The organism is Pseudonocardia sp. OZ21, from assembly GCF_059359135.1.
Genome location: NZ_JCADBN010000006.1, coordinates 112380 through 341410, shown reverse-complemented (window position 1 = coordinate 341410; position 229031 = coordinate 112380). Strand labels below are relative to the sequence as shown.

Genomic DNA, 229031 nt, shown 5'->3' with positions numbered 1-229031 from the left:
GGTGTTGCCCTTGTCGCGCAACTGCCGCAGCAGGATGTTCATCCGCTGGATGTCGTGGGGGTGCAGCCCGATGGTGGGCTCGTCGAAGACGTAGGTGACGTCGGTGAGCGACGACCCGAGGTGGCGGATCATCTTGGTGCGCTGCGCCTCGCCGCCCGAGAGCGTGCCCGACGGCCGGTCCAGGGAGAGGTAGCCCAGCCCGATCTCCACGAACGAGTCGAGGGTCCGCCGAAGCGTGGTCAGCAGCGGCGCCGCCGACGGCTCGTCCACCCCGCGGACCCAGCCGGCCAGGTCGCTGATCTGCATGGCACAGGCATCGGCGATGCTGATCCCCGCGACCTTCGACGACCGGGCCGCCTCGCTGAGCCGGGTGCCGCCGCACTCGGGGCACGTGGCGAAGACGACCGCGCGGTCGACGAACGCCCGGATGTGTGGCTGCATCGCCTCCCGGTCCTTGGAGAGGAACGACTTCTGGATCTGCGGGATCAGGCCCGCATAGGTCAGGTTGATCCCCTCGACCTTGATCTTGGTCGGCTCCTTGTGGAGCAGGTCCTGGAGCTCGCGCTTGGTGAACTTCCGGATCGGCTTGTCCGGGTCGAAGAAGCCACAGCCGCGGTAGATGCGGCCGTACCAGCCGTCCATGCTGTAGCCCGGGACCGTGACCGCGCCCTCGTTGAGCGACTTGGTGTCGTCGTACAGCGCCGTCAGATCGAAGTCCGACACCGAGCCCATGCCCTCGCAGCGCGGGCACATGCCGCCGGTGATGCTGAACTCGCGACGCTCCTTCACCTTCTGCCCGCCACGGTCCAGGGTGACGGCGCCCGCCCCGCTGATCGAGGCGACGTTGAACGAGAACGCCTGCGGCGAGCCGATGTGCGGCCGGCCGAGGCGGCTGAAGAGGATGCGCAGCATGGCGTTGGCGTCGGTCACCGTGCCGACCGTGGAGCGGACGTTGGCCCCCATCCGCTCCTGGTCGACGATGATCGCGGTGGTCAGCCCGTCGAGCAGGTCGACGTCGGGCCGCGCCAGCGTGGGCATGAAGCCCTGCACGAACGCGCTGTAGGTCTCGTTGATCATCCGCTGCGACTCCGCGGCGATCGTGGCGAACACCAGAGAGCTCTTGCCCGAGCCGGAGACACCGGTGAACACGGTCAGCCGGCGCTTCGGGAGCTCCACGCTGACGTTCTTGAGGTTGTTCTCGCGCGCGCCCTGCACGCGGATCAGATCGTGGCTGTCGGCGACGTGCAGCGCAGGCAACTGCGTGTCCGTCCGCGTGGCCGTGCTCATCGTGTCTCCATCTGTCGCTCGGGGCGCGGTCGTGGTGTCCGTCGGTGTCACGTCTCGAGAGGGGTAGGCCGCCCGGTGCGCCACCTGCTGGCGTACGGCAGCGCGAACAGGTACACACCCGTGGCCATCAGCAGGGTGAGTGGGAGCAGCGGCAGGTAGAACACCCAGGAGGGCAGGCTGCCGGTCAGGGCGATGAAACAGATGATCACTGTTGCGGTGAAGACGATCGACAGCCAGCGGTGGGTCCACCGGACCCGCTTGTTCTGGTTCATCGCGTTCACCGCACCTCGAAGATGCGGATCATGTTGCCTGCGGGGTCGCGGAAGGCGCAGTCGCGAACGCCCCACGGCTGGGCGGTCGGCTCCTGGACGACCTCGGCGTCGCCTGCCTGCAGCCGCTCGAAGGTGCTGTCGAGGTCCTTGGTGGCCAGGTTGATGCCGGCGTAGGTGCCCTTGGCCATCATCTCGGCGACGGTGCGGCGCTCGTCGTCGGTGATGCCGGGGTCGGCGGCCGGCGGGTGCAGGACGATCGACGTGCCGGGCTGGTCGGCGGGGCCGACCGTGATCCAGTGCATCCCCCCGTACTCGACGTCGTTGCGGACCTCGAAGCCGAGGGTGTCGCGGTAGAAGGCCAGCGAGGCCTTCGGGTCGTCGTGGGGGAGGAATGTCTGGTAGATGCTGATGTCCATGGCGGTCACGCTAGGTGCGGCTCGCTGACCCGCGCTTCTCGATTCCTGATCGGTCTGGTCACCTGCTTCGCCACACATGGCGACATCCCCGCCGCCGCCTGTGTCTCCTGGCGCTGGTAGACGCTGGGCGGCACCCCGACCAGCTCGCTGAAGCGAGTGCTGAAGGTGCCCAGCGACGAGCAGCCGACCGCGAAGCAGACCTCGGTGACGCTGAGGTCGCCCCGACGCAGCAGCGCCATCGCGCGCTCGATGCGCCGCGTCATCAGATAGGAGTACGGCGACTCGCCGTACGCGCGCCGGAACTCGCGGCTGAGGTGCCCGGACGACATGTGCGCGCCGCGGGCGAGCGCTTCGACGTCCAACGGCTGCGCGTACTCCCGGTCGATCCGGTCGCGGACGCGGCGTAGCCGTGCGAGATCGCGCAGGTGTTGTGCCGTGGCCGGCCTGCTGGTCACCGCGAGATCGTGCCACGTCACGCTGCGGAGAGGCACCGTCTGCGCTCGGCGGGCGTCGGGATTCACCCTCGATTCGCCACGCGCGAGAGGACGTGAGCGTGCCAGAGGACCGACCTCGGCCAGCCTCACCTAGGAGCTGATCGACACCCCACCCGCGGTGGCAGCTGGGGTGGGGCAGCTCATGGCCGGGCTGGACTGGCCTACGGGGCGCTCGACTTCGTGGTCAACCCGGAGGGAGACTGGCTGCTCCGGGCTCGGTGTCGAACCCGAACTGTGCTGCCAGCGCCCGCGTGGCGAGAGCCTGCGGGACGCACCGAAACGCCGCGTCCCGCAGGCGGGCCCGGGCCCCGGTGAGCCGGAGTACCCGGTTCATCCTGCGGGCGTCTCGCTGTAGGGCGCCCGTACGACGGTGCCGGCGGGCGGAGTAGGCAATCAGGGCGTGGGGCACGTCTGTGGGGCCCGCTCCGGCGAGCTCGTTCCCGACGACCACAGCGTCCTCGAACGCCTGGCAAGCGCCCTGCCCGAGGTCGGGGGTCATCGCGTGGGCCGCGTCGCCGAGCAGAGCCACCCTTCCGACGGCGAGCACAGGAAGCGGCCATTTCAGTTGGGCCGTCTCGACCACGTGCACGCCCGCCGGCGGAGTCGCGTCGATGAGCGCGGTGACGCTCGGGTGCCAGTCGGCTCGGCGGCTGCGCAGCCATCGGTGCCGTTCGTCCGCCGTGGCGGTCGAGGCTCCGTCCTCCGCGCTCGCCTGCCAGGCCGAGTACCAGTAGATCCCGTCGTCCATCGGGAGGCAGCCGAACCGGTCTCCGGTGCGGTGGTCCAGCAGCTCACCGGCCACCATCGGCACGTTCGTCGGAGTCACAGCGGCGATGGCCCGCGCGGCCTTCTCGCCGGAACCGGCCAGGCCGGGATGGTCCGGGAACAGGGTGCTCCGGAGCCTGCTCCCGGCACCGTCCGCGACCACGACGGCGTCCGCCAGCAGGTCCGCCGCCCCATCGAGCTCGACGTGCGCGCCCACCTCGCGCACCGCGGTGACCGCGCAGCCCGTGCGGACGGCGTCGGCGGGGAGCGCCTCGGCCAGCAGACCGTGCAACCACGGCCGGGGCACGGCCACGAACGGTGCGCCGACGTGCTCGGCCATCGCGACCTGGTCGGTTGTGATCAGGGGGCGACCGTGCCGGTCACGCAGGGCAGCACCGCCGTCGAGCGGAACGGCGCGGGCCCGCACGGGTTTACCGAGTCCGAGCGCGTCCAGCGCCAGTACCCCGTTGGGCGGGAGACCGATTCCGGCGCCGGTCTCACGCGGCTCGGGCGCTCGTTCGAGCACCGTGACCTCATGTCCTGCCCGGTGGACGGCGAGTGCCGCCGCCAGCCCGCCCAGGCCCGCTCCTACCACAACGATGTGCATCTGCAGCCCCCCTCTACGCTTGTAGAGACTTTACGGCAAAATGCTCTACACGAGGTAGAGGAATTGAGCGATCGACGTACGGAGATCCTCGACGCGGCGCTGCATGTGCTGGCGGAGCAGGGCATGCGAGGCCTCACTCATCGGGCGGTCGATGCTGCCGCCGGGATCCCGCCCGGAAGTACCTCCTACTACTTCCGCAGCCGCTCCGCCCTGATCGCCGGGTGCGTCGAGCGGCTGCTGGAGATCGACATGCAGGTCGACCTCCCACTGGTGCGGTCCGGAGCGACGGACGTCACGAGCCTCGCGGCGGTCCTCGCTTCCGTCTGCGTCGCGATGGTGACGGGGGAGCGGTATCGCACCCTGGCCCGTTTCGAGCTGACGCTTGCGGCAGTGCGTGATGAGCACCTGCGTGCCGAGTTGCTGCGGGGCGGGGACACGATCCGCCGCCTGACCGCGGACCTGGTAGGGCCCCTCGGAGCGACGGACCCCGACCGGTCGGCCGATGAGCTGGCTGCCACGCTCGACGGACTGATCCTCACTGCCCTGGTGCGGGGTCCGCAGGATGAGTCGGCGCTGGCTTCCTGGTTGCGCACGGCGCTGGAGCGCGCGCTGCGAGCCCAGCCCGGGGTCGGGCTCAGAAGATCCTCTCCAGACGGCTGACCCACTCCTCCCAGCCGTCCCGCAGCGTGTCGTAGTACTAGGGCTCGAACTCGGGACTCGCCGACGCAGCCGTTGACGCTGCCGTCGTCCTCGTGCAGCTCGATGCGGTAGCGACCGCCGACGCGCACGTCGGCATCGACGACCGTGGCGAACCAGCGGCGCATCGGGGCGCGGCCGCTCACGGGGGGTCGGGCCAGGGGTCCACGACCAGGTCGGGCCATTCGCGCTGCCAGCGTCGGGCCTTCGCCTCGTAGACCGCACGTGGCGCCAGCCGCGGGTTGGGGCGTACCCGCTTCGCGAACAGGTCGGCGTAGCCGTGCGGCGCGTAGTCCATCAGCTCACCGCCTGCCGTCCGCGAGACACCGAAGCAGCAGGTCGTGGACGCGAAGTGGTCGATCGCGTCGGTCGAGCCGGTGAACCGGACGCCGGGGACGCCGAACCGGGCCTCGTACCAGAGGTGGACCCGTGCCTCGTTGCGCACCTCGACCGTCACCCCCAGGTCCCCGAACAGATCGTGAGCCCGGCGGATCACCGCGTCCTCGGCCTCGTAGGACAGGTTCGAGGAGTCGTAGTAGAAGAAGTCGTAGTCGGCGATGCCGGCACCGGGATCCCGCCCGTCCAGCACGTTCCACACGGTCTGGAACACCGCCCCGGCGGTCAACCACCAGTCCGGGACGCCGAGCGCCGGCCCGCGAAGAAGGATCGCCTCGTTCACCGGGTTCCGGCGGACGAGGGTCAGGAAACGGTCGCGCTGCTCCACGGGCGCAGTCTGTCGGGCGGATCAGCCCGTCCGCTGGGGCGGTCGAGCCATCGGTACTCGACGGCGCGCTGCGGCGACGTGGGGGACGAACGTGGTGATCGTCGGATGCCTCTGTCGGTTTCTCAGCTCACCGGGCCGGGTCCCGGGGCGGGAAGGGCGGCCGGACGTTCGAGGTAGCTGTCGTCGGGGCGGACGAACCCGAGCCGCTGGTAAAGGGTGTGGGCGTCGCGGGTGTGCAGCGCCCACCGGAAGAGCCGGCCGGGACCACCGTCGACCATGAACCGGACCAGCTCGACCCCGAGGCCGCCGCCGCGCGCCGACGGCTCGACGAACACGTCGGCCAGGTAGGCGAACGACACGCCGTCGGACACGGCCCGGGCGAAGCCCACCATGCGCCCCGATGCGGTCTCGTAGGCGGCAACGACCCGCCAGGCACCCTCGACCTGCTGGTCGACGTGGCCCCGCTCCCGCCACCGGCCCCAGTACGCCTCCGTGGACAGGAACTTCCACACCACGTCCCGGTCGACCCGCTGCCGGTCGTCGTCCAGCACGAACGCTCCGAACTCGAAGATCACGGGTCGACTCTGCCACCCGGTCCCCGCACCGCGTTCGGGAGGACGGGGCGGGGACGAGCGGATACCGTGGTGGGGGATCGATCGAGACCCACCGGGGAGGTCGCTGTGGCCCAGGCCCTGTCGTTGTTCGACTTCCTCCGCGGCCTCCAGACCGACGACGCCTTCCGTTCCGCGTTCACCGCGGACCCGGGTGCGATCTTGGCCGAGCACGGGTTGGGCGACCTGAGCCCCTACGACGTCCACGACGCCCTGGTGCTGATGGAGGACACCGAGACCGCCGAGTTCAGCCACGACTTCAGCGGCGCCGGAGCTCACCTCACACCGCCACCTCCGGACGGCAGCGGCGACGCCCACCAGTACCTGAGCGCGTATCTCGCCCCTACGTCCGCGGAGACGGACGGCGACTGGGATGCCGAGCACCTCGACCCCGACCTCGAGCCGCTGTTCGCGGCGGGCAGTGCGGACAGCGCATTCGGTGGTGGTGACAGCCTTGGTTTCGGTGAGGGAGCCGCCACCGTCACCGGCGGCATCGACCCGGATCCCGAGCCTCACTACGGCCTCGATGCCGGCTACCAGCCGGCGGCCGACGCCGACACGGGCGCACTGGACGACGACGCCGCCGAGTTCTCGGCCACCCCGGCCCACGCCGATGATCCGGATGCCGACCGGTACGCCCCGGCCGACCACGCCGACGGCGAGCACCACGCCCCGATCATCTGAGCTCGCCGGGGCATCGAGTCAGAACCCGTCCGGCCTGCGCTTCGGGGTGACGCTGCTGATCCGGTCGGCCAGCTCCGCCGGCACCTCCCAGTCCCCGGGAGTGCCGGACGCGCACGAGTCGTGGGCGGCGGCTGCGGCGATCACCGCCGCGGCGTCCCCCGCGTCCAGCCCGGAGAACCGGACCCGCGCCTTGCCCGGCCCGTCGACCGCCGCGACGCCGTGGTCGGGACAGCCGCCGAGGCACTGCACGTTCCGTACGGCGACCGGGGAACCGGCGGGGTGGTCGGCGATCGCGTCGGCGAGTGCACGGCCGAAGTCGCCGGTGGCGCGGCTGTCGTAGCGGGGGCAGGTGCGGCAGATCAGCAACGTCATCGCAGATCCTGGACGTCCGTGGAGCGGTGGGCCCGGGTGGTCCGAGCCCTGACGGGCCGGACCACCCGAAGAGGCCTCGTCAGGCGGAGGCGGCCGCCACGTTGCGGTCGGCACTGCCCGGGTTGGGCGGCGTCGGGGCCGGCTCGTCGGCCGCCTCCTTGTGGAAGCGCCCGTCCTTCATGATGTAGTCGAGCTTGTCGCGGTCCTGCAGCACCGTGATGTCGGCGAGCGGGTCGCCGTCCACGAGGAGCAGGTCGGCGAGGTAGCCGGGCTGCACCTTCCCCAGCTCGTCGGGGCGGAGCATGATCTCCCCGCCCCACGCGGTGGCGGAGATGATCGCCTCCATCGGCGTGAACCCCAGCAGCTCCACGAAGTGCTCGAGGTCGCGGGCGTAGGTGCCGTGGGGGGTCCAGGCGAAGCCGTAGTCGCCGCCGGGCAGCACCCTGATGCCGCGCCGGTGCATCTCGCGCAGCCCCTGGATGGCGGTCTCCAGCTCCTTCTTGTAGCCGACGGCCTCGGCGGCCTCCTGGGGGAACCCGAACGACTCGGCCTCGTAGAGCGTGGCGACGAGCCAGTTGATGCCGGGCGCCACGAACACCCAGTCCTTGTTGGCCTCGAGCATGTCCATGCCCTCGGCGTCGGTGAAGCTGGCGTGGTAGATGATGTCGACCTTGTTCCGGACGCACATCTTCACGCTCTCGGCGCTCCGGGCGTGGGCGCACACCCGCTTGCCGCGCCGGTGCGCCTCCGTCACGGCGGCGGCCGTCTCCTCGTCGGAGAAGTAGGTGTCCTCGGCCCGCTGGGTGCCGGTGATCTCCTCGCCGGTCATCGACAGCTTGATCTGGTCGACGCCGATGTCGATCAGCTCCCGGACGGCCTTGCGCATGCCCTCCGGGCCGTCGGCGAACTTGGTGATGCTCTTGATCAGTGCGCCGCCGGTGACCGCGATCTCCGGGCCGTTGGCGAGGTAGCGCGGGCCGGGGATCCGGCCGGCGTTGATCGCGTCGCGGCAGACGACGTCGAGGCGGTCCTTCGCCGACGCGGCCCCGAGGCACATCGTGTAGCCGGAGTCGATGTAGGTCCTGGCCGACTCGATGCAGAACAGCAGGTGCTCCTCGACGGGCAGGGTGCCCAGGCCGTCGAGGTCGGCGCTGTTGTTCCAGCTGAAGTGCGTGTGGGCGTCGCAGAGCCCGGACATCAGGGTGCGTCCGCGGCCCTCGATCACCCGCGCGCCCTCGGCGGCACCGGGGTCGACGTCACCGACGGCGGCGATGCGGTCGTTCTCGACCAGGACGTCGCCGGGGTAGGGATCGGCTCCGGTGGAGTCGAGGATGCTGACGCCGCGGAACAGGATCTTGGTCGTCGGGACGGGCATGGTGGGCTCCTCGTCACTGAGGTGAATCTTTACTGAGAAGAATCGCGCTGGGGGTGGAACTACAGGAACTTGAGCAGGAGGTCGGTGGTGGCCCGCGCCGCTTCCAGCGCGGTCCAGTGCCCGACGCCGGGCAGGATCTCCACGGTCGCCGAGCCGTGCGCCGCCGCGAGCTCCTGGCTGGCCTCGGGCGGTCCGACCTTGTCGTCGGAGCCGGTGACCAGCAGCAACGGCAGGGCGGGGTCGACGGGGCCGGGGTCGGTAGCGGCGGCGAGCGCCTCGCAGTTGCGGGCGTAGCCCTCGGCGTCCTGACGCATCACGAGCTCGCGGACGAACGCCGCCACCTCCGGCCGGTCGCGCCGCGTGGTTTCGGAAAGGGCGTTGGCGACGACGCCGGGGGCGACGGCGGCCGTGCCCTTCTCCCGCAGGACGGCGGCGCGGTCGCGCTGGGCCTGGCGGCCTGCCTCGGCCGGCTCCCGCACCGCGCCGAGCAGCGCGAGTCCGGACACCGTGGCGGGGTGGCGGGCGGCGAGCGCGCGCACGACGAGCGTGCCCATCGAGTGCCCGACCACCTTGGCGCTGTCGACGCCGAGCTCGGCGAGCACGGCGGCGAGATCGTCGGCGTGGCTCTCCACGCTGATCCCGTCGGCCACCGGGGAGCGGCCCGCGCCCGCGGAGTCGACGCGGATCACCCGGAAGCGGTCGACGAGCGCGTCGGCCTGTACCTGGTAGAAGTTCGAGGTGCCTCCGAGGCCGTGCACGAGCAGCACGGCGGGGCCGTCCCCCTCGACCTCGACGGCGAGTTCCTTACCGTTGACCTGCACAGTGGTCCTTTCTCAGCGGATGCGGTTGGACAGCGTGCCCAGGCCGGTGACCGTGATCTCGACGACGTCGCCGCTGGTGAGGAAGCGCGGCGGGTCGAAACCGAGGCCGACCCCGGCGGGCGTGCCCGTGGCGATGAGGTCGCCGGGCAGCAGCGTGGTGCCTGCCGAGATCGTGGCGATCAGCTCGGGCACGTCGAAGATCAGGTCCTTGAGCGGCGCGAACTGGCGGCGCTCCCCGTTGACGGTGGTCTCGAGCTCGAGCGCGGTGACGTCGCCGATCTCGTCGGCAGTGACGGCGTAGGGCCCCATCGGGCAGTGGGTGTCGAACGACTTGCCGAGCAGCCACTGCTTGTGGTCGCGCTGCACGTCCCGCGCCGTGACGTCGTTGATGATCGTGTAGCCCCACACGTGGCTGTAGGCGTCCTCGCGGGAGATCCCGCGGCCGCCCTTGCCGATGATCGCGGTGAGCTCACCCTCGTAGTCGAGCTCGGAGGTGGGGCCGGGCTCCACGAGAGCGCCGGGGCCCGTGACGGCCGTGGTGGCCTTCGTGAACATGATCGGCTTGTCCGGGATGGCCTCGGAGCGGCTCGGGGTGTCGTAGCCGCTCCTTCCGAACTCAGCGGCATGTTCGCTGTAGTTCTTGCCGACGCACCAGATGTTGCGCCGGGGCTCGGGGATCGGCGCCTGCAGCTCGACGGACTCCAGCGGCAACGCCTCCTGCTCGCCGGCCCGCTCGCGCAGGACCGGGCCGAGGTCGTCCCACGCCCCGATCACGTCGAGTACCCGGGAGCCGGCGGGGAGCAGCGCGCTGACGTCGTGGACGGCGCTCCCGTCGGCACTGACCACGCCGACGCGCGACGTGGCTCCGGTGGAGAAGGTCACCAGCTTCATTGCTCACCAATCTCGACCAATAGGAACCAATATGGACCTGATCGACCGTACTTCGTCCTGGCATTGCTGTCGATAGGGGGACGGACGTCGATCAGTGCTGTTGATTGGTCACGATTGGTTCAGCGTGCTGTACGCTGTCCGGGTGTTGGCCGTGGAGAAGTCGCTTCGTGCCCTGCTCGTTCAGGGTGCGCAGGACGGCACGCTCGGCCCGGGCTCCAAGCTGCCCACGGAGCGCGACCTGGTGGAGCGGCTGTCCGCGCCGCGCAGCGCGATCCGGCGCGCCCTCGACGTCCTCGAGCGCGACGGAGTGGTGATCCGCCACGTCGGGCGCGGCACCTTCCTCACCGAAGCCGGGCTCCCACCCGCTGACGGTGCGCCGCCGGACACGAGCCCCGCCGAGATCATGCAGGTCCGGCTCCTGCTCGAGCCGCCGGTGGCCGAGGTCGCCGCCCGGGTGGCCACCCAGGCCGACCTCGACCGCATCGCTGCGTGCCTGCACGGCGGCGAGGGCAGCGAGAGCTTCGAGGACTTCGAGGCCTGGGACGCCCGGCTGCACCGCACCATCGCCCTCGCCGTGCACAACGGCCTGCTGATCAGCATGTTCGACGTGATGAACACCGCGCGCAGCCTGCCGGTCTGGGGCAGCCTCAAGCGCCGCACGTCGAGCCCCGAGCGCCGCCGCCGCTACCACGACGAGCACGCCGCCATCGTCGAGGCGCTCCGCGACCGCGACCCGCTCGGCGCCAGGGACACCATGCGCCGGCACCTGCAGAACGTCTCCGACAACCTGCTGGGTCGGCATTGAACCTCGCCAGGAGGTTGACGTGGGGTGCCGGGGACGTATCCGGCGGCATACGGTGGAGACATGGCACAGCGTGCACCGGAGCGGTCCACACCCCTCGACGAGCAGCTGTGCTTCGCCCTCTATGCGGCCTCCCGGGCCATGACGGGCTACTACCGGCCGCTGCTGGACACGGTCGGGCTGACCTACCCGCAGTACCTGGTGATGCTCGTGCTCTGGGAGCGCGGCGACACCACCGTCACCGGTATCGGGCAGGCGTTGCAGCTGGAGACCGGCACGCTCTCCCCGCTGCTGCAGCGGCTGGAGGCCCTCGGGTTCGTCCGGCGCACCCGGCAGCTCGGCGACCAGCGTTCGGTGCTGGTGGCGCTCACGGAGGCGGGCCACGCCCTGGAGCAGGACGTCATCGGCACGCAGAAGCAGGTCGGGCTGGCCACCGGGCTCGGCCGCGCGGAGAGCGCCGCACTCCGCGAGCTGCTGCACGGGCTGGCCGGGCGGCTCCGCTCGGCCGCGGGCTGAACGCCCACCCCGCCATGCGGATCCCCCTCACATGAGCAGCTACCCGCCATCCGTCTCCCGGCCGCGGAGCCGGCCGACACCCGTACCGGGTGATCCGGCGTGACCGCCCGGATCCTGGACCGCCTCGCCGGGGAACCGCTGTGGGCGCAGCTGCTGGCCGATCTCCGCCGCCGCCTCGAACGCGACGAGTTCACTGTTGCCTTCCCCGGCGAGCTGGCGCTGGTCTCCGAGTACGGCGTCAGCCGGCACACGGTCCGTGAGGCGGTGCGTCGGCTGCGCGACGAGGGCCTCGTCATCGCCGGTCGTGGCCGTACCCCGCGCAGGGCGCAGCCCGCGGAGATCGAGCAGCCGCTCGGGGAGATCTTCAGCCTGTTCTCGGCGGTGGAGGCCACCGGTCAGGTGCAGCGCAGCGTCGTGCGCACCCTCGATGTGCGTGCCGACGGCGTGGTCGCCGCGCGGCTCGGGCTGGAGGAGTCGACGCCGCTGGTGCACCTGGAGCGCCTGCGCTTCGCCGACTCCGACCCGCTGGCCGTCGACCGCGTCTGGTTACCGGAGCGGCTGGCCGCGCCCCTGCTCGACGTCGACTTCAGCCGCACCGCTCTCTACACCGTGTACGCGTCCCGGTGCGGGGTGCGGGTCACCGGCGGGAGCGAGCGGGTGCGGGCTGTGGTGCCCAGCCACGCGGAGCGTGAGCTGCTCGGCATCGGCCCGGGGGTGGCCGCTTTCATGATCGATCGGCTCGGCTGCGCCGCGGAACGGCCCGTCGAGTGGCGGCAGACGCTCGTCCGGGCAGACCGGTTCAGCGTCACCGCGCGGTTCTCGGCGCGGGACGGCTACCGGATGGACGGGGCCTGAGCGGCGAACGAGACGCCGACGCCGCCCTGCGTCTCCTCGCCGTACCGCTCGATCTCGGTGTCGATGTCCAGCGCGACGGTCTTGATCGTGTCGTCCGCAGTGAGCAGGTGGGCGGGGACGAGCCAGCTGACCTCGAACTCGAGACCGTCGGGGTCGTGGGCGTAGAGCGCCTTGGTCGACCCGTGGTCCGAGGCCCCCACCAGGGCGCCGTGCTCGCTGAGCACGCCGGCGATCCGCTTCAGCTCGCCGAGGGTGTCGACCTCCCAGGCCAGGTGATACATCCCCACCGTGCCCCGGCCGGCCTGGGACGCTCCCGCGTTGCTGCCGATGTGGAACAGGCCCAGGTCGTGGTCGTTGGTGGACGCCTCGGCCTGCAGGAAGGCCGCGCGGCCGGGCATGTGGTTGACGACGCGGAATCCCAGTGCCTCGGTGTAGAAGCGCACGCTCCGCTCGAGGTTGCGCACGTAGAGCACGGCGTGGTTGAGACGTTGGACGGGCATCCGGTCCTCCGACGAGTCTGTGTCGAACATGACGGTACGCCAGGAAATGTGAGGGTTCAACTTCTAGGTAGGCTGGGTTGGTGGACAGTGACGAGGATCGATGGCTTTCGGCCGATGAGCTGAAGACGTGGCTGTCCTACGTGGCCACGACGACGCTTCTCGAGGCCGCGCTGGACCGACAGCTGCAGCGCGACTCGTCGATGTCCCATGCCTACTACCAGATCCTCGCCATGCTCTCGGACACTCCGGAGCGGAAGCTGCGGATGAGCGACCTGGCCGCCCTCACGCAGAGCTCGCAGAGCCGGCTCTCCCACGCGGTGGCCCGGCTCGAGGACAACGGCTGGATCCGCCGGGTTCCGTGCCCCGACGACCGGCGCAGCACTCTGGCCGAGCTCACCGAGGAGGGCTTCGCCGCGCTCGCCGCGGCGGCGCCGGGCCACGTCCGGAGCGTGCGCGAGGCCATCTTCGACCGCCTGACGCCGGAGCAGGTCACGCAGCTGCGGCAGATCTGCGGGGTGATCCTCTCCGGGCTCCCGATGGAGCGCCGCGGCAAGGCGCTGATGCACGCGATCATGGAGCACGAGCAGCTCCGGGACGACTGACACCCGGGCCCGACCGTGGCCACGTGATCGTCGACCCCGCCTGGCAGAGTTGCCCCCATGGGAACACTGGTGCTGCTGCGACACGGCCAGAGCGTGTGGAACGCCGAGAACCTGTTCACCGGATGGGTGGACGTGCCGCTGTCCGAGACGGGTGAGCAGGAGGCCCGCCGCGGGGGCGAACTGATGCGGGAGACCGGGCTGCTGCCCGACGTCGTGCACACCTCCTTGCTCCGCCGTGCGATCTCCACCGCCAACCTCGCGCTCGACGCCTGCGACCGGCACTGGATCCCCGTGCGCCGCGACTGGCGCCTCAACGAACGGCACTACGGCGCGCTGCAGGGCAAGAACAAGAAGCAGACGCTGGACGAGTTCGGCGAGGAGCAGTTCATGGAGTGGCGCCGCTCCTACGACGTGCCGCCGCCGCTGATCGAGCCCGGATCCGAGTTCAGCCAGGACGGCGACCCCCGCTACCAGGGCATCGAGCTGCCGCGCACGGAGTGCCTCGCCGACGTCGTCACCCGGTTCCTGCCGTACTGGGAGTCGGCGGTCGTGCCGGACCTGCAGGCAGGCAAGGTCGTGCTGCTCGCGGCGCACGGCAACTCGCTGCGCGCGCTGGTCAAGCACCTCGACGGGGTTTCCGATGCCGACATCGTGGGGCTGAACATCCCCACGGGCATCCCGCTGCGCTACGACCTCGACGACGACCTGCGACCCACCGTGCGGGGCGGCACCTACCTCGATCCCGAGGCCGCGGCCACGGCCGCTGCGGCGGTGGCGGCACAGGGGCGCTGACCACGGTCCGTGCCCGGGCGGCCCCTGTCTGGTTCTCGACCGGGTGAACGAGCTGTGAACGACGGCCGAAATCTGTCGTTCTGCGGAGTCAGCAGCATCACGACCAGCGCATGAACAGCGCTCGCGCGTGACGATCCTGCCTACGATGCCGTCGTGAACGCGCTGCTGTGCGTGGCGATCGCGGCCGGAGCGCTCGCGCTCGGTCTCGTGCTCGGGGTCCGGCTGGGCCGCCGGCGCGATGACGCCACCCCGGCCAGAGCGGTACCCGTTCCCGGCCCGCCGATGGCGGACCTCCTGCAGCGGGTGTTCCGGTCGGCCGACGAAGGACTGGCGGTACTGAACCGCGGCGGCGAGGTGGTGCTGCACAACGGACGCGCCGTGGAGTTGGGCGTCGTCCGGCTGGGGCGCCCCGACGCCCGCGCGGCCGCCGCCTGCCAACAGGTGCTGGAGTCCGGGACGTCGATGGCCGTGGACCTCTCACCGCTCGACCACCGTGGCCGCGAGCCCGCTGCCGTGCTCGCCCACGTCCGCCCGCTGGGCGACGGCTTCAGCATGGTGGAAGCGGGCGACACCTCCGACGCGGTGCGGCTGGAGGCCACGCGGCGGGACTTCGTGGCCAACGTCAGCCACGAGCTCAAGACCCCGGTGGGCGCCGTCGGGCTGCTGGCCGAGGCGGTGCTCGACGCGGCGGACGACCCGGTTGAGGTGCGCCGGTTCGGCACCAAGATCCTCAACGAGGCAACCCGCCTGGGCAACCTCGTCACGGAGCTGATTGCGCTCTCCCGGCTCACCGGGGCCGAGCGCCTGCCCGAGATGGGCCTCGTCGACGTCGACGAGGTCGTGCGCGAGGCGCTGGCCCGCTCCCGGCTCTCCGCCGAGTCGGCGCGGATCGAGATCATCGTCGACCGGCCGACCGGGCTGGAGGTCGAGGGTGACCTGACGCTGCTCGTCACCGCGCTGTCGAACCTCGTCGAGAACGCCATCGCGTACTCGCCGCCCGAGGCCTCGGTGTCGGTCTCGCGGCGCCGGGAGGGCGACTGGGTGGAGATCGCCGTCACCGACCGCGGCATCGGCATCGCCCCCGAGCACCAGAAGCGGGTCTTCGAGCGGTTCTTCCGCGTCGACCCGGCCCGCTCGCGGGCCACCGGGGGCACCGGCCTCGGACTCGCGATCGTCAAGCACGTGCTCGCCAACCACGGTGGCGAGGTCCGGCTCTGGAGCAGCCCCGGCACCGGGTCGACCTTCACCATGCGGCTACCCGTCCACGCCGAGCCCGACGACGAGACCGGCGCCGAAGCCACCGACACCATCACCCCGGCCGACCTTGTCCGGCCAGCCGAACTGCCCGACCGCGTCGGGAGAGCTGTGAGGATGCCATGACCAGAGTGCTCATCGTCGAGGACGAGGAGTCGTTCGCCGACCCCCTCGCGTTCCTGCTCCGCAAGGAGGGGTTCACCACCGCCGTCGCCGCCACCGGCCAGGACGCGCTCGAGGAGTTCGACCGCAACGGCGCCGACATCGTGCTGCTCGACCTCATGCTGCCCGGCATGAGCGGCACCGACGTCTGCAAGGCGCTCCGCACCCGCTCCGCCGTCCCGGTGATCATGGTGACGGCTCGGGACAGCGAGATCGACAAGGTCGTCGGGCTCGAGCTCGGAGCCGACGACTACGTCACCAAGCCCTACTCCGCGCGGGAGCTCATCGCCCGCGTCCGCGCCGTCCTGCGCCGCGGCGGTGAGGGCGCCACCGAGGTCGACGGCCTGCCGGGCGTGCTGGAGGCCGGCCCGGTGCGAATGGACGTCGAGCGGCACGTCGTGTCGGTCAACGGCGACGACGTGGCGCTGCCGCTCAAGGAGTTCGACCTGCTCGAGTACCTGCTGCGCAACGTCGGCCGGGTGCTCACCCGCGGCCAGCTGATCGACCGCGTCTGGGGCGCCGACTACGTCGGCGACACGAAGACCCTCGACGTCCACGTGAAGCGGCTGCGCTCCAAGGTGGAGGCCGACCCGTCGGCGCCCAAGCACCTGGTCACCGTCCGTGGTCTCGGATACAAGTTCGAGAGCTGACTCCACGGGAAACGATTCGGGTGATCGGGATTGGTGAGGTGATTGCGGCGACGAGGTCCTGACCGATCTGGCCGTCCTCCGGACTGTGGGCTTTGCGGATCTTTATCCTGACGAGGGGAGCCGCGACGTTCCACGCCGAGGGCCGTCATGACCGGAAAGTCCTTTTATGGGCCGGACCTGCGTGACCGTGACGGTCCTTTTCGCGTTCATGCCGGTGGGGCAGATATGGGCCCTCTCGGCCCGGCGAGTGACGGCGTGCCGTGTGCGGTCGGCACGGCCGGCAGCTACGGAGGAGCCGTGCCGGACGGGTGGTCCGAGCGAGCGTAGGCACGTCCGGGCCGGCCGGGAGTTCGAGGGACGACGGCGGAACGCCGTCGCGGTCGGAGTATTCATCGGCGGCTGAACGAATGACCGGAACGATTCATCCGGAGCAGCCACACCGGTACGATCACTGCGAATTGCGCCGTGAACCTGGTTTTGGCACGCGGCACTAGCGATGTGAGGGTCTTCTGGGAGACCCTGAGTCGTCGTGGTGGCGTGGCCACAATCGGCGACGTCCATTCGGGCAAGATCCGATCGCACAGATCACGAAGCTGTGATGGTGCGGCGGGATCACGGCCAGAAGGAGGACGGTGTTGACCGCATCGAATACCGACGAGACCGACATCGAGCCGAGGTTGCGGGACGTCCCCGAACTCTCGATGATCACGTTGCGCATCAACGGGAGTGCGCAGGACCTCGAGGTGGATACGCGCACGACGTTGCTCGACGCACTGCGCGAACATCTGGGCCTGACCGGCACCAAGAAGGGATGCGACCACGGGCAGTGCGGCGCCTGCACGGTGCTGGTCAACGGTCGGCGTATCAACTCCTGTCTGACGCTCGCCGTGATGCACGAGGACGACGAGATCGTGACGATCGAGGATCTGGGTGAGCCCGGCCACCTGCACCCCCTGCAAGCCGCATTCGTCGAGTGCGACGGCTTCCAGTGCGGCTACTGCACGTCCGGCCAGATCTGTTCCGCCGTCGGCATGCTCGCCGAGGCGGCCGCCGGGTGGCCCAGCCACGCCACGGCAGACGTGTCGTCCTCGCAGATCGCGTTGACCGACGAGGAGATCCGCGAGCGCATGAGCGGCAACGTCTGCCGGTGCGCCGCCTATCCGAACATCGTCGCGGCCATCCGTGTCGTCGCCGATGGAGGCCCGGAATGAGGCCCTTCACCTACGAGCGGGCGACGGATGTGCCGGGCGCGTGTGCCGCCGCGTCCAGGCCGGGTGCCACGTTCATCAGCGGCGGCACCAACCTGCTCGACCTGATGAAGCTCGAGATCGAGCGGCCGAGCCATCTGGTGGACATCAGCAGGCTGCCCCTGGCCGATGTCGACGAACTGCAGGACGGCGCACTGCGCATCGGCGCCCAGGCGGCGAACGCGGACGTGGCGGCCGACCCGCGGGTGCGCACCCGGTACCCGGTGTTGACCGAGGCGCTGGTGGCAGGCGCCTCGGGCCAACTGCGCAACAAGGCGTCCATCGGCGGCAACCTGGTGCAGCGCACCCGGTGTCCCTACTTCTACGACACGGCCGCCGGCTGCAACAAGCGGGATCCGGGCTCCGGATGTTCGGCGATCGGCGGGTTCAACCGGATACACGCGGTACTGGGCGCCAGCGACTCCTGCATCGCCACCCACCCCTCGGACATGGCCGTTGCGATGAGCGTGCTGGACGCGCAGATCGAACTGCTCGACGCCGACGGGTTCGCGCACCGCGTCGCCATCTCGGACTTCCATCGCCTGCCGGGTGACACGCCGCACGTCGAGACCGTGCTGCGGCCGGGCGAGATGATCACGGCGGTGCTCCTGCCCCCGCCGCCGCCGGGCCGGCAGCGGTACCGCAAGGTGCGGGACCGGGCGTCCTACGAGTTCGCGCTGGTCTCCGTGGCAGCGATCGTCGCCACGGATCGGGGGACGATCAGCAGCGCCCGCGTGGCGTTCGGCGGTGTGGCGCACAAGCCGTGGCGGTCCGTGGAGGCCGAGGCACTCCTGGCGGGCCGCCCGGCCACGATGGACACCTACCGCGCCGCCGCCGAGACGGCGATGCGCGACGCCGTCGGGCAGGGCCAGAACGACTTCAAGATCGAACTGGCCCGGCGCACGCTCTGCCGCACGCTGGCGCAAGCGGCCCAGGCGAGCTGAGGAGCCCACGATGATCGGACAAGCTCTCAACCGCGTCGACGGCCCGCTGAAGGTCACCGGCCGGGCCACGTACGCCTACGAGCACCGGGACGGTGACCAGCCCCTCTACGGTTTCATCGTCGGGGCGACGATCGGCAGAGGACGTGTCACCGGGATCGACACCACGCGCGCCGACGGCTCTCCCGGGGTGCACCTGGTGATGACCCATCAGAACGCGCCGGCACAGGGTGCCCGCGATCTGTCCATCCCCTTCGAGTACTGGCGCGCCTATCCGACGCTGAGCTCGCCTGATGTCCATCATTTCGGGGAGCCCGTTGCGCTGGTTGTCGCTGCGACGTTCGAGCAGGCCAGAACGGCGGCCAATCTCGTCGATGTCGAGTACGCCGCAGAGGCGGGATCGTACGACTTCGCAGCCTGCCAAGATCAGGCGTACGCGCCGGAGAGCTTGATCTTCGGCATGCCGGCCGACACCGCGGTGGGCGACGTCGATGCCGGGTTCCGAACCGCCGCGGTCCAGGTCGACGAGCGGTACACCACGCCGTACGAGTTCTCCCAGCCGATGGAGCCGCAGGCGTGCCTGGTGGTGCCGCGCGGGGACGACCTGGTCGTGTACACGAGCTGTCAGATCGTCGACGCGGCTCGTGCCTCGGTCGCGGCCACGCTCCAGCTCGACCCGGAGCGGGTTCATGTCGTCACCCCGTACGTCGGCGGGGGTTTCGGTTCCAAGCTGCGGATCCACTACGAGACGATCCTGGCCGCGTTCGCCGCCCGGGCTCTGGACCGGCCGGTCAAGGTGGCGCTCACCCGGCAGCAGGTCTTCAGCTCCGTCAGCGTGCGTCCCACGTCGAGCCAGCGGGTTCGGCTGGGTGCGGAGCGCGACGGTCGGCTGGTCGCGATCGCGCACGACGTCACGATGCACACGAACCGGCACGTGGAGTTCATCGAGCCGACCGCCACCACGACCCGCAGCCTGTACGCCGCGCCCCACCGGTCGACCAGTACCCGGCTGGTTCCGCTCGACGTGCTGCGCGGGGAGGACGTCCGCGCGCCGGGCGAGGCGCCCGGTCTCCTGGTGGTCGAGTCGGCGGTGGACGAGCTGGCCCACGCGCTGAGGATGGACCCGGTCGAGCTGCGGATCCGGAACGAGCCCACCGTCGATCCCGAGCGCGGCGTGCCGTACAGCGACCGGCACCTGGTGGAGTGCCTGCGCGACGGGGCCGACCGGTTCGGCTGGGAGCGGCGCTCGGCCGAGCCCGCACGTCGACGTGATGGGCGGTGGCTGGTCGGTTACGGGGTGGCCGCCGCCATCCGCGTGCACCTGCAAGGTCCGACGAAGGCCGCGGTGCGGCTGGGAGCGGACGGGATCGCCGTCGTCGAGTCGGACATGACCGACATCGGCACGGGGACCTACACGATCCTGACGCAGGTGGCGGCCGAAGGGCTCGGGCTGCCGCCCGATCGGGTGCGGGTCGAGCTCGGCCGTTCCGAGTTCCCGGTCAGCGTGGGCTCCGGCGGATCGTGGGGCGCCGGCAACTCGAGCACCGCTGTCCACCTCGCGTGCACGGCCCTGCGCGAGAAGCTGCTGGCCTCGGCCACCGGCGATGCGCGCTCCCCGCTGCACGGCCTGGATCCGGGAGACGCGGTGTTCTCGGGCGGGAGTGTGAGCGTCGGTGGCGCGTCCGAGGCGCTGGGCGAGATCGTCGCTCGCAACTACCCCGAAGGCGTGGAGGCGGAGGGGGAGACCGTGCTCCTGACGGAGGTGCCGGAGTACGGGGCATACGCGATCCATACCTACGGTGCCCACTTCGCCGAGGTGGGCGTCGACGTCGACACCGCCGAGATCCGGCTCCGGCGGATGCTGGGCGTGTTCTCGGTGGGGCGCGTCCTCAACGCCAAGACGGCGCGCTCGCAGCTGATCGGCGGCATGATCTGGGGTGTGAGCGCGGCCCTCGCGGAAGAGGGGGTCGTGGACATGCGGTCCGGTGCCTTCGTCAACCGGGACCTGGCCCAGTACCTGGTGCCCGTCCACGCCGACATTCCCGAGATCGACGCCGTCATGCTCGACGGGTTCGACGACAAGGCCAACGTCCTCGGTGTGAAGGGACTCGGCGAGCTGGGCATCTGCGGGGCCGGTGCGGCGGTCGCCAACGCGGTGTTCAACGCCACGGGGGTGCGGGTACGTGATTTTCCGATCACTATCGAGAAGGTGCTGCCGGGTCTGCCGCTGATGGAGGTCTGACGGCACGGACGCCGACGTCAGGGGCATGCACGAATGTCGGTGGTGGCTACCGGTGACCGTTCGTTGCTCGTTGTCACGGGTTCGGTCACGAGTACGTCACGTGCGCGCAGTAGCCTGATCACGTGCGTCTCGGTGTGCTTGACGTCGGTTCCAACACCGTCCACCTCCTCGTGGTGGACGCGCATCGTGGTGGCCACCCCACTCCGATGACGTCGGACAAGGTGGAACTGCGGCTGGCGGAGCACCTCGATGCGGCGGGCGCGCTCACCACGGCGGGCGCGGAGGCGCTCGTGGGCGCCGTGCAGCGGGCGAGTGACGCGGCGGCCGAGGCCGGCTGCGCCGACCTGCTCGCGTTCGCCACCTCGGCCCTGCGTGACGCCACGAACTCCTCGGCCGTACTGGCCGAGGTGCGCGACCGGACGGGGGTCTCCCTCGAGGTGCTCCCCGGCGAGGACGAGGCCCGCTACACCTTCCTCGCGGTGCGTCGCTGGTACGGCTGGTCGGCAGGCAGGTTGCTCGTGCTCGACATCGGGGGCGGCTCGCTGGAGCTCGCGGCCGGGCTCGACGAGCACGCCGACGTCGCCGAGTCGCTGCCGATGGGCGCCGGACGGCTCACCCGCCAGTGGTTCCACTCCGACCCGCCGTCCCGCCGCGAGATCGACCGGCTCCGTGAGCACGTCGACGCCCAGCTCGCGCCGGTGGCCCGCAGGCTGCGCCGCGCCGGGGCGCCGGACCTCGCGGTCGGCACGTCCAAGACCTTTCGTTCACTGGCCCGGCTCACCGGCGCGGCACCGTCGAGTGCTGGTCCGCGGGTCCACCGGGTGCTCACGCGGGTGGGGCTGCGGCAGCTGGCCGCGTTCATCACCCGGATGTCCTCCGGCGATCTGGCCGAGCTCGAGGGCGTCAGCCCCAGCCGGTCGCATCAGCTGGTGGCAGGGGCACTCGTCGCCGAGGCGTCGATGCGGGCGTTACAGGTCTCCCAGCTCGAGATCTGCCCGTGGGCGTTGCGGGAAGGTGTCATTCTCCGCAGACTCGACACGCTCGATGGAATGTCCCGTATAGACCGCTCGGCGCAGGAAGCCCCTGGTGGACTTGGTAGCTTGACCGCGTACGAGGCACGGTGGACTGGATGAGTTCCGATACCGACCACCCGCGTCAGCGCACTGTCGCCGAGCTGCTCGCAGAGCACGGCGACACCGGTGCGACCGGTCGTCGTCGTCGCCGTCGGGCCGCTGACGACGTACCGGGTGAGGAGGCTGCGCCGCCGACCCCGTCGAGCAACGGCTCCGGGTCGTTCGCGGCGCAGTGGCAGTCGGCGGAGCCCGACCGGTCGATGCTGCGGGAGCGGGTGCCGGCACCTGCCCAGCCGTCGTCGCACCGGCAGCCGGAGCGGGAGCCGCAGCCGTGGGAGTCCGCGGGCGAGCAGCGCCGGGCGCGGGAGCCGCAGCCCTGGGAGGCCCAGCCGCGCGAGCAGCAGCCGTGGGAGCCCCAGCCGCGCGAGCAGCAGCCGTGGGAGCCCCAGTCTCGCGAACCCCAGCAGCGCGAAGCGCAGTCCCGGGAACCCCTCGCCCGCGAGCCCCGGCCCTGGGAGGCGCAGCCGCGCGAGCCGCAGCCGCGGGAGCCTCGGGTCCGGGAGCCCCAGCCGTGGGAGGCCCAGCCACGGGAGCCGTTGTCGCGGGAGCCCCAGCCGTGGGAGGCGCAGCCGCGCGAGCCGTTGGGGCGCGAGCCGTTGCAGCCCCGGCAGCGCGACCAGCAGCCGTGGCAGGCGGGAGCGCGTGAGCCTCTCTCCCGTGAGCCCCAGGGCCGGGAGTTCCCGCCGCGCGAGCCCCAGCCACAGCCCCAGATCCGGACGCCCCAGCCGCGGGAACCCCAGGTCCAGCCGCGTGAGGGCCGACGGGAGGCCGTGGCGTGGGAGTCTCGGCCCCGCGAGGCACTGGCTCCGCCCGTCCCGAAGCCCGAGCCCGGTCGGGTCGCGCCCCCGGTGCCCCGTCCCGCGGCTCCGGCCACCGGCCGTTCGCCGCTCGACAACCCGGTGCGGGAACACCCCACCCAGAAGATGTCGCCCGTGCGCGACGGCCGTCCCGGGGTGCTCGACCCACTCGCCCCCAGCCGCGCCGCGTCCCGGGGTCCCGGCGGCCCCACCGACCTCGCCCCTCCCGGACGTCCGGAGTATGGCGCTCCCGCCGTCGGCGACCGCGACTCCGACGACGACGGGCCGCCCACGGAGATCGGCATGGCCCCCGTCGGCGCGGAGGACTGGCACCGCGACCGCACCCGCGAACGGCGCGGCGCACCCGCCGACGACGGCGGGCCGCCCACGGAGGCCTCGGCGCCCGTCGACTTCGACGACCATCCGGCCGGGCTCGGGGGCGCCGATCTCGACGACTTCCACGGCGACCAGGACTACCGCGACGACCTGGACGACCAGGAGCCCGGCGAGCAGGACGGCGACCAGGACCAGCGGGGCGGGCGCCGTCAGCGGCCGGGTATGCAGAAGCTGGCCGACTCCGCGGGCCAGGTGTGGGCCGCGGTGGTGGCCCAGTGGATCATCGGCGCCATCGGTGGTGCCGCTCTCTGGGTCGGCTTCCGTTTCCTGTGGCGCAGCCTTCCCGTCGTGGCGCTGGCCGCGGCAGTGCTCGTCACCGTGGGTCTCGTCGTGGTCGTCCGCGCGCTCCTGCGCAACAGCGACCTGCGCACCACGGTGTTCGCGGTGCTCGTCGGCCTGCTTCTGACGGTGTCACCGGCGATTCTCGTGCTCGTGGGGAGATGACGCCCGTGCAGCCCGTGGTCCGGCCGACCGCGCCCGTCGCCCTCTCCACGGCCTCGGTCTACCCGGAGCCGACGGCGGCGGCGTTCGAGCTGGCCGCCGAGCTCGGGTACGACGGCGTGGAGCTGATGGTCTGGTCCGACCCGGTGAGCCAGGACATCGCCGCGGTCGCCCGGCTCGCCGACCGGTACGGCGTGCCCGTGCTGGCCGTGCACGCCCCGTGTCTCGCTGTCACGCAGCGGGTGTGGAACGCCGACCCGATCGTCCGCATCCGGCGCTCGGTGGCCGCGGCGGCCACCCTCGAGGCGCACACCGTCGTGATCCACCCCCCGTTCCGCTGGCAGCGCCGGTACGCGAGGGAGTTCGCCGACGAGGTCGCACGCGCCGGGGAGCACGTCGACGTCGCGCTCGCAGTGGAGAACATGTACCCGGTCGTCCGGTCCGGCGTGCGCACGGTGCCCTACAGCCCGGGGTTCGACCCCACCGCGGTCGGGCACTCGCACTACACGCTCGACCTCTCCCACACTGCGGCAGCGGGCTCCGACGCGCTCGCCATGCTCGACCGGATGGGCGCGGGCCTCACCCACGTCCACCTCGCCGACGGCAGCGGGGCCGCTCGTGACGAGCACCTCGTCCCGGGTCGTGGCACCCAGCCGTGCGCCGAGGTGTGCGAGCGGCTCACCGCCAGCGGATTCGGCGGCGTGGTCGTCGTCGAGGTGAGCACCCGGCGCTGCCGCACCCGCTACGACCGCACCGCGGTGCTGGCCGAGTCGCTGCTGTTCGCCCGGCTGCACCTGCAGCCGACGGCAGGCGCGCGCCGGGTGCCGAAGCCCGCCCGCTCCTCGCGGTAGACGCAGCTCACACCCGCGTCCGCTGTGGCGGGGCGGCCCGCGGTGATAGTTCTGGGAAATGCCCGGTGGAGATTGTCGTCCGATTGCCCGTCCGGGCGTGACCCGGTGACGGCAGGCGCGGACGTCCGGTCGTCGAGCGGCCCGTCGGCCCTGCCGTTCCGCGATGCCACCGCGATCGAGGCCCTCGGGGACGGCCGCTATTCGGCTGAGCTCGGACACGGCTTCGTCCTGGGTCCCAAGGCGCACGGCGGCCTGCTGATGGCGCTGCTGACCAAGGCGGGGCTGGCCAGGCTCGACGGTGACACCCCGGGGGCGGCCCCCGACCCGCTGTCGGTGGCGACGGACTTCCTCCGCGCTCCTGCCCTCGGTCCGGTGGAGCTGACCACCGAGGTGCTCAAGCGGGGCCGCACCACCTCGGTCGTGGCGGTCCGGATGAACCAGGGCGGCACGGCGATGCTGACGGCCACGGTGACCGCCGGCCACCTCCCTGACGACCCACCGCGCTGGACGGACCTGCCCGACCTCCCTGCGGAGCCGCCTGCCGACGCGATCGACCCCGGTGTCGGCGAGGGGCCGATCACGCTGGCCGGCTCCTGCGAACTGAGGCTCGACGCCCGGACGGTGACCTCCCGGCGAGGGGAGACGGGGCGGCCCGTCGTGCGCGGCTGGGCCCGCCCGCGTGGTGAGCCCACGGACGTCCTCTTCGCCGTGCTGGCCGGCGACGTCCTGCCGCCGTCGGTGTTCAACCTGGGCGGCACCCTCGGCTGGGCGCCCACCGTGCAGCTCACCGCTCTGCTGCGGGCGCGCCCCGCGCCGGGCTGGCTGCGGTTGGAGTCGCGGTCGAGCGCCGTCGTGGGGCCGTGGTTCGACGAGGACGTCACCGTGATCGACGCCGCGGGCCGCCTGGTCTGTCAGGCCAGGCAGCTGGCGCTGGCACCGCTCGCCCGCTGACCCGACCCCGGCCCCGGACCGGGCGAAGTGTCCCTGCGGGCTGCAGGGTTACGGTCAGTTCCATGACACGGATCGCTGTGCTCGGTGCGGGGAAGATCGGAGAGGCGCTGCTGGCGGGGCTGCTGGGCGCGGGCCACAGCGCCGAGCAGTTGGTGTTCACCGAACGGCACCCGGAGCGGGCCGCCGACCTCACGGCGCGGCTCGGGGTGGCTGCCGTCGACGTGGCGGGTGCCGCCGAGGTCGCCGACATCGTGGTGGTGGCGGTCAAGCCGCAGGACATCACGCCCGTCCTCGCCGAGCTGTCGCCCGCCCTCCGGCCCGGGAGCCTGGTGGTGTCGCTGTGTGCGGGGCTGCCCACGGCCCTCTTCGAAGGTGCGCTGCCCGCCGGCACGCCCGTGGTCCGGGTCATGCCGAACACCCCGATGCTGGTGGGGGAGGCGATGAGCGCGATCTCTCCGGGCAGCCACGCCACCGACGACCACCTCGCCACGGTGGAGAAGCTGCTCGTGGCGGTCGGCCGCGTCGTCAGGGTGCCCGAGTCACAGCAGGACGCCGTCACGGCCCTCTCCGGTTCGGGACCGGCCTACTTCTTCTTCCTCGTCGAGGCGATGATCGACGCCGGGATCCTGCTCGGCCTGCCCCGGGCGGTGGCCGCCGACCTGATCGTCCAGTCGGCGTTCGGGGCGGCCCGGATGTTGCGCGAGTCGAACGACCACCCGGTGATCCTGCGGGAGGCCGTCACCTCTCCGGCCGGCACGACGATCGCCGCGATCCGCGAGCTGGAGCGCCACGGGGTGCGAGCGGCCCTCATCGCTGCGATCGAGGCCGCGCACGACCGGTCCGTCGAGCTGGGCCGAGCGGCGGAGCAACGCTGATCATTCGTCCGGGGAGCGGCCCGCGGGCAGCGCTGACCCTTCGGACGGGCCTGGAGCCCGAACGGCCTAGTGATGTCACCCTGACGCGGGGCTGAATTCCGCAACGGAGTGCCCTGGGGGTGTCGAAGCCGTCACACCGGCACCGCTAAGCTCACGGGGAACATCTGGAGCCGTACCCGGCCGCAGCCGGGGACGTCCGGTGCGACCACGAAAGCGGTGATCGGATGCCGTCCGAGCCCCCTGAGATCCACCTCGCGCAGGTGCAATTCCTGACGGTGGCCGAGGTCGCGGCGATGATGCGGGTCTCGAAGATGACGGTGTACCGCCTGGTGCACGGTGGGGACCTGCCTGCCGCACGTGTCGGCCGTTCCTTCCGGGTGCCCAAGCGAGCGGTCGAGGAGTACCTCCGCACCGCCTACTTCGACGCAGGCTGAAGCCGTCGGAGCACCGTTCACCGCCCGGCGGGCGCGGAGCAGTGGGAACTGCCCGGTAGAGTGGGCCCCCGGTCATCGCCCGGTCAGACGCGCGCTCGTCGCGCGATAGCCGGCCGGGCACATCACCGCACACCAGTGGCTCGTCGCGGGCCGCTCCACGACCAGGAAGGGTCGCCACGCATGGGTTCAGTCATCAAGAAGCGCCGCAAGCGGATGTCGAAGAAGAAGCACCGCAAGCTTCTGCGCAAGACCCGCGTGCAGCGTCGCAAGCTCGGCAAGTGACGGCAGCGGCCGGCGCCTTGTCGCCGGCCGCGCTGCGGTTCACCCTGCCGAGGTACGAAGTTCGCCCGGCCCGGTGGGCCCGCTCACCTCACACCCTGCGCGGCCCCAGGGGGTCTAGCATCGGTCACTCGATGCATCCGACCGTATTCCTGGGGTAGAGCCATGACGCCTTCCGTCGTGCTCGTCACGGGGGTGAGCCGCTTTCTGGGTGGCCACCTCGCTGCCCGTCTGGCGGCGAACCCCGCGATCGAGCGCGTACTGGCCGTAGACACCGTGCCACCCCCGCGCGATCTGCTACGCCGGATGGGCCGTGCCGAGTTCGTGCGCGCCGACATCCGCAACCCCCTGATCGCGAAGGTCATCTCCACCGCGTCGGTCGACACCGTCGTCCACGCGTCGCTCTCGGCCAACCCCGGCTCGTCCGGCGGCCGCACGGCGATGAAGGAGATGAACGTCATCGGCACGATGCAGCTTCTCGCTGCGTGCCAGAAGGCGCCGTCCGTCCGCCGGATGGTGCTCAAGTCCACCACCGCCGTGTACGGCTCCAGCTCGCGCGACCCGGCCATCTTCGACGAGTCCATGACACCGAAGGACCTCCCGTCCGGCGGTTACGCCAAGGACGCCGCCGAGATCGAGGGCTACCTGCGCGGGTTCGCCCGCCGCCGTCCCGACGTGTCGGTCACGGTCCTGCGGTTCTCCAACTTCATCGGGCCGCGCATCGACACGGTGTTCACGCGCTACTTCGCGCTGCCCGTGGTCCCCACCGTGCTCGGCTACGACGCACGCGTGCAGTTGCTGCACGAGGAGGACGCGCTCGCCGTGCTCGAGCGCGCGGCCAGCGAGGAGATCCCCGGGGTCTTCAACGTCGCAGCCGACGGTGTGCTGCTGCTGTCGCAGGCCATCCGCCGGGCCGGCCGCATCCCCGTGCCCGTACCCAGCGCCGCGGTCGGGCCCGTCAGCCGCGTCTTCCGCGGTGCCCGCCTGGTCGACTTCTCCCCGGAGCAGATGCGCCTGCTCAACTTCGGCCGGGTGGTCGACAACGGCAGGCTCCGGCGCCAGTTCGGCTTCAGCCCGCGCTGGACCACCGTGCAGGCCTTCGACGACTACGTGCGCGGCCGAGCGCTGCGTCCGGTGATCGGTCCGCAGCAGGTGGAGTCGCTGGAACGGCGGCTTCTCGGTGCGGCGAGGGCGTTGCGATGACGCAGCGCCGCACAACCGAGACAGCACCAGCAGGCACATCACCAGCAGGGGAGGGCGCCGTGTCCGAGGCCCGCATCATCCCTCTGCACGTCGACGACGAGGGCCATCCGCAGTGGCGTTCCGGCGGGCAGACGAACGGCCATACGAACGGCCACACGAACGGTCACTCCCGGCCGGCCGCCACGGACGTCGGCACGGACTTCGGCTCCGGGGCCGAGCCGGGGGCCGAGGCCACCCCACCGGCGTGGGAGGAGGCGCTCACCGAGTCGCTCGCGTTCCTGCGGCGGCGGTTCTCCGGGGACTACGCGGTGGACGACTTCGGGTTCGACGCCGACCTCACCGACAACCTGCTGCTCCCCGCGCTGCGGCCGCTGTACCAGAAGTGGTTCCGCGTGGAGACGATCGGCATGCGGAACGTCCCGGACAGCGGTGGGGCGCTCGTCGTGTCCAACCACTCGGGCACGCTGCCGCTCGACGCGTTGATGACGGCGGTTGCCCTGCACGACGACCACCCGGCCCGGCGGCACCTGCGCATGCTCGGCGCCGACTTCATGTTCCGGTTGCCGGTGGCGGGCTCGCTCGCCCGCAAGCAGGGCAGCACGCTGGCGTGCACCCCGGACGCGGAACGGCTGATGTCGGCAGGCGAGCTCGTCGGAGTGTGGCCGGAGGGCTTCAAGGGCGTCGGCAAGCCGTTCCGGGACCGGTACAAGCTGCAGCGCTTCGGCCGGGGCGGCTTCGTGTCGGCCGCGCTCCGCACCGGCGTGCCGATCATCCCGTGCTCCATCGTGGGTGCGGAGGAGACCTATCCGAAGATCGGTGACCTGAAGCCGCTGGCCCGGCTGTTCGGGGCGCCGTACTTCCCGGTGACGCCGCTGTTCCCGCTGCTGGGCCCGCTCGGGCTGATCCCGCTGCCGTCGAAGTGGTACATCGAGTTCGGCGAGCCGATCCACACCGACTCGATCGGAGCGGCCGAGGCGGACGACCCGATGACGGTGTTCAACCTGACCGACCAGGTGCGCGAGACCATCCAGCACACCCTCTACCGGTTGCTGAGCCAGCGGCGCAACGCGTTCCTCGGGTAGGGCGCGCGCCGGCCGTCAGCGCTTGCGGGCCGCCAGGCCGGCGGCCACCGCCCCGGCGATGGCTCCCGCGCCGATCACGGACGGCACGCCGATCCGCGCGGCCTTGCGGCCGGTGCGGAAGTCCCGGATCTGCCAGCCCCGTTCCTTGGCGACGTCCCGGAGTTCGGAGTCGGGGTTGACGGCCACCGCCGTGCCGACGGCGGAGAGCATCGGCACGTCGTTGACGGAGTCGGAGTAGGCCGTGCAGCGGCGCAGGTCGAGGCCTTCCGTGACGGCCAGCGCGCGCACCGCATGGGCCTTGGCGGGCCCGTGGAGGATCTCGCCGACCAGGCGCCCGGTGTACTTCCCGTCGACGCTCTCGGCCACCGTGCCGAGGGCGCCGGTGAGCCCCAGCCTCCGCGCGATGATCAGGGCCAGCTCGACGGGCGTGGCGGTGACGAGCCAGACCCGCTGCCCGGCGTCGAGGTGCATCTGGGCGAGCGCGCGCGTGCCGGCCCAGATCCGGTCGGCCATCAGCTCGTCGTAGATCTCCTCTCCCAGTTCGGTGATCTCCGATACCGTGCGGCCCGCCACGAAGGACAGCGCGGTGTCGCGCCCCGTGGTGGTGGAGTACGTGGTCTCGCGGCCGCCGATCCGGAACTTGATCTGCTGCCACGCGAACCCCGCGAGGTCGGCGGTGGTGAAGAACTTCCGCGCGGCCAGACCACGCGCGAAGTGGAAGATCGATGCGCCGACCATCATCGTGTTGTCGACGTCGAAGAAGGCGGCCGCGGTGAGGTCGGTCATCGGGACGTCGGCGGGGCCGCTGTCGCCTGCCGCCACAGCGGCGGCCGCCGCGGCCTCACCGGCACGTACCGCCGGATCGGACGAGGTGGCAGCTTCGAGCACGCCCGGAGCCTCCGTGGCGCCCGTGAGCTCACCGGAGCCCGTGGGCGAGAGGGGCTCGCCGGGCTCTTCTTCTCCAACCACCTACGGGCCTCCGGATGCGGATCGGGTCCCTGCCACCCTACTGGCGGGTCCGGTCGGACGGTGCGTTTCGGGCGGCGTGAGGGACGACGAGACCGCCGCGGAAGATGATCTCCGCGGCGGTCTCGGGTCCGGTCTCCGGTCGCTCGATGTCAGCCGATGGTGATCCCCGGCAGCCCCGGAAGCAGCGGGGGCAGCGTGATCTGGGGCAGGAACGACGGCGGGGCATCGTCGTCGTTCTGGTTGTTGTTCGGCGTCCTCGGCCTCGTGGCGCTGGACGTGTCGTCCTCGTCCGAGCCCTCTTCCTGCGAACGGCCGTCGAGCGGTGACCCGTCGAGGTCGATGTCGGGCAGCAGCGCGGGCGGCTCGCCCGGGCCCGGAGTGCTGCTCACCGCGCTGGACGACGGGTCCTCGGACCCAGCCGGCGAGGTGGAGTCCGAGCTGCGCTGCCTCGAGCGCTGCTCCTCGTCGCTGGTGGAGCCCGCCTTCGTGGACTCCGGATCGGCCGGCCGAGGCGCACACGCGCCCTTGGCCGGAAGCGGGCCCAGGTCGTCGGCGCCGGAGGAGATCTCCGAGCAGGACGAGCGTGCGGTCAGCGCCTCGGTACGCCCGACGAGCCGATCCAGCAGGTCGATGGCCCCGTCGGCGTCGGCCGCGGCGGGCACCGGCAGTTCGGGACGAAGCGAGCTGAGCCGCTCCACCTGCGTCGAGGCCCACGTGCGGAGGTCACCGATCGCGGCCGGGTCACCACCGGTGTCGTCGGTGGCGAGCAGGATGCGTGAGCCCTCGCCCGTCGCCGCATCGAACTCCTGGATCGCGGACGCGACCAACTGGGGGCCGACGGGGGCCTGCGGGTTCTGCCCGACCATCTTCTCCACCTCGTCGAGCCTCGTGGAGGCGATGTCGAGGTGACGACGGGCCTTTGCCGCGTTGTCGAAGGTCAGTGCGAGACCTGCCGACTCGGCGACCCGCTTGAGCGCGTACAGGTTGTCGCCGGGCAGCGCGTTGCGGCTGGCGAAGATCCCGCCACTGGCGATCGCGAGCAGCATGACCATCGCCGCGGTGCCGACGAGCACCGCGCGGCGGCGCAGACCGCTCGCTGCGGGCCTGCGCGAGGCGCGGGACCTGCCTGCCGGCCGGTTCGGCGTGCTGTGCCGCGCGCCGTGCCGTCCGGGACGAGTGGCTGCGGTGGTGGTGGGAGCCTCCACCGCGGTGGTGGCCACCTCGGTGGCGGCGTCGGTCGCCTCGTCGGGCCGACCGGCGTAGGCCGCCATCTTGCCGGTGACGGCGGAGGCGTTGGCCTCCTCCTGCACCGGGAAGGCGGGCTCGAGGATCCGGCCCAGCGGAGCGGTCTGCTCCTCCGCCGACTGTGGTGGGACGGGTGGACGGGAACCGCTTCCGTGCCGGTCGCTCTGCTCCGCGGCGAGCATGGCCATGAGCCGCTGCTTCGCACGCGCCTTGGCGTCCGGGTCCGGCGCGAAGGCCGCGCCATGGGACCGCAGCATCGCCACGATCTCCAGTTCCCGGGCGAGGTCGTCGTCGTCCGCGAAGGAGGGGGGTAGCCCCTGCTCCACGGCGGCGGCGAACCGCTCTGCGTCCTTGCCCTGTCCGGCGGGCATGTTGGCCGTCCTCACTGCATCCCTGCGCTGTCAGTCTGCGCGCCGTGGTGGTGCGTGGCGCGACGTTCAGCAGTACAACGAGCCCTGGGGCAGCCGGATACGGGGTTGAGACCGTTCACCGCATTGAGTCGTTCATTCGCCGCACCTGTAACGCTCTGGCTGCGGAGCGCGATAAGGCGTCCATTCATCGGAGGCCCTCCGGTAGCAACTGGGCGAGCCGGCGGACCGCCCGGTGCTGAAGAGCCTTGACGGCTCCCTCGTTGCGATCCATCATCTCGGCCGTTTCGGCCACCGACAGCCCCTGCAGGAACCGCAGCTGGATGCACTCCTGCTGGTCGGGGTTGAGCTTGCGGACGCACCGCAGCAGCTCCTCGTTGGTGGCGCCGTCCAACACCTGCTGCTCGGGCCCGTTGGTGCTGGGCGAGAGCTCGATGATCTCGTTGGTGGTCTGCTCCAGCCGGTAGCGGCTGGACTTCACGTGATCGAAGATCAGGTTCCGGGCGATCGTGACGAACCAGGCGCCGATGTCCCGGCCCTGGTAGCTCACGGAGCTGATCCGCCGCAGCGCGCGGACGAACGTCTCCTGCGTGATGTCCTCGGCGAGCGTGCGGTCGCCCATCCGGAAGAGCACGTAGCGGAAGACGACGTCGTAGTACCGGTCGAACAGCTCGCCGAAGGCGACCATGTCGCCGTTCTGGGACGCCTTGACCAGCGCCCAGGCCCCACCCTCCTCGGGGTGGTCCGGTTCCGCGTGACGCGCGCTCGCGGTCACGGCGTCGTCCGTGCCGTCGGTGTCGTCAGGGGACTCGGCACCGCGATCGTGCGGAGCCGAGTGTCCGGAGGGAGCCCGGTGGGCACCGGACGGCGCCGGTTCCTCCGAGGTGTAGGGCCGTTGGCGGGGGAGCGGCGGGCCGCCGGCTGGTGCCGGCCGTGTCGACCTGGGGGGAGCGCCGACGCGGGGAGCGGTGGTCGGGGGCATTTCTACCTCTCCAGCCGCCGGGGGACGGGCGGTCTGAGTGGGGAGCAGCCGGGGCTGACGCGAGGACCGGGTCATGACTCCCGGCTGGCCCTGTAGCCGTGAGGGACAGGACCCCGCGGAACGTTCCGCGGTGCGCTGGCGGCAACAGTTCTCATGCCACTCCCTTGGGTGAGTCTCGCGGCGATCACAGAGTGTCGGGACGTCGAGTCGGGTGTAGCGGCGGAGCATACGACCGGTGCAGTGTGGCGAAGCACGCACCACCGCTCGCCGTAGGTGCGTTCCGGTGAGCGGCCAACTACCCGCGGTCAGTGTCACAGGCAAGTGCGTGTCGGCTCTCGACTCGCCTCGGGCATTTGCGACGAGCGTCCTCGTCGCCGCGCCGCGCGGTTCTGCCAGACTTCCCGGAGGCCCACCCGCCCGCCGCGCCGACCCCTGGAGAACTGTGCACAGCTCGAGCCACCTCCCCGAGGAGCGGACGAACGCCCACGTGGCCGATCTGGTGACCCGGGCGGCGGCCCGGGTCCCCGAGCACACGGCGATAGTGGACGTGACCAGCGGAATCACCCTCACCTGGGCCGAGCTGGACGGCGCCGTCTCCGCGGAGGCCGCCCGCCTCCGCGGCACCGGCGTCGCGTCGGGGGACCGCGTGCTGGTCCGGCTCGGGAACGGAGCCGGATTCTGCGTGGCCGTGCTGGGAGCGCTCCGGGCAGGCGCCGTGGCCGTGCCGTTCGGCCCGATCGGCGTGGCGAGGGAGCTCCAGGTCGTGCTCGCCGACTGCAGTCCGGCCGTCGTGGTGGCTGCGGAGAGTGACGAAACCGCGCGTTCCTGTGCGGCCGGAACCAGCGCGCAGGTGATCGCTCCGCCCGATCTCGGAGCGCGTGCCGACGCACCGCTGACAGGCGCGGGTGGAGGCGAGGACCTCGCCCTGCTCGTCTACACGTCGGGCACGACGGGCAGCCCGCGCGGCGTCCGGCTCTCGCACCGCGCGCTGCTCGCCAACCGGGAGCAGACCGCCGCGCTGCGGCCTGCGCCGGTGATCCCCGTCGACCGCGTGCTGCTGTCGCTGCCCCTGTTCCACATCTTCGGCCTGGCCGCAGGATTCCTGCAGGTCTGCTGGGCGGGGGCCACCGTCGTCCTCGTGGAGCGGTTCGAGCCCGCTCACATCGCCGAGGTGCTCGTCGAGCACCGGGTGAGCGGGCTGGCCGGTGTCCCGTCGATGTTCCGCTCGCTGCTCGACCTCCCGCCCGACGAGCTGCGCGCCGCCACCGCAGGCGTCCGGCTGTGCACCTCGGGCGGCGCGCCGCTGCCTGCGGAGTGGTTCGCCGCCTTCCGGGAGGCCACCGGGCTGACCATCGTCGAGGGGTACGGCCTCACCGAGGCGGGCCCCGTGCTGACCACCACCGCGGTCGACAGCGTCGGCAAGCCCGGCTCCGTCGGGCGTGCGCTGCCCGGCGTCGAGCTGCGGCTCGTCGACAGGGAGGGCGTGCCGCTCGGCGGTGCTCCCGGACCGGACGCCGAGCCTCTCGACGAAGCGGACGAGCCCGACGGCGACCTCGACCTCGAGCTGGGGCTCGACGGCGACGTCTTCGACGCGCACGACACCGGGATGGTCGCCGTGCGCGGGCCCAACCTGTTCTCCGGGTACTGGCCCGACGGTGCGGGCGGCCCGGACGACGAGGGCTGGTTCCGTACGGCCGACGTCGGCTTCCTGGACGCCGACGGCGACCTGCACCTCGTCGACCGCTCGTCCGACGTCGTGATCGTCAACGGCTTCAACGTCTACCCGCGTGAGGTGGAGCAGGTGCTCATGGAGCTGCCGGGGGTGGCGGAGGGCGCGGTCGTCGGGGTGCCGGACGACCGCACCGGTGAGGCGGTGAAGGCGGTGGTCGTGCCGGCCCCCGGCGCCGAGCTGACCGAGGAGGACGTGCGCGTGCACTGCGTCGAGCGGCTGGCCCGGTTCAAGGTCCCCACGGTCATCGAGTTCACCGACGCGCTGCCGAGGACGCCCACCGGCAAGGTGGCCAGGCGGCAGCTGGCGGGGCAGTCGTGACGGCCGCGGACCACGGCGTCCCGCCGAAGGTCGTCGTGTACACGCGGGTGGGGTGCTCGTTCTGCGCCAAGGCGGAGGCCGACGTGGAGCGGATCTGCGGGGAGCTCGGTCACGGCTGGACGGCGGTCGACGTGGACTCCGACGCCGACCTGCGCGAGGAGTACGGCGACCGCGTCCCGGTGATCATGATCGACGGCCGGGAGCACGGGTTCTGGCGTGTCGAGGAGGCGCGTTTCCGGGCGGCGCTCGCCTGACCCGCCGGGGACGTCCCCAGATCGTCATATTTCGAGGGTCAACCCGGCCGGTCACGGGGTGAGACTGCTTTTGTGAGTACAACGACCGCGGCGCTCCCCGAGTCAGCCCCGCCCACGCCGTCCGCCATCTCCCGTGGGTTCGCCGCACTGCTCGGGGTGCTGGCCGTGGCCGCCGCCGTCGGCTCCGGGCACCTGGTGGCCGGCGTGGTCTCGCCGGGGTCGTCGCCGTACCTGGCGGTCGGCGACACCGTGATCCGCTTCGCCCCGCAGTTCCTCACCGAGTTCGCCAAGAACACCTTCGGCACGGCCGACAAGTCCGTACTCCTGGCGGGCATGGCCGTGGTCATGCTCGTGGTGGCGGCGGTCGCCGGCCTGGCCTCGCGCCGCAGCCACACCCCCGGAGTCGTCGTGGTCAGCGTGCTGGGCCTGCTGGGCCTGCTCGCGGTGGCCACGTCACCGACCTTCGCCGTGCTCGACGTCCTCGCCCCGCTCGCGTCGCTCGGCGTCGGCCTCACGGTGTTCCGCAGGCTGCACGCGCTCGCACTGCGGACCCGGACGGCGCCGGACGAGCCGGTGACCGCAGGCGGGGTGTCGCGGCGCACGGTGCTCATCGGTTCGTCGGCCGCCGTGGGCGTGGCGTCCATCGGAGCGGCCGTCGGAGGTCAGCTGCTCGGCCGCGGCGTCGTCGACTCGCGCCAGGGGGTGACGGCCCGGCTCGCGGCGGCCCGGCTGACCGAGCGCGCGCCCGCGATCCCGGCGAGCGCGGCGTTCCCGCAACTGGGCACCCCGACGTTCCTCACCGGGAACCCGGACTTCTACCGGATCGACGTGGCACTGCGGATCCCCCAGCAGACCGCGGAGGAGTGGTCCATGCGCATCCACGGCATGGTCGACAAGGAGATCGTGCTGAAGTTCGACGACCTGTTCGCCCGCCCGCTCGTCGAGCGCACGATCACGATGACCTGCGTCTCCAACCCCGTCGGCGGCAACCTGATCTCGACGGCGAACTTCATCGGCGTGGACCTGCGCGACATCCTGCTGGAGGCGGGCGTGCGGCCGGGAGCCGACCAGCTGTTCTCCACCAGCGTCGACGGCTTCACCGTCGGCACCCCCACATCCGTGGTGATGGAGCAGGGCCGGGGCGCGATGCTGGCGATCGGTATGAACGGGGAGGCGCTGCCGCCGGAGCACGGATTCCCCGTGCGCATGGTCGTCCCCGGCCTCTACGGCTACGTCTCGGCCACCAAGTGGATCTCCGATATGGAGGTCACCACCTTCGGGGCCGACCAGAGCTACTGGGTGGACCGCGGGTGGGCGGTGCAGGGCCCGATCAAGACGGAGGCGCGGATCGACGTGCCGAACGGGTACGCGACGGTGTCGGCAGGCCGGGTCACGGTGGCCGGCATCGCGTGGTCGCAGCCGACCGGGATCGGCAAGGTCGAGGTGCGGATGGACGGCGGTGCCTGGCAGCAGGCCGAGCTCGCCACCGACGTCAGTGGGGACACCTGGCGGATGTGGCGCACGGACTTCCAGCTCGCGCCGGGCAGCCACACCGTGCAGGCGCGTGCCACCGACGCGGCGGGCCGCACCCAGACGGAGGCGAGTGCCGACGTCGTGCCGGACGGGGCGACGGGCTGGCCTGCGACGATCTTCACCGTGTCCTGATCCGGGCCTGATCCGGGCCTGATCCGTGGCCTGATCGGCTGTTCCGGCCGGTGCCGGCGGCCGAACGCCGTCAGCCGCCCCGAACGCGCCGCTCGACGTATCCGGAGGCGGGCGTGTCACCGAAGACGTGCACCACCTCCGGCGTGGCACCGGCGTCGTGGTGACATGTTCCGACCCACCGGGACGTGTCCGAGGAGGAACACCCGTGCGAAAGATCCCGCGCCTGGCCACCGTCGGTGCCACGGCGGCACTGGCCGTGGCACTGGGGGCGTGCAGCGGTTCCCCGGCGCCTCCCAGCAGCCCGCCTGCGGGCGCTCCTGCCGCCGCGCCGACCTCCGCCGCGCCGGGCGCGCCCCCCGCCGACGACGGCGTCACCACCCCGGCGGAGGTGTTCGGCCCCGGCTGCGCGTCGCTGCCGCAGGGAGACGCACCCGGTTCCGCGGCCCGCACCGCCGATCAGCCGGTGGTCACCGCCATCGCCACCAACCCGCAGCTGACCACCCTGGTGAGCGCGATCGGGGCGGTGCCCGGTCTGGCCGATGCGCTGAACGCACAGAAGGCGATCACCCTCTTCGCTCCGTCCAACGCCGCGTTCGACCAGGCGAAGGCCACCATGGGTGACCAGGCGTTCACCGAGTTGCTCGCCGACCCGCAGCAGCTCGCGACCCTGCTGTCCTACTACGTGGTCCCGCGGCGCTACGACGCAGCAGGCCTGGTGGCCGCGGGGCGGACCACCGAGCTCGCCGGCGGCGAGGTCACGATCGGCGGCGCCGCCGCCGCGCCGACCGTGACCAGCGGGGACGGCACACAGGCCGCGGTCGTCTGCGGCAACCTCCCGACGGCGAACGCCACCGTCTTCGTGGTCGACCGGGTGCTCCGGCCGGCCGGCTGAGCCCCGTTGAGCGTCGCGGAGGGGACGGTCCCGATCATCGGGGCCGGTCGGCCCACCGTTCGCGGCGCGCACGATGAGCGGGCGTCGCCAGGCGACCACCGGTCGTGGTCGGGGAACTACCCGGCCGAGCACGATCTCGTTCAAGATCGCAACTTTGTGCGTGCCTTCACAAGCGACTACCGTGTATTCCAGTCGCCGTCAACGCCCGATCCCGGGGTTACTCGGCCGGGTGCACTCGGCTCCGTGGGGTGTGTGGTTCGGGTCGCCCGTGACGCAGCAAAATCCGAGTACAGCACCATCGAGGAGACGTGAGCGTGACGAAGCCGCCGCAGGCCGGCTCCGAGGACGCGGCCGCCGCGAGCCTGCGGTCCATCCCCGAGGCCAGTGTCGCCCGGCTCGCCGTCTACCTCCGGATGCTCGGTGAGCTCGCCGAGCAGGGTTCCGAGACCGTGTCGAGCGACGAGCTCGCCGCCGCCACCGGGGTGAACCCGGCCAAGCTGCGCAAGGACCTCTCCTACATCGGCTCCTACGGCATCCGCGGGGTCGGCTACGAGATCGCCGCACTGGTCCGGCAGCTCGAGCGCACGCTCGGGCTGGACCACCTGCAGGCCGTCGCGCTGGTCGGAGTGGGCAACCTGGGCCACGCGCTGGCCGGCTACGGCGGCTTCGGGGGGCGCGGCTTCCCGGTCACGGCACTGTTCGATGTGGACCCCGACCTGGTCGGGATCCACATCAACGGCATCATCGTCGAGCACGTCCGGTCGATCCCGGAGATCTGCTCCGAGCGCGGGGTCACCATCGGCATGATCGCCACCCCCGGCCCCGCGGCCCAGGGCGTGTGCGACCTGCTCGTCGGCAGCGGCGTCCGCTGCATCCTCAACTTCGCCCCGGTGGTGCTCCAGGTGCCACCGGAGGTCGAGGTACGCAAGGTCGACCTCGCGGTCGAGCTGCAGATCCTGGCGTTCCACGTGGCACGCAAACACCTGGCCGGTCAGGACACGGCCACGCTCGACAGCCGCGTCAACGGACACGCGGCGAACGGTTCCGGAGGCATGCTCCCGTGAGCGTCTTGGTTGTTGGTCTGTCGCACCGCAGCGCTCCGGTGGAGGTGCTGGAACGAGCCGCCGTGGTGGCCGACGAGGTACCGAAGCTGCTCGACGAGATGCTGCACGGCACGCACGTGTCAGAGGCCGTGCTGCTGTCCACGTGCAACCGCATCGAGGTCTACGCGGTCGTGGACGCCTTCCACGGTGGTCTCGCCGACGTTTCCGGGGTGCTCAGCAGGCACGCCGCGATGCCGCTGGCCGAGTTCACCGAGCACGTCTACGTCCACTACGCGGGCTCCGCCGTGCAGCACCTGTTCGCCGTGTCCTCCGGGCTCGACTCGATGGTGGTCGGCGAGGCCCAGATCCTCGGCCAGCTGCGCAGCGCGTACGCCGCCGCCGACGAGGCGGGCACCGTCGGCCGTGTGCTCCACGAGCTCGCCCAGCAGGCACTGCGCGTGGGCAAGCGGGTGCACGCGAGCACCGGCATCGACGCCGCGGGCGCCTCCGTCGTCTCCGAGGCACTCGCCGACGCGGCCGCCGCCCTCGGCGGGAGCCTGGAGGGCCGCCGGGCCGTCGTCGTCGGTGCCGGAGCGATGGGAGCGCTGGCCTCCGCCCACCTGCGGCGCGCGGGCGCGGCCGAGATCGTGGTGCTGAACCGCTCGCCGGAGCGCGCCGCCCGCCTCGTGGAGAACACCGTCACGCAGGGCACCCCGGCGCGCTCGGCAGGCCTGGACGCGCTGGCCGCCGAGCTGGTGTCCGCCGACCTGATGGTCGCGTGCACCGGCGCCGTCGGCACCGTGGTCGACCAGGCCACCGTGGCCGCCGCCGTGGCGGGCCGGGCCGCCCGCCCGCTCGCCGTCTGCGACCTCGGCCTGCCCCGCGACGTCGAGGCCGGCGTCGCCGCGCTCCCCGGCGTCACCCTCATCGACCTGATCGCGCTGCAGCGCAGGCTCTCGTCCGACGCGCGCGGCGCCGCCGTCGCCGCGGCACAGGAGCTCGTGGCCGAGGAGGCGCAGGCCTACCTCGCCGCCCAGCGCTCGGCCGAGGTCACCCCCACCGTCACGGCGCTGCGCCGCCGCGCGTCCGACGTGATCGACGCCGAGCTGCTGCGGCTCGACTCCCGCCTGCCCGATCTGGACACCCGCGTGCGCGAGGAGTTCACCAGGAGCGTCCGGCGCGTCGTCGACAAGCTCCTGCACACGCCGACCGTGCAGGTGAAGCGCCTGGCCGAGGGCCCGGACGGCGACAGCTACGCCGCTGCGCTGCGCGCCCTGTTCGAGCTCGACCCGCAGACCACGGCGGCCGTGGCCATCCAGCGCAGCGGCGACGTGATCGCCGCGCTGGAGGCCCGGTCCGACAACCCAGGACCGGAGGAGTCGATCCGATGACCCTTCGCATCGGTACCCGCCCCAGCGCGCTCGCCATGGCCCAGGCGGGCCTGGTCGCCGAGCGGCTGCGCGCGGCGGGGATGCCGGCCGAGCTGGTCGAGGTGGCCACCACCGGCGACCGCTCCAGCGCACCCGTCGCCGAACTCGGCGTCGGCGTGTTCGTCTCGGCGCTGCGCGAAGCGCTGGCGCGTGGCGAGGTCGACGTCGCGGTGCACTCCTTCAAGGACCTGCCCACCGCGCCCGATCCGCGCCTGCACCTGGCGGCCGTGCCGCCTCGGGAGGACCCCCGCGACGCGCTGGTCGCCCGCGACGGGATGGTGCTCGGCGAGCTGCCCCCCGGCGCCACGGTCGGCACCGGGGCGGCCCGGCGGCGGGCGCAGCTGAACGCGCTCGGCCTCGGGCTCCGGGTCGTCCCGATCCGGGGCAACGTGGACACCCGGATCGCCAAGGTCCGCTCCGGTGAGCTCGACGCCGTGGTGGTGGCCGCGGCCGGGCTGCGCAGGCTGGGCCGGATCGACGAGGCCACCGAACTGCTCGACCCGCTGCAGATGCTGCCCGCCCCCGCCCAGGGTGCGCTGGCGATCGAGTGCCGGGCCGATGCGCTGGAGTTGGGTCGTGCGCTCGCGCTGGCGCTCGACGACGAGTTCACCCGGGCCGCCGTCACCGCCGAGCGTTCGGTGCTGGCCAGCCTGGAGGCAGGATGCAGCGCGCCGGTCGGCGCGCTGGCAGACGTGGTGTCCGACTGGGAACCGATCTCCGGCTCTGCCGGGGGGGACGACGAGGGACGCGTGGTCGACCGCGTGTTGCTGCGCGCCATCGTCGGCACGACCGACGGGGCGCTGCTTCGCGCCTCCGTCACCGGAAACTTGGACGACGCCGAGAAGCTCGGGGCGGCCCTGGCCGTCGAGCTTCTCGACATGGGGGGCCCCGCAGCCCTCGGAGAACCGCTGGATCGGGAGATCTGATGAACCGAGCACCGAGTACCCCAGGACGGGTCGCGTTCGTGGGCAGTGGCCCCGGCGATCCCGGCCTGCTGACCATCCGCGCGCGGGAGGCCATCGCGAACGCGCCGCTGATCGTCACCGATCCGGACGTTCCCGAGGCGATCCTGGCGCTGGTCGCCGACGGAGCCGAGGTCCGGCCCGCGGTCGGCCAGCCCGCCGACGTCGCGCGCGACCTGGTCGCCGAGGCCCGCTCCGGCCGCACCGTCACGAGGCTGGTCAGCGGCGACCCGCTGACCGTCGACTCGGTGGTGCAGGAGGCCATCGCGGTGGCCGGCGCCCAGGTGGCGTTCGACGTCGTGCCCGGTGTGCCTGCCGGCACGGCCGTGCCCGCCTACGCCGGCGTGCCGCTGGGCTCTGCGCACATCGAGGCAGACGTCCGCTCCGGTGTCGACTGGGCCCGGCTGGCCGCCGCCCCGGGCACGCTGGTGCTGCACGCCTCGCCGTCGCACCTGTCCGAGGTGGTGAGCTCCCTCACCGAGCACGGTCTCGCCGCGCAGACGCCGGTCGCGGTCACCGCGAGCGGCACCACCACGACGCAGAAGTCGGTGCAGGCCACCCTCGCCACCATGGCGTCGGAGGCATCCGACCTCGAGGGCCCGCTGGTCGTCACCGTCGGCGCCGAGGTGGGGCTGCGCAACGAGCTGTCCTGGTGGGAGTCCCGCGCGCTGTACGGGTGGCGCGTGCTGGTGCCCCGCACCAAGGACCAGGCGGGCGCGATGAGCGACCGGCTGGCCGTGCACGGCGCCACCGCCGAGGAGGTGCCGACGATCGCCGTCGAGCCCCCGCGCTCGCCCACGCAGATGGAGCGGGCGGTCAAGGGCCTGGTCGACGGGCGCTACCAGTGGGTGGTGTTCACCTCCACCAACGCCGTCCGCGCGGTGTGGGAGAAGTTCGCCGAGTTCGGTCTCGACGCCCGCGCCTTCTCCGGCGTCAAGATCGCCTGTGTCGGCGCGGCCACCGCCGAGAAGGTGCGCAGCTTCGGCATCGTGCCCGAACTGGTGCCGTCGGCCGAGGAGTCGCAGGAGTCCTCGTCGGAGGGACTGCTGGGAATCTTCCCGCCCTACGACGACATCCTCGACCCGGTCGACCGCGTGCTCCTGCCCCGCGCCGACATCGCCACCGAGACGCTCGCCGCCGGGCTGCGCGACCGGGGCTGGGAGATCGACGACGTCACCGCGTACCGCACGGTCCGCGCGGCGCCGCCGCCCGCCCCGATCCGTGAGGCGATCAAGACGGGCGGGTTCGACGCCGTCTGCTTCACGTCCTCGTCCACGGTGCGCAACCTGGTCGGGATCGCCGGCAAGCCGCACGCCCGCACCATCGTCGCGTGCATCGGCCCGCAGACGGCGGAGACGGCCCGCGAGTTCGGACTGCGCGTCGACGTGCAGCCCGACGAGGCCCGCGTGCCGGCACTGGTCGACGCGCTGGCGGCCCACGCCGCCCGCCTGCGTGCGGAAGGCGCCCTCCCGCCCCCGAAGAAGGCGAAGGCCCGCCGCCGCTGACCCACCCCGCCGGGGCCCGGCCCCGGCGGAGCCGCGTCCGCACGTTGCAGCAAAGCCACTTTCATGCAACCAGGTTGCGTGAAAGTGGCTTTGCTGCAATCCGGGGGCGCTCCTCCCGGGGGTGGGGGATGTGGGGCGGTCGTAGGGTGGCCTCATGGCCTTCCCCACCCATCGGCCGCGGCGCCTGCGGACCACCCCGGCCCTGCGCCGGCTCGTCGCCGAGACGGACCTGCGTCCCCGGCACCTCGTGCTGCCGATGTTCGTCAAGGAGGGCGCGAGCGAGCCGGTGCCGATCGCGTCGATGCCCGGCGTCGTCCAGCACACGCGTGACTCGTTGCGTAAGGCGGCAGCCGAGGCCGTCGCCGCGGGTGTGGGTGGGCTGATGCTCTTCGGCGTGCCCGAGCGGCGGGACGCCACCGGCTCCGCGGGTGTCGACCCGGACGGCGTGCTCAACGTCGCCCTGCGCGACGTCAGGGCCGAGGTGGGGGATGCCACCGTGCTGATGGCCGACACCTGCCTCGACGAGTTCACCGACCACGGCCACTGCGGTGTGCTCGATGCGCACGGCGGGGTGGACAACGACGCCACGCTCGCCGTCTACGCGGAGATGGCCGTGGCGCAGGCCGAGGCCGGGGCGCACCTGCTCGGGCCCAGCGGGATGATGGACGGCCAGGTCGGGGTGATCCGGGAGGCGCTCGACGCCGCAGGCCACGTCGACACGGGCGTCCTCGCGTACTCCGTGAAGTACACGTCGGCGTTCTACGGCCCGTTCCGGGAGGCCGTCCAGTCGCAGTTGCGGGGCGACCGCAAGACCTACCAGCAGGACGGCGCCAACGTGCGGGAGGCGCTGCGCGAGCTCGCGCTCGACCTGGAGGAGGGGGCTGACCTGGTGATGGTCAAGCCCGCGCTGGCCTACCTCGACGTGCTGCGTGCCGTGGCCGAGAGCGCCGATGTGCCGGTGGCGGCCTACCAGGTGTCGGGCGAGTACGCGATGGTGGAGGCGGCGGCGGCCAACGGGTGGCTGGACCGCGACCGCACGGTGCTCGAGACGCTCACCTCCATCCGGCGCGCGGGCGCGGACATCGTGCTCACCTACTGGGCCACAGAGGTGGCGGCCAGACTCACCACTGAGTGAAACGTGCAGTCGTGACCGGTTCGCAATGCTCGGGCATGTCCGAAACCCCGGCTCGTGACCGTTCCCGGCGATAGGATCGCGGCCCGCGTGATCAACTGTGGAGGGCTCGCGATGACGTACGACCCCGGGAACCCCGGCGATCAGCCCCAGCCGCCCGGCGGCCAGAGCTGGTCCGGGGGACAGCAGCCGCCGCCCTACCCGGGTGGCTACGGTCAGCAGCCCGCCCAGGGCTGGGGTCCTCCTCCCGGGCAGCCGCCGTACGGCGACCCCTCCGGCGGCTACGGACCCGGTGGGGGCGGAAGCCCTCAGGCGCAGGCCAAGGGCTTCTTCGCGGCGTTGTTCGACTTCCGGTTCAACAGCTTCGCCACACCCGCCGTGGTGAAGGTGATCTACGTCGTCGGCCTGGTGCTTCTCGGCCTGGCCTACATCGGCTTCGTCATCGCCGCCTTCACCCAGAGCGTCGGGTACGGGCTGCTCGTGCTCATCCTCGGAGCGATCGTCGCGCTGTTCTACCTGACGTTGTTCCGCATCACGCTCGAGTTCTACTACGCCGTGGTCCGCATGTCCGAGGACATCCATCATCGGCGCTGAGGTGCGTGGACAGCGGATCAGACCCGGCCTTACGGTAGCGCCGTGAGCACACCGTCCGACCCGCAGCGCGGGGGCCGTCCCGACGACGCCCCTCGTGACGGCCAGGACGCGCAGCAGCCGGCGCCGTCCGCCCCGCCGGGGGAGGGCGCTCAGAACGAGGCGCCCCCCGGCCAGTACGGGCAGCCCGGCCAGTACGGCGAGCAGCCGGGTGCGTACGGCCAGCCTGGTCAGTACGGCCAGCAGCCGGGTCAGTACGGCCAGCCCGGCCAGTACGGCCAACCGGGTCAGTACGGCCAGCAGCCGGGCCAGTACGGCGGGCAGCCCCAGTACGGCCAGCAGCCGCAGTACGGGGGCGGCCAGTACGGGCAGGCGCCCTACGGTGCCCAGCAGCCCTACCCCGGCGGCCAGCCCTACGGTGGCCCGGGCTCCTACGCCTACAACCCGTACGGCACGTCCTCGTATCCCGCAGGTCAGGACAAGGACGACGCCGCGCCGGAGCCGCGCCCGCGGGTCATGATCCTGTCGTTGCTGATGCTGGTCCTCAGCGCGCTGCCGTTCTTCGCGCTCGGTCTCGTGCTCGTGGTGGCGGCGGAGAACGGCGCGCAGCTCTTCGACGCCGCCCAGACGCGGCAGCTCGAGGAGGCAGGCGTCTCGGCGGCAGAGATCATCCGCATCGTCGGTGTGGTCATCCTCGTCATCGCTGTGCTCTACATCGGCTTCGCGGTGCTGGCCTTCATCGGGCACAACTGGGCCCGGATCATCGTGGCGATCATGACCGCGGGGTTCACCCTGCTGGCGCTGAGCACCGTGTTCACCGGCCTCAGCGCCGACAACTCCAGCCTGCTCTTCACGGTGGCGGTGACGCTCCTCGCGGTGGCAGGCGCGGTCATCCTGTTCATGCCGGAGGCCCGCCGCTTCTACGCTTCCCGCCGCTGATCCCCCACCGCCCACCGGCTCATCGCGAGCCGGTGTAAGACTGGCGGACGTGGGAAGCTCGCCAACCTCGGCCGTCACCGGTACGGGCGCCGACATGTCCCGTCAGCTGTTCGAGCGCGCAAGCGCCGCGATTCCCGGCGGGGTGAACAGCCCGGTCCGGGCGTTCACGTCGGTCGGCGGCACACCGCGCTTCATGGTGTCCGCCACGGGTCCGTGGCTCACCGACGCCGACGGCAACCGCTACGTCGACCTCATCAGCTCGTGGGGCCCGATGATCCTCGGCCACGCGCACCCCGCTGTCGTCGACGCCGTGCGCACGGCGGCGGGCGGCGGGCTCTCCTTCGGTGCCCCGACGCCGGGCGAGATCGAGCTGGCCGAGGAGATCATCGGCCGGGTCGGGCCCGTGGAGCAGGTGCGGCTGGTCAACTCCGGCACCGAGGCCACGATGAGCGCGATCCGGCTCGCCCGCGGCATCACGGGCCGGCGGGTGATCGTCAAGTTCGCCGGCTGCTACCACGGTCACGTCGACGCGTTGCTCGCCCAGGCGGGGTCCGGGGTCGCCACGCTGGGCCTGCCGACCAGCCCCGGCGTCACCGGCGCCCAGGCTGCCGACACCGTGGTGCTGCCCTACAACGACCTCGAGGCCGTCCGTGCGGTGTTCGCCGAGCGCGGCAGCGAGATCGCCTGCGTCATCACCGAGGCGGCGGCCGGGAACATGGGAGCCATCCCGCCGAGGCCGGGCTTCAACGCCGGGCTCCAGGAAGTGTGCCACGCGCACGGCGCGCTGCTCGTCATCGACGAGGTGATGACCGGGTTCCGGGTGTCTCCCGCCGGCTGGTTCGGCCTCGACGGGGTGGCGGGCGACCTCTACACGTTCGGCAAGGTCATGTCGGGTGGGCTGCCTGCGGCCGCGTTCGGTGGCTCCGCCGCACTCATGTCGCACCTCGCCCCCGCCGGGCCGGTCTACCAGGCCGGGACGTTGTCCGGGAACCCTGTCGCCGTCGCCGCCGGGCTGGCCACGCTGCGCAACGCGACCGCCGAGGTCTACGCGGCGCTGGACGCGAACGCCGCCCGGCTCGGCGTCGTGATCGGCGACGCGCTCCGTGCCGAGGGCGTGCCCCATCACGTCCAGTTCGCGGGGAACCTGCTCTCGGTGTTCTTCACCGACGACGAGGTGCACGACTACGCGGCGGCGCAGGCCGCGGCGACCTGGCGGTTCCCCGCGTTCTTCCACGCACTGCTGGAACGGGGCGTGTACCCCCCGCCCAGCGCGTTCGAGGCGTGGTTCGTCTCCGCGGCACTGGACGAGGAGGCCTGGTCGGCGATCGAGGCGGCCATGCCGGCTGCGGCCAGGGCGGCGGCCACGGCCACCGCTCCCGCGGAGGCGGGACAGTGACGCATCTCGGCTGCGGGGCCGCGCCCCGGTCGGCGGCGGGGGCAGGCGCGTGAACGACGTGCGGACGGTGGTGCATCTGCTGCGCCACGGCGAGGTACACAACCCGGGCGGGATCCTCTACGGCAGGCTGCCCGGGTTCCACCTCTCCGAGCACGGGCGCAACCAGGCCGAGATCGTGGCGAAGGCGCTGACCGACGCCGACATCACCGCCCTGTACGCCTCTCCGCTGCAGCGCGCGCAGGAGACCGCAGGGCCGGTCGCGGCCTCTCACGGTCTGCAGATCGTCACGGAGGACGGGCTCATCGAGGCGGGCAACCGGTTCGAGGGCAAGACGGTCTCGGTCGGTGGCGGCGCCCTGCGTGTCCCGCGGTACTGGCCGCTGCTGCGCGACCCGTTCACGCCGTCATGGGGCGAGCCGTACCTGCAGATCGCGCACCGGATGCTCGCCGCCGTACACCGCGCACGGGCGGCTGCGGAGGGGCACGAGGCGCTGTGCGTCTCCCACCAGCTCCCGATCTGGACCCTGCGCCGGTTCGTCACCGGTCAGCGCCTGTGGCACGACCCCCGCAGGCGCCAGTGCTCGCTCGCGTCGCTGACGTCGCTGGTGTTCACCGGCACCGAGCTGACCCAGCTGCGCTACAGCGAGCCGGCCGGTGGCAGCGAGCCAGGGCAGACCGGCGCATGAGACGGCTCTGGATCGCGGTCGGCGTCGCGCTGTTGCTGCTGCTCGCAGGCTGTGCCGGCACCAAGGACGCGGTGGCCCAGACCGGGAACTTCGAGTTCGTGGCGCCCGGCGGCCAGACCACGATCTTCTACGACCCGCCGGCGAGCCGCGGCAAGGCACCCGGCATCAGCGGGGACAGCCTGCTGCACGAGGGCACCACGGTCGGGCTGGACGACTACGCCGGGAAGGTCGTGGTCCTCAACATCTGGGGTTCCTGGTGCGGCCCGTGCCGCGCGGAGATGCCGCAGCTGCAGTCCGTGCAGGAACAGACCGGAGCGGCCGTGCTCGGCATCGACGTGCGGGACGATCGCGAAGCCGCCACCGACTTCGTGCGCGACCGGAGTGTCACCTTCGACTCGATCTTCGACGCTCCCGGCCGCACCCTGGCGGCGCTGCGCGGCTACCCCCGTAACACCGTGCCGTCCACGCTGGTGCTCGACCGGCAGCACCGGGTGGCGGCCGTGTACCTGACGACGGTGCGGGTGAGCGAGCTGGCGCCGGTGATCCAGCGTCTGCAGGCGGAGCCCGCCTGACCTGCGCGGGGCTCCGGTTGGGCCGACCGGTCTGAATCATGGCATTTCACTACACGTTGTAGAACCCGGTGCGCGGGATGCGACGGGCCGGGCTTACTCTCGTCGTTGATGGACCCCACGACCACTCTCGCGGTCTCCGGCCCGCTGCTGCTCGCAGTCGCGGTCGCCGTGCTGGCAGGTGCCGTGAGCTTCGCGTCCCCGTGCGTGGTCCCGCTCGTCCCCGGTTACCTCGCGTACCTCGCGGGGCTGGTCGGCGCCGACGCCCCGCCTGCCACGCTCGCCGAGGTCCGGCAGCAGCGGGCAGGCCGGTGGCGCGTCGCCGGGGCGGCGGCGCTCTTCGTGGCCGGGTTCACGGTCGTCTTCGGCGTCATCCTGGTGGGCGTCGTCTGGCTCTCCGACGCGCTGGTGGACAACGAGGCGCTGCTGCAGCGGGTGGGCGGCGTCGTCATGATCGTGATGGGCCTGGCGTTCGTCGGGCTCATCCCCGTGCTGCAGAACGAGCGGCGCGTGCACTGGGTGCCGCGCGCCGGGGTGTGGGGCGCGCCGCTGCTGGGCGCGGTGTTCGGCCTGGGCTGGGTCCCGTGCATCGGGCCGACGCTCGCCGGTGTCGTCGCGGTGGCGGCGGGCACGGGTGGAGGTTCGCTGCGCGGCGTGGTGCTCACGCTGGCCTACTGCGCCGGGCTCGGGCTGCCGTTCGTGCTGATCGCACTGGGTGCGGCCAGGGCCGTCCGGGCGCTCGGCTGGCTGCGCAGGCACACCCGCGCGATCCAGGTCGCGGGCGGGGCGCTCATGGTGGCCGTCGGGGTCCTGCTCGTCAGCGGGCTCTGGGCCGGGCTGCTGGCCGAACTGCAGACGTCCGTCGCCGGCTTCACCCCGGTGCTCTGACGATGGCGTCCACGGAGCTGGCGACCCGCCCACCGGAGTCGGGCGACCCGCGCCCGAAAGGCGGGCGGCTCGCGATACCGCGGAACGCATGGCGCGCGCTCACGTCGATGCGGACGGCACTCATCCTGCTGTTCCTGCTGGCCCTGGCCGCGATGCCGGGCGCGCTCCTGCCGCAGCGCTCGCTCAACCAGCAACTCGTCGACCAGTACTTCACCGACCACCCGAGCATCGCTCCGCTGCTCTCCCACCTCGGCTTCTTCGACGTCTTCGCGGCCCCGTGGTTCGCGGCGATCTACCTGCTGCTGATGGTGTCGCTGGTGGGATGCGTGCTCCCGCGCACGATCGAGCACGCGAAGACGATGCGTGCCGCGCCGGTGGCGACCCCGCGCAACCTGGCCAGGCTGCCGCACCACGGCAGCGCCACCCTCGACCTGGGCCCCGAGGAGGCGGCGGAGCGGATCCGCCACCGGCTGCGCGGCTGGCGGAAGCTGGAGACGACCACCGGTTCCGGACGCACGATCTCCGCGGAGAAGGGCTACCTGCGCGAGTTCGGCAACCTGCTGTTCCACCTCAGCCTCATCGGGCTGCTCGTCGGGTTCGGTGCCGGGAAGCTGTACGGCTACGGCGGCCAGGTCATCGTGCTGGCCGACGGCGGGCAGTTCTGCAACACCGGCATCCTCGGCTACGACTCCTTCCAGGCCGGGCTGCGTGTGGACGGCACGAACCTCCAGCCGTTCTGCGTGCGGGTGAACGACTTCGAGGCCACCTACCTGCCCGACGGCCAGCCCGAGAGCTACCACGCCTCCATCGGCTACCAGACGACGGACGACCTCAACGCGGGCCGGGTGGACCAGTGGCGCCCGTACCCGCTGGAGGTCAACAGCCCGCTGCGCCTCGACGGCAGCCGCGTCTACCTGATCAACCACGGCTACGCGCCGCGGTTCACCGTGACGTTCCCGGACGGGCAGAAGCGCACCGGCGAGATCCAGTGGCAGCCCGTCGACGCGACGACGTACCTCTCGCAGGGCGCCACCAAGTTCGAGCCGCCCGGCGTCACCGACGAGCAGAAGCGCCGCACCAGCCAGCTGGCGATCACGGGGCTGCTGGCCCCCACGAGCTCCGGTGGCCAGGTCGTGACCTCGGTGTTCCCGGCCTTGCGTGACCCGGAGGTGGCGGTCGACGTACTCCGCGGCGACCTCGGGCTCGACGACGGCCGCGGCCAGTCGATCTTCGAGGTCGACCAGAGCAAGATCGACTCGGGTCAGCTGAAGCAGGTCGCGCGCGCCAACCTCGTCCCCGGTCAGTCCATCACTCTCGACGACGGGACGATCGTCACGTTCGACGACGTGCGGCAGTGGGTCGCGCTGCAGATCAGCCACGACCCCGGGCAGGACACCGTGCTCGTGTTCGCCGTGCTCATGCTCGTCGGGCTGGGGTTGTCGCTGAGCATCCGGAGGCGCCGCTTCTGGGCGAGGCTCACCCCCACCGGGGACGGCACCCGTACCGTCGTGGAGATCGGCGGTCTGGCGCGCACCGACCGGGCGGGTTACGGCGAGGAGTTCGACCGGCTACGGGCGGACCTCCTGGACGCTCCCCACACCGGCGCAGAAGTCGACGGTTCCGGGGCCGACGGCCCCAACACGGCAGCGAAGGACGTCTGATGCTCACCGAGTTCGCCCTCTACAGCGACCGCCTCTTCATGGCGGCCGTCGGCGTCTACGTGCTCGCGATGGTCCTGCACGGCGCCGAGTACGCCGTCGAGCGGTCCGCCAAGGCCGTGCTCGTCGGCGCCGGCGGCCCTGCCGTCGAGACCGATGCGCCACCACCCCCGCGCGATGGGTCCGTGCCCAACCGGGTCGACCGCTACGGCCGGATGGGCGTGTCGCTGGTCGTGCTCGGGGCGGTGCTGCAGGCCGCGTCGATCGTGCTGCGCGGTCTCGCCGCTCAGCGCTGGCCACTGGGCAACATGTACGAGTTCACCTCGGCCATCTGCCTGGCGGCCGTGGTCGCGTGGCTCGTGGTGCTCCGGCGGTCGCCCGCGTCGCGGTCGATGGGGCTGTTCGTGCTGCTGCCGGTGGTCATCCTGCTGTTCCTCGGCGGCACGGTGCTCTACGCGCCTGCCGCACCGGTGATGCCCGCACTGCAGTCGTACTGGCTCGTGGTGCACGTCACGACGGTCAGCATCGCGTCGGGTCTCCTGATGGTTCCCGGCGTGGCGAGCCTCCTGTACCTGCTGCGCCGTTCGGGGAAGCTGGCGGGCTTCGCGGAGCGGCTGCCGAGCGCCGATGCCCTCGATCGGCTCGCCTACCGCATCACCATCATCGCGTTCCCGCTCTACACGTTCGCCATCATGGCCGGCGCGATCTGGGCCGAGGCCGCGTGGGGACGGTTCTGGGGCTGGGACCCGAAGGAGACCGTCGCGTTCGTCGCGTGGGTCATCTACGCCGCCTACCTCCACGCCCGCGCCACGGCAGGCTGGCGCAGCGGGCCGGCCGCGTGGGTCAACGTCGCCGGTTTCGCCGCGGTGATCTTCAACCTGTTCTTCATCAACATGGTCGTCTCCGGTCTGCACTCCTACGCGGGACTCGGCTGATCGGGCGTGCGACACGCGGCACCCGTCCGCGTCTCGACCATGCCGTGCCGTACGACTACCGTCGGCATTCGTGCAGGTGATCTACGGTGCGCACGACGGGGAGCCCGATGACGGAGCGTGATCCCGGGGACGACCGGGACTACCCGGACGGCTCAGTGGGTCGCTACGTCCGGGAACGGTGGGGCACCCTGCCCAGCCGGCCTTCCCAGCCGGACGCCCCGTCGTCGTCCGCCCCGGAGCCCGAGCCCGCCCCGCTCCCGCCACTCACCCCTCCCGGAGGCTCCGGCGGTGTCGCGCCCCCGGGGCCGGCCGGTACCGCAGGCCAGGGGGGCGGGAACCCGACGGCGCGTTCCGGCCCTGCCGGGGTCCCGCCGCAGCCGCCGTTCCCGCGGCAGCCGCCGCTTCCACCGGGGCGCCCGGTCGCGCCGATGCCACCCCCGCCGGTTCGCCCCGCCGGCCCCGACCCGATGGGCGGCCCGACCCCGCCGCGCGGTACCGCCCGGTGGACCGATCCGGGAGCCGTGGCGGCGCAGGAGGCCCAGCAGGCCCGCAGCGGCTCGGACCGGCAGGCGACGGACCTGTCCTCGGCCCGTCTGCTGCGTCCCGCCCCACGGCCACCCCAGTCCGGCTGGCGCCGGCTGGTGTTCACCTTGACCGGCGGTGCGGTCAACCCGGGGGAGAGCCCAGCCGACATCCGGCGCCGGGAGCTCACCGCGCGCGTGAACAAACCACTGCTGGGTTGCTACAAGATCGCGATGCTCAGCCTGAAGGGCGGGGTCGGCAAGACCACGGTGACGGCGACGCTCGGCGCGACCTTCGCCTCGCACCGCGGCGACCGCGTGGTGGCCGTCGACGCCAACCCCGACCGAGGCACGCTCAGCCAGAAGATCCCGCTCGAGACCAGCGCCACGGTGCGCCACCTGCTGCGCGACGCGCAGCGGGTGCGCCGCTACACGGATGTGCGCGCCTACACCTCGCAGGGGCCGTCCCGGCTGGAGGTGCTCGCGAGCGAGCAGGACCCAGCCGTGTCGGAGGCCTTCAGCGAGGAGGACTACCGGCGCACGGTCACCCTGCTCGAGCACTTCTACAACATCGTGCTCACCGACTGCGGCACCGGCCTGATGCACTCCGCCATGTACGGCGTGCTCGGCGTGGCCGACCAGCTGATCATCGTGTCATCGGGATCGATCGACGGGGCGCGCAGCGCGTCGGCCACGATGGACTGGCTGGACGCTCACGGGCACGGCGACCTGGTGCGCAACTCGGTGGCGGTGCTCAACTGCGTGCACCGGTCGTCGGGCGGGGTGGATCTGGACCGGGTGGCCGAGCACTTCGCGGCGCGCTGCCGGGCGGTGGTGCGGATTCCGTTCGACGCTCACCTCGAGGAGGGCGCCGAGGTCGACCTGGATCGCCTGGAGCCCGCCACGCAGCTTGCGCTGCTGGAACTGGCTGCCGCGGTGGCCGACGCCTTCGAGGGCGTGGTGGTCTGACGGCGGTGCGGTGAACAACCGCCACGACCGATCCTCCGGCAGGCCCTGCTGAACGAGGCTCTGCTGGGTGGACGGGGTGTGACCTGCTGACCTGCTGATGCGATGGGCCGGAGCCCCCCCGGTCCGTTGGGACCGGGGGCGGCCGGCTCAGGCGCCGGGAGGATCGTCCCGTCGCCGTACTTTCTCGTCGAGCTGACGCAGGAAGTCGGGGTCGTCGTCCGGACCACTGACCCGCGGCCTGCTGGATCCGGTGGTGGGCCGACGAGGCGGCTGCGGAACCTGCGGACCGCCGCTGCTCATCGCCTTCCACAGCACCAGAGCGATGATCGCGGCGCCGACGAACGCGATGAGGAACAACACTCCAACCACCTCCGTCGTCGAGGTTAGCGGAGGCCGGGCGCGAGGGTGGTGAAGAGTCGGCCCGTTGTCCGCTCCGTCACGAGCAGCGCTGCGACCAGGCTCTCAGGGACGCGACGGCGGTAACGTGGCTTCGCTGGTGAGGTCGGCCAGCATGCTCCGCACCTCCGACTCCCGGAAGCGGCGGTGCCCACCGGGGGTACGGATCGATCCGATCCGGCCGGCGGACGCCCAACGCGTCACGGTCTTGGGGTCGACGCGGAAGAGAGCAGCCACCTCGCCCGGGGTGAGCAGGCGCTCGCTGCTGCTGGCCTGAGTAGTCGTGATTGTCATGTGGACCTCCAGAGCCGTGGGGCGTTTCCGGGCCATCGTGACACCTGGGACCCCACGTACTCGAACGGTTGTCCGGAGGTAAAGGGCTCTTCAAGGACGAACCGGACACGAAACGGACACTGCAGAAGAGGCATCGACGGCGGCCGTAGGCTCGGGACATGACCTCGCCCACCGGACGCCCTGCCGCGGGACAGCGGCCGGGCCTTGCTGCCACCGTAGGGCTTTATGTGCTCGCACGGCTCGCTGTGGTCGCCGTTGTCACCGTACTCATGCTGCTGGCCGGCACACCGTTCCTCATCGCGCTTCTGGTCGGCCTGATCGTGGCGCTGCCCCTGTCGATGGTGTTGTTCCGCGGGCTGCGCGGCCGCCTCGACGCTGCGCTCTCGGAGAGCAGAAACCGCAGGTCGCAGGAGCGGGAGGCGCTACGGGCCCGGTTGCGCGGTGAGGGTGTGGCGAACTCAGACGATCTGTCCGAGCGCAAGCCCGACAGCAGTGAGAGCTGACCAGACCAGCAGCAGCACGCTCGTCTGGGCAAGCACCCGGATCAGCTTCCGGCCGTCGGCCCCGCCGAGCACCTGGCGGGTCAGTGCGACCGCGAGAGGCAGTGCGAGCAGGCCGAACAGCATGGGCCAGCTCCGCAGCCCTGCCAGCGCCGACAGGAGCAACGGCACCGTCACCAGTGCCACGTAGAGGCGCCGGGTGTCGGTGTCGCCGAGCACCACGGCGAGTGTGCGCTTGCCCACTACGGTGTCCGACGGGATGTCGCGCAGGTTGTTGGCCACGAGCACCGCGGTTGTGATCAACCCCACTCCGACGGCGGTGACCACGGCGAGCGCGGTGGGTGGACCGCTCTGCGTGATCACCGTGCCCAGCACCCCGATGAGGCCGAAGAACACGAATACCGCGACCTCGCCGAGCCCGGAGTACCCGTAGGGCCGCTTCCCGCCGGTGTAGAACCAGGCCCCGGCGACGCATGCGGCGCCGACGGCGATCAGCCACCACTGCCTGCTCAGCGACACGAGCGTGAGGCCGGCCAGGCCGGCGATCGAGAAGTTCACGATTGCGACGGCGCGCACCGTCGACGGCTCGGCCACCTTCGACCCCACCAGCCGGAGCGGGCCGACGCGTTCGTCGTCGGTCCCGCGGATGCCGTCGGAGTAGTCGTTGGCGAAGTTCACGCCCACGACCAGGGCAATTGCCACGATCAGGGCCAGCACCGCTCGACCTGGCGCGACGACACCGGCGCCGATCGCCGCTCCGGTGCCGGCCAGTACCGGTGAGATGGCGGTGGGCAGGGTGCGGGGGCGAGCGCCCTCGATCCATTGCGCGATGGTGGCCACGGATCAGACGTTATCCGGCGGTCCACCCCGTGCTGTCCGGCGTGCCGGGGACCGCGGTGGCGCAGCCCGGCGCCGCTCCGAGGTCGGGAACCGCGGACCCTGCCAGGTACTGGCCTGCACCGATCTGCAACCACCGGTCGGCGCCCTCGCCGAGTACGCACTGCACGGGCACCGCGGCCCCCTTCGCGGCGATCCCCACCGGCTCGGCGGCGGGATCGGGCGCCACCAGCACCGGCTGGTCGCCGACGACAGCGGACAGACGCTCGGCGCCCGTCCACAGGTAGTCCACCGTGACCCAGGCGTTGTCGGTCAGTTCGAGCGCGTCCCAGAACAATCCGTCGGCTAAATCGATCCCTGCCGGATTGAGGACCGTGCGGTCGAACTGATCCTTACCTGCGTTGTACCCGTTCTTGTACGCAGCCTGGGATTGGGGGAGTCCCTGCGGGAGATCGCGCCATTCCTGGCGGACGGACGGAGGGTTCCAGTAGTCGTCGCGGGTGTTCCACGGCCCGACATCCCACACGGGTGCGAATGCGCAGCGGCCGTTCGGGGCGCACACCCTGACCGAATAGTCACTGGTGTCCCGGGGAGACAGGCCCCGTCGCGACGGTAGTGCCACGAAGTGGTCGCGCTCGGTGATCACGTGGCCATTGGCCGTGGTGCCTCCGACCAGCCCTTCCCTGGTGGCGAAGACGCGGTAGTGCACCGCGGCCTGCTCTGCGCCGGCCTGGGCGAGCCGTCTGGTGGCGGGCTGGGCGGCGAGCGTGATTCCGCGCACAGTGGGGCCGGATCCCGGCGGTCCCGTGATGACGAGCCTGCCCTGCACCTCCGAAGTGGGTTCGGGCAGTTCCGCGATCATGCCTCCGGCGCGGGGCTCCGCGGGGATCCACTCGGTCCAGCCGCCGGTGGCGGCGCGGCGTCCCCGGACGTCGACGACGGCGTCGCTCCCGGCGGGAACGTCGCCGACGACGGTGGTGACCACGCGGTCGGTCGCGCCCGCGAGGTGCTGGGGCGGGAGGGTGAGCAGCCCTGTCGGCACCGCGGCACCCTGGGCTGCCGCCCCCTCCTCCACGGGCGCGAGGTACGCCCCTGAGCCGTCCAGGCGGACGGAGCCGCCGTCGAGCCGGACGCCGGCTGGTTCGCCCGTGGTGAGGTCGGGGGTCCAGATGGCGAGCACCGCGGGCTGGGCGGTCGCCGGTGGGCTGACGCCCACCGAGAGCGCGCCGACGAGGGCGAGCGATGCGAATGGTGCCGCTGCCGTGCGCAGCCTCATGTCGCCGTCCCCCTGTTACCAGTGCGACTGGTGTGTTTCCTGGGGCGCAGCACATCGGACGGGACGGTAGTGGTCAATCAACGGAGAGTAGGCGCCCCCATGGGGTGACGCGGCTCAGCTCGCCGGGTCGCGCTCCGTCATGAGGAGTTCGGTCACCGCGCGCCGGTCGGGTTTTCCCACCCCGCGCAGCGGGATCTCGGCCACGGTGAGCATCACCCGCGGCACCGCGGCTCGTCCCAGCTTCGTGCGCACGGCGGCACGCAGGCGGCCGGCTCGCACCGCATCGGGCTCGTCCCCGCCGGGTTCCGCGGCCACCGCCGCCGCCACCACCTGGCCCCACTCCGCGTCCGGCAGACCGACGACGCAGGCCGCCCGCACCCCGGCCTGCGCGGCGAGCACACGTTCCACCGCCGCCGGGGCCACGTTCTCGCCACCGGTGATGATCACGTCGTCGGCGCGGCCGAGCACCTCGAGCCGCCCGTCGCGCCACCGGCCGAGGTCGGTGGTGCGGAACCAGCCCTCGTGGAACACGGCCGCGGTCTCGACCGGGTCGCCGAGGTAGCCATCGGCGAGCGTCGGTCCGCCCAGCCGGATCCGGCCACGCTCGTCGAGGTCGACCCGCACGCCGTCCAGCGGGACGCCGTCGTAGACGCAGCCACCGGCCGTCTCGCTCATCCCGTAGGTGGTGACGATCCGCGCGCCCGCCGCGGTGGCGCGCGCGTGCAGTCCCGGACTCAGCGCGGCCCCGCCGACGAGGACCGCGTCGAAGCTGCACAACGCCTCGAGCGCGGCGCCACCGGCGTCCAGCAGCCTGGCGAGCTGCGTGGGGACCAGGCTCGTGCAGCGCCTGCCGCCGGGCAGTCCGGCGGTGGTGGCCGCGAAGTCGTCCGGCCGGAAGCCCTCCCGCAGATCCTGGACGGCCGGGGCCGCTCCGGCGAGCAGCGACCGCAGGACCACCTGCACTCCGGCGATGTGCTCGGCGGGGAGGGCGAGCAACCAGGCCGCCGGGCCACCGAGCCGCTCCATGGTGGCCCGGGCGGACGCGCGCAACGCGGCGGCCGACAGCACCACGAACTTGGGGGCTCCGGTGGAGCCCGACGTCGTGATCACGAGAGCCGCCCCCGGGCCGGGCCGAGCCGCCGGCGTGGTGGACGCGCCGGCCACCCGGGGCAGCAGGGCGGGCCCTCCGTCGAGCGCGTCGCGCAGGGCGTGGACGAGCGCGGCGACCGCGGCAGGAGACCCGTCCACCTCGACGATCCGCAGATCGCTCACCGGGGGAACCCGCCGCCGCGTCGAACCGGACCGCCGAGCGGTTCGTGTGTCAGTAGTGCCACGGGAACGGCGACCAGTCCGGCTCGCGCTTCTGCAGGAACGAGTCCCGTCCCTCCACCGCCTCGTCGGTCATGTAGGCCAGTCGCGTGGCCTCTCCCGCAAACAGCTGCTGGCCGACCAGCCCGTCGTCCTGCAGGTTGAACGCGTACTTCAACATCCGCTGCGCCGTCGGCGACTTGCTGTTGATCTCCCGGGCCCACTCCAGCGCCACCTTCTCCAGCTCGGCGTGCGGCACCACCGCGTTCACCATGCCCATCCGGTGCGCGTCGGCCGCCGAGTACTCCCGCCCGAGGAAGAAGATCTCCCTGGCGAACTTCTGGCCCACCATGCGCGCCAGGTACGCCGAGCCGTACCCGCCGTCGAACGAACCCACGTCGGCGTCGGTCTGCTTGAACCGCGCGTGCTCGGCGCTCGCCAGCGTCAGGTCGGCGACGACGTGCAGCGAGTGCCCTCCGCCCGCTGCCCAGCCGGGCACCACCGCGATCACGACCTTCGGCATGAACCGGATGAGGCGCTGGCACTCCAGGATGTGCAGCCGTCCCGCCCGGGCCGGGTCGACCGTCTCGGCGGTGTCCCCGGAGGCGTACTGGTACCCGGTGCGCCCGCGGATGCGCTGGTCACCGCCGGAGCAGAACGCCCAGCCGCCGTCCTTGGGGGACGGCCCGTTGCCCGTGAGCAGCACGCACCCGACGTCGGGGGTCGTCCGGGCGTGGTCGAGCGCGCGGTAGAGCTCGTCGACCGTGCCGGGGCGGAACGCGTTGCGCACCTCCGGCCGGTCGAACGCGATCCGCACCGTGCCGCCTGCCGGCCCTGCGGCCACGGCCCGGTGGTAGGTGATGTCGGTGAAGTCGAAGCCGTCGACCGCCCGCCAGGCAGCGGGGTCGAACAGATCGGACGGGGCAGCGGTGTCCACGAGCACCGACCCTATGTCCGCACTAGCCCTCGGCCGCCTGCTGGGCCCGCGCGTAGGCGAGGTGCAGGAAGTCCGAACCGGTCAGGGCCGTGAACGTCGCGGCGACCAGCCGGGTGACGCGCGGGGCGAACACGAGTCCGATCGCGAAGCCGGTGGCGATCCAGACGTCGAGGCAGAACGGGCAGGTGATGAGCTCGCCGATCGAGTGCCGCACCCCGGTCGCCGCCCGCACCCCCTCCATCACCTCGGACGGTCCGCCCCTGCCCTCGTAGCGGGTGAAGGGCGCGCGCAGCGGTGCGGTGACCGAGTTCTTGCTGATCGTGCGGGACAGCTTGTGCGTGCCCGCCGCGATCAGCAGCACGTCCCAGGCGCTGACGTCGTCGGGCAGCTTGCGGTGCTTCAGCCGGGCGAGGCCCGCGGCGCCCGCCACCAGGGCGGCGAACACGGCCATCACGAGTACGTAGCCGCCCAGCGGCCGGTCCTCCCCGTTGCGGTAGGCGTCGGCCTCAGCCTTGGCCGCGGCAGCCGCCCCGTTGACGGCAACACCGTTTCCGGCGTGCTGCAGCTTCTCGGCCTGCTCGTGCATCGATGAGGTCCTCTCGGGTCTCGCGGTAGGCCCGCGGCGGGTATTGCAACCGGACCTACCCGGCACGGGCAGCTTCACGCGGGCGGGCGCGAGCGAACCGCCTAGTGGTCCTTTCCGTCTTCCACGGGGCGGGCGAGCAGCCGTTCCGCGGCGCTCCCCGACCACTCGACGAGCATCAGCGTCGCGTCGTCGCGCAACTCGCCCCTGCGGTGCTCGCGCACGGCGTGGGCGAGGCGCCGCAGCGTCTCCGGAGCGGGCAGCTGGGCCGCGGCCGCGTGCTCGGCCAGCTCGACGAGCCGGTCGACGCCGAACTCCTCGCCGTGCTCGTCCCTCGCCTCCACCACACCGTCGGAGTGCAGCAGGATGCGGTCGCCGGGCTCGAGGTACTCCTCGCCCAGCTCGTCGGACTGCGGGAACAGCGACGCCAGCCGGCCGAACGGCATGCGCAGGACCGCGTCGAGCGTGCGCACGGCCTTCCCGCCCCGAAGCAGGACGGGCGGCGGATGCCCGGCGATCAGGTAGCGGAGCCGACCCGACTGCAGATCGAGGCGGGCGAGCACTCCGGTGACGAAGCGGTGGTCGCTGAACTGCTCGGTCAGCGTGGCGTCGATCCGGGCGGCGACGCCGGCGATGTCGTGGCCCTCGCGGCGGGCGGATCGGGATGCGGCGAGAGTGACCGAGGTGGTCAGGCCGGCGTTCAGGTCGTGCCCGGACGAGTCGAAGATCGCGAAGTCCGCGCGGGACGTGCTGATCGCGTAGTCGAACGCGTCGCCGCTGACGTCGTAGGCGGGCTCGAGCACGGCGGCCATCGCCAGGCTCGGGCCGCCCACGGTGAGTGGTGGCAGCAGCTGCCAGAGCAGCTCGCCCGCGACGGACATCGGGCGCGCCCGCCGCGCCACCGCCAGCTCGTCGCCCTGCGTGAACTTGGCGGCCATCAGGTGCGCGATGAGCCCCGCGATGGCCAGGCAGTGCTCGGCGAGCGTCGGGTCCCTGCCGCTCGACTCCTCGTCGTCCGGGTTGGCGGTCAGGACCATCCGGGCCACTCCGAGGCGCTCCGCACCGTCGACCAGCGGGACCCAGAGCACGCGGCGGCCCTCGTCGTCCCGGCCTTCCAGCACCGTCCCGAGCTGGAAGACCCGGCCGGGCAGTGTGCCGTCGATCCACAGGGGGTCGCCTGTCTCGCGCACCGAGCGCAGCTGCATCTGCTCGTGGTCGGCGACGTACAGCTCCGGGATCACCTCCAGCGGCGTGAGCGCGTCCTCCAGCAGATCGACGAGGGTGTCGCCGGAAGCCAGGTGGGCGCCTGCGAGCACGTCGAGCATCGCCTGGTGCCACCTGGCGTCCAACAGTTCCACCGGCCGAACCTATCGTGACGAGGCCCTGCGGCCCACGATCCGGACCGCAACCAGCCTGGTCAGCCGACCGGCCGCTCCAGCGTGACCAGCAGCCCGTCCACCCCGCCCGGGCCGATCCGGCCCTTCACCTCGGTGGAGGTGATGGCCTTGAGCTTCCAGCCCTGTTGCGCCTCGTCGTTGAGGAGCCTCTCCAGCTTGTCGGCGGAGAGCTTCCCGCCGATGAGGCTCTCTCGCAGTTGCAGGACCCGGTATTCGTAGCGCGCCATGGTCAACAGGCTGCCAGGCCGTCCGGCTTCGCGAGCGGGTCCCGGGTGAGGACGGCCACTGGCAGGATCGTCGGCGTGCAGATCCACTCCAGGGGCGCGGTGTGAAGCAGGTCCGCCAGACCGACACCGTCAACGCCCAGGTGCTCGACGCCCTGCGCGCCGCCGTCATCACCGGAGAGCTGCAGCCCGGCACGCTCCACTCGGTGCAGACGCTGGCCACCCAGCTGGGCGTCTCGCGGACGCCCGTCCGGGAGGCGCTGATCAAGCTCGCCCAGCAGGGCATGGTCCGCTTCGAGCGAAACCGCGGGGTGCGCGTGCTGCAGACCACCCTGCACGATCTCGAGGAGGTCTTCGCGCTGCGGTTGCTGCTGGAGGTGCCGGCCACGCGGCGGGCGTGCCGGCAGATCGACGAGGCGGGCCGTCGCGAGCTGCGCAAGGTCTACCAGGCGATGGAGAAGGCCGCGCGGGCCGATGACGAGTACCGGATGTGGGAGCACGACCGCCGGTTCCACATCGTGCTGCTGCAGGCGTCGGGAAACCTGAGGCTCGCCGAGTACGTCGACGGGCTGCGGGACATGGTGCTGCGCCGTGGCGTCTCCACCGCGGGCCTGTCGCGCAGCCTCGACGACATCGTGGCCGAGCACCGCGAGGTGCTCGACCGCGTCGAGTCCGGTGACGGCGACGGGGCGGCCGAGGCGATGCGGGCACACCTGCTGCGCACCGCAGAGCTCCTCATCGCGCAGGAGGCGGGAGCACCACCCGGAAGCGTCGACGTCGACCTGGGATGGACGGGGCGCCCCTGATCCATCGACCAGTCGGAATACGTTGACGCGTTGACGAGTGGCATGCCACATGCCACGGTCGGCCGAGGAACGCGCGGGCGAGCGCGGACCGTCTCGACGTCGAGAGGACCACCGATGGCGACTGTGAACAAGGTGAGCGTGATCCCCTGCGGGGCCATGACCGCGGACCTCACCTGGTTGCTGATCAAGCCAGGTCGTTCCATCAATACCCGGAGCTCCAAGAATTCGCCCGCCCCGTGGGTCGACGTGCCTTCGCACTGCGTGCTGGTGGAGACCGACGAGGGCAAGATCCTCTGGGACACCAGCTGCCCCCGCGACTGGGAGGAGCGCTGGAAGCCGACCGGCCTGCAGGAGTTCTTCCCGTACGACAAGGTCTCGGAGGACGAGTACCTCGACTCGCGGCTGAACCAGATGGGCGTCGGGCTCGACGAGATCGACTACGTCATCCTCTCCCACCTCCATTTCGACCACGCCGGCAACGCGCAGATGTTCAAGAACACCAACGCGAAGCTCGTCTGCCACGAGAAGGAGCGGGACTTCGCCTTCGGGTTCGGCGGCCTGTTCAGCGGCGCCCACCTCAAGACCGACTACGAGGGACTCGACTTCCAGACGGTCTCCGGCGACACGGAGTTCCTCCCCGGCGTCACGCTGCTGGAGACGCCGGGCCACACCGTGGGGTGCATGTCGATGCAGGTCGACCTGCCCGACACCGGCACCATGATCTTCACGTCCGACGCCGTCTACATGGGCGAGAGCTACGGTCCGCCTGCCACGCCGGCGGCGATCGTCAACAACCTGGAGCAGTTCTACGCGTCCGTCGAGAAGCTCCGCGACATCCAGGAGCGGACCGACGCCACCATGGTGTTCGGGCACGACGCGAACCAGATCCACGAACTGCGCTGCGCACCGGAGGGTTCCTACACATGAGCCATCCCGACGTGGACCTCACCGAGGAGACGATCTTCACCTGGGGTGCGCCGCCACTGAAGTTCGGTGCCGGCGCCTCCGACGAGGTCGGGTTCGAGATGTCCGGCTACGGCGTCAAGCGCGTGCTGATCGTCACCGATCCGGGGATCCACGCCCTCGGCGCCCCGCGGCGCATCGCCGACAACCTGCGGCGCTACGACATCGAGTCGGAGATCTTCGACGGCGTGCACGTCGAGCCCACCGACGACTCGATGAACAAGGCCACCGAGTACGCCCGCGTACAGGGCCCGTGGGACGGGTTCGTGGCCGTCGGCGGCGGGTCGGCCATCGACACCGCCAAGGCCATCAACCTGCTCACCAGCTACCCCGGTGAGCTGATGGACTACATCAACAAGCCGATCGGGAACGCGAAGACACCGCCGGGCCAGCTCAAGCCGCTGATCGCCATCCCGACCACGGCGGGCACCGGTTCGGAGTCCACCGCGATGTGCGTGCTGGACATCCTGTCGATGAAGGTCAAGACCGGGATCAGCCACTGGCGGCTGCGTCCCACTCTCGCCGTGATCGACCCGCTGCTGACGATGAGCCTGCCGCCCGAGGTCACCGCCGCGTCCGGCATGGACATCGTGTGTCACGCGGTGGAGAGCTACACCGCCCGCTACTACTCGACGTTCGACCGCAAGAAGCCCGAGGAACGGGTGACGTACTGCGGCTCCAACCCGGTGTCGGACCTGTGGTGCGAGAAGGCGATGAACCTCATCGCGCAGTCGTTCCGCACGGCCGTGCACGAGGGCGACAACCTCGAGGCGCGCTCGAAGATGATGATGGCCGCCACCTTCGCCGGCATGGGCTTCGGCAACTCCGGGGTGCACATCCCGCACGCCAACGCCTATCCGATCGCCGGGATGGTGAAGGACTACCACCCCAGGGGCTACCCGGAGGAGGAGCCGATGGTCCCGCACGGGCAGTCGGTGTCGCTCACCGCGCCCGAGGCGTTCCGGTTCTCCTTCGAGAGCGCCCCCGAACGGCACCTGCGGGCGGCGGAGCTGATGGACCCGCGTGCCGACAAGCTGAACGACGCGCGCGAGCAGTTGCCGTCGGTGCTCATCTCGCTGATGCGCGACATCGACATCCCCAACGGGATCGGCGGGGTCGGCTACACCGAGGCCGACGTGCCCGACCTCGTGCCGGGCACCATGAAGCAGCAGCGGCTGCTGGCCACGTGCCCGAAGACCCCGACCGAGGACGACATCGCCGACATCCTCACGAAGTCGGTCCAGAACTGGTGACGGCAGCGGCGGGGCACGCCCCGCCGCTCCGGCCGGAGGGGCACATGCCGATCTACGTTTTCAAGTGCGAGTGCGGGCTGCGTTTCGAGCACCTCACCTCGTTCGACACGGCCGCACCCGGCTGCCCGTCGTGCGGCGGGGAGACCCGCAAGATCCCCGCGGGGTTCAGCCTGGGCGGCCGCGCAGACGCGGGGCTGTCCAAGGAGCAGATGCCCCAGACCTGGCGTGGCACCTACGACGGGAGCCGTGAGTACGTCACGGGGCTGCGCAGGCAGTGGGACCGTCGCCAGCGGCTCGAGGCGAAGCACCCCGAGCTGGCGGGCGACCAGCGTCCGATCATCGCCCACGAGGGCCGATACCACGACGCGCCGCTCAGAGCCGGTGACCCGATCGTCGGCGGCGCCGCAGGTCACGGACATGGGCACGGACATGGGCACGGGCACGCCGACCCGCCTGCCGCCCCGCCCGCTGCGGCGAAGCCCACGTCCGGTTCGGCGGGTCCGTCCACGCCGAGCACCTCGGACTGAGACCCGTGAGCACGGAGATCCAGCAAGCCGACCTGGCCGATCTGCACGCCGACCTGGCCAAGGCCGTCCGTGGCCGCGTCCGGTTCGACGCCGGGACCCGCGCCATGTACTCCGCCGACGCGTCGAACTACCGGCGGGTGCCGATCGGGCTGGTCACCCCGCTGGACACCGACGACGTCGAGGCCGCGGTGTCGGTCTGCAGCACCCACGGGGTGCCGGTGCTCCCGCGTGGCGCCGGCACGAGCATCGCCGGGCAGGCGGTCAACACGGCCGTGGTGCTGGACTTCACGAAGCACCTGAACGGCGTGCTGGAGATCGACCCCGAGGCCCGGACCGCGCGCGTGCAACCCGGACTCGTGCTCGACGCGCTGCGCGACGCGGCCCGCCCGCACGGCCTCACGTTCGGGCCCGACCCGTCCACCCACAACCGCTGCACCCTCGGCGGGATGATCGGCAACAACGCGTGTGGCTCGCACTCGGTGGCGTGGGGCAAGACCGTCGACAACGTGCACGCCCTCGACGTGCTCACCTACCGCGGGGAACGCCTGCAGCTGGGCCCGGGCCAACCGGCCACCGGACGCGTCCCGAGCGCGTTGCGCGGGCTGGCCGCACGGGTCGACGCCGACGTGCGCGCATCGTTCCCCGACCTCACCCGCCGGGTGTCCGGCTACAACCTCGACCAACTGCTCCCGGAGAACGGGTTCGACCTGGCCCGCGCACTCGTCGGCACCGAGGGCACGTGCGCCACGGTGCTCGGAGCGACGGTCCGCCTCGTCGAGTCGCCACCGGCCCGCGCGCTGGCGGTGCTCGGCTTCCCCGACGCCTACCTGGCCGCCGACCATGTCACGGTGGTGCGTGAGCTGGGGCCGTTGACCATCGAGGGCATGGACGCCGGCCTGATCGCGGCACTGCGCGCGTCCAACCCGGCGGAGACGGCCTCGCGGGCACTGCCCGACGGCGGCGGCTGGCTCTACGTCGAGACCGGGGGCGCCACCCGCGCCGAGGCAGAGGCGGCCGCACAGGCCGTCGTCACGGCCATGAAGCCATACGGGGCCACGAGCGTGGTCGTCGGCGACCCGGCGGCGATGAAGGCGCTGTGGCGCATCCGTGAGGACGGCGCCGGCATCGTCACGCGCTCGCCCGACGGCGGCGAGGCCTGGCCCGGCTGGGAGGACGCGGCCGTGCCGCCGGAGCGGTTCGGTGCCTACCTGCGCGAGTTCGACGCCCTGCTGGGCCGGCACCGGCGGCGGGGGGCGTACTACGGCCACTTCGGGGACGGCTGCCTGCACATCCGCATCGACTTCGACCTGCTCAGCCGCTCCGGGATCGCCGATTTCCGCAGCTTCATGGAGGACGCCGCCGACCTCGCCGTCGCGCACGGGGGCTCGCTGTCAGGGGAGCACGGCGACGGCGTCGCCCGCGCCGAACTGCTACCCCGCATGTACCCACCGGAGATCATCGGGGCGTTCGAGGAGTTCAAGGGGATCTGGGACCCCGACGACGGGATGAACCCCGGCCGGGTCGTCCGGCCCGCGAAGCTCGACGAGGACCTGCGCGTGTTCGTCGGGATGCCGACGCTGCCCGACGAGCCCGTGCTGGCGTTCGGTCACGACCGGGGGTCGTTCACCCGGGCCACCCGCCGCTGCCTCGGCGTGGGCAAGTGCGTCACCGACCACGGCGGCGTCATGTGCCCGAGCTACCGGGCCACCGGCGAGGAGATGCACTCCACGCGGGGGCGCGCCCGGCTGCTGTTCGAGATGGCCGCGGGCGACGTCATCACCGACGGCTGGCAGTCCCCGGAGGTGGCCGAGGCGCTCGACCTGTGCCTGTCCTGCAAGGGCTGCAAGCGCGACTGCCCCGTCGGCGTGGACATGGCCGCGTACAAGACCGAGTTCCTCGCCCAGCGCTACCGGCACAAGGTGCGTCCGGCGTCGCACTACTCGATGGGCGCCCTGCCGCGCTGGCTGCGCCTCGTGGGGCGCCTCCCCGCCCGCGCGGTGCGTGCACTGAACGCGGCCGCCCGCGGCCCGCTGGGAGCCGCAGCGAAGCGAGCGGGCGGCATAGCGCCGGAACGCGAGATCCCGGTGATCGCCCCGGTCCGGTACACGTCCCCGAAGTTCAGGAAAGCCACTTTCAGGTCCGCAGAGGGCAGGAAAGTGGCTTCGCTGAACCGGGGTGTTGCGCGCGGGCGGCTTCTGCTCTGGCCCGATACCTTCACCAACCACTTCGATCCCGCCGTCGCCGCCGACGCCGTCGCGGTGCTGGAGGGGTTGGGCTACACCGTGGAGCTGCCGCCTCAGGACGTGTGCTGCGGGCTCACCTGGACCTCCACCGGCCAGGTGGACGCCGCCCGCCGCGTGCTGCGCCGCAGCCTGCGCACCATCGAGCCGTGGCTCGCGACCGGGGTGCCGGTCGTCGGGCTCGAGCCGTCGTGCACCGCGGCATTGCGCGCCGACGGCCCCGAGCTTCTCCCCGACGAACCGCTCGCCGCGCTCCTGGCCACCGGCGTGCGCACCTTCGCCGAGGTGCTCGCCCAGCACACCGACGAGCTCAGCGACGGCGTCGTCGCCCCGGGACAGCGGGCGCTCGTGCAGGTGCACTGCCACCAGCACGCCGATCTCGGTACCGACGACGACCGCGCCGTCATGGCAGCGCTGGGCGTCGACGCCGATGTGCTCGACTCCGGTTGCTGCGGGCTGGCCGGCAACTTCGGGTTCGAGAAGGGGCACTACGACGTGTCGATGGCCTGCGCGGAGCGGGTGCTGCTGCCTGCGGTACGCGTCGCCGACCCCGAGGTGGCCGTACTGGCCGACGGTTTCAGCTGCCGCACCCAGCTCCGCCAGGCGGGCACCCGCGAACCCGTCCACCTGGCGCAGCTGGCCGCCAGAGCCCTCGGCCTCACCCCCACCCCCTGACCCCCACCCGCGAGTCGCCCGATCCGTGTGCGCGAGTCGCCCGGAAGGTGCGCGCGAGTCGCCCGGATTCCGTGCGCGAGTCGCCCGCGGGAAGTGATCACCGGCCGATCGCACGGGGTCGCGGGTGTGGGAATGTCGTAGCGGCGGGTGTTCACCGCCTCACCCCGCGCTCCCCAGGAGGACCTCCGTGCCCGGTACCGCGCCGCCCGATCCTGCGGTGACGAGGGCGCTGGCGGCGTTCGGGTTGGTGGGTGTCGGGGTCGCGGTGGTGCTGGTGGGGCTGTTGCACGTCGTCTCGGCCGGGCGGGTCAACCCGGTCCGCCGCACGATCAGCGAGTACGCGCTCGGTGACGCCGACTGGATGTTCGACGTGGGGGTGCTGGGTCTCGCGGGGGGATCGGTGCTGGTGCTGCTGGCGCTGGTGCGTGCCGGGATCGTGCGGCTCTGGTCGCGTCCCGCGGTCCTGGTCGGGGTCTGGGCGGCGGCGCTGGTGCTGGTCGTCGCGTTCGACAAGGCGAACTGGGCCGTGGGCCCGACGCCGTCCGGCTACGTGCACCGGTACGCGAGCGTGGCGGCGTTCGTGAGCCTGCCCGTGGCGGCGCTGGCGCTCGGTAGGCGCTGGCAGGGTGATCTCCAGTGGGGCCCGTACGCGGCCTGCTCGCGGTGGTCGGGGACGTGGGCCCTGCTGTGGCTCGGCGCGATCCTGCTGGCTGTCGCACTGAGCCCGCTGACCGGCGTGCCGTGGTGGCAGCTCCTGCCGCTCGGCCTGGTGGAGCGGGGGCTGGTGACCACCGAGGTGGCCACGGTGGTGGTGCTGGGCTGGTGGGCCGTGCGCGCGGCTGCGGTCCCGCGGCCGGCCGCGATGACCGCCGGGACGGGCTGAGCGCTCGCGCACCCGGAAAGGGCGACTCGCACGCCCGAACGGGGCGACTCGCGGGCGGTTTCCGGGCGACTCGCGCACGCAAAGGGGGCGACTCGCGGGGTGAGGCGGGGGCGGTGTCGCGCGGGTCCTGGTGTGGGCTCGGTTTCGCAGCCGTTACCGCGCGCCGCGCCGTGGGTAGCCTTCCTGCATGTCGCACGTACCGAATATTCGTCTGAACAACGGTGTCGAGATCCCGCAGGTCGGTTACGGGGTGTTCCAGATCGAACCGGACCGGACGGCGGACGCCGTGCGCGACGCCTTCGAGGCCGGTTACCGGCACATCGACACGGCGCAGGGATACGGCAACGAGGAGGGTGTGGGTCAGGCCCTGCGCGACTCGGGGTTGTCCCGTGATGAGGTGTTCGTCACCACGAAGCTGGCCAACGACCGTCACGGCTACGACGAGGCGATCACCGCGCTGGACGAGAGCCTGCAGCGGCTCGGGCTCGACCACGTGGACCTCTTCCTGATCCACTGGCCGCGGCCGAAGACCAACCGCTTCGTCGAGACGTGGAAGGCGTTCGAGAAGATCGTGTCCGACGGCAGGGCGCGCGCGATCGGGGTCTCGAACTTCCGGGTCCCCGACCTCGACCGGCTCGCCGCCGAGACCAGCACGGTGCCCGCGCTGAACCAGATCGAGCTGCACCCGTGGCTCCCGCAGGACGAGCTGCGCGCCTACCACCGGGAGCACGGGATCGCGACCGAGGCCTGGAGCCCGCTCGCCAAGGGCGGCGAGCTGCTGTCCGACGAGCGGATCGTGGGGCTCGCGGAGAAGTACGGCAAGACCCCGGCGCAGATCGTGCTGGCCTGGCACCTGCAGCTCGGCAACATCGTGATCCCGAAGTCGGTGACGCCGTCGCGGGTGCGGGAGAACCTCGACGTGTTCGACATCGAGCTGTCCGACGACGACCTGGCCACCTTCGCGGAGCTCGAGAACGGCACCCGCACGGGTCCGGACCCGTCCAACTTCGGCTGATCAGGGCGCCGATCGTCGGTTCCACGCTGCGGATGCGGCGCCGCACCCCTAGCGTTGCGCCGCATGTTGGCAATCACCGACAACGCGGCCGAAGCGATCAAGTCGCTGACCACCGATGCGGAGCTGCCTGACGGGGGCGGTCTGCGGATCTCCGCTCCCGACCCGGATCAGGGCCTCGAGCTGTCGCTCGCAGGCCGGCCGGACGCCGACGACGTCGTCCTTGCCGGGGAGGGTGTGAGCGTGTTCCTCGAGCCGGTGGCGGCCGAGGTTCTCGACGACAAGGTGCTCGACGTCCAGCCGGTGCCCGGCGCCGATGGCGAGCAGGAGCTCCGCTTCGCCATCGGGTTGCAGGAGGAGCTCCCGGAGGCCTGACCCGCTCGTCCCACCGACCCTCCCGACCAGAGTCGGCAAAGCCACTTTCCTGCAACCTCGTTGCGGGAAAGTGGCTTTGCTGCAATGCGGGGAGGGGGGTTACCCCAGCACCGTGTCCAGCCACAGGTCGGCGAGCACCTTGTGGCCGAGGTCGGTCGGGTGCACCCCGTCGTCGGCGAGCGCCGCGGCCCCGACGACGCGGGCGTGCTCGTGCATCTCCCGGTCGGCGGGCACGAGTGTGGCGGACCATTTCTCGGCGAGGCGGTGGACGGCGTCGATCTTCGGGTCGAGATCGGCGCGCCAAGCCGGCTGGTCGTCGTCGACGGGCACCAGGAACGGTTCGACCAGCACCAGCCGCGCGTGCGTGGCGTCGACGAGGGCGCCGAGCATGCGGTCGTAGCGCGCCTCGAACTCGGTGGTCAGCGAGAGCATACCCCGGTCGTAGCGCCGCCAGGTGTCGTTCACGCCGATGAGCACCGACACCACGTCGGGCTGCCGGGCGATCACGTCCGTCTGCCACCTGCGTTCGAGGTCGACGAGCCTGTTGCCGCCGGCCCCGCAGTTCACCACCCGGGGTGCGGAGGGCCCGAGCATCGTCGCGAGCGCGTCGTCGACCAGCCGGACGTAGCCGTGACCCAGATGTCGTGGCGGGTCACCGGTGTGCCCGCAGTCGGTGACGCTGTCGCCCGCGAACACCACTGTCCGCACCCCCTCGAGCTGCATTGCTCCCCCGTCCTGGTTGCGGTACTCCCACTGATCCGATTGACCGGTCCAGTCCCCGCGGGGACGCTACCTGCGTCGATACCGGGTGGACCAGAGTGATCACGGCGGCCCGGCGGCCCACGGCGCCGCGGTGGCGTGTCCGCGGCCTGAGGTCCGGTGGTGTCGTGGATGTCCGAGACCTACTGTCAGCACCGTGGAATTTCGGTATTTGGGTGACTCCGGGCTGAAGATCTCGGAGATCACATACGGCAACTGGCTCACTCATGGTTCGCAGATCGAGAACGACGCCGCAACGGCGTGCGTCCGCGCGGCTCTCGACGCGGGAATCACCACCTTCGACACCGCCGACGTGTACGCCAACGGCGCAGCCGAAACGGTGCTCGGCGAGGCGCTGAAGGGCGAGCGCAGGGCCTCGTTGGAGATCCTCACGAAGGTCTACTGGCCCACCGGCCCGAAGGGGCACAACGACTGCGGGCTGTCGCGCAAGCACATCTTGGAGTCGATCGACGCGAGCCTCTCGCGGCTGCAGACCGACTACGTCGACGTCTACCAGGCCCACCGGTACGACACCGAGACGCCGCTCGAGGAGACGATGCAGGCGTTCGCCGACGTGGTGCGCGCCGGTAAGGCCCACTACATCGGCGTCAGCGAGTGGACGGCCGAGCAGCTGCGGGCAGGCCACGCCCTCGCGACCGACCTCGGGATCAAGCTCGTCTCCAGCCAGCCGCAGTACTCCCTGCTGTGGCGGGTGATCGAGGAGCAGGTCGTGCCCGCGTCGGCCGAGCTCGGCGTCAGCCAGATCGTCTTCTCCCCGATCGCGCAGGGGGTGCTCACCGGCAAGTACAAGCCGGGTGCCGAGCTGCCTGCCGGCTCGCGCGCCACGGACGAGAAGGGGGGCGCCAACATGATCAGGCGCTTCCTGAACGACGAGACGCTCACCCGGGTGCAGCAGCTCGAGCCGATCGCCGCTGACCTGGGCCTGTCGATGGCTCAGCTCGCGGTGGCGTGGGTGCTGCAGAACGACAACGTCGCCGCAGCGATCATCGGGGCCAGCCGGCCCGAGCAGGTCGCGGAGAACGTCAAGGCCTCGGGCGTGACGCTGGAGCTCGACGTCATGAAGCGCATCGACGAGGCGCTGGGCGACATCGTGGAGCGCGACCCCGCCCGCACCGCGGCGAACGCCCCGAAGACCCGCCCGGTCTGACCGCCCCCGTCGGCGGCTAGTGCGGTGGCCAGGAACGTTGCCGGGGAGGACCCGGTGAACGTTTCTGGCCGCCGCACTAGGACTCCGTGAGCCGGCCGCCCGCCACCGTCCAGTGGCGGGTGGTCCGCACGGTGTCGAGCATCCGCCGGTCGTGGGTGACCAGCAGCACGGTGCCGCCGAAGGAGTCCAACGCCTGTTCGAGCTGCTCGATCGCGGGCAGGTCGAGGTGGTTGGTCGGCTCGTCGAGCACCAGCAGGTTCACCTCGCGGGCCTGCAGGAGGGCGAGCGCCGCCCGCGTGCGTTCGCCAGGGGAGAGCTCCACCGCGGGGCGCGGGGCGTGGTCGTTGGTGAGCCCGAACTTCGCCAGCAGCGTGCGCACGTCCGACTCGGCCCAGTCCGGCACCGCGTCGCCGAACGCGCGGGCGAGCGGCTGCGCTCCCAGGAAGAGGCCGCGGGCCTGGTCGATCTCCCCGACCCGCACGCCCGAGCCGAGCCCCGCGGTCCCGGAGTCGACGGGGACGCGGCCCAGCAGCGCTCCGAGCAGTGTGGTCTTGCCCGACCCGTTCGCCCCGGTGATCACGATCCGGTCGGCCCAGTCGACGCGCGCGTCGATCGGCCCGAGCGTGAACGACCCGCGCCGCACCACCGCCCCCGACATCGACGCGACGACCGTGCCCGAGCGAGGTGCGGCCGCGATCGTCATGCGGAGCTCCCACTCCTTGCGCGGCTCCTCGACCACGTCGAGCCGCTCGATCATCCGTTGTGTCTGGCGGGCCTTCGCGGCCTGCTTCTCGCTCGCCTCGGTGCGGGTCTTACGGCTGATCTTGTCGTTGTCGGTGGCCTTGCGCCGCGCGTTGCGCACGCCCTGGGCCATCCAGTTGCGCTGCATCTGGGCGCGGTCCTTGAGCCCACCCAGCTTGTCGTCGTACTCCTCGTAGGCCTCGCGGGCGTGCCGCCGGGCCACCTCGCGCTCGGCGAGGTAGCTGTCGTAGCCGCCGTCGTAGACGCCCACCTGCTGCTGGGCGAGATCGAGCTCGACCACCCGGTTGACGGTGCGGGCGAGGAACTCCCGGTCGTGGCTGACGATCACGGCGGGCGAGCGCAGCCCCTGCACGAACCGCTCCAGCCGCTCCAGGCCGTCGAGGTCGAGGTCGTTGGTCGGCTCGTCGAGCAGGAGCACGTCGTAGCGCGAGAGCAGCAGCGCGGCGAGCCCGGCGCGGGCCGCCTGGCCTCCGGAGAGGGCCGTCATGGGCGTGGCGAGGTCGATCGCCAGCCCGACGTCGGCGGTGACGCCGCCCGTCCGCTCCTCGAGGTCGGCGCCGCCGAGGGCGAGCCACCGGTCCAGCGCGGCGGCGTAGGCGTCGTCGGCGCCGGGCGCGCCGGAGCCGAGTGCCTCCGCGGCGGAGTCCATGGCCGCCTGGGCCGCAGCGACACCGGTGCGGCGGGCGAGGAACGCGGTGACCGTCTCGCCGGCCCGTCGCTCGGGCTCCTGCGGGAGGTGCCCGATCGTCGCGTCCGGCGGGCTGAGGACGATCTTGCCGTCCTCCGGTTCGAGCTCTCCGGCGAGCAGGCGCAGGAGAGTGGACTTGCCCGCGCCGTTGGCCCCGACGAGCCCGACGACGTCACCAGGGGCGACGACGAGATCGAGACCGGAGAAGAGGACGCGGGCGCCGTGGCCGGCGGCGAGATCGGTGGCCTGCAGGGTGGCGCTCATGGCGCCCACCACGCTACTGCTCGCCGCACCGCCCCCGGCGCGGGTGGTCGGTGGATCCGGCGCCTCAGCCTGCGGCTGCCGCCCGTCGGGCCCGCCGGTTGGCCAGCACGGCCCGGGCCACGAGGTGCGGCGCGCCGAGCGATCGCGGGTGGGCGGTCATGAAGCTCACGGCACGCATCGCGGTGGCGACCTCGACGTCCCTGTTCGCCGCGGCGAAGACCTGCCCGAGCACCCACCGCTGCACCGGGCCTGCGCGGTCTGCGGCGGCCGGATACCCAGACGTGCGGCGTCGCCCGCGGTGGAGATGTCCCACGCCGCGTCGACCACCACCTTCTGCAGGTCGAAGAACTCCCGCGCCGGAGCGGACGGGTCGACGTCGGAGCGCAGGTACTCCGACAGGCACGACGCGTGCAGGGCGGCCGAGGACATGCCCTGGCCGAAGACCGGGTTGAACGACGCCACGGCGTCGCCGACGGCGACCAGCCGCGCCGGGAATCGCTCGAGGCCGGCGAAGTGGCGCCTGCGGCTGTCGGGATGCCGGTACGGGACGACGTCACCGATCATCTGCCCGGCGGCTGCCTCCCGGAAGATCGGGGGCAGCTCGGCGCACTCGGCGAGGAAGCCCTCCTTCGTCGTGCCGCGCCCCGGGTCACCGTGCCAGGCGAGCATGATCGTCCACTGGCCGTCCTCGATCGCGTTGACCGCCGCGCCCGCCGCGCCCTTCGACGGGGAGCCCGGGCTGTGGCGGGCGATGCCGCTCAGCGGGCCGGTCCGGTCGGGGGAGCGCTTGAACCGGGCGGACAGGTACCGGACTTCGACGACCAGGCGTTCCAGCTCGGGGCGCGGCCAGCCGCCCTGCTCCAGCCAGTCGGTGAGCCTGCTGGCGCGGCCGGTGGCGTCCACCACGAAGTCGGTGCTCTCCTGGAGTTCGCCGTCGTCGGTGAGGTAGCGCACCGCGCTCACCGCGTCGCCCTCGAAGGCGAGGCCGGTCGCCCGCCCGGTGACGATCTCGACGTTCGGCAGGGCGAGGGTGCGGCGCCTGATCAGCGACTCGAGGAAGGGGCGGCTGCTGGTGACGAGCCGCGTGTTGGGGGTGGTGATCTGCTCGACGCCGTCGAGGTACCCGACGTTGTCCTCCGGCTCGCACAGCTCCGCACCCCGGTCGATCGCCTCCTGGGTGAGCCCGGGGAACCAGCGTTCGATCTGCTCCCGCCCGCCGGGCAGCAGGGTGTGCACCTGGTAGCCTTGGGGCACGCCGGGCCGGGTGTCGCTCTCGGTGTCGGTGCCGTCCCGTTCGACGACGACCACGGTCGTGGCGTGGTCGGCGAGTACGCGGGCGGCGAGCAGCCCGGCGATGCTCCCCCCGAGCACGTGGGCCCGGCCGAAGAGACCTCTGTGTCAAGCGGCTGCAGGAGCCCGCTGAGCCGTTCGAAGGTGGCGGCGGGAGATTCCGGCACGGTGACTCCAGGCGGTGTCGGCGTTCGCTTGCCTTCTCAAATATCGCATCCCGTGGCCGCTCGGCGAACCCACTCCGATGTGCGTGTCGCCACGCCCGGTGGCGGCGGCCTACTCGCGGCTGCCCAGGAGGGCGATCGGAAGGGTGCGGGTGGCCGACATCGAGGTGATGACGCTCGTCGCGCCCGTCACGAGGAACGCGCCTGCGCAGACGGTGAGCACGAACGTCCACGGCACCGCGAGCGTTGCGGCGCCGGTGACCACGGCCGTCGTGGCCAGCACCGCGAGGAAGGTCGTTCCCGCGGCGAGCACACCGAGCAGGAGCCCGATCACGGTGACCGCCCACGACTCCAGGAGGGCCGAGCGCACGACCTGGCCGCGGGAGAGGCCGGTGGCCCGCGCGGCCGCGAACTCCGGCCGCCGCGCCGAGGCTCCCATCACCACGGCGTTGACGACGCCGATCAGCGCATACACCCCGCCCAGCCCCATGATCACCAGGAGCACGCTGGTGCTCATCGCGTCGCGCGCCGCGGCGTCGCGCGCGTTCCAGTCGTCCACGGTGTGCACCTCGCCCACGGCGGAGACCGCGGCGGCGACCGACGCGCCGTCGGCCCCGGGGTGCAGCGCGACGAAGGTCCGGGAGGGAGCGTCCGCGAGCTCGCTGTCGGGCACGAGGCCCACCGGGAGCAGCAGGTTCGCCCCGCCGCCGATCCGGGCGGGGGTCGCGGTGACCACGGGCAGCGGCCCGAGATCGGCACCCCCCGCTCGGACGGCGACCGTCTCACCGGGGTCGCCTGCGTCGCCGCCGGGTCCGGCGGCCGCGGCCCGCCCGCGCAGCCCGGCCAGCCCTGCGGTGCCGGGGTGGAACCGTTCGTAGGCCGCCGGGTCCACCACGAGCGCGGTGCCCCGCTCGGTCTCGGCGTCCTCGCCGCTGCCGCGGGTGACCGAGATCGGCACCGCGAGCTCGGTGGAGGTGGCGGCCACCCCGGGCACACCGCTGATCCACGGTCCGGCCGCCGCTCCGGTCGCCTCCACCACGAGATCGCCGCTCGTGCCGCGTCGCTGCTCGGCCGCGGCGGCCGTGGCGAAGGAGGTGAGCGCCCCTGTCTGCCCCAGCAGCAGCCCGACCAGCACGATCAGCGGCGCGGCGATGGAGGCGCTGCGCCGGACCCCGTCGCGCAGGTTGGCCCCGGTCAGCTCGGCGAGCACGCCGCCCGCCCGCGCCGGGAGCAGCCGGGCGATCCCCGGCACCAGCAGTGGGCTCAGCGCGCTGAACGCCACCGCGGCGCACAGCGCCGCGTTCACCGCCATCGCCTGCCCGCCTGCGGCGCCACCCAGCGGCGACAGGACGACCAGTGCGACAGCGCCGGCCCCGAAGAGCCCGCCGGCACCCCATCGACCCGCTGTCATCACCCGGGCGGCCTCGCCGGTGTCCCGCAGCGCCTCGAGCGGCCGGACCCGCGACGCCCTGCGCGCCGCGACGAGTACCCCGGCCACCGCGATGCCCACGCCGACGCCGGCCGAGACGCCGAGAATCCACGCGCGCCACTGCGGGGTGAACCCGGGCGGCACGAAGCCGAGCGCCCCGAGCAGCCACGACTGGAACGTCATCGCCACCAGCCCCGCCGGGACTCCGGCGGCCGTGCCGATCCCCCCGAGCAGCACGGCCTCGCCGAGGAGCAGCCTGCGTAGCTGGCTGCGCCCGCCGCCCGCGAGCCGCAGCAGCGCGAGGTCACGGCGGCGCTGGGCCACGGTGAACGCGAACGTCGACCCGACGATGAACACCGTCAGGAAGGCCGAGAAGGCCAGGGTCAGCGCGGAGAGGGTCACGCCGACCTCGACGCTCTCGGCGAAGCCTGCGGCCCCGGTGGCGCTCAGCCCGGCCGGGACGTCGAGAGTGGCCACGGAGATCAGCACGAGCAGCGACGACTGGACGAGCGCGACGCCGAGACAGACGGTCAGCGCGGCCCCGACGAAGAGCGACCAGCGCTCGGTGAAGGTGGACCAGGACAGGCGCAGCACGGGTCAGCGCTCCAGGGACACGAGGCGGTCGGCCACGGCGCGGGCGCTCGCCCCGGCGAGCCGGTCGACGACGCGCCCGTCCCGCAGGAACACGACGCCGTCCGCGTGAGCGGCCGCGGCCGGATCGTGGGTGACCATGACGATGGTCTGCCCGGCGTCCACCATCGCGCGCAGGAGCCCGAGCACGGTGCGTGCGGAGGTGGAGTCGAGCGCTCCGGTGGGCTCGTCGGCGAAGAGCACGTCGGGGCGGGTCACCATCGCGCGGGCGATCGCGACCCGCTGCTGCTGGCCGCCGGACAGCTCGCGCGGGCGGTGCCGGCCCCGGTCGGCCAGCCCGACGGCCGCGAGCACGGCGCGGACCTCCGACCTGGACGGGCGCCGTCCGGCCAGCCGCAACGGGAGTGCCACGTTCTGCTCCGCGGTGAGCGCACCGAGCAGGTTGAAGCTCTGGAACACGAAACCGATGCGCTCGCGGCGCAGCGCGGTGAGCTCCGCGTCGCCGGCCGTGGTGATGTCGGTGTCGCCGAGCAGCACCTGCCCGGCGTCGACGCGCTCCAGCCCGGCCGCGCAGTGCAGCAGCGTCGACTTCCCCGATCCCGACGGGCCCATCACGGCGGTCCAGGTGCCGAGGGGGAAGTCGAGGTCCACGCGGTCGACGGCCCGCACCGCGGCCGGTCCGGTGCCGTAGGTGCGGCTCACGCCGCGCAGCGTCACCGCCGTGGTGATCCGCCGGGTCATCGTCTGGGTCATACGACGATCTCAGCGCCCGGCGTCGTCATGAGCATTGCCCTGCGCCCCCGACTCCGGGGTGGGGAGCGCCCCACCCCCGGTGGGAGTGCACAGCGTGCTCGAAACCCATTTGCCTCCGCCGCGCGACTAACCGCTCCGACCGTTCTCCGGAAATGACGAATCCCGCCGTTGGGCAGGCGTGGCCGAGGTTGCTCCTTCGGGGTAATCGCCGAGCAAAGTGATCCTCAAACGAGTCTTGTGGATCAGGATGCCGCCGGGGTTCACTTGCCGCACTTCGAACCGGCCCATGGGGAGACGTCGAATGAGAAGTGCGACCCGCCGCATCGTCGCGGCCCTGGGTCTCGTGACCGCGCTGCTGCTGTCCGCCTGCGCCGGTGGGGGTGAGGACGGCGGCGGCGACGCCCAGCGCATCACGGTCTGGACGGCCGACACCCTCCCCGACCGCGTGGCCGCCACGCAGGCCATCATCGGCCGCTTCACGCAGCAGACCGGGATACAGGTGGACCTCGTCGGTGTCGACGAGGACCAGTTCAACCAGCTCCTCACCAGTTCTGCCGCGGCCGGTGAGCTGCCGGACGTGATCGGGTCGATCCCGCTGTCGTCGGTACGCACGCTCGCGACCAACGACCTCGTGAACACCGACGCCACCGCCGCCGTGGTCGATGCGCTGGGTGCCGGCACGTTCGACCAGCGGGCCCTCGAGCTCACCAGGGACGGCGACCGGCAGCTCGCGGTGCCCAGCGAGGCGTGGTCACAGGTTCTCTACTACCGGCGCGACCTCTTCGACGCCGCGGGGCTGCCCGCCCCCAGCACCTACGCCGACATCCTGAACGCGGCGCGCACCCTCACCCGCGACGGCCGCGTCGGGTTCGTGGGCGCCACCGCGCCGGGCGACGCCTTCACGCAGCAGACCTTCGAGCACATCGCGCTCGCCAACGGGTGCGAACTGGTGAACAGCGCGGGTGAGATCACCATCGCGAGCCCGCAGTGCGTCGCCGCGTTCGACTTCTACCGCGACCTGATCACGAACTACTCCGTGCCCGGCACCCAGGACGTCGACACGGTGCGGGCCGCCTACTTCTCCGGCCAGGCGGCCATGGCCGTGTGGTCCACCTTCCTGCTCGACGAGCTGGCCGGGCTCCGCAACGACGCCAAGCCCAGCTGCCCGGAGTGCGTGGCCGACCCGACATTCCTCGCGAAGAACACCGGCGTCGCCACGTCCCTGACGGGGCCGGACGGCACGGCGCCCGCCCAGTTCGGTGAGGTCGTCAACTGGGCGATCACCTCAGAGGCGTCCGTCGACCCCGCGCAGCAGTTCGTCCGGTTCATGATGAGCGACGGGTACGTCGACTGGCTGGCCTTCGCCCCTGAGGGCAAGTTCCCCGCCCGGTCCGGCAGCACTCCCGGCGGCACCGAGTTCGTCGACAGGTGGAAGACGCTGCCCGTCGGCGTCGACACCGAGGGCCCGCTGACGCAGTTCTACCCGCCCGAGGTGCTGGACGTCCTGGCCACCGGCCCCGAGGCCGTCACGCGATGGGGGATCACCCAGGGGCAGGGCGACCTGATCGGGGCCTCACTCGGGGAGCTCCCGGTGCCGGCCGCCGTCGCGGCGGTCACCAGCGGAGGTGCCGACGCCCAGGGAGCCGCCGACCAGGCCGCTGCCACACTGCGGTCGATCCAGGACAGCTTGCGGTGACCGTGGATGTCGGCGCGCCTGCGCCGTCGTCCGGATCCGGCGGGGCGCCACCGCCCCGGCCGGACCGCCGTTCCGGGAGCGGACGCACGCTGCAGCGGGCGGAGGCGCGCGCCGGGCTCGCGCTGATCTCCCCGACGGTGGTCATCGTCGTGGTGATGGTGGTCCTGCCGATCATCTGGACGGTGCTGCTGGCGTTCCAGCGGCTGCGGCTGCTGAACCTGCGCAGCTCTGGCCTGTTCGGCAACTTCACCCTCGCCAACTTCGGACGAGTCTTCGGCTCGTCCGCCTTCTGGGGCAACCTGGCGACGACGCTGTCGTACTCGGTGTTCGGCACGGCGGCGGCGATCGGCGTCGGCCTGGTCGCGGCGCTCGCTCTGCGGCGCAGGTTCCGCTTCCGCGGGCTCGTCCGCGCGGCGATGCTGCTGCCCTACGTGGCCCCCATCGTTGCGGTCACCTACGCCTGGAAGACCATGCTCAGCCCGCAGTTCGGGGTGGCCAACCACTGGGGCACCCGGCTGCTGGGCTGGGACGAGCCGATCGCGTTCCTGAGCCAGCGCAGCAGCGAGGTGTCCGTCTTCGGCTGGCACGTCGGCGTTCCCACCGCACTGCTCACGGTGATCGCCTTCGAGGCGTGGCGGTCGTTCCCGTTCGCGTTCCTGTTCCTGACCGCGCGGCTGCAGGCCGTGCCGTCCACCCTCGAGGAGGCGGCCAGGGTGGACGGCGCCACGCTCACGCAGCGCTTCCGCTACATCGTGCTGCCGCAGTTGCTGCCGACGATCGCGGTGCTCTCGGTACTGCGGTTCATCTGGACGTTCAACAGCTTCGACGACATCTGGCTGCTGACGGGGGGCGGCGCGGGCACCGAGGTCATCAGCGTCTCGGTGTTCAACACCCTCACCGCGCGGGGCGACATCGGAGGGGCAGCGGCCCAGGCACTGGTGCTCGCCGCGATCCTCGCCGTCCTCATCGGTCTCTACCTGTGGCGGCTGGCGCCGCGCGAGGAGCAGTCCTGATGGCAGGCACCGAGGTGGGCGTGGCGCCGTCCGCAGCCACGCCCCGGAAACCGGCGCCCCCGCGGCGCCGGCTCAGCCGCGACGAGGTGGAGAACCGCCTGTTCGCGGTGCTGCGCGTGGTGGTCATCGTCGGGCTGCTGATCGTCACGCTGTTCCCCTTCTACTACATGGGGCTGCTGTCGCTGCGGCCTCTCGACCGGGTGCTGCAGGATCCCGGCGCGCTCTGGGTCGGGCCGTCCGAATGGGACCTCGGCAGCTACCTCACGGTGCTCACGCCGGGCGGGGCCGGGGGACAGGGCTTCCTGCTCTTCATGGCCAACAGCGCGATCGTCGCGTCCGGCACGGTGGTGCTCACCCTGCTGATCGCGCTGCCCGGCGCCTACGCCGTGAGCAGGCTGCGGTTCTTCGGCAGGCGGCAGGTCAGCGTGCTCTTCCTCGCTGTCTACCTGTTCCCCAGCATCCTGCTGGCCGTCCCGCTGTTCGTGTTCTTCACGCGGATCGGCCTGCGTGGCTCGCTGGCCGGGCTGCTGATCGTCTACGTCTCCCAGATCGTGGCCGTGTCGATCTACATGCTGCGCAACTACTTCGACACGGTCCCGGTCAGCCTGGAGGAGGCCGCCGCGATCGACGGGTGCAGCAGGCTCGGCGTCATGCGCCGGATCAGCCTGCCCCTGGCGATGCCGGCGATCATCGCCAACGCCCTGTTCGTGTTCATGATCGCGTGGAACGAGTTCCTGTTCGCGCTGCTGTTCCTCGTGGAGGACCGCGACCGCTGGACGGTGTCGCTCGGGCTCTCCCAGCTGGCGGGCGGCATCGAGATCCCCACCACGGTCCTGATGGCGGGCTCGGTCGTCGTGACGATCCCGATCATCGTCGTCTTCTTCGCCAGCGAGCGGCTCCTCACCGAAGGGCTCACCGCGGGCGCGGAGAAGGGCTGACCCCACCGGGCGCGCGTCGTGTGGTGGCGGAGTCCGGCTCCGCCGGTCAGGCGCCGCGCGTCCACTCCGGGAGCGGCCAGCCGCTGAGGTAGCCCACCACGGCCACGGCGCCCGCCGCGGCCCACGCCTGCGGCCGGCATGCCGTCGGGTAGCTGAACGTCTCCCCGTCCACCTCCGAGTAGAGCTCCGGCAGCCGGTCGTCGAACTCGGCCGCCGCGGCGACGAGGCCCTCGCCGAGCGACCGGGCCACGTCGTGGCGCCCGGCTCCGGCCAGCCCGAGGACCGCGACAGCCGTGTCGTGCGGCCACACCGACCCGCAGTGGTAGGTCAGCGGATCGAACCCCGCGCTCGTGCTCGACAGGGTGCGCAGGCCCCGGCCGCCGTCCAGGTCCGGGCGGGCCAGCCGGTCGGCAACCAGATCGGCCTCCGCCGCCGACAGCAGGCCGGTGGCCAGCAGGTGGGCCATGTTCGACGTGGGGCCGGTGACGGCGCGGCCACCGGCGTCCAGCGCGATGGCGGGGTAGGCACCGGCCGGGTCGTCGATCCAGAAGGCCGACCGGAACCGCACGGCGAGCGCGTCGGCCCACTCCCGCCACCCGCGGGCGCCCCCGCGACCGAACGCCTCCAGCAACGCCGCCCCGCCACGCGCTGCCGAGTAGACGTAGCCCTGCACCTCGCAGAGGGCCAGCGGACGCTCGGCAATCGTGCCGTCGGCCCAGCGCACGCCACCCGCGGAGTCCTTCCAGCCCTGGTTGGCCAGGCCACCGCCGGTCGAGCCGCGGTAGGTGAGGAAACCCGTCGCCGCAGCCGTGCCGGCGATCCAGGCCAGCGCCGCCTCCAGGTTCGGCAGCAGCGCGGCCACCTCGTCATCGGCCATCCCGGCACGCCACGCGTCGTGCAGCAGGCAGCACCACAGGGAGGTGGCGTCTATCGTCCCGAAGTAGTGCGGGGGCAGGTCCAGGCCGCCCGCCCGCAGACCACCGGGGCGCACCTCGTGGAGGATCTTGCCGGGCTCCTCCTCGGAGCGGGCGTCGTGCCTGCGGCCCTGCCGTCGCGCGAGAACCCGCAGGGTGCTCGCGGCGAGCGCGGTGCCCAGCGGCAGCAGCAGCCGGGCCGTCCACAGCGAGTCACGGCCGAAGAGCGTGCAGAACCACGGGCTCCCGGCTGCGGTGAACCGGTCGTAGCGGCCCTCGGGGGCGTGCGGATCGGCGAGCATGAGCCCGTCGAGGTCGGCGAGGCTGCGGTGCAGCAGCGTGTCGAGATGCCCGGCCCCGGTCGCGGGGAGCGTCCACGGGATCGGGACGGCGGGGGTGAAGCCCGCCGGCCTGCCGCCGGCCGGGCCGACGGTGAGCCGCACCGACCAGCGTTCACCCGGCTCCAGCCGCACCGGCCAGGCGAGCACGGCGTCCGGGCCGACGGTGCTGGCCTCACCTGCTGCGGGCTCGACGACGAGCTCGGCATCGGCCCCGTTGCGGGACCACCGCGCACCGTGCCAGCCGACCTGCGGCACCACGGCGTCCACCAGGGCGCCTGACTTGACCACCGCCGTGGCCGCGAGATCGCTGCGGGCCCGCACCACGACCCGCAGGGACACCCCGTCCGCCGTCCCGCTCGCCTCGGATTCGTTCGGCTCGACGTTGTGCAGCTCGACGCGCTCGACGACGTGCCCGTCGGCCAGCGTGCGTTCCCGGCGCAGCCGCACCAGCGCCCGGTCGCCGCGCAGCTCACCGTCGAACCGGGCCGTGGCGGCGTCGTCGAGCGGGACGGACCGGGCGTGCAGATCCACGCCGTCGACGCCGATCTCCAGTCGGCTCCCGTACCGCGTGTCGCCGACGTACAGGCCCTGGGCGCCCTCCGGCCGAACCTGACCGTCCGGATCGGACAGCAGTACGGCGGGTGCGGCGAGCACCGTGAGCAGTTGGTCGAGGGTGGCTTGTCCTGGTCGGTCCGACGGGGCGTGCGGACGCCTCATGCGATGCTCCCGTGAGGGCACCGGCGTGCCCATGGCTCACCGCCAACGTAACCCGTGACGGCGGTTCCGTGCTTCCGGGGAAGCGGCGTCGAACGCGCGAACGGCTCCATTGCGACGACCGTATGCAGCACCATTCGCCCCGCTCGCCGACCCGTTGACGAAGCCGCGGCAGCGGCGGGACACCGATGTGCAGTTGCTCGGATGTGCAATAACGATCAGCTCGGAAACGGTTCACGTTCCGCCGTCCACCTCCGCCCCGCGGCATGTGCGGGCCGCGACCGGCCGATCACCCGCACCCCGGCGAGCTGCCTCTCATCAGGGACGACGCGACCAGATCGGGAGCCTTCACCGGAGCGGGCGTCGGAGCCCTGCTCCGGTCCACCGCCCGGCGGTGCCATCCGGTCCGCCCGCCTCGGTGCCGACGTCCGGTTCGTGGCCCGGCAGGTACTAGTTGGAGTAGTACTGTCCTCCTGCCGCTTTCTGCCCGATGAGGGCCGTTGCGGAGCGTCGATCACACGTTCCTCGCGTCCGCCCGAATGGGTTAGCCTCGCGGCCTCCCCAGCGTTCGGACGGCCCCCGACAGGAGTGGCACATGCAGGCCCCGTACGACTACATCATCGTGGGCGCCGGTTCCGCCGGCTGCGTGCTGGCCAACCGGCTCAGCGCAGATCCCGGCATCCGGGTACTGGTGCTGGAGGCGGGACGCCCGGACTACCGGTTCGACGTACTCATCCACATGCCGGCCGCTCTCCCGTTCCCGATGGGACGGTCCTTCTACGACTGGCGGCACCAGAGCGAGCCCGAGCCCCACCTGCGAGGACGCCGCCTGAAGGTGCCTGCCGGGCGCCTGCTCGGCGGCTCGAGCAGCATGAACGGGATGATCTTCCAGCGGGGCAACCCGATGGACTACGAGCGCTGGGCGGCCGATCCCGGCATGGACGAGTGGGCCTACGCCAACGTCCTGCCCTACTTCCGGCGCAGCGAGGACTCCCTCACCGACACGCCCTACCGCGGTCGCGGCGGCCCCATCACGCTGGAGCGCGGCCGCGCGGCGAACCCGCTGTTCGGGGCGTTCCTGCAGGCCACCGAGGAGGCCGGGTACCCGACCACCGAGGACGTCAACGGCCACCGGCAGGAGGGCTTCGGCCGCTTCGACCGCAACATCCGCTCCACCCGACGGTGGTCGGCGGCGCGGGCCTACCTGCACCCGGCCATGTCGCGGCCCAACCTCGAGGTGCGCACCGGCGTCAACGTCACGCGCGTGCTGTTCGACGGCACCCGGGCCGTCGGGGTCGAGTACACCGACCGGCACGGCAACCGCGAGCAGGTCATGGGCGGGGAGACCGTGGTCAGCGGCGGCACGATCAAGTCGCCTCAGATCCTGCAGCTGTCGGGGATCGGCGACGCCGACCGGCTCTCCGCGCTCGGCGTGCCGGTGGTGCACCACCTGCCGGGCGTCGGCGAGAACCTGCAGGACCACCTCGAGGTGATGGTGCAGCACTCCTGCACCCAGCCGGTGTCCCTCGGTCCCACGTCCTCGCTGAAGAACGCGCCGTCGATCGGTTTCCAGTGGCTGTTCCTGCGCAGCGGCCCCGGCGCCACCAACCACTTCGAGGCCGGCGGTTTCGTGCGGGGCAGCACCGACGTCCCCTACCCGAACATCATGTTCCAGTTCCTGCCGATCGCCTCGAGGAGCTACGAGTCCTCGCCGTCGGACCGCCACGGGTACCAACTGCACGTCGGCCCCGTCTGCTCCGACGCCCGCGGGCATGTCCGGATCCGGTCCGCCAGCCCCGCGGCGCCCCCCGCGATCCGGTTCAACTTCCTGTCCACCGAGCAGGACCGCCGGGAGTGGCTCGACTCCATCAGGATCGCCAGGGAGATCCTCGCGCAGCCCGCGTTCGAGCAGTACGACGGCGGCGAGGCGGCTCCCGGCCCGGCGGTTCGCACCGACGAGCAGATTCTGGCGTGGGTCGCCGAGCACGCGGTCTCGGCGATGCACTACGTGGGCAGCTGCCGGATGGGCACGGGAGGGGACGCCGTCGTCGATCCTGCGTCGATGCGCGTGCACGGCACCGAGGGCCTGCGTGTGGTTGACGCGTCGGTCATGCCGTACGTCACCAACGCCAACACCTTCGCCCCGGTCGTGATGATCGCCGAGAAGGCCGCTGACCTGATGCTCGGCCGCACTCCGCTGCCGGCGCAGCACGAGCCGTTCCACCGGCCCGAGCCCACGCAGGCGCAGACCACATCGGCGCAGACCACGCCGGTCGCCTAGACACCGGACCGACGAGTGCTCCGCGGCGCGCCTAGTCTCAAGTCGTGAACCCGTCGACGCTGCAGGCCCAGGTGATCGTCGACGAACTGGTGCGCTGCGGCGTCACCGATGCGGTGCTGTGTGCAGGCTCCCGCAACGCTCCGCTCTCGTTCGCGCTGCACGCGGCGGACGTCGCGGGTCGGCTCCGGCTCCACGTGCGGATCGACGAGCGCACGGCCGGGTTCCTGGCGCTCGGGCTCGCGCTGCGCTCCGGGCGCCCGGTGCCCGTGTGCACCACCTCGGGCACCGCGGTGGCCAACCTGCACCCCGCCGTTCTCGAGGCGTCCTTCGCGGGGGTGCCGCTGCTCGTCCTCAGCGCCGACCGTCCACAGGAGATGGTCGGCACCGGAGCCAACCAGACGATCGCCCAGGCCGGGATCTTCGGCACGGCCGTGCGGCTCGCGCTCACCGGTGCCGCCGGGGGGAGCGCGGCCGACAACGGACGCTGGCGCTCCCTCGCCGACCGTGCCGTGGCCGCGGCGACCGGCGCCCTCGGCGGACCCCCGGGACCGGTCCAGCTCAACCTCCCCTTCGCGGAGCCGCTCGTGCCCGACGGCACCGGGGTCGCGCCTGCCGGGCGTGCGGACGGCGGGCCGTGGACGTCCGTGCCCCCGATCGCCCGTGACGTTCCGGTGCTCCCGCTGGACCCCTCCGCGCCCACGCTCGTCATCGCAGGCGGCAACGCGCCTGCCGGTCTGCACGACTTGCCGGTGCCGGTGATCGCGGAGCCGGCGTCAGCACCGTGGTCGACGGCCGTGCGTACGGGCCCGTGGCTCCTCGGCGCCCCGGCGGCGGCGTCGCTGAAGCCTGCGCAGGTGGTGGTGGCCGGCCGCCCCACGCTGCACCGGGCGGTCCAGCGGCTGCTCGCCGACCCGTCCGTCGCCACCTACGTGCTGGCCGATCCGCACGGCCTCCCGTGGACCGACGTGGCCGGCACGGTCCGGGCGGTCGGCTCGTTGCCACCGCTCACTCCCGACCCGTCGTGGACGCACCGCTGGCGCACCGCCGACACCGCCGCGGCGAAGGCGCTGGACCAGGCCACCGACGACGGCACCGCGCCGATCGGTTTCCGGCTCGCCCGCTCGGTGCTGGCCGGTCTGCCCGACGGCGGGCAACTGCTGCTCGGCTCGTCCAACCCCGTCCGGGACGTCTCGCTCGCCGCGGTTCCCCGCCGGGGGCTCACCGTGCTCACCAACCGCGGCGTGGCCGGGATCGACGGCAGCGTGTCGACGGCGCTCGGAGCCGCGCTCGCACACGACGGTCCGGCGTACGCGCTGCTCGGCGACCTCACGCTGCTGCACGACACCACCGGCTTCGTCATCGGTCCGGACGAGCCGCGGCCCGACCTCACCGTCGTCGTCCTCAACGACGGGGGCGGCGGCATCTTCGGGCTGCTGGAGCAGGGCGCACCCGAGCACGCCGCGGCCTTCGAGCGGATCTTCGGGACGCCGCACAGCGTCGACCTCGGCGCGCTGTGTGCTGCCACCGGGGTCGGCCACCTCCAGGTGGACGTCGCCGACGTCGCGGCCGCCGTCGCCCCCACCTCGGGTCTGCGGGTGGTCGAGGTGATGGCGGAACGCCCGTCGTTGCGCGCGGGGCACGCGGCCGTGCGGACGGCCGTGGACGCGGCGGTGGCCGCCGCGCTGCACGACGCCGACTGACCGCGTAGGCACGGCGGCAGCCGGATCCGTGGCCGCCGCCGGTCGAACCCGGCCCTCAGACCTCGGCTTCGAGCGCGTCGCGTACGGCCACCATCTTCGCCGCGGCTTCCCGCGCCTCCTTCTCCGGATCGGAGTCGGCCACGATCCCGCACCCGGCGAACAGCCGCGCCACCGATCCGTCGAGCTGGGCGCACCGCAGCGCGATGCCGAGCTCGCCGTCGCCGTTGCCGTCGACCCAGCCGATCGGACCGGCGTAGCGGCCCCGATCCATGCCCTCGAGCTCGGTGATCAGGCGGAGCGCCGCCTCGCGGGGCGTACCGCCGACGGCGGCTGTGGGGTGCACGGCCTCGGCCAGCTCGAGCAGCGATGCCGGGGTGCCGGGGTGGAGGGTGCCGCGCACGTCGCTCGCCAGGTGGGACACGTTGTGCAGAGCGATCACTCCCGGCGTCTCCGGCACGTCGAGCGACTCGCACAGCGGGCGGAGCGCCGCGGCCAGCGAGTCGACGGCCAGCGCGTGCTCGTGCCGGTCCTTCGCCGAACCCATCAGCTGTCCCGGCAGGTCGTCGCCCGACCCCGGCCAGATCGTCCCGGCCAGCACCCGGGACTCCACGATGCCGGCGGTGCGCCGCACCAGCAGCTCGGGCGTGGCTCCGACCAGCCTGTCGACGGCGTAGGACCAGCAGGTCGGGTACCGCTCGGCCAGCCCGTCGAGGAGGAACCGCGGATCGAGGGGAGAGTCGCTGACGGCCAGCAGGTCGTGGGCGAGACAGGCCTTCTCGAGCTCGCCGGCGCGCATCCGCCGCACCGCCTCGGCCACGGCCTTGCGGTAGCCGTCAACCGGAAGCATGCCGTCGGCGAAGCGCAGCGTCCCGGTCGGCCGGACGGGGCTCACCGCGCGGACCGCAGGCGGTCCGTCCCCCGAGAACTCGGTGACCCACGACCGCCCGTCCCGGCGCCCCACCAGCACGCGGGGAACCACGAGTGCTGAGCCGGGGGACGTGTCGGCGAACGTGAAGCTGGCGAAGGCCACGGGTCCCGAGCCGGACGTCCCCACCTCGTCGGTCACGTCGAGCCGTTCGGTGAACGACCGCCACCAGGTGTCCGCCTCGGTGAACCGCTCCGGGCCCGTGCCGGTGAAGCGTGCGACCTCACCCCAGCCGACGAGACCGTCCGGACCGCGTACCCAGGACAAGGGATTCTGGGCGTCGGGTAGCAGGTCGATGAGGCGGCCCGGGTCGTCGATGAGCCTCGTTCGCACGGCTAACCCGCCCGGCAGCGGGGCGATTGTCACGTAAACGAGAGTAGGAGCCCGCGCTGTCCGCTGCGCGCCGGGTCCGAGAGGTGCCGACCACACCGGACGCCCGCCGCGCATAGACTCCCGTGTCGTGGCGACTGGCACGGGGCGCAGCGGTACCCGCGCCGTCGACGACCTGGCGGCGCTGGTTCGTCCGGCGGCACGCGGGATCGCGCGGCGTCTCCCCGAGATCGTCGCCGGTCTCGCGGTGGTGGTCACCGTGCTGGCCTTCCTCGCACTCGCGGGCGCCGCACTGGACGACCGGGCGATCTCCGCCAACCCGGCCGTGGCCCAGGCCGAGGTGCTCCGCGGATCGACGTTCTCCCGCACGCTCGTCCGGTTCACGGTGGCCAACGGGGAGGCGGTCGTGCCGGAGCACGGGGTCTTCTACCCGCGTGGCCTGCAGGAAGGCGACACGATCGCGGTCGAGTACGACGTCACTAAGCCCGAACTCGTGCGGGTGGCCGGGCGCTCCGCGCTCGACGGGGTGGTCCCGCTGGGTCTCGGCGTGCTCGTGATGTGGGCGGCGCTCGGTCCGCTCGCCGTGTGGCTGCGCCGCCGCCGCGCCGGATCCTGACGGGTCAGGCGGACCGGGAGCGGGTGGCCAGGGCCACCCCCAGCACCGCCACCACCATGCCGGCGATCGCCACCGGTCCGAGCGTCTCGCCGAACATCACCAGCGCCATCAGCGCGGTGATCCCCGGCACGAGGTAGAAGTAGCTCGTCACCTGGGCGGCGGCACCGCGACGCAGCATCAGGAACAGCAGGGAGATCCCGCCGCCGGTCAGCACCAGCACCGACCAGGCCAGTGCTCCGGCCAGCTGCGGCGTCCACTCGAACCGGAACGACTCGAACGCCAGCGCGAACGGCAGCGTCACCAGTATCGACGCCACGAACTGCACGACCTGGCCCGTGCGCAGGTCGAACTCCGGGCAGAACCGCTTCTGGTACAGCGTGCCCGCGGTGATCGCGAGCAGTGCCATCGTGGTCAGCCCGAGCGTCAGCGGGGTCACCCCGGTGGCCGTGAGCTTGCTCGAGACGACGAGGGTGACCCCGGCGAACCCGAGCAGCAGCCCGACCGTCTGCCGCCGCCCGAGCCGCTCACCGAGCAGCGCGGCGAACACCGCCGTCAGCACCGGCTGCAGGTTCACCACCAGCGCGGTGACGCCCGCCGGCATCCCCGCCGCGACGGCCGCCCACACCCCGCCCAGATAGCCGGCCTGGATGCCGATCCCGGCCACCGCGATGTGCACGGCCTGCCGGCCCCGCGGCCAGGGAGCCCCGGCGACGAGTGCGAGCACCAGCATCAGCACGACCACCCCGGCGTACCGCACGACCAGGAAGCTCAAGGGCTCCGCGTACGGGGCGGCGTACTTGGCCACCACGAACCCCGAGGCCCAGATGATCACGAACAGGAACGGGGTGGCCCGCACGGCCAGCGTGGCCCCGGACGGCGTCGACGTGGTGGCGATCCCCGACCCTAACCCGCGCCCCGCCACCCCCCACCCCGCGAGTCGCCCGTTCCCCGCCCGCGAGTCGCCCAGCCAGCGTGCGCGAGTCGCCCGGCTAGTGCCGCGAGTCGCCCGTTCTGCGCGCGAGACACCCGGCTAGTGCCCGCGAGTCGCCTGTTCTGTGTGCGCGAGTCGCCGAGTTTGTGCCCGCGAGTCGCCTATTTTGCGTGCGCGAGTCGCCCGTTCTGCGTGCGCTCCGGTGTCGCTACCGGTCCGCGTGCCACCAGCTGAGCACCTCGTCGAGCGACCCGGGGACGGCGACCACCATGGCGCCGGTGGGGAGCGGGTTCGGCCGCCCCTCCCCGTCGACGACGAGCGCGCCTGCCTCGGCCGCGAGGCACGCGGCGCCTGCGACGTCCCACTCGCGGTAGCCGTCGAGCACGGCGGCGACGGCGTGGCCGAGCGCCACCTGGGTGATCGCGAGCGCCGACGACCCCAGCACGCGGACACCCACGTGACCTGCGGCGGCGTGCCGGGCGAACGTGGGTGCGCGTTCCAGTGAGAGCTCCGCGCACACCAGGCCCCCGGTGGGCGACCGCGGCGTCACGGTGACGGCCACGCCGTTCGCCCGCACCCCTCGTCCGCGGGCGGCCGCGTAGATCTGGGCCCGGCTGGGATCGGCGATCACGCCGACGACCGGCCCGGAGCCGTCCACCAACGCCAGGCTGTAGGCGCACCAGGGGAAGCCGGCGACGTAGTTGGCGGTGCCGTCGACCGGGTCGACCACCCAACGGTAGGGCGCGTCGGCGGCGTCCGCGGGGCTGCCGAACTCCTCGCCGACGACCGGGACCCCCGGGAACTCCGAGGCCAGCACGCGGCGCGTGTGTCGCTCCAGCGTGCGGTCGGTGTCGGTGACCCAGTCGAACGGGTTCGCCTTGTGCGTGGCGCCTGGCTGCTGTCCGCGACCTGCGGTGGCCGTGATGACCTCCGCGGCGTCGTTGGCCAGGCGGCCGGCCACCTCCAAGGCCCGGGAAAGCAGCCCCGGCTCCACCGGGAGCGGTGACGGGAGTGCGCTCGGGTGCTGCTGGACGGTCATGTGGTCCGAGCGTCACCGGCTCCGGTGTCCCGGGTGCGTCGCCCAGATGACGTGTCAAGGATCACCCGGCCAACTGTGTGCCCGACATAGGCTGTTGGCCGCGTGTTCGGTGGCTTGTCAGCGCCCCGCCCTCCGGACGCGCGACGGTTCCCCTGTGCGCGTCGCCATCGTGTCCGAGTGCTTCCTTCCCGTGGTCAACGGCGTGACGAACTCCGTGCTGCGGGTCGTCGAGCACCTGACGGCCGCCGGGCACGAGGCGCTGGTGATCGCGCCGGGGATGGACGGTCCCATGGAGTACGCCGGTGCCCGCGTCGTGCGGATTCCGGCGGTGGACCTGCCGGTCGTCTCGTCGATGCCGGTGGGCGTGCCGAGCCGCCGGGTGCTGACCGCACTGCGGGAGTTCGCCCCCGACGTCGTCCACCTGGCCGCGCCGTTCGTCGTCGGCTACCGCGGGCTCGCCGCGGCGCGCCGGCTGGGGATCCCGACGGTCGCGGTGTACCAGACGGACGTGGCCGGGTTCGCCTCCTCCTACGGGCTCGGGCTGACGGCGCGCGCCGCGTGGCGCTGGACGTGCCGGCTGCACGGCCAGGCCGACCGCACGCTCGCCCCGTCGAGCTGGGCCACCGAGGCGCTGCGGGCGCGCGGGGTGCCACGGGTGCACCAGTGGGCCCGCGGCGTCGACACCCGCCGGTTCACCCCGCACAAGAGGGACGACGGGCTGCGGGCATCGCTGGCGCCCGATGGTGAGCTGCTGGTCGGTTACGTGGGCAGGCTGGCGCCGGAGAAGCAGGTCGAGCGGCTCACCGCGCTGGCCGACGTGCCCGGCACCCGGCTCGTCGTGGTCGGCTCGGGGCCGAGCAAGGAGAGGCTGGCGGCCGCGTTGCCCACGGCGGCGTTCCTCGGCTTCCGCGGCGGGGACGAGCTGGCCCGGATCTACGCGTCGCTCGACGTATTCGTCCACACCGGACCGTCGGAGACCTTCTGCCAGGCCGTCCAGGAGGCGCTCGCGTCGGGGCTGCCCGTCGTCGCGCCGGACGCGGGCGGGCCGCGCGACCTCGTGCTCCCCGGCCGCACCGGCTACCTGGTGCCCCCGCACCCCGACGGCGCCGAGACGCACGACCCGAGGTCGGTCGCGGCGGACGGGCAGCTGCGTGCGGCCGTCGTGGCGCTCACCGACGCGGGGACGAGGGCCCGGTTCGGGGCCGCTGCCCGGCAGTCGGTGCTGCGGCGTACGTGGTCGGCGGTGTGCGACGAACTGCTCGCGCACTACGCGGACGTCATCGGGGCCACGGCGGCGGCAGCCTAGTGCGGTGGCCACGAACGTTGCCGGGTTGATCGCGGGATCCGGGTGGTTCCTCGCAAGGCGCCGCCCGCAGCTCATACCGGGGTGTTCGCCAGGGTGGCAACGCCGCGAGGGGCCGCCTGGGCCCGCGAGGAACCCGGTGGACGTTTGTGGCCGTCGCACTAGGCACGTCTGGCTGGATCAACGCCGCCAGGCGGAGATCCACCAGGGAAAGGACTGACGGTGCGCATCGTCCAGCTCGCCAACTTCTACGGCCCGCGCTCCGGCGGCCTGCGCACCGCGCTCCACCACCTCGGCGCGGGATACGCGGGTCGAGGTCACGAGGTGGTGCTCGTGGTGCCCGGCGCGAGGTCCGCTGACGAGGTGCTGCCCGGTGGCATCCGCCGGATCACCATCGCCGCGCCCCGGCTGCCCGGCACCGGCGGGTACCGCGCCGTGGACCCCTGGCGGGTCGAGCGGCTGCTCGACCGGTTGCGCCCGGACGCCATCGAGGTCTCCGACCGGTTGACGCTGCGCGGCCTCGGCCGGTGGGCGTCCCGGCGTGGTGTGCCGAGCATCGTGATCTCCCACGAGCGCCTCGACCGGCTGCTCTCGCAGTTCCTGCTGCCCGAGCCGGCCGCCCGGCGGGTCGCCGACGCCGCGAACGCGCGGATGGCCGCCGCCTACGACACCGTGGTGTGCACCACCTCGTTCGCCCGCGCCGAGTTCGACCGGATCGGCGTGGCCAACGTCGCGCAGATACCGCTCGGGGTCGATCTCACGACCTTCTCCCCGCAGCACCGCGACGTGGCGCTGCGGAGCGCACTCGCCGACGGCGCCGACACCCTGCTCGTCCACTGCGGGCGGCTCTCCCCGGAGAAGCACCCGGAGCGGAGCATCGACACCGTCGCGGCGTTGCGCGACGCCGGCCACCGGGTCCGGCTGGTCGTCGCGGGCGACGGTCCGCGCCGCCCGGTGCTGGAGCGGCGGGCGAGCGGGCTGCCCGTGACGTTCATCGGCTTCGTGCCCGACCGCCGCCGGTTGGCGCGGCTCCTCGCATCCGCGGACGTCTCGCTCGCGCCAGGTCCGCACGAGACGTTCGGGCTGTCGGCGCTGGAGGCACTGGCCAGCGGTACGCCCGTCGTCGTGTCGGCGTCGTCGGCGCTGCCGGAGATCGTCGGACCGTCCGGTGCCGCGGCCCTGGACCGCCCCGAGGCCTTCGCAGCGGGCGTCACGACGCTGCTCGCGGCGGACGAGGGAGCGCGGCGGGCGGCGGCGCGGGCCCGGGCCGAGCAGTTCGGCTGGCCGGAGTCCGTCGGACGAATGCTCGCCCGCCTCACCTGCTGACCCGCACCTGGCGGGGGTGACTCCGCGTCCGGGCGACTCGCGGACGCGTATTGGGCGACTCGCGGGCGGATTTCGGGCGACTCGCGGGAGGGTGCGGGGGGTTCGGGCGGTCCGCGTAGCGTTCCCCGGGTGAGCCGCGCCGACCTCGACAAGGACCCGCACGACGTCGCCGCGATGTTCGACGGCGTCGCGCGCCGCTACGACCTCACCAACACCGTGCTCACCGCGGGCCAGGACCGGCGGTGGCGGGCGCGCACGCGGGAGGCGCTGCAGCTGAGCCCGGGGGACCGGGTGCTCGACCTCGCAGCGGGCACCGCCGTGTCGACGGTGGAGCTGACCCGTTCCGGAGCATGGTGCGTGGCGGCCGACTTCTCGCTGGGGATGCTCCAGGCGGGCGCCCACCGTCCGGTGCCGAAGGTGGCGGCCGATGCGTTGCACCTGCCGTTCCGGGACGCCTCCTTCGACGCGGTGACGATCTCGTTCGGGCTGCGCAACGTCGCCGACCCCGATGCCGCACTCGCCGAGCTGGCCCGGGTCACGCGGCCGGGTGGGCGGCTCGTGGTGTGCGAGTTCGGCCGTCCGACGTTCGCGCCGTTCCGGATCGCCTACCACCTGGGGCTGGAGCGGGTGCTCCCCGCGGTCGCGGAGCGCGTCTCGAGCAACCCGGAGGCCTACCGCTACCTCGGTGAGTCGATCCGCGACTGGCCAGCCCAGCCCGAGCTGGCACGGCGCATCGCGGCTGCCGGGTGGACGCAGGTGGCCTGGCGGGACCTGGCTCTCGGGGCTGTCGCCCTGCATCGGGCCCGCCGTCCGTACCGCGTCGTGGACCGTCCGGCGGGCTGACGCTGCCGATAACGGACGCCCCGCGCCGTCGATCTGGGGCGCCGCGGACGCGCCGCCCGGGTGGCGGACGCGCGCTCACTCGCCCGGGTGCATAGACTCCGTAAGACTTCGTGAATCTGTTCACAAGGAGCCGTTTTGGTCGCGCCCGAACCCACCACTGTCGGCGGGCGACCGGACGCCGACGCCGACGTCATCGTCGTCGGTGCCGGTCCCGCCGGGTCCACCGCCGCTGCATACCTCTCACGTGCCGGTCTCGATGTGCTCCTCCTGGAGAAATCGACGTTCCCGCGGCCGAAGGTCTGTGGCGACGGCTTCACCCCTCGCGGCATGAAGCAGCTGATCGACCTGGGCATCGACTGCTCGGAGAGCAACGGCTGGCTGCACAACAAGGGCCTGCGGGTCGTGGGCGGCGGCGTCACCCTCGAGCTGGAGTGGCCCACCCTCGCGAGCTTCCCGAACTTCGGTGCCGTCCGGCCCCGGCAGGACTTCGACGAGCTGCTCGTGCGTCACGCCGAGAAGTCCGGCGCGCGGCTGCACGAGGACACCACGGTCACCGAGGCACTCACCGACGAGCGGACGGGCCGGGTCACCGGCGTGGCCGGCATGGTCGGCAAGGGCAAGGACCGGCGGCCGGTCTCCTTCCGGGCGCCGCTCACCCTCGCCTGCGACGGCGTGAGCGCCCGCCTCGCCTTGAGCCTCGGGATGGCCAAGCGCGACGACCGGCCGATGGGCGTGGCCGTCCGTCGCTACTACAACAGTCCTCGCACGCACGACGACTTCCTCGAGAGCCATCTCGAGCTGTGGGACCGCTCGAACCCGGCCGACCCCAAGCTGCTGCCGGGCTACGGCTGGATCTTCGGCATGGGCGACGGCACGTCGAACGTCGGGCTCGGGATCCTGTCCACGAGCAAGGCCTACGGGTCGACCGACTACCGGGCGCTGCTGAAGTCCTGGCTCGACGGGACCCCGGAGGAGTGGGGCTTCCGCGACGAGAACGCGGTGGGCAGCGTCGGCGGGGCGGCCCTGCCGATGGGTTTCAACCGCACTCCGCACTACCGTCCCGGCCTGCTGCTCGTCGGCGACGCGGGCGGCATGGTCAACCCGTTCAACGGGGAGGGCATCGCCTACGCCATGGAGTCGGCGGCGATCGCCTCCCGGTGCGCGGTGCAGGCGCTGGCCCGTTCGGGCGCGTCGGCCGAGGCGGCGCTGGCCGGCTATCCGGTCGCGATGAGCCAGGCTCTGGGCGGTTACTACCGGATCGGCAACGTCTTCTCGAAGCTCATCGGGAACCCGTCCGTGATGGGTCTGGCCACGAAGTACGGTCTGCCGCGCGTCACCTTGATGCGCTTCATCCTCAAGCTGCTCGCGAACCTCTACGACCCGAGGGACGGGGGCGTGAGCGACCGGGTCATCACCACGATGACCAGGCTCGCACCGAGTTTGTAGTTACTAAGGCATGCCTGGCTCCGGCCAGGGCCGCGCCCCGACTTAGTGTCGCGAGCGGTGTCTGACCAGGAAGAGTCCGCTACTAGTAGACGACAGGGCTGAACGGATGCTCGATCCTTACCTCCCGCTGGTGCTGATGTTCGCCCTGGCCGGTGCGTTCGCGCTGTTCTCGGTGACGGCCGCGCCCTACATCGGGCCGCGGCGCTACAACCGGGCGAAGCTCGACGCCTACGAGTGCGGCATCGAGCCTTCACCCCAGCCCGTCGTGGGTGGCGGCCGCATGCCGGTCGCCTACTACCTCACGGCGATGCTGTTCATCCTGTTCGACATCGAGATGGTCTTCCTCTATCCGTTCGCGGTCAGCGCTGATGCGCTCGGACTGTTCGGGCTGGTGGAGATCGTGCTGTTCATCGTCACGGTCGGCTTCGCCTACGTATACGTGTGGCGGCGCGGCGGACTGGATTGGAACTGAGATGGGTCTGGAAGAGCACCTGCCCAGCGGCGTACTGCTGACCAGTGTCGAGAAGCTGGTCAACTGGACCCGCAAGTCCTCGCTGTGGCCCGCCACCTTCGGGTTGGCCTGCTGCGCGATCGAGATGATGACCACCGGGGCGCCACGGTACGACCTGGCCCGCTTCGGGATGGAGGTCTTCCGCGCCTCGCCGCGCCAGGCCGACCTGATGATCGTCGCGGGCCGGGTGAGCAACAAGATGGCTCCCGTGCTGCGCCAGATCTACGACCAGATGCCCGAGCCGCGCTGGGTGCTGGCGATGGGCGTGTGCGCGTCGTCCGGTGGCATGTTCAACAACTACGCGATCGTGCAGGGCGTCGACCACGTCGTCCCCGTCGACATGTACCTGCCCGGCTGCCCGCCGCGGCCGGAGATGCTGATGGACGCGATCCTCAAGATCCACGCCAAGATCATGGACGAGCCGCTGGGTGCCAAGCGGGCCGCTGCCCTCGCGGAGAGCGGTTACAAGACCGAGCTGGTGCCGTCCTCGATCAAGTACGCGAAGAAGAAGTGACCGGCCATGGCTGACGAGAACACCGGCACGTCCGGCACGTCCAAGGAGAGCGGCGAGCCGACCGGCGGCGCCCAGTCCTCCGCGGAGGCGAGCGGAGCCGACACCGCCGCGCAGCGCGCCGCGGGGGGCGAGCGGCCCGCGGGCGGCGAGCCGGAGCAGACGGGCGCGCCGGTCGACGCGCGGTCCGACGCCGGGGGCGATGACGGGTCGACCCCGGAGGGGGGCACGCGGCTCGCGGCTCCGGCCACGCGTGACCGTCGCGGGATGTTCGGTGTCACCGGCTCCGGCGACACCTCCGGCTTCGGTGGGCTGCGGTTGCCCGGGCACGCCCCGGCCCCGGCCGAGCGGCCCTTCGGCGGATGGTTCGACGAGTTCGCCGACGACTTGGCCGAGGCTCTGGCCGAGCGCGGGGTGCCGCGCGGTGCGGTGCAGCAGATCACCATCGACCGCGGCGAGATCACGTTCTACGTGCGGCGCGAGCGCATCCTCGACCTCTGCCGCACGCTGCGCGACGACGAGGGTCTGCGCTTCGAGCTGTGCTCCTCGGTGTCCGGGGTGGACTACGGCGAGGGCGTCGCGCAGCGGCTGCACGTCGTCTACCACCTGACGTCGATGAGCTACCGGCGCCGTATCCGGCTGGAGGTCGCGCTCGACGTGGACGACCCGCACCTGCCGAGCGTCGTCGAGGTCTACCCGACGGCCGACTGGCACGAGCGGGAGACCTGGGACATGTTCGGCGTGATCTTCGACGGCCATCCGGCGCTCACCCGGATCCTGATGCCGGACGACTGGGAAGGCCACCCCCAGCGCAAGGACTACCCGCTCGGCGGGATCCCGGTGGAGTACAAGGGGGCGGAGATCCCGCCTCCGGACCAGCGGCGGTCCTACACGTGACCCCCGACGACCTCATCTCCGCGGAGGCGGCGACATGACGGACATCCGTGACGACGCTCCCACGCCCGATGCGTACGCGTCGGAGCGTGAGACCACCGAGGGCACGGTCTACACCGTCACCGGTGGCGACTGGGACACGTTCCTCGACGAGGAGCACGACGACCGCATCGTCATCAACATGGGTCCGCAGCACCCGTCCACGCACGGCGTGCTGCGGCTGGTGCTGGAGCTCGAGGGCGAGACGGTGCAGCAGGCCAGGTCGGTGATCGGCTACCTGCACACCGGTATCGAGAAGAACTGCGAGTACCGCACCTGGACCCAGGGCGTCACGTTCGTGACGCGCATGGACTACCTCGCACCGATCTTCAACGAGACGGCGTACTGCCTGGCGGTGGAGAAGCTGCTGGGCATCGAGGCGCCGCGTCGCGCGACCGTGGCCCGGGTGCTGCTCATGGAGCTCACGCGCATCGGCTCGCACCTGGTGTGCCTGGCCACCGGCGGGATGGAGCTGGGCGCGCTCACCGGCATGACGGCGGGCTTCCGGGAGCGCGAGGAGGTGCTGCACCTGCTCGAGTTCCTCACCGGCCTGCGGATGAACCACGCGTTCGTCCGGCCCGGTGGCCTCGCGCAGGACCTCCCCGAGGGCTGGGAGCAGAAGGTCGCCGAGTTCGTCGCGCTGATGCGCACGCGGCTGCCCGACTACGACAAGCTGCTCACCGGGCAGCCGATCTGGCGCCAGCGCCTCGAGAAGGTCGGTTACCTGCCGCTGGACGGGTGTCTCGCGCTCGGTGCCACCGGGCCGATCCTGCGCGCGGCCGGCCTGCCGTGGGACCTGCGCAAGGTGGAGCCCTACTGCGGGTACGAGGAGTACGACTTCGAGGTTCCCACTGCCACCGAGGCGGACTGCTACGCCCGCTACCGGCTGCGGGTCGCGGAGATCCACGAGTCGCTGAAGATCGTCGAGCAGGCCGCGCAGAAGATGGAGCCCGGCCCGGTGATGGTCGAGGACCGCAAGGTCGCCTGGCCCGCGCAGCTCTCGATCGGCTCGGACGGGATGGGCAACAGCCTCGAGCACGTCCGCAAGATCATGGGTCAGTCGATGGAGTCGCTGATCCATCACTTCAAGCTGGTGACCGAGGGCTTCTCGGTGCCGGCAGGCCAGGTGTACGTGCCGATCGAGTCGCCCCGCGGTGAGCTGGGCTACCACCTGGTGTCCGACGGGGGCACGCGCCCGGTGCGCGTCCACGTCCGCGACCCCAGCTTCGTGAACCTGCAGACGATGCCGGCGATGAGCGAGGGCGGCATGGTGGCGGACGTCATCGCGGCCGTCGCGTCGATCGACCCGGTCATGGGAGGCGTGGACCGATGACAACGCCGGAAGGCACGCCAGAGGCCAACGGCCGGCTGGTCGCACCGGAGGAGGTCGTGTGGGAGGCGGTGGCGCAGGAGCCGTCGCCCGTCTCACCGGTCTTCGACGAGGTGACCCGCCAGCGGACGAAAGAGATCATCGCTCGCTACCCACAGTCACGATCAGCGCTCCTCCCGTTGCTGCACCTCGTGCAGTCGGTGGAGGGTTTCGTCAGCCAGGACGGGATCCGCTACTGCGCTGAAGCGTTGGAACTGACGACCGCCGAGGTTTCCGCGGTAGCCACCTTCTACACAATGTACAAGCGCAGCCCGTGCGGAGAACACCTGGTCAGCGTGTGTACGAACACACTCTGCGCCGTGCTGGGTGGCGACGCGATCTACAAGCGGCTCAGCGAGAAGCTCGGTGTCGGCCACGAGGAGACCGCGGGCGAGCCGGGCACCCCGGGTTCGATCACGCTCGAACACGCGGAGTGTCTTGCGGCCTGCGACCTGGGCCCGGTGCTGCAGGTCAACTACGAGTACTTCGACAACCTGACGGTGGACTCGGCGGAGGCGCTGGTGGACGCGCTGCAGCGCGGCGAGCGCCCGGCCCCCACCCGCGGGGCCCCGCTCACCGACCTCAAGACCGTGGAGCTCGAGCTGGCCGGGATCTTCCCCGACCTGGAGCGCAGCGTCGAAGGCCCGTCGACCGCACCGGAGACGGTGCGCGGCGCGCAGCTGGCGGCCGACCGCGGCTGGGTCGCCCCGCCGATGCCCGACGCCCCACCCGCCTTGCCGGATCTCCCGGAGAAGAAGTCATGACCGCTGCACAGACCAACCCGCCGGCGCCCGACCCGCTCACCCCGGTGCTCACCCGGCGCTGGCTGTCGCCCCGCTCGTGGTCGATCGACACCTACGAACAGCTGGAGGGCTACCAGGCTCTCCGCACCGCGCTCGCCGCGCACCCCGACCAGCTCATCCAGCTGGTGAAGGACTCCGGTCTGCGTGGCCGTGGCGGCGCGGGCTTCCCCACGGGCATGAAGTGGAGCTTCATCCCGCAGGGGCCCACCGGGCCGGGCGCCAAGCCCAAGTACCTCGTGGTCAACGCCGACGAGGGCGAGCCGGGCACCTGCAAGGACATCCCGACGATGATGGCCGACCCCCACTCCCTGGTGGAGGGCTGCATCATCACCTGCTACGCGATCCGCTCGAACTTCTGCGCGATCTACGTGCGCGGCGAGGCTCTGCACTGCATCCGCCGGGTGCGCCGTGCCGTGGAGGAGGCCTACGCCAAGGGCTACCTGGGCAAGGACATCCTCGGCTCCGGCTTCGACCTGGACATCGTGGTGCACGCCGGCGCCGGTGCGTACATCTGCGGCGAGGAGACGGCGCTGCTCGACTCGCTCGAAGGTCGTCGCGGTCAACCTCGGCTCAAGCCTCCGTTCCCGGCCACGTCCGGTCTGTACGCATCGCCCACTGTGGTCAACAACGTGGAGACCATCGCCTCGGTTCCCGCGATCGTGCAGGGCGGCAGCGACTGGTTCCGCAGCATGGGCTCGGAGAAGAGCCCCGGCCCGAAGATCTACTCGGTGTCCGGGCACGTGGAGCGGCCCGGCCAGTACGAGGCCCCGCTGGGCATCACGCTGCGGCAGCTGCTGGATCTCGCGGGTGGGATGAAGGACGGGATCCCGCTCAAGTTCTGGACGCCGGGCGGCTCGTCCACCCCGCTGTTCACCGCCGAGCACCTCGACGTTCCGCTGGACTTCGAGGGCGCGGCAGCGGCCGGGTCGATGCTGGGCACCACCGCGGTGCAGGTCTTCAACGAGACCGTGTCCGTGCCGTGGGCCGTGATGAAGTGGACCGAGTTCTACAAGCACGAGTCCTGCGGCAAGTGCACGCCGTGCCGCGAGGGCACCTACTGGCTCGTCCAGATCCTCGAGCGCATGGTGCACGGCGAGGGCACCGAGGCCGACGTCGAGACGATGCTCGACATCTGCGACAACATCCTGGGCCGCTCGTTCTGCGCACTGGGTGACGGAGCGACCAGCCCGATCACCAGCGGCATCAAGTACTTCCGCCAGGAGTTCCTGGACCTGATCGCCGCCCAACCCGCGGTGGCACGTCCGGAGCAGCTGGCCGAGCTGACCGGAGCCACGGCATGACAATCGCTCCCGAGGAGAAGAAGGAGGCGCGGCCCGTACCCGAGGGCCACGTCCGCCTCACGATCGACGGCCTCGAGGTCGACGCGCCCAAGGGCGAGTTGCTGATCCGCACGTGCGAGCGGCTGGGGATCATCGTCCCGCGCTTCTGCGACCACCCCCTCCTCGACCCGGCAGGCGCCTGCCGCCAGTGCCTGGTCGAGGTGGAGATGGGCGGGCGCCCGATGCCCAAGCCGCAGGCCAGCTGCACGATGACCGTGGCCGACGGCATGGTCGTCAAGACCCAGCACTCCTCTCCCGTGGCCGCGAAGGCCCAGGAGGGTGTGATGGAGCTGCTGCTCATCAACCACCCGCTGGATTGCCCGATCTGCGACAAGGGCGGTGAGTGCCCCCTGCAGAACCAGGCGATGAGCACCGGCCGCACCGACTCGCGGTTCGTCGAGACCAAGCGGACGTTCCCGAAGCCGCTGCCCATCTCCACGCAGGTGCTGCTCGACCGCGAGCGCTGTGTCCTCTGCCAGCGCTGCACCCGGTTCTCCGAGGAGATCGGGGGCGACCCGTTCATCGATCTGCTCGAGCGCGGTGCGCACCAGCAGATCGGGGTGGCCGAGGACAAGCCGTTCCAGAGCTACTTCTCCGGCAACACCATCCAGATCTGCCCGGTCGGTGCGCTCACCAGCGCCGCGTACCGGTTCCGCTCCCGCCCGTTCGACCTCGTGTCCACCGACGGGGTCTGCGAGCACTGTGCGTCGGGTTGCGCCCAGCGCGTCGACACCCGGCGCGGCACGGTGCTGCGCAGGCTGGCCGGCAACGACCCGGCGGTCAACGAGGAGTGGAACTGCGACAAGGGGCGGTTCGCGTTCCGCTACCTCGGCTCGCCGCAGCGGATCACGCGCCCGATGGTCCGCGGCGCCGACGGGGTGCTCACCGAGACCTCGTGGACCGAGGCGCTCACCGCCGCGGCGCAGGGCCTCACCGCCGCCCGTGAGGGTGGCATCGGAGTGCTCGCCGGCGGCAGGCTGACCGTCGAGGACGCCTACTCGTACGGCAAGTTCGCCCGCGTGGCGGCGCACACCAACGACGTCGACTTCCGGGCCCGGCCGCACTCGGCCGAGGAGCTGGAGTTCCTGGCGGCGCACGTCGTCGGCCAGGGCCCCGAGGTGCTCGACTACGCCCGGCTGGAGGCCGCGCCCGCGGTCCTGTGTGTGGCGTTCGAGCCGGAGGAGGAGTCGCCGATCGTCTTCCTCCGCCTGCGCAAGGCGGCCCGCAAGCACGGCCAGCAGGTCTTCCACCTCGGCCAGTGGACCACCCCGGCCGTCGCGCGCACCTCCCGCGACACCGGGGCCGCGTCCCCGGCGGCCAAGGACAACCTCGTCCGCTCGGTCCCGGGCGCCGAGGCGGCCGTGCTCGCCGAGCTCCCGGCGCACGTCGTCGACGCGCTCACCGGCGGTGGCGTGATCCTCGTGGGAGAGCGCGCAGCCGAGGTACCGGGCCTGTACTCCGCGGTGTCGACGCTCGCCGCCCGCACCGGTGCCATCGTCGGCTGGGTGCCGCGCCGGGCCGGTGAGCGCGGCGCGCTCGACGCCGGTGCCGTCCCCACGCTGCTGCCCGGCGGCCGCTCGGTCGCCGACGCGGCCGCGCGTGCCGAGATCGAGGCGGCCTGGGGCCTGGCGGCCGGAACGCTGCCCACCACCCCCGGGCGCGACACCGACGAGATCCTGGCGGCCGCCGCGATCGGCGAGCTGGCCGCGCTGGTGGTCGGCGGGCTCGACCCGCACGACCTCGCCGACCCCGCCGCCGCCCTCGCCGGGCTGCGGGAGGTCGGGTTCCTGGTGAGCCTGGAGATGCACGCCTCGGCGGTCACGGAACTGGCCGACGTCGTGCTGCCGGTGGCCCCGGACGCCCAGCGCTCCGGCAGCTACCTGAACTGGGAGGGCAGGCGCCGCGAGTTCGCGCCCGCGCTCGACGCGAGCGGCGTGCTCCCGGACTGCCGCGTGCTCGACACGCTGGCCGTCGAGATGGACGCCGACCTGTTCACGCAGACGCCCGCCGCCGCCGCCGGTGAGCTGGCCCGGCTCGGGTCCGGCTCGCGGTCGGCAGTGGCGGCGCCGTCGGTGCCGCCGGTGGAGCCACTGCGCCCGGCCTTCGGCCAGGCGGTGCTCGCGACGTGGCGCCAGCTGGTGGACGACGCGGCGCTGGCCGTCGACGAGCCCGCGCTGGCCGGCACGGCACGGCCGGCGTTCGCGCGGGTCAACGCGGCCACGGCCGAGCGGCTCGGCCTCGTCGAGGGTGAGCCGGCCACGGTGCGCACCGACCGCGGTGCGGTCACCCTGCCGGTGGCGCTGGCCGATCTACCCGACGGTGTGGTGTGGCTCCCGGGCAACTCCGACGGCAGCCGCGTCCGCAGCGTTCTCGGAGCAGGTCACGGTGACCTCGTGGGGGTGACGGCATGACCACCATCCAGCTGCTCGCGCAGGAGCCGGGCGGCATGACCCGCACCCAGCAGCTGCTGGCCGACGACCCGATCTGGCTGGTGCTGCTCAAGGTGGTGGCGCTCTTCGCCATCGGCGTGGTGCTCACCCTGTTCATGATCAACCTCGAGCGCAAGGTGGTGGGCCGGATGCAGCAGCGTCCCGGCCCGAACCGGACGGGCCCCGGTGGCTGGCTGCAGAGCCTCGCCGACGGGCTCAAGCTGGCGTTCAAGGAAGACATCATGCCGGTGATGGCCGACAAGCGGGTGTACTTCATCGCCCCGGTCATCTCGACGATCCCGGCGTTCGTGGCGTTCTCGGTGATCCCGTTCGGCGGCGAGGTCTCGATCTTCGGCGAGCCGACGGTCCTGCAGCTGGTCGACCTCCCCGTCGGGGTGCTGGTCGTGCTCGCCTGCAGCTCGATCGGCGTCTACGGGATCGTGCTCGGCGGTTGGGCGTCCGGTTCCCCGTACCCCCTGCTCGCCGCGCTGCGCAGCGCGGCGCAGGTGATCTCCTACGAGATCGCGCTCGGCCTCTCGATCGTCGGTGTGATCCTCTACGCCGGGTCGCTGTCCACGGCCGACATCGTGGCGTCCCAGAGCAGCGGTTGGTATCTGCTGTTGCTGGCGCCCAGCTTCGTGGTGTTCGTGATCGCGATGGTCGGGGAGACCAACCGGGCGCCGTTCGACCTGCCGGAGGCGGAGTCGGAGCTGGTGGGCGGGTTCCACACCGAGTACTCGTCGCTGAAGTTCGCGCTGTTCTTCCTGGCCGAGTACGTCAACATGGTCACCGTCTCGGCGATGGCCACCACGCTGTTCCTCGGCGGTGGGCAGTGGCCGTGGCCGCTGTCGTTCCTCAACGCCAACGGCTGGCTGCAGTTCGTCGCGTTCCTGATCAAGACGTTCATCTTCCTGTTCATCTTCATCTGGCTGCGCGGCACGCTGCCCCGTCTGCGCTACGACCAGTTCATGCGGCTGGGCTGGAAGGTGCTGGTCCCGGGCAGCCTGCTGTGGATCCTGACGATCTTCGCGATCCGCACCTACCGCACCAGCGGCGCGGGCAACGTCACCACCTTGCTGGTCGCCGTGGGGATCGGGCTCGCGGTGGTGCTGGTGGTGGCGTTCCTGGTGCCCGACCGGCAGGTCGAGGAGCCGGTGATCGAGCTGGCCTCCGACTACCCGGTGCCGCCGATCGACCTCGCCGTGCCCACGCCGTCACGACACAAGCTCCGCCCCCGCCCGGTCGATGCCGGGCCGGTGCGGGAGCCGGCCCTGACCGGTGGTTCCGCTGCCAAGGAGACCGACGATGTTTGAGTTCTTCAAGGGCTTCGGTGTCACCTTCTCGACGATGTTCAAGAAGGTCGTCACCGAGGAGTACCCGGAGAACTTCCCGCCAGCCGCGCCGCGCTACCACGGCCGCCACCAGCTCAACCGCCATCCGGACGGGCTGGAGAAGTGCGTGGGGTGCGAGCTGTGCGCCTGGGCCTGCCCGGCGGACGCGATCTACGTCGAGGGCGGCGACAACACCGAGGAGGCGCGCTACTCCCCGGGTGAGCGGTTCGGCGCGATCTACCAGATCAACTACCTGCGCTGCATCGGCTGCGGGCTGTGCATCGAGGCCTGCCCCACCCGCTCGTTGACGATGACCAACTTCTACGAGATGGCCGACGACAACAGGCAGGACCTGATCTACACGAAGGAGCAGCTGCTCGCGCCGCTGCTGCCCGGCATGGAGCAGCCGCCGCACCCGATGCGCCTCGGGAACGACGAGCAGGACTACTACGTGCAGGGCCCGACCCTGGCTCGGAAGAACCCGGAGACCGACCCGGTGGGGGAGCAGGTCACATGAACGCCATCGCGCAGGCGGCCTCCGACACCGTCGGTGTCGGCGAGGCCGTCGTCTTCTGGATCCTCGGCCCGATCGCCCTCGCCGGCGCGCTGGGCATGGTGTTCGCCCGCAACGCCGTGCACTCCGCGCTCGCCCTGGTCGGCACGATGTTCTGCCTCGCCGTGTTCTACATCGTGCAGCAGGCGCCGTTCCTCGGCTTCGTGCAGATCATCGTCTACACGGGCGCGATCATGATGCTGTTCCTGTTCGTGTTGATGCTCGTCGGCAGGGACAGCTCCGACTCGGTGGTCGAGGTGCTGCGCGGCCAGCGGCTGGCCGCGCTCGGCCTGGGTATCGGTCTCGCGGTGCTGCTGGTCGGGGCGCTGGGCAGCTCTCTCACCTCCGTCACCTCGGTCGGCCTGGCCGCGGATGGCGCAGGCGCAGGCGGCAACGTCACCGGGCTCGGGACGCTGATCTTCACGAAGTACCTGTTCGCCTTCGAGCTCACCTCCGCACTGCTCATCACCGCGGCGCTGGGCGCCATGGTGCTGGCCTTCGCGCAGAGCAAGGGCCACCTCAAGCGCGGCCAGCGGGCCACGGTCGAGGCGCGGCTGCGCGGTGAGCACGACCGGATCTCGCCGCTGCCCGGTCCCGGTGTCTTCGCCACCGCCAACTCGGTGGCCGTCCCGGCCGTGCTGCCCGACGGCTCGATCGCGCCGGAGTCGATCTCGGCGATCATCGACGCCACCCCGGTGGTCCCCACCGACGAACGACACCCGGACGCGCACGCCCTCACCGGTTCTCGGTCCGCCGACGACACCTCCGAGGAGACCCGGTGAGCCCCACCTACTACCTGCTGCTCTCGGCGCTGCTGTTCTCCATCGGCGCGGTGGGCGTGCTGGTGCGGCGCAACGCGATCGTCGTGTTCATGTGCATCGAGCTGATGCTCAACGCCGTGAACCTGAGCCTGGTCACGTTCTCGAGGATCAACGGCCAGCTCGACGGCCAGGTCATGGCGTTCTTCGTGATGGTCGTGGCCGCCGCCGAGGTCGTGGTCGGTCTCGCGATCATCATGTCGATCTTCCGCACCCGCCGGACCGCGTCGGTGGACGACGCGAACCTGCTGAAGTACTGAGACCTAGGAGTGCTCCCCGTGCACACCACGCCCCGTCTGCCGTGGGCCCGTCGCGAACGTCGGTCGAGGCCCACCAGTGATGCCCGTGCCGTGACCGGCGCGGCCACCGGTCGGAGCCCGCGATGAACGCGGCGCTCGCCCAGGCCACCGAGCTGCCCTCGGTCGAGGCAGCCACCGGCATCGCCTCCCTGGCCTGGCTGCTGTTCGCGCTCCCGGCGCTCGGGGCACTCGTGCTCTTCGTCGCAGGCAGGCGGGCGAACGCGTGGGGCCACTGGCTCGGCGTGCTCACCGTGGTCGCGTCGTTCGTGGTGGGTCTGCTGATCTTCCTCGAGACCCTCCAGCTCGACCCGGCCCAGCGGACGCGGGAGCTGTCGCTCTACGACTGGGTCGCGGTCGCCGGTCTCAACGTCCACTACGGCCTGCGGATCGACCCGCTGTCGCTGACGTTCGTGCTGCTCATCACGGGTGTCGGTGCACTGATCCACATCTACTCGGTCGGCTACATGAGCCACGACCCCGGCCGGCGGCGGTTCTTCGCGCAGCTCAACCTGTTCATCGCGGCGATGTTGCTGCTCGTCCTCGGCAACAACTTCGTGATGCTCTACCTCGGCTGGGAGGGCGTCGGTCTGGCGTCGTACCTGCTGATCGGCTTCTACCAGGACCGCCCGTCCGCGGCCACCGCCGCCAAGAAGGCCTTCCTGATGAATCGCGTCGGTGACGTCGGGCTGGCGATCGCGATCTTCGTGCTGTGGTCGCAGCTGGGCACTCTCCAGTACGACGCCGTGTTCGAACGGATCGGCCAGGTCTCGACGCCGGCGCTCGTCGCGATCACGCTGTTGCTGCTGCTCGGCGCCTGCGGCAAGTCCGGCCAGTTCCCGCTGCAGTCCTGGCTTCCGGACGCGATGGAGGGCCCCACCCCGGTGTCGGCGCTGATCCACGCAGCGACGATGGTCACCGCGGGCGTCTTCCTGATCGCGCGGACGAGCCCGATCTACAACCTCACGGAGACGGGCAGGCTGATCGTCATGCTCGTCGGGGTGATCACCCTGTTGATCGGGGCGATCATCGGGTGCGCGTACGACGACATCAAGAAGGTGCTCGCGTACTCCACGGTCAGCCAGATCGGCTACATGATCCTCGCGGTCGGTCTGGGACCGGTGGGCTACGCGCTCGGCATCGCCCACCTGCTCGCCCACGGCTTCTTCAAGGCGGGGCTCTTCCTCGGCGCCGGGTCGGTCATGCACGCGATGCACGACGAGGTCGACATGCGCCGGTTCGGTGGCCTGGCCCGGTACATGCCGATCACGTTCGTGACGTTCGGCCTCGGGTACCTCGCGCTGATCGGCTTCCCCGGCCTGTCGGGGTACTTCACGAAGGACGAGATCATCGTTGCCGCGTTCACGGCACCCGGCTGGCAGGGGTGGGTCTTCGGGCTCGCCGCCGCGCTCGCGGCCGGTCTCACCGCCTTCTACATGACCCGCCTGATGCTCATGACCTTCTTCGGAGAGAAGCGCTGGAAGGATCTCCGCACGGCCGAGGGCGAGGAGTACCACCCGCACGAGTCGCCTGCGGTGATGACGGGGCCGATGATCGTGCTCGCGATCGGCTCGGTCTTCGCGGGCTTCCTGCTCACCAACAACCACGTGCTGGCCACCTGGCTGGCTCCGTCGGTCGGTGAGCAGGCGGAGCCTGCGCACGCCGCGCTGTCGCACACCGAGGTCACCATCCTCACCCTCGTGCTCGCCGCGCTGGGCGTGCTGGCCGCCTACCTGCTGGTCGGCAGGCGGCCCACGCCCGTCGAGCGGCCCGAGCCGGTGTCGCTCCCCGTGCAGGCGGCACGCCGCGACCTGTACGCCAACGCCATCAACGAGACTCTCATCGCGCGGCCCGGCACCTGGCTCTCCCGCGCGCTGGTCTACGTCGACAACCGCGGGGTCGACGGCCTGGTCAACGGCACGGCCGCGCTGCTGGGCGGCAGTTCGGGCCGCCTGCGGCGGCTCCAGACCGGGTTCGTTCGCTCCTACGCGCTCTCGATGCTCGCCGGTTCGGTGCTCGTCGTGGCGGCGCTCCTGGCGGTGCGGTTCGCATGAATGACGGCTCCGTGACCTCAGGGGGAAGCGTGTTGCTCCTCGTCCTTCTGCTCCTCCCGCTCGTCGGTGCCCTCGTGGTGGCGCCGATGAAGGAGAACCAGCGACTGGCCAGGCTCGTCGCGCTCGGGTTCGCGCTGGTGGAACTCGTGCTCACCGCGGTCACCTGGCTCTCCTACTCGGTGGCCGACGCCGCGAGCGGCACCCGGTTCCAGTTCGAGCTCTCGGTGCCGTGGATCCCCGCCTTCGGCACGCGGTTCGCGCTCGGCATCGACGGGATCGCGCTGGTGATGCTCGCGCTGATCGCCGTGCTGGTGCCGATCGTGATGGCGTTCTCCTGGGAGGAGAAGCTGCCGGAGGGCCGCACGAGGTCGGGCTACTTCGGACTGCTGCTCGCCACCCAGGGCCTGCTGGTCGGGGTGTTCGCCGCCACCGACGTGTTCCTGTTCTACGTGTTCTTCGAGGCCATGCTGATCCCGATGTACTTCATGATCGGGCGCTTCGGCGGCCCGCGCAGGCAGTACGCGGCGGTCAAGTTCTTCCTGTACTCGCTGCTCGGCGGGCTGATCATGCTCGCCTCGGTGATCGGCCTCTTCGTCGCGAGCGGCGAGCAGTTCGGCCAGGGCACCTTCACCTGGACCGACCTGCAGCGGATGGCGGCGAGCCTGCCGGAGTCCACGCAGATCTGGCTGTTCCTGGGCTTCTTCGTCGCGTTCGCGATCAAGGCCCCGCTGGTGCCGTTCCACACGTGGCTGCCCGACGCCGGTGCCGAGGCTCCGATCGGTGCGGGTGTGCTGCTCGTCGGCGTGCTGGACAAGGTCGGCACGTTCGGCTTCCTGCGTTACTGCCTCCCGCTGTTCCCGCTCGCGTCTCAGCGGCTCGCGCCGCTGGTGCTCATCCTCGCCGTCATCGGCATCCTGTACGGCGCGCTGCTCGCCGTCGGGCAGACGGACATGAAGCGGTTCGTGGCCTACACCTCGATCGCGCACTTCGGGTTCATCGCGCTCGGGATCTTCGCCTTCTCCACGCAGTCCTTCGCGGGGTCCGCGCTCTACATGGTCAACCACGGCCTCTCCACCGGGATGCTGTTCATCGTGGTCGGCCTGCTCATCGCGCGCGGCGGGTCGCGGCTGGTCACGGACTACGGGGGCGTGCACAAGCTGGCCCCGCTGCTGGCCGGCGGGTTCCTCATCGCCGGGCTCTCGTCGCTGGCCATGCCCGGCACCAACTCGTTCGTCAGCGAGTTCCTGGTGCTCGTCGGCTCCTACCCGCGCGAGCCGGTGTACACGGTCCTGGCCACCGTCGGCATCGTCTTCGCGGCGCTCTACGTGCTGTGGATGTACCAGCGCACCATGCAGGGCCCGGTGCGTGGCGCCGCGGTGCTCGGTGCGCTGGAGCGGGGCGGGCCCGGCACCATGCTCGACCCCGGCGTCGCGGCGAAGCGCGACGGATCCGGGTTCCCGGACCTGTCGAAGCGCGAGATCGCGGTGCTGACGCCGCTGATCGTGCTGATCATCGTGCTCGGGTTCTTCCCGGGTCCGGTGCTCGACGTCATCAACCCGTCCGTGGTGGCCACCATGAACGAAGTGGGTCTCGCCGACCCGGTGGGAGGACTGTCCCGGTGACCAGCCAGGCCCAGGTGGCGCCCCTGATGGCGCCGCCGATCGACTACGCCGCGCTCGCGCCGTTGCTCATCGTGCTGGCGGCCGCATGCATCGCGGTGCTGGTGGAGGCGTTCCTGCCCCGCCACCAGCGGTGGCCCGCCCAGGTGACGCTGTCGATCGTCGCGATCGGCGCGGCCGGGCTCGCGCTCGGCCTGTACGCGGGCAACGCTCCCGCCGGCATCACCACGCTGTCCGACTCGCTGGCGGTCGACGGCCCCACGCTGTTCCTGTGGGGCACGCTGCTCGCGCTCGGCCTGGGCAGCATCCTGCTCATCGCCGACCGGTCGGTGGAGCCCGGCGGGGCGCTCATCGCCTCAGCCGAGTCGCGCGCGGTGGTCGGCGGCGGGGCCGGTGTGGAGGGGCTCGCGCCTCCTCCGGAGGACCGTTCCTACGGCACGCCGGGTCTCGCGCCCACCATGCAGACCGAGGTCTTCCCGTTCACGCTGTTCGCCCTGGCCGGGATGATGGCGTTCTGCGCCGCCAACGACCTCCTGACGATGTTCATCGCGCTCGAGGTGCTCTCGCTGCCGCTCTACATCATGTGCGGCCTCGCCCGGCGCAGGCGGCTGATCTCGCAGGAGGCGGCCGTCAAGTACTTCCTGCTGGGCGCGTTCGCATCCGCCTTCTTCCTGTACGGCCTCGCGCTGATCTACGGCTACGCAGGCTCGGTGCGCTTCACCGACATCGCCACCGCGGCGGTGGGCACGGCGCGGTCCGACGCGCTGCTGCTCGGCGGGCTCGCGCTGCTCGTGGTCGGCCTGATGTTCAAGGGCTCGGTCGGGCCGTTCCACACCTGGACGCCCGACGTCTACCAGGGCGCGCCGACACCCGTCACGGCGTTCATGGCGGCCTGCACGAAGGTCGCCGCGTTCGGCGCCATCCTGCGGGTGCTGCACGTGGCCTTCGGGGACAGCCGCTGGGAGTGGCGGGGAGTGCTCTGGGCGATCGCCATCCTGTCGATGGTGATCGGCGCCGTGATCGGTCTCACACAGACCGACATCAAGCGGATGATCGCGTACTCCTCCGTGGCCCACGCCGGGTTCCTCCTGATCGGGGCCATCTCGATCACCGAGCAGGGCGTCTCGGGCACGCTGTTCTACCTGCTGGCCTACGGGTTCACCACGCTCGCCGTGTTCGGGGTGATCAGCCTGGTCCGCAACGCCGACGGCGAGGCCACCCACCTCTCCCAGTGGGCGGGGCTCGCCAAACGGTCCCCGATCGTCGCCGGGGTCATGACGTTCCTTCTGCTCGCTCTCGCCGGGATCCCGCTCACCAGCGGTTTCACGGCCAAGTTCGCCGTCTTCGCGGCCGGGCTCGGCGACGGGATGGCGCCGCTCGTGGTCATCGCGCTGGTGGCGAGCGCCGTGGCGGCGTTCTTCTACGTCCGCGTGATCGTGCTGATGTACTTCAGTGAGCCCGCCGCCGACGGCCCCACCGTCACGGTCCCGGGAGCGTTCACCACTGCGGCCATCACGCTCGGTGTGATCGTCACTCTCCTGCTCGGAATCGTTCCGACCCTGGCCTTGGGCTGGGCGGGCAGCAGCGGCTTCGTAGGGTAGGGACGTCAACGAGCTCGCGAGCTCACACCGGAACGGCAAGCAGTGACGCGATTGCGGCCGAACAGCGTCACCGAGGAGCGTGCGTGAGTACCAACGCGATAGCGGGCGTCGAGCTCGGGGACACCGAGCTCGCCGCGGCCACCGCCGCGGGCCTGGACAGGGTCGAGGATCTGCTGCACCGGGAGGTGCGCAGCGAGTACGGGTTCGTCACCGAGACGTCGCTGCACCTCATCGAGGCGGGTGGTAAGCGGTTCCGGCCGCTGTTCACGCTGCTCGGCGCGCAGATCGGGCCGCGTCCCGACGTCGACGAGGTGATCACCGCCGCGGTGGTCGTCGAGCTGATCCATCTGGCGACGCTCTACCACGACGACGTCATGGACTCAGCGACGATGCGCCGGGGTGCGGAGAGCGCCAACTCGCGGTGGGACAACAGCGTGGCGATCCTGACGGGTGACTTCCTGTTCGCCCACGCGTCGCGGCTCGTGGCCGACCTGGGGCCCGACGCCGTGCGCATCATCGCCGAGACGTTCGCCGAGCTGGTGACCGGCCAGATGCGGGAGACCCGTGGCCCGCGCCCCGGCGAGGAACCCGTGCAGCACTACCTCCAGGTGATCGCGGAGAAGACGGGGTCGCTGATCGCCACCGCAGGCCGCTACGGCGCCATGTTCTCCGGCTGCCCGCCGGAGCACGTGGAGGCGCTGCACCGATTCGGTGCCACGATCGGCATGGCCTTCCAGATCTCCGACGACATCATCGACATCGCCTCGGCCTCGGACAGCTCCGGCAAGACGCCCGGCACCGACCTCCGCGAGGGCGTGCTCACGCTGCCGATGCTCTACGCGCTGCAGGACACCGGCCGCGACGCCGACCGGCTCCGGGTGCTGCTGGCCGAACCTCTCACCGACGACGCGGAGGTGACTGAGGCGCTCGGGCTGCTGCGTGCCGGTCCCGGGCTCGACCGCGCCCGCACGATGCTCGCCGGCGAGGCCGCGGGTGCCCGTGCCGAGCTCGGGAAGCTGCCGGACAGCCCCGCCACCCAGGCGCTCGCCGCCCTCACCGAGTACGTGGTGGACCGCACCGGCTGACCTCAGGCGCGTCCGGCGATCTCGACGCGTGGTGCGGGCGCGGCGGCGCGGGTCGCCCGCACCAGGTCGACGGTGAGGATCGCGAGCGCCAGCCACACCAGGCCGAAGCCCAGCCAGCGCACGGCGGGCATCGACTCGCCGACCACGAGCACGCCCCAGAGGAACTGCAGCGTCGGTGTCAGGTACATCAGCGTGCCCAGCGTGGTGAGCGGGATCCGCCGCGCCGCGGCGCCGTAGAGCAGCAGCGGCACCGCGGTCACCGGGCCGGCGGCCACCAGCAGCACGATGTGCCAGCCGCCGTGGTCGACCAGGGTGCCCGTGCCGCCGACCTGCAAGACCACGATCAGCGCTGCGGCGGCGGGGCCCAGCACCAGGCCCTCCGCGGTGAGCCCGGCGGTGGAACTCAGCGGCACCGTCTTCTTCAGCAGCCCGTAGACGCCGAAGGAGACGGCCAGGGCCAGCCCCAGCCACGGCGGCCTGCCGTTGCTGACACTGATGATCAGCACTGCCGAGGTGGCGACGACCAGTGCCACCCACTGCAGCATGCGGGGGCGTTCGCGCAGCACCAGAACGCCCAGCAGCACGCTGACCAGCGGGCTCATGTAGTAGCCGAGTGCGATCTCCACGACGTGGCCGATCGCCACGCCGTAGATGAAGACCCCCCAGTTCACGGCGATGCAGACACTCGCAGCCGCGACCGTCCACCAGTGGCGGGGGGCGAGCGAGCGCAGGTCGGTCCAGCGGTGCAGCAGCGACAGCACGACGGCCATCAGGACGAGCGTCCACAGGATCCGGTGGGCGAGCACCTCGATCGGTCCGGCCGGGTCGAGCAGCGGCCAGAACGCCGGGAACAGCCCCCACGTCGCGTAGGCACCGACGCCGAGAGCCACACCGCGTCGGTCGAGTTCGGGGAGGGGAACCGCCATCCCGTCATCACAACATCCGGTGGCTGCGCGCGTGCGGGCCGGTGTCATCAACCGTTCGTGACGACGTAAAGGAACCTTTCACCCACACGTGCAGCGGTCTGTGTGGTCCGATCGTTCGAGTGGAATGCGCCATTGGCGAGGACTGCGAGGGCCCATCCGGGTGGGAGGTCGCTCGTGCCGCGCTCGGAGGGCGTACCGCGTCGAGATCGTCGTCTCCGGGGGGAACGTCGTGGGCTGGCAAGTCGGACAGGTCGGGGTCCTGTGTGTGGTCGGTTGCCTCGTGGCGGGCGGCGTGACGTGGCTGGTGCTCGTACGTCCGGAGTCTCGGTTCGTGCGGTCGGAGCAGCGCTCCTCACCCACAGCCTGGGCGGGCACGGCCGGGCCGACCGGAATGGCGAAATGGGCGGCCGGGCCGCAGACCGCCGACACCGAGCACCCGCCGCCTGCCGATGCATCTCCGTCCTCGCCCTCACTCGCCACCGATCCGGCGCTGGCGGTGCTCGACTGCGACCGGACCGCCGTGCGGCCCCGGCCCCGGCCCGACGCCGCGGTAGTCGCAGTCGGGGCGCTCGACCTGTTCGGCGTCGTCCCGGGGACCGATCCTGCCGGACCTGAGACCACCGGACGGGTCGCCTCCGATACCGCAGTGGACGCCGGGGACGCCGGGGACGCCCAGCCAGTGCTCACTCCTGCGGGCGGGGACCGGCCGGCGGACGCCCCGGCGGGGGAGAGCCTGACGGAGGACGGCCCTGCGGAGGACGGCCCTGCTCGGGAGCACCTGGTCGCGGAGAACCACGCCTGGGACGACGGACTCTCCGAGTCGGTTCCCGAGCCCCGACGACCGGCCGACGACATGCAGGCGCAGGCCGGCAGTCCCGTCGAGAGGCCGCTGCAGATCCCCGTGCAGGCAGGTCCCCGGGACAGCTCCACCCGACCTGACGGCAGCGGGCGAGCCTGAGGGGATCAGGCGACTCAGGGCCGACAGAGCCCACTTCGGTGCTGGGGTGCCAGCACAACGACCCGAATCCGGCCTCCGTCGGGGCACCGCACCCGGCAACGGAACGTCGCGGCCTGCGAATGGGTACGCCATCGTTCGGGTGGGATTGCGACGGAACGTGTCACCTTCTGTTGAACAATGAGGCTCGCGGCGTCGGGAATGCCGGGGAAAGTATCCACCATCAGATGCATATCTTAACTGACAGTACTTTGTTAATCCGATAGTGTGGCGTGATTTGGTCACCTGTGGAATGCGCGATAGATTCACCCCAGTCGGCGAGGGCTCCCCCTGAAGCGCTGACTCGGAGCGTCGACGTTTCATGTCGACACATCAATGAGGAGACGTCTGTGCTGAAGAAGGTTGGAATCGTAGCGGCCGCCGCTACTGCCGGCGTGCTTGCGCTGAGCCCGCTGGCGTTCGCGCAGGGTTACGAGGGAGGCCGTGGCGACCGTGACCGTGACCGCGGTAGCGAGACCACCGCGTTCGGCTTCCAGGACAGCAGCGAAGAGCGGAACCAGGTCAACCTCTGCTCCTTCGACCAGGACTCCGTTGTGACGCCGGCCCTGGTCGGCCCGATTCTGCCTGCGATCTCGCAGGACCAGAACAACAACTGTGTGAATGTCGGCGACGGCTCGGAGTTCGAGCCGCCGGCTGAGGTCATCCCGCCGCTTGCGCCCGTGGTGCCCGTGGTGCCCCTCCTGCTCGTCGGCTGATTCGAAACCAGCAAGCAAAGAGAAGGGCCCGGACCATTGTCCGGGCCCTTCTCCTGTGTTCGGACGTCGGAACGGCGGAGTGTGCGTGACCGGTCCCGCGCTTCGTCACGCCACGACTGGCCGTGCCCATTCGGGCGGTATCCGCACTCGATCGGATGATTACCCGAACCCCCCTGTACATCCGGGCGCATGTCTAGTTACATATACCCTGCGTCTCCTGGTGTGAACGACGAAGGCCCCGGCTCAGCACCCGGGGCCTTCGTGTTGCGTGGGGCCGGCGCGAGCTCGCCGGCCCGGCCCACCCCGACGACTACGCCTGGTAATCCGATGGTGTTGCCCGAATTGAAATGTGTGCAGACTGCACGATACGTTCGAATTCGGTCAGCGAAACCTCCCCGACCGAGCTACGGCTGTCGACACATCAATGAGGAGACGTCTGTGCTGAAGAAGGTTGGAATCGTGGCGGCTGCCGCTACTGCCGGCATGCTCGCGCTGAGCCCGCTGGCGTTCGCGCAGGGCTATGACGGTGGCCGTGGCGACGGGGATCGCGACCGTGGCGGCAACGAGTCGTTCTTTTTCTGGTTCGAGGACAACAGCGTCGAGCGCAACCAGATCAACCGCTGCTCGTTCGACCAGGACTCCACGGTCACACCCGGTCCTGTCGGCGCGGTCCTGCCGCTGATCTCTCAGGACCAGAACGGCAACTGCGTCAATCTCGGCGACGGCTCGGGGATCACGGCGCCGGACGAGGCCGATCCGGTCGTGCCGCCGGTCGTGCCGCCGGTCATCCCGCCCATCATCCCCCCGATCCTTCCGCCCGAGATCTGACAAGACCTGGCGCTGTAGGTACGAGAAGGGTCCGGACTCGTGGTCCGGACCCTTCTCTCGTGTCTGGACAGGTCCACGAGGCTCTCGGGGTGGCCGTCGGCCCGTGATGGTTACGCCACCTTCGGGTGGGCCGTCACCACCCTCCGTGCACCAAGGACGGCCGGCCGGCAGAAACAGCCCGAAAAGATTCAGCCCGATCAGATACGTATCTTCACCGACAGTACTTTGTTAATCCGATGGTGTGGCGCAATTGAATTCGAGGGGAATGCAGGATACGTTCACCGCGGTCAGTGGAGGCTCCCCGCCCAAGCCGCTGACACGGAGCGTCGGCATTGCATGTCGACCATCAATGAGGAGACGTCTGTGCTGAAGAAGGTTGGAATGGTGGCAGCTGCTGCCACCGCCGGGATGCTTGCCCTGAGCCCGCTGGCGTTCGCGCAGGGTTTCGGAGACGGCCCTGGTGACCGCGACCGCGACCGCAACGAGGTGACCGCGTTCGCGTTCGAGAACGACAGTGTCGAGCGGAACCAGGTCAACCTCTGCGAGTTCGACCAGGATTCGACCATCCTGCCGTCCACGGTCGTCGGCGCGATCCTGCCGGGGGTCTCCCAGGACCAGAACAACAACTGCGTCAATGTCGGAGATGCCTCCGAGTACTCGCCCGAGGCCGAGGTGATCCCGGCGCCGGTCGTGCCGCCGGTGGTGCCGCCGGTCGTGCCGCCCGTGATCCCCTGATTCTGGGGTCGGACAGCACATTAGCAAGAGCAAGAGGAGGGCTCGGGCCATCGGCCCGGGCCCTCCTCTTCTGCTCGAGAGCGCACTCCGACGGGCATTCGCAGGGGCGAGCTGCCTGGCTGATGTTCCCACGGCGAAGGCCCCGAGCCCGGGCGGCTCGGGGTCATCTGGTTGTCCGGCCGGCTCACGCCTTCTCGGGCTCTCCCGCCTCGACGGCGAGCAGCTCGGCGACTCCGCCAGGAGTGTGGCCGGACTGCCGGTCCGTGCGTGTACAGCGACATCCGGAAATCCGCTCCTAGAGCGCCTTCCCGAGCCCGTTGGTTACGTCCTTCGTTCGGGTGGGATCGCCGAGGAAGATACTCACGCTGTGTAGAAAAACGGTGTTCGTGAGCGCAAGAACACTCGGATAAATACGCACCATCGGATGCGTAACTTAACCGATAGTACTGTCTTAATCCGATGGTGTTACGCGATTTGGATTCGCCTGTAATGCGCGATAGATTCATCTCGGTCAGCGGAGGCTCCCCGCCAACGCTGCTGACTCGGAGCGTCGGCATTGCATGTCGACACATCAATGAGGAGACGTCTGTGCTGAAGAAGGTTGGAATCATGGCGGCCGCCGCCACCGCCGGCATGCTCGCGCTGAGCCCGCTGGCGTTCGCGCACGACTACGACCGTGGCGGTGACCGCGACCGTGACGACCGGGGTAACCAGTCGACCCTGTTCGCATTCGAGGATGACAGCGTCGAGCGGAACCAGGTCAACCTCTGCTCCTTCGACCAGGACTCCACGGTGACGCCCGGTCTCGTCGGGGCGGTCCTGCCGCTGATCTCGCAGGACCAGAACGGCAACTGTGTCAACCTCGGTGACGGTGCCGAGGCTGACGACGACGACGCCGCGCCCACCCCGCCTCCCGTGGTGCCCCCCGCCGTCCCCTGACGCGTAGGGACGTGATCGAAGGGGAGGGCTCGGACCGCAAGGTCCGGGCCCTCCCTCTTTGCGTTGCGGCCATGACTCGAGCTTCCTGGGCTGTGGTTTCACGGGGCACCTTGCCTGGTCGATGTGTCCCGCCCATGACGAAGACCCCAGGTCTGGCACCTGGGGTCTTCGTGTGTTCGCAGTCGGCTCGCAGGCTGAGTTCCTGGTGCTCTCCAGGTCCGGCACGGTCGGCGACGCATACCGGCTGAACGGGCCTGGTCCGGGTCTGCGCTGGCGCCGACCTGGCGGTGGTGTCGCGGCGAGGCCCGTTCCTGCTGGGGCCGGAGAAGCCCACACAATCGGAATCACGGGCGCATGAGGAAGGGCCCGGACCAATGGTCCGGGCCCTTCCTCGTATTCGTGCTTCTATGTGTTGCTGATCGCTCAGCCGCCCAGCAGCGGCAGCGGCGCGCCCGGTGCGAGCGGCGCAACAAGCGAGCTACCGTCGCCGATGTTCACGCAGTTCAGCATCTGGATCTGGGTCGGCAGCGGCAGGATCGGGCCGGCGAGGCCACCCACGGCGGACGAGTCCTGGTCGAACTCACACACGTTGACCTGGTTGCGCTGGACGCTGTTGTCCTCCACGGCCACCGAGGTCTCTTCGCTGCTCCTGCTGGTGCTGCGGTCGTTCGAGCGGTCGCCGTGGCCGTCCTTGTCGCCCGCGAACGCCAGCGGACTCAGGGCGAGCATGCCGGCGGTGGCGACAGCAGCCACCATTCCAAGCTTCTTCAGCACAGACGTCTCCTCATTGATGTGTCGACATGCAATGCCGACGCTCCGAGTCAGCGGTCTTCGGGGAGCCATCGCCGACTGAGGTGAATGTATCGGGTAATCCGACTGCCACCAAATCGTGTAACACCATCGGATTAATGCAGTACTTTTAGTTAAGTTACGCGTCCGATCGTGGCAATTGTGTGGAAGGAATTGCCTTCCTGGCACGTTGTGATCTACGCAGAGTTGCCGGAAAGTCACCTGATGGGAGGCGTACCCGATCGCGGCCGACGGCTTTCCGTCGCGCGCCTCGACAGCGCGGCGCACAGGGGGCATCTACGCCAGCAGCCACCGCCCGGTGTGGGCGGTGGCTGCTGGCGGGACGGCGGGAGTATCAGCCGGCGACGGTCCAGGTGTCGCGGCCGTTGAGCAGCGCCTGCAGGTCGGCCGTCCTGGTGCGGCGGGCCTCGTCCACCTGCGCGCGGGCGGCGTCGTCGTAGGTGGTGCGGTCGGCGTTGCGGAAGATCCCGGTGACGGTGTGCGTGAGGTTCTGGTCGGACAGCCGGGACAGCGCGAACGCCAGGTTGTGGTCGGTGGCGTCGTGGACGACCACACGGTCGGCGCCGACCTCGTCGACCTTCGCGACTCCCAGGCCGAACCCGTCCTGGACGACCGCGTAGCTGCCCAGCCCGTCCTCGCCCTGGGGGCCGAACCGGATCGGCTCGCCGTGGCGCACCGGGATGAGCCGCTCGGCGGCCTCGTCGCCCTTGCGGAGCACGTCGAAGCTGCCGTCGTTGAAGATCGGGCAGTCCTGGAAGATCTCGACCAGCGCGGTGCCCCGGTGTGCGGCGGCCGCGCCGAGCACCTCGGTGAGGCCCTTGCGGTCGGAGTCGAGCGCCCGGCCGACGAACGTGGCCTCGGCGCCGAGGGCCAGCGAGACCGGGTTGAACGGGTGGTCGACCGACCCCATGGGGGTCGACTTGGTGACCTTGCCCTCTTCGCTCGTGGGCGAGTACTGGCCCTTCGTCAGGCCGTAGATCCGGTTGTTGAACAGCAGGATCTTGAGGTTGATGTTGCGGCGCAGTGCGTGGATGAGGTGGTTGCCGCCGATCGACAGCGCGTCGCCGTCGCCGGTGACGACCCACACCGACAGGTCGGGGCGGGTGACGGCGAGACCGGTGGCGATGGCGGGGGCGCGACCGTGGATCGAGTGCATCCCGTAGGTGTTGAGGTAGTACGGGAACCGTGAGGAGCACCCGATACCCGACACGAACACCGTGTTCTCGCGCTTGATGCCCAGCGTGGGGAGGAACTGGCGGACCGCGGCCAGCACGGCGTAGTCACCGCAGCCGGGGCACCAGCGCACCTCCTGGTCGGAGGTGAAGTCCTTGGCCGTCTGCTTCTCGTCGGTGGTCGGAACTCCGTCGAGGCCGCCGAGCTGCGGGAGCCCGAGGTCGATCGCGGTCATGCGTGCACCCCATTGATGCGAATCGGCTCGATGCTGTTCGGATTGAGATAGTCGAGGAACAGGTCCTGCAGCTCCTCGGCCTTGAAGGGCAGGCCGGAGACCTTGGTGTAGCTCTTGATGTCCACCAGGTAGCGCGCCCGCAGCAGCACCGACAGCTGACCGAGGTTCATCTCGGGCACCAGCACGGTGCTGTACCGGGCGAGCACCTCGCCGAGGTTGGCGGGCAGCGGGTTCAGGTTGCGCAGGTGGGCCTGGGCGACCTTCTTGCCCATGCCGCGGACCCGGCGGGCGCCTGCCCCGATCGGACCGTAGGTGGAGCCCCAGCCCAGCACCAGGAGCTCCGCGTCGCCGGTGGGGTCGTCCACCTCGATGTCGGGCACCGAGATGCCGTTGATCTTCGCGGCGCGCAGCCGGACCATCCGGTCGTGGTTGTCCGGGTCGTAGGAGATCGAGCCGCGTCCGTCGGCCTTCTCCAGGCCACCGATGCGGTGCTCCAGCCCGGGCGTGCCCGGGATGGCCCACGGGCGGGCGAGCGTGTCGTCGTCGCGCAGGTAGGGCCAGAACTCGTCCGACCCGTTGGGCGCGTTCGGCTCGGTGGCGAACTTGGGGTCGACGGGCTCGAGCGTGGCGGCGTCGGGCACCTTCCACGGTTCGGAGCCGTTGGCCAGCGAACCGTCGGACATCAGCAGCACCGGCGTGCGGTAGGTGACGGCGATGCGCACCGCCTCCAGCGTGGCGTCGAAGCAGTCGCCGGGCGAGCGGGGCGCGATGATCGGCACCGGGGCCTCGCCGTTGCGTCCGAACATGGCCTGCAGCAGGTCGGCCTGCTCGGTCTTGGTGGGCAGACCGGTGGACGGGCCGCCGCGCTGCACGTCGACGACGAGCATCGGCAGCTCCAGGGCCACCGCCAGCCCGATGGTCTCGGACTTGAGCGCGAGCCCGGGCCCCGACGTGGTGGTGACCCCCAGCGCGCCGCCGAACGCCGCGCCGAGTGCCGAACCGACGCCCGAGATCTCGTCCTCGGCCTGGAAGGTGGTGACGTTGAACGACTTGTGCTTGGACAGCTCGTGCAGGATGTCCGACGCCGGCGTGATCGGGTACGAGCCGAGGAACACGGGCAGCCCGCTCACCTGGCCCGCCGCGACGATCCCGTAGGCGAGCGCGGTGTTGCCGGTGATCTGCCGGTAGGTGCCCACGTCGAGCTTCGCCGGGGCGACCTCGTAGGTCACCGCGAACGACTCGGTGGTCTCGCCGTAGGCGTGGCCCGCCCGGAACGCCAGGATGTTGGCCTCGGCCAGATCGGGACGCCGGGCGAACTTCTCGCGCAGGAACCGCTCGGTGCCCTCGTGCGGGCGGTGGTACATCCAGGACAGCAGGCCGAGCGCGAACATGTTCTTCGCGCGCTCCGCGTCCTTCTTCGACAGCCCGGTCTCCTCGAGGGCGCCGCGGGTGAGCGTGGCCATCGCGACGGGGAACACGGAGAACCGCTCCAGGGAACCGTCCTCGAGGGGGTTCGACTCGTAGCCGACCTTCGTGAGGTTCCGCTTGGTGAACTCGTCGGTGTTGACGATCAGCACGCCGCCGGCGGGCAGGTCGATGACGTTCGACTTCAACGCCGCCGGGTTCATCGCGACGAGGACGTCGGGCCGGTCGCCCGGCGTCAGGATGTCGTAGTTCGCGAAGTGCAGCTGGAACGACGAGACGCCCGGCAGGGTGCCGGCAGGCGCCCGGATCTCCGCCGGGAAGTTCGGCAGGGTCGACAGGTCGTTGCCGAATGCGGCGGTCTCCGAGGTGAAGCGGTCGCCGGTGAGCTGCATGCCGTCGCCGGAGTCGCCGGCGAAGCGGATGACCACGCGGTCGCGCTGAATCACCGGCCTGCCGCCGCCGGAGTGTGTTGAGGACTGGTCGACGGCGGTGTCAGAAGTCATTCGAGGTCGGTCCTCGGGTCGAGGGGGCGTGCTCGGGGTGCCATGCGAGGTTAACTCTCGGTACGTATGGGTGTCCTTGCACCCCGTTCGACGTCACACCGCACAGTTCATGCGGGTGTATGTCCTTCTTACCCCTTTTGATCGCGGCTTGACCTGCTGATCTTCGTCTGGAGAGCGGCGAGCCGCTGCTGGAACTCGTCGGAGTGCACCGAGGCGGCCTGAGCTCGCACCTCCACCTCGACGGCCTCGGCCTGCGTCGTCATGCCCGCGGTCAGGCGCAGCGTGGCCTTCGTGGTGCGCACCAGGTCGGCGGGCGCCGCCGCGGCCCGGCCTGCCAGCTCGACGGCAGCCGCCACCACGTCGTCCACCGCCCGGTGCACCAGCCCGATCCGGGCGGCTTCCTCGGCGTCGAGCACATCACCGAACAGCGTGAGCGCCGCCGCTCCCTGCGGGCCGAGCACGCGTTGCACCATCCACGTGTAGCCGCCGCCCGGGTGCAGCCCGAGCGGCAGGAACCGCGCGTCGAACTTCGCGTGCCGGCCGGCGAGCCGCAGGTCGCAGGCCAGCGCCAGGTTCAGCCCCGCGCCGACGGCCGCGCCGTTGACGGCGGCGATGGTCGGCAGCGGGCAGTCGGCGACGGCGAGGAAGCCTGCGTAGACGGTGTGCAGCGTGGCCGGGTCGGCCTTGGCGAGCTCGCCGAGGTCGCCGCCCGCGCAGAACGCCGGGTCCTCGCCTGTGATCACGATCGCGCCGACACCGTCGTCCGTCGTGGCGGACTGCACCGCGTCGGCGAGCTTCTCGGAAAGCTCGATGTTCATCGCGTTGCGCCGTTCCGGGTTGGACAGGGTGAGAACGGCGACCCGGTTGGTGATCTCGCTGTGGACTGCGGTGGCCATGGGCGCATCTTGCTCCGGAGACGGCCCGAGCGCGCCGTCACGCCCGTCACGTCGGCCTCGGCCCGGCCTCCGGAACACGACCCGGTCGTTGTTCGTTCACGGATCGGGACAGGAAGGACCCGACGTGCACAGGTCGATGAACGGGTTGAAGACGGCGCTGCTGCTGGGCGGGCTGAGCGCGCTGGTGCTGCTCGTCGGGTCGCTGTTCGGCCGCGGTGGGCTGCTGATCGCGTTCGTGGTCGCGCTGGCGATGAACGGATATGCGTTCTTCAACTCCGACAAGCTCGCGCTACGCGCGATGCACGCGCGGCCGATCACCGAGCCGGAACACCCGGCGATGTACCGGATCGTGCGCGAGCTCTCGCGCACGGCACGCCAGCCGATGCCACGCCTCTACATCTCGCCCACCGCGGCGCCCAACGCGTTCGCCACCGGTCGCAGCCCGCGCCACGCCGCCGTGTGCGCCACCACCGGGCTGCTCGCCATGCTCGACGAGCGGGAGCTGCGCGCGGTGCTGGGCCACGAGCTGAGCCACGTCTACAACCGCGACATCCTCATCTCCTCGGTGGCCGGGGCGCTCGCGTCGATGGTGAGCCTGCTGGCCAACATCGCCATGTTCGCCGGCCTGTTCGGCGGCGGCGACGAGGAGCGGCCCAACCCGCTGGCGCTGCTGCTGATCGCGCTGCTCGGGCCCGTCGCGGCCGGGCTCGTCCAGATGGCCGTGAGCCGTTCGCGGGAGTTCCAGGCCGACGCGAGCGGCGCCGAGCTCACGCGCGACCCGCTGGCGCTGGCCTCGGCACTGCGCAAGCTCGAGCGCGGCACCCAGCTCGCGCCGCTGCCCCCCGAGCCGCAGCTGATGTCCCAGTCACATCTGATGATCGCCAGCCCGTTCCGGACGGGCGAGCAGATGACCAGGCTGTTCTCCACGCACCCGCCGCTGCAGGAACGGATCCGCAGGCTGGAGCAGATGCGCCTCGGGCGCCCCTGAGCGCTCGCTCAGCGGGGGTCCGGACTGCCGGCGGGCAGCGGGAACAGACGTGTCAGCCACTCCTGCCAGCCGGCGGTGAGCCCCTCGACGTCCACCGGGTCGCCGTAGAAGTAGTGGTAGGCGCTCACGCCGCACCCCTCAGCGCCTTCGGCGCCGAAGCGGTGCAGGCCACGCGCGGACCGGACCCCGAGGAACTCGTCGTTCGCGACGTCCACCACGCCGCGGATGGGGCTCGGCCCGTCCGGGACGAGGGTGACGTCGGCGCCGACGGCGGGGTGGCCGGGGAGCCCGAGCGCGTTGTGGAGCACCGGCCACACCTCGTGGGCCGAGCCGGTCGTGTAGCCCATCGTCAGGACGTTCTGCGCGCGCAGGCCGGCGAAGTGCTCGAGGTAGCTGCGCAGGTTGCCGAAGAAGAGGCGCCATCCGGCCTCGAAGCTGTCGTACTCGCCGTCCCAGCCGGCACCGTCGAGGAATCCGGTCTGTACGAACCGCAGGACCGTGCCGCCGCCGTCACGGCCCTCCACCAGGAACTCGTAGGCGTAGTCGGGGCGGCCGTCCTCGGGTTGCTCGAAGGAGCCGTAGGCGAACCGTCCGCGCCCCTCTGCGGAGACCGGCTCCCACGCCGTCACGCGGCCGGACGCCTCGTAACCGCTGCCGTAGTCCTGCTCGACGGCGCCACCCTCGCGCGGCTCCACCCGCTGGGGCACGAACCAGGTGGCGACACCGGGCCCGGTGGCGATCGCCTCCCACACCGTCTCCGGGTCGGCGTCCAGCTCGAGGTCCAGCTCCAGCCGCCGTTCCGTCATGGCTTCTCCTTCGGTGTGCTCGGGTGCACCGCGACGACCACCCGGTACGGGCGACCTCCTGGTGCGTTGTCGTCGTGGTACTTGGACACGAGCGCGGTGACCGCGGCCGCGAGCTCGTCGGCGAAAGCGGCCCGGTCCCTCGCCGAGCCGAACCGGACCTCGCCGTCGATCGCGAGCGTGGCCAGCCGCTTGCCCGCCTTCGTCGCGCCTGCGAGGAGATCGCCGACCTCACGCACGGTCCGGGCGGCGACGGCGATCAGCCACCGCGCCGAGAGCCGGTCCGGGGCGCGACCGGGATCGGGGGCGATCGCCCCGAGCGCGGCAGGTGAGATCACGTAGCTGGCCGCGGTGGCCTGCATGACCCGTTCGGTCATGTTGCCCTTGCGCCGCTCCTCCACCAGCTCGACGAGACCGTGGTGCTCCAGTGCGCGAAGGTGGTAGTTGATCTTCTGCCGGGGCAGCCCGACCTTCGCCGCGAGACTGCTGGCCGACCCGGGCTCGACCAACTCGGCCAGCAGCCGGGCGCGGACGGGGTCCAGCGAGATCCCCGCCGCTGCAGGGTCGTCGATGACCGCGATCTCCAGCACGGGCGAACGGTCCCACCGACAAGAAAAGTTGTCAAGGAATGGGAGGGGCGAGCACATTCACGGCGTCCGGCCCATCATCGCGAGCAGCTCCGCCTGCGCCCCGGCCCCGGCCGCGACGTCGACCCGTGCGCCGATCACCCCGATCTCCCGGTACGTCGACTCCATCGAGCCGAACCAGGCCCGCACGGCCGCGACGACGCCGGCGTCCATCGTCTCGTCGGAACCCAGCGCGCGGGCCAGGTCGACGGCGTGCACGAGGTGGTCGGCAGCGAGCTGCATGGCGTACTCGCGACCGGGGTGGTCGCCGAAGGACAGGTGGACGACGCGGTCCATCGCCCCCTCGGTGAAGACGGCGGCGAGCGCCCGTGCCGCCGCGTCGTCGAACGCGCTCACCGGGTCGGCGCCGAGCAGGTCGCCCTCGAACCGGGAGCCGACCTCCTCGACCGTCGAGCCGGCGAAGAGCAGTGGCGCCCACAGCTCCTCCTCGACGAGATTGCGGACCAGATCGCGCACGGTCCAGCCGGGAAGGGGTGTCGGTGCGTCCCAGCGACCGTCGACGGCGTGCACCTGCGCGCCGAACTCCGCGCTGCACCGGGCGTAGATCTGGCGGACGTCCACCCGGGTGAGCATGCCCCGTCACCCGCCCCGTCCAGAACCCCCGCGGATCCGTGTCGCGGCTCTGGGAGTTGTCGGAGGTGGCGGGCATGCTGAGCGTGTGACGGAGCCTGTGCCCACCACGAGCGAATCCGGCGTTCTCGGGGTGGGCGATGCCGGCTTCTCCCTGGAGCGCTTCCCGCCCGCGCCCGATCTGGCCGAGCTCGTCGAGCGCCACTGGCTCGTGTCCTGGGATCTGCCGCCGGGGCGCGAAGCATCGGTCACGCTGCTGCCGCATCCGTGCGTCAACCTCGTGCTCGACGGCGGGCGGCTGGCGGTCTCGGGGGTGGGCCGCAACCGGTTCACCTACTGCTACCGCGAGTCGGGCCGGGTGTTCGGCGTGAAGTTCCGTCCGGGTGCCTTCCTGCCGTTCCTCCGCGCCCCCGTCTCCCACATCACCGACGTGGTGCTGCCCGCCGAGCAGCTGTGGGGCTCCGCCGCCGGCCAACTGGCCACGCGGATGACGGCGGCGCCCGGCGTCGACGACCTCGTCTCGCTGGTCGAGGCCTTCCTGCGGGAGCGCAGGCCCCCGCACGACCCGCAGGTGGCGCTGGTCGGCCGGATCGTCGTGGCCCTGTTGCACGATCGCACGATCAGCCGGGTCGACGACGTCACCCAGCGGTTCGACATCAGCCCGCGCACCCTGCAGCGGCTGTTCCGGCGCTACGTCGGGGTCAGCCCGAAGTGGGTGCTCCGCCGCTACCGGCTGCACGAGGCCGCGGCGGCGCTCGCCAGGGAGCAGCACCGGCCGTGGGCGGAGGTCGCCGCCGAGCTGGGCTACTTCGACCAGTCCCACTTCATCCGCGACTTCACCACGGCGGTCGGTCTCACCCCGGCGGCCTACGCCCAGGCCTGCCTGGAGTCCCGGGCCCCGGTCAGCGCCTGACCCCACCGCGCACACCTGGTGGCCACCGCACACACGTCCTGGGGTGTGCACGGTGGCCACTGGATGTGCACCGTGCGGTGATCGGATGCGGGATGCTGGCGCCGTGACCGGTCTCCGCGTGCTCCGGGGCGGCGGTAGCGCCCCCGTCGTGTTGTTGCTGCACGGGCTCGGCGCCACCTCCGACGTGTGGCACGGGGCCGGGGAGGCCCTCGGCGGGCGCGCCTGGGTGGCGCCCGACCTGCCGGGGCACGGCGGGTCGGCCCCGCTGCCCCACTACACGTTCCCCGCGGTGGCCGCGGCGGTCGCCGACCTGGTCGACCCCGCGGGCACGGTGGTCGTCGGCACTCGTTCGGCGGGGTCGTCGCGCTGCACCTCGCGAGCCGTCCCGGCGTCCGTGCGATGGTCGGTCTCGGGATCAAGGTCGCCTGGACCGACGACGACCTGGTCCGTGCCGCGAAGATCGCCGCCAGGGAGCCCGTGCGCTTCGACACCCGCGCCGAGGCCGTCGCCCGTCACCTGCGCGTCGCCGGGCTCGACGGCCTGGTCGGGCCGGACGATCCGGCGGTGGCCGCGGGCGTCGTCGAGGAGGGCGGCCGCTGGCGTCCCACCCTCGACCCGCGCGCCTTCGGCATCGGCGAACCGGGGGTGGCCGCCCTGCTCGCCTCGGCTCCCGTGCCGGTCGTGCTGGCCCGCGGGGAGCACGACCCGATGGTCAGCTCCGACGACCTGCTGGCGCTCGCACCGAACTCCGTCGACCTGCCCGGGCTCGGCCACAACGCCCACGTGGAGAACCCGGCAGCGGTTGCGGCGCTGATCACGGCATAGCCGCCGTGTTACGGTCCGAAACAGCATGTGGTTGCGCCTAGGGTTCCGCTGACCGTCCGCCTCCCGGCCGACAATCAGGGCAGCTCAGGACTGGGCCGAGCGGCGCCACGGCGAGGCAGTCCGCCTGGACGTCTGGTCGACACCCGACGGGATAAAAGCCCCGAGGGCTCCGTGTTCGACGGCCCACTTCGTGTGGGATCGATCCCAGGAGCCATCGTGGTGACTGCCCCTCTGACCCATGCCCTCGCCTCGTCGCGCGGCCCGTCCGCCGGAGTCGGTGGAGAGTTCGTCGCGATCACCTTGTTCGCCGCGCTGCTCCACGCGACGTGGAACGCGATGGCTCACGCCGTGACGGACCGGCTGGTCGGCTTCGGTCTCATCGGGGTCGCCTACACGGTGGTCGGCGGTGCCGTCGCCGTCGGGCTCGGGCTGCCGCCCGCGTCGGCGTGGCCACTCATCCTGGCCTCCGCCGCCCTGCACGTCGCCTACAACCTGCTGCTGCTCACCAGTTTCCGACTCGGCGAGTTCAGCCAGGTCTACCCGGTGGCGCGCGGAACGGCCCCGTGGCTCGTCGTCGTGATCGAGGTCGCGGTGCTCGGCCGGACCCTGCCCGTGTGGCAGTTGGTCGGTGTCCTCGTCATGTCGGTCGGGCTCGTCAGTCTCGCCCTCGAGCAGGGTCGCTTCTCCCGGGCGCAGCTTCCTGCGCTGGGGGCAGCGGTGGCGACGGGGGCGTGCATCGCCGCCTACACCGTCGTGGACGCCCAGGCGGTGGCGACGACGGCGGTGCCGGTCTACGCAGCCTGGATGTTCCTGCTCCAGGGCCCGGTGGTTCCCGCCGTCGCGCTCATGGCCCGGGGTCGCGGCCTTCTGGCCGGGATCAGCCGTTCGACGCTGACGCGCGGCCTCGTCGGCGGGCTCGTCTCTCTCCTCGCCTACGGGCTCGTGCTCTACGCCCAGACCAGCGGGGCGACCGCCGCCGTCGCGGCGCTCCGGGAGAGCAGCATCGTCTTCGGAGCGATCATCGGGACCGTCGTGCTGAAGGAGCGCTTCGGGCGCTCGCGCATCGTGGCGGCGATCATCGTCACCGCAGGAATCGTATTGATCACCCTCTGAACGTGACTGGCTTCGGTATTGCGCCGGTTGGGCGCTTCACATTTACTGCGGCGTACGGCTCCGATCGTCCACTCGTCGGCTGCGCAAACTGGAAAAGGCTGGGGGATCGCCCCGTAGCTTGACGACGTGGAAATTGATTCAGCCTGTCGAACGGACTTCCGGACGGCGCTGGGACTGCGTCCATCTGATTCGGATATCGAGCGGTTCCGCGCGCTTGGTGCGTGGCGGGCGGAAACGCCACTCGACGACCTGGCCCGCTACAGCATCGCCGAGGTCTTCTGTTACGGCCCGCACGACACAGCCGCCACATCGTCCCCGGTGAGCCATGCCGGCGGGATCACCCTCGTCAACCTTCTCCCGCTCCTCGTGGGCGGTACCGCGGTCTTCATGGACGTCTGGGAGCCTGCGGGCGGGATCGAGCTGATGGCCGAGACGGGTACGACCACGATGTGGGGCGCACCGACGGTGTGGGCGGAGCTCGTCGCCGAGGTGCGGCAGCGCCCCCGGCCGTTGCCCACGTTGCGGATCGGGGGTGCCTTCGGCACCGCGACCCCAGCACCCCTGGTCGCGGACGTCGCCGAGGTGTTCGGCCTGAACCTGCACACCATCTGGGGCTCGACCGAGGCGGGTGGCACCATGACGTGGCCCGGGGACCCGCCGGGCTGGGCGGCGCGCAGCGTGGGCCGGCCCACGCCGGGCGTGGAGATCGACCTGCGCGCGGACGGTCCGGTCACCGCCGAGTCGCCCGGGCGCGTGTACCTGCGCGGTAGCCGGCTGTGTCTGGCCACGGTCGGTCGCGACACCGGGGAGGTCGCCGTGCTCGCCGAGCACGACGGGGGCTGGTACGACATGGGTGATCTCGCCGTTCCCGACAGCCGGGGCGGCCTGCGGCTCCTCGGCCGGGCCACCGACCGCATCGCCGGCTCGTTCATGATCCCGGTCACCGACGTCGAATCGGTCGTGCTCACCCACCCCGGCGTCGACGAGGTCGCCCTCGTGGGTTATCCGGACGGGAACGGCGGTGAGCTGGCGTGCGCGGTGATCGTCTCCCGGGCCACCCCACCGACTCTCGAGGACATCCGCGCCTACCTCGACCAGCGCGGTATGACGCAGTGGTACCAGTCCAGCCGCATCGAGGTCCTGCCCGAGTTGCCCCGCAACGAGACCGGCAAGGTCCGCAAGGAACTGTTGCGGCGCTGGCTGCGCGGCGAGGCCCAGCTCACCGCGTAGCCCCCCGGCGCGCCTGATCGACCGATCGGTGGGGCGAACGTGGCCGACCGGACGCGGACGCTCGTCGACTCCGCGCCCGGTTGTACCGGCAGGGGTCGCGTGAGGCGTCTGCGCTCGGCTGGCGAATCGCGCGAGCTATCCGTCCGAGTCCGGTCGGCGCAGTCCGTCCAGCACGAGGGTGATGACGTCGTCGGCCTCAGCCCGCCAGTTGGGACGGTCATGGGCCGCGCCGATGCCGTGCAGCGCCATCATCACGGCACCGGCGTCCACGTCGCCGCGAACGGCGTCCTCCTGCGCGGCGGCGGCCACCAGGTCGGTGACAGCCCGCTCCAGCGCCCGGCTGCCCTCGGCGAGGGCGCCCGAGCGATCGGCCATGAGCGTGGCCAGCGTCCGGGCCAGGCCCTCGTGGGCGTCCATGTGGTCGACCATGCCGCGTAGGAAGGTCGCCAACGCCTCCGCCGCGGGCAACGTGGCCTGTAGCTGGCGGGCGCGGTCGCACAGCGCGGCGACTTCCCCGTGGTAGACCGCCTCGGCCAGTGCCTCCCGGGTGGGGAAGTGGCGGTACAGCGTGCCGGTGCCCACCCCGGCCAGGCGAGCGAAGTCATCGAAGCGCAGGTCGAAGAAGCCCCCGGCGTCGAAGACCTCCCGGGCCGTGGCGAGCAGGGCCTCACGCTTGCGCTGGGCGTCGGCCCTCAGCGGCTTGTCGGCGGTCATGCGCTCCCTCGCGTTGACAAATGGAGACGACCTCCATATCTTAGAAAGTGGAGATGACCTCCAATTCGATCGTACCCCACGAGGTGCAGCGTGAAGATCCTGATGTTCGGCCGGGGCGTGATCGCCACCGTCTACGGCTGGGTCCTGCAACAGGGGGGACATGACGTCGAGTTCTACGTCCGGCCGGGCCGCGCGGCGACGTACGGAGACGCAGTGGACCTCGACCTGCTCGATATGCGGCGCCGGGTGTGGGGGCAGCGCGTCGTCGAGAAGTGGCCGGTGCGCTACCGCGAGGCGCTGGAGCCGGACCACGACTTCGACCTGATCGTGCTCGGCGTGCCGCACCACCGCCTCCCGGAGGCGGCGGCCTTCCTGTCCCCGCGTGTCGGCCAGGCCACGGTGCTGGTCTTCGGCAACATCTGGACCGAGCCGCTCGCCGCGATCGGCGCACTCCCGCCCGACCAGATCGCCTTCGGCTTTCCCCAGGCCGGCGGCGGTTTCGGCGCGGACGGCGTGCTCCGTGGGGGGCTGCTGCCGTCGGTCATCTTCGGCGCCCTCGGCCAGCCCCCTACCGACCGGGAGCGGGCCGTGCGCCAGGCGTTTCGCGAAGCCGGGCTCCGAATCAAGGAGCGGCCCGACTTCCGCGGCTGGCTGTGGGTCCATTTCGCCTCGGATGCCGGCCTGTTCTCGCAGGGCCTGCGGTTGGGTTCCCTGTCCAAGCTGGCCGGGTCGACGCGCGACTTCCGCGAGGCGCTGCTGGCCGGTCGCGAACTGCTGCCGCTTCTCCAGGCGCGCGGCGTCGACCTGCGACGTCACCGGGGCGGTCTGCTGCCGTTCCGGGCGCCCACCTGGCTGACGGCCCCCGCGCTCGCCTGGCTGACCGCTCACGTCACGCCGATACGCGTGAACTTCGCGGCGCACTCCGACCCCGACGCCGAGGAGCCGCGTGAGATCTGCCGAGACACCCTCGCGGAAGCACGACGGCTGGGCATTGCGGTGCCACGGCTGGAAGCGGCGGAACCGAACTTTGCCCGTGAGGGGACGGGTCGAGTCTGAACTTGGCGATGTTGTCGGTCCCGGTAGTACGCCCGGCGTACCTGATCTTCACCCGTGGCGACCGGCGCCCGATCCACCGAGCCGACTGGTCACACATCTGGCGCCCCGCGGTGAGGGCCGCCGGCCTTCCGCTCGGCTTCGGCCTGCGCGACCTCCGCCACTACTTCGCCACGGTGCTGATCTTCGGCGGGGCGAACGTGAAGTCGGTGCAGCTCGCCATGGGGCACACCACACCGACCATCACGCTCAACACCTACGTGGGTACTGGCCCGCCGCGGTCGACCGGACGCGGACGCTCGTCGGCTCCGCGCTCGGTTGTACCGGAGTTGTACCGGCGGGGGTCGCGTGAAGCGTCTGCGCTGGTCAGCCCGTGTGTGCTACCGGTAGTTGGTGAACTGCAGGGCGATCCCGAAGTCCTTGCCCTTGAGCAGCGCGATGACGGCCTGCAGGTCGTCCTTCTTCTTGCCCGACACGCGTAGCTGGTCGCCCTGGATCTGCGCCTGCACGCCCTTCAGCTTCTCGTCCCGGATGGCCTTGCTGATCTCCTTGGCCTTGTCCGACTCGATGCCCTGCAGGATCTTGCCGTTGACCTTGTAGATCTTCCCGGAGACGGCGGGCTCACCGGCCTCGAACGCCTTCAGCGAGATGTTCCGCTTGATCAGCTTCTCCTTGAAGACCTCGACGGCCGCCGTGGCCCGCTCCTCGGTCTCCGACTCGATCGTCAGAGCTTCCTCGCCGGCCCAGGCGATCGAGGTCCCGGTCCCGCGGAAGTCGAAGCGCTGCGAGAGCTCCTTCGCCGCCTGGTTAAGGGCGTTGTCGACCTCCTGCCGGTCGACCTTGCTCACCACGTCGAACGACGGGTCGGCCATCAGGTTCCTCCTTGGTGACCGGGCCGCTGCTGGACCCGGTTCATCGCTGTCGTATCCTCATACCCGCGCCACGGCGCACTGGCAGGTTGACCTGCCACACCCCGCACAAGCGGCCTCTGACCAGCGAAATCTGGACAGAGGCCGCTTTTGTGCATGTCCCGCCTGAGCAGCCGCACCGCACGCCCGGCGAAGGTGGTGGCCGCGTGGGCGGGCAGGCGTGGACGCTCTGCTCCGCGGGGCGGAGGAGGCGCCGAGGCAGGGCGGTTCATGATCGCGTCTGTCCGACACCGGGTTCCACCGTGGCCGCGGCCGTCGGCTTTCCCTCCATCCGGGGCGGATGAGTCCTCCGGCCGGATAATCCTGCTCTCGACGACGCCTCGCGAGGGGGATCACATGCCTGATCAGGATGAGGACGCGCCCGCACCCCTCGAGCCGCGCATCGCGGCGGCCGTCGTCGACGTCCTCGTCTACGTGGTCGTCCTGAACCTTTTCGTGGAGTACCTCCCCCAGGTGCTCACCGAGACGTTCACCATCTCCCTGCTCACCGCTGTCCTGCTGAAGGGCATCCTCGACGTCGTCGTGGCCGCGAAGAGCAGGGTGAAGGCACGGTTCCGGGCAGCGTCGACGCCGAGCGGCAAGGTGATTGCGGCGGTCATGCTCTGGGCCGTTCTCTTCGGGAGCAAGTTCCTCGTCCTGGAGGCCGTCGACCTCGTCTTCGGCGCGCGCGTCAGCCTTGGCGGCTTCTTCTCGGTGACGCTGCTGATCCTTGCCTTGTTGCTGTCCCGGGCCGCCGTTGAGCGGCTGCTCCAAAGCCACCGTTTTCGCGTTCGAGCCGAGCGGTGAGGACGCTTTCTCGGGGGTCAGAAGGGGTTGCGGCCGATGAAGGCGAGCAGCCTGGTCTGAGCGTCGGCGTCGTTGGGGACGTCGACCTTGGGCCCGTACTGCCCGCTGGAGCGCAGCACGTCATCGAGGGGCCGCATCTGTTCCAGTAGGGCCGCGCAGCGCTGAGGGTCGAGGGTCTCGTCCTGGCCGGTGGCGCGGGCGAGGTCCCACGTGTGCATGAAGACGTCGTTGGTGAAGAACTGCGCGATCGCCATGGGCAGCGCCACCTCGCCGATGTGCCGGTCGACCAGCTTCTTGTCGGCCGAGGCGGGGTCGTCGAGGAGGGCCTGGACGCCGTCGCTCATGGTGCGCCAGGCGGACACCGGGTCCTCGTTGACACTGGGCCCCTGCGGCAGGGTCACGCCTGCGCCGCCGGCCAGGAAGCCGGGAAACCACCCGACGAGGTGCCCCACGACGTCGCGGGCGGTCCATTCGGGGACAGGGGACCGACGGCTCCACGTGGCATGGTCGGGCACGACCTCGACGAGCTGGGTGAAGCGGCCGGCGATCTCGCGATACTCGTCGGCGGGGGTCTGGTTCGCGATCACTGAATCGCCTCCCTGGGGGGTCGGAGGGCACGACGGCGATGCCCGTCGCGTGGTGTCAGACAAGACCGCAGCCCCGAGCTCAACTCATCGGCGGACCGGCGTTGCCGACCGCGACGCGCGCCCGTTGTGGTCCTCGCAGCGCCCACAGGCCCTGCGAGGACCCGAACCAGCGCGCGGGACGCGTCAGCCGGAGCGCGACGCCTTTGACGTTGCTGGTGGCCACCCAGTGCTCGAGGGTGCGTCGTGCGGCGCCCGAGTCGACGGATCGGGCCGCGGTGTCGAGTGCCGCCGGCAGCGCACCGGGAACGGTGTCGGGGAGATGAGAACCGTCGGCGACGTCATGGGCCACGATCGCGGCGGCGGCGTTGAGCAGCACCGCATCCCGGACCGGGCCGGGTTTCCCCGCCAGGACGTCGCGTACGACCCCGGCGTTGTGGAAGCGGTCGGCCCCACGCAGGGCACCGGCGGGCGCGGCCGGTATCCCGAGTGCCGCCGGGTCGATCCGTACGCGCGCGACCCGGGAGCCGCCGGCGATCCACATCTTCGACGTGGTCGTCGTGGTGAGTTCGTCGAGGCCGTCGTCACCGCGAACGACGAGTGCGGTGACTCCGCGGTCGGCGAACACCCGGGCCAGCACCGGAGCTTTGGTGTCGTCGGCGCAGCCGATCAGGGACGCGGCCGGACGGGCCGGGTTGACGAGCGGCCCGAGCAGGTTGAACACGGTGGGGACACCGATCTGACGGCGCGGTGCGGAGGTGTGGGCGAGGCCGGGCTGAAAGACCGGCGCGAAGCAGAACCCGATCCCGCTGGTCGCGACCGTTCGTGCGACCCCGTCGGCGTGGAGATCGATGCGTACGCCGAGTTCTTCGAGGACATCGGCGGTACCGCAGGTCGACGAGGCGCCGCGCCCTCCGTGTTTGATCACGCGCCGGCCCGTGCCGGCCACCACCAGGGCTGCCATCGTCGAGATGTTCACCGTGTCGGCTCCGTCGCCCCCGGTGCCCACGACGTCGACTGCCGTCCCCTCGATGCGAACCGGGGTGGCGCTGCGCATCAGGGACGTCGTCAACCCGGCGATCTCGTCGGCGGTTTCTCCCTTCGTCCGCAGCAGCACGGCGAACGCGGCGATCTGGGCGGGGGTGGCCGCGCCCGCGACGATCTCGTCCATCACCTGCTCAGTGAGCAGCGCCGGCAGATCCTCGCCGCGGAGCAGAGCGGTGAGCACCGTCGGCCACAGACCCGAGGCGCCCGGGGCGGGACGCGAACCCAGTGGCGAGAGCGACGCAGAGCGGGACATCAGGTGGTCCTTCCGGTTCGGGATACCGGCCGCCTGGAGGGGACGGGCCGGGATCCGCGAATCCGGGAGGGGATGCGTCAGTCCTCGGCCCTACGGCAGCCGAGAACAGCGCAAGCTTCACGGTCGCCGGGTAGGCGACCACCACCAGCACTGCGCAGACGACATCACCCGCGCATCTCAACACCTGCTCCGCCCCGCGGCAACGCACTAACGGCGCCCGGAGGAGTGCCGGTGGGCCCGGCCCGGAGCCTGAGTATTGTTTGTCTACTTTCTCGCCATTCTCCGTATTGTGAAACTGTGGTCGCAATGCTGATCCTGGTTAGATGAGACGCCTGCGTAGAGGTGAGAGGTGTGAGCCGGGTATGAATGAACCGCAGGTGAATGAAGTGTCGAGCGTGGTGAACGAGGCCGGTTTCCGGGAGGCCCTGGCGCTGCGCCCGCCGGATTCGGCGATCCGCCGGTTCCGCGAGTCGAAGGTGTGGCGAGAGGGCACTGTCCTCGACGACCTGCTGCGGTGGCGGGACGAGTCCCCCGAGGCGATCGCCATCGTTGCTCATCAGATGGGTACCGGCGTCGAGCGGCTGACGTACCGGCAGTACGCCGACCACGTCGAACGGTTCGCCGGTGCCTTGTGGGAACTGGGGGTCCGCCCGGGGCAGGTGGTTGCGCTCCAACTGCCCAACCGTTGGCAGGTGAATGTGCTCCTGCTGGCGTGCGCCCGGATCGGAGCGGTGTTCGCGCCGATCATCACCAGCATTCGCCCACGCGAACTGGAGCGGGTGCTGCGCCGGCTGCAGGCCGGTGTCTTCATCAGCATCGACCGGTGGGACGGCTTCGAGCACGCGTCGGCGCTGGCCGAGTTCGCGCCACGGCTGCCTGACCTGCGCCATCGAGTGGTGCTCGGTGATGCCTCGGACGACGAGATCGACTTCGTCGAGCACTGTCAGAACGTTCCCTGGGAGCGCACTCACGCCACAGCTCTCGCCGGGTTGTCCGCGGATCCGGACCGGGTCGGCCTGGTGCTGTTCACCTCCGGCACCACGGGGGAGCCGAAAGCGGCGCTGCATACCCTGAACACCCTGTATGCCGCCTACTCCGCCCCGACGTTCGAGGACGGCTACGGGTCGGCGGATGTGTTCCTCAGTTCTGCCGCACTGACCCATATCGCAGGAACCGGTCTCTCCAACCTGGTACCCCTGCTCGTGGGCGGGCGCACGGTCCTGCTGGACACGTGGGAGCCGGAAACGGCATTGGACCTGATGACGGAGAACGCGGTCAGCCTGCTGGGCGGAGTGCCGGTCACGCTCTCCGCGCTGATCACGGAGTTGCGCAGCCGGCCCACGCCGTTGCCGGCACTCGGCACGGTCGTGTCCTTCGGGACGCTGACCCCGGGTCCTCTGATCGAGGACGTGCAGTCGGTTTTCGGCCTGCCACTGCGAACGGCCTGGGGAATGACCGAGACGGCTGGATCGTGCACGTTCATCCGGCGCGATGATCCCGCCGACTGGATCGCTCACAGCGTCGGCCGACCGATTCCCGGAGTGGAGCTCGACCTGCGGCACGAGGGCGACACCACCGCGGAGCAGGCCGCGCGGCTGTTCATCCGGGGAGCCCCCGTATGCCTGGCCACCGTGGGCCGGGACAGCGGCGACGTGACCGTCATCGCCGAGCACGATGACGGCTGGTACGACACGGGCGACCTGGCCGTCCCGGACGGTCGTGGCGGAATCCAGCTGCTCGGCCGCGCCGCCGACCGGATCGGGGGCGCGTTCATGATCCCCGTCAACGATGTCGAGACGACGCTGTTGGGGCACCCGGACATCGACGACGTGGCTCTCGTCGGTTATCCGGACGGTGACGGCGGTGAACTGGCCTGCGCCGTCATCGTCAGCCACACCGCGCCGCCTTCCATCGCCGATCTGCGGAAGTACCTGGACGAGCTGGGCATGACCGAGTGGTACCAGCCCACTCGGGTCGAAGCCGTGCCCGCACTGCCGCGCAACTCCATGGGGAAGGTTCGCAAGGAACTGCTTCGCCGCTGGCTGCAAGGTGGCGCCGACCCCGCCGCGCTCGACGCCACAGCCCCGTAGTCAGGGCCGGTGGGAGACGACGAGGACGAGCGAGCCGAGGAAGTGGGGCTGGCGACGCAGGTGCCCGTGGTCGGCGTCCCAGCGGCCCTCGGCCAGGTCGCGACCCAGGTCGTGCTCGAACCGCTCGTGGACTGCAGCCGGTACGAAGGTCCAGGTCGACATGGCCCGCCGGGCGCCCGGGTCGAGCAGGAGTTCCGGACGGCCGTAGTAGGCCTCGCAGAACCCGTCGACGCAGTGCAGCGGGATCGGGACCGGGGTGATGGTGCACCGCCCGCCGAGACCGGCGGTGACGGCTTCGAGCGGGGGGTCGCGGCGAGCCTCGACGTCGATCGCCTCCGGCGCGTAGCGGTTCAGCCAGAACCGGGGCAGCAGGAGCGGGTCGGAGGTCAGCACCACAACGGGGCCGCGGGTGACCCGCCGGAGCTCGGCCAGGCCCCGGGCGAGGTCGGTCCACTGGTGCACGGTCTGGACGGCCATCGCCGCGTCGAAGGAGCCGTCGGCGAACGGCAGTTCCTCGGCCGTCGCATCCAGCGCCGGAGGGCGGTCGGCCGGGCGCTGCGCACGCATCGAGGCCGCCGGCTCGACGGCCGTGACCTGCCGATCGGCGGGCTCGTAGGAACCGGCGCCCGCGCCGACGTTCAGCACCGTGGTCGCCGCTCCGAGAGCATCGTGCACGACCCGGGCGATCGCCGGATCCGGACGCCGGTAGCGGCTGTAGCCGGAGCCGATCACCTGGTAGTCGACATCGCCGGCACTACCGTCTGCACGCCGCACCCGGGAGACGCTACCGAGGATGTGCGGCGGCAGTGTGTCGTCGCCGCGGATTTCGAGCAGACGACGGCCGCTCCCGGATGGCAGCCTCGCGCGCATGATCGTGATACGAGAAGCGCGGCCGGAGGACGCCCGCGGAATCGCCGCCGTGCACGTCTCGTCCTGGCAGGAGGCCTACCGCGGGCTGCTACCCGCCGACGTCCTTGCCGGGCTCTCCGTCGACGGTCGCGAGCAGGTGTGGGCCGCCATCCTGAGTGATCCCTCGACCCGGGATCCCGTTCTGGTCGCGGCCGACGACTCCACGGTTCACGGATTCGTGTCCATGGGGCCGAACCGGGGCGGTGCCGCGGGCGAGGCCACCGGCGAGCTCTACGCGTTCTACGTCCACCCCGGTCGTTGGCGCGAGGGGATCGGCGGCCGATTGCACAGCGCCGCGATCCAGCGGCTCACGGCACTCCGGTTCGTCGACGCCGCGCTCTGGGTGCTGGCGGGAAACGACCGGGCCCTCGGTTTCTATCGGCGCGCCGGGTGGGTCCTGGACGGGCAGACCAAGACGGACCGCGGACCTGGCGGGGCCGATCTCCACGAGCTGCGCCTGCACCGCCGGCTCCGGGCTCGCTGACGCCGGCGGTGCTGGCTTCGTTCGTCAGGTCTTGGGGACGTTCGCCGAGTAGGTGTTGTCGACGTACTTCGAGCTCGGCAGCGGCGTGCTGTAGTTCAGCAGGCCGGCCTGCTGGAACACCTGCTGCATCGAGTCGAGCGTCGTGACGGGCGGGGCGAGGCGAGGATCGAACACGTCGGCGGGCTGCTGCTGCAGCACGCTCAGGTTCTGGCCGATGGCCTTCGCCTCGATCTGCAGGTTGGGGGTCGACTTGGCCTGGGCGCCCTGCAGGTCCTGCGCGCCCTGGGCGAGAGCGTCGAAGAACGGTTGCGCGGCGGGGGACTTGGCGAACGCGCCCCCGTAGATGACGCCGGTCACCGAGGTGCCCGGCTGGGCGCTGGCGATCAGCTTGCCGGTTCCGGAGCTGACCGCGTCGGACAGGAACGGGCTGGACATCAGCGCTGCCGCGACGCCTCCGGACTTCAGGGCGGCCGCCTGCTCGGGGAGCGGGAGGTTCACCGGCGTGACGTCCTTGAGCGTCAGGTGGTACGGCGCCAGCGCCTCGGCCAGCAGATAGCCGCCTGCGGCACCTGGTCCACCACTGACCCCGATCTTCTTGCCGCGGAGATCGGCGGGGGTCTTCACCGTGTCCGCCATCTGCGAGGAGACCACGAGACCGTCGGCGGCCTGTCCGCTCGGTTCGCCTGCCATCGAGCCGACCACCTTCACGTCCAGCCCCGAGTTGATGCCGTTGAACAGGCCGGCGGAAAAGCCCGCGAGCACCGCCTGCACCTTGTTGCTCGCCGCGAGAGCGATGGCGTCCTGCCCCGCCGCCACGGTCGTCAGGTGGACGTCGATGTGGCGCTGCGTGAAGTAGCCCTTGCCCATCGCCACGTACAACGGCGCGAACAGAGACGCGGGCACGTAGGCCACGTCGACCGTCGTGTCGCTCGGTTGCGCAGGGGCCGAGGCGGTCGGAGCGCTGCTGCCACAGGCCACCAGGGCCGCGGCGGCGATGGCGATGATCCCGCCGGTGAGCAGTGGATGACGAACACGCACGAATGAGCTCCTTCTTCTGCAATCTTGTGCCGCATGAACGGGGGCCGCCTCAGTGGCGGGTCGACCAGGGCAGCGCCAAGCGCTCGGCCAGTAGGACAACTCCGGTGGACACGGCGCCGAGCAACGCGATGGCGACCAGTCCGACATACATGTTGGGCGGCTGGAACAACTGCCAGGAGTTCCAGACCAGATACCCGAGCCCGTCGTTCGACGCCACCATCTCGGTGGCGGTGATCGCCACCAGTGCCAGTGCGACCGCCACCCGCAGGCCGGTGAACACCGACGGGAGGCATCCGGGAAGCAGAACGTGGACCAGTTGGCGCCAGCCGGTGGCCCCGTAGGCCCGGCCGGCCTCGAGCAGTCGCGGGTCCAGGTCGCGGATTCCGGAGATCGTGTTGATCTCCATCACGAAGAAGGTCACGGCGACCACCGTCAGCACCTTCGGGAGCTCTCCGATTCCGAAGATCACCAGGAGCAGGGGCAGCAGAGCGATCTGGGGAATGGCGTACAGGGCTGCGAACAATGGCGAGAACGCCGCCCGCAGCGGACGTGCCAGGCCCAGCGCGAGGCCGATGACGATGCCGCCTGCGGCGCCGACCAGATAGCCGACCCCGAGGCGAACCAGGGTGGCCATGACGTCCTGTTCGAGAGTGCCGTCGGAGAGCAGGCCGCCTGCGGCCGACATGATCTGGGTGGGCGGCGTGAAGATCACGGGATCCACCAGGCCGAGAGACGTCGTCAGTTGCCAGGCCAGGATGAGCACGATCGGTGTCGCGATGCCGAGAAGTACGTCCCGGCCACGCTTGCGCCGGTCGCGGCGGGCGATCCGGGCGATCTCCGCCGTCTCGTCCGTCCCGGTCGTACGGCGGCGCTCCGAGGGTCCGGATGTCTCGCTCACGGGTGGCAGGGAGCGGGTACCGCTCACACCGGGTCCTGCATGCTCGCCGCAACCTCGTTGCGCAGGGACTCCCACAGGGACAGCTTGAGTTCGACGAACCGCGGCGATGCCGTGGTGGCCATGCCACGGGGCCGATCGAGGTCGACCGCGATGTCCGACGTGACCGCTGCCGGTCGCCTGCTCATCACCAGCACCCGGTCGCCGAGCAGGAGCGCCTCGTCGATGGAATGGGTGACCATGACGACCGTCTTGCGGTTCTGCTCCCACAGCTCGATCAGGTCCTCCTGAATGAGCGACCTGGTCTGCGCGTCGAGCGCGCCCATCGGCTCGTCCATCAGCAGGGTGTCGGGATCGGTGACGAAAGCACGGGCGAGGGAAAGGCGCTGCCGCATGCCACCGGACAACCGGTCCGGGTACGAGTCGGCGAAGGCGCGCAGGCCGACCCGGCTGAGCCAGTGCGCGGCCCGCTCGACGCGTTCCTTCTTGCCGACTCCCGCCATTCGCAGCCCGAACTGCACATTTTGTGTCGCCGTGAGCCACGGGAACAGCCCGTTGTCCTGGAACACGAAGGCCACCCGTGCCGGATGCCGCTCGCCGGCCGCCGAGCCGAGGTGAACCGAACCCGAGGTGGCCCGTTCCAGGCCACCGATGATCCGCAGCAACGTCGACTTGCCGCATCCGGAGGGGCCGACGACCGACAGGAACTGTCCCGTGGGAACGGACAAGGTGACGTCGCTGAGGGCGTGAACCACATCTCGGCGGGCGGCGAATACCTTCGATACCCCGTCCACTCGCACCGCGACATCGCGATGGGTGGCGCGCTCGACGATGATGGGCCCCTCTCCCGGGTTCATTCCCACCGATCGTGCCGCGCCGGGGCCGATCGCGCGAAGATCTGGTGACAAATCACACCGATAACGGATCCGTCGGCACGATACGGACGTCTGCTGAGGGCGCAGAATGTTGATCAGGCGGACGGTCCTGTTTCTTTGACAAGTCCTTTTTTCGCGCGGTGCCGCGCTATGTCGGCTCCAGCAAGGACCGCAGCGCATGGTCGAACGCCTCGACGTCGAGTTCCGCACCGCTCACCACGGCACGGAGCATGGCGCCGTCGAGGAGCATGCTGACGGCCCGTGCCCGTACCGGGCCGGTGACCGGCTCCAGGATCTCCTGGAGTTGGGCGATCCACAGCTCTGCCGGCGGGCGCAGTGCGGGTTCCCGGGCCGCCGCCACGTACAACTCGATCTCGACGATCGCTCGCGCACGATCGGCGAGGTAGTCGGCGGCAAGCCGTACGAGCGCTGCCCGCGGGGTCTCGCCGGAGGTGAGGCGCCGGCCCCATTCCTGCATCTCGGTGGCACAGGACCGGGCCAGTTGCTCGACGGCGGCCGACACCAGGTCCGACAACGCGGGGAAGTAGTACGTCGTCGACCCGAGCGGCACGTCGGCGCGGTCGGCGACCAACCGGTGCGTGACCCTCGACAGGCCGTGCTCGGCCATGACCTCCACCGTGGCGGCGACGATCGCCCTGCGCCGTCCTTCCGGGTCTCGGCGGCGGGGAGCCCGTCGCTCGTTCAATGCGCCCCGCCGAGGTTGAGCACCACCACGCCCACGACGACCAGCACCAGTCCCAGCACCTTCACCACGCTCAGGGACTCCCCGAAGAACGTGACGCCGATGACGACGATCGCGGCCGTGCCCAGGCCGGACCACACCGCGTAGGTCACGCCGACCGGCACCGTCTTGACGACCTGGGTCAGGAAGACGAGCGACACCCCGTATGCGACCAGGCACGCGACGCTGGGCCAGAGCCGGGTGAACCCCTCGGTGGCCTTCAGCAGGCTCGTCCCGAGCACCTCGGCGGCGATGGCGACGAGCAGGAACACGTACGGCATGGGCAGCCCTTCATGTACGGACGTACATGTACAACAGTACAACTCAGACCCGGTGCCGGTCAGGTGGTCGCGAGGGTGGCGTCGAGCCAGTCGAACATGACCTGGTGGGCACGCGAGATCGCTCCCATGTGGCAGTGCTCGCCCGCTCCCTCGGCGTCGGTCAGGGTGGCCAGGGTCGTGAGGGCGTTGACGAGCGCCTTCTCCGCCTCCTGCGGCTGACCTGCGAGGAACTGGTCGTTCTCCGCGTCCATGATCAGCGTCGGGGCCGTGACCCGGTCGGCGATCCCGTCGAGGGTGTAGGCCGTGGTCCGGCGCACCAGGTCGGCGAAGGAGTCGGTGCCCATCGCCCAGGAACCGTTGCGCAACGCCCAGCGCACCTGGGTGTTGCCCGCTGCGAGCATCGCCAGCACCGGGTCGGCCACGTCGTCGCGGCCCTGGGTGATCCAGGAGGCCACGACGGGCGGCAGGATGCGGTCGAAGGCGGCGTGGAAGTCGTGGATCCCGTCGTCGAGGATGAGTGCGGCGATGCGGTGTTCGAAGGCGGCTGCGCGGGCGACGAGATAGCCGCCGAGGCTGTAACCGAACAGGGCCATCTTGTCCGCGGCGATCTCGCCGCGGGTCTCGGCGAAGTCGAGAACCGGTGTGACCACCGCTTCCCAGTCGGGACGGAAGACGAGGCGCTGGTCGCGCAGTGCGGCGCCCTGTCCGGGGCCGTCGAAGGCCAGCACGTTGTATCCGCGGCGCAGTGCCGCGGCGGCCACGGCGAAGTAGGACTCCTCGAGTGTCGAGTCGTATCCGCTGTTGTAGACGACGGTAGGGCGTGGGGTGCCGGACCCGTCGACGAGGAAGAGGTACCCGGGGAGTGTCGTGTCCGCGTACGGGATGGAGACGACCTCGACGGGGCTGTCGAACAAACCGGCTGCCGTGATGAAGGTGTCGCGGGCGAGATGCGACAGCAGGGTGACCTCCGGGTCGGTGGCCGGGTGCTCGCGCAGGAAGAACTCCGCGGTGCGGTAGTAGTTCGACGCTCTGAGGAGTGCCTCCCGTGCGCTGACGCGGTGGCCGGCGGTGAGCGATTTCTCCCCGATCGCCCGCACCCGTTCCGCGGTGGCCTTCCAGGCCCGGTGCCAGCCGGCCTCGTCGCCTTCGCCGATGGTGCGAGCGGTCGCGATGACCTCGCCGAGGTCCGCACCCCCGTACGGGGCGAACCCGGCGGCGCGCAGCGTCTCGAACGAGAACGACTCGTCGTCGAAAAGGAACTTCACGGCATCTCCCTTAGGCGAGACGGAACCGTTCCGCCTCGGCACGGCGACGGTACGTCGCACCGCAGCCGAGACGCAACCGTTCCGTCTCGTGTTAGCGTGTTCCGCGTGTCGTCCGCCTCAGGGAAGCCCGCCCGCCGTACTCCTGGTGGTCCCGTCCTCCAGGACGACGTGACCGACGCTCTCGCGGTCGCCTTCTTCGACGAGCTGGCCGCGGTGGGTTACGGGAGGCTGTCCATCGAGGCGGTCGCGCGGCGCGCCGGCACCGGCAAGGCCGCGGTCTACCGGCGCTGGCCCTCCAAGCAGGCGATGACCGTGGCTCTCGTGTCTCGGGCGGCCGTAGCCTCGGTCGTGGCTCCCGACATGGGCAGTCTGCGTGAGGACATCGCGCAGTTCCTCCGGGCCGCCCGCGAGGCGCTCGAGCACTCTGTCGTGTCCAGGATCGTGCCGGACCTGCTGGCAGAGGCGTCCCGCAACGACGAGCTGGCCGAAGCCCTGATGGCCACGGTCCGCACCCCTCGGCGGGCCGCCGCGGCCCGCATCCTGCAGCGGGCGATCGAACGCGGGGAGCTTCCCGGCGACATCGACATCGAGCTCGGCCTGGACTTCCTCGGCGGCCCCGTCTATTGGCGGTTGATCGTCGTCCGGACACCCACCGGGGACGACTACCTCGAGCGCCTCACCAGCAAGGTCATCGGCGCACTCACGGCATGACTCCGCGCTCGTCACTGCTGTGCGGCACGCACCAGGCGCAGCTGCCCGATCTCGGCGGTGTTCTTCATCAGTTCGGCGTTCACCCAGGCGACCATGTGCGCGACGGTGTGCTGAGGGTCGTTCGGCCACGGGAACGGCGCGATCCGGTCGAGGTCGGCGTCGGTCAGCCCGTCGAGCGCCGCGGACCAGTCCGCTCGAAGGCCGTGCAGCCACTCGACCGCCTTTCCGCCGTCACCAGGCCAGGCGATCTCGGTGAGCTGCCGCGGCGTGCGTCCCCGGGTGTGGTCGATCGTCACGCTCCACCACCAGCCGATATGCCAGATGATCCAGCCGATCGTGGGCACGGGGATCGGGTCGGGCTCGTGGTCCTCCCAGTCCGGCACCCACGAGCCGCCGTCGTCGAGTCTCAGCGTCCAGCACGCGGCGGCGGGTTCCCACAGGAAGTCCGCCGCCGTCAGCCGCTGCAGGTGGTACTCCAGCAGCGACCATGCCAGGTCGAACTGCCAACGCAGTAGGTCACGACGGTGCACCGCGCGATCCTGGCAGCGGTGTGCGCCGTGGTCGCCGGGTTTCCGGTCCGGCGACCATGGCTACCCGGCGCTGCGGACGTGCCACTCCTCGGCACGGCGGCTGCGCAGGGTGGCGACCATGGCCACGATCCCCAGCAGGACCGCGGCGAACCCGAGCGCCCATGCGAGACCGACGTGCAACACCAGCAGGGCACCGACCAGCGCCCCGACGAGCATCGTCACCACGGCCAGCACCCGTCGCGCGATCGTCGGGTACCCGCCCTTGCGCCCGTCCGCCGCGATGCCCGTCAACGTCATGGTGAGGACCGTGGTGGTCAGGTCCGGCACGGCGAGCCGGCGGACCGCCGCGTTCTGCAGCCCCATGGCGGCCGCCAGGAGGGCGGCGACGACTGCCAGGCCCCAGTCTCCGGCAGTGGACGCCAGCAGGCCCGCACACACGAGGCCCGTCACCACCAGGCCGAGTTCGATCGCCGCGCTGTTTCGCAGGAGCTGACCTCGGTGCCCACTCCAGCGTTCGACGTGAGGGCCGCCTGCTCCCGCGCCGACGAGGAACCCCGCCAGCGCGGCCAGCGACGCGGCCAGCGAGAACCCCGGCGCGCCTGCGAGAGCGAAGCCGATGAACACCACGTTCCCGGTCATGTTGGCCACGAAGACCCTGCCGAGGGCGAGGATGCTGACGGCGTCCACGACCCCGGTCGCCGTGGTCAGCACCAGGAGAAGGATCGGCAGGGGTCCGTGGGCGTCGTTCCGCGCGAGTTCGGTCCACAGCCGCGACCCGGACCCGGCCATGGCGCCTCCTCGGTGGTGATCGGGCCACCGGCGCCGACCGTCTGCTGGCCGTCCGGCCCGGCACCATCGTGACCCATGGGGTGCGCGCCCGTGCGGTGAAGCGGTGCGCTCTGTTCTCGGCTGCAGTACGCGCCTGGTCATTCGAGAAAGCCACCGGGACTGCCACCATCGACGTGGTCCACTGGGCGGCACGACGTGGAGGAATTGGTCCGACCCGCCACGATCGGGCATGGTCTGTGCTTTCCTCGCCTGCTAGCGTTCGACTTGGTTGAGGGTGCAACCACGAATTACCAGTGCAAGGACCATCGGCGAGTGACCCCCCGGATGTCCGAGCGTGATTTCGGTCCGACCATCGCGGGCCTCACGAAGTCGTCGGCAGCGGTCCGGTACCGCACACCCATGCCAGACTGCATCCGGCGCGGATGCTGTGCTTCTACACGCCCGGCGGCACGGAGAGCACCTTCATCGAAGGCGGCGACGAGCCGGAGGAGGGTGTCATGGTGCAGCCATGGGGCCCCGAGCGCATCGACGAGCGGGTGCTGTCGATCCTCGCGAGGTACGGCACGGAAGCGCTCCCGGACCTCCCGTAGCACCTGCACCGGACCCCTTCTGCTCACACCGCCGAGCGGGTGGGGGTGGCCGTGCCGTGCAGGCGCTTGGCGTGCGCCGCGTACGCCCGCGGCCCCATGACCGGCAACAGCAGGCGTGCGATGAGCGGGGCGTAGGCGAGAACGCCCTGCATGACCTCCGGGTCGCCCTCGTACATCGCCATTCCGAAGGCCAGCGGCAGGTGCTTCTTCGGGAGTTCCCTCATGGCGTGGGCGCCGAGTTCCTGCCACTCCGCGGCGGTGACGTACTTCTCCGCCAATGGCAGGATGTGCTGCTCCTCCAGCGCCGTGTGTTCGACGAGCACCGGGATCAGGCGATCGAGGGCTGCTGCCAATGCCTCACGGTGCGAGAAGGACGCATCGCGGCGCCAGCCGGTGAGCGCCGCCGCGATCTCCCTGTTCGACTGTTCGATGGATTCGTGGTGACCCTCCATCTCGTGCACCACGGCAGCGATTTCGGCAGGCCCTCGCTCCAGCAGTTTCGGCCACAGCAGCGCGTCCTCGCCCCCGTGGTGCGCATGAAGAATGGTGCTGATGACGGTGACGTGGCGGCTGATCACCCCGGCCCGCTTCACATCGCCTTCCGGAACACCGCGGACCAGCATCGATGCCTGGCTGAACTCCCGGCGGATCATGATGTGTGTCAGGTACATGTCGCGGACATCGGCCATCGCACCGGGTGCAGTTGTCATCGTATTCCTCTGATCGCGGAGGGGGCGGATCCTACGCGTGATGTGGGGGTGAATTGCCGGTACCGGCTCGGCCCCGTGCGGCCTGCTTGGCACGCCGGACGGACTCCGGCTCGGCGGGCGGGACGGGACAGGACAGGTGCTCCGTTAGGCTGGCGCGGTGTCCACGGCGTGTCTCGAACTGCTGAGCGGATTCCGGCCCCGCAATCCCTCCGAGGCCGCCGACGTGGCCCGGGTCCTGGAACTGGTGGAGAGCGCGGAAGACCCGTGGCTGCGTTCGATTCCTCTGCACGTCACGGCGTCGGCGCTGATCGTGCACCCCGAGAGCGGCCGAGTGCTGTTGCGTTGGCACGAGCGGCAGCAGGCCTGGTTGCAGGTCGGTGGGCACGGCGACCCGGGGGAGACCGACCCGGTCGAGGTTGCGCTGCGCGAGGGACGCGAGGAGAGCGGACTGACCGACCTGCTGCCGTGGCCGGACAGGGTGCTCGTCCACGTGGTGGTTGTGCCGGTCGCAGCCAAGGGCGACGAACCCGAACACGAACACGCCGATCTGCGGTTCGTGCTGGCCACTGCGGAACCCGACGCGGTCCGCCCGGAGAAGGAGCACGCTCCGCTGCGCTGGCTCAGCGTGGCGGAGGCGCACACGGTCACCGAGGCGAACGTCCGCGAGACGCTGGCCCGCGTCGAGGCGCTGCTCCCGGGCTGACCGTCCGGCAGGAAACCGGCCGCTGAGCTCCGCGTAGTCGATCTCTCCGGATCCTTGTCCACCCGAATGGGATCGGACATCGTTGCAACGGCCGAGCCGGAATCTGCGACATCCCCTGTGACGAGGGTGCCGGCGAAGCGGCGGTAGGCCCGCCGACTTCAGGAGCAACAGATGATCTCGATCGTTGGAATGGTCGCGCTGCCGCCGGTGGACGCGCCCGCCCACATTCTCAAACAGGCGCGGCACCTGACGCGCCCGCCGGGTGGTGTGCCCGACGGCCCGCCGCCCGGTGGTGGCTCCTGCACATGTGGCCACGGCCGGGATGCTCATGAACATTTCCGGGTCGGTGGCGAATGCTCGATGTGCCGATCCCCGCAGCGCCGGTGTCTGCGGTTCCGCCGCAACGGCGCGGCAGGCACGAACGGAGTGCCCGGAGCCTGACGCCGTCCCGGTTCGGGTCGCGCCGGCGCGGTCCGGGCGCCTCCTTCCCGTCCACCAGGGCGTACCGCCGCGCTGCTCAACTGTTCGTCCGACCGGCGTGCCGTCCCCCGTGTCGTCCCGGCCCGCAGCGCTTCCCAGGACCGCCCGGCGACGCTCGTGGCGCGTCCAACCCTCGTGCCGCAGCCCCGTCGTCGTCGCGGCGGGTGGTCACGCCGGCGTCTGCCGGGAGCACCGGGCTCGGCCGAGTGGCCGAGAAGCGCACGCCTGGCCGCTCCCGACTACGGCCTGTGGTCATCCCTGCGAGCAATTCTCCCCCGAACGGGTTTTCGTGGACGTGCGGGTGAAAGAACTGTAACCACCGGCCTGTGGCGTTTCTGTTCGGAGCGGTGTTCGTTATAACTCGCTGAGGAGCCAACTCAGTTCCCGGCGCGGTCCGATCCTTTTCGGGTGCTCGTCCGGGCGTCACCGATAGGGAGAAAACTCGTGGCATCGGCTAACAGCTCCGCTCGCACGAGAGTGCTGCGACCCTGGATGGGTGTGGCGCTTGCAGTGGGAACCGCCACCGCGATGGTGGCCATGGCGGGAGTCGCGGGCGCGTCCCCGGCTCCGGCCCAGGGCGGGGGCGGCCCGGTTGCCGGACCGCCGCAGGCCGTCACCGAGCTCAGCCCGGAGATCGTTGTCGGACCCATCGTCATCCCCGCCATCACCATCCCGGCGATCGGTGGTGACGACCGTGACCGCGACGACCACCGCGGCTGGGCGGAACGGGACGACCACCGCGGCTGGGCGGAACGGGACGACAAGGACAAGGACAAGCACCACGACGAGGTCAACGCCGAGTCCCACAAGGATGACAAGAAGTTCGAGAAGGCCGAGGACTTCGACAAGGACAAGAAGGTCGACAAGTCCGAGGACTACGACAAGGACGACAACGGCAAGGACGACAACGGCAAGGACGACAACGGCAAGGACGACAACGGCAAGGACGACAACGGCAAGGACGACAACGGCAAGGACGACAACGGCAAGGACGACAACGGCAAGGACGACAACGGCAAGGACGACGACGACAACGGCGACGACGACAACGGCGACGACGACAACGGCAACGGCGACAACGGCAACGGCGACAACGGCAACGGCAACGGCAACGGCTCGCAGGTCCCGAACGCGCCCTCGGGTGGCGTCGAGACCGGCGACGGAAGCACTGCGCCCGCCGGTTACGCGCTCGGTGCCCTCGCCCTGGCCGGCATCGGCGGAGCCGCCGCGCTGACCGCGCGCCGCACACAGCGGCAGCGCGCAGGACGTCACGAGGCCTGATGCGTCACCGCCTCGTTCGCCGCCACCCCCGTCGGGTCCTCACTCGGGTCCTGACGGGGGTGGCGGCGCTGTGTGCCGTGTTCAGTCTCGGGCTGGTCGCGTGCGGTATGGAGACCGGCGCCGATCGTCCGGTGGTGACCGCTCCTGCGCCGGACGAACGGGCTCCTGCTCCTTCCGGGGGGCCGTTGGCGGCGCCCCTGCCCCGTTCGGAGCCGGTGAAGATCCAGATCCCGAGCCTGGGGGTCACCTCCGAGCTCATGGATCTCGGTCTGCAGGCCGACGGCACGATGGAGGTGCCTCCCGGTGCCTATCCGGCGGGTTGGTACACGGGGGCGCCGAGTCCGGGCGAGCTGGGTCCGGCGGTCATCGCCGGGCACGTCAACTGGGCGGGCAAGGACGGCGTGTTCTCGAAGCTGACCGAGCTCAAGCCCGGTGACCAGGTGGCTGTGGCCCGGAGCGACGGGACCACTGCCTTGTTCCGCGTGGACCGGGTGGCCGAGTACCCGAAGCACCAGTTCCCGACGGAAGCGGTGTACGGGAACATCGATCATGCCGGGCTCCGGCTCATCACCTGTGGCGGTGACTTCAACCGCGAGGCCCACAGCTACGAGGACAACATCGTGGTCTATGCCAGCCTCGTCGGTTCCGATGCCGTCTGAGCGTGCCGCGAGCTGTTCCCGGAACCGGTAGGCCGGTCGTAGCGCCGGCCTACCGGTTCCGGCGTGAGTCCGGTGCGCCGACGAGCCACAGGAGTGTGGAGCGGCTCAGTGCACAGGCGAGGATCGCCGCCTGCAGCCCCACGAGCAGCGCGCCGGTCACGACGTCGACGGGCCGCTCCGACGGCGAGGGCGCCACGACGAGCAGCACCACCACGCCGACGGCGACGGTCGAGGCGGCTGCGGACAACAGCACCCGGCCGATCGGCATCCTCCTGAACAGGGTGACCGCGCCCCAGAGCAGGACCAGCCCACCGAGCACGGCCACGGCGGTCGCGGTGGTGTCCACCGCGCCGTCGGGGCCGCCGCCGGCTGCCACCACGGCGGCGAGCGCGATCAGGAGCAGCCCGTCGCCCGCGCCCAGCCCCACTGCGGTGAGGGGAGCGGTGCGGGTGGGTCGAGCGGCTGTCCGCGACCCACGTTCACGCATGCCTGCCCCTGTCGTCCGTGGCGCCACAACTGGACGTCGGCGGAGCACCGTGAAGCGCTACGTCGACGGTGATGATCACGGGCAGGGGTCGGTCGGGAGCGCCGAGCGGCATGATCCGGTGGCCGGCTGCTTGCCGCGCCGGGGGACGGGCTGCGCGCGAGCCCGGGTCACGCGGTGGACAGCGCCGCCGCCCGGCCGGCCTGCCGACCGGAGAACAGGCACCCGCCGAGGAACGTGCCCTCCAGTGACCGGTAGCCGTGCACCCCGCCCCCGCCGAACCCGGCGACCTCGCCCGCCGCGTAGAGGCCGGGCACGGGGGTGGCGTCGGCGCCCAGCACGCGGCTCGACAGATCGGTCTGCAGGCCACCCAGCGTCTTGCGGGTGACGATGCTGAGCCGCACGGCGACCAGCGGACCGTTCGCCGGGTCGAGGATCTTGTGCGGCTGCGCGATGCGGACCAGCCGGTCGCCGCGGTAGCGCCGCGCGGCGTGTATCGCAGCCAGCTGCATGTCCTTGGTGAAGGGGTTGTCGATCTCCCGGTCGCGGGCGACGATCTGGCCCTGCAGCTCGGCGAGATCGATCAGCGGCTCGGGGTCGTCCGGTCCGTCGGTGTTCGCGACGAGCTTGTTCATGCCCGTGACGAGCTCGGCGAGCGTGTCGGCGACGACGAAGTCCACGCCCTTGTCCATGAACGCCTGCACCGGTGCCGGCGCTCCTGGCCGGATCCGGCCGAGCGTGGCCCGGATGTCCTTGCCGGTGATGTCGGGGTTCTGTTCCGAGCCCGAGAGCGCGAACTCCTTCTCGATGATCTTGCGGGTGAGCACCAGCCACGAGTGGTCGAACCCGGTCCGGGCGATCGCCTCGAGCGTGCCGAGGGTGTCGAAGCTGGGGAAGTTCGGCGCGGGGAAGCGCCTGCCGCGCGCGTCGAACCAGAGAGACGAGGGTCCGGCGAGGATCCGGATCCCGTGCCGGGCCCAGATCGGGTCCCAGTTGTGGACGCCCTCGGTGTAGTGCCACATGCGGTCGCGGTTGACCAGCCGGCCGCCTGCGCGCTCGGTGATCGCCAGCATCCGGCCGTCGACGTGCTCGGGAACGCCGGAGATCATGTGGCGCGGCACCGGACCCAGCCGGGACGGCCAGTTGGCCCGCACCAGATCGTGGTCGGCGCCGAGCCCACCGGAGGTGACGATCACGGCCTGGGCGTGCAGCTCGAACTCGCCGACCTCGGTGCGGGAGCTCGCCGTGCCGCGCGCGGCGGTGCTCGGCTCGAGTACTGCGCCCCGCACGCCGTCGACGGCTCCGTCAGTGACCGTCAGGTCGTCCACCCGGTGCCGGAACCGCAGCTCGACCAGCCCCTTCGCGACGGCGTCGCGCACCCGGCGCTCGAACGGGGCGACGAGCCCCGGCCCGGTGCCCCAGGTGAGGTGGAAGCGCGGCACGGAGTTGCCGTGGCCGTCGGCCAGGTAGCCGCCCCGCTCGGCCCAGCCCACGATCGGGAACCAGCGCACCCCCTGGGCGTGCAGCCATGCGCGCTTCTCACCCGTCGCGAAGTCGAGATAGGCAGTGGCCCACTGCCGGGCCCAGAAGTCCTCGCCCAACGGGTCGTCGACCCCGCGGTCGAACGCGGCGCTGCCCAGCCAGTCCTGCATCGCGAGGTCGAAGGAGTCGCGGATGCCCATCCGGCGCTGCTCGGGGGAGTCGACGAGGAGCAGCCCGCCGAACGACCAGAACGCCTGCCCGCCCAGCCCCGTCTCGGGCTCCTGGTCGAGCAGCAGCACACGGCGGCCCGCATCGGCGAGCTCGGCTGTTGCGACAAGGCCGGCGAGGCCCGCCCCGACGACGATGACATCTGCTTCCACACGGACACACTTCAGGCGCCCGCGGATCAGGTCAAGAAGGCCGGCGGATCACGTCGTGCTGCACCCGGCGCAGCGCCGAGACGACCGTCCAGTACCCGGCCCGGGCGGCACTCTCCACCCTGGCGGCGTCGATGGTGAGCCCACGGACGCCGAGGTCCTGCTCCGGCACCAGCGCCAGCAGGTGCGCGCCACCGCGGGCCGGGTGGGCCGCGTCGTCGAGGACGGCGAGCGCCGGGCCGTGCCGGTTGCTCTCCTGGGCGATCATCCCCAGCCCGGGGGCCAGCCGGTCCAGCGCGCGTGCCCACCGGGCGGGCCCCGCGCCCGGGTCGGCCCGGCGCAGCTCGGGAACGGTGCGGTTGAGCAGCGCCAGCACGTGGGTGGCGCCGTCCCGCAGGGCGCGCAGCACCGGCAGCGGCTCGGCGACCGAGCCGTCGATCCACCGGCGCCCGTGCAGCTCCACCGGTGGCCCGGCGAGCAGCGGGATCGACGCGGTCGCCCGCAGCGCCCTCTTCCACTCCTCCGGCGTACCGGGCTCGAGGACGTGGGGCTGAAGGTCGTCGGCCGCGGTGGCGACCACCCGTAGCGGCATCGCGGACGAGCCGAGCCGGTCCCACGCCATCGGCTTGGAGTGGACGAGGACGTGGTCGATCAGGTGGTCCAGTGACACGACCGGCCGGCGCAGACCGAACCGGCGCGGGTCGATGAAGGCGCGGGAGGCCATGTCCTCGAAGAAGATGTGAGCCGAGCCACGGCCGTCGCCGAGCAGCAGGGCCGCACCGATGTAGGCACCCGCCGAGCTGCCGTAGACCACGTCGAACCAGGGTGCGAGCCCGGCGTCGTCCAGTGCGTGGGCCATCCCCCCGGCATAGGCACCCCGCATGCCGCCACCGCTGACCACGAGAGCGATCCGGTGCCCGTCGGCCCGGCTGCCCGTGGTCCGGCGGCGCAGCAACGCACGGAGCACCTCCTCGTCGCCGCGCAGCGCGGGCGAGGCGTCGAGGACCGGCTCGAATCGGGTGACCACGTCGCGATACTTCCGTGCCGTCGCCGCCGCAGGGGACAAGTGTGACCTGTCGGGTGGGCCGGCATCCCTCGGAAGAGAGGGGCGGCGCGGGGAGATCTTGCGGATGTAGGGTCGGATCGTGGCGCAGCTGAAGATCGACGCGGAGCCGGACGAGGTCGGAATCGACGGAGCGCGGCTGTCGCGCATCGACGCGCATTTCAAACGCTACGTCGACGACGGCCGGCTCGCGGGCTGGACGATCGCCCTCGCCCGGCGCGGCAAGGTGGCCCATCTCAGCCACTACGGACTGGCCGATCTCGAGACGCGACGCCCGGTCGCCGACGACACGATCTGGCGCATCTACTCGATGACCAAGCCCATCACGTCCGTGGCGGCGCTGATTCTCCTGGAGCGCGGTGCGCTCGAGCTCACCGACCCCGTGTCGCGCTACATCCCGGCCTTCGCCGACTCCCGCGTCTACGTCAGCGGCTCGGCGGCCAACCCGGGCACCGTGCCCGCCACCGAGCCGGTCCGGATCTGGCACCTGCTCACCCACACCGCAGGGCTCACCTACGGCTTCCACCACGCGCACGCCGTCGACGAGATGTACCGGGCGAAGGGCCTGGAGTTCGGGGCGCCGCGGGGGATGGACCTCGCCGGAGCATGCGAGGTCTTCGCGGGGCTGCCGCTGCTGTTCCAGCCCGGCACGGAGTGGAACTACTCGGTGGCCACCGACGTGCTCGGCCGCGTCGTCGAGGTGGCCTCCGGGCAGTCGCTCGACGCGTTCTTCGCCGAGCACGTGTTCGGCCCGCTCGGCATGGAGGACACGGCCTTCTCGGTCACCTCGGACGACATCGACCGGCTCGCCACCCTGTACGTGCGCGGCCACGACGGCGCACTGGCCCGCTCCGCCATGGGTGAGGGCGCCACCCGGCCGCCCACGTACCTCTCCGGCGGTGGAGGGCTCGTCTCCACGGCGGCCGACTACCACCGCTTCACCCAGATGCTCGCGCGGGGCGGTGAGCTCGACGGCGTCCGGCTGCTCGGACCGCGCACCGTCGCCTACATGACGCGGAACCACCTCCCGGGCGGAGCCGACCTCGACCAGGTCGGGCGGCCCATGTTCTCGGAGTCGCCGTTCCGCGGTGTCGGCTTCGGCCTCGGCGTCTCCGTGGTCGTCGACGCCGCGGCCGGCAAGGCGATGGCGCAGGAGGGCGAGTACGGGTGGGGCGGCCTGGCCAGCACCGCCTTCTGGGTCGACCCAGCCGCCGAGGTGACTGCGTCGTTCTTCACCCAGTTCATGCCCTCGAGCGCCTACCCCATCCGCCCCCAGCTCCGCACGCTGGTCGCCCAGGCACTTCTGGACTGACCCGATGTCCAACGCGCTCGCGCTCACGATCCGGGTGGCAGTGGTCGCCGTGAGCCTATGGGTGGCCACCGTGCTCGTGCCGGGTATCGACAACACGGCGGGCACCACCGGCAGCCGGGTCGTCACCCTCGTCGTCGTCGCCCTGATCTTCGGCGTGGTGAACGCCGTGCTGAAGCCGATCATCAAGGTGGTGGGCTGCCCGTTCTACGTGCTGACACTCGGCCTCATCGGGCTGGTGGTGAACGCGCTGCTCTTCCTGCTCGTCGGCTACATCGCCCTAGGGATCGGCCTGCCGTTCAGCGTGGACGGGTTCGGCCCCGCATTCGTCGGCGCGATCGTCGTTGCGGTGGTCGGGTTCATCCTGCATTTCGTCATCCCCGACCGGCTCGACCACCGCTGACGGTTAGACCGGCCAGGTCTCGCGGCGGTAGGCGGCGTCCCAGAACATCCACTCGTAGCGTGACGTGGTGCGGAAGTGCCTGCGCATCACCGTGCGCTCGCCATCGGACATCCCCGCGCCGACGCGGTCGGTGAGTGCGAGCACCGAGTCGACCACGGTCTGGAAGTCGTCGCTGCCGTACATCGCGATCCAGCGGGCGTACAGCGGATCCGGCGAGCTGCGGGCCAGCAACTCCTCACCGACCCGCGCATAGATCCAGTAGCAGGGCAGCACGGCGCCCACGGCGTCGGCGAACGAACCGCCCAGCGCCGACGCGAGCATGTAGCTGACGTAGGCCTGAGTCGTGGGGGCGATCGGCTCCGCCGCGGCCTCCTCCGGGGAGCTCCCCATCTCGCCCATCAGCGCGGAATGCAGGTCCCGCTCGGCGGCGATGGCTCCCGCCGAATGCGCCGCGAACATCACCGTGGCGTCCTCGTCGGGCGCCTTCGCCGCGCACACGGCGAGGGCCTTGGCGTAGCCGCGCAGGTAGTGCGTGTCCTGCACGATGTAGTGCCGGAACGACTCACGAGGCAGCGTGCCGTCGGTCAGCCCGGCGATGAACGGGTGGGCGAGGATGGCGGCGTAGATGTCCTCGACGTCGGACCAGAGCACATCGCGGGTACGGACAGCGGAGTCGGTCGCGGTCATACCGATCACGCTACGGGTGCGGCGGAGCGTTGCGGAACACCTCGCCGCGCGGTCGCATCGGTCACGACACCGGATGGTCACCTGGGGTTCGCCAGTTGATGAGATGTCGGTCACTCTTCGCGTACGTTTGACCGGGGAGGTTCACCATGGACAGCTCAACGGGTGGCGACTCAGCGCTGAGAGCGCGCCGGACTGGACAGCACCCCCCGGAGGAGAGTCCTCATGATCCCCGTTCCCATGGATCACCACGACAAGATGCGGCTGCGGGCCGCTGCATTCCGCGCCACCCGGCTCTACCCGGGTCCCGTCGGAGAGCTGCTATCCCGTGAGCTGCTCACGTGGGAGGAGTTCGGCTACCGGCTGGGCGGCGGACAGCTCGTGATGCGCCTCGTCGACCACGTTCTGCAGTCCCCGATCGGTCAGGCCGAGGCGGCCTGACCCCACACCGGGATCAGCGGCCGTTCCTGTCGTAGGTGACGGTGACGGTCGCGCCTCCGGAGGCAGGCATTCCGTCGGCCATCGCGCCCGCCGTTGCCGCCAGCACCATCAGAGCGGTCACCGTCACGAGCGTGCCGACGCGGCCGACCACGTCCGCGACCACCGCGAGGTAGGTACGCGGGGTGGCCCGACGCCGGTGCCGGCCCACGGTCTCGGCCGGGCAGGAGCGCGGTGGCCGGACGTCGGCCCCGTCAGCGGGGGATGCAGCGGCAGCGGGCATGGCGACCACCGGCTTCGTGAGCAGGGACGGGTGACGACCGCCCAGCCGCGGATGCGACGGGTGACGGTCGGGTGTCCGGTCCGGTGCGCGCGTGCCGGGTGTCCGTACGCCCGGAACATCGCTGCTAGGAGGCCTGGCGTTAACGTGGGGTCACCCGTACGGGTGCCGGCGCGCCTCAGGCCAGCCGCTCCCGCAGCTCCCGCTTGAGCACCTTGCCCGCGGCCGACACCGGGATCTCGTCCACCAGGTGCACCTCGCGGAGCCGCTTGTAGGGCAACACCTGCGCGTTGACCGCCTCTATCAGCGCCGTGGCCTCGGCGTCGCCGAACCCAGGGGCGACGACGAACGCCACCGGGAGTTCGCCGACCAGCGGATCCGGTCGCCCGACCACGGCGGCACCCACCACGCCCTCCCGCGTGAACAGCAGCTCCTCCAGCTCGCGCGGGTACACGTTGTAGCCCTTGTAGAGCAGCATGTCCTTCTTGCGGTCGACGATGGACAGATAGCCGTCCTCGTCGAGAACGCCGACGTCCCCGGTGCGCAACCAGCCGTCCACCAGCGTGGCGGTGTTCTCCTCCGGCCGGTCCTTGTAGCCGACCATCACCTGTGGGCCCCGGATGCACACCTCCCCGGCCTCCCCGGTCGGGAGCGGTGTGAGGTCCGTGCCTGCGGGATCGACGATGCGGACCTCGGTGTCGGGCACCGGCGTGCCCACGGTGCCGACCTTGCGGACGCCGGAGCGCCACGAGGGTCCGAGCGTGGCGCCCATCGTCACCTCGGTGAGCCCGTAGCCCTCGACGATGACGACGTCGTCGCCGAACCGGCGCTGCAGCGCCTGGATCATCTCCACCGGCAGCGGGGCCGCGCCCGACGAGATGGCGCGGACGGAGGACAGGTCACGCGTGACGAGGTCGGGATGGCGCAGCAGCGCGCCGAACAGCGGCGGCGCCCCGCCCATGCCCGTGACGCGGAACCGCTCGGCGTCGGCGAGGTAGGCGCCCGGGTCGAACCGCTCGTGCAGCACGGTGGTGCCGCCGCTCAGCACCGGCACGTTGAGGCCGCCGATCGTGCCCATGGCGTGGAACCAGGGCGTGAGGTTGATGCCGGTGCCGTTGCCCAGGCGAACGGGGTACTCCTCGTCCGGCGCTCGCTGGTCGAGGACGACACCGCCGAACTCGTCCAGCGCCGGCACCGAGCCGTTGCCGCGGCAGGCGTACTGCAGCGAGTTGACCACCACGTTGCGGTGCGGGAGCTGCACACCCTTGGACCGGCCCGTGGTGCCCCCCGTGTAGGCCAGATGGGCCAGGTCGCGGTGCACGTCGATCTCGACGGCCGGGTCGCCGGTGGACGCGTCGGAGTGGAAGGCCTCGAAGTCCTGTGCGTCCGGGAACGCGTCGAGGGCCACCCGGTGCGCCGGGTCGAGCGCCTGCTCCCGGTCGGTGACCAGCACCAACCGGATGTTCGTGTGCTGCTGCACCGCCGCCAGCGCCGGCGCGGCCGGCAGCCAGGTCACCGCGGCGACGGCGCCGCAGTCGGCCAGCTGTGCGGCGAGGTCGGCGGGCGGGAGCAGGGGGTTGGTGGGGGAAAACGTGGCGCCTGCCAGCAGGACGCCGTAGTAGGCGATGGGGTACTGCGGGCAGTTGGGGAGATGGAGGGCCACCACGTCGCCCCGCCCCACCCCGGCGTCGCGCAGTGCGTTGGCGAAGGCACAGGCCCGCTCGTAGAGCTGGGCGAACGACAGCTCACGCCCGGCGAAGTGCACGGCGGTGCGGCTGCCGAACCGCCGGGCGGAGCCGGCGAGCACCGCGCCGACCGGCACCTCCGGGTAGTCGAGCGTGGCGGGGACGGGACCGAGGGTGGCTCCCGTCATCGGGCGCCGCCGGGCGTGAACGCCACCGGCATGCGCTTGATGCCGTTGATGAACATCGACTGCAGCCGGTCCGGCGGTGCGGTGACGTGGATGTCGGGGACACGGGTGAGCAGCTCCCGGAACATCACCGACATCTCGCGGCGCGCCAGGTGGGCGCCCAGGCAGAAGTGCGGGCCGGGGCCACCGAACCCGACGTGCGGGCTCGGCGAGCGCCGGACGTCGAACACGTCCGGGTCGGCGAAGTGCGCGGGATCGCGGTTGGCCGCCCAGTAGAAGAGCACCACCTTGTCACCCTCGCTCATCGCCTGGCCGCCGAGCACCGTGTCGGACGCCACCGTGCGCCGCATGAAGATCACCGGGGACGCCCAGCGCACGATCTCCTCCACCGCGGTGGGGGTGACGCCGTCGATGTCGGCGAGCCAGGCGGCGCGCTGGTCGGGGTGCTCGGTGAGCAGGTGCAGGCCCCAGCTAATGGCGTTGCGGGTGGTCTCGTTGCCCGCCACGACCAGCAGGATGAAGAAGGAGGCGAGCTCGTCGGGAGTGAGTCGCTCGCCGTCGATCTCGGCGTTGACCAGCAGCGACGTGAGGTCGTCCGTGGGGTTCTCGGTGCGGAGCCTGCCCAGGTCGCGCATCAGTTCGGCCAGCTCGCCGCCTGCCTGCAGGACCGCCATGACGATGTTGTCGGCGTCGGACACGTAGTCGGGGTCCCCGGCACCCAGGATGATGTTCGACCTCGTGTAGATGAACTCGTACTGGCTCTCCGGTACGCCCATCATGTCGCAGACGATCTTCAGTGGCAGCCGGGCCGAGATCGCGGAGACGGCGTCGCACTCGCCTGCGTCGATCACGTCGCTGACGATGGCCCGCGCCGTGCGCTGCACGTCGTCGGTGAGGGCGCCGAGCCGCTTCGGGGTGAACCCGCGGGAGACGATCCGACGCAGGCGCGCGTGCCGGGGGTCGTCCATCCCGATCATCGATCCGAAGAACTCGATGAACTCGGGCGGGAAGTCCGCGATGGCCGTGGAGCCCTTCCCCGAGGTGAAGACGGAAGGGTTGCGGCTGGCGGTGACGAGGTCGTCCAGCTTCGTGACGGCCCAGTACCCGGCTCCCCGCGGGAGGATGCTCTGCTGCGGCTCTTCGTAGAACGAGATCGGCTCGCGCTCCCGCAACGCGGCAAAGGCCGCGGCTCGCTCGGCGATCGGCAGGGTCCAGAAGCCGGGGATGTCGGACAGGTCCGGTCGGCCGGTCCAGGTGCTTCCCTCGGCGGCGGTGCTCGTGGGTGCCAACTCGGAGCCTCCTTGCGGGTGGGGTGAGCCCGATCACCCACACCCTAGAGATCATCCGGGTGGCCTCAAGGGTCTGCCCGCGCCATCTCCCGGTCCGCGGGTGCCAGCAGACCCCGGGCGTACGCCACGCTGACCGCCTCGGTGCGGCTGCTCGCGCCGAGCTTCGCCATCACCCGGGACAGGTGAACGCTCACCGTCTTCTCGCTGATGAACAGGGCGGCCCCGATCTGACGGTTGGTGTGCCCGGCCGCGACCAGCGCGAGGACGGACCGCTCCCGTGGTGTGAACGGGCCGGCCCCCGCCGTCTCCGGCCGCGTGGGCTCGGCGTCGAGGCGGACGCCCGCGCGGGCGGCCAGCGCACGGACGGCCGCGGCGAGCGGTCGGGCGGCGAGACGTTCGGCGGTGCGGAGAGCGGCGCGCAGGTCGGGCTCCACCTCTCCGTGCGGGGCGCCCGTGCCGAGCTGTGCCTCGGCGCGCCGCAGCAGTGCGTACGCCTGCCGGTAGCCGTGGCCCCCGGTGGCGACGGGCTCGCCGGTCTCGTAGGCGAAGGCGTTGACGAGGCCGCTCCACACCGAGGGGTCGGCCGGCCCGACGATCCTGGTGATCTCGGCCCGGGCCCGGCACAGCCACGCCGTGCCCTCGGGGCCGAGCGTGCCGGCCCGTGGCAGGCCGGTGGCCGCCGTGTGCTCGGCGGTGGCGAGCAGCGCGCGGCCGGCCTCGGCGGCCTCCGCCGTGGAGGCCTGGCCGGAGGCGGCGAGGTCGGCCTGCGCCGACACGCCGAGCGCGGCCAGCATGATGCCCCCGAGGTGAGGCCCGTGCCCCGCCGAGGGACTGCTCCGGAGCCCGGTGAGCGCCTCCGTGACGCGCTCGGCTGCCTCGGCCGGACGGCCCTCCCAGAGCGCGGCCTCGGCCCCGGCCTGGCCCATCAGCATGATCACCTGGTCGTCGACGGGCGAGGAGTCGCGCAGCTCCGCGAGCCGCCTGCCCGCTGCCTCGAAGCGGCCGCGGGCCACGGTGGTGAGCAGCCCCGCGGCGGTCAGCCTGCTCGCGACCGTGGCCGACACCGACTCGCCCGCGAGCTCGGCCGCCTCCTCGGCGGCGTCCCAGTCGCCCTGCTGGAAGCGGGCGATGACGTGGGCCACCCGCAGCTCGAGGCCGTAGCCGCCCCAGGTGGTGCCGGTGGCGGCGGCCCGCTCCTCCCCGGCGGCGAACTCGTGGACCGCCTCGGCCAGCCGGCCGTCGTCGAGCAGCGAGATGCCCAGCGCGTAGTAGGCCCGCAGCTCCACCCCGAGGCTCGCGGAGCGGCGCGCGAGCGGCTTGGCCTCGGCGAGCAGCCGGCGGGCCCGCTCCGCGCGGCCGGCGTACTCCTCGCACACCGCGAGCGTGACCAGCGCGTCGGCGGTGGCCCCCGGCGCCATGGTGTCGTGGTCGGGCAAGCCTCTGGTGACCTCCAGCGCGGCCTCCGCCTGCTCCCTGGCCTCGTCGAAGTGGTCGACCCTGCCGAGCACCCTGGCCAGCACAGCATGGGCCCAGGCCAGGGTGGCGGACGGGGGCAGGTCGACCACGAGCTCGAGGGCGCGCCGCGCCACCTCGCGCGCCTCCTGCTCCCGGCCGCTCAGGTCCAGCAGGCGCCAGGCGTAGCGCCGCGCGATCGCGGAGGTGAGCATCGGGTCGCCGCGCTGCTCGGCGAGCTCGAGCGCACGGCGTCCGAGCGCGATGCCGCGATCCGGGTCGCCCGTGGCGCTCGCGCCCCACGCGGCCCAGCGGGTGAGAGTGCCCTCGTCTATCTGGGCCACCGCCTCGGCGTCGGGCACCGCGGGCCACAGCTCCATCGCGCGCTCCGCGTGCAGCAGGACCTCGGCAGGCGCCTCACGGTCGTTGGCCTCGTGGGCGGCCTGCACGGACGCGGCGAGCGCCAGCGGCAGATCGTGGCCTGCCATGGCGTGGTGGGCGAGCTCGGCGGCGCGGCCCGGCTCCGCCGTGCGCCCCGGTGCGCTCCGGTCGGTGAGCAGGGTGGCGTAGGCCGAGTGCAGCCTGCTGCGCTCGCCGGGCAGGAGCTCGTTGTAGATCGCCTCGCGGAGCAGTGCGTGGCGGAAGACGTACGCGTCGTCGGCGCTGATGCCGCCTACCTGGGTGTCGGCCACCAGCACGTGGTGGGCGACCGCCTCGCGCAGTGCCTGCTCCAGCTCGTCGACGGGGAGCCCCGACACCGCGGCCAGCCGGTGGTGGGTGACGCGTCGCCCGGCGACGGACGCGATGCGCAGCATGCGCTGCGTGGCGGGGGTGAGGCCCTCGATGCGCGCCAGCAGCACCTCGGCGAGCCCGTGCGGCATCCCGTCGGAGGAGGCCGACACCAGCTCTTCCGCGAAGAACGCGTTGCCCTCGCTCCGGCGTGCGGCGTTGCGCAACAGCGGCTCGGGCAGGCTCCCGTCGGCGAGCAGCCGCACCAGCTCCAGCGCCTCCTGCGGCCCGAGCGGGGCGAGCTCGACCCGCTCCACCGCGGGCAGCCGCACCAGCTCGGACAGCACCGGACGCAGCGGGTGGCGCCGGTGCAGGTCGTCGGCCCGGTAGGTGGACAACACGACGAGCCGCTGCCTCGTGAGCCGGGACAGCAGGAAGACCAGCAGGTCGCGGCTCGAGCGGTCGGCCCAGTGGAGGTCCTCCACCACGAGCAGCGCGGGGTCGCTGGTGGTGAGCTCGTCGAGCACGGACAGCACGGCGTCGAACACCCGTAGCTGGCCCAGGTCGCGGTCCTCGCCGGACTGCCCCCCACGCGGGAAGCCGCCGGGCAGCAGGTGGCGCAGGGCGGCGTGCTCGGCGACGAGCTCGGGACGCAGGGCGGCGAGCGAGCCGATCACCTCGGTGAAGGGCAGGTACGGCAGCGACGCCTCGGCGGCGTCGGTGCAGCGGCCGAGCAGCACCACGAAGCCGGCCTCCTCGGCCCGCTCGACCGTCTCCGCCACCAGTCGGGACTTGCCCACACCGGCGTCCCCCGACAACAGCACGCCGGTGGGACGGCCCTCGACGGCACGGTCGAGAGCGGCGGCGAGCGCCGAGATCTCGGGCCGGCGCCCCACCAGACCGATTCCGACCCCCAGCCGCGCCACGCCGGTCATCGTGACATGGAGTACCGACGATTCGCGTCGTCATTGCCGTGTGCACGATTCTGCTGCCCGCGATCAGGGCGTTCGGCTTCCGGCTCGGGCGGCCGGGGTGGGTCGACGGCCCGCCCTGCCGCGAGCTTCCGGCGCGCGGCCTTGGCCCGCTTGACGAGCCGGAAGTGCTCGGCGTCGGCGAGGAGGGCGGAGCGGTGGTGCTCGGCGTCGGCGGTGGCGTGGACGAGGTTGATGAACATGACCTGAAGCGTCGTGCTGAGGTGGTGCCCCCGGCATCGGACGATCACGTCACTTTCGGGCGCGATCCCCCCGGCCCCGGGGGTAAGGCCGCTCCGGCCCCTTACTCCGGGCGCAGCAGGCCGCGCTGGTAGGCGCGCACCAGCCGGCGCGGCACCTTGTACTGGCGCCCGTCGATCGTGATCGGCACCAGGTCGGGCGGCGTCGCCTTCCACTGCGCGCGGCGGCTGCGGGTGTTCGACCGCGAGGTGCGGCGCTTCGGGACGGCCATCAGGACTCCTCGTGTGCGGTGGTGTGCCTGCCCTGGGTGGCCCCGGCCACCAGGTCGGGCGGGGGTGCGGGCGCGCCGGTCTCGGCGCCTGCTCCGTCTGCGTCCGTGTCCTCCCAGCCGAACGGGTCGGGCAGCGTTCTCCAGGCGTCCTCGCCGCCGGCGAGCTCGGCGTCGGTCAGCAGAGCCCCGCGCAGTGCCGCGTCGATCTCGTCGGGGTCGGCGTCGTGCGTGATCACCACGAGGTCCTGGGAGCGGTCGCCGAACCGCGGGTCCCAGCCCAGCGCGGCCAGTGCTCTGCGCTCGGCGGGGGCCTCCTCCCACGCCGTGGCGTCCGCCCCGGCCAGCCACTCGCCCGCGAGACCGAGCTGCAGGCCGCCGCCTGCCGACTCCAGCCACAGGACGTCCTCCGGCCTGGTGGCGAGCCAGATCCGTCCCCGCGCGCGGACGACCCCGTCGAGCAGCGCGTCCATCGCGGTGTTCAGTCGCTGCGGATGGAACGGCCTGCGCGCGCCGAAGAGCAGCAGCCGCACCCCGCAGTCGGAGCCGAGTGGCGGATGCCCTCGCAACAGCGGCCCGTGGACGTCGTCGGGGCGGCCGCGCCGGGTCGGCAGAGCCGGGTCGCCGAGCAACACCCGTTCGTCGAGCTCGGCCAGCCGCACCCGGGGGGCCGCCGGGGCGAGCCGGTCCAGCACCGCCTCGGCACGGGCGAGCGTCCATGCGTCGGCGGTGCCCGTGTGCACCAGCAGGTCGGCGAACTCGGCCTGCCCGACCGCCACCTGCGCCACGGTCCGCTCGTCGTCGGGCAGCTCGGTGGCGCCGCGCTCGGCCAGGGTGTCGGCGCTCGTCGCGTCGTCGAGCCAGGTGCCGGGGTCCACGCACGTCACCACGCCCCGGAGGTCCATCACGTCGGTGATCGTGACCCCGCCGACCAGCACGTTGGCCAGTGACCAGCAGACGCGCTCCGGTTCGAGCGCCGGGTCGAGGTGCAGCACGACCCGGCGGGGCGGCTCGGCGAGCGCGAGCAGCTGGGGCAGCAGGTCCTCGCGCAGCGTGCAGGACAGGCAGCCGTGGACGAGCTCGACCGTGGTGGTCTCGTCCGTGTCGCCGACCCGCAGCCGCCGGTGCACGCGCCCCGACCCGATGTCGCGCAGGTCGTGGTGGAGCACGGCGACGGTGGGGTCGAGCCGGCGGATGCGGGCGATCACGGCCTCGACCCCGGGCGTGTGCAGCCCGGTGAGCACCAGGAGCTCGGTTCGGGTCACGGCTTCCTCCTCCGGTTGACGGGCATGTTCCGCGGTGCGCTAGCGTTACTCTAGATGAAAATGAATGTCGTTAACGAGGAGGGGTGGACATGGCTCGCAACGGGCTGAGGCCGATCGTGAAGCTGCGCTCCACGGCAGGCAGCGGGACGACCTACGTCACCCGCAAGAACCGGCGCAACGACCCGGACCGGATGGTGCTGCGCAAGTACGACCCGGCCGTCCGGCGCCACGTCGAGTTCCGCGAGGAACGCTGAGGTGGCGGGCAAGCCGCAGCGCACGTTCAAGCGCAAGGTGAACCCGCTGCACACGCGGCGGGTCACCGAGGTCGACTGGAAGGACACGGCACTGCTGCGGACGTTCATCTCCGACCGCGGCAAGATCCGGGCGCGCCGGGTGACGGGCCTGACCCCGCAGCAGCAGCGGCAGGTCGCGGTCGCGATCCGCAACGCCCGCGAGATGGCCCTGCTGCCGTACCCCAACGTCGGGCGCGGGTGACCGCGATGTCCCGGCGCTGTCAGATGACGGGGCGTGAGCCCGGCTTCGGCAACAACGTCTCCCACTCCCACCGGCGCACCGCGCGTCGGTGGGACCCGAACATCCAGACCAAGCGGTACTGGTTCGCCGCCGAGAACCGGTTCGTCCGGCTGAAGCTGTCGACCGACGCGATCAAGACGATCGACCGGATCGGGGTCGATGCGGCGGTGGCCAGGATCAGGGCACGAGGGGAGAAGGTCTGATGGCGACGAAGGGGAAGGTCGCGCGCAACGAGCACCGCAAGGCCGTCGTCGCGCGCCACGCCGAGCGCCGCGCGGAGCTCAAGGCGGTGATCGCCAGGCCGACCACGCCGGAGGCGGAGCGGGCTGCCGCGCAGCGCGAGCTCGACCGGCAGCCGCGCGACGCGAGCGCCACCCGGGTGCGCAACCGGGACGCCGTGGACGGGCGCCCGCGCGGCTTCCTGCGCAAGTTCGGGGTGTCGCGGGTGCGTCTGCGCGGGCTCGTCCACGAGGGCTACCTGCCGGGGGTGCGCAAGGCCAGCTGGTGACGGGAGCCCGTTTCCGGGGCCGTGGGGGCGGTGTGTAGCATTGTCCGCGGCCGTTCGGGAGTGACCAACCGTGCGGCAAGCCGCCCCTTTAGCTCAGTCGGCAGAGCGTCTCCATGGTAAGGAGAAGGTCTACGGTTCGATTCCGTAAAGGGGCTCGGCGAGCTGGTGTGACCAGCTTCGCAAAGCGGTGTAGCTCAGTCGGTAGAGCAAGCGGCTCATAATCGCTGTGTCGCCGGTTCAAGTCCGGCCACCGCTACAGACCGACAAGAAGAACGCAGGAGGCACCCGCGATGGCCAAGGCCACCGACGTACGGCCGAAGATCACGCTGGCGTGCGAGCAGTGCAAGCACCGGAACTACATCACCAAGAAGAACCGGCGCAACGATCCCGACCGGCTCGCGATCAAGAAGTTCTGCCCGAACTGCGGCACCCACCGCGAGCACCGCGAGACACGCTGAGCGTGCCGGACGTCTCGTTCGTCGGCCGGTCGTTGCCTCCAGGGGCTCCGTACCGCGTCGGCCGGGAGAAGATCAGGGAGTTCGCCCTCGCCATCGGCGAGGGCGCTTCTGTGTGTCACGACGTGGCCGCCGCGCAGGCGGCGGGGTATCCCGATCTCGTGGCGCCACCCACCTTCCCCGTCACGTTCACGATGCCGGCGATCGAGGCGTTCCTGCGCGACCCGGCCTTCGGCTGGGACTACTCGCGCATGGTGCACGGCGACCAGTCGATCGCTCTGCACCGTCCGATCCACGGGGGCGACGACCTGGTCACCACCATCCATGTCGAGGACCTCACCACGCGCGGTGGCAGCCACATGCTGAGGCTGCGGTGCGAGGTCGCCGACGTCGAGGGTGCGCCGGTGGCCACCACCCTCGCCCTGCTCGTCACCCAGGCGGCTCCGGCATGACCGATCTGAGCGGTGTCGCCGTCGGCCACGAGCTGCCGCCCCTCTCGGTCCGGGTCACCCGTGCCGACCTGGTGCGTTACACCGGCGCGTCCGGCGACTTCAACCCGATCCACTGGAGCGACCGCGTCGCCACCGGTGTCGGGCTGCCCGGGGTCATCGCCCACGGGATGCTGACGATGGCGCTGGCCGGCCGGGTCGTCACCGAGTGGGTGGGCGACCCCGGCGCGGTGTGCAGCTACGGGGTGCGCTTCACCCGCCCCGTCGTGGTGCCCGACGACGACGAGGGCGCGCTGGTCGAGTTCTCCGGCACCGTCTCCGAGCTCACCGAGCACGACGACGGCAGCCGCGTCGCGCGCATCGCCGTCACCGCCCGGTTCGACGGGAAGACGGTGCTCAGCCGCGCCGTCGCCGAGGTGCGCCTCCCGAAGGAGTGAGCTACCACACACCCGTGAGGTAGCTCGCGAAACCTGGGGTGCGACGGCGGCCCCGGGTAGTCGTGGTGCGATGCACCCGCTCCCGCCCGCCCGTCTCGCCTCCCACTCGTTCGATCTCGGCGCGCACGAGCAGCGCAGGCTCGCCGCGGTGCTCGACGCCATGCCGGACCTCGACGTGCTGGCGGTGCTGGACGCGGAGACCCGCGCCCACCGCATGCTCTACAGCGGTCTGGACGCCGAGCAGCAGGCGACCTACCGGATGCTCGTGGAGGCCGGAGTGCTCGAGGCCGACGGGGGACCTGCCGGTGCGTGACGCCCAGGCCGACTTCTGTCGCCGCGTCTGGACGAGCTGCCCGCGATGCGCCGACCAGCGTGGCTGCCCGACCTGCGAGGCGGGGCGCACCTGTGAGACGCACTGGCGCTTCCTGCTCTCCTCCGAGGGCAGGCGGCTGTTCGTGCAGTGCCCTGGTTGCCGGCATCGGTGGTGGCACGACACGGGGTTCGGCGTGGGTGATCGGCCGCACAATCTCGACGAGCTGCCCGACTTCCCGGAGCCGGGCCGCGCGGTCGCCTGAACGACGCGCGGCCCCGTACCCGGACCGCCTACTTCGCCTCGGCGAGCAGCGCGCCCATCCGCTCGACTCCGGTGCGCAGGTCGTCGTCGCCGAGGGCGTAGGAGAGACGGAAGAAGCCCGGGGTGCCGAAGGCCTCGCCCGGGACGACCGCAACCTCGGCGTGCTCCAGCACGGCCGCGGCGAGCTCCACGCTGGTCTGCGGGCGCGCGCCGCGCAGCTCCTTGCCGAGCAGATCCTGCACGGAGGCGTAGGCGTAGAAGGCGCCGCGCGGCGTCGGGCACTCCACGCCGGGGATCGCCCTCAGCAGGTCCACGATCGTCCGCCTGCGCCGGTCGAATGCCGTGCGCATCTCGACGACGGCGTCCAGCGGACCGGAGACGGCCTCCAGCGCGGCCCGCTGGGCCACGTTGCAGACGTTGGACGACAGGTGCGACTGCAGGTTGGTGGCCGCCTTGACGACATCGGCCGGGCCGGCGAGCCAGCCGACCCGCCAGCCCGTCATCGCGTAGGTCTTGGCGACCCCGTTCAGCACCACACACGTGTCGGCCAGCTCGGGCACGGCCACCGGCATGGAGACCGCCTCCGCGCCGTCGTAGACGAGGTGCTCGTAGATCTCGTCGGTGACGACCCAGATGCCGTGCTCGACGGCCCAGCGGCCGACGGCCTCGGTGAGCTCGCGGGAGGCGACGGCGCCCGTCGGGTTGGACGGCGAGCACCACAGCAGCACCTTGGTGCGCGCGGTGCGCGCGGCCTCGAGCTGGTCGACCGAGGGCAGGAAGTCGGCCTCCGGCCCGCAGACCACGGTGACCGGCACCCCGCCGGCGAGCGTGATGGCCTCGGGGTAGGTGGTCCAGTACGGCGCGGGGAGCAGCACCTCGTCGCCGGGATCGAGCAGTGTGGCGAAGGCCTGGTAGACCGCCTGCTTGCCGCCGTTGGTGACGAGCACCTGGGAGGCGGCGATCTCGAGCCCGGAGTCGCGCGCCGTCTTCGCGGCGATCGCCTCACGCAGCTCGGGGAGGCCGGAGGCGGGCGTGTACCGGTGGTTGCGCGGGTCGGCACACGCGGCCTGTGCCGCGGCGACGACGGCGGGTGGCGTGGGGAAGTCCGGCTCGCCCGCGCCGAAGCCGATGACCGGACGCCCGGCGGCCTTGAGCGCCTTGGCCTTCGCGTCGACCGCCAGCGTGGCGGACTCGGCGATGCCTCCGATCCGCGCGGAGATCCGGGCTGGGGCGGTGGTCGTAGTGGCCATGACCCGATACTCCCGCACGCCTTCCGCCGTCGCCAGGGTGGCCCGGGGTGTGCGGTTTCAGCCTTGCGGAGGGGGTGCCGTACACTCGTTCTGCTGGGTGCGTCGTCATGCGATGCACCCCTCCGCACGTGGGTCCCCGAGGTCCACTGCGGAGCTGGTCAAGGGGTGTAGCTCAACTGGCAGAGCAGCGGTCTCCAAAACCGCAGGTTGCAGGTTCAAGTCCTGTCACCCCTGCCACTGTAGGAATGCTGGATCGGGTACGGGACGGGACAGCGACGAGAACTGATGGCGGCGGGCCCGGAACGGGCCGCCGGCGAGCTGGAGGATACGGGCGTGGCTGAGGAACGCGAGGCGAGCGGGAGCGGGCAGGAGCGCCCGAGCACCGCTGCCGACCGTCGGGGTCGGCGTTCCGGTCCGGCGCCCACGGGAGACAAGGGCCGCGCCACCGCGGTCCGCGACGGTCGCCCGGACAAGGTCTCGTTGCCGAAGAAGCTCGTCCGGTTCCTCCGTGAGGTGGTCGCGGAGCTGCGGAAGGTCATCTGGCCGTCCCGCAAGCAGCTGGTCACCTACACGATCGTCGTGCTGGTCTTCGTGTCGTTCATGGTTGCGCTTGTCTGGGTGCTGGACCTGGTGTTCGCGCAGGGCGTCATGCTCCTGTTCGGCACGTGACACGCACCCGGCACACGCACCACAGGGACGAAGGAAGCGAGACGCACGTGACCGAGCTTGCGAGGTCACCATTCAACGCATCAGCGCCGGTCCGTTCGGCGTCGAGCGCTAGCGAGGAGCAGAAGTGACCTCCCACAACGGCGGCCACTGGCCGACCGACGTCGAGCCCGAGGCCGACCAGGTCGACACCGCAACCGATGTCGACACCGCCGACGACGACGTGAACGACGTCGAGGTGCCCGCGGCCGACGACGACGACGCCACCACCGACGCCGCAGGCGCCGACGACGCGGACGACGACTCCGGCGACGCGGACGACGATGACGCGGACGCCGCCGTGAGCGACGACGACTCCGGCACCCCCGAGGTCGTGGCCGAGGCGGAGCCCGACCCGGACGCCGACCCGGTCGAGGAGATGCGTGCCGCACTGCGGCGTGCTCCCGGTGACTGGTACGTCGTGCACTCGTACGCCGGCTACGAGAACAAGGTGAAGACCAACCTCGAGACGCGGGTGCAGACCCTCGACGTCGAGGACTACATCTTCCAGGTCGAGGTGCCCACCGAAGAGGTCACCGAGATCAAGAACGGGCAGCGCAAGCAGGTGCAGCGCAAGGTGCTGCCCGGCTACATCCTGGTGCGCATGGAGCTCAACGACCAGTCGTGGGGCGCCGTGCGCAACACGCCAGGAGTCACCGGCTTCGTCGGTGCCACGTCGCGGCCGTCCCCGCTGACCCACGACGACGTCATCAAGTTCCTGCTGCCGAAGACCGAGCCGAAGCAGGCCGCGTCCGCCGGCGGCAAGTCCGACGTCTCCAGCGGAGCGGGCAAGTCCACGGTGGAGGTCGACTTCGAGGTCGGCGAGTCCGTCACGGTCATGGACGGCCCGTTCGCCACGCTGCCGGCCACGATCAACGAGGTCAACGTCGACGCCCAGAAGCTCAAGGTCCTCGTGTCCATCTTCGGGCGCGAGACCCCGGTCGAGCTGGCCTTCAGCCAGGTCTCGAAGATCTGACCTCCGCCGCGGTCGGCAGGTCCGCGGCGCGCACAAAATCGACAACAGGGAAACGAGATGCCCCCCAAGAAGCGGAAGCTCTCCGCGATCATCAAGCTCCAGATCAAGGCCGGAGCGGCCACGCCGGCGCCGCCGGTCGGCCCCGCGCTGGGTCAGCACGGCGTCAACATCATGGAGTTCTGCAAGGCCTACAACGCCGCCACGGAGTCCCAGCGTGGCGACATCGTCCCGGTCGAGATCTCGGTGTTCGAGGACCGCTCGTTCACCTTCGAGCTCAAGACCCCGCCCGCCGCTCGGCTGCTGCTCAAGGCGGCCGGTGTGGAGAAGGGCAGCGGCGAGCCGCACATCAAGAAGGTCGCCACGGTCACGATGGACCAGGTGCGGCAGATCGCGCAGACCAAGATGCAGGATCTGAACGCTTCCGACATCGACCAGGCGGCGAAGATCATCGCCGGCACCGCGCGGTCGATGGGAATCACGGTCCAGGGCTGAGGCGTTCCCCTCCGGGACGTTCCACCCCCCGTACGTGTGGGAGAGCCGGGCGCGGCTCGTACCACGACCTGACTCGCGGTCCGGTTGACCGCAGAACGAGGACAGAGCAATGGCACAGCGCAGCAAGATCTACCGCAAGGCGGCCGAGCAGATCGACGCCGACCGGCTGTACACCCCGCTCGAGGCCGCCGACCTGGCGAAGCAGACGGGCAGCACGAAGATGGACGCCACCGTCGAGGTCGCGATGCGTCTCGGCGTCGACCCCCGCAAGGCCGACCAGATGGTCCGCGGCACCGTGAACCTGCCTCACGGCACCGGCAAGACGGCGCGCGTCATCGTGTTCGCCACCGGCGACAAGGCCGCTGAGGCCGAGGCCGCCGGTGCCGACGCGGTGGGCGCCGAGGACCTGATCGAGCGCATCCAGGGCGGCTGGCTGGACTTCGACGCAGCGATCGCCACGCCCGACCAGATGGCCAAGGTCGGCCGGATCGCCCGCATCCTGGGCCCGCGTGGCCTGATGCCGAACCCCAAGACCGGCACGGTCACCCCGGACGTCACCAAGGCCATCCAGGACATCAAGGGCGGCAAGATCAACTTCCGGGTCGACAAGCAGGCCAACCTGCACCTCGTCATCGGCAAGGCCTCGTTCGACACCGAGAAGCTGGTGGAGAACTACGGCGCCGCTCTCGACGAGATCCTGCGGGCCAAGCCCTCTGCCGCGAAGGGCCGCTACATCAAGAAGGTCACGGTCTCCACGACCACCGGCCCCGGCATCCCGGTGGACCCGAACCGCACGCGCAACCTGCTGGTGGACGAGACCCCGTCCGCCTGAGCGCACGCACCCGACGCACCCCGCCGCCCACAGGGCGGCGCGGTGCTGTCGTAGAGGGCCCCCCACCCGCGCCCCCCGAAGTTCAGGAAAGCCACTTTCAGGCCCTGTGCGGGCAGGAAAGTGGCTTTCCTGAACCTGGCCGGAGGCCCTACGACCAGTCCGCCAGGATCTCGTCCGCCGTCTCCGGGGACCTCGCTCCGCCCCGGAGGCCGGGGGGCGTGCGGGAGAAGCGGGGGGCCGGGGCCGCTTGGGGTACGCCGTCGTTCTCGACGATCGTGCGGCGCGCCGCGATGTGCGGGTGCTCGGCCACCTCGCCGAAGGCGAGCACGGGGGTGACGCACGCGTCGGTGCCGTCGAACGCCTCCGCCCACTCGTCGCGGGTGCGCGTCGCGAAGATCTCGGCGAACCGCTCCGCCGTCTCCGGCCACCGCTCGCGGTCGAACTGGTGCGGCAGCCCGGCGTCGGTGAGCCCGAGACCGCTCAGCAGCGCCGCGTAGAACTGGGGCTCGATGGCGCCCACGGCGACGTGCCTGCCGTCCGAGCAGGTGTACGTGTCGTAGAAGGGGGCTCCTCCGTCGAGCAGGTTGGAGCCGCGCTCGTCGATCCACGTCTTCTGCGCGAGGAAACCCCAGAACATCTGGCTCAGCAGCGAGGCCCCGTCCACCATCGCGGCGTCCACGACCTGCCCGCGGCCCGAGCGTTCGGCCTCCCAGAGGGCGGCGAGGACGCCGATGACCAGCAGCATCGAGCCACCGCCGAAGTCACCGACCAGGTTGAGGGGCGGCACGGGCCGCTCGCCGGGCCGACCGATGGCGTGCAGCGCGCCGGTCAGCGAGATGTAGTTGATGTCGTGGCCGGCGCGCCGGGCCAGCGGGCCGTCCTGGCCCCACCCGGTCATCCGCGCGTAGACGAGTCGGGGGTTGCGGGCGTGGCAGTCGGCGGGGCCGACGCCGAGCCGCTCGGTGACGCCCGGCCGGTAGCCCTCCACCAGCACGTCGGCGCGTTCGACGAGCCGCAGCACCGTCTCCCGTCCGGCGTCGTCCTTCAGGTCGGCCGCCACGAGGCGGCGGCCGCGCAGCGTCGGGTCCGGGGTGTCGGGCGAGCCCAGTTGCAGGCCGCCGGACGGCCGGTCGATGCGCACGACGTCGGCACCCAGGTCGGCGAGGATCATCGCGGCGTGCGGGCCGGGGCCGATGCCGGCCAGTTCCACGACCTTGAGCCCGGCGAGCGGGCCCGTGCGTGCCGCTGCGGAACCCGCCTCGTCGCCGTGCGTCATCCGGCACCTCCCGTTCGGTACGGCCCGTTCACTGTAACGGTCAGGGTTGACCGTTCGGTCGTGGTCGTCATGCCACCGCGATCGGCTCGGCGTCCACGGCGGGCGCGGCGTGGTCGAGGCCACGCCAGGCCGAGGCGAGCAGGTCCAGCGCGGTGTCCATCCGGTCCTTCCGCAGCGTGTAGGGCAGCCGGAGATGACGTTCGAACGCGCCGTCCAGGCCGAACCGCGGGCCGGCCGCGAGCAGCACGTCGGACCGCCGGGCCGCCACCGTCAGCCGGCTGGAGGCGGCCTCGTCGAGCTCGACCCAGAGGCAGAGCCCGCCGCGGGGATGCGACGGCCGCCATCGGGGGAAGGCCTCGGTGAGCCTCTCGAGCAGGTGGTCACGCCCGGCGGCGAGCGCGGGCCGCCGGGCTCCGGAGATCGCCTCGACGTCGGCCAGCAGCCGCGCGACGACGAGTTGTTCGAGGATCGGACCGCCCAGGTCGACGGAGGCCCGCAGTGCGGCGAGCCTGCGCACCATCGGTGCCGAGGCGCGGATCCAGCCCACCCGTAGCCCGCCCCAGAACACCTTGCTCGCCGACCCGATCGTGAGCACGAGCGGCGAGTCGGCCGCGCCGTAGGACGCGACGGGCGCGACGGAGGGGCCGTCGAGTGTCAGCTCGGCCAGCGTCTCGTCGATGAGCAGTGGGGTGCCGGTTCGCCGGGCGAGGTCGACGAGCCGCTCGCGACCCGAGGGGTCGAGCAGCGCGCCGGTGGGGTTCTGGAAGTCCGGGATGATGTAGGCCAGGCGGGGCGCGACGTCGCGCACCACGGAGGTGAGCAGGTCGAGGTCCCAGGTGCCGGTGCCGTCCGGGTGCGGGCCCATCGGGACGGGCACGGCGCGAGCCCCCCGCGTCGCGACCGCATCGAGGGCGTTCGGGTAGGTCGGGTGCTCCACGAGCACGCGGTCACCCGGCGCGGCCAGCGCGGTGATCGCGAGCGAGATCGCGTGCTGGCCGCCGGCGGTGACCAGTACCTGGTCGGGGCTCGTGGGCAGACCGCGCGTGGTGAACCGCTCGGCGATCGCGGAGCGCAGTGCGGGCAGTCCGACGAGGTCGTAGCCGTGCCCTCCGAGGTGCGCGTCGAGATCGTGCACGGCCGCGGCGGCCGCGGTGCGCAGGTGCTCCGACGGCGCGGGGAGGGCGGCGTGCGCGAGGTCGAACAGCGAACGGTCGCTCTGCGGCGAGAACGGTGACAGCTTCTCGGTGCCGGGGACGTCGGCGGGAAGCCGGGTCCAGCTGCCGGCGCCACGTCTGCTGCGCAGCACGCCCGCGTCGCGCAGCGCGTCGTAGGAGGTGGCCACGGTGGTGCGGCTGACCTCGAGAGCCGTGGCCAGCTCCCGCTCGGCAGGCACCCGCGTATGGAGCGGTAGCCGTCCGTCGAGCACGAGGAGCCGGATCCGGTCGGTCAGCGCCCCGGCGAGTCGTCGGCCGTCGGGCGGACGCCAGTCGCCCAGCAGCCGGGCAAAGCTGCGCGCTCCGATGCGGCGTCCGACGTCGTCCGGGTCCACCCATGCCACCTTCGCGGAATTGGCCATGTCCAAGCAGGCCAATCCTACCCAGACTGGGTCCATGGAGATGACCCCGTGGTTGCTGCTCACCGTTCTCGTCGTGATCGCGATCGCGGCCCCGCGCTACGGCGTGGACAGCAGGTTGCCCGCGCCGGGCGACCTACCGGCGCCGCGGCCCCGGCATCGGGTGCGGGACGACCTCACCTCGATCGCCCACGCCGCCCGTCAGGCGTTCCCGTCCCACCGCCTGCGGGGGTAGTCGCGGCGGCAGCCACTCTGCGTGATCCGGTCACGCATCCAGGAGGTCGGCGCGGCCTGCCTCCTGCAGCTGAGCGCGGTACGGGCCGAACATCCCCTTGGCCATCGGCAGCACCTTCAGCAGCTTCGCGACCGGCCCCTTGGCCCGGACGTCGCCCTTCGCCAGTGCCACCGGGAGGATCACCTTGCCGAGCCAGAACCGGTTTCCGGTGTCGGCCGTCATGAACAGCTCGATGTTCGGCGCGGGCCCCGTGCCTGCGCCCTCGTAGATCTCGGAGTTGGGCATGTCGACCGTGATCACCGCGTCCGGATCCGTGTAGGTGATCCGCAGGACCACCCCCGACGGGCGCAGTTTCTCCACCAGGGCCGGGTCCTCCATCCCCCGGCGGAAGATCCCCCCGAGGAACTCGTAGACCTCGGCCTCGTCCCGGAACGCCGCCACGGTGCAGGTCCTCTCACTCGACGTCGATCAGCCGAAGTCTCACGGACGGGGACATGGAGCGCGACCCTGCGACCGGGCCACCCGCGGCCCGTGCGGGCCAGCGCGGGCTCCGGCGCCCCGGGTCAGCTGCAGACGGAGACCAGTGCCCGATCGAACGCGTCGGCGTGCAGCGCGTCGAAGTGGTGCGCCGGGCCGGCCCGATGTCCGACGGATCGCAGCTGCGATCCGCAGTCCGCGCCGCTGCGGACCTCCTGGGTCGCCGCCAGCTCACGGACCAGACCGGTGGTGATCCCGTCGAGCACCGGACGGACCTCGTTCAGGTCGGCCCGGGTGGTGGGTGCTTCGTCGGGGTGGGCGGTCCACCGGGAGAAGATCCCGTACTGCACGGCCTTGCCGGCCTGGATCTGGTCGCTGAACACCGTGCGGGTCGCATCCGGGTCGAGCTGGTGCTGGGTGGCCAGCGTGGCGGCGGTGTCGAGCACGACCTTCTCCCGCGCGAGATCCTCGATGGGCGAGGTCGTGCCGAACTTCGCCGAGGCGACGGTGTCGGCGGTCTCCAGCCGCTGCGCGACGAGATCGACCAGCGGCCCGAGCTCGCCGAATTCGTGACCCGCCGTGGCCGGGGTGCCCGACCGCGAGGTGGAGGCGCTCGCCGTCCCCGCTGCGCCGAGGCCGACCGCGAAAAGTAGAAATGCGGATAACAGGACGAAATTCCGGACGGAGCAGGAGTTCCGTTTCATCCCCACGACTTCAGCGGATTCGGCCGTCGTTGTCCAGCAGGCCGTAGCGCCCGGCGAGAGCCGCCGCCTCGATCCGGTTGGCGGCGCCCAGCTTGTGCAGCAGGGCGGCGATCATCCGCTTGGCGGTGCGCTCGCTCACCAGCATCGGCTTGGCGATCTCGCTGGTCTCCAGGCCGCGGGCGAGCAGTGCCCACAGCTGCAGGTCCCGCCCGTCCAGGCGCTCGACGATGCCGTCCCCGGTGCGGTCACCCGCCTCGAGCAGGGCGTCGAGCAGGTCGGCCGGAACCACGCGCACCCCGGCGGCGATCGTGAGCAGTGGCGCGACGAGCACCTCGGGATCGGCCGACTTGCCGAGGAAGCCGGTCGCCCCGGCCCGCAGTGCGGCCGTGGCCAGCCCCAGGTCCTCGGTGCCCGAGAGCGCGAGCACCCTGGTCGCGGGATACGCCGCCGTCAGCCTGCGGATCGTCGTCACGCCGCCGAGCGGGGGCAGCGCGAGATCGACGATCGCGATGTCGGCGGCCTCCCGGCCGACGAGAGCGACGGCCTCCTCGCCCGCCGTCGTCGATCCGGCAACGACGAACCTGTCGCCCGCGCGCGACTCCAGGAGCAGCGCCAACCCCTGCGAGAAGAGGGCGTGGTCGTCGACGATGACCACGACGTACCGGCCGTCGCGCACGGGACCGCACTGTAGTGCGGGGCGCCCCCGTGCCGGGATCGCGCCCGGACAGGGCGAATTCGGGCATATGCCAGCACTGTCGCCAATGTGCGGCAAGATCGCGGGCAGCGTCGGGAAATCGTATCCTCGGAAACGGGAAAGGTCGGCACTTCTGCGTTGTGCAAGGGTGCTCGTCGTCGGCGGGTTCCCGGAGGAGAAAGACATGAGTGACGGCGGGCACGACGTCGAGTTCCCGGCCGGACCGTTCGACCTGACCACCGAGCTGGAGCGGTTCCGCGTCCTGCGGGACTCCGTCGTTCCCGTGGATGTCGTGGCCCGGATGGACCGGGCCACCGCCGAGCTGGTGGCGTCGGCGCTCGCCGATCAGGTGCCCGCCGTGGGGGACGCGGCGCCCTCGTTCCGCCTGCCGAACGCGACGGGAGCCGAGATCTCGCTCGACCGGCTGCTCGCCGAGGGACCAGTGGTCGTGGCGTTCTACCGGGGGGCGTGGTGCCCCTTCTGCAACCTCGAACTGCGCGCGCTGCAGCAGACCCTGCCGCAGACCACGGAGCTCGGGGCCGCACTCGTCGCGATCTCACTGCAGACCCCGGACAACTCGCTGACCATGGTGGAGAGGCACGATCTCGAGTTCGAGGTGCTCAGCGACGTCGGGGGAGAGGTGACGCGGTCCTACGGGCTGGAGTTCCGGCTCCCGGAGTACCTGCAGGAGGCCTACGAGCAGCTGGGGCACCCGCTTCCGAAGTTCAACGGCACCGACCAGCACACCCTGCCGATCCCGGCCACCTTCGTGGTCGACCGCGACTCGATCATCCGGTTCGCCTACGTCAATCCGAACTACATGCACCGGGCCGACCCCGCCGACATCCTCGCGGCGCTGCGCTCGATCTCCTGACGCCTCCGCGCCGGCCAGGTGGCGCCGCCGGTGGGAGATGCTGGCGCCGTGCACATGGACGGCGCCGTCCGCGCCCTCTCGTCCCTCGAGGAGCGCACCGCCGTCCTCATCCGCCTGTTCGTCGTCTGCTCGGTGGGGCTCGCGCTGGTGGTCGGTCCCGAGCTGGCGCGCGGGCGAGGAGCGGTGCTCGGCTGGCTCGTGCTGGCGACGCTCGCCTACGCCGTCGTGCTGGCGGTGGGCGAATGGCGCGAGCGGCGGTTGCTCCCGCCGTGGCTGGCGACGTCGATCGACGCGGTGCTCGCACTGGCCGCCTGCGGGCTGACGGGCGGGGCGGCCAGCATCATGGTCGCGATCCTGCCGCTGGTGGTGATCGCCGCTGCCGTGCGCGGCGGGGCGGTGATCGGGAGGCTCGCCGCGCTGGGGGTGGGCGCCGGGTTCACGGTGGGCGCCGTACTGGGGTCGGACCAGGCCGTGCCGCCCGTCGAGCGATGGCTCGCCGGAGCGTGGTGGACGGGCTACCTGGTCGCCGCCGCGGTGCTGGTGGGGGTGCTGCTGCGGATGCTGGAGAGCCAGCTCGACGCGGCCGCGGTGTCCCGGGCCATGGCGCTCGCCGAGCACGAGGCCGTCCTGGAGGAGCGTGACCTGCGGGCCCGGCTGCTCGCCGCTCAGGAGGCCCGGATGGACGGGGTTCGTGTCGTGCTCCACGAGTTCCGCACACCCGTCGCGTCCCTCACCGCGCTGACCGCCGACCTGGCGGCCGACCGGCTCTCCGGGGACGCAGGGCGCACGGCCACCCGGCTGCTGGCCGAGCACGCCGTGCACCTGCGCGACATGCTCGACGGGCTCGCCGACGTCGCAGTGCGGGACGGTTCCCCGCTGGGCGGCGTGCGGGAGCGGCCGGTGCGGCTCGTCGAGCTCGCCGAGGCCGTGCTCGACGCGGCCGGGGTGGAGCCGGCGCGGCGATCGGCCCGGGTCACCCCGCCGGACGCGGTGGTGCGCTGCGACCCGCAACGGCTGCGCCGGGTGCTCACCAACCTGGTGGAGAACGCCGCCCGGCACAGCGGGGACGCCGTCGTCGAGCTGGAGCTGGGGCACGCCGACGGGCGGCTGGTGGCCGAGGTGCGCGACCGCGGGCCCGGTCTGCCGCCCGGCCAGGAGGGTGTGGTGACGGCGAAGGGCGTCGCGCTCGGCGACCGCCGGGGCACGGCCGGGATCGGGCTGTGGATCGTCGAGGCGCTGGTGGCGGCGATGGACGGCGAGCTGCACCTGCTGCCCCGGGACGGCGGGGGCCTGGTGGCCCACCTGGAGCTCCCGCTCCCCGCCAACTGACGGGAACGACGCCGCGGCACGCTGGCACCCAGGGGCCACGGCAGGAACCCGTGGCCCGGTGCGGCGTGCAGTGATCCACGCCATGCTGCCCGCATGAAGACCACGGCAGCGGTACTCCGGGAGCTGGGCGGCAAGTGGGAGGTCGAGGAGGTCGAGCTCGACCCTCCCGGCCCTGGCGAGGTGCTGGTGGAGCTGGTCGCGAGCGGGCTGTGCCACTCCGACGAGCACATGGTCACGGGCGACCTGCCCGCCGCGTTCCCGATGGTCGGGGGGCACGAGGGCTCCGGGCGGGTGCTCCAGGTCGGCGCCGGCGTCACCGAGGTGGAGGCGGGCGACCCCGTCGTGATGACCTTCCTGCCCTCGTGCGGCCGGTGCAGCTACTGCGCGCAGGGCTTCACCTCCCTGTGCAACGACGGCGCGGGCGCGATGCTCGGTCCGCAGCTCGACGGCACCTACCGCTTCCACGACGCGAGCGGTGCGGACCTCGGGCAGATGTGCCTGCTGGGCACGTTCGCGCGGCACACCGTGGTGCCGGTCAAGTCCGTCGTGAGGATCGACGAGGGCATCCCGCTGGAGCTCGCCGCGCTCGTCGGCTGCGGGGTCACCACCGGGGTCGGCTCGGCGGTCCGTACGGCCGACCTCCGGGTCGGTGACACGGCCGTCGTCATCGGGGTCGGCGGGATCGGCGCCAACGCCGTGCAGGGCGCGAAGCTGGCGGGCTGCCGGTACGTGATGGCCGTCGACCCCGTGGAGTTCAAGCGGGAGAAGGCGCTGGAGCTGGGGGCCACCCACGTGGCGGCCGACATGGACGAGGCATGGGCGACGGTCTCCGAGCTGACGCGTGGCCGGCTCGCCGACGCCGCCATCCTGACCACCGGCGTGGCCGAGGGGAGCTACCTCCAGCCCGCGCTGCAGCTCGTCGGCAAGCGCGGCCGGGTGGTCGTCACGGCGCTCGGCCACCCCGACGAGGACACGGCGTCGCTCTCGCTGCTCGAGCTCACCCTCTACGAGAAGCAGATCCGGGGTGCGCTGTACGGCAGCTCCAACGCCCAGCACGACGTGCCGCGCCTGCTGGAGCTGCACCGGCTGGGCCAGCTGAAGCTGGAGGAGCTGGTGACCAGGACGTATGCGCTCGACGAGATCAACACGGGCTACCAGGACATGCGCGAGGGCCGCAACATCCGTGGCGTCATCCGGTACTGATCCAGGCAGGGACCACAGCAAAGGAGCTGACGGTGACCGACGGTCGATCGACGGAGCACGGCAGGCGTACCGCGTTCGCCACGCTGCAGCGTGGCGGGCTCAACTTCGACTCGTTGCCGATGCGGCTGTTCACGAAGGGCAACGCGCGGCACTGGAACCCGGCCGACATCGACTTCAGCCAGGACGCGCGCGACGTCGCCGACATGACCGAACACGAGCGCTGGTGGACCTGCACGCTCGCCGCGCAGTTCCTGGCGGGCGAGGAGTCGGTCACCGTCGACCTGCAGCCCTTCGTGGCGGCGATGGCGGCCGAGGGCCGCATCGCCGACGAGATGTACCTGACCCAGTTCGTGTACGAGGAGGCCAAGCACACCGAGGCGTTCCGCCGGTGGTTCGACGCCGTCGGGATCACCGACGACCTGCACTCGCACGTCGAGTCGAACCCCCACTACATGGAGATCTTCGCGCGCCGGCTCCCGGAGAGCCTGCATGCGCTCGCCGACGACCCGTCGCCGCGTAACCAGATCCGGGCCTCGGTCACCTACAACCACATCGTCGAGGGCACGCTCGCGCTCACCGGCTACTTCGCGTGGGCGAAGGTGTGCTCCAGCCGCGGGATCCTGCCCGGCATGCAGCAGGTCATCAAGCTCATCGGCGACGACGAGCGGCGGCACATGGCCTGGGGGACGTTCACCTGCCGCAGGCACGTCGCCGCCGACGACAGCCTGTGGGACGCGGTGGACGAGCGGATGCAGGAGCTGCTCGTGCCCGCGATGGGCGTGGTCACCCACACCTTCGAGGAGTTCGAGGGCGAGGAGCCACCGTTCGCCGTGGATCTGAACGAGCTGGCCGAGTACGCGATGGACAAGCTCGGACGCAGGCTCGGCGCCATCGAGTCGGCGCGGGGGGCGGACGTGCGAGCCATCGACGTCGACACCGCGCCCGAACATCTGGAGGAACGGTTCCACGCCGAGGATCTCGCGAACAGCCCCCTTGCCGCCGTCTGACCGGCTCCCGGTAGCACCCGGTCGGGAGCCCCCCGGCCGGGTGATTCGCGAGGATGACCATGGCGTACCGTGCCCGAGTTCCGGCGGATGGTTGACGCTGATACGTCCGTACGGAGCAACCCGTTCACAGGATATGACCAGCGAGTAACCGACGTCACGAGGTCTCGTTGACCCATCGTGGGCAGCCGGCCGGCCCCTTCAGCCGGGTCGGCCCGCTCCCGATGAGAAGGTCTGGAGGCACCGATGACCGGCGTCGAGGTCAAGGTGGAAGGGCTGTCGAAGTCCTTCGGCCGCGCCAACATCTGGTCCGACGTGACCCTCACGCTGCCGCCCGGTGAGGTGTCGGTGCTCCTCGGCCCGTCCGGCACCGGCAAGTCGGTGTTCCTCAAGACCCTCATCGGTCTGCTGAAGCCGGAGCGGGGCTCGATCGTCATCCACGACACCGACCTCGTGCGCTGCTCCGAGTCGCGGCTCTACGAGCTGCGCAAGCTGTTCGGGGTGCTGTTCCAGGACGGCGCGCTGTTCGGTTCGATGAACCTCTACGACAACATCGCGTTCCCGCTGCGGGAGCACACCAAGAAGTCCGAGGCGCAGATCCGCGACATCGTCGCGGAGAAGATGGAGATGGTCGGCCTCACCGGTGACGAGCGGAAGCTTCCCGGCGAGATCTCCGGCGGCATGCGCAAGCGGGCCGGGCTGGCGCGGGCGCTGGTGCTCGACCCGGAGATCATCCTGTTCGACGAGCCGGACTCCGGGCTCGACCCGGTGCGCACCGCCTACCTGAACCAGCTGATCATCGACCTCAACGCGCAGACCGACTCGACGTTCCTGATCGTCACCCACGACATCAACACCGCGCAGACCGTGCCGGACAACATCGGGATGCTCTACCGCAAGCACCTCGCGATGTTCGGGCCACGCGAGGTGCTGCTGACGTCCGAGGAGCCGGTGGTCTCCCAGTTCCTGAACGGGCGCAGGGAGGGGCCGATCGGCATGTCGGAGGAGAAGGACACCGCCCAGGCGGCCCGGGAGATGGAGGAGGCGGGGGAGCTCGCAGGCCTGCCGCCGCTGAAGCCACAGCTGCAGCCGAGTCCTGGCGTCGCGGAGCGCAAGGCCGTCGGCAGGCGCCGGGAGCGGGTGCTGCAGATGCTCCACACGCTTCCCCCCGCCGCCCAGCAGGCGATCCGGGAGAGCTACGCCGAGGACCCGCTGCCCCTACGACGCCCCGCCGAGCCGCCGGCCGCAACGCCGCCCTCGTCGAGGAGGTGGCGGCGGCAGAGCGCCCCGGTGCCGGGCTATCCGCCACGGGCGCCGGGGTACGGCCCCGAGTCCGACGGCTTCGACGCCTTCGACCCCGGCTACGGCGGCGGTGACCAGGGCGGCGCCTCGCCGTCGCGCCCGGACAGCCCGCCCCCCTCCGCCGGCCCCGGCCGGCACCGGCACTGAGACGGCGACGATGACCTCACCCGCCCCGATCACGCGCGCTCTCACCCCGGTCGGTCGGCTCTTCGGACTCGGCGTCGACGTGGTGCGCAACATCTTCCGGCCACCGTTCCAGCTGCGTGAGTACATCGAGCAGACCTGGTTCGTCACCAAGGTCTCCGCGCTCCCCACCGCCCTGTTCACCATCCCCTTCGGCGCCACGATCGCGCTGCTGCTGGCCGACCTCACCCGCCAGTTCGGCGCGCAGAGCCAGACCGGTGCGGGCAGCGTGCTCGCGATCGTCCAGCAGGCCGCCCCGATCGTCACGGCGCTGCTGATCTCCGGGGCAGGCGGCAGCGCGGTGTGTGCCGACCTCGGGGCGCGGACGATCCGCGAGGAGATCGCCGCGATGGAGGTGCTGGGCATCTCGCCGATCCAGCGGCTCGTCGTTCCCCGGGTGCTCGCGATGGCCACCACGGCGGTGGTGCTCAACGGGCTGGCCACGGTGGTGGGTGTCGGCGGCGGCTACTTCTTCAACGTCGTGGTGCAGGGCGGCACCCCGGGTGCGTACATCGCGAGCTTCTCCGCGATCGCGCAGGTCTCCGACATCGTGGTGAGCGAGATCAAGGCGGCGCTGTTCGGCTTCACCGCAGGCGTCGTCGCCGCGTTCCGGGGGCTCAACCCGCCGCCCGGGCCGAAGGGCGTCGGGGACGCCGTGAACCAGTCCGTGGTCATCTCGTTCGTGCTGGTGTTCCTGATCAACCTGGTGCTGACGTCGCTGTACCTCGAGCTCGTCCCGCCGAAGGGGTCGTGACGTGGCGTTGCTGAACGGCAGGGCCCGCCGCGTGCTCGACGCACCGCTGCACGTGCTCGACGAGCTGGGCGAGCAGCTCTCGCTCTACGCCCGCGCGATCGTGTGGATCCCGCGCACGCTGCGCCGCTACCGAGCGGAGATCGCCCGGCTGCTGGCCGAGGTGAGCTTCGGCTCCGGCGCGCTGATCGTCATCCTCGGCACGGCAGGCGTCATGCTGTCGCTGTCGCTGTTCGTCGGCAGCCTGGTGGGTCTGCAGGGCTTCCGCGCGCTGGACTCGCTCGGGGTCGAGGCGCTCACCGGCTTCATCACGGCCTACTTCAACACGCGCGACATCGCCCCGCTCGTCGCGTCGGCCGCGCTCACCGCCACCCTCGGTGCCGGGTTCACCGCCCAGCTGGGCGCGATGCGGATCTCCGAGGAGGTCGACGCGCTGGAGGTGATGGCGGTGCCCAGCGTGCCGTTCCTCATCACCACGCGCGTGATCGCCGGGGTGCTCGCGATCATCCCGATGTACACCATCGGACTGCTGGCGAGCTTCGGTGCCTCCCGGCTCAACGTCACGCTGATCAACGACCTGCCCGGCGGCACGTACGACCACTACTTCGATCTGTTCCTGCCGGTCAGCGACGTGCTGTACTCGTACCTCAAGGTGATCGTCTTCGCCGTCGTGATCATCCTGATCCACTGCCACTACGGCTACAACGCCAAGGGCGGCCCTGCGGGCGTCGGCATCGCCGTCGGGCGCGCGGTGCGCCTGTCGATCGTCAGCACCGCGATCCTCGACTTCTTCCTCACGCTCGTCATCTACGGCACCTCGACGTCCGTGAGCGTGGCCGGATGACCGCAGGGGGAACGTCGTGAAGCGCAGGCTGCAGGGGCTCGCGTTCGTCGTGGTGCTGCTCGCGATGGCCGGGCTCGCCGTCGGCAGCTACGCCGGTGCCTTCTCCGACGACGTGCCGGTGACGCTGAAGGTGGACCGGGTGGGCACCCAGCTCGTCCCGCGGGCGGACGTGAAGGTGCGCGGGCTCAACGTCGGCACGGTGCGGTCGGTGAGCACGGACGGCTCCGGTGCGACGGTGCAGCTGGCCCTGGACCGGGACAAGATCGCGCAGATCCCGCGCGGCGTCTCGGCGCGCCTGATCCCCAAGACCCTGTTCGGGGAGCGGTACGTGTCGCTCGTGCCGCCGAGCGGGGCGGCGGGTCCGCCGCTGGCCGCGGGTGACGTCATCCCCCAGGACCGCAGCGCGGCGGCGCGCGAGGTGGAGCGGGTGCTCGACGGGCTGCTCCCGCTCCTGCAGGCCGTGGAACCGCAGGACCTCGCGACCACCCTGGGTGCGCTGTCGCAGGCACTGTCCGGTCGCGGGGAGGACCTCGGCACGACGCTGGTACAGCTGCAGAAGCTCACCGGCGGTCTGCGCCCCGCGGTCCCCGACCTGCAGGAGGACATCACCCAGCTCGCCGACTTCGCGGGGAACCTGAACCAGGCCGCCCCCGACCTGCTCGACGCGCTCGACGACTTCAGCGTCACGAGCCGCACGATCGTGGAGCAGCGCCAGCAGCTCAACGACCTGCTCACGGGCGTCACCCATGCCTCGGACGACCTGCGCGGGTTCCTCGTGGCCAACCGCGAGAACCTGATCGGGCTGGCCGCGTCGAGCCGGCCCACGCTGGAGAGCCTGGCGCGGTATGCGCCGGAGTTCCCGTGCCTGTTCGGGCAGCTCGCCGGGCTCGTGCCGCGTGTCGACGAGGCGTTCGGGGTGGGCACCGACAAACCGGGGCTCCACGTCACGCTCGAGATCGTCAACAACAACGGCAAGTACGTGCCCGACCAGGACGAACCGCGCTACCTCGACGACCGGGGCCCGCGCTGCTACCCGATCCTGCCGCTCGGCCCGCAGCAGCCGCCGGGCGGAGCGTTCAAGGACGGGTCGAAGCCGCCGCCCGTGCCGGCAGGCTCGCCCAAGGGCAGCGCGGCGGACTTCGGCGCGATCCCCACCGCGTTCTCGGACGGTCCGGCCGGATACACCGGGATGGGCCTGCCCAACTCCCCGGGCGAGCAGCAGATCGTCGCCGAGCTCACGGCCGCCCGTGACGGCTCGGCGCCCGCCGCGGTGCCGGGCTGGAGCAGCATGCTGGTCGGCCCGCTCTACCGCGGGACCGAGGTGGCGTTGACGTGAACCGGATCCCGTTCGGGCCGCTGATCAAGTTCACCGTCCTGACGGTCGTGGTCGCGCTGGCCACCACGGTCCTGGCGCTGACCATCGCGAACGCCTCGCCGGGAGAGCACACGTCCTACACGGCGCGCTTCACCGACGCGTCCGGCCTCCTGCCCGGCGACGACGTCCGGATCGCGGGGGTGGTGGTCGGCACCGTCGACGACGTCCGGATCGTCGACCGGCGGGTCGCGGAGGTGGCCTTCAGCGTCGCGCGTGACCAGCGGATCCCCGCGTCGGCGACCGCGGCGATCCTCTATCGCAACCTGATCGGCCAGCGCTTCCTGTCGCTGGCGCTGGGCACCGGGCCCACCGGCGCGACACTGCCCGCGGGCGGGACGATCCCCCTGGACCGCACCCGGCCGCCGCTGAACCTCACCACCCTGTTCAACGGGTTCAAGCCCTTGTTCGCGGCACTCGACCCGCAGCAGGTCAACCAGCTGTCCTTCGAGATCATCCAGGTCCTGCAGGGGCAGGGCGGCACGGTGCAGAGCCTGCTCGCGAGCACGTCGTCGCTGACCAACACCCTCGCCGACCGCGACGAGGTGATCGGGCAGGTCATCGACAACCTCAACGCGGTGCTCGACACGGTCAACTCGCGCGACCAGGAGCTGTCGGGCCTGATCAGCTCCCTGCAGGCGCTCGTCTCTGGCCTCGCCGAAGACCGCAAGCCGATCGGGGACGCGATCGTGTCGATCGGCAAGCTGACCACGGTCACGTCCGGTTTCGTCGAGGAGGGGCGGCCCGCACTGCGCCAGGACATCGCCGTACTCGGCGACCTGGCCGGCAACCTGAACGACCAGGCGCCCAAGCTGGAGCAGACGCTGCTGAACCTGCCGGGGAAGCTGGAGACGGTCTCCCGGGCGGGCAGCTACGGCAGCTGGTTCCAGTTCTACCTGTGCGGCCTCACCGGCTCCGTCGGGCTGGAGCCCTACCTCCCGACGGCCGAGATCCCGGCCTTCAGCAGCGCCTCGCCGCGGTGCGGCCCGGACCCCGACGGCGTGCAGGGCCAGCAGCCCGCGCTGCTCGGGGGCATCCCGCCGGCCGCCGCCGGACCGGCGGCTCTCCCCGCACTGCCCCCCGCGTTGTCGTTGCCGGGAGACCGCTGATGTCCGAGCAGCGCAACCCGGTGCGGACCGCGGTGATCGGCCTGCTGGTGATCGTGCTCGTCGTCGTCGCCGCGTTCAACGCACCCCAGCTCTTCGGCGGCGGCACCTCCTACCGGGCCGAGTTCAGCGAGGCCGCCGGCCTCACCTCGGGTGACCTCGTGACGATCGCGGGCGTCGAGGCCGGCCGCGTCGGGTCGGTCGAGCTGGCGGGCGACCGGGTTCTCGTCAGTTTCACGGTTTCCGACGCCTGGGTGGGCGACCGCACCTCCGCCTCCATCGAGATCAAGACGTTGCTCGGCGCGAAGTACCTGGCACTGGACCCGCAGGGGGACAACGCGCTCGCCCCCGACGCGGTGATCCCGCTGGCCCGCACCGCGTCCCCGTTCGACGTGGTGGAGGCCTTCGACGGGCTCTCCGGCACGATCGACCAGCTCGACACCAGGCAGCTGGCGCAGAGCCTGGACACGCTCGCGGACACCTTCCGGGACACCGCGCCCGAGGTCCGCGGCGCGCTGGACGGCCTGTCGCGTCTCTCCACCACGATCGCCAGCCGCGACGACGAGATCCACAAGCTGCTCGCAGGCACCCACAACCTGTCCGGCGTGCTGGCCGACCGGAACGACGAGTTCGAGAAGCTGCTCTCGGACGGCAACCTCCTGCTCGCCGAGATCCAGAAGCGCAAGCAGGCGATCAGCGCGCTGCTGGACGGCACGCGCGAGCTGTCGGAGCAGCTGCGGGGCCTGGTGGCCGACAACCGCGACCAGCTGCGGCCCACCCTGGAGCAGCTCGACCGGGTGGCGGCGCTGCTGCAGCGCAACCGCGACTCCCTCGACAACGGGCTGCGGCTCGAGGCGGTGTTCGTGCGGCTCTTCACCAACGCCGTCGGCAACGGCCGCTGGTTCGACAACTACGTCTGCGGGCTGGTGCCGCCGACCGTCGGCCCGATCAACCCGGGGGGGTGCTGATGACGGGGCCCACCGAAACCGACCGCCGCCAGCTGCAGTTCACCGCGCTGGCCGCCGTGGTGGCCGTGCTGTTCGCCGGCGGGCTCTACCTCGTGCTCCAGCCGCCCGGGCGGCTGGTCACCGCCTACTTCACCTCGGCCGCCGCCCTGTTCGAGGACAACTCCGTGCGGGTGCTCGGCGTGCCGGTCGGCACGATCACCGAGGTCGAGCCGCAGGGCACCCAGGTTCGGGTGGAGATGCGGATCACCGACAGCGCGCTCAAGCTGCCGGCCGACGTGCGCGCCGTGGTGGTCTCGCCCAGCCTGGTCACCGGCCGCTACGTCCAGCTCACCCCCACCTGGTCGAGCGGACCCGAACTGGCCGACGGGGCCGTCATCACGCGCGAGCGCACCGCCGTCCCACTCGGGGTGGACGACCTCACCCGCGCGGCCACCGACCTCGCGAACGCGCTGGGGCCGAACGGCGTCAACGCGAAGGGGGCACTGTCCGACGTGCTCGACGTCGGAGCGGAGAACCTGGACGGCAACGGACAGCAGATCAACGACACGATCCGCAACCTCGGTGAGCTGTCCGGCACGCTGGCGAGCTCGCGCGACGACCTCTTCGGCACCGTCACCGAGCTGCAGAAGTTCACGTCCATGCTCGCCGAGAACGACGACCAGGTGCGGGAGTTCAACGGCAGGCTCGCGGACGTCTCGGGCTTCCTGGCCGACGAGCGTGGCGATCTCGGCACCGCCGTCTCGGAGCTGTCGATCGCTCTCGGCGAGGTGGCGGACTTCGTGCGCGACAACCGGGCTTCCCTGCAGTCCAACGTCGACAAGCTCACCGACGTCACGGCGGTGCTGGTCAAGCAGCAGAAGGCGCTGGCCGAGATCCTCGACGTCGCCCCGGCAGGCCTGTCCAACCTCGCCAACACCTACAACGGCTCGTCCGGCACCCTCGACACCCGGGCCGACGTCAACGAGCTGTCGCTACCGCCGATCGTGCTGATCTGCCAGGCACTGAAGCGCGGCACGCCTGCCGACCTGCCACCGGACCTCGCCGACACGTGCTCCCAGCTGGAGCCCGTGCTGTCCGGTGCGGTGCCGCTGCCCAGCGCCGCCCAGGTGCTCACGGCGCTGCAGTCCGGCCAGGCGCCACCGGTGCCCGGGCTGGCGCTGCCCACCGACCCGGCACCCCGGCCGTCGGGAGGTGGTAGGTGATGCGCCGCACCGGCCTCCGGCTCGTCGCGCTCGCCACCGCGGTCGCGCTGCTCACCAGCGGCTGCGGGGTGCTCTCCGGCGGCCTGCGCGGCGTCGACCTGCCGGGAGGCGCGGCCCTCGGCTCCGACCCGTACCGGCTCACCATCGAGTTCTCCGACGTCGTCGACCTGGTACCGCAGTCGCTGGTGAAGGTCGACGACGTCCCGGTCGGCACGGTCACCGACATCACCGTCGGCCCGACCTGGACGGCCATGGTGAGCGTGCTCGTCAACCGTGACGTCGAGCTGCCCGCCGACGCGCTGGCCCGGATCCGGACCACGAGCCTGCTCGGAGAGAAGTTCGTGGAGCTCGCCGCGCCCCAGGAGGCCACCGGTACGCCCACGCCGCCGAGGATCGCCGACGATGCCACCATCCCGCTCGCCCGCACCAGCAGGGGAGCCGAGGTGGAGGAGGTGCTCGGCGCGCTGTCGCTGCTGCTCAACGGCGGTGGCATCGCGCAGATCCGCACCATCTCCAGCGAGCTCAACAAGGCCCTCACCGGCAACGAGCCGGAGATCCGCGCGCTGCTCGACGACCTGGACAACCTGGTCGGCGCACTGGACGACCGGAAGACCGAGATCACCCGTGCGCTCGACGAGATCAACCGCCTGTCGTCGACGCTGAACGACCGCCGGGGCCAGATCGAGACCGCGTTGGACGACCTCGCGCCCGGCCTCGAGGAGCTGGAGGCCCAGCGCGGGCAGCTCGTCGACATGCTGCAGGCCCTCGACCGGCTCTCCGGCGTGGCCACCGACGTGATCAACCGCAGCCGGGACGACGTGCTCGCCGACCTGAAGCTGTTGCAGCCCACCCTGGGCAAGCTGGCCGAGTCCGGCCCCGACCTGGTCAACTCGCTGGAGATCCTGCCGAGCTTCCCGTTCACCGACGGCTCGGTGGAGGGCTTCGCGGGCGACTACGTCAACCTCTACATCCGCGCCGACCTCGACCTCGGCCACATCCTGGCGAACCTCGCACGGTCCAACCAGCCCTTCCCCGGCCCGGACGGCCCGATCCCCGGGCTGCCGCCCACGTCCGAGCTGCTCGGCCCCCTGCTGGGCCCCACCGGTCCCGCGCTCCCGCAGTTCCCGCTGCTCGGCGACGACGGTCCGTTGCCGCTGCCGCTGCCCGGGCGGGTGGGCGAGTCCCCGACCTCCGGCTCACCGGTCCCACCGACCGACACCCCGGAGCCCACCGAGGACGGCGGACTGCTCGGTGGTCTTCTCGGGGGCAACAGATGATCACCCGGACGGTACGGCTCCAGCTCATCGCATTCTTCCTGGTCACAGCTCTCGGCGTCGGATACGCGGGGTTCCGCTACGCCGGGTTCGGCGACCTGTTCGGCACCACGACCTACCCCGTGCGCCTGCAGCTGGCCCAGTCCGGGGGCATCTTCACCGGCGCCGACGTCACCTACCGCGGCGTCTCCGTCGGCCGCGTCGGCCCGCTGACCCTGACCCCCGACGGCGTCGAGGCGCGGCTCGACATCGACCGCAGCGCCCCGCCCATCCCGGCCGACCTCGACGCCGCGGTGCACAACCTCTCCGCGATCGGCGAGCAGTACGTCGACCTGCAGCCCACCACCGACGCGGGCCCGGTGCTCGCCGCCGGATCGGTCATCCCGGTGTCCCGGACCAGCACCCCGGTACCGATCGAGGACCTCGTCGTGAGCCTCGACGACTTCGTCCGCTCGGTACCGCTGGACTCCCTGCGCACCGTGGTCGACCAGCTCGGCACCGCCTTCGACGGCACCGCACAGCCCTTGCAGAAGATCCTCGACACCACCAACGCGTTCACCGGCGATGCCGTCGACGCCATGCCGCAGACGCTGGCGCTGATCCGCGACGGCCGCACCGTCCTCACCACGCAGAACGACGTCGCCGGCTCGTTCCAGAGCTTCAGCCACGACCTCGCGCTGCTCGCCGAGCAACTGAAGACCTCGGACCCGGACCTGCGCCGGTTGCTCGTCACCGGCCCGGACGTGTCGAACGAGGTGGTCGGCCTGCTGCAGGAGAGCGGCCCCGGGCTCTCGCAGCTCGTCGCCGACCTGCTCACGGTCTCGCGGGTGGCCGAGCCGCGCCAGGACGCCTTGCGCCAGCTGCTGGTCACCTATCCCGGAGTGGCGTCCAACGGCTACAGCGCCCTGCCCGGCGACGGCACCGGCCATCTCGGTCTCGCGGTGAACGTCTTCGACCCGTACCCGTGCGCCCAGGGCTACGAGGGCACCCAGCACCGCGCCGGTGGCGACGTCGAGCCGGTCCCGCTCAACGAGGACGCCTACTGCGCGGAACCCCCCGGGAGCCCCATCAACGTCCGTGGCGCACAGAACGTGCCGCGCGCGGCCACCCCGCAGGCACCCGCCGACGCCCAGGTCGGGCCCACGGGGCCGCTGCCTGCCGGATCGGCGCCCGTCGACTCCACTCCGCCACTGAGCTCCCCGGCCCAGATCCTGCTCGGCTGACCCGTCCCCCGACGGCTGGAGGTTCCCGTGACCGTTCTCGACGACCCGCCCGCGCCCCCGTCGCCCCCCGCGGCGCGGCTCGTGAACCCGGCACGGGCGCTCGCGCTGCTGGTGGCGGTGGCGGCGCTGGCCGCGGCGTTCTTCGGCGTGCGGTGGGCGCTCGCGCTGGGGGACGACGGCCTCGAGCTGGCCCGGGAGCGCGACATCGTGCTCGTCGACGCGCAGCAGGCGGCCATCAACCTGAACAGCCTCGACTTCACCCACGTCGACGCGGGCCTAGACCTGTGGGAACAGACCTCCACCGGCCCGTTGCTCGACGAGTTCCGCGCCAACCGCGCCGAGTACGACAAGGTCGTCACGGACTCGAAGCGGGTCACCACGGCCACGGTCGCCGACGCCGCCGTGGCGGAGCTCGACGTCCGCGCCGGCACGGCCCGCGTGCTCGTCGGGGTGGACGTCGAGGTCGTCCCGCAGGGACAGGACCCCGTGGTCACCCGCCAGCGCCTGCAGCTGGAGATGACCCGCACCGATGCGGGCTGGAAGGCGAGCAGGCTCGCCCCGGTCCGTGCCCCGGCGAGCTGAGAGCAGGAGGCGTCACCATGCCCCCCCGTCCCCGAGTACCGAGACCCCCCGCGGGCTCGATCCGCCGCCCTCGGGTGGCCGGCGTGGCCCCTGCCGGGAACCGCGTCACCACCGGCGCCGACCGGCCCGGCACGGACGCCGCCGCAGCAGACCCGGAGGCGCTCAGCGGTCGCGTCGCGCTCAGCCCGGGGAGCCGGCCACCAGCCGGGCAGGCCCCGGTTACTGCTGACCGGAATGCCGTCGACCTGGACACCGTCGCCCTGGAGACGGTCGACTCCGGCGCCGCGGACCCGGAGGTCGACCACGGGGCGGACACGGAGAAGGAGCCGGGCCGTACGGCCGGGATCCTCCGCCGTCCGAAGCGCCGTCGGGACCTGGCCGTGGACACGGAGGTGGCGTCGGAGTCCGACGCCCCCGCGGCCGGCTCGGGTGAGGCAGGCAGGCGCTCCCTGCGGGTGCCGCTGCTCGCCGTCGCGCTCGTGGTGCTCACCGGCCTCGCGGTGTTCTTCGGTCTTGCCGACGCGCGGCTGCGCCACACCCCGTCCGCGGCCAACACCGCGCTGGTGGACGTCGGCGCCACGGCCGAGGCAGCCGGACAGCTCACCGACGCGCTGCAGACCGTCTACTCCTACGACTTCGCCCGGCTCGACGAGAACGAGCGCGCCGCCCGTGCCGTCATCACGCCGGAGTTCGCCGAGCAGTTCGACAAGCTGTTCGCCCAGGTCCGTGAGCTCGCGCCGCAGCAACAGGCCGTGGTGTCGGCCACGGTCACGGTGGCCGCCGTCAAGGAGATCACCGGCGACCGAGCGGTGCTGGTGGCGTTCATGGACCAGCAGGCCACCCGGGCCGCCGCGGGCGACGACGGCAAGGCCACCCAGCTCGCCGCGGCCGGACGGCTCACGGTCACCGGGGAGAAGATCGACGGTCGCTGGAAGATCGGCGCGGTGGAGAGCAGGTGATGCCGGTCCTGCGGGATCATCGAGGTGGCTGCCGCGCAGGCGGCGGAGTCCCTGCTGACGCTCGTTGCCGAGCGACCGGAACCCGGTGTCGGCCCGCGCCGTCCGTCGCGTACCCTGGATGACGGTTCCACCGAAGACCGCAGGTCTACGCCGCCGACGAGCGATCGGCGCCGGCGTACGAAGGTTCCGCGACAGCGGCCGGCCCGCGCAGGAGGACGAGGTCACCGCGAGGTGCGCTGTTGCGCGCCGTCTGCCACGCCCCGTGCGCTTCTGCGCCGGGGCGTTCGTCTTCTCCCGGGTCCGTCGACGGTGGGTCAGTCACGTGCACGACCACCCCGACAACCGAGAGGAGGCAAGGGATGGCCCGATCTGACAAGGTCACGGCGGTCGACGAGATCGCCGAGAGGTTCCGCGGCTCGTCCGCCTCGGTGGTCACCGAGTACCGCGGCCTCACCATGTCCCAGCTGACGACGCTGCGCCGCTCGCTGGGCGAGGGAGCCACCTACCGCGTCGCCAAGAACACCTTGGTGAAGCGAGCGGCCGAGGACGCCGGCGTCGAAGGTCTCGAGGAGCTGCTCGTCGGCCCCACGGCGATCACCTTCATCACCGGTGAGCCCGTCGACGCGGCCAAGGCGCTGCGCGACTTCGCCAAGGCCAACCAGGCCCTGGTGATCAAGGGCGGCTTCATGGACGGTCGCACGCTGACCGTCGCCGAGGTCAACCAGCTGGCCGACCTCGAGTCGCGTGAGGTCCTGCTGTCCAAGCTGGCCGGCGCGATGAAGGGCACCATGGCCAAGGCCGCAGGCCTGTTCGCCGCTCCGGCGTCGCAGGTGGCCCGCCTGGCGCAGGCCCTGGCCGACAAGCGCGCGGACGAGGGCGGTGCGGCTCCGGCAGGTGCCGACGCCGACACCACCGACGCCACCGAAGCTCCGGCCCCCGCCGAGAGCTGAGCACCACCCCATCTGCGTAGTTCCACCCCAAGAGAGGAAGCGCCACCATGGCGAAGCTGTCCACCGACGAGCTGCTCGAGGCCTTCAAGGACCTCACCCTGATCGAGCTCTCGGAGTTCGTGAAGAAGTTCGAGGAGACCTTCGACGTCACCGCGGCCGCCCCGGTTGCCGTCGCGGCCGCCGCGGGCCCCGCCGCCGCCGCTGAGGCCCCCGAGGAGAAGGACGAGTTCAACGTCGTCCTCGAGGCCGCAGGCGACAAGAAGATCCAGGTCATCAAGGTCGTCCGCGAGCTCGTCTCGGGCCTGGGCCTCAAGGAGGCCAAGGACCTCGTCGAGTCGGCCCCGAAGCCGATCCTCGAGGGCGTGGCCAAGGACGCGGCCGACGCCGCGAAGACCAAGCTCGAGGAGGCCGGCGCCAAGGTCAGCCTGAGCTGATCACCGCGCACCGGTAGCACTACGCCGAGGGGCGGCACCCGATCCGGGTGCCGCCCCTCGCGCATGTCGGTCACCGCGCCAGCGCGGCCACCACCTCGGCGTCGGAGGTCTGGCCGAAGTCGCGGTACCAGCAGCTCACCGCACCGAGCACGGCAGGCGCGGCGACCAGCACCACCTCGTCGGCCGCGCCGTCCGCCCGTAGCGCGGCCGCGGTCCCCGCTCGGCCGACCGGCACGGCCAGCACCAGCAGCCTCGGCCCGTCGACACGCAGCCGGGCCAGCGCCGCGCGCGCGGTCACCCCCGTGGCCAGGCCGTCGTCGACGAGCACCACGTCACGGCCGGCGACGGGCACCGCCTCAGCCACCTCCCGGTAGCGCCGCAGCTGCCGCCCCGCCTCCGCCTGTTGGCGCTCAGCCTCCCCGGCCAGCTCCTCCGCGCTCGTCCGGGCCCGGCGCAGCGCCGCCACGTCCCATCCGACGGGTCCCTGCGCGGTCACGGCACCGACACCCCACTCCGGCCGGCCCGGCGCCCCGATCTTGCGCGCCACGGCCACGTCGAGCGGAGCGCCGAGAGCCGCGGCCACCGCAGCGGCCACCGGCACCCCGCCCCTGGCCAGGCCGAGCACGACGGGATCCGTCCACGTCCGGCCGCCCAACTGCGCGCCGAGCCGTCCCCCGGCCTCGGCGCGGTCGGCGAACACCCGCCGCCGCCTCCCCACACCCATGCCCCCGGGTACCCGCCCCGGCGACAGCGACATGGACACATATAGCTGTCCGGACGGGTCCCCACGCCGCGACATGTGTCCATGTCGCGGGGGACAGGCGGGGTGATCGCTTCGAGACGCGGCTTCTGGCCCCGGGGAGGGCGGAAAGGGGGATCTCGCAGCGATCATCGGGCGGCTCGCGCACGCGAACCGGGCGACTCGCGGGCCGGGATCGGGCGACTCGCGGGGCGGGGGTGTCGGTGGTCAGGCTTCCTGTTCGCGGGTGCGCAGTTCGCGGCGCAGGAGTTTGCCCGTCACCGTCTTCGGGATCTCGTCGAGGAACTCCACCTGCCGGGGGTACTTGTAGGCCGCCATCCGTTCCTTGGCGAAGGCGATGAGTTCCTCCGCGCTCACGGTCCGGCCGGGGCGGAGGCTGACGAACGCCTTGACCGTCTCGCCCCGGTACTCGTCCGGGACGCCCACGACCGCGGCCTCCCGCACGGCCTCGTGCTCGTACAGGACGTCCTCCACCTCGCGGGGCCACACCTTGTAGCCGCCCGCGTTGATCTGGTCCTTCTTGCGGTCGACGATGTAGAACCAGCCGTTGTCGTCCATGTACCCGACGTCGCCGGTGTGCAGCGCACCCCCCGGGATCGCGGCGGCCGTCTCCTCCGGCTTGTTCCAGTAGCCCGGGACGACCTGGGGGCCGGTGGTGACGATCTCGCCGATCTCGCCGGGCGGGACGTCCTGGCCGTCGTCGCCGACGATGCGCACCACGGTGTTGTAGATGGGCACGCCGACGGAGAGGGCGCCGGAGGCCTTGTCGACCGGCGCCTCGGCCCCTGGCGGCACGCCGTGTGACGGGGAGGTGGTCTCGGTCAGCCCGTAGATGTTGTGGATGTACTGCCCGAACGTCGCGGAGAACGCCGTGACGGTGGACGGCGGGATCGGCGCTCCTCCCGACCAGATCTTCGTCAGGGACGCGAGGGCGTCGCGTTCCGCGGCGGGGGCGTTCATCAGCGCGATGAACACCGTGATCGACCCGACGGTGAACGTCGGACGCTCGTCGCGGATCGTCTCGATCGCGAGCGAGGGCTCGAAGCGGCAGAACAGCACCAGCGGCGCCCCGAGAAGCAGCGAGAGCGTGACGTGGGCGATCAGGCCGGTGATGTGGAAGAGCGGTGCCACGCCCAGCACGACGTCGTCCTGCCCGAGGCCGCACCACTGCCGGTAGGCCTGGCTGTTGAACACCACGTTGCCGTGCGTGTTCATCGCGCCCTTCGGGGGCCCGGTGGTGCCGGAGGTGTAGGTCAGGACGGCGGTGTCGCCGGGGGAGAAGGACACCGGCGGCGGCCGGTGCCCGCGGAACCGGTCGATGAGGCCGGCCATGTCGACGGTGCCGGGCAGGTCGAGCCGCTCCGTGCCGGCGAAGACCCGCGGGTCGTCACGCGTCTGGTACTCCAGCTCCGAAGTGGTGATCACCGTGGTGACGCCGGCGTCGGCCGCCACCGTGGCCGCGACGTCGCGGTACAGGCCCTGCAGGCACACCAGCACCGTGGCCCCCGAGTCGCGCAGCAGCAGGTCGAGCTCGCGCGCCCGGTTCATCGGGTTGATGTTGACGGCGATCCCGCCCGCCTTCCAGGTGCCCACCAGCGCGATGACGAACTGGGGGACGTTCTGCAGGTACAGCGCCACCCGCTCGCCCGCGGAGAGGCCGGCGTCGAGCAGGCCTGCCGCGAACGCGTCGGAGAGCTCGTCGAGCTCGCGCAGGGTGACCCGGCCGTCGAAGTAGCGGAGGATGTCGCCATCGGGGTTGCGCTCCGCCGCGGCGCGGAACATCGCCAGCGCGTCGGTGAACTCGGGCTCGATGTCGGACGGCTGGCCTTCGTCGTACCGCGCGAGCCACGGCCTCTCCGCGTAGCCGCCCATGTCAGCGGATCACCACCGGGTTGACCGGCGCGCCGGTGCCGTTGACGACCTTCAGCGGGGCTGCGACGTAGAGGAAGCTCCACCGGCCGTCGGCGGCGCAGGCGTCGGCCAGGTCGTCGAGCCAGGCGATCTCGGTGAGCGCCACGCCGAGGTTGCGCATCAGCGCGCAGTGCAGGGGCAGCGCGACACCGGTACCCGGTTCGTAGGTCACCTCGTTGGCGATCGTGTCGGTGACGAGGTTGGGGATCTCCCGGCCCTTGAACCACTCCACGAGCTCACGCGAGTAGGTGAGCCCCGGCTCGTTGAAGCCGTCGTAGAACTCCTTCTTGTCGTTGAGCTCGTACCAGTACTTCATGAAGCCGGTGCGCACGCAGAGCACGTCGTGTGGCTCGATCTCGACGCCCTGGGCCTTCGCCGCGGCCTCCAGGTCCTCATGGTCGAACGTCTCGCCCTTGTCCAGCCAGTCCTTGCCGCGGTGGCGGGCCATGTCGACGAGCACCCCGCGCCCCACCACGCCCTTCTCCGCGATCGGCAGCACCGAGGCCTTGCCCATCCCGCCGACGGTCGACCGGGCGTCGTAGCCGTTCCAGAGCTTGCCGTCGTACCAGACATGGCCCAGCGCGTCGTACTGCGTGGAGCCCTGCAGGAAGATCAGAGCCGTGTCGTCCGCGTAGTGGAGGCCGCCGGGGAACTGCGGGGCGTCCTCGCCGTCCCAGGTGCTCTCGTCCAGGACGTTCTGCCGCTTGATGCCCTCCCGGCCGGGCCACAGCGGGTCGCCGGGACCGTCGGTGCGGCCCATCTGGATCTGCAGGGTGAAGACCTCGCCCGCGCGGATGTGCCGCACGCCGCGCAGCACCTCGGCCGTGTCGAGGTAGTTCAGCGCCCCGAGCTCGTCGTCCGGGCCCCAGCGGCCCCAGTTGGACGGGGTGTCGGCACCGAGAAGATCGGCCATGGAGGGAATCTGGGACATCGTCGTCTCCTCAGCGGTTCGCCGCCGACGCCGAGACCCGTTGCCGCCGTCGAGGACGCGAACCTGATCGCCGTCGAGCCTCTGGCGGCCACCGCGGTGTGTCAAGAACCACCCAGCCGGGTGGAGGGGGCCACGAACGGGTGCGGGCGACAGGCGTGGCAGTATCGGTCGATGGGCGGTGGGCTCAGCGGCCTGTCGCGCGGCCGTGGCGTGTACCACGGGACCTTCCTGCCGGTCATCCCGCGAAAAGGACCATTTACCGCCGCGTAGAGTCTTGACGCGGTGCGCCGGTCAAGTCACTCTTAGGTCTCGATGGTTGTATCGGTGACCTGTCTCGACAGCCGCTGCATTTGCAGCTAGACTGCCTCTTTGCGCTGCCCTCGTCCAGCCACGCGTGCGCTCAGGCGGAGTCCCCCCATCGGGAGATCCCTTCGGTGCCCTCGCGCGTCTGGGTCGGCGGCCGCGCCATGACAACAGACGGCGTGCGCCGGATCCTGCATCCGCGAGCACGTTCGACCCGGACCTCCCGCCCGGGCCGGACGAGCAGACGGTAGCGCGATGGAGCCGGTGCCCGCCAGACGAGAGCGCAGTTCTCGGAAGGACGCATCTTGGCTTCGTCCCGCGCCACCAGCCCCCTCGCGACCCACGTGCCCGCGGCCGTCTCGGCCAACCCGAGTTTCCCCGGGGCGCCCACCCGGGTCACCTTCGCGAAGATCCGCGAGCCCCTCGAGGTGCCCGACCTCCTCGACCTGCAGATCCAGTCCTTCGAGTGGCTGGTCGGCAACGAGGCGTGGTTCCAGCGACGGATCGATGCCGGCGACGAGAACCCGATGGGCGGCCTGGAGGAGATCCTCACGGAGATCTCTCCGATCGAGGACTTCTCCGGCTCGATGTCGCTGTCCTTCTCCGACCCGCGCTTCGACGAGGTCAAGGCCTCGGTCGAGGAGTGCCGGGACAAGGACATGACCTACGGTGCGCCGCTGTTCGTCACCGCGGAGTTCACCAACAACACCACCGGCGAGATCAAGAGCCAGACGGTGTTCATGGGTGACTTCCCCGTGATGACCGACAAGGGCACGTTCATCATCAACGGCACCGAGCGTGTCGTCGTCTCCCAGCTCGTGCGGTCGCCCGGCGTCTACTTCGATCACAGCATCGACAAGACGACCGAGAAGGACGTCTACTCCGTCAAGATCATCCCGAGCCGGGGTGCCTGGCTGGAGTTCGACGTCGACAAGCGCGACACCGTCGGTGTCCGCATCGACCGCAAGCGCCGCCAGCCGGTCACCGTGCTGCTGAAGGCGCTGGGCTGGACCGCTGAGCAGATCCAGGCCCGCTTCGGGTTCTCCGAGACGATCATGGCCACGCTCGAGAAGGACCACACCGCCGGGCAGGACGAGGCGCTGCTCGACATCTACCGCAAGCTGCGGCCGGGCGAGCCGCCCACCCGCGAGAGCGCGCAGACCCTGCTGGAGAACCTGTTCTTCAAGGACAAGCGCTACGACCTCGCCAAGGTCGGCCGTTACAAGGCCAACAAGAAGCTCGGTCTCACCCTCGACAACTCGGTCGGCACGCTGACCGAGGAGGACATCGCCACCACCATCGAGTACCTCGTCCGGCTCCACGCAGGCGACACCACGATGACGGTCGGCGCCGACGCCGAGGGCAACGGCGGCATCGAGGTCCCCGTCGAGACCGACGACATCGACCACTTCGGCAACCGGCGCCTGCGCACGGTCGGCGAGCTGATCCAGAACCAGGTCCGTGTCGGCCTGTCCCGGATGGAGCGCGTCGTCCGCGAGCGGATGACCACGCAGGACGTCGAGGCGATCACGCCGCAGACCCTGATCAACATCCGCCCGGTCGTGGCGGCGATCAAGGAGTTCTTCGGTACGTCGCAGCTGTCGCAGTTCATGGACCAGCACAACCCGCTGGCAGGCCTCACGCACAAGCGCCGCCTGTCGGCGCTGGGCCCCGGTGGTCTGTCCCGTGAGCGCGCGGGCTTCGAGGTCCGCGACGTGCACCCCAGCCACTACGGCCGGATGTGCCCGATCGAGACCCCTGAGGGCCCGAACATCGGCCTGATCGGGTCGCTGGCCACGTTCGCGCAGGTCAACCCGTTCGGGTTCATCCAGACCCCGTACCGAAAGGTCACCCAGGGGCTGGTCACCGAGCAGATCGACTACCTCACCGCCGACGAGGAGGACCGCTTCGTCATCGCGCAGGCCAACGCGCCGCTCGACGACGACGGCAACTTCCAGGAGGATCGCGTCCTCGTCCGCCGCAAGGGCGGCGAGGTCGACTACATCTCCCCGGTCGGCGTCGACTACATCGACGTCTCGCCGCGGCAGATGGTGTCGGTCGCCACGGCGCTGATCCCGTTCCTCGAGCACGACGACGCCAACCGCGCGCTGATGGGCGCCAACATGCAGCGTCAGGCGGTGCCGCTGCTGCGCAGCGAGTCGCCGCTGGTCGGCACGGGCATGGAGCTGCGCGCCGCGGTCGACGCCGGTGACGTACTGGTCGCCGACAAGGCCGGTGTGGTCGAGGAGCTCTGCGCCGACTACATCACCGTCATGGCCGACGACGGCACGCGCACCACGTACCGGCTCAACAAGTTCCGCCGGTCCAACCAGGGCACGTGCAACAACCAGAAGCCGATCATCGACGAGGGCGACCGCGTCGAGGTCGGGCAGGTCATCGCCGACGGGCCGTGCACCGAGGACGGTGAGATGGCGCTGGGCAAGAACCTGCTCGTCGCGATCATGCCGTGGGAGGGGCACAACTACGAGGACGCGATCATCCTCTCGCAGCGCCTGGTGCAGGACGACGTGCTCACGTCGATCCACATCGAGGAGCACGAGATCGATGCCCGCGACACCAAGCTGGGCGCCGAGGAGATCACCCGGGACATCCCGAACGTCTCCGAGGAGGTCCTCGCCGACCTCGACGAGCGCGGCATCATCCGCATCGGTGCCGAGGTGCAGCCGGGCGACATCCTGGTCGGCAAGGTCACGCCGAAGGGCGAGACGGAGCTGACCCCGGAGGAGCGCCTGCTGCGCGCGATCTTCGGCGAGAAGGCGCGCGAGGTGCGCGACACGTCGCTGAAGGTTCCGCACGGCGAGAACGGCAAGGTCATCGGCATCCGGGTCTTCTCCCGCGACGACGAGGACGAGCTGGCCCCCGGCGTCAACGAGCTGGTCCGCGTCTACGTGGCCCAGAAGCGCAAGATCCAGGACGGCGACAAGCTCGCGGGCCGCCACGGCAACAAGGGCGTCATCGGCAAGATCCTGCCTGCCGAGGACATGCCGTTCATGGAGGACGGCACACCCATCGACATCATCCTGAACACCCACGGTGTGCCGCGACGCATGAACATCGGTCAGGTTCTGGAGACCCACCTCGGGTGGATCGCCAAGTCGGGCTGGGACATCGAGGGCACGCCCGACTGGGCGTCCAAGATGCCCGAGGAGCTCTACTCCGTGCCCGCCGGCACGAACACCGCCACACCGGTCTTCGACGGCGCCAAGGAGAACGAGATCACGGGGCTGCTCGGCTCCACGCTGCCCAACCGCGACGGTGAGCGGATGGTCAAGTCCGACGGGAAGGCCAAGCTGCTCGACGGTCGTTCCGGGGAGCCGTACCCGTTCCCGGTGGCCGTCGGCTACATGTACATCCTGAAGCTGGCGCACCTCGTGGACGACAAGATCCACGCCCGTTCCACCGGTCCGTACTCGATGATCACGCAGCAGCCCCTGGGCGGTAAGGCCCAGTTCGGCGGCCAGCGGTTCGGCGAGATGGAGTGCTGGGCGATGCAGGCCTACGGCGCGGCATACACGCTGCAGGAGCTGCTCACCATCAAGTCCGACGACGTGGTGGGCCGGGTCAAGGTCTACGAGGCGATCGTCAAGGGCGAGAACATCCCGGAGCCGGGTATCCCGGAGTCCTTCAAGGTGTTGCTGAAGGAGCTCCAGTCGCTCTGCCTGAACGTCGAGGTGCTCTCGAGCGATGGTGCGGCGATCGAGATGCGCGACACCGACGACGAGGACCTCGAGCGGGCCGCGGCGAACCTGGGCATCAACTTGTCCAGCCGCCCCGGTTCCGACTCGATGACCGTCGACGACGTCGTCAACTGACCGCCCAGAGCCGAATAACGAACGAAGGACACGAATTTGCTCGACGTCAACTTCTTCGACGAGTTGCGCATCGGCCTGGCCACCGCTGAGGACATCCGCCAGTGGTCGCACGGCGAGGTCAAGAAGCCAGAGACCATCAACTACCGCACCCTGAAGCCGGAGAAGGACGGGCTCTTCTGCGAGAAGATCTTCGGCCCCACCCGGGACTGGGAGTGCTACTGCGGCAAGTACAAGCGCGTCCGCTTCAAGGGCATCATCTGCGAGCGCTGCGGCGTGGAGGTCACGCGCGCCAAGGTGCGTCGTGAGCGCATGGGCCACATCGAGCTGGCCGCCCCGGTCACGCACATCTGGTACTTCAAGGGTGTGCCGAGCCGCCTGGGCTACCTGCTCGACCTGGCGCCCAAGGACCTCGAGAAGATCATCTACTTCGCGGCCTACGTCATCACGTCGGTGAACAAGGAGCTGCGCCACACCGACCTGTCCACGCTCGAGAACGAGATGAGCGTGGAGCGCAAGCGGGTCGAGCAGCGCCGCGACGCCGACCTGGAGGCGCGGGCCCAGAAGCTCGAGGCCGACCTGGCCGAGCTGGAGGCGGAGGGCGCCAAGAGCGACGTCCGCCGCAAGGTCAAGGAGGGTGGCGAGCGCGAGATGCGCCAGCTCCGTGACCGCGCCCAGCGCGAGCTGGACCGGCTCGACGAGATCTGGACCTCCTTCTCGAAGCTCGACGTGCAGCAGCTGATCGCGGACGAGGGGCTCTACCGCGAGCTCTACGACCGCTACGGCGACTACTTCACCGGGGCGATGGGCGCCGAGGCGATCCAGACCCTGCTGCAGAACTTCGACATCCCGGCCGAGGCCGAGAGCCTGCGGGAGACCATCCGCAGCGGCAAGGGGCAGAAGAAGCTCCGCGCCCTCAAGCGCCTCAAGGTCGTCGCGGCGTTCCAGACCACGGGCAACAGCCCGATGGGCATGGTGCTCGACTGCGTCCCGGTCATCCCGCCGGACCTGCGCCCGATGGTGCAGCTCGACGGTGGCCGCTTCGCCACGTCCGACCTGAACGACCTGTACCGCCGGGTCATCAACCGCAACAACCGTCTCAAGCGACTGATCGACCTCGGCGCTCCCGAGATCATCGTCAACAACGAGAAGCGGATGCTGCAGGAGGCCGTCGACGCGCTGTTCGACAACGGCCGTCGCGGCCGGCCGGTCACCGGACCGGGCAACCGCCCGCTCAAGTCGCTGTCCGACCTGCTCAAGGGCAAGCAGGGCCGGTTCCGCCAGAACCTGCTCGGCAAGCGTGTCGACTACTCCGGCCGTTCGGTCATCGTGGTCGGCCCGCAGCTGAAGCTGCACCAGTGCGGCCTGCCCAAGCAGATGGCGCTGGAGCTGTTCAAGCCGTTCGTCATGAAGCGGCTGGTCGACCTCAACCACGCGCAGAACATCAAGTCCGCGAAGCGCATGGTCGAGCGTGGCCGCTCGCAGGTGTGGGACGTGCTCGAAGAGGTCATCTCCGAGCACCCGGTGCTGCTCAACCGCGCACCGACCCTGCACCGCCTCGGTATCCAGGCCTTCGAGCCGCAGCTGGTGGAGGGCAAGGCCATCCAGCTGCACCCGCTGGTCTGCGAGGCGTTCAACGCCGACTTCGACGGTGACCAGATGGCGGTGCACCTGCCGCTGTCGGCCGAGGCGCAGTCCGAGGCCCGCGTCCTGATGCTGTCCAGCAACAACATCCTGTCGCCCGCCTCCGGGCGGCCGCTGGCGATGCCGCGTCTGGACATGGTCACGGGTCTGTACCACCTCAGCCGGCTGCGCGAGGGCGCACAGGGCGAGGGCAACGTGTACTCGTCGCTGTCCGAGGCGATCATGGCCTACGACCGCAAGGTGCTCCACCTGCAGGCGCCGGTGAAGATCCGGCTGCAGGGGGTCACCCCGCCGGTCGCCGTCGCGGAGTCGATCGGCTGGAACGTGGGCGACCCGTGGCTGGCCGAGACCACGCTGGGGCGGGTGCTCTTCAACGACCTGCTCCCGCCGGACTACCCCTTCGTCAACGAGCCGCTGCCGAAGAAGCGTCAGGCCGCGATCATCAACGCTCTGGCCGAGCGGTACTCGATGACCGAGGTCGCGCAGGTCCTCGACCGCCTCAAGGACGCCGGCTTCTACTGGGCCACGCGCTCCGGGGTCACGATGGCGATCTCCGACGTCGTGGTGCCGCCCAACAAGCAGCAGATCCTCGACGGCTACGAGATCAAGGCCGACCAGGTCAACAAGCGCTACCAGCGGGGCGCCCTGTCCCACCAGGAGCGCAACGACGAGATGGTCAAGATCTGGAGCCAGGCCTCCGAAGAGGTGGCCAGGGCGATGGAGGAGAACTTCCCCGAGGACAACCCGATCCCGACGATCGTGAAGTCGGGCGCGGCGGGCAACATGACCCAGGTCCGGCAGCTCGCCGGTATGCGTGGTCTGGTGGCCAACCCGAAGGGCGAGTACATCCCCCGTCCGATCAAGGCCAACTTCCGTGAGGGCCTGTCGGTGCTGGAGTACTTCATCTCCACGCACGGCACCCGTAAGGGTCTGGCGGACACGGCGCTGCGCACGGCCGACTCGGGTTACCTGACCCGTCGTCTGGTGGACGTGTCGCAGGACGTCATCGTCCGCGAGGTCGACTGCGGCACCGAGCGCAGCGTAACCATGCAGGTCACCGAGGAGACCGCAGACGGCACGCGGATCCCGCACCGTTACATCCGCACCAGCATCTACGCCCGCTGCTCGGCGGAAGAGGTGCGCGGTCCGGACGGCGAGGTCATCGTGGCCAAGGGTGGCGACCTCGGCGACCCGGCGCTCGACGCGCTGGTTGCGGCCGGGGTCAAGACGATCAAGGTGCGCAGCCCGCTCACCTGCACGTCGGCCACCGGTATCTGCGGCATGTGCTACGGCCGCTCGATGGCCACCGGCAAGCTGGTGGACGTCGGCGAGGCCGTCGGCATCGTCGCGGCGCAGTCCATCGGTGAGCCCGGCACGCAGCTGACGATGCGTACCTTCCACACCGGTGGTGTGGCGGGCGACGACATCACAACCGGTCTGCCCCGTGTGCAGGAGCTCTTCGAGGCTCGTGTCCCGAAGGGCAAGGCGCCGATCGCCGACGTCGACGGCCGGATCTCGATCGAGGACGGCGAGCGCTTCTGGAAGATCACCCTCACGCCGGACGACGGCGGCGAGGAGATCGTCTACGAGAAGCTGTCGAAGCGGCAGTGGCTCGCCATGACCACTGCTGACGGCCAGGAGCGTCCGCTGGCCGACGGCGACCACGTGCACGTGGGCCAGCTGCTCCTCGAGGGCACGGCCGACCCGCACGAGGTGCTGCGTGTCATGGGTCCGCGCGAGGTGCAGCTGCACCTGGTGCGTGAGGTGCAGAAGGTGTACCGCACGCAGAGCGTGGACATCCACGACAAGCACATCGAGGTGATCGTCCGGCAGATGCTGCGCCGGGTCACGATCATCGACTCCGGTTCCACGGAGTTCCTGCCCGGCGCACTGGCCGAGCGGTCGGACTTCGAGACGCAGAACCGCCAGGTGGTGGCCGAGGGCGGCGAGCCGGCTTCCGGTCGCCCGGTGCTGATGGGGATCACGAAGGCCTCGCTGGCCACGGAGTCGTGGCTGTCCGCGGCCTCGTTCCAGGAGACCACCCGGATCCTCACCGATGCCGCGATCAACGGAAAGCGCGACAAGCTCGTCGGGCTCAAGGAGAACGTGATCATCGGCAAGCTGATCCCGGCAGGCACGGGGATCAACCGCTACCGCAACATCCAGGTCCAGCCCACGGAGGAGGCCCGCGCGGCCGCCTACGCGCTGCCGAGCTACGACGACGGCTACTACAGCCCCGACGTGTTCGGCACGGGCACCGGTGCCGCGGTGCCGCTGGACGACTACGACTTCGGGCGCGACTACCGGTAACAGGTAGGCACCTCGGTCCCTCCGCGACGGCGGAGGGACCGATGCCGAAGGCAGGTCCCGGAACGGGGCCGGACACCGCTCTCCCGTGGCGGTGTCCGGCCCCGTTTCCCTTTCCTGTATGAAGCAACGAAGAACCACAAGTAAAGACCGCGGCAACAATCACGATGATCTCGACGAACGCGACAATTGTTGCAAAAAGTATGAGCGGTCCGATCCTTACGGCAACGGCCACCAAGGCCGCCTTCGAGTAATCACTTGTGTGAGAGATCACTACCCGATCTCCTAATTTAGGTAGCTTCAACGGCGACCTGCGAGGTCTGTGTAGAGCAGGGTTGGTGCGTGATCGGATTCGCCGACCGCTCCGCCCCTCGCGGCGCCGGATGCGAGCCATCTGGACGCTCGCAGCCTCGCCCCCGCCTGCTCCGTGACGAGCCAGTTCGGCGACGGTCTCCAGGACCCCCGGGACACCGCCGGTTCCGGGGCGCGCCCACCTGCACGTGGGCGACAGCAGGCTGACCGCCGTCCAGGTCTCGAACACCGTTGTCATCGATCCCTCATCCGTCTGACCGGAGAGCGCCATGGCACGCCAGTACCCCAGCGGATTCGACGTCTTCGGGTTCGCGAGCATCGCAGCGGGCCGCCTACGCCGTTTCCCGTTTTACCGACTACCGAAATCAGCAATCCGGCCCAGCCGATCGGCGACCCCCGGCACCGGTCAGGGCCTACGAGGACTCTGACGGCGGGATCCCGATCACGACAGGTCTCCGGTGCTGGCCGGACAATTCGAGGGAGCGTTGCATGATTCGAGCGGACGTGTTCGCGCTGTGCCCGGTCTATCGCCTGGGGTTGGTCCATCTCCTGCGGCAGTCGGGCATTTCCGTGCTGGCCGTGGGGACGTGGCCCGACACGGGTCACCCGTCGATATTCGCCGACGCGATGGTCATCGACGCCGAGACGTTGGAAGTGGGGAATCGCCGGTTCTCGGTCGCCGCGGGATGGGCGGACACCCCCGTCCTGGTGGTCAACGCCCAGCCGGCGCTGCTCGTGGACGGCGCGTCCGAGGTCGTCGAGAAGGGCGTGTCGTGCGACCGCGTCGTCGGGGCGGTCCGCGCGGTCGTCACGGGCGCGAGCACCATGCATTCGGAGCCTGCTGCCGGTGAGGTCGGGATCGCGCGTCAGCGCTCGGCCCCTGGCGATCTCGTGGGCCGGACGCTGTCGGCGCGCGAGTCCCAGGTACTGACACACATCGCGCACGGGTTGACCCACAGTCAGATCGCGAGCCGGTTGCGCATCAGCCCGCACACGGTGGACACCTACGTGAAGCGCATCCGTGCCAAGCTCGGTATCGGCAACAAGGCTGAGCTGACCCGGTTCGCTCTCCTGCGCGATGCGGCCAGGGTCACGGCCTGAGGCTGCGGGGAAGTTTTCCGGTAGTTGCGTGAAATGCCCTCGGGCACATTGATGTTCAGACGCTGAAGTCGCCGTCGTCGCCGGACCGCTCTGGTCGGCCGATTGTTGTCACCGTTGACTCACCCGCGCTGTGCATGGGCGCCGGCTATAGCCGTTCATCCAGGTCGACCGTGCGCCCGCCCGGGGCTTATCCGGCCATGCCCGTGCTCGGATACTCGGATTGTGCGGCTGAGACCGAGTGGCGTGCAACGACTTTGCCAGGCACTGCTCGACGCAGTGCTCCGACGTACAACGGTGGGTCCGGAGCATGACTGACTTTGCGATAACCGACTCGGCGGTCACCGAGGCCGTGCAACGGATCCTGGGCGAGGTGCTCGGGATCGACAATGCGGACCTGACGCAGAGTTTCCACCGTCTGGGCGGTGACTCGTTGCGTGCGCTGAAGGCTGCCGGGCGGATCGCGTTCGAGTTCAAGGCGGCGGCCGCGGTGGACGGGACCATTCTCGAGGCGCTGCTTGACGGTACGACCGGAGAGGCGCTCGCCCGGATCCTGCTGGATTCCATCGAACAGGAGGCCGCCGAGGAGTCCGAGGATCCGCAGGCGACGGAACTGTCCTTCGGCGAGGAGCGGCTCTGGACGGCCCACCAGTACCAGCAGGACCGTTCGACCTATCACTCCGTCGGCGCTTTCCGGGTGACGGGGACGCTCGACCTGACCGCGCTCGATCGGGCCGTGCAGGCCCTCGTCGATCGGCATCCGGCGTTGCGGACGCGATACGCGCCGGACCACCCGGCGGTCGAACGAGGCGGTCTCGGACGGCCATCGGTCGATGTCGTGCACCATCGCGAGGTCGTGCCGTGGTCGGAGGCCGAGGGCGCGGCCGAGCGCGGTATCCAGGAGCCGTTCGATCTGACCAGCGGCCGCCTGCTGCGGGTGCGCACCTGGCGCACGGGCGAGCGGGAGTGGCTGATGCAGGTGATCCTGCATCACATCGCGATCGACGGCTGGTCGATGGACATCATCTACCGCGAACTGGCGGCACTGTACGCAGGCGATGACCCGGGGCCCGGGGAGTCCGTCGACTACCGCGACTTCGCGCAGTGGCAACGGGGTTCGACGGAGGTGGAGGCGCAGGCGGAAGCGTGGGCCGCGCGGCTGCTGCCCCTGCCCGACCGGATCGAACTCGGTGACGGGCGCAGGCGCCGACCCACCCGATCGCTGGAAGGGCAGGTGCTGTACACGGATCTGCCGCCGGAGATCGGGGACAAGCTGGCCAGGCTGGCCGAAGAGTCGCGGACCTCGCTGTTCGTCGTGCTGCTCGCGCTGCTGCACGTGTGCCTGGCGCGGCGGACCCGGCAGTGGGACGCGTTGATCGGCACGGTCGTCGCGGGCCGCAGCCGGCCGCAGGACCACGCGACGGTCGGCTACTTCACCAACACCGTCCCGGTGCGCGCCAAGGCGTCACCCGACGCCACGTTCGGCGAGCTGATCGCCTCGCTGCGCGAGGAGTGGCGATACGTGTTCACCCACCAGGGGGTGCCGCTCGAGGAACTCGCTGTTCGTACCCGCCGGGCGCCGGACCCGGCACGCACCCCGCTGGTGGATGTCGTCATGGTTCTGCAGAACAACGACGACGTTCCGCTGATGCTCGCGGACTGTGTCGCGGAGCCGTTGTGGATGCATACGGGCACGGCGAAGTTCGATCTCATGCTCGAGGCCATCCGCGTCTCCGGAATACTGCATCTGAGCTGGGAGTACGCCACCGAGGTGCTCACCGCCGACGAGGTGGCCGAACTCGCGTCCGTGTTCGAGCGACTCGCGCGGGCGCTCCCGGAGGACGGCAACACCACCCTGCGGGAACTGCTGCGTCCGACGCGGGACGACCTCGTGCAGATCGACGGCGTCGACGTCGCCGGCTCGCCGGATGCCGACCTCTGTGGCTGGTTCGACACGGTCGCCGCTCGCCAACCGGACGATGTTGCGCTGCACGGACCGGCGGCCGCCGTGACTTTTCGTGAGCTGGCCGGCTTGCGCGACCAGGTCACCGGCTGCCTCGTCAAGAGTGGGACGGCGCCCGGAGATGTCGTCGCCGTCGACGTCTCGGACCCGGCGCTGTCCGTGGCCGCCATGCTGGCGACCTGGTCCGTCGGCGCGGTCGTGGTGATGGTCGATGCGGGATGGTCCGGTTTCCAGCGTGACCGGCTGATGCACGCGTGCCGGCCCGCGGCCCTCATCGGTGGCCGGGAGACGAATCCGCAGGGACCCGTGGTGATCTCCGCCGGGGACGTGGCGGCCGCGCCGCCGTACACCGGCGCGCCGGTCGGGTGCCGGCCCGACGAACCGGCGTGGCTGGTCGCCGATTTCGGCGCCACCGGCGCGCCCGAGGTCGTGGTGGGCAGCCATCGCGCCCTGCTCGACCGCTGCGTCTGGACGTGGGACACCTTCCCCTACCAGCCGGGGGACGTGGCTGTGGTCCACGGTCTTCCGGGCCTGGTCGACGCGGTCATCGAAACGCTGGCGCCACTGCTGGCCGGGGTCCCGCTCGCCGTACTGCCCGACTCTGCGGCATCGGATGCCCGCACGACGGCCGAGTGGGTGCGCCGGTACCGGGGCACGAGACTGCTGGTGACGCCGTCGCTGATGTGGACGATGCTGCACTCGGTCCCCGAGGTGTCCGCGGCGCTGACCAGCCTGCGGATGTGCGCGTTCACCGGCGAGGAACTCGACGCCGATCTGCTGGGCCGGGTCCGAGAGGCGCTCCCGGAATGCCGGTTGGTCAATCTGTACGGCCGTTCGGAGACAACGGGATTCGTCACCTACGCCGATGTGACGACGTTGCCGGTCGGTGCGGACGTTCCCCTCGGCGGGCCGATCGCCGGTACCCGGGTGTTCGTCGTGGACGAATGGGGTGGAGCGGTTCCGCCTGGTGTGGTCGGCGAACTGGTGGTGGCCGGTGCGCCGGCGGGCCTCGGATACCTGTCGGACGGAGATGTGGTGCGCACCGGCGCATTCCGGACGCGAGTGCCCTCCGACGGGAACGTGCCCTGCTGCTACACCGGAGATCTCGGCTACGTTGACACCGAAGGTCGGCTGATGTTCGCCGGACGTGGGGACCGGGAGGTCCGGGTGCGTGGCTTCCGGGTCGAGCTGGCCCACGTCGAATCGACGCTGCGGGCGATCGACGGAGTGTCCGGTGCGGTCGCATGGACCGAGCACGCCCTCTCCGGTGACCGCGTCCTCGCCGCTGTGGTGTCGCAGCCCGGTGCGGAGCTGCTCGGGGACGAGGTTCGGCTGAGACTGCAGTACCGGCTGCCGTCCTACATGGTGCCCGCCCGCGTGAACGTCATCGACACGCTGCCGCTCACCGCTTACGGGACGCTCGACCGCAGCGCGGTCACCGCGTCGGCCACCGTCCGCCGCGACGACGGCCCGGCGGGCTCCGGTGACGTCTCCGCGGCGGAGAAGCGCATCAGGGCGATCTGGTCGCAGGTGCTGGAGGGCGAGTCGCCGGGTCCCGACGACAACTTCTTCGCGCTCGGTGGCGACTCACTGGCGGTGACGGCCATGCTGACCGCGGTGCTGCGCGAGTTCGGAATCGAGCTGGGGGTGGTGCGCTTCCTGATGCGGCCGACGGTCCGCGGCATCGTCGACCAGCTCGTCGAGCGCGGGGCGGTCGCGTGACCGCGGACCAGGTGTCGATCCGGGTGAGCGGTGCCAGGGAGAACAACCTGCGGTCGGTCACCGTCGAGATCCCACGGAACGCGATCACGGTGATCACGGGTGTGTCCGGGAGTGGCAAGTCGTCGCTGGCCTTCGGGACGATCTATGCCGAAGGCCAGCGCCAGTACCAGGAGAGCCTGTCGCCGTACATGCGGCGCGGCTTCGACAAGGTCCCGAAACCCAAGGTCGAGGCGGTCACCGGACTCGGTCCGACCATCGCGGTCAAGCAGCATGCCCCGGGCCGCAATCCGCGCTCCACGGTGGGCACGATCACCGAGGTGGGCGATTTCCTGCGCCTGCTCTTCGCGCGGGCGGGCCTGCACACCTGCCGGCACTGCGGAGCGGACGTGGTGCCCCGGACCACCGACGAGCTGCTCGACCAGGCGACCGCCGCACTGGGAGCCGGGCCCGTCAGGCTGGGCCAGGTACCGCGGTGGACGCTGCCGGTGGAGGGTGGCGGCTCACCGCTCGACCACCGGTACGCGCTCGATGTCGTGCGCCTGGACGGCGGCGCGCGAGACGTCGAGCAGATCCGTCGAGGGGTCGCTGCAGTCCGCGCGCGTGACGACGCCGTACTGGTGCTCGAACCGGAGGGCTCGGCCCCGCTGTACCTGGCGCCCGGCCACCTCTGTGCCCGCTGCGGCCGCAGGGCGACTGCGGTCTCGTCCCGGTTCTTCAGCCCGAACACACCCGACGGCATGTGCCGCGACTGTGAGGGACTCGGCACGCGTATCGCGGTGTCCGCGGCGAAGATGATCGCCGACCCCGGGCTGTCGATCCGGGCGGGCGCGTTGGCGTTCTACGGTGACCGGCGGCGCCAGCCCAAGAAGACCTACTGGCCGGTGCGCGACCTGCCGGATCTGCTGACCCTGTTCGGTGCCACCCTCGACACGCCATGGTCCGACCTACCTGCGGCGTTGCGCGACATCGTGATCCACGGTGAAACGGCACGGCCGGTGTCCGCCGAGGTCGAAGCCTTCCTGCCCGACCGCACCGATTCGGGCCTGCTGCCGCAGATCGACAGGCTCGCCCGGTCTGCGGCAGCGGACGGCCGCAGGCACAACTACGACCGGTTCATGACCACCGAGGCCTGCGCGGAGTGCGGCGGCACGCGTCTGAACGCCGACGCGCGGGCGGTCCGTCTGGACGGGCTCGACATCACCGAGGTGATGGCGCGGCCGATAGCCGATCTGCCGCACTGGCTGGACCAGGTGTCGAAGCTGGAGCTTTCCGGTGTCGTCGCCGAGGCGGTCGAGGAGATCGTTCACGAACTGCTCAAGCGGCTGTCGTACATCTGCGAGGTCGGGCTCGACTACCTGTCGCTGGACCGCCAGATGCCCGCGCTGTCGGCCGGGGAGGGCCAGCGGCTGCGCATCGCGCGACAGCTCGGGTGCGGCCTGATCGGTGTCGTGTACGTGCTGGACGAGCCGTCGGTCGGCCTGCACCCCCGCGACACCGGGCGGTTGATCGAGAGTCTGCGGCGGCTGCGCGACGCGGGCAACACCGTGATCGTCGTCGAGCACGATGCCGAGGTGATGAGATGCGCCGATCACCTCATCGACATCGGCCCGGGAGCGGGCAACGCCGGCGGCCGGCTCGTGGCTGCCGGATCGCCGGAGGAGGTGATGGCGCATCCGTCGTCGCCGACCGCCCGGTATCTGAGGGGCGCCCACGTGCCGGGGGGTGGCCGTGCCGAACGGCGGAAGTCGGACCCTGCCGCGGACATCGTCCTCACCGGCGCCCGCCTGCACAATCTGCGCGGGGTCGACGTGTCCATCCCCGTGGATCTGCTGATCTGCGTCACCGGACCGAGCGGGAGCGGTAAGAGCTCGCTGGTGAAGGGAATCCTGGAACCCGAGGTGGCCGCCTCGATCAACGGCGAGCCCGGTCGCCGTGACGTCCTGGACACGCTGAGCGGCCACCACGTGTTCGGCCGGGTGATCGGCGCCGCGCAGGATCCCATGGGACGTTCGAGCCGCTCGATACCGGCGACATACATCGGCATCTTCGACGAGATCCGCCAGCTCTTCGCCCAGCTTCCGCTGTCGGGCGAACGCCGCTGGACCACAGCGCACTTCTCGTTCAACGCCGAGGCCGGCCAGTGCTGGACCTGTCGTGGGTCCGGTGAGCAGGCGATGCCGATGCACTTCATGGCCGATGTCGTCGTGCCCTGTTCGGTCTGCGGAGGCAGGCGCTACAACGCCGACGTGCTCGACGCCCGGCTCGACGGCCTGACCATCGCCGATGTGCTGGACCTGGAGGTTTCGCAGGCCGTCGGGGTCTTCGGGGAGCGGGCGAGGATCGCGCGGGCACTGAACATGCTCGACGAGGTGGGACTCGGTGGTCTTCGGCTCGGGCAGAACTGCGCGACGTTGAGCGGGGGAGAGGCCCAGCGCCTCAAACTGTCTCGCGAACTGCTGCGCGACCTGGACTCGGCACGCACCCTCTACATCGTGGACGAGCCGACCAGCGGGCTGCACGCCGCCGACGTGACCCTGCTCATCGGTCTGTTGCACCGGTTGGTCGACCGCGGCGACACCGTGGTGGTGATCGAGCACAACGTCGACGTGATCGCCTCGGCGGACTGGGTCATCGACCTCGGTCCCGGCGGTGGCGCGGACGGCGGCCTGATCGTCGCGCAGGGCACGCCGGAGGACATCGCCGCTGATGCGCGCAGTGCCCTGGCGCCCTTCCTGTCCGAGACGCTGGCCGTCGCATCACGCGTACGTGGGTGACCTGCACCCGCGTGCACTCCAGCAGTCCGAGGTAGTCGCCCGCCACGGGTGTTGTCATACGGCGCCAATTCGGCGCGGTCGAGCTGTGGCCTATTCGTAGCAAAGCGTTGCCGGCCCCGTCCACGGGTGCTGACTTTTCGGCTATGGCCGTACTTCCAGGTCGGTTGCGCGCCCGTCGGATTATTACTGGACTCTCGATCTTCGCCGATACTCGACAGTGCGTAGAGATTTCCATCGCGAACCGCGTTTCGGGGCAGGAGAGAGCGTGCATGCCGTCATTCTGGTCGGAGGTAAGGGATCGCGCCTGCTGCCGTTCACGAAGTATCGTCCGAAGCCGCTGATGCGGCTGGGCCGCTACTCGATCCTCGAGATCATCATCCGAAGACTACGCGCCTGCGGTTTCGAACGCGTGACATTATGTACCGCTCACCTCGGCGAGATGGTCCGCGCGGAGTTCGGGGACGGCCGGTCCCTGGGGCTGGCGATCGACTACTGCACCGACGATCCGCCGACCGGTACCGCGGCGCCGCTGCTGCTCGTGCCGGACTGGGACTCCCCGGCCGTCGTCATGAACGGCGATGTCCTGACGGCGCTGGACTTCGCACACTTCCAGCAGATGCACGAACAGAGCGGAAGCGTGCTCTCCGTCGCGTTCCAGCGCCGGGAGGTTCCCGTCGAACTGGGAGTTCTCCAGGTAGGTGACCGGCAGGTGCACGCGATGTGGGAGAAGCCGTCCCTGGCGATCGACGTGTGCTCGGGAATGTACGTGGCCGACCCTTCGGTCCGGGACTTCATACCGGAAGGCGCCCGCGTGGATATGCCCGATGTCATCGACGCGCTGCTGAAGAAGGGTGAGCGGGTCAACGCCTACGGGTTTCGGGAGGAATGGCACGACATCGGCACGCCGACCACCTACCGGCAGGCCGAACGAGAGTTCCTGGCGAACCAGGACCACTACCTGTTCCGGAGCGAGCGGATCGAACCGACGGCGTTCGACAGGACGAACACCGAGGTCCGGCCGTTGGCGTCGGGGACGACCGGCCGGCCCCAACTGAGCATCTCACTCGGCCAATGATCGAACCGGACACGAGCGATCTCGTCACGATCATAGGAAAGTCCTTGGGATACGTTCTGGCGCTCCCTCCCCTGGCCCCGGCCGACGATTTCTTCGGAGCGGGTGGTGACTCGGGTCGGGCGATGCAGGTGCTGTCCGAACTCGTCGTCCGCTACGGCCCGGAGGATTCTGCACTGGCGGAGCGACTGCACGAGGAACTCGTGCTGGCGATGTTCGACGACGGTACGCCACAGGCGCTGGCCGTCGTGTTCGGGAGGTATTGACATGGACCCTTCGATACTCGACCTGCTCCACCGGAACGCCCGGAATTCCCCTGACGCGGTGGCGATGAGCGCGGGCGCCCCGACCGGCTGGGAGTCGGTGACCTGGGCGGAGTTGTGCGCCGCCGCGTCGGCGGTGGCCGGGCGGGCTCGCGGGCTCCCGGTCGGCGGTGGTCCGGTCGTCCTCGTCGTGGACAACAGCATCGCCTGCGTCACCGTGTTGCTCGGGCTGGCCATCGCCTCGCGCGAGGTGCTGCTGGTGGAGTCCGCCAACTCGTACCTGACCGACGAACAGTCGGCGGTCTTCCGGGCCGCACCCTCGTGCGTGGTCGGACCGGACGGGCACGCGACAACCGCATCCGCCCGGCTCACCTACCTGGGTTTCGGTGACCTCACCGTCGGCCCGTCGGGGGCTCCGGCGCGTGGCGGGTACGGGTCGATGATCCATCAGCTCACGTCGGGATCCACCGGCGAGCAACGGATCGTCCGCCACAGCGTGGACAACATGGTGCGGGGCGGCCACCTCTATCGCGACGTCCACGGACTGACCGATGCCGACACCGTCTTCGTGACGGTTCCGCTCGCGCATTCGTTCGGCCTCATCGGTGGACTGGCTTCCGCGCTAGTCTCCGGTGCCCGGCTGCTGACCCTGACCCGCTTCAACCTCCGGGTGCTGCTGGCGGGCCTGCGCGACGGCGCGACCGTCATGCTGAGCACACCGCTCGGATACGAGCTCATCGCCTCGGCGAGCGCTCCCGAGCGCCAGCAGAGCAGCCTGCGCCTCGCGTTGTCATCGGGCGGGCCGCTCTCGGAGCGCGTGGCCGCCAAAGCCGCGCACCGGCTGGGCGTCCGCATCCACCAGATCTACGGCAGTACCGAGACCGGTCTGGTCGCGTGCACGTACGACCGCGCGGAGCCGTGGCCGGACGGCTCGGTGGGCCGGTTCGCGCCCGGCGTCGAATGGCGGATGACACCCGACGACGCGACGGCACACGACGACGCGGGCCGGCTGCTCGTGCGTACCGCCACCATGTTCGACGGCTACGCGGACTCCGCCGCGCCGGACGCGGGCGACGGGTTCTACGACACCGGCGATCTGGTGCGCGTCGACGAGCGGGGCCACCTGTTCGTCGTCGCCCGGAAGAACACCTTCGTCAACGTCGGCGGCCGGAAGATCAACCCGCGGCGCATCGAGCGGGTGATCGCCGAACATCGCGAGGTCGCCGAGATCGCCGTCTACGGCGCCGAGTCCGATGGCGACGAGCAGGAGATCCACGCGGCCGTCGTGCTCACCGGTTCGACCGGCGTGGCGGAGCTGCTCAGGTTCTGCCGATCCCGGCTGATGCCGTACGAGGTGCCGCATCGCGTGCACGTCGTATCCGAACTGCCGAGGACCGCACTCGGGAAGGTGTCGGTCCAGCGGCTCATCCGAGAAGGGGCATGACATGACCGAGCCAACGGACGAGTACGTCGCGGTGGTCGGCCTCGGCTACGTCGGGCTGCCGCTGGCGTTGTCGCTGGCGCGGTCCGGCAGGCGGGTGGTCGGCGTGGACGTCGATCCCGAGGTGCGCGCCGCCCTGGCTGCGGGCACACCGCGGTTCGTCGAAGCCGGCCTGACGGAGCTGCTGAACTCCGTCCCCGTGGACCGTTTCACCGTGACCGACCGGTTGCCCGACGTGGCGCCGCGCGCGGTCGTCATCTGCGTCGGCACCTCGATCGACCCGGCCACCGGACAGCCCGACCTGCGGCACCTCGTCGCGGCCACCGAGCACATCGCCGAGCACATGTCGGCGGAGACGCTGGTCGTCGTCCGCAGCACCGTGCCGGTCGGCACCTGCCGGCGCTCGCTGCTGCCGCTGCTGCAGGCCCACGTCGACGCTCCGATGCTCGCCATGTGCCCGGAGCGGATCATCCAGGGGCAGGCGCTCCGCGAGATCGAGGCCCTGCCCCAGATCATCGGCGCGCTCGACGACCGGTCGCTCGAACGAACCTGCCGGCTGCTGAAGCCCGTTGCGGCCGACCAGGTGATCGTCTCCTCGCTGGAGGTCGCGGAGATGGTGAAGCTGGTGTGCAACGCGCACACCGATCTCATCTACGGATTCGGCAACGAGGTCGCGCTGATGTCGTCGGCGCTGGGCATCGACGCGAACGAGGTCATCGCAGGCGCCAACCTGCGCTATCCGCGGCCCGACCTGTCCCGGCCGGGCTTCGTCGGCGGAAGCTGCCTGATCAAGGATCCGTACCTGCTCATCCACTCCGCCGCCGAGGCGGGATACCGGCCGCCGATGGTGGCGGCGGCGCGTGCGGTCAACGAGCGCGTGCCCGGACACGTCCTGGACGCGGTGCTGAAAGCCCTGGCGGCGAGGGGACGGGCAGCCGCCGACGCCAAGGTTCTCGTGTGCGGTATCGCCTACAAGGGGCATCCGGAGACCGACGACGTGCGCGGCTCGGCCGCGGTGGAGGTCGCGGCGGCACTGCGCGACCGGGTGGCCGTGCTCGCCGGTCACGACTTCGTGGTCGACCCGAGCCGGATCGCGAGCACGGGTTACGAGCCGATGAGCCTGGCCGACGGGTTGACCGACGCCGATGTCCTGATCCTGCTCGTCGACCACCCGCGCTATCGGGATCTGGACGCCGAGTCCCTGCGCGCGCGGATGCGACAGCCCGCGATCGTCTTCGACATGTGGGGTCTGCTCGACTCCGAGCTCTCGGGTGTGCCCGACGTCGACTACCTGAGGTTGGGCCGTGGCTGAGCGGGTTCTGATCACCGGCGGCGCCGGATTCGTCGGCCGGCACCTGGCCCGCCGCCTGCTGCGCGACGGCGCCGAGGTCGTCGTCCTCGACGACTTCTCGCGCGGCCGCGCCGATGCCGAGCCCGACGAGGGGCAGCGGGGGCCCGAGGTCGTCGAGCACGACCTGACCACGCCGATCCCGCACGGACTGCTCCGCGGCGACTTCGACACCGTGTACCACCTGGCTGCCGTCGTCGGCGTACGCCGGGCGAACGAGAACCCGAGCCATGTGTTGCGCACGAATGTGCTGGCCACCGTCAACCTGCTCGACTGGTGCCGGCTCACCTCGCCCGCGACGCTGTTCCTCAGCTCCACGAGCGAGGTCGCCGACGGCGCCATGCGGATGGGCCTGGCTCCGTTCCCGTCCCCGGAGGACCTGCCGTTCGTACTTGCCGAGCCGCGGGCGCCGCGGGGCTCCTACGCCCTCGGCAAGATCGTCTCGGAAACCCTGTTCCTGCAGTCCGACGCGCGGTTCCGGATCCGGATCGGCCGCTACCACAACATCTACGGCCCGCAGATGGGCTACTCGCACGTGATTCCCGAGTTCATCGAGCGCGCATTGTCCGGCGCCGACCCGTTCGCCATCCACGGCGACGCGCAGACCAGGGCGTTCTGCTACATCGACGATGCGGTCGAGGCCACGATCGGCCTCGTTCGCCTCGACACCGTCGATCCGGTCATCGCGAACATCGGAAACGACCGCGAGGAGATCAAGATTCGCGACCTCGCCGACCGCGTACTGGCCCTCGCGGGCGCCCGGCCCGAGATCGCCGTCCACGACCCGCCCGCGGGATCTCCCGATCGCCGGCTGCCGGAACTGTCGGAGCTGCGGCGGCGCATCGGGTACGAGCCGAAGGTGGATCTGGACACCGGGCTACGTGCGACCTTCGACTGGTACTCGCGCCACCGGCGCGCGGGTACGGATCGGGACGGTCGATGAGCGAGGTGGTGATCACCTTCGGCGGCTATCCGTCCGCACCTGCGGGCGCCGAGCGGATGGCGTGGCGAACCGGCGAGTCCCTCGCCCGGCGCGGCCATTCGGTCACCGCACTCACCGACTCCCGGCCACCGGACGATCTGGACGGCGAGGCGGTGCGGTCCCTCCGATCCGATCGGGACCTCGCGCGGGGCTGGCAGGCCGATGTCGTCCACGCCTACGACCTGGCCAAGCCGGAGTACGTGGCGATGGCGCTCGATCTCGTCCGGCGCGGGGGCGCCCCCTTGGCGCTGACCCCGGCGACCGCTCCGGAACTGTGGCCCGACCCGGCGCTGGGGCGCACCGCATGCCGCCAGGCCCGAGTCATCTACGTGCTGACCTCGGCAGAGGCGCGGGTGCTGTCGGGGTTCGGCGCGGCACCGGATCGGATCCGCCCGATTCCCCACGCTCCCGACCTTCACGGCCGCCCGGACCCGACCGGATTCCGCAGGCGGCTGGGACTGCGCGGGCCCACCGTCGTGTTCGCGGGACGGCGGATCCCGTCGAAGGGATACGCCGAGCTGCTCCGGGCCGCGCCGCTGATCTGGCGCACGCTGCCGGATACGCAACTCCTGTTCCTCGGACCGAACACCGACCCGGCAGCGGCGGAGACGTTTCGCGCCCATGCTGATCCGCGGATCATCGACCTCGGCGCCGTGGACGAGCAGACCAAACACGACGCGATCGCGGCCGCCGCCGTGTTGTGCCTGCCGAGCAGCGCCGACGTGTTCCCGCTGGTCTTCCTCGAGGCGTGGGCGTGCGGGAAACCCGTCGTGAGCGGCGACTTCGTGGGAGCGGACAGCGTCGTCGAGCACGGCGTCGACGGCCTGATCGTCACGCCTCGGCCTGCGGAGATCGCCGAGGCACTCGTCCGCCTGTTGTCCGACGACGAGATCCGGTCCGCGATGGGGCGGGCCGGGCAGGCCCGGGTCCGGCAGAACTTCACCTGGGACCGCGTGGCCGAGAGCGTGGAGGCCGGTTACTGACATGAAGACCTCGACGTCACAGCCGACGACGGCTCCTGAGTGGCGGGTCAACCTCGCCGACAACACCATCGGCGACGAAGAGATCCAGGCCGTCACCGAGGTCCTGCGGTCGGGGTGGTTGTCGCCGGGGCCGCAGACCCGCGCGTTCGAGAGCGAGTTCGCCGAGGCGCTCGGATGTCCGGCCGCGGTGGCGGTGAGCAGCGGGACCGCAGCCTTGCACCTGGCGCTCCTCGCTCTCGGTGTCGGGCCCGGCGACGAGGTGATCGTGCCGTCGCTCAGCTTCGTGGCCTCGGCCGCGATGGTGGCTCTGCAGGGCGGTACGCCGGTGTTCGCCGACATCCGATCGGAAACCGATCCGACGATCGACCCCGCCGATGTGCGCGGACTGATCACCGAGCGGACGAAGGCCGTCGTCGCCATGCACTACGGCGGGTACCCGGCCGATCTGGCTGCGCTCGCCGATCTCGCCGACGAGCACGGCATCGCGTTGATCGAGGATGCCGCCCACGCACCGGTCGTGCAGGCGGCGGGCGCCATGCTCGGCACGGTCGGGGATGTCGGCTGCTTCAGCTTCTTCGCGACCAAGAACCTCACCACCGGGGAGGGCGGCATGGTGGTGGCGCGCGATCCGGCGCTGCTGGACAGGGTCCGCTCCGCGCGGTCGCACTGTCTCTCCTCCTCCACGTGGGACCGGCTGCGCAGCGGCGATGCCGACTACGACGTCTCGGCCATCGGTCTCAACTACCGGCCCACCGAGGTCGCGTCGGCCATCGGCCGGGTCCAGCTCGGGAAGCTCGCTCGCGATCGCCGTCGTCGCGGGGCGCTCACCGCCGCCTATCGGGAGCGGCTCGCCGCCGTACCCGGCCTGGTTACTCCCTTCGCGCACTACGACGGTGACTCGGCCCGGCACCTCATGGCGGTGCTGCTTCCGGACGGGGCGGACCGGACCGGCGTGCGGTCGGAGCTGCGGCAACGTGGTGTTCAGACGTCGGTGCACTACCGGCCCACCCACCACTTCACGTTCTACCGCGAGCGCTTCGGCACGGGGCGACACCTGTTGCCGGTCACCGACGCGGTGGCCCCGCGGCTGCTGTCGCTGCCCTTGCATGCCCTGATGTCGGACGACGATGTGGCGCTGGTCGTGGACGGCCTGTCCGAGAGCATCAGCCGCTCATCGGAGAGGTCGCTGTCGTGAGCTTCACCGTCGGTGGCGGCCGGCTGTTCCGGGACGGTCGGCCCTTCCTCGCCCGCGGGGTCGACTACCACCCGTCCGCAGCGGGCTGCCGGATCTGGACCGAGTGGGATCCGAGCGCGGTAGCCGATGACTTCGCCCGCATGGCCGAGGCGGGGCTGAACACGGTGCGGTTCTTCGTGTTCTGGCGCGACTTCGAGCCGGAACCCGGATGTGTCGACAAGGAGATGCTCGGACGGCTGCGCCACGTGGTCGACACCGCCGCGGAGGCGGGTCTCGCCTGCGTGGTCTCGCTGTTCACCATCTGGATGAACGGGCAGTTGCTCGATCTCCCGTGGCGGCAGGGCAGAAGCCTGTGGCGCGACGGCGACATGCTGGACCTCGAGGAGGAGTTCGCCACGGCCGTGGCCCGCGAGGTGGGCGGGTGCGAGAACCTGCTGGCCTTCGACCTGGGTGACGAGATCGGCTGCGTGGACCCGGTCGAGGCGGCGGCGTCGACCCCGGCGGAGATCGCCGGCTGGCAGGCCCGGCTGGCCGCCGCGCTGCGGCTCGAGGCGCCGGACGTCCTCGTGCTGCAGGCGAACGACGCCTCGGGTGTGCTGGGACCGTCCCCCTTCGGCGCCGACAACAGCGCGGCGCTCGATCTGATCGGCATCCACGGGTTCCCGGTGTGGGCGCCGGGGTCGATCGAGTCGACACTGTCGTTCAAGGCGACCAACCTGACGTCGTTCCTGGTGCGCTTCGCCTCCGCATACGGCGTGCCCCTGGTGGACGAGCTCGGCAGCTACGGGGTCGACGACGCCACCGCGGCCGCGTACCTGCGGGCGTCCGCCGCCTCGGCCATCGGCAACGGCGCGTCCGGGATCTTCGTCTGGTGCTGGCAGGACATCGCCTCGGAGGCCGAGCCCTATACGGATCGCCCGATGGAACGGTTCGCCGGACTGCATCGGCTGGACGGTTCGGCCAAGCCGGTGATGCGGGAGTACCGCCGGATCGTGGGTGCCGCAACCGAGCTCGCGGTGCAGCGCCCAGGGCCGTCCGTCGCGGTGTACCTGCCGCAGCGGGTGCGCGCCGCGGGCGGGTCCTATCTGGACAACGGGGTCGCGACGGTGGCGACGTTCTTCTCGTACCTGCTTCTCAAACGCGCACACATCGACTTCGACATCGTCGCCGACGATCTGGCCGGATACGACCTCGTGCTCTGCCCGTCGGTCGCCCATGTCACGCTGCCCGACCTGCGGAAGCTGCGTGCCGTGTGCGATCGGGGCGGCACCGTCTACTTCTCGCTCGGCGACCATCTCCACGGCTTTCCCGGCGAGCCGCTGGTGGGCGCGGAGATCGTGGACCATTCGCCCCCAAGCGACGCGAAGTCGGCACTCCGCTGGGACTCGGAGGAGTGGGCGATCGACTGGGCGGCGACGCGGACGCGGACCACCACGCTGCGGCCCACCACCGCGGAGGTGATCGGTCGCTATCCGGACGGCTCGCCGTGCCTGCTTCAGCATCGGGTGGGCGACGGCCGGTTCCTGTTCACGAACGTGCCGTTCGAGGCCCAACTCGACCGGCCGGAACGGTTGACCGCCGCGGCCTGGGAGCGCTTCTACCGGCGTATCGCCGCCGTCGCAGGCATCGTCCCGGTCGCGGACTGTCCTGACCCGGACGTGGAGATCCTGCCTGCCGACGGTGCCGACGGCCGGCGCTTCGTGGTCGTCAACCACGGTGCGGTGCCGAGCGATACGGAGATCAGCCTGGGCGGAGCGGGCGTCCGCGTCGAACTGGCCGCCAAGGACTGGGCGATCGTGCACGTGCCTCCGGAACGGGCGGGCCGATGAAGGGCGTCGTCTTCCAGGGTCCGCGCCGGGTGACGGTCGAGGCGGAACTCCCGATGCCGCGCGTGCTGAGCCCTCGGGACGCCGTGGTCCGGGTCACGCGGACGGCGATCTGCGGATCGGACCTGCATCCCTACCGGGGAGAGATGCCCGACTTCGCGCCGGGGACCGTGCTCGGGCACGAGTTCGCGGGCGTTGTCGTGGAAGCCGGGCCGGATGTTCCGTTCGCCGTGGACGATCGGGTGTTCGCCTCATATCTGGTGGCGTGCGGGCGGTGCCCGCGATGCGCGCGCGGCTGGCACTACCACTGCGAGCACGCCAGCATCTTCGGCTACTCCACCGTGGTCGGTCCGCCGGTGGCCGGTGGTCAGGCGGAGTACGTCCGCGTCCCGTTCGCCGACGTCGTACTGGCGCGTTCGCCGGACGAACTGACCGATGACCAGGTGCTGTTCGCCGGCGATGTGCTCACCACCGCGTACGCCGCGGCAGTCGACGCGGACATCGGCGCAGGCGACGTGGTCGGTGTGGTCGGTGCCGGGCCGGTCGGGTTGCTCGGAGCCATGTGCGCATCGGCGCTCGGGGCCGCCGAGGTGATCGTGTCCGATCCGGATCCGGTCAGACGGGCCCAGGCCACGGCGCTGGGGATGCATGCGGTGGCCCCCGGCGAGTTGCGCGACAGCTTGGACACGGTGTCCGACGGATGGGGCGCCGGCGTGGTGATCGAGGCCGTCGGCACCGACGCCGCGCTGGCGAGCGCGCTGCGCAGCGCCGGGCCGCGGGCCACGGTTGTCGCGGTGGGTGCGCACAGTGCAGAGGCGATGCCCTTTCCGAGCGGGCTCGCCTTCACCAGGGAACTCACCGTCCGGTTCATCGTCGGTGACCCGATTCGGCACCGCGCCGAGGTCCTCCGGTTGGTGCGGTCCGGCCTCGTCGACCCGGCCCGGCTCATCTCGCACCGGTTGCCGCTCTCCGACGCGCAGCGAGGTTACGAACTGTTCGACCGCCGGGAGGCGTTCAAGGTCGTCCTGACGGCCGACGGTGCTGCGGACCGTCCAGGTATGGCCGTCCGATCGGGCCGATAGCGCGATCGTTCGATCATTACCGAATGCGCCGGCTTCGGCGATATTCCAGTCAGCGGAAACAAGGGAGAGGTGGCGCGCGATGACGCACCTGGAGGCCGTGGCAACCTATCTGCCGCCGGAGAGTGTGCCCATCGACAAGGCCCTCGCCGGACTCGACATCAGCGAATCACAGATCCGGCTCTTCCAGCGTTTCTACGGATTCTCCCGGATCCGGCGGGAGCCGAAGGCCCGGCTGGCCGACCAGATGCTGTCGACCGCGGCGGGGCTGACGGCGCTGCACGGACGGGAAAAGGATGTGCGCTATGTCGTGCAGGCGCTCACCCTGCCCGTCGCCGCGCCCTATCCGACCAATCCGGTGCACGACGTGCGTCGAGCGCTCGGACTCGAACACGCCGTCACCTTCTGCCTGACCCAGCATGCCTGCGCGACCGGTCTGCTCGCCGTCGACGTGTGCGGCAAACTGCTGGCTGCCGACGGCGACCCGGACGCGCTGGCGCTGATCTTCACCGGGGAGAAGGCCTACACCGCCTACTCGCAGCAGTTCATCATCGACACCGCGGTGATGGGCGAGGGGATGGCCGCGATCCTGGTGCGCCAGGGCGGCGACCGCGACGAGGTGATCTCGTACGTGACCCGCACCCACGGGCAGTTCAACCAGGCGCCGTGGTTGACCCACGAACAGGCCAGGGAGTTCGACCAGTTGTATCCCGAGGCCCTCGCCGAGGTGATGCTGGCCGCGGTGGAGCAAGCGGACCTCACCCTGGACGATATCGCGTTCGTACTTCCGCATCACGTCAACCACAATTCGTGGAAGAGGCTGTCGAAGCGGATCGGGTTTCCCATGGACCGGATCTTCCTGGAAAACCTCCCCGAAGTCGGCCACTGCTTCTGTGCCGATCCCTTCATCAACTATCTCACCGTGTCCGAAACCGGCCGACTGCGCCGAGGTGACCACTACATGATGGTGTCGGTCGGCCTCGGTGCGACATTCTCCGCGATGGTCTTCCGGCACTGACAAGAATTCTGGAGGAAGGACCATGCGGGTACTGCCCGACAACTTCAACGCCAGACTGAAGTCGGCCGTGGTGGGTTCGGCCGACGCGAGCCTGGTGTTCCTGGGGAACTTCGAGGTCGAGGGCCGCTGGGCGGCCGGGGAGCTCGGACTGCGCGGCGTCGCCTTCGAGGCCGGCCGAGCCGTGGTCAACCGGATGGACGAGTTCGCCCTGCTGCTCGCCACCGGGACCGACCACGTGGTCCTCAAGCAGGAACCCGACGAGAGCTACCTGAGCTACCTGGACGATCTTGGGCTGGAACTGCCGCGGATCATCACCCCCGGTGGCCAGGACCCGCACCGCGTGGTCACCGAGGATGCCCTGGCCGACCCCGCGACCATCGCCCGCCTGACCCAGCTGGCGACCGAGGGCTGCTGGCTGTCGCCGCACGGGGTCTCGACCCTGGAGGAGGAGCTCGCGCAGCGATCCGGCCTGCGGCTGGCCGCGCCCGGCGCGGCGATCTGCAAGGCGGTGAACAGCAAGATCTACAGCAGGCGCCTGGCCGATGAGCTCGGTCTGCGGCAGGCGCCGGGATGGGCCTGCGACACCCTGGCCGAGCTGGACGAGGCCGTCGCCGGTGCGCGCACCCTGCTCGCGTCGGATCGAACGGTCGTGGTCAAGGACGCGTTCGGGGTCTCGGGCAAGGGCATCGCCGTGATCGAGACCGGCGACCGCCTCGGCCGGCTGCACCGGATGATCGCCCGTAGAGCGGGCTCCTCCGGACAGCGACGGGTCGGCCTGGTGGTGGAGGAGTGGGTCCCCAAGGACGCCGACCTCAACTACCAGTTCACGGTGGGCCGTGACGGCTCGGTCCGCATGGACTTCGTCAAACAGGCGTTGACCGACGGGGGAGTGCACAAGGGGCACCGGTTTCCGGTCTCGCTCGCGCCGGCGCAGCTGGACGAACTGCACGAGGCCGCGCAGCGGATCGGGGAGCGGCTCGCCGCCGACGGCTACTTCGGCGTGGTCGGGGTGGACGCGATGGTCGACCCGGAGGGCGGCCTGTACCCGCTGGTCGAGATCAACGCGCGCAACAACATGTCCACCTACCAGGCACTGGTCCAGGCAACCTTCGCCGGGACCGGAAAGGTGGCGCTGGCCAGGCATTACGTGCTCCGACTGCGGACCGAACTGGCCTTCGACGAGCTGCGGCGGCTGCTGGACGGCGTGCTGCTCGACCGCGACACCGGCCAGGGCCTGCTGGTCAACAACTTCGCCACGGTCAACGCGGCCGGTGCGGTGCGGGGTGCCGCGACCGATCGGTCGTTCGACGGGCGGCTGTACGGAATGGTGGTCGCCCGCTCGGCCGACGAGCTGACGGCCCTGGACGACGAGATCACGGCCCGTCTCGCGGCCGTGTAGGGAGGTGGTGAGGATGACCGAACTCGAGATACAGGGCATACCCGTCTCGGAGCTGGCGCGGGACTACGGCACACCCCTGTTCGTCTACGACGGCGACGTTCTCGTCGACCAGTACGACGGGTTGCGGCGGCAGCTGCATCCGAAGCTGGAGATCTTCTTCTCGCTCAAGGCCAACCCGAACGTATCCGTGTGCGCGCTGTTGCGTTCCCGGGGTGCACGGGCGGAGGTGTCGTCCGCGGCGGAGCTCGTCACCGCGATCCGCGCCGGAGTCTCACCGGGGGACATCGTCTTCGTGGGCCCGGGCAAGAGCGCCGACGAGCTGGCCGCCTGCCTGGACCACGACATCTTCGCCGTCGTCTGCGAGTCGCTGGGCGAACTGGAGCTGATCGACCAGCTGGCGCGCCTGCGTGGCACGGTCGCGCGCGTGGCGCTGCGGGTCAACCCCGCGTTCGCCGTCAAGGGGTCCGGTCTGACCATGGGCGGCAAGCCGAGGCAGTTCGGTATCGACGAGGCGCAGCTCGAGGAGCTCGGGAACGCGAGGCAGCGGTTTCCCGGCGTCCGGTTGATGGGCGTGCACGTGTACATGGGCACGCGCATCCTCGCCGAGGACGTCGTCATCGAGAACACCCGGCGCATCCTGGAGCTGGCTCGACGGGTGTCGGCCCGGCTGGAGTTCGAGCTGGAGCTGGTCGACATCGGCGGTGGGCTCGGAGTGGCGTACTTCGACGGCGAGCGTGACATCGATCCGTCGGTGCTGGCGGCGGGGCTCGAGCCGCTCATCGCGGAGTTCGCTGCCGCCAGTCCGCGAACCAGGCTCGTGATGGAGCTCGGCCGGTACCTCACCGCGCTCGCGGGAACGTACGTGGTGCGGGTCCGGTACGTGAAGACGTCACTGGGACACCAGTTCGCGATCACCGACGGCGGCACCCATCACCACATGGCCGCGGTCGGTATCGGTTCGTTCGTGAAGCGGAACTTCCCGATGCGACTGCTGGATCGAGCGGAGCCGCCGACCGAGCGCTGGACCGTGACCGGGCCGCTGTGCACTCCCAACGACACCCTGGCCAAGGATGTCGCCCTGCCCCCGGTGCGGGCCGGTGACCTGCTGGGTGTGCTGCGATCCGGGGCCTACGGGCCGACCGCCTCACCGGTGCTGTTCCTCGGCCACGGCGCTCCGGCGGAAGTTCTGGTCCATTGCGGTCGGCCGTACCTGATCCGTGACCGCGACCGCACCGAGGATCTGCTGCGTCCGCAGCATCTGCACGACTTCTCGGCGATCGAGGGTGCCGAGCCGTCCGACCGATTCCGACAGTTGAAGGAACTGAAACGATGAACCAGGCCGTGAACCAGGCCACGATCAGCGACAAGGTCGTCGCCACCATTGCCGGCATGGTCGAGGTCCCGGCCGATCGGCTGGAGTGGGACACGCGACTGTTCGACGATCTCGGGCTCGATTCGACGAGCGCGCTGGAACTGCTGATGCGGATCGAGGACGAGACCGGAGTCGAGTTCGACGACGACACCCTCGAGCAGCAGCACTTCGAGACCGTGGGCTCGCTCGTCGGGTACACCCTCGAGCAACTGAAGGGATAGGCGACATGCACCCTGCAACGTCCGCCGCGCCCCAGGTGTCCGGCACGCATACCTTGCGGTTGGCGCGCATCGAGCGCAGGTTGTTCGGGCGCGGTGAGCCCTACAGCGCCGAGTTCGTGAGCTACTTCGCGGACCTGGCCGGGCAGTTCGAGAAGCCCTTTTGTGAAGAGTACTTCACGGGCGCGGCGCCGAACTCGTTCACCGACATGGTCACCGAGATCCTGCCCGCGGCAGCGCAGCCGGGCGAAACCTTCGACCTCGCGCTCATCGCGCATTCCACGCCGGACTCCCGGCCGACCCGGCCGGCCTGCTACCTGTCGGACGTCCTCGCCGGCAACCCCTTGTCCTTCGCGTTGTCCGAACAGGGCGTCACGGCACCGTTCACCGCGCTCCGGATCACCGGCGAATACGCTCGCGATGCGGCTTTTCGCCGGGCGATGGTGATATCCTTGGATCAGAGCTTCCTGTGGAACGGCGCCGAGGCCCGGATGCCGGAAGGAACGCGGATGCCCGGCCGCGACTCGGCGGTCGCGCTGGTACTGGCCCCCGACGGCGCGCTCGGTGCGGTGTCGGTCCGGAACTTCGCCGATGTGGCGGCAGGCGAGGTGCGCAGGCTGGCCGCGGAGCAGTTGCGGGACCTCGCCGCACCCGGGACGCCGCTGACCACGATCGCCGGAGTCGGT

At 71.2% G+C, this 229031-nt stretch carries 222 protein-coding genes, 3 tRNA genes and 1 pseudogene (2 of these 226 cut by a window edge); 151 read left to right on the top strand and 75 right to left on the bottom strand.

Annotated features, from left to right (window positions below):
• The 5 genes from AC5L35_RS17565 to AC5L35_RS17545 form a co-directional block, all read right to left on the bottom strand.
• Positions 1–1287: the 5' portion of an ATP-binding cassette domain-containing protein gene (locus AC5L35_RS17565; RefSeq protein ID WP_495060701.1), read on the bottom strand. It extends 1104 nt beyond the left edge of the window; the window shows 1287 of its 2391 coding nt (coding positions 1–1287); it begins with the start codon at positions 1285–1287; its stop codon lies beyond the left edge, outside the window.
• A 47-nt stretch (positions 1288–1334) separates the two neighbouring features.
• Entirely contained in the window at positions 1335–1559 is a 225-nt protein-coding gene (locus AC5L35_RS17560) for a hypothetical protein (protein WP_495060700.1), read from the bottom strand.
• A gap of 5 nt (positions 1560–1564) precedes the next feature.
• Positions 1565–1975, bottom strand: coding sequence for a VOC family protein (locus AC5L35_RS17555; protein WP_495060699.1), 411 nt, complete (start codon positions 1973–1975; stop codon positions 1565–1567).
• 5 nt (positions 1976–1980) lie between these two features.
• Positions 1981–2430, bottom strand: coding sequence for a helix-turn-helix transcriptional regulator (locus tag AC5L35_RS17550; protein WP_495060698.1), 450 nt, complete (start codon positions 2428–2430; stop codon positions 1981–1983).
• A 223-nt stretch (positions 2431–2653) separates the two neighbouring features.
• The gene (locus AC5L35_RS17545) at positions 2654–3841 is read right to left on the bottom strand and encodes an FAD-dependent monooxygenase (protein WP_495060697.1); all 1188 of its coding nucleotides are present in this window, start codon (positions 3839–3841) and stop codon (positions 2654–2656) included.
• Between the two features lie 63 nt (positions 3842–3904).
• Here AC5L35_RS17545 and AC5L35_RS17540 point away from each other — a divergent pair, with 63 nt between their 5' ends.
• Positions 3905–4501, top strand: a complete 597-nt coding sequence (locus AC5L35_RS17540) for a TetR/AcrR family transcriptional regulator (protein ID WP_495060696.1) — start codon at positions 3905–3907, stop codon at positions 4499–4501.
• A gap of 178 nt (positions 4502–4679) precedes the next feature.
• Here AC5L35_RS17540 and AC5L35_RS17535 read toward each other — a convergent pair whose 3' ends face one another.
• Positions 4680–5261: a nucleotidyltransferase family protein gene (locus AC5L35_RS17535; RefSeq protein ID WP_495060695.1), complete on the bottom strand. Its 582-nt coding sequence runs from the start codon at positions 5259–5261 to the stop codon at positions 4680–4682.
• A 122-nt stretch (positions 5262–5383) separates the two neighbouring features.
• On the bottom strand, positions 5384–5833 hold the full coding sequence (locus AC5L35_RS17530) for a GNAT family N-acetyltransferase (RefSeq protein ID WP_495060728.1): 450 nt from the start codon (positions 5831–5833) through the stop codon (positions 5384–5386).
• Between the two features lie 108 nt (positions 5834–5941).
• Between AC5L35_RS17530 and AC5L35_RS17525 the strand changes: the two genes are divergently transcribed.
• Positions 5942–6556: an IniB N-terminal domain-containing protein gene (locus AC5L35_RS17525; RefSeq protein WP_495060694.1), complete on the top strand. Its 615-nt coding sequence runs from the start codon at positions 5942–5944 to the stop codon at positions 6554–6556.
• Between the two features lie 18 nt (positions 6557–6574).
• Here AC5L35_RS17525 and AC5L35_RS17520 read toward each other — a convergent pair whose 3' ends face one another.
• The 4 genes from AC5L35_RS17520 to AC5L35_RS17505 all read right to left on the bottom strand — a co-directional run bounded on the left by AC5L35_RS17520 (position 6575) and on the right by AC5L35_RS17505 (position 10015).
• Complete coding sequence (locus AC5L35_RS17520; RefSeq protein WP_495060693.1) at positions 6575–6928, bottom strand: DUF1636 family protein; 354 nt, start codon at positions 6926–6928, stop codon at positions 6575–6577.
• Between the two features lie 79 nt (positions 6929–7007).
• The gene (locus AC5L35_RS17515) at positions 7008–8303 is read right to left on the bottom strand and encodes a metal-dependent hydrolase family protein (protein ID WP_495060692.1); all 1296 of its coding nucleotides are present in this window, start codon (positions 8301–8303) and stop codon (positions 7008–7010) included.
• Between the two features lie 59 nt (positions 8304–8362).
• The gene (locus tag AC5L35_RS17510) at positions 8363–9124 is read right to left on the bottom strand and encodes an alpha/beta fold hydrolase (RefSeq protein WP_495060691.1); all 762 of its coding nucleotides are present in this window, start codon (positions 9122–9124) and stop codon (positions 8363–8365) included.
• Positions 9125–9136: 12 nt separating this feature from the next.
• Positions 9137–10015, bottom strand: coding sequence for a fumarylacetoacetate hydrolase family protein (locus tag AC5L35_RS17505; RefSeq protein ID WP_495060690.1), 879 nt, complete (start codon positions 10013–10015; stop codon positions 9137–9139).
• 142 nt (positions 10016–10157) lie between these two features.
• Here AC5L35_RS17505 and AC5L35_RS17500 point away from each other — a divergent pair, with 142 nt between their 5' ends.
• The 3 genes from AC5L35_RS17500 (at position 10158) to AC5L35_RS17490 (ending at position 12188) form a co-directional block, all read left to right on the top strand.
• Positions 10158–10820 carry a FadR/GntR family transcriptional regulator gene (locus AC5L35_RS17500; protein WP_495060689.1) on the top strand — a complete coding sequence of 221 codons (663 nt, stop codon included), beginning with the start codon at positions 10158–10160 and terminating at the stop codon, positions 10818–10820.
• A 60-nt stretch (positions 10821–10880) separates the two neighbouring features.
• On the top strand, positions 10881–11333 hold the full coding sequence (locus AC5L35_RS17495; RefSeq protein WP_495060688.1) for a MarR family winged helix-turn-helix transcriptional regulator: 453 nt from the start codon (positions 10881–10883) through the stop codon (positions 11331–11333).
• Between the two features lie 99 nt (positions 11334–11432).
• The gene (locus tag AC5L35_RS17490) at positions 11433–12188 is read left to right on the top strand and encodes a GntR family transcriptional regulator (RefSeq protein WP_495060687.1); all 756 of its coding nucleotides are present in this window, start codon (positions 11433–11435) and stop codon (positions 12186–12188) included.
• Here the strand turns inward: AC5L35_RS17490 and AC5L35_RS17485 are convergent.
• Positions 12167–12718 carry a VOC family protein gene (locus AC5L35_RS17485; RefSeq protein WP_495060686.1) on the bottom strand — a complete coding sequence of 184 codons (552 nt, stop codon included), beginning with the start codon at positions 12716–12718 and terminating at the stop codon, positions 12167–12169. The genes AC5L35_RS17490 and AC5L35_RS17485 overlap by 22 nt on opposite strands.
• 50 nt (positions 12719–12768) lie before the next feature.
• On the opposite strand from AC5L35_RS17485, the gene AC5L35_RS17480 reads away from it, so the two are divergent.
• The 16 genes from AC5L35_RS17480 (at position 12769) to AC5L35_RS17405 (ending at position 29020) form a co-directional block, all read left to right on the top strand.
• Entirely contained in the window at positions 12769–13290 is a 522-nt protein-coding gene (locus AC5L35_RS17480) for a MarR family winged helix-turn-helix transcriptional regulator (RefSeq protein ID WP_495060685.1), read from the top strand.
• Positions 13291–13347: 57 nt separating this feature from the next.
• Positions 13348–14082, top strand: coding sequence for a phosphoglyceromutase (locus tag AC5L35_RS17475; protein WP_495060684.1), 735 nt, complete (start codon positions 13348–13350; stop codon positions 14080–14082).
• A gap of 153 nt (positions 14083–14235) precedes the next feature.
• Positions 14236–15462 (top strand): sensor histidine kinase, encoded by a 1227-nt coding sequence (locus AC5L35_RS17470; protein WP_495060683.1) that lies wholly within the window; start codon positions 14236–14238, stop codon positions 15460–15462.
• The gene (locus tag AC5L35_RS17465; protein WP_495060682.1) at positions 15459–16148 is read left to right on the top strand and encodes a response regulator; all 690 of its coding nucleotides are present in this window, start codon (positions 15459–15461) and stop codon (positions 16146–16148) included. Before AC5L35_RS17470 ends, AC5L35_RS17465 begins: the two co-directional genes overlap by 4 nt.
• 701 nt (positions 16149–16849) lie before the next feature.
• Complete coding sequence (locus tag AC5L35_RS17460) at positions 16850–17359, top strand: 2Fe-2S iron-sulfur cluster-binding protein (protein WP_495060727.1); 510 nt, start codon at positions 16850–16852, stop codon at positions 17357–17359.
• The gene (locus AC5L35_RS17455; RefSeq protein WP_495060681.1) at positions 17356–18339 is read left to right on the top strand and encodes an FAD binding domain-containing protein; all 984 of its coding nucleotides are present in this window, start codon (positions 17356–17358) and stop codon (positions 18337–18339) included. Before AC5L35_RS17460 ends, AC5L35_RS17455 begins: the two co-directional genes overlap by 4 nt.
• Before the next feature lie 10 nt (positions 18340–18349).
• A complete protein-coding gene (locus AC5L35_RS17450) occupies positions 18350–20578 on the top strand; it encodes a molybdopterin cofactor-binding domain-containing protein (protein WP_495060680.1) in 2229 nt (742 codons plus the stop codon).
• Between the two features lie 122 nt (positions 20579–20700).
• Positions 20701–21711 carry a Ppx/GppA family phosphatase gene (locus AC5L35_RS17445; protein ID WP_495060679.1) on the top strand — a complete coding sequence of 337 codons (1011 nt, stop codon included), beginning with the start codon at positions 20701–20703 and terminating at the stop codon, positions 21709–21711.
• Positions 21708–23348, top strand: a complete 1641-nt coding sequence (locus tag AC5L35_RS17440; RefSeq protein WP_495060678.1) for an Rv0497 family membrane protein — start codon at positions 21708–21710, stop codon at positions 23346–23348. The genes AC5L35_RS17445 and AC5L35_RS17440 overlap by 4 nt, the downstream gene beginning before the upstream one ends.
• Complete coding sequence (locus AC5L35_RS17435; RefSeq protein WP_495060677.1) at positions 23345–24196, top strand: sugar phosphate isomerase/epimerase family protein; 852 nt, start codon at positions 23345–23347, stop codon at positions 24194–24196. Before AC5L35_RS17440 ends, AC5L35_RS17435 begins: the two co-directional genes overlap by 4 nt.
• A gap of 105 nt (positions 24197–24301) precedes the next feature.
• Positions 24302–25147, top strand: coding sequence for a thioesterase family protein (locus tag AC5L35_RS17430; RefSeq protein ID WP_495060676.1), 846 nt, complete (start codon positions 24302–24304; stop codon positions 25145–25147).
• Positions 25148–25209: 62 nt separating this feature from the next.
• Positions 25210–26022 carry a pyrroline-5-carboxylate reductase gene (gene proC / locus AC5L35_RS17425; protein ID WP_495060675.1) on the top strand — a complete coding sequence of 271 codons (813 nt, stop codon included), beginning with the start codon at positions 25210–25212 and terminating at the stop codon, positions 26020–26022.
• Between the two features lie 224 nt (positions 26023–26246).
• Positions 26247–26456, top strand: a complete 210-nt coding sequence (locus tag AC5L35_RS17420) for a helix-turn-helix domain-containing protein (RefSeq protein ID WP_169399268.1) — start codon at positions 26247–26249, stop codon at positions 26454–26456.
• Between the two features lie 180 nt (positions 26457–26636).
• Entirely contained in the window at positions 26637–26738 is a 102-nt protein-coding gene (locus tag AC5L35_RS17415) for a 30S ribosomal protein bS22 (RefSeq protein WP_010241351.1), read from the top strand.
• A 162-nt stretch (positions 26739–26900) separates the two neighbouring features.
• On the top strand, positions 26901–27938 hold the full coding sequence (locus tag AC5L35_RS17410; RefSeq protein ID WP_495060674.1) for an NAD-dependent epimerase/dehydratase family protein: 1038 nt from the start codon (positions 26901–26903) through the stop codon (positions 27936–27938).
• Between the two features lie 59 nt (positions 27939–27997).
• Entirely contained in the window at positions 27998–29020 is a 1023-nt protein-coding gene (locus AC5L35_RS17405) for a lysophospholipid acyltransferase family protein (protein WP_495060673.1), read from the top strand.
• Between the two features lie 15 nt (positions 29021–29035).
• On the opposite strand, the gene AC5L35_RS17400 is transcribed toward AC5L35_RS17405, so the two are convergent.
• The 3 genes from AC5L35_RS17400 to AC5L35_RS17390 all read right to left on the bottom strand — a co-directional run bounded on the left by AC5L35_RS17400 (position 29036) and on the right by AC5L35_RS17390 (position 32377).
• Positions 29036–29908, bottom strand: coding sequence for an HAD family hydrolase (locus AC5L35_RS17400; protein ID WP_495060726.1), 873 nt, complete (start codon positions 29906–29908; stop codon positions 29036–29038).
• A gap of 230 nt (positions 29909–30138) precedes the next feature.
• Positions 30139–31605 carry a DUF5667 domain-containing protein gene (locus tag AC5L35_RS17395; RefSeq protein WP_495060672.1) on the bottom strand — a complete coding sequence of 489 codons (1467 nt, stop codon included), beginning with the start codon at positions 31603–31605 and terminating at the stop codon, positions 30139–30141.
• 184 nt (positions 31606–31789) lie between these two features.
• Positions 31790–32377, bottom strand: coding sequence for a sigma-70 family RNA polymerase sigma factor (locus tag AC5L35_RS17390; protein WP_495060671.1), 588 nt, complete (start codon positions 32375–32377; stop codon positions 31790–31792).
• A 649-nt stretch (positions 32378–33026) separates the two neighbouring features.
• On the opposite strand from AC5L35_RS17390, the gene AC5L35_RS17385 reads away from it, so the two are divergent.
• The 18 genes from AC5L35_RS17385 to AC5L35_RS17300 all read left to right on the top strand — a co-directional run bounded on the left by AC5L35_RS17385 (position 33027) and on the right by AC5L35_RS17300 (position 52668).
• Positions 33027–34634: an AMP-binding protein gene (locus tag AC5L35_RS17385; protein ID WP_495060670.1), complete on the top strand. Its 1608-nt coding sequence runs from the start codon at positions 33027–33029 to the stop codon at positions 34632–34634.
• Positions 34631–34888 carry a glutaredoxin family protein gene (locus tag AC5L35_RS17380; RefSeq protein ID WP_495060669.1) on the top strand — a complete coding sequence of 86 codons (258 nt, stop codon included), beginning with the start codon at positions 34631–34633 and terminating at the stop codon, positions 34886–34888. The genes AC5L35_RS17385 and AC5L35_RS17380 overlap by 4 nt, the downstream gene beginning before the upstream one ends.
• A 72-nt stretch (positions 34889–34960) precedes the next feature.
• A complete protein-coding gene (locus tag AC5L35_RS17375) occupies positions 34961–36553 on the top strand; it encodes a molybdopterin-dependent oxidoreductase (protein ID WP_495060668.1) in 1593 nt (530 codons plus the stop codon).
• A 205-nt stretch (positions 36554–36758) separates the two neighbouring features.
• Entirely contained in the window at positions 36759–37445 is a 687-nt protein-coding gene (locus tag AC5L35_RS17370) for a fasciclin domain-containing protein (protein ID WP_495060667.1), read from the top strand.
• 314 nt (positions 37446–37759) lie between these two features.
• Positions 37760–38509, top strand: coding sequence for a redox-sensing transcriptional repressor Rex (locus tag AC5L35_RS17365; RefSeq protein ID WP_495060666.1), 750 nt, complete (start codon positions 37760–37762; stop codon positions 38507–38509).
• A complete protein-coding gene (locus AC5L35_RS17360; RefSeq protein WP_495060665.1) occupies positions 38506–39879 on the top strand; it encodes a glutamyl-tRNA reductase in 1374 nt (457 codons plus the stop codon). The genes AC5L35_RS17365 and AC5L35_RS17360 overlap by 4 nt, the downstream gene beginning before the upstream one ends.
• The gene (gene hemC / locus AC5L35_RS17355; protein ID WP_495060664.1) at positions 39876–40844 is read left to right on the top strand and encodes a hydroxymethylbilane synthase; all 969 of its coding nucleotides are present in this window, start codon (positions 39876–39878) and stop codon (positions 40842–40844) included. The genes AC5L35_RS17360 and hemC overlap by 4 nt, the downstream gene beginning before the upstream one ends.
• A complete protein-coding gene (locus tag AC5L35_RS17350; RefSeq protein ID WP_495060663.1) occupies positions 40844–42385 on the top strand; it encodes a bifunctional uroporphyrinogen-III C-methyltransferase/uroporphyrinogen-III synthase in 1542 nt (513 codons plus the stop codon). Before hemC ends, AC5L35_RS17350 begins: the two co-directional genes overlap by 1 nt.
• 154 nt (positions 42386–42539) lie before the next feature.
• The gene (gene hemB, locus AC5L35_RS17345; RefSeq protein ID WP_495060662.1) at positions 42540–43520 is read left to right on the top strand and encodes a porphobilinogen synthase; all 981 of its coding nucleotides are present in this window, start codon (positions 42540–42542) and stop codon (positions 43518–43520) included.
• A gap of 111 nt (positions 43521–43631) precedes the next feature.
• Complete coding sequence (locus tag AC5L35_RS17340; protein ID WP_169400322.1) at positions 43632–44111, top strand: DUF4282 domain-containing protein; 480 nt, start codon at positions 43632–43634, stop codon at positions 44109–44111.
• A 42-nt stretch (positions 44112–44153) separates the two neighbouring features.
• Positions 44154–45047 carry a hypothetical protein gene (locus AC5L35_RS17335; RefSeq protein WP_495060661.1) on the top strand — a complete coding sequence of 298 codons (894 nt, stop codon included), beginning with the start codon at positions 44154–44156 and terminating at the stop codon, positions 45045–45047.
• A gap of 94 nt (positions 45048–45141) precedes the next feature.
• Positions 45142–46443, top strand: a complete 1302-nt coding sequence (gene hemL / locus AC5L35_RS17330; protein ID WP_495060725.1) for a glutamate-1-semialdehyde 2,1-aminomutase — start codon at positions 45142–45144, stop codon at positions 46441–46443.
• Between the two features lie 58 nt (positions 46444–46501).
• Positions 46502–47128, top strand: a complete 627-nt coding sequence (locus AC5L35_RS17325) for a histidine phosphatase family protein (RefSeq protein WP_495060724.1) — start codon at positions 46502–46504, stop codon at positions 47126–47128.
• A complete protein-coding gene (locus tag AC5L35_RS17320; RefSeq protein ID WP_495060660.1) occupies positions 47125–47700 on the top strand; it encodes a TlpA family protein disulfide reductase in 576 nt (191 codons plus the stop codon). Before AC5L35_RS17325 ends, AC5L35_RS17320 begins: the two co-directional genes overlap by 4 nt.
• A 108-nt stretch (positions 47701–47808) precedes the next feature.
• Positions 47809–48585, top strand: a complete 777-nt coding sequence (locus AC5L35_RS17315; protein WP_495060659.1) for a cytochrome c biogenesis CcdA family protein — start codon at positions 47809–47811, stop codon at positions 48583–48585.
• Positions 48586–48587: 2 nt separating this feature from the next.
• A complete protein-coding gene (gene resB, locus AC5L35_RS17310; RefSeq protein ID WP_495060658.1) occupies positions 48588–50246 on the top strand; it encodes a cytochrome c biogenesis protein ResB in 1659 nt (552 codons plus the stop codon).
• Positions 50246–51178: a c-type cytochrome biogenesis protein CcsB gene (gene ccsB / locus AC5L35_RS17305; RefSeq protein WP_495060657.1), complete on the top strand. Its 933-nt coding sequence runs from the start codon at positions 50246–50248 to the stop codon at positions 51176–51178. Before resB ends, ccsB begins: the two co-directional genes overlap by 1 nt.
• A 107-nt stretch (positions 51179–51285) precedes the next feature.
• Positions 51286–52668, top strand: a complete 1383-nt coding sequence (locus tag AC5L35_RS17300) for a MinD/ParA family ATP-binding protein (RefSeq protein ID WP_495060656.1) — start codon at positions 51286–51288, stop codon at positions 52666–52668.
• Between the two features lie 147 nt (positions 52669–52815).
• Here AC5L35_RS17300 and AC5L35_RS17295 read toward each other — a convergent pair whose 3' ends face one another.
• Both AC5L35_RS17295 and AC5L35_RS17290 read right to left on the bottom strand, forming a co-directional pair.
• Complete coding sequence (locus AC5L35_RS17295) at positions 52816–53028, bottom strand: hypothetical protein (RefSeq protein WP_495060655.1); 213 nt, start codon at positions 53026–53028, stop codon at positions 52816–52818.
• Between the two features lie 102 nt (positions 53029–53130).
• Positions 53131–53358, bottom strand: a complete 228-nt coding sequence (locus tag AC5L35_RS17290; protein ID WP_495060654.1) for a BldC family transcriptional regulator — start codon at positions 53356–53358, stop codon at positions 53131–53133.
• Between the two features lie 158 nt (positions 53359–53516).
• Between AC5L35_RS17290 and AC5L35_RS17285 the strand changes: the two genes are divergently transcribed.
• A complete protein-coding gene (locus AC5L35_RS17285; protein ID WP_495060653.1) occupies positions 53517–53861 on the top strand; it encodes a DUF4229 domain-containing protein in 345 nt (114 codons plus the stop codon).
• Here the strand turns inward: AC5L35_RS17285 and AC5L35_RS17280 are convergent.
• The 7 genes from AC5L35_RS17280 to AC5L35_RS17250 form a co-directional block, all read right to left on the bottom strand.
• The gene (locus tag AC5L35_RS17280; RefSeq protein WP_495060652.1) at positions 53817–54698 is read right to left on the bottom strand and encodes a 1,4-dihydroxy-2-naphthoate polyprenyltransferase; all 882 of its coding nucleotides are present in this window, start codon (positions 54696–54698) and stop codon (positions 53817–53819) included. The two genes, AC5L35_RS17285 and AC5L35_RS17280, sit on opposite strands and share 45 nt — an antisense overlap.
• Before the next feature lie 10 nt (positions 54699–54708).
• Positions 54709–55971, bottom strand: a complete 1263-nt coding sequence (locus AC5L35_RS17275; protein ID WP_495060651.1) for a DUF8814 domain-containing protein — start codon at positions 55969–55971, stop codon at positions 54709–54711.
• 114 nt (positions 55972–56085) lie between these two features.
• Positions 56086–57234 (bottom strand): o-succinylbenzoate--CoA ligase, encoded by a 1149-nt coding sequence (gene menE, locus AC5L35_RS17270; RefSeq protein WP_495060723.1) that lies wholly within the window; start codon positions 57232–57234, stop codon positions 56086–56088.
• Between the two features lie 58 nt (positions 57235–57292).
• The gene (locus AC5L35_RS17265) at positions 57293–58216 is read right to left on the bottom strand and encodes a 1,4-dihydroxy-2-naphthoyl-CoA synthase (protein WP_495060650.1); all 924 of its coding nucleotides are present in this window, start codon (positions 58214–58216) and stop codon (positions 57293–57295) included.
• A gap of 22 nt (positions 58217–58238) precedes the next feature.
• The gene (locus AC5L35_RS17260) at positions 58239–58802 is read right to left on the bottom strand and encodes a DUF1360 domain-containing protein (RefSeq protein ID WP_495060649.1); all 564 of its coding nucleotides are present in this window, start codon (positions 58800–58802) and stop codon (positions 58239–58241) included.
• Between the two features lie 101 nt (positions 58803–58903).
• Complete coding sequence (locus AC5L35_RS17255) at positions 58904–60157, bottom strand: PP2C family protein-serine/threonine phosphatase (RefSeq protein ID WP_495060648.1); 1254 nt, start codon at positions 60155–60157, stop codon at positions 58904–58906.
• Positions 60158–60216: 59 nt separating this feature from the next.
• Positions 60217–60423, bottom strand: a complete 207-nt coding sequence (locus AC5L35_RS17250; protein WP_495060647.1) for a DUF4177 domain-containing protein — start codon at positions 60421–60423, stop codon at positions 60217–60219.
• A 101-nt stretch (positions 60424–60524) separates the two neighbouring features.
• On the opposite strand from AC5L35_RS17250, the gene AC5L35_RS17245 reads away from it, so the two are divergent.
• The 8 genes from AC5L35_RS17245 to AC5L35_RS17210 all read left to right on the top strand — a co-directional run bounded on the left by AC5L35_RS17245 (position 60525) and on the right by AC5L35_RS17210 (position 69154).
• The gene (locus AC5L35_RS17245) at positions 60525–61226 is read left to right on the top strand and encodes a GntR family transcriptional regulator (RefSeq protein WP_495060646.1); all 702 of its coding nucleotides are present in this window, start codon (positions 60525–60527) and stop codon (positions 61224–61226) included.
• A 114-nt stretch (positions 61227–61340) separates the two neighbouring features.
• Positions 61341–62153 (top strand): N-acyl homoserine lactonase family protein, encoded by an 813-nt coding sequence (locus tag AC5L35_RS17240; protein WP_495060645.1) that lies wholly within the window; start codon positions 61341–61343, stop codon positions 62151–62153.
• Positions 62150–63442: a hydroxyacid-oxoacid transhydrogenase gene (locus AC5L35_RS17235; protein WP_495060644.1), complete on the top strand. Its 1293-nt coding sequence runs from the start codon at positions 62150–62152 to the stop codon at positions 63440–63442. The genes AC5L35_RS17240 and AC5L35_RS17235 overlap by 4 nt, the downstream gene beginning before the upstream one ends.
• 44 nt (positions 63443–63486) lie before the next feature.
• Positions 63487–63969, top strand: a complete 483-nt coding sequence (locus AC5L35_RS17230; RefSeq protein ID WP_495060643.1) for an FmdB family zinc ribbon protein — start codon at positions 63487–63489, stop codon at positions 63967–63969.
• A 5-nt stretch (positions 63970–63974) separates the two neighbouring features.
• On the top strand, positions 63975–66884 hold the full coding sequence (locus tag AC5L35_RS17225; RefSeq protein ID WP_495060642.1) for an FAD-binding and (Fe-S)-binding domain-containing protein: 2910 nt from the start codon (positions 63975–63977) through the stop codon (positions 66882–66884).
• A gap of 187 nt (positions 66885–67071) precedes the next feature.
• Positions 67072–67767: a DUF998 domain-containing protein gene (locus AC5L35_RS17220; protein ID WP_495060641.1), complete on the top strand. Its 696-nt coding sequence runs from the start codon at positions 67072–67074 to the stop codon at positions 67765–67767.
• Positions 67768–67954: 187 nt separating this feature from the next.
• On the top strand, positions 67955–68782 hold the full coding sequence (locus AC5L35_RS17215; protein ID WP_495060640.1) for an aldo/keto reductase: 828 nt from the start codon (positions 67955–67957) through the stop codon (positions 68780–68782).
• 63 nt (positions 68783–68845) lie between these two features.
• The gene (locus AC5L35_RS17210; protein WP_495060639.1) at positions 68846–69154 is read left to right on the top strand and encodes an adhesin; all 309 of its coding nucleotides are present in this window, start codon (positions 68846–68848) and stop codon (positions 69152–69154) included.
• A gap of 99 nt (positions 69155–69253) precedes the next feature.
• On the opposite strand, the gene AC5L35_RS17205 is transcribed toward AC5L35_RS17210, so the two are convergent.
• Positions 69254–69877 carry an SGNH/GDSL hydrolase family protein gene (locus AC5L35_RS17205; RefSeq protein WP_495060638.1) on the bottom strand — a complete coding sequence of 208 codons (624 nt, stop codon included), beginning with the start codon at positions 69875–69877 and terminating at the stop codon, positions 69254–69256.
• Positions 69878–70070: 193 nt separating this feature from the next.
• Here AC5L35_RS17205 and AC5L35_RS17200 point away from each other — a divergent pair, with 193 nt between their 5' ends.
• A complete protein-coding gene (locus AC5L35_RS17200; protein WP_495060637.1) occupies positions 70071–71081 on the top strand; it encodes an aldo/keto reductase family protein in 1011 nt (336 codons plus the stop codon).
• Positions 71082–71157: 76 nt separating this feature from the next.
• On the opposite strand, the gene AC5L35_RS17195 is transcribed toward AC5L35_RS17200, so the two are convergent.
• The 4 genes from AC5L35_RS17195 to AC5L35_RS17180 form a co-directional block, all read right to left on the bottom strand.
• Entirely contained in the window at positions 71158–72795 is a 1638-nt protein-coding gene (locus tag AC5L35_RS17195; RefSeq protein WP_495060636.1) for an ABC-F family ATP-binding cassette domain-containing protein, read from the bottom strand.
• A gap of 165 nt (positions 72796–72960) precedes the next feature.
• Entirely contained in the window at positions 72961–74166 is a 1206-nt protein-coding gene (locus tag AC5L35_RS17190; RefSeq protein ID WP_495060635.1) for an FAD-dependent oxidoreductase, read from the bottom strand.
• Between the two features lie 195 nt (positions 74167–74361).
• Positions 74362–76272 carry an FtsX-like permease family protein gene (locus AC5L35_RS17185; protein WP_495060634.1) on the bottom strand — a complete coding sequence of 637 codons (1911 nt, stop codon included), beginning with the start codon at positions 76270–76272 and terminating at the stop codon, positions 74362–74364.
• Between the two features lie 3 nt (positions 76273–76275).
• Positions 76276–77022 (bottom strand): ABC transporter ATP-binding protein, encoded by a 747-nt coding sequence (locus AC5L35_RS17180; RefSeq protein ID WP_495060633.1) that lies wholly within the window; start codon positions 77020–77022, stop codon positions 76276–76278.
• A gap of 301 nt (positions 77023–77323) precedes the next feature.
• Between AC5L35_RS17180 and AC5L35_RS17175 the strand changes: the two genes are divergently transcribed.
• The 3 genes from AC5L35_RS17175 to AC5L35_RS17165 are packed head-to-tail and all read left to right on the top strand — an operon-like array spanning position 77324 to position 80669.
• Positions 77324–78718: an ABC transporter substrate-binding protein gene (locus AC5L35_RS17175; protein WP_495060632.1), complete on the top strand. Its 1395-nt coding sequence runs from the start codon at positions 77324–77326 to the stop codon at positions 78716–78718.
• Positions 78715–79731, top strand: a complete 1017-nt coding sequence (locus tag AC5L35_RS17170; RefSeq protein ID WP_495060631.1) for a carbohydrate ABC transporter permease — start codon at positions 78715–78717, stop codon at positions 79729–79731. Before AC5L35_RS17175 ends, AC5L35_RS17170 begins: the two co-directional genes overlap by 4 nt.
• A complete protein-coding gene (locus AC5L35_RS17165) occupies positions 79731–80669 on the top strand; it encodes a carbohydrate ABC transporter permease (protein ID WP_495060630.1) in 939 nt (312 codons plus the stop codon). The genes AC5L35_RS17170 and AC5L35_RS17165 overlap by 1 nt, the downstream gene beginning before the upstream one ends.
• 46 nt (positions 80670–80715) lie before the next feature.
• Here AC5L35_RS17165 and AC5L35_RS17160 read toward each other — a convergent pair whose 3' ends face one another.
• Positions 80716–82641, bottom strand: a complete 1926-nt coding sequence (locus tag AC5L35_RS17160; RefSeq protein WP_495060629.1) for a glycogen debranching N-terminal domain-containing protein — start codon at positions 82639–82641, stop codon at positions 80716–80718.
• 592 nt (positions 82642–83233) lie between these two features.
• On the opposite strand from AC5L35_RS17160, the gene AC5L35_RS17155 reads away from it, so the two are divergent.
• Both AC5L35_RS17155 and menD read left to right on the top strand, forming a co-directional pair.
• Entirely contained in the window at positions 83234–84919 is a 1686-nt protein-coding gene (locus AC5L35_RS17155; protein ID WP_495060628.1) for a choline dehydrogenase, read from the top strand.
• A 44-nt stretch (positions 84920–84963) separates the two neighbouring features.
• A complete protein-coding gene (menD, locus tag AC5L35_RS17150; RefSeq protein ID WP_495060627.1) occupies positions 84964–86619 on the top strand; it encodes a 2-succinyl-5-enolpyruvyl-6-hydroxy-3-cyclohexene-1-carboxylic-acid synthase in 1656 nt (551 codons plus the stop codon).
• 55 nt (positions 86620–86674) lie between these two features.
• Here menD and AC5L35_RS17145 read toward each other — a convergent pair whose 3' ends face one another.
• Positions 86675–87910, bottom strand: a complete 1236-nt coding sequence (locus tag AC5L35_RS17145) for an isochorismate synthase (protein ID WP_495060626.1) — start codon at positions 87908–87910, stop codon at positions 86675–86677.
• Between the two features lie 94 nt (positions 87911–88004).
• On the opposite strand from AC5L35_RS17145, the gene AC5L35_RS17140 reads away from it, so the two are divergent.
• A complete protein-coding gene (locus AC5L35_RS17140) occupies positions 88005–88490 on the top strand; it encodes a DUF3592 domain-containing protein (protein WP_495060625.1) in 486 nt (161 codons plus the stop codon).
• A 4-nt stretch (positions 88491–88494) separates the two neighbouring features.
• On the opposite strand, the gene AC5L35_RS17135 is transcribed toward AC5L35_RS17140, so the two are convergent.
• Complete coding sequence (locus AC5L35_RS17135) at positions 88495–89412, bottom strand: DMT family transporter (RefSeq protein WP_495060624.1); 918 nt, start codon at positions 89410–89412, stop codon at positions 88495–88497.
• A gap of 217 nt (positions 89413–89629) precedes the next feature.
• Positions 89630–90460 carry an inositol monophosphatase family protein gene (locus tag AC5L35_RS17130; protein ID WP_495060623.1) on the bottom strand — a complete coding sequence of 277 codons (831 nt, stop codon included), beginning with the start codon at positions 90458–90460 and terminating at the stop codon, positions 89630–89632.
• Between the two features lie 154 nt (positions 90461–90614).
• Here AC5L35_RS17130 and AC5L35_RS17125 point away from each other — a divergent pair, with 154 nt between their 5' ends.
• From AC5L35_RS17125 to AC5L35_RS17035, 19 genes are all read left to right on the top strand, one after another.
• A complete protein-coding gene (locus AC5L35_RS17125; protein WP_495060622.1) occupies positions 90615–91766 on the top strand; it encodes a glycosyltransferase family 4 protein in 1152 nt (383 codons plus the stop codon).
• A gap of 219 nt (positions 91767–91985) precedes the next feature.
• Positions 91986–93089 carry a glycosyltransferase gene (locus tag AC5L35_RS17120; RefSeq protein WP_495060621.1) on the top strand — a complete coding sequence of 368 codons (1104 nt, stop codon included), beginning with the start codon at positions 91986–91988 and terminating at the stop codon, positions 93087–93089.
• Between the two features lie 129 nt (positions 93090–93218).
• On the top strand, positions 93219–93932 hold the full coding sequence (locus AC5L35_RS17115; protein WP_495060620.1) for a demethylmenaquinone methyltransferase: 714 nt from the start codon (positions 93219–93221) through the stop codon (positions 93930–93932).
• Between the two features lie 135 nt (positions 93933–94067).
• On the top strand, positions 94068–95378 hold the full coding sequence (locus AC5L35_RS17110) for a geranylgeranyl reductase family protein (RefSeq protein ID WP_495060619.1): 1311 nt from the start codon (positions 94068–94070) through the stop codon (positions 95376–95378).
• A gap of 106 nt (positions 95379–95484) precedes the next feature.
• On the top strand, positions 95485–95850 hold the full coding sequence (locus AC5L35_RS17105) for an NADH-quinone oxidoreductase subunit A (protein WP_169394276.1): 366 nt from the start codon (positions 95485–95487) through the stop codon (positions 95848–95850).
• Position 95851: 1 nt separating this feature from the next.
• Positions 95852–96403, top strand: a complete 552-nt coding sequence (locus AC5L35_RS17100; RefSeq protein ID WP_169394277.1) for a NuoB/complex I 20 kDa subunit family protein — start codon at positions 95852–95854, stop codon at positions 96401–96403.
• Positions 96404–96409: 6 nt separating this feature from the next.
• A complete protein-coding gene (locus tag AC5L35_RS17095; RefSeq protein ID WP_495060618.1) occupies positions 96410–97297 on the top strand; it encodes an NADH-quinone oxidoreductase subunit C in 888 nt (295 codons plus the stop codon).
• A gap of 34 nt (positions 97298–97331) precedes the next feature.
• On the top strand, positions 97332–98666 hold the full coding sequence (locus AC5L35_RS17090) for an NADH-quinone oxidoreductase subunit D (RefSeq protein WP_495060617.1): 1335 nt from the start codon (positions 97332–97334) through the stop codon (positions 98664–98666).
• Positions 98663–99466: an NADH-quinone oxidoreductase subunit NuoE gene (gene nuoE, locus AC5L35_RS17085; RefSeq protein ID WP_495060616.1), complete on the top strand. Its 804-nt coding sequence runs from the start codon at positions 98663–98665 to the stop codon at positions 99464–99466. The genes AC5L35_RS17090 and nuoE overlap by 4 nt, the downstream gene beginning before the upstream one ends.
• Complete coding sequence (nuoF, locus tag AC5L35_RS17080; protein ID WP_495060615.1) at positions 99463–100806, top strand: NADH-quinone oxidoreductase subunit NuoF; 1344 nt, start codon at positions 99463–99465, stop codon at positions 100804–100806. Before nuoE ends, nuoF begins: the two co-directional genes overlap by 4 nt.
• Positions 100803–103256, top strand: a complete 2454-nt coding sequence (locus AC5L35_RS17075) for an NADH-quinone oxidoreductase subunit G (RefSeq protein WP_495060614.1) — start codon at positions 100803–100805, stop codon at positions 103254–103256. Before nuoF ends, AC5L35_RS17075 begins: the two co-directional genes overlap by 4 nt.
• A gap of 35 nt (positions 103257–103291) precedes the next feature.
• The gene (gene nuoH, locus AC5L35_RS17070) at positions 103292–104587 is read left to right on the top strand and encodes an NADH-quinone oxidoreductase subunit NuoH (protein ID WP_495060722.1); all 1296 of its coding nucleotides are present in this window, start codon (positions 103292–103294) and stop codon (positions 104585–104587) included.
• On the top strand, positions 104580–105122 hold the full coding sequence (nuoI, locus tag AC5L35_RS17065) for an NADH-quinone oxidoreductase subunit NuoI (protein WP_495060613.1): 543 nt from the start codon (positions 104580–104582) through the stop codon (positions 105120–105122). The genes nuoH and nuoI overlap by 8 nt, the downstream gene beginning before the upstream one ends.
• Complete coding sequence (locus tag AC5L35_RS17060; RefSeq protein ID WP_495060612.1) at positions 105119–105940, top strand: NADH-quinone oxidoreductase subunit J; 822 nt, start codon at positions 105119–105121, stop codon at positions 105938–105940. Before nuoI ends, AC5L35_RS17060 begins: the two co-directional genes overlap by 4 nt.
• On the top strand, positions 105937–106236 hold the full coding sequence (gene nuoK / locus AC5L35_RS17055; RefSeq protein ID WP_169394285.1) for an NADH-quinone oxidoreductase subunit NuoK: 300 nt from the start codon (positions 105937–105939) through the stop codon (positions 106234–106236). The genes AC5L35_RS17060 and nuoK overlap by 4 nt, the downstream gene beginning before the upstream one ends.
• A 179-nt stretch (positions 106237–106415) precedes the next feature.
• The gene (gene nuoL, locus AC5L35_RS17050; protein ID WP_169394359.1) at positions 106416–108326 is read left to right on the top strand and encodes an NADH-quinone oxidoreductase subunit L; all 1911 of its coding nucleotides are present in this window, start codon (positions 106416–106418) and stop codon (positions 108324–108326) included.
• Entirely contained in the window at positions 108323–109948 is a 1626-nt protein-coding gene (locus AC5L35_RS17045) for an NADH-quinone oxidoreductase subunit M (protein ID WP_495060611.1), read from the top strand. Before nuoL ends, AC5L35_RS17045 begins: the two co-directional genes overlap by 4 nt.
• A 26-nt stretch (positions 109949–109974) precedes the next feature.
• Positions 109975–111546 (top strand): NADH-quinone oxidoreductase subunit NuoN, encoded by a 1572-nt coding sequence (gene nuoN, locus AC5L35_RS17040; RefSeq protein WP_495060721.1) that lies wholly within the window; start codon positions 109975–109977, stop codon positions 111544–111546.
• Between the two features lie 83 nt (positions 111547–111629).
• Positions 111630–112631 (top strand): polyprenyl synthetase family protein, encoded by a 1002-nt coding sequence (locus AC5L35_RS17035; protein WP_495060610.1) that lies wholly within the window; start codon positions 111630–111632, stop codon positions 112629–112631.
• Positions 112632–112633: 2 nt separating this feature from the next.
• Here the strand turns inward: AC5L35_RS17035 and rarD are convergent, their stop codons facing one another.
• Positions 112634–113557 (bottom strand): EamA family transporter RarD, encoded by a 924-nt coding sequence (gene rarD, locus AC5L35_RS17030; protein ID WP_495060609.1) that lies wholly within the window; start codon positions 113555–113557, stop codon positions 112634–112636.
• Between the two features lie 229 nt (positions 113558–113786).
• Here rarD and AC5L35_RS17025 point away from each other — a divergent pair, with 229 nt between their 5' ends.
• The 5 genes from AC5L35_RS17025 to AC5L35_RS17005 all read left to right on the top strand — a co-directional run bounded on the left by AC5L35_RS17025 (position 113787) and on the right by AC5L35_RS17005 (position 117769).
• The gene (locus AC5L35_RS17025; protein WP_495060608.1) at positions 113787–114515 is read left to right on the top strand and encodes a hypothetical protein; all 729 of its coding nucleotides are present in this window, start codon (positions 113787–113789) and stop codon (positions 114513–114515) included.
• 386 nt (positions 114516–114901) lie between these two features.
• The gene (locus tag AC5L35_RS17020; RefSeq protein ID WP_495060607.1) at positions 114902–115267 is read left to right on the top strand and encodes a hypothetical protein; all 366 of its coding nucleotides are present in this window, start codon (positions 114902–114904) and stop codon (positions 115265–115267) included.
• 483 nt (positions 115268–115750) lie between these two features.
• Positions 115751–116095 (top strand): hypothetical protein, encoded by a 345-nt coding sequence (locus AC5L35_RS17015; RefSeq protein ID WP_495060606.1) that lies wholly within the window; start codon positions 115751–115753, stop codon positions 116093–116095.
• A 363-nt stretch (positions 116096–116458) separates the two neighbouring features.
• Positions 116459–116830 carry a hypothetical protein gene (locus tag AC5L35_RS17010; RefSeq protein WP_495060605.1) on the top strand — a complete coding sequence of 124 codons (372 nt, stop codon included), beginning with the start codon at positions 116459–116461 and terminating at the stop codon, positions 116828–116830.
• 588 nt (positions 116831–117418) lie between these two features.
• Positions 117419–117769, top strand: a complete 351-nt coding sequence (locus tag AC5L35_RS17005) for a hypothetical protein (RefSeq protein ID WP_495060604.1) — start codon at positions 117419–117421, stop codon at positions 117767–117769.
• 423 nt (positions 117770–118192) lie between these two features.
• Here AC5L35_RS17005 and AC5L35_RS17000 read toward each other — a convergent pair whose 3' ends face one another.
• From AC5L35_RS17000 to AC5L35_RS16985, 4 genes are all read right to left on the bottom strand, one after another.
• Positions 118193–118543 (bottom strand): hypothetical protein, encoded by a 351-nt coding sequence (locus AC5L35_RS17000; RefSeq protein ID WP_495060603.1) that lies wholly within the window; start codon positions 118541–118543, stop codon positions 118193–118195.
• 370 nt (positions 118544–118913) lie between these two features.
• A complete protein-coding gene (locus AC5L35_RS16995; protein WP_495060602.1) occupies positions 118914–119987 on the bottom strand; it encodes a 2-oxoacid:ferredoxin oxidoreductase subunit beta in 1074 nt (357 codons plus the stop codon).
• Positions 119984–121915, bottom strand: a complete 1932-nt coding sequence (locus AC5L35_RS16990; RefSeq protein WP_495060601.1) for a 2-oxoacid:acceptor oxidoreductase subunit alpha — start codon at positions 121913–121915, stop codon at positions 119984–119986. The genes AC5L35_RS16995 and AC5L35_RS16990 overlap by 4 nt, the downstream gene beginning before the upstream one ends.
• 128 nt (positions 121916–122043) lie before the next feature.
• A complete protein-coding gene (locus tag AC5L35_RS16985; protein ID WP_495060600.1) occupies positions 122044–122811 on the bottom strand; it encodes an enoyl-CoA hydratase in 768 nt (255 codons plus the stop codon).
• A gap of 124 nt (positions 122812–122935) precedes the next feature.
• On the opposite strand from AC5L35_RS16985, the gene htpX reads away from it, so the two are divergent.
• Positions 122936–123799, top strand: coding sequence for a zinc metalloprotease HtpX (gene htpX, locus AC5L35_RS16980; protein WP_495060599.1), 864 nt, complete (start codon positions 122936–122938; stop codon positions 123797–123799).
• 8 nt (positions 123800–123807) lie between these two features.
• On the opposite strand, the gene AC5L35_RS16975 is transcribed toward htpX, so the two are convergent.
• The 3 genes from AC5L35_RS16975 to AC5L35_RS16965 are packed head-to-tail and all read right to left on the bottom strand — an operon-like array spanning position 123808 to position 125822.
• Positions 123808–124605 carry an SRPBCC family protein gene (locus AC5L35_RS16975; RefSeq protein ID WP_495060598.1) on the bottom strand — a complete coding sequence of 266 codons (798 nt, stop codon included), beginning with the start codon at positions 124603–124605 and terminating at the stop codon, positions 123808–123810.
• The gene (locus tag AC5L35_RS16970) at positions 124602–125192 is read right to left on the bottom strand and encodes an ArsR/SmtB family transcription factor (protein ID WP_495060597.1); all 591 of its coding nucleotides are present in this window, start codon (positions 125190–125192) and stop codon (positions 124602–124604) included. The genes AC5L35_RS16975 and AC5L35_RS16970 overlap by 4 nt, the downstream gene beginning before the upstream one ends.
• 57 nt (positions 125193–125249) lie before the next feature.
• Positions 125250–125822, bottom strand: a complete 573-nt coding sequence (locus tag AC5L35_RS16965) for a TIGR03086 family metal-binding protein (RefSeq protein WP_495060596.1) — start codon at positions 125820–125822, stop codon at positions 125250–125252.
• Between the two features lie 85 nt (positions 125823–125907).
• Between AC5L35_RS16965 and AC5L35_RS16960 the strand changes: the two genes are divergently transcribed.
• From AC5L35_RS16960 to AC5L35_RS16940, 5 genes and pseudogenes are all read left to right on the top strand, one after another.
• Positions 125908–126732, top strand: a complete 825-nt coding sequence (locus AC5L35_RS16960) for an AraC family transcriptional regulator (RefSeq protein WP_495060595.1) — start codon at positions 125908–125910, stop codon at positions 126730–126732.
• Positions 126733–126817: 85 nt separating this feature from the next.
• Positions 126818–126997: pseudogene (locus AC5L35_RS16955) on the top strand (alpha/beta fold hydrolase); the annotation flags it as partial.
• Between the two features lie 134 nt (positions 126998–127131).
• Complete coding sequence (locus AC5L35_RS16950; RefSeq protein ID WP_495060594.1) at positions 127132–127557, top strand: alpha/beta fold hydrolase; 426 nt, start codon at positions 127132–127134, stop codon at positions 127555–127557.
• Positions 127558–127773: 216 nt separating this feature from the next.
• Positions 127774–128670: an EamA family transporter gene (locus AC5L35_RS16945; protein ID WP_495060593.1), complete on the top strand. Its 897-nt coding sequence runs from the start codon at positions 127774–127776 to the stop codon at positions 128668–128670.
• Between the two features lie 126 nt (positions 128671–128796).
• A complete protein-coding gene (locus AC5L35_RS16940; RefSeq protein WP_495060592.1) occupies positions 128797–129900 on the top strand; it encodes a class I adenylate-forming enzyme family protein in 1104 nt (367 codons plus the stop codon).
• Positions 129901–130035: 135 nt separating this feature from the next.
• Here AC5L35_RS16940 and AC5L35_RS16935 read toward each other — a convergent pair whose 3' ends face one another.
• Positions 130036–130614, bottom strand: a complete 579-nt coding sequence (locus AC5L35_RS16935) for a TetR/AcrR family transcriptional regulator (protein ID WP_495060591.1) — start codon at positions 130612–130614, stop codon at positions 130036–130038.
• Between the two features lie 90 nt (positions 130615–130704).
• Here AC5L35_RS16935 and AC5L35_RS16930 point away from each other — a divergent pair, with 90 nt between their 5' ends.
• Positions 130705–131670 (top strand): ketopantoate reductase family protein, encoded by a 966-nt coding sequence (locus AC5L35_RS16930; protein WP_495060590.1) that lies wholly within the window; start codon positions 130705–130707, stop codon positions 131668–131670.
• Positions 131671–131678: 8 nt separating this feature from the next.
• Positions 131679–132149, top strand: coding sequence for a tyrosine-type recombinase/integrase (locus AC5L35_RS16925; RefSeq protein WP_495060720.1), 471 nt, complete (start codon positions 131679–131681; stop codon positions 132147–132149).
• Here AC5L35_RS16925 and AC5L35_RS16920 read toward each other — a convergent pair.
• Positions 132048–132539: a YajQ family cyclic di-GMP-binding protein gene (locus AC5L35_RS16920; RefSeq protein ID WP_495060589.1), complete on the bottom strand. Its 492-nt coding sequence runs from the start codon at positions 132537–132539 to the stop codon at positions 132048–132050. The two genes, AC5L35_RS16925 and AC5L35_RS16920, sit on opposite strands and share 102 nt — an antisense overlap.
• A 393-nt stretch (positions 132540–132932) precedes the next feature.
• Here AC5L35_RS16920 and AC5L35_RS16915 point away from each other — a divergent pair, with 393 nt between their 5' ends.
• A complete protein-coding gene (locus AC5L35_RS16915; RefSeq protein WP_495060588.1) occupies positions 132933–133382 on the top strand; it encodes a hypothetical protein in 450 nt (149 codons plus the stop codon).
• 17 nt (positions 133383–133399) lie between these two features.
• On the opposite strand, the gene AC5L35_RS16910 is transcribed toward AC5L35_RS16915, so the two are convergent.
• Together AC5L35_RS16910 and trpD are read right to left on the bottom strand one after the other, a co-directional pair.
• A complete protein-coding gene (locus tag AC5L35_RS16910; protein WP_495060587.1) occupies positions 133400–133969 on the bottom strand; it encodes a TIGR03086 family metal-binding protein in 570 nt (189 codons plus the stop codon).
• Positions 133970–134048: 79 nt separating this feature from the next.
• On the bottom strand, positions 134049–135266 hold the full coding sequence (gene trpD, locus AC5L35_RS16905) for an anthranilate phosphoribosyltransferase (RefSeq protein ID WP_495060586.1): 1218 nt from the start codon (positions 135264–135266) through the stop codon (positions 134049–134051).
• 386 nt (positions 135267–135652) lie between these two features.
• Between trpD and AC5L35_RS16900 the strand changes: the two genes are divergently transcribed.
• Positions 135653–137356 (top strand): AMP-binding protein, encoded by a 1704-nt coding sequence (locus AC5L35_RS16900; protein ID WP_495060585.1) that lies wholly within the window; start codon positions 135653–135655, stop codon positions 137354–137356.
• Here the strand turns inward: AC5L35_RS16900 and AC5L35_RS16895 are convergent, their stop codons facing one another.
• Positions 137357–138130: a class I SAM-dependent methyltransferase gene (locus AC5L35_RS16895; protein WP_495060584.1), complete on the bottom strand. Its 774-nt coding sequence runs from the start codon at positions 138128–138130 to the stop codon at positions 137357–137359.
• Between the two features lie 94 nt (positions 138131–138224).
• Here AC5L35_RS16895 and AC5L35_RS16890 point away from each other — a divergent pair, with 94 nt between their 5' ends.
• Positions 138225–138749 (top strand): GNAT family N-acetyltransferase, encoded by a 525-nt coding sequence (locus AC5L35_RS16890; protein WP_495060583.1) that lies wholly within the window; start codon positions 138225–138227, stop codon positions 138747–138749.
• Between the two features lie 24 nt (positions 138750–138773).
• Here AC5L35_RS16890 and AC5L35_RS16885 read toward each other — a convergent pair whose 3' ends face one another.
• The 6 genes from AC5L35_RS16885 to AC5L35_RS16860 form a co-directional block, all read right to left on the bottom strand.
• On the bottom strand, positions 138774–139787 hold the full coding sequence (locus AC5L35_RS16885) for an ABC transporter substrate-binding protein (RefSeq protein ID WP_495060582.1): 1014 nt from the start codon (positions 139785–139787) through the stop codon (positions 138774–138776).
• A gap of 49 nt (positions 139788–139836) precedes the next feature.
• A complete protein-coding gene (locus AC5L35_RS16880) occupies positions 139837–140685 on the bottom strand; it encodes an ABC transporter permease (RefSeq protein WP_495060581.1) in 849 nt (282 codons plus the stop codon).
• A 23-nt stretch (positions 140686–140708) separates the two neighbouring features.
• Positions 140709–141539 (bottom strand): ABC transporter ATP-binding protein, encoded by an 831-nt coding sequence (locus tag AC5L35_RS16875; protein WP_495060580.1) that lies wholly within the window; start codon positions 141537–141539, stop codon positions 140709–140711.
• A gap of 166 nt (positions 141540–141705) precedes the next feature.
• Complete coding sequence (locus AC5L35_RS16870) at positions 141706–142263, bottom strand: TetR/AcrR family transcriptional regulator (RefSeq protein ID WP_495060579.1); 558 nt, start codon at positions 142261–142263, stop codon at positions 141706–141708.
• Positions 142260–142580, bottom strand: a complete 321-nt coding sequence (locus tag AC5L35_RS16865) for a DMT family transporter (protein WP_495060578.1) — start codon at positions 142578–142580, stop codon at positions 142260–142262. Before AC5L35_RS16865 ends, AC5L35_RS16870 begins: the two co-directional genes overlap by 4 nt.
• Before the next feature lie 59 nt (positions 142581–142639).
• A complete protein-coding gene (locus AC5L35_RS16860; protein ID WP_495060577.1) occupies positions 142640–143845 on the bottom strand; it encodes an alpha/beta hydrolase family protein in 1206 nt (401 codons plus the stop codon).
• Between the two features lie 105 nt (positions 143846–143950).
• Here AC5L35_RS16860 and AC5L35_RS16855 point away from each other — a divergent pair, with 105 nt between their 5' ends.
• Positions 143951–144556 (top strand): TetR/AcrR family transcriptional regulator, encoded by a 606-nt coding sequence (locus AC5L35_RS16855; protein WP_495060576.1) that lies wholly within the window; start codon positions 143951–143953, stop codon positions 144554–144556.
• 11 nt (positions 144557–144567) lie between these two features.
• Here the strand turns inward: AC5L35_RS16855 and AC5L35_RS16850 are convergent, their stop codons facing one another.
• Positions 144568–145086, bottom strand: coding sequence for a DinB family protein (locus AC5L35_RS16850; protein WP_495060575.1), 519 nt, complete (start codon positions 145084–145086; stop codon positions 144568–144570).
• 60 nt (positions 145087–145146) lie between these two features.
• The gene (locus AC5L35_RS16845) at positions 145147–145875 is read right to left on the bottom strand and encodes a YoaK family protein (RefSeq protein WP_495060574.1); all 729 of its coding nucleotides are present in this window, start codon (positions 145873–145875) and stop codon (positions 145147–145149) included.
• A gap of 422 nt (positions 145876–146297) precedes the next feature.
• On the opposite strand from AC5L35_RS16845, the gene AC5L35_RS16840 reads away from it, so the two are divergent.
• The gene (locus tag AC5L35_RS16840) at positions 146298–146465 is read left to right on the top strand and encodes a hypothetical protein (RefSeq protein ID WP_495060573.1); all 168 of its coding nucleotides are present in this window, start codon (positions 146298–146300) and stop codon (positions 146463–146465) included.
• A gap of 23 nt (positions 146466–146488) precedes the next feature.
• Here AC5L35_RS16840 and AC5L35_RS16835 read toward each other — a convergent pair whose 3' ends face one another.
• Positions 146489–147154: a hemerythrin domain-containing protein gene (locus AC5L35_RS16835; protein ID WP_495060572.1), complete on the bottom strand. Its 666-nt coding sequence runs from the start codon at positions 147152–147154 to the stop codon at positions 146489–146491.
• A gap of 178 nt (positions 147155–147332) precedes the next feature.
• On the opposite strand from AC5L35_RS16835, the gene AC5L35_RS16830 reads away from it, so the two are divergent.
• The 3 genes from AC5L35_RS16830 (at position 147333) to AC5L35_RS16820 (ending at position 150298) form a co-directional block, all read left to right on the top strand.
• Complete coding sequence (locus tag AC5L35_RS16830; protein ID WP_495060571.1) at positions 147333–147878, top strand: NUDIX hydrolase; 546 nt, start codon at positions 147333–147335, stop codon at positions 147876–147878.
• Between the two features lie 978 nt (positions 147879–148856).
• Positions 148857–149639: a hypothetical protein gene (locus tag AC5L35_RS16825; RefSeq protein ID WP_495060570.1), complete on the top strand. Its 783-nt coding sequence runs from the start codon at positions 148857–148859 to the stop codon at positions 149637–149639.
• Between the two features lie 134 nt (positions 149640–149773).
• On the top strand, positions 149774–150298 hold the full coding sequence (locus tag AC5L35_RS16820) for a class F sortase (RefSeq protein ID WP_495060569.1): 525 nt from the start codon (positions 149774–149776) through the stop codon (positions 150296–150298).
• A 49-nt stretch (positions 150299–150347) separates the two neighbouring features.
• Here the strand turns inward: AC5L35_RS16820 and AC5L35_RS16815 are convergent, their stop codons facing one another.
• The 3 genes from AC5L35_RS16815 to AC5L35_RS16805 all read right to left on the bottom strand — a co-directional run bounded on the left by AC5L35_RS16815 (position 150348) and on the right by AC5L35_RS16805 (position 153668).
• Positions 150348–150785, bottom strand: coding sequence for a hypothetical protein (locus tag AC5L35_RS16815; protein WP_495060568.1), 438 nt, complete (start codon positions 150783–150785; stop codon positions 150348–150350).
• A gap of 167 nt (positions 150786–150952) precedes the next feature.
• Positions 150953–152644, bottom strand: a complete 1692-nt coding sequence (locus tag AC5L35_RS16810) for an FAD-binding dehydrogenase (protein ID WP_495060567.1) — start codon at positions 152642–152644, stop codon at positions 150953–150955.
• A gap of 31 nt (positions 152645–152675) precedes the next feature.
• Positions 152676–153668 carry a patatin-like phospholipase family protein gene (locus tag AC5L35_RS16805; protein ID WP_495060566.1) on the bottom strand — a complete coding sequence of 331 codons (993 nt, stop codon included), beginning with the start codon at positions 153666–153668 and terminating at the stop codon, positions 152676–152678.
• A 118-nt stretch (positions 153669–153786) separates the two neighbouring features.
• Here AC5L35_RS16805 and AC5L35_RS16800 point away from each other — a divergent pair, with 118 nt between their 5' ends.
• Both AC5L35_RS16800 and AC5L35_RS16795 read left to right on the top strand, forming a co-directional pair.
• Complete coding sequence (locus tag AC5L35_RS16800) at positions 153787–155016, top strand: serine hydrolase domain-containing protein (protein WP_495060565.1); 1230 nt, start codon at positions 153787–153789, stop codon at positions 155014–155016.
• 4 nt (positions 155017–155020) lie between these two features.
• Positions 155021–155416: a phage holin family protein gene (locus AC5L35_RS16795; protein ID WP_495060564.1), complete on the top strand. Its 396-nt coding sequence runs from the start codon at positions 155021–155023 to the stop codon at positions 155414–155416.
• Between the two features lie 3 nt (positions 155417–155419).
• Here the strand turns inward: AC5L35_RS16795 and tenA are convergent, their stop codons facing one another.
• Positions 155420–156103, bottom strand: a complete 684-nt coding sequence (gene tenA, locus AC5L35_RS16790; protein ID WP_495060563.1) for a thiaminase II — start codon at positions 156101–156103, stop codon at positions 155420–155422.
• 222 nt (positions 156104–156325) lie between these two features.
• Here tenA and AC5L35_RS16785 point away from each other — a divergent pair, with 222 nt between their 5' ends.
• Positions 156326–156541: a hypothetical protein gene (locus tag AC5L35_RS16785; protein WP_246265703.1), complete on the top strand. Its 216-nt coding sequence runs from the start codon at positions 156326–156328 to the stop codon at positions 156539–156541.
• 13 nt (positions 156542–156554) lie between these two features.
• Here AC5L35_RS16785 and AC5L35_RS16780 read toward each other — a convergent pair whose 3' ends face one another.
• The 7 genes from AC5L35_RS16780 to mrf all read right to left on the bottom strand — a co-directional run bounded on the left by AC5L35_RS16780 (position 156555) and on the right by mrf (position 164863).
• A complete protein-coding gene (locus tag AC5L35_RS16780) occupies positions 156555–156821 on the bottom strand; it encodes a hypothetical protein (protein WP_495060562.1) in 267 nt (88 codons plus the stop codon).
• 175 nt (positions 156822–156996) lie between these two features.
• On the bottom strand, positions 156997–158691 hold the full coding sequence (locus AC5L35_RS16775) for a class I adenylate-forming enzyme family protein (protein WP_495060561.1): 1695 nt from the start codon (positions 158689–158691) through the stop codon (positions 156997–156999).
• Positions 158688–159977 (bottom strand): cytochrome P450, encoded by a 1290-nt coding sequence (locus AC5L35_RS16770; protein ID WP_495060560.1) that lies wholly within the window; start codon positions 159975–159977, stop codon positions 158688–158690. The genes AC5L35_RS16775 and AC5L35_RS16770 overlap by 4 nt, the downstream gene beginning before the upstream one ends.
• A 65-nt stretch (positions 159978–160042) precedes the next feature.
• Positions 160043–163093, bottom strand: a complete 3051-nt coding sequence (locus AC5L35_RS16765; protein ID WP_495060559.1) for a helix-turn-helix transcriptional regulator — start codon at positions 163091–163093, stop codon at positions 160043–160045.
• Positions 163090–163332, bottom strand: a complete 243-nt coding sequence (locus AC5L35_RS16760) for a hypothetical protein (RefSeq protein ID WP_495060558.1) — start codon at positions 163330–163332, stop codon at positions 163090–163092. Before AC5L35_RS16760 ends, AC5L35_RS16765 begins: the two co-directional genes overlap by 4 nt.
• Positions 163333–163433: 101 nt before the next feature.
• Complete coding sequence (rpmF, locus tag AC5L35_RS16755; RefSeq protein ID WP_495060557.1) at positions 163434–163601, bottom strand: 50S ribosomal protein L32; 168 nt, start codon at positions 163599–163601, stop codon at positions 163434–163436.
• Positions 163601–164863, bottom strand: a complete 1263-nt coding sequence (mrf, locus tag AC5L35_RS16750; protein WP_495060556.1) for a ribosome hibernation factor-recruiting GTPase MRF — start codon at positions 164861–164863, stop codon at positions 163601–163603. Before mrf ends, rpmF begins: the two co-directional genes overlap by 1 nt.
• Positions 164864–164952: 89 nt before the next feature.
• Here mrf and rpmG (AC5L35_RS16745) point away from each other — a divergent pair, with 89 nt between their 5' ends.
• From rpmG (AC5L35_RS16745) to AC5L35_RS16695, 11 genes are all read left to right on the top strand, one after another.
• On the top strand, positions 164953–165117 hold the full coding sequence (rpmG, locus tag AC5L35_RS16745) for a 50S ribosomal protein L33 (RefSeq protein WP_495060555.1): 165 nt from the start codon (positions 164953–164955) through the stop codon (positions 165115–165117).
• A gap of 1 nt (position 165118) precedes the next feature.
• Positions 165119–165358 (top strand): 30S ribosomal protein S18, encoded by a 240-nt coding sequence (gene rpsR, locus AC5L35_RS16740; RefSeq protein WP_495060554.1) that lies wholly within the window; start codon positions 165119–165121, stop codon positions 165356–165358.
• 5 nt (positions 165359–165363) lie between these two features.
• On the top strand, positions 165364–165600 hold the full coding sequence (gene rpmB, locus AC5L35_RS16735; RefSeq protein ID WP_495060553.1) for a 50S ribosomal protein L28: 237 nt from the start codon (positions 165364–165366) through the stop codon (positions 165598–165600).
• On the top strand, positions 165600–165905 hold the full coding sequence (gene rpsN, locus AC5L35_RS16730) for a 30S ribosomal protein S14 (RefSeq protein ID WP_495060552.1): 306 nt from the start codon (positions 165600–165602) through the stop codon (positions 165903–165905). Before rpmB ends, rpsN begins: the two co-directional genes overlap by 1 nt.
• 82 nt (positions 165906–165987) lie before the next feature.
• A tRNA-Thr gene (locus AC5L35_RS16725) sits at positions 165988–166060 on the top strand.
• Between the two features lie 28 nt (positions 166061–166088).
• Positions 166089–166161, top strand: a tRNA-Met gene (locus tag AC5L35_RS16720).
• 34 nt (positions 166162–166195) lie between these two features.
• On the top strand, positions 166196–166363 hold the full coding sequence (rpmG, locus tag AC5L35_RS16715; protein WP_094926598.1) for a 50S ribosomal protein L33: 168 nt from the start codon (positions 166196–166198) through the stop codon (positions 166361–166363).
• Between the two features lie 2 nt (positions 166364–166365).
• Positions 166366–166812: an FAS1-like dehydratase domain-containing protein gene (locus AC5L35_RS16710; RefSeq protein WP_495060551.1), complete on the top strand. Its 447-nt coding sequence runs from the start codon at positions 166366–166368 to the stop codon at positions 166810–166812.
• On the top strand, positions 166809–167246 hold the full coding sequence (locus AC5L35_RS16705; protein ID WP_495060550.1) for a MaoC/PaaZ C-terminal domain-containing protein: 438 nt from the start codon (positions 166809–166811) through the stop codon (positions 167244–167246). The genes AC5L35_RS16710 and AC5L35_RS16705 overlap by 4 nt, the downstream gene beginning before the upstream one ends.
• Positions 167247–167316: 70 nt before the next feature.
• Positions 167317–167559, top strand: coding sequence for a DUF6400 family protein (locus AC5L35_RS16700; RefSeq protein ID WP_495060549.1), 243 nt, complete (start codon positions 167317–167319; stop codon positions 167557–167559).
• A complete protein-coding gene (locus AC5L35_RS16695; RefSeq protein WP_495060548.1) occupies positions 167552–167821 on the top strand; it encodes a hypothetical protein in 270 nt (89 codons plus the stop codon). The genes AC5L35_RS16700 and AC5L35_RS16695 overlap by 8 nt, the downstream gene beginning before the upstream one ends.
• A 28-nt stretch (positions 167822–167849) precedes the next feature.
• Here the strand turns inward: AC5L35_RS16695 and AC5L35_RS16690 are convergent, their stop codons facing one another.
• On the bottom strand, positions 167850–169070 hold the full coding sequence (locus tag AC5L35_RS16690; RefSeq protein WP_495060547.1) for a pyridoxal phosphate-dependent aminotransferase: 1221 nt from the start codon (positions 169068–169070) through the stop codon (positions 167850–167852).
• A gap of 161 nt (positions 169071–169231) precedes the next feature.
• Here AC5L35_RS16690 and AC5L35_RS16685 point away from each other — a divergent pair.
• The 5 genes from AC5L35_RS16685 (at position 169232) to rplA (ending at position 172075) form a co-directional block, all read left to right on the top strand.
• A tRNA-Trp gene (locus AC5L35_RS16685) sits at positions 169232–169307 on the top strand.
• A gap of 96 nt (positions 169308–169403) precedes the next feature.
• Positions 169404–169739 (top strand): preprotein translocase subunit SecE, encoded by a 336-nt coding sequence (secE, locus tag AC5L35_RS16680; protein WP_407692182.1) that lies wholly within the window; start codon positions 169404–169406, stop codon positions 169737–169739.
• Positions 169740–169863: 124 nt separating this feature from the next.
• The gene (gene nusG, locus AC5L35_RS16675; RefSeq protein WP_495060546.1) at positions 169864–170751 is read left to right on the top strand and encodes a transcription termination/antitermination protein NusG; all 888 of its coding nucleotides are present in this window, start codon (positions 169864–169866) and stop codon (positions 170749–170751) included.
• 57 nt (positions 170752–170808) lie between these two features.
• Complete coding sequence (gene rplK, locus AC5L35_RS16670) at positions 170809–171243, top strand: 50S ribosomal protein L11 (RefSeq protein WP_169394346.1); 435 nt, start codon at positions 170809–170811, stop codon at positions 171241–171243.
• 109 nt (positions 171244–171352) lie between these two features.
• Positions 171353–172075 carry a 50S ribosomal protein L1 gene (rplA, locus tag AC5L35_RS16665; RefSeq protein ID WP_495060545.1) on the top strand — a complete coding sequence of 241 codons (723 nt, stop codon included), beginning with the start codon at positions 171353–171355 and terminating at the stop codon, positions 172073–172075.
• Positions 172076–172223: 148 nt separating this feature from the next.
• Here rplA and AC5L35_RS16660 read toward each other — a convergent pair whose 3' ends face one another.
• Both AC5L35_RS16660 and yczR read right to left on the bottom strand, forming a co-directional pair.
• Positions 172224–173351 (bottom strand): CaiB/BaiF CoA transferase family protein, encoded by a 1128-nt coding sequence (locus AC5L35_RS16660; RefSeq protein ID WP_495060544.1) that lies wholly within the window; start codon positions 173349–173351, stop codon positions 172224–172226.
• Positions 173352–173418: 67 nt separating this feature from the next.
• The gene (yczR, locus tag AC5L35_RS16655) at positions 173419–174927 is read right to left on the bottom strand and encodes a MocR-like transcription factor YczR (protein ID WP_495060543.1); all 1509 of its coding nucleotides are present in this window, start codon (positions 174925–174927) and stop codon (positions 173419–173421) included.
• Between the two features lie 34 nt (positions 174928–174961).
• Here yczR and AC5L35_RS16650 point away from each other — a divergent pair, with 34 nt between their 5' ends.
• Entirely contained in the window at positions 174962–175159 is a 198-nt protein-coding gene (locus AC5L35_RS16650; RefSeq protein WP_495060542.1) for a hypothetical protein, read from the top strand.
• Between the two features lie 30 nt (positions 175160–175189).
• Here the strand turns inward: AC5L35_RS16650 and AC5L35_RS16645 are convergent, their stop codons facing one another.
• The 3 genes from AC5L35_RS16645 to AC5L35_RS16635 form a co-directional block, all read right to left on the bottom strand.
• Positions 175190–175600, bottom strand: coding sequence for a sterol carrier protein (locus tag AC5L35_RS16645; protein ID WP_495060541.1), 411 nt, complete (start codon positions 175598–175600; stop codon positions 175190–175192).
• Positions 175601–175722: 122 nt separating this feature from the next.
• Positions 175723–176340, bottom strand: a complete 618-nt coding sequence (locus AC5L35_RS16640) for a chorismate mutase (RefSeq protein ID WP_495060719.1) — start codon at positions 176338–176340, stop codon at positions 175723–175725.
• A gap of 10 nt (positions 176341–176350) precedes the next feature.
• Complete coding sequence (locus AC5L35_RS16635) at positions 176351–177016, bottom strand: response regulator (RefSeq protein ID WP_495060540.1); 666 nt, start codon at positions 177014–177016, stop codon at positions 176351–176353.
• Positions 177017–177218: 202 nt separating this feature from the next.
• Here AC5L35_RS16635 and AC5L35_RS16630 point away from each other — a divergent pair, with 202 nt between their 5' ends.
• The 17 genes from AC5L35_RS16630 to rplL all read left to right on the top strand — a co-directional run bounded on the left by AC5L35_RS16630 (position 177219) and on the right by rplL (position 194594).
• Positions 177219–177908 (top strand): peroxiredoxin-like family protein, encoded by a 690-nt coding sequence (locus tag AC5L35_RS16630; RefSeq protein WP_495060539.1) that lies wholly within the window; start codon positions 177219–177221, stop codon positions 177906–177908.
• Between the two features lie 30 nt (positions 177909–177938).
• On the top strand, positions 177939–179237 hold the full coding sequence (locus AC5L35_RS16625; RefSeq protein WP_495060538.1) for an ATP-binding protein: 1299 nt from the start codon (positions 177939–177941) through the stop codon (positions 179235–179237).
• A 93-nt stretch (positions 179238–179330) separates the two neighbouring features.
• Positions 179331–180440: an NDMA-dependent alcohol dehydrogenase gene (locus AC5L35_RS16620; RefSeq protein ID WP_495060537.1), complete on the top strand. Its 1110-nt coding sequence runs from the start codon at positions 179331–179333 to the stop codon at positions 180438–180440.
• A 32-nt stretch (positions 180441–180472) separates the two neighbouring features.
• Positions 180473–181447 (top strand): R2-like ligand-binding oxidase, encoded by a 975-nt coding sequence (locus tag AC5L35_RS16615; protein WP_495060536.1) that lies wholly within the window; start codon positions 180473–180475, stop codon positions 181445–181447.
• 243 nt (positions 181448–181690) lie between these two features.
• The gene (locus AC5L35_RS16610; RefSeq protein WP_495060535.1) at positions 181691–182893 is read left to right on the top strand and encodes an ABC transporter ATP-binding protein; all 1203 of its coding nucleotides are present in this window, start codon (positions 181691–181693) and stop codon (positions 182891–182893) included.
• Between the two features lie 10 nt (positions 182894–182903).
• Positions 182904–183683 carry an MlaE family ABC transporter permease gene (locus tag AC5L35_RS16605; protein WP_169399971.1) on the top strand — a complete coding sequence of 260 codons (780 nt, stop codon included), beginning with the start codon at positions 182904–182906 and terminating at the stop codon, positions 183681–183683.
• A gap of 1 nt (position 183684) precedes the next feature.
• On the top strand, positions 183685–184524 hold the full coding sequence (locus AC5L35_RS16600; protein WP_169399972.1) for an MlaE family ABC transporter permease: 840 nt from the start codon (positions 183685–183687) through the stop codon (positions 184522–184524).
• A gap of 16 nt (positions 184525–184540) precedes the next feature.
• A complete protein-coding gene (locus AC5L35_RS16595; RefSeq protein ID WP_495060534.1) occupies positions 184541–185860 on the top strand; it encodes an MCE family protein in 1320 nt (439 codons plus the stop codon).
• Positions 185857–187005: an MCE family protein gene (locus tag AC5L35_RS16590; RefSeq protein WP_495060533.1), complete on the top strand. Its 1149-nt coding sequence runs from the start codon at positions 185857–185859 to the stop codon at positions 187003–187005. The genes AC5L35_RS16595 and AC5L35_RS16590 overlap by 4 nt, the downstream gene beginning before the upstream one ends.
• The gene (locus AC5L35_RS16585; RefSeq protein WP_495060532.1) at positions 187005–187970 is read left to right on the top strand and encodes an MCE family protein; all 966 of its coding nucleotides are present in this window, start codon (positions 187005–187007) and stop codon (positions 187968–187970) included. The genes AC5L35_RS16590 and AC5L35_RS16585 overlap by 1 nt, the downstream gene beginning before the upstream one ends.
• A complete protein-coding gene (locus AC5L35_RS16580) occupies positions 187970–189172 on the top strand; it encodes an MCE family protein (protein WP_495060531.1) in 1203 nt (400 codons plus the stop codon). The genes AC5L35_RS16585 and AC5L35_RS16580 overlap by 1 nt, the downstream gene beginning before the upstream one ends.
• Positions 189172–190449: an MCE family protein gene (locus tag AC5L35_RS16575; RefSeq protein ID WP_495060530.1), complete on the top strand. Its 1278-nt coding sequence runs from the start codon at positions 189172–189174 to the stop codon at positions 190447–190449. Before AC5L35_RS16580 ends, AC5L35_RS16575 begins: the two co-directional genes overlap by 1 nt.
• A complete protein-coding gene (locus tag AC5L35_RS16570; RefSeq protein ID WP_495060529.1) occupies positions 190446–191669 on the top strand; it encodes an MCE family protein in 1224 nt (407 codons plus the stop codon). The genes AC5L35_RS16575 and AC5L35_RS16570 overlap by 4 nt, the downstream gene beginning before the upstream one ends.
• Before the next feature lie 27 nt (positions 191670–191696).
• Positions 191697–192251, top strand: coding sequence for an Rv1363c family protein (locus AC5L35_RS16565; protein WP_495060528.1), 555 nt, complete (start codon positions 191697–191699; stop codon positions 192249–192251).
• 83 nt (positions 192252–192334) lie between these two features.
• Positions 192335–193210: a hypothetical protein gene (locus AC5L35_RS16560; protein WP_495060527.1), complete on the top strand. Its 876-nt coding sequence runs from the start codon at positions 192335–192337 to the stop codon at positions 193208–193210.
• A 359-nt stretch (positions 193211–193569) separates the two neighbouring features.
• Positions 193570–194160, top strand: a complete 591-nt coding sequence (gene rplJ / locus AC5L35_RS16555; RefSeq protein WP_495060526.1) for a 50S ribosomal protein L10 — start codon at positions 193570–193572, stop codon at positions 194158–194160.
• A 47-nt stretch (positions 194161–194207) separates the two neighbouring features.
• Entirely contained in the window at positions 194208–194594 is a 387-nt protein-coding gene (gene rplL, locus AC5L35_RS16550) for a 50S ribosomal protein L7/L12 (protein ID WP_495060525.1), read from the top strand.
• 70 nt (positions 194595–194664) lie between these two features.
• On the opposite strand, the gene AC5L35_RS16545 is transcribed toward rplL, so the two are convergent.
• The 3 genes from AC5L35_RS16545 to AC5L35_RS16535 all read right to left on the bottom strand — a co-directional run bounded on the left by AC5L35_RS16545 (position 194665) and on the right by AC5L35_RS16535 (position 198196).
• A complete protein-coding gene (locus AC5L35_RS16545; protein WP_495060524.1) occupies positions 194665–195351 on the bottom strand; it encodes a phosphoribosyltransferase in 687 nt (228 codons plus the stop codon).
• Positions 195352–195561: 210 nt separating this feature from the next.
• A complete protein-coding gene (locus AC5L35_RS16540; protein WP_495060523.1) occupies positions 195562–197226 on the bottom strand; it encodes a long-chain-fatty-acid--CoA ligase in 1665 nt (554 codons plus the stop codon).
• Between the two features lies 1 nt (position 197227).
• Complete coding sequence (locus AC5L35_RS16535; RefSeq protein WP_495060522.1) at positions 197228–198196, bottom strand: cyclase family protein; 969 nt, start codon at positions 198194–198196, stop codon at positions 197228–197230.
• Between the two features lie 608 nt (positions 198197–198804).
• Between AC5L35_RS16535 and rpoB the strand changes: the two genes are divergently transcribed.
• From rpoB to AC5L35_RS16440, 19 genes are all read left to right on the top strand, one after another.
• The gene (gene rpoB, locus AC5L35_RS16530; RefSeq protein WP_495060521.1) at positions 198805–202332 is read left to right on the top strand and encodes a DNA-directed RNA polymerase subunit beta; all 3528 of its coding nucleotides are present in this window, start codon (positions 198805–198807) and stop codon (positions 202330–202332) included.
• A gap of 36 nt (positions 202333–202368) precedes the next feature.
• Positions 202369–206283, top strand: a complete 3915-nt coding sequence (locus tag AC5L35_RS16525; RefSeq protein ID WP_495060520.1) for a DNA-directed RNA polymerase subunit beta' — start codon at positions 202369–202371, stop codon at positions 206281–206283.
• A 798-nt stretch (positions 206284–207081) separates the two neighbouring features.
• The gene (locus AC5L35_RS16520) at positions 207082–207693 is read left to right on the top strand and encodes a response regulator transcription factor (RefSeq protein WP_495060519.1); all 612 of its coding nucleotides are present in this window, start codon (positions 207082–207084) and stop codon (positions 207691–207693) included.
• 307 nt (positions 207694–208000) lie between these two features.
• A complete protein-coding gene (locus tag AC5L35_RS16515; RefSeq protein WP_495060518.1) occupies positions 208001–211375 on the top strand; it encodes a non-ribosomal peptide synthetase in 3375 nt (1124 codons plus the stop codon).
• A complete protein-coding gene (gene uvrA / locus AC5L35_RS16510; RefSeq protein ID WP_495060517.1) occupies positions 211372–214149 on the top strand; it encodes an excinuclease ABC subunit UvrA in 2778 nt (925 codons plus the stop codon). Before AC5L35_RS16515 ends, uvrA begins: the two co-directional genes overlap by 4 nt.
• 265 nt (positions 214150–214414) lie before the next feature.
• Positions 214415–215224, top strand: coding sequence for a sugar phosphate nucleotidyltransferase (locus tag AC5L35_RS16505; RefSeq protein WP_495060516.1), 810 nt, complete (start codon positions 214415–214417; stop codon positions 215222–215224).
• Entirely contained in the window at positions 215221–215487 is a 267-nt protein-coding gene (locus tag AC5L35_RS16500; protein WP_495060515.1) for an acyl carrier protein, read from the top strand. Before AC5L35_RS16505 ends, AC5L35_RS16500 begins: the two co-directional genes overlap by 4 nt.
• Before the next feature lies 1 nt (position 215488).
• Positions 215489–216928 carry a class I adenylate-forming enzyme family protein gene (locus AC5L35_RS16495; protein WP_495060514.1) on the top strand — a complete coding sequence of 480 codons (1440 nt, stop codon included), beginning with the start codon at positions 215489–215491 and terminating at the stop codon, positions 216926–216928.
• A 1-nt stretch (position 216929) separates the two neighbouring features.
• Positions 216930–218237: a nucleotide sugar dehydrogenase gene (locus AC5L35_RS16490; protein ID WP_495060513.1), complete on the top strand. Its 1308-nt coding sequence runs from the start codon at positions 216930–216932 to the stop codon at positions 218235–218237.
• Positions 218230–219216, top strand: coding sequence for an NAD-dependent epimerase/dehydratase family protein (locus AC5L35_RS16485; RefSeq protein WP_495060512.1), 987 nt, complete (start codon positions 218230–218232; stop codon positions 219214–219216). Before AC5L35_RS16490 ends, AC5L35_RS16485 begins: the two co-directional genes overlap by 8 nt.
• Positions 219213–220238 (top strand): glycosyltransferase family 4 protein, encoded by a 1026-nt coding sequence (locus AC5L35_RS16480; RefSeq protein ID WP_495060511.1) that lies wholly within the window; start codon positions 219213–219215, stop codon positions 220236–220238. Before AC5L35_RS16485 ends, AC5L35_RS16480 begins: the two co-directional genes overlap by 4 nt.
• Position 220239: 1 nt before the next feature.
• Positions 220240–221433: a DegT/DnrJ/EryC1/StrS family aminotransferase gene (locus AC5L35_RS16475; RefSeq protein WP_495060510.1), complete on the top strand. Its 1194-nt coding sequence runs from the start codon at positions 220240–220242 to the stop codon at positions 221431–221433.
• A complete protein-coding gene (locus tag AC5L35_RS16470) occupies positions 221430–223262 on the top strand; it encodes a beta-galactosidase trimerization domain-containing protein (protein WP_495060509.1) in 1833 nt (610 codons plus the stop codon). Before AC5L35_RS16475 ends, AC5L35_RS16470 begins: the two co-directional genes overlap by 4 nt.
• The gene (locus AC5L35_RS16465; protein WP_495060508.1) at positions 223259–224341 is read left to right on the top strand and encodes an alcohol dehydrogenase catalytic domain-containing protein; all 1083 of its coding nucleotides are present in this window, start codon (positions 223259–223261) and stop codon (positions 224339–224341) included. Before AC5L35_RS16470 ends, AC5L35_RS16465 begins: the two co-directional genes overlap by 4 nt.
• 79 nt (positions 224342–224420) lie before the next feature.
• The gene (locus tag AC5L35_RS16460; RefSeq protein ID WP_495060507.1) at positions 224421–225356 is read left to right on the top strand and encodes a 3-oxoacyl-[acyl-carrier-protein] synthase III C-terminal domain-containing protein; all 936 of its coding nucleotides are present in this window, start codon (positions 224421–224423) and stop codon (positions 225354–225356) included.
• A 22-nt stretch (positions 225357–225378) separates the two neighbouring features.
• On the top strand, positions 225379–226755 hold the full coding sequence (locus AC5L35_RS16455) for a preATP grasp domain-containing protein (protein ID WP_495060506.1): 1377 nt from the start codon (positions 225379–225381) through the stop codon (positions 226753–226755).
• Between the two features lie 13 nt (positions 226756–226768).
• Positions 226769–228088: a type III PLP-dependent enzyme gene (locus tag AC5L35_RS16450; protein WP_495060505.1), complete on the top strand. Its 1320-nt coding sequence runs from the start codon at positions 226769–226771 to the stop codon at positions 228086–228088.
• Positions 228085–228348, top strand: a complete 264-nt coding sequence (locus tag AC5L35_RS16445; RefSeq protein ID WP_495060504.1) for an acyl carrier protein — start codon at positions 228085–228087, stop codon at positions 228346–228348. Before AC5L35_RS16450 ends, AC5L35_RS16445 begins: the two co-directional genes overlap by 4 nt.
• A gap of 5 nt (positions 228349–228353) precedes the next feature.
• Positions 228354–229031, top strand: the 5' portion of a protein-coding gene (locus AC5L35_RS16440) for a hypothetical protein (RefSeq protein WP_495060503.1). It continues 216 nt past the right edge of the window; 678 of the gene's 894 nt are visible here — the first part of the coding sequence; it begins with the start codon at positions 228354–228356; the stop codon falls past the right edge of the window.

Bases quoted from the DNA above. Each gene is read 5' to 3' on its own strand.
- proC (WP_495060675.1), top strand. From the start codon at position 25,210: ATGACACGGATCGCTGTGCTCGGTGCGGGGAAGATCGGAGAGGCGCTG.
- AC5L35_RS17475 (WP_495060684.1), top strand. From the start codon at position 13,348: ATGGGAACACTGGTGCTGCTGCGACACGGCCAGAGCGTGTGGAACGCC.
- AC5L35_RS16950 (WP_495060594.1), top strand. From the start codon at position 127,132: ATGGTCGGTCTCGGGATCAAGGTCGCCTGGACCGACGACGACCTGGTC.
- AC5L35_RS16985 (WP_495060600.1), bottom strand. From the start codon at position 122,811: ATGGCCACCGCAGTCCACAGCGAGATCACCAACCGGGTCGCCGTTCTC.
- AC5L35_RS17485 (WP_495060686.1), bottom strand. From the start codon at position 12,718: ATGTTCGACACAGACTCGTCGGAGGACCGGATGCCCGTCCAACGTCTC.
- AC5L35_RS17515 (WP_495060692.1), bottom strand. From the start codon at position 8,303: ATGCCCGTCCCGACGACCAAGATCCTGTTCCGCGGCGTCAGCATCCTC.
- AC5L35_RS16835 (WP_495060572.1), bottom strand. From the start codon at position 147,154: ATGGCCGATGTCCGCGACATGTACCTGACACACATCATGATCCGCCGG.
- AC5L35_RS16475 (WP_495060510.1), top strand. From the start codon at position 220,240: ATGAAGACCTCGACGTCACAGCCGACGACGGCTCCTGAGTGGCGGGTC.
- AC5L35_RS17160 (WP_495060629.1), bottom strand. From the start codon at position 82,641: ATGAGGCGTCCGCACGCCCCGTCGGACCGACCAGGACAAGCCACCCTC.
- AC5L35_RS16705 (WP_495060550.1), top strand. From the start codon at position 166,809: ATGACCGATCTGAGCGGTGTCGCCGTCGGCCACGAGCTGCCGCCCCTC.
- AC5L35_RS16875 (WP_495060580.1), bottom strand. From the start codon at position 141,539: ATGAACCCGGGAGAGGGGCCCATCATCGTCGAGCGCGCCACCCATCGC.
- nuoF (WP_495060615.1), top strand. From the start codon at position 99,463: ATGACCGCTGCACAGACCAACCCGCCGGCGCCCGACCCGCTCACCCCG.
- AC5L35_RS16575 (WP_495060530.1), top strand. From the start codon at position 189,172: ATGCGCCGCACCGGCCTCCGGCTCGTCGCGCTCGCCACCGCGGTCGCG.
- AC5L35_RS17205 (WP_495060638.1), bottom strand. From the start codon at position 69,877: ATGCAGCTCGAGGGGGTGCGGACAGTGGTGTTCGCGGGCGACAGCGTC.
- AC5L35_RS16570 (WP_495060529.1), top strand. From the start codon at position 190,446: ATGATCACCCGGACGGTACGGCTCCAGCTCATCGCATTCTTCCTGGTC.
- rplL (WP_495060525.1), top strand. From the start codon at position 194,208: ATGGCGAAGCTGTCCACCGACGAGCTGCTCGAGGCCTTCAAGGACCTC.
- AC5L35_RS17455 (WP_495060681.1), top strand. From the start codon at position 17,356: ATGAGGCCCTTCACCTACGAGCGGGCGACGGATGTGCCGGGCGCGTGT.
- AC5L35_RS17155 (WP_495060628.1), top strand. From the start codon at position 83,234: ATGCAGGCCCCGTACGACTACATCATCGTGGGCGCCGGTTCCGCCGGC.
- AC5L35_RS16500 (WP_495060515.1), top strand. From the start codon at position 215,221: ATGATCGAACCGGACACGAGCGATCTCGTCACGATCATAGGAAAGTCC.
- AC5L35_RS17045 (WP_495060611.1), top strand. From the start codon at position 108,323: ATGAATGACGGCTCCGTGACCTCAGGGGGAAGCGTGTTGCTCCTCGTC.
- AC5L35_RS16780 (WP_495060562.1), bottom strand. From the start codon at position 156,821: ATGCCCGCTGCCGCTGCATCCCCCGCTGACGGGGCCGACGTCCGGCCA.
- AC5L35_RS17460 (WP_495060727.1), top strand. From the start codon at position 16,850: ATGATCACGTTGCGCATCAACGGGAGTGCGCAGGACCTCGAGGTGGAT.
- AC5L35_RS17060 (WP_495060612.1), top strand. From the start codon at position 105,119: ATGAACGCCATCGCGCAGGCGGCCTCCGACACCGTCGGTGTCGGCGAG.
- rpsN (WP_495060552.1), top strand. From the start codon at position 165,600: ATGGCGACGAAGGGGAAGGTCGCGCGCAACGAGCACCGCAAGGCCGTC.
- hemL (WP_495060725.1), top strand. From the start codon at position 45,142: ATGTCCCGTCAGCTGTTCGAGCGCGCAAGCGCCGCGATTCCCGGCGGG.
- AC5L35_RS16540 (WP_495060523.1), bottom strand. From the start codon at position 197,226: ATGGGCGGCTACGCGGAGAGGCCGTGGCTCGCGCGGTACGACGAAGGC.
- AC5L35_RS16995 (WP_495060602.1), bottom strand. From the start codon at position 119,987: ATGACCGCGATCGACCTCGGGCTCCCGCAGCTCGGCGGCCTCGACGGA.
- AC5L35_RS17240 (WP_495060645.1), top strand. From the start codon at position 61,341: ATGGCGACTGTGAACAAGGTGAGCGTGATCCCCTGCGGGGCCATGACC.
- AC5L35_RS17275 (WP_495060651.1), bottom strand. From the start codon at position 55,971: ATGAGGCTGCGCACGGCAGCGGCACCATTCGCATCGCTCGCCCTCGTC.
- rplK (WP_169394346.1), top strand. From the start codon at position 170,809: ATGCCCCCCAAGAAGCGGAAGCTCTCCGCGATCATCAAGCTCCAGATC.
- ccsB (WP_495060657.1), top strand. From the start codon at position 50,246: ATGCTCACCGAGTTCGCCCTCTACAGCGACCGCCTCTTCATGGCGGCC.
- AC5L35_RS16465 (WP_495060508.1), top strand. From the start codon at position 223,259: ATGAAGGGCGTCGTCTTCCAGGGTCCGCGCCGGGTGACGGTCGAGGCG.
- nuoI (WP_495060613.1), top strand. From the start codon at position 104,580: ATGTTTGAGTTCTTCAAGGGCTTCGGTGTCACCTTCTCGACGATGTTC.
- AC5L35_RS17495 (WP_495060688.1), top strand. From the start codon at position 10,881: ATGGCACAGCGTGCACCGGAGCGGTCCACACCCCTCGACGAGCAGCTG.
- hemC (WP_495060664.1), top strand. From the start codon at position 39,876: ATGACCCTTCGCATCGGTACCCGCCCCAGCGCGCTCGCCATGGCCCAG.
- AC5L35_RS16605 (WP_169399971.1), top strand. From the start codon at position 182,904: ATGACCTCACCCGCCCCGATCACGCGCGCTCTCACCCCGGTCGGTCGG.
- AC5L35_RS17215 (WP_495060640.1), top strand. From the start codon at position 67,955: ATGTCGCACGTACCGAATATTCGTCTGAACAACGGTGTCGAGATCCCG.
- AC5L35_RS17435 (WP_495060677.1), top strand. From the start codon at position 23,345: ATGACGCCCGTGCAGCCCGTGGTCCGGCCGACCGCGCCCGTCGCCCTC.
- AC5L35_RS17180 (WP_495060633.1), bottom strand. From the start codon at position 77,022: ATGACCCAGACGATGACCCGGCGGATCACCACGGCGGTGACGCTGCGC.
- AC5L35_RS16520 (WP_495060519.1), top strand. From the start codon at position 207,082: ATGATTCGAGCGGACGTGTTCGCGCTGTGCCCGGTCTATCGCCTGGGG.
- AC5L35_RS17520 (WP_495060693.1), bottom strand. From the start codon at position 6,928: ATGACGTTGCTGATCTGCCGCACCTGCCCCCGCTACGACAGCCGCGCC.
- AC5L35_RS16445 (WP_495060504.1), top strand. From the start codon at position 228,085: ATGAACCAGGCCGTGAACCAGGCCACGATCAGCGACAAGGTCGTCGCC.
- AC5L35_RS17410 (WP_495060674.1), top strand. From the start codon at position 26,901: ATGACGCCTTCCGTCGTGCTCGTCACGGGGGTGAGCCGCTTTCTGGGT.
- AC5L35_RS16935 (WP_495060591.1), bottom strand. From the start codon at position 130,614: ATGACCGCCGACAAGCCGCTGAGGGCCGACGCCCAGCGCAAGCGTGAG.
- rpmB (WP_495060553.1), top strand. From the start codon at position 165,364: ATGTCCCGGCGCTGTCAGATGACGGGGCGTGAGCCCGGCTTCGGCAAC.
- AC5L35_RS16890 (WP_495060583.1), top strand. From the start codon at position 138,225: ATGATCGTGATACGAGAAGCGCGGCCGGAGGACGCCCGCGGAATCGCC.
- AC5L35_RS17090 (WP_495060617.1), top strand. From the start codon at position 97,332: ATGACGGACATCCGTGACGACGCTCCCACGCCCGATGCGTACGCGTCG.
- AC5L35_RS16865 (WP_495060578.1), bottom strand. From the start codon at position 142,580: ATGCCGTACGTGTTCCTGCTCGTCGCCATCGCCGCCGAGGTGCTCGGG.
- AC5L35_RS16640 (WP_495060719.1), bottom strand. From the start codon at position 176,340: ATGAAACGGAACTCCTGCTCCGTCCGGAATTTCGTCCTGTTATCCGCA.
- rpmG (WP_094926598.1), top strand. From the start codon at position 166,196: ATGGCCAAGGCCACCGACGTACGGCCGAAGATCACGCTGGCGTGCGAG.
- AC5L35_RS17560 (WP_495060700.1), bottom strand. From the start codon at position 1,559: ATGAACCAGAACAAGCGGGTCCGGTGGACCCACCGCTGGCTGTCGATC.
- AC5L35_RS16460 (WP_495060507.1), top strand. From the start codon at position 224,421: ATGACGCACCTGGAGGCCGTGGCAACCTATCTGCCGCCGGAGAGTGTG.
- nuoN (WP_495060721.1), top strand. From the start codon at position 109,975: ATGGCGCCGCCGATCGACTACGCCGCGCTCGCGCCGTTGCTCATCGTG.
- AC5L35_RS16690 (WP_495060547.1), bottom strand. From the start codon at position 169,070: ATGGCCACTACGACCACCGCCCCAGCCCGGATCTCCGCGCGGATCGGA.
- AC5L35_RS16765 (WP_495060559.1), bottom strand. From the start codon at position 163,093: ATGACCGGCGTGGCGCGGCTGGGGGTCGGAATCGGTCTGGTGGGGCGC.
- yczR (WP_495060543.1), bottom strand. From the start codon at position 174,927: ATGGCCAATTCCGCGAAGGTGGCATGGGTGGACCCGGACGACGTCGGA.
- AC5L35_RS17210 (WP_495060639.1), top strand. From the start codon at position 68,846: ATGTTGGCAATCACCGACAACGCGGCCGAAGCGATCAAGTCGCTGACC.
- AC5L35_RS16965 (WP_495060596.1), bottom strand. From the start codon at position 125,822: ATGCTCACCCGGGTGGACGTCCGCCAGATCTACGCCCGGTGCAGCGCG.
- AC5L35_RS16795 (WP_495060564.1), top strand. From the start codon at position 155,021: ATGTCCAACGCGCTCGCGCTCACGATCCGGGTGGCAGTGGTCGCCGTG.
- AC5L35_RS17395 (WP_495060672.1), bottom strand. From the start codon at position 31,605: ATGCCCGCCGGACAGGGCAAGGACGCAGAGCGGTTCGCCGCCGCCGTG.
- resB (WP_495060658.1), top strand. From the start codon at position 48,588: ATGGCGTCCACGGAGCTGGCGACCCGCCCACCGGAGTCGGGCGACCCG.
- AC5L35_RS16535 (WP_495060522.1), bottom strand. From the start codon at position 198,196: ATGTCCCAGATTCCCTCCATGGCCGATCTTCTCGGTGCCGACACCCCG.
- AC5L35_RS16760 (WP_495060558.1), bottom strand. From the start codon at position 163,332: ATGTTCATCAACCTCGTCCACGCCACCGCCGACGCCGAGCACCACCGC.
- AC5L35_RS16975 (WP_495060598.1), bottom strand. From the start codon at position 124,605: ATGACGGAACGGCGGCTGGAGCTGGACCTCGAGCTGGACGCCGACCCG.
- AC5L35_RS17250 (WP_495060647.1), bottom strand. From the start codon at position 60,423: ATGGCGCGCTACGAATACCGGGTCCTGCAACTGCGAGAGAGCCTCATC.
- AC5L35_RS16580 (WP_495060531.1), top strand. From the start codon at position 187,970: ATGACGGGGCCCACCGAAACCGACCGCCGCCAGCTGCAGTTCACCGCG.
- AC5L35_RS17015 (WP_495060606.1), top strand. From the start codon at position 115,751: ATGCTCGCGCTGAGCCCGCTGGCGTTCGCGCAGGGCTATGACGGTGGC.
- AC5L35_RS17195 (WP_495060636.1), bottom strand. From the start codon at position 72,795: ATGAGCGCCACCCTGCAGGCCACCGATCTCGCCGCCGGCCACGGCGCC.
- AC5L35_RS16630 (WP_495060539.1), top strand. From the start codon at position 177,219: ATGAGTGACGGCGGGCACGACGTCGAGTTCCCGGCCGGACCGTTCGAC.
- AC5L35_RS16490 (WP_495060513.1), top strand. From the start codon at position 216,930: ATGACCGAGCCAACGGACGAGTACGTCGCGGTGGTCGGCCTCGGCTAC.
- AC5L35_RS16785 (WP_246265703.1), top strand. From the start codon at position 156,326: ATGATCCCCGTTCCCATGGATCACCACGACAAGATGCGGCTGCGGGCC.
- AC5L35_RS17130 (WP_495060623.1), bottom strand. From the start codon at position 90,460: ATGACCGTCCAGCAGCACCCGAGCGCACTCCCGTCACCGCTCCCGGTG.
- AC5L35_RS16915 (WP_495060588.1), top strand. From the start codon at position 132,933: ATGCCTGATCAGGATGAGGACGCGCCCGCACCCCTCGAGCCGCGCATC.
- AC5L35_RS17340 (WP_169400322.1), top strand. From the start codon at position 43,632: ATGACGTACGACCCCGGGAACCCCGGCGATCAGCCCCAGCCGCCCGGC.
- AC5L35_RS16545 (WP_495060524.1), bottom strand. From the start codon at position 195,351: ATGTCGCTGTCGCCGGGGCGGGTACCCGGGGGCATGGGTGTGGGGAGG.
- nuoE (WP_495060616.1), top strand. From the start codon at position 98,663: ATGACAACGCCGGAAGGCACGCCAGAGGCCAACGGCCGGCTGGTCGCA.
- AC5L35_RS16450 (WP_495060505.1), top strand. From the start codon at position 226,769: ATGACCGAACTCGAGATACAGGGCATACCCGTCTCGGAGCTGGCGCGG.
- rplA (WP_495060545.1), top strand. From the start codon at position 171,353: ATGGCACAGCGCAGCAAGATCTACCGCAAGGCGGCCGAGCAGATCGAC.
- tenA (WP_495060563.1), bottom strand. From the start codon at position 156,103: ATGACCGCGACCGACTCCGCTGTCCGTACCCGCGATGTGCTCTGGTCC.
- AC5L35_RS16990 (WP_495060601.1), bottom strand. From the start codon at position 121,915: ATGACTTCTGACACCGCCGTCGACCAGTCCTCAACACACTCCGGCGGC.
- AC5L35_RS17095 (WP_495060618.1), top strand. From the start codon at position 96,410: ATGGCTGACGAGAACACCGGCACGTCCGGCACGTCCAAGGAGAGCGGC.
- AC5L35_RS17440 (WP_495060678.1), top strand. From the start codon at position 21,708: ATGAGTTCCGATACCGACCACCCGCGTCAGCGCACTGTCGCCGAGCTG.
- AC5L35_RS16650 (WP_495060542.1), top strand. From the start codon at position 174,962: ATGGAGATGACCCCGTGGTTGCTGCTCACCGTTCTCGTCGTGATCGCG.
- AC5L35_RS16455 (WP_495060506.1), top strand. From the start codon at position 225,379: ATGCGGGTACTGCCCGACAACTTCAACGCCAGACTGAAGTCGGCCGTG.
- AC5L35_RS17420 (WP_169399268.1), top strand. From the start codon at position 26,247: ATGCCGTCCGAGCCCCCTGAGATCCACCTCGCGCAGGTGCAATTCCTG.
- AC5L35_RS17415 (WP_010241351.1), top strand. From the start codon at position 26,637: ATGGGTTCAGTCATCAAGAAGCGCCGCAAGCGGATGTCGAAGAAGAAG.
- rpmG (WP_495060555.1), top strand. From the start codon at position 164,953: ATGGCTCGCAACGGGCTGAGGCCGATCGTGAAGCTGCGCTCCACGGCA.
- AC5L35_RS16620 (WP_495060537.1), top strand. From the start codon at position 179,331: ATGAAGACCACGGCAGCGGTACTCCGGGAGCTGGGCGGCAAGTGGGAG.
- AC5L35_RS17175 (WP_495060632.1), top strand. From the start codon at position 77,324: ATGAGAAGTGCGACCCGCCGCATCGTCGCGGCCCTGGGTCTCGTGACC.
- AC5L35_RS17100 (WP_169394277.1), top strand. From the start codon at position 95,852: ATGGGTCTGGAAGAGCACCTGCCCAGCGGCGTACTGCTGACCAGTGTC.
- AC5L35_RS17230 (WP_495060643.1), top strand. From the start codon at position 63,487: ATGCCGATCTACGTTTTCAAGTGCGAGTGCGGGCTGCGTTTCGAGCAC.
- rpmF (WP_495060557.1), bottom strand. From the start codon at position 163,601: ATGGCCGTCCCGAAGCGCCGCACCTCGCGGTCGAACACCCGCAGCCGC.
- AC5L35_RS17260 (WP_495060649.1), bottom strand. From the start codon at position 58,802: ATGCACGAGCAGGCCGAGAAGCTGCAGCACGCCGGAAACGGTGTTGCC.
- AC5L35_RS16840 (WP_495060573.1), top strand. From the start codon at position 146,298: ATGCTGTGCTTCTACACGCCCGGCGGCACGGAGAGCACCTTCATCGAA.
- AC5L35_RS17465 (WP_495060682.1), top strand. From the start codon at position 15,459: ATGACCAGAGTGCTCATCGTCGAGGACGAGGAGTCGTTCGCCGACCCC.
- AC5L35_RS16610 (WP_495060535.1), top strand. From the start codon at position 181,691: ATGACCGGCGTCGAGGTCAAGGTGGAAGGGCTGTCGAAGTCCTTCGGC.
- rarD (WP_495060609.1), bottom strand. From the start codon at position 113,557: ATGGCGGTTCCCCTCCCCGAACTCGACCGACGCGGTGTGGCTCTCGGC.
- AC5L35_RS17320 (WP_495060660.1), top strand. From the start codon at position 47,125: ATGAGACGGCTCTGGATCGCGGTCGGCGTCGCGCTGTTGCTGCTGCTC.
- AC5L35_RS17545 (WP_495060697.1), bottom strand. From the start codon at position 3,841: ATGCACATCGTTGTGGTAGGAGCGGGCCTGGGCGGGCTGGCGGCGGCA.
- AC5L35_RS16920 (WP_495060589.1), bottom strand. From the start codon at position 132,539: ATGGCCGACCCGTCGTTCGACGTGGTGAGCAAGGTCGACCGGCAGGAG.
- hemB (WP_495060662.1), top strand. From the start codon at position 42,540: ATGGCCTTCCCCACCCATCGGCCGCGGCGCCTGCGGACCACCCCGGCC.
- AC5L35_RS17165 (WP_495060630.1), top strand. From the start codon at position 79,731: ATGGCAGGCACCGAGGTGGGCGTGGCGCCGTCCGCAGCCACGCCCCGG.
- AC5L35_RS16480 (WP_495060511.1), top strand. From the start codon at position 219,213: ATGAGCGAGGTGGTGATCACCTTCGGCGGCTATCCGTCCGCACCTGCG.
- AC5L35_RS16495 (WP_495060514.1), top strand. From the start codon at position 215,489: ATGGACCCTTCGATACTCGACCTGCTCCACCGGAACGCCCGGAATTCC.
- rplJ (WP_495060526.1), top strand. From the start codon at position 193,570: ATGGCCCGATCTGACAAGGTCACGGCGGTCGACGAGATCGCCGAGAGG.
- AC5L35_RS17505 (WP_495060690.1), bottom strand. From the start codon at position 10,015: ATGAAGCTGGTGACCTTCTCCACCGGAGCCACGTCGCGCGTCGGCGTG.
- AC5L35_RS17450 (WP_495060680.1), top strand. From the start codon at position 18,350: ATGATCGGACAAGCTCTCAACCGCGTCGACGGCCCGCTGAAGGTCACC.
- AC5L35_RS16775 (WP_495060561.1), bottom strand. From the start codon at position 158,691: ATGACGGGAGCCACCCTCGGTCCCGTCCCCGCCACGCTCGACTACCCG.
- AC5L35_RS16700 (WP_495060549.1), top strand. From the start codon at position 167,317: ATGCACCCGCTCCCGCCCGCCCGTCTCGCCTCCCACTCGTTCGATCTC.
- AC5L35_RS16515 (WP_495060518.1), top strand. From the start codon at position 208,001: ATGACTGACTTTGCGATAACCGACTCGGCGGTCACCGAGGCCGTGCAA.
- AC5L35_RS16660 (WP_495060544.1), bottom strand. From the start codon at position 173,351: ATGACGCACGGCGACGAGGCGGGTTCCGCAGCGGCACGCACGGGCCCG.
- AC5L35_RS17285 (WP_495060653.1), top strand. From the start codon at position 53,517: ATGACCTCGCCCACCGGACGCCCTGCCGCGGGACAGCGGCCGGGCCTT.
- trpD (WP_495060586.1), bottom strand. From the start codon at position 135,266: ATGTCCCGCTCTGCGTCGCTCTCGCCACTGGGTTCGCGTCCCGCCCCG.
- AC5L35_RS17075 (WP_495060614.1), top strand. From the start codon at position 100,803: ATGACAATCGCTCCCGAGGAGAAGAAGGAGGCGCGGCCCGTACCCGAG.
- nuoH (WP_495060722.1), top strand. From the start codon at position 103,292: ATGACCCGCACCCAGCAGCTGCTGGCCGACGACCCGATCTGGCTGGTG.
- AC5L35_RS17300 (WP_495060656.1), top strand. From the start codon at position 51,286: ATGACGGAGCGTGATCCCGGGGACGACCGGGACTACCCGGACGGCTCA.
- AC5L35_RS16815 (WP_495060568.1), bottom strand. From the start codon at position 150,785: ATGCGTGAACGTGGGTCGCGGACAGCCGCTCGACCCACCCGCACCGCT.
- AC5L35_RS17350 (WP_495060663.1), top strand. From the start codon at position 40,844: ATGAACCGAGCACCGAGTACCCCAGGACGGGTCGCGTTCGTGGGCAGT.
- AC5L35_RS17315 (WP_495060659.1), top strand. From the start codon at position 47,809: ATGGACCCCACGACCACTCTCGCGGTCTCCGGCCCGCTGCTGCTCGCA.
- AC5L35_RS17105 (WP_169394276.1), top strand. From the start codon at position 95,485: ATGCTCGATCCTTACCTCCCGCTGGTGCTGATGTTCGCCCTGGCCGGT.
- AC5L35_RS17290 (WP_495060654.1), bottom strand. From the start codon at position 53,358: ATGACAATCACGACTACTCAGGCCAGCAGCAGCGAGCGCCTGCTCACC.
- AC5L35_RS17235 (WP_495060644.1), top strand. From the start codon at position 62,150: ATGAGCCATCCCGACGTGGACCTCACCGAGGAGACGATCTTCACCTGG.
- AC5L35_RS16925 (WP_495060720.1), top strand. From the start codon at position 131,679: ATGTTGTCGGTCCCGGTAGTACGCCCGGCGTACCTGATCTTCACCCGT.
- AC5L35_RS17555 (WP_495060699.1), bottom strand. From the start codon at position 1,975: ATGGACATCAGCATCTACCAGACATTCCTCCCCCACGACGACCCGAAG.
- AC5L35_RS16585 (WP_495060532.1), top strand. From the start codon at position 187,005: ATGTCCGAGCAGCGCAACCCGGTGCGGACCGCGGTGATCGGCCTGCTG.
- AC5L35_RS16845 (WP_495060574.1), bottom strand. From the start codon at position 145,875: ATGGCCGGGTCCGGGTCGCGGCTGTGGACCGAACTCGCGCGGAACGAC.